Raw genomic sequence first — 224367 nt, forward strand, 5'->3', positions numbered from 1 at the left:
CAGTCAGTACGACAACCTGGGCCTGCCCAGCCAGATCACCGACGCCCTGGGCCAGGCGACAACTATCACCCGCGATGCCTTGGGCCGCCCGACCGGTCTCGTCTTCGCTGACGGCAAGACCACCACCCTGCGCTACGACCTCACGACCAACAGCAAGGGGTACCTGTCCGAGGTCATCGACCGCAGCGGCACCACCGAGTACACGAGGGATGTGCTGGGTCGCGTGACGCTGAAGAAGCAGACCCTGGCCAACGGCGGCGTGCAGCAGGTGAGCTACGCCTACAACCCCAACGGCACGCTCGCCAGCATCGGCTACCCCAACGGCTCCGCGCTCACCCACGCCTATGACGCCACCGGCCGCCTCACGGGCCTGAGCCTGAACGGCATTCCGCTGGTCACCGGCATTGCCTGGAACCCGCTGGGCCAGCCCACCGCCTGGACCTGGGCCTTCGCAAGCCCTGCGACTGCCGCGAGCCGCAGCTATGACACCGCGGGCCGCATGACGGCGACGGACTTCAGCAGCTACGTCTACGACGCCGCTGGCCGCATCACCAGCCTGACGCAGAACCTCTACCAGCCCGGCGACACCGACCCCACGCACGGCACCATCGGCAGTGGCAACGTCAGCTGGACCGTCGACTACAACCCGGTGGGCCGCATCACCGGCTTCAACGCCACCGGCAACACCGCCGGCTTCGGCTACGACGCCAACGGCAATCGGTCGAGCAGCACGCGCGTCCTCAGCGGCCTGAGCACCAGCCGTACCTACACGGTGGGCGCGACGAGCAACCAGCTCACGGGTTTTACCCAGAGCATCAACGGTGCGAGCAACACCAGCGTCACCTACGGCTATAACGCCAACGGCGACCTGCTCAGCGATGGCCTGCGCAGCTACACCTACGACGCCGAAGGAAGCCTGGCCGCCTCCACCACCGGCGCCACCGACACCAGCCCGACCACGCGCTACGCGCACAACGCGCTGGGCCAGCGCGTCTTCAAGACCGAGCCGCTGTACCCGCCCAGCCAGGGCGACGAGGCCGACCCAAGCTTCATGCAGAGCCTGGTCGCGTTCTTCACCAAGCTGTGGAGCCCGTCGACCACGCAGGCCGAGCAACTGGGCTATGCGTATGTCTACGACGAGCAGGGTACCCTGCTCGCGGAGGCGGGCAGCGGCGGCACCAACAGTGGAGGCCAAGCGCAGTACATCTACCTGCCCACGGCCAACGGGCCGATGCCGATTGCGGCGGTGATCAATGGTGCCACCTACGCGGTGCACAGCGATCACCTGAACACGCCGCGCAAGCTCACGAACGCAAGCGGGCAAGCGGTCTGGCAGTGGAGCTATAGCGCGTTCGGGGAAGACAAGCCGACGCTGGCGAAGAATCGGTTTGCGAATCTGGAGACGACGCCGAATCCGGGCACGACCGGCATCTCGGAGGTGAAGTTCAACCTGAGGTATCCGGGGCAGTATGCGGATGAGGAGTCGGGGTTGTTCTACAACTACTTCCGTTCGTACGATCCCAGAACTGGCCGCTATCCACAGGGCGACCGTATTGGCCTCGGCGGGGGCTGGAATCGGTTTCTCTATGCGGGGGCGAATCCGTTGAGGTATGTAGACCCGCTGGGCTTGTGGTCAACCGGAGCGCACAACAAAATCATCGATGCTTTTGGCGAAGCCACCGGCATGAGTCCCGCCGAGGTGGCCTCTATGAAGGCTGGTTCTTGGGAGGCGGACCATGGAAGTGGCTATCAAGATGCCGATCATGCGTTCATGCATGCAATGAGTTCCTCGAAGTTAAGCAAGGCTGAAGCATGCAGACTGATGAACGCATTTGTTGGTGGAAATCTTGAGAAGGCAGGTGTGATCGGGCAATTCAGCCAAATCGAAGGCGCTCGGCGGTTGGGGTTCGCGTTGCATGCGATCATGGACTCCACGTCGCCGGCTCACCGTGGTTTCCAGAAATGGCAACTCTCCGAGGCGCCACGACATGGCGATTTTCCTTTCACGTCTGAAGAAAACGAAGGCGTCGTGGATCCGTACATCCCAGAGACGGTTCAAAGAATGTTGGATGCAATGAAGGGGGGTACTCTTGACTGTTCTTGCTACTAATTGGATGAATATCGGTTTGGGTCGTGGGATTTTCCTAGCTGCGTCACTGATGGCGCTCAGCCAACTCACACACGCCAGCGATGAGAACTGCAATTTGAAGGCCCCACCTCGAGCCTCTGCCATCAGCGATGTGCATGGCTATTTCATCTTCATGCATCCCAGGGCGATTACTTCGCGCTACACCGGCTGCCAGACGATCTGGGGGGAGGCTGGTGAGGTATTCATGACGCTGAGATACGAGAGAGGCAACGTCTATGCTCTCACGCGATTCAACCCCGAGAACGGCAAGCTTGTGCTTGAGTGCCAGTACAAGAATGAAGCACTGGAGACCAAATCGAGTGAATGTCCGTCTTACCAGCGAATTGTTGAGGACTCTGCAAAGGGATGGTCTTTGGACGAAGAGAGTCAGTTGGTCCCTCTTCTAAAACCTGAGCGAGACCCACGTAGAGATTAACGAAGAGGCTTTGTCGAGTGGAGTCCTCTAGCCCAGACAGTTTCGTCGGAGCTGAATGCTGTTTGGATTGTCGAGGCGAGATACGTTTTCAGTGAGCGCACTTCGAAACGCTTTCTGGTCGCGGCCAACTTGGCGAGTGGTGCGGCAGCTCCTTGCATTGCTTCATTCTTCCTTGGTTGCCAGGCGTAGCTTTTGGCGTAGCTTTGAATAAAGCCGGCCATTTTCTCCCAGGGAATACGCCCCGCCATCATGAGGCATTCGGCGCCTCGGTATCGTCCGCAGTCTTTTCGATTCCCAGCCGCGCCAGCCATGCCCAAGAGCTGTACTTGTCTCCCCTCTGGCGAATGTGTGTGTATCGACGTAGCGACGTCCAACTGCGGTGTCCGGAAACGCTAGCCACGTTCGGGATGTTCCACCCCATCTCGAACAGGCGGCTAATGCCATCGTGTCGCAGGTCGTGGAAGTGCAGGTCCTCGATGCCCAGCAGGGTGCAGGCATCAGTGAAGAGCTTGCTGATGGTGCCGCTGTAATAGGAAAAGATGCGTCCGGTTTTCTCTGGTGACGTGCGGCGATTCACGATGATCGCAAGGGCCTCGGGCACGAGATGGCATCGAACGTCGTTGCCTTCTTTCTCGCCGGGGTGCTTCATGTCCCGGACCCATATTTCAGAGTGACCTTCGTCCAAATCCTCGAAGGTCTGCCGGGTGATTTCCTCCTGGCGCCTGGTGCTGAAGATTGCGTAGCAGATGATGAGCTGCATCGGGGTCGCATCCTTACGCTTGACCCGGCCAAAGTGATCCATGAGCTTGTTCAGCTCTTCGAGGGTGGGGCGCCTGTCGCGCTGCTTGGACCTCGATGTAAACCCGAGCGACTTGCAGACCTTGCGAGCATCGTTAATCACTTGCGGGTCGAGCTGGTAGCCCCAGGCCGGGCGGGCCAACTGATAGACCGCCGCGATGTGGGAAAGGTAGTTGCCCGCCGTTTGCGGTTGGACATTGAGGTCTTTGGCGAACTCTACCCAGTCGGCGCTGGTGATCGTGGAGCCGCGGCGCCTAGCGAGGCTTGTCGCCGCGACCGAGGTCAGCACCTGGGCCTTGGTTTTCCCAATCGCCTTACGCGACTCGTCCACATATTTCTGGATGGCTTCGGCAAAGGTGGGGTCTGGGGCCTTGAGCTTTTCGAGCGCACCCGGTTTACTCCGTTCGGTCTCGCGATTCTTGATCCAGAGCTTCGCCGCCGGCTCGCGGTCGAAGGTTTCCGTCTCGCTGTAGACGACGACTCCGCCATCCTTGATTCGGATGCGTGCCATGTGCGCTACGCTYCCGTCTGCGCGCTTGCGTTTCGTGACGGCGCCCACGRGGTGCTTTTTYGGTGGTTCATGCCGTTTTTGTGGCAGGCAATGCACCACCGGGGCCGAAAAAACAGCGCTAGACGAGATCGAATGACACCAAACGAGAACCCCAAAGACACTGAGCCYGAGGGCGATTTGCTTCGAAGCGCTCGTGCTGCCGAGGCGATGCGCGTCTCCGTGGCCCCGATGATGGACTGGACCGACCGCCATTGCCGGTACTTCCATCGCCTGATGTCGCGTCACGCGCTGCTCTACACCGAGATGGTGACCACCGGCGCGCTGGTGCACGGCGACGTTCCCCGGCACCTTCGTTTCCATGCCGAGGAACACCCCGTGGCGCTGCAGCTCGGCGGCAGCGAGCCCACCGACCTGGCGCATTGCGCGAAGCTCGGCGAGACCTGGGGCTACGACGAGATCAACCTCAACTGCGGCTGCCCGAGCGAACGCGTGCAGCGCGGCGCTTTCGGCGCCTGCCTGATGGCCGAGCCACAGCTCGTGGCCGACTGTGTGAAGGCGATGGTCGACGTGGTGAGCGTGCCCGTCACGGTCAAGCACCGCATCGGCATCGACAAGATCGAGAGCTACGAGTTCGTGCGCGACTTCGTCGGCAAGGTGAGCGAAGCGGGTTGCGGCACCTTCATCGTCCATGCGCGCAATGCCTGGCTGCAGGGCCTGAGCCCGAAGCAGAACCGCGAGATTCCGCCGCTGCGCTACGCGCTGGTGCACCGCCTGAAGCACGACTTTCCCACGCTGGCGTTCTCGATCAACGGCGGTGTCTCCGTCAACGAACAGGTGCACGAGCACCTGCGGCTGCTCGACGGCGTGATGATCGGCCGCGAGGCTTACCACAACCCCTGGTGGCTGGCCGAGTGGGACGCCGAGTTCTTCGGCGCGGCGCCGCAGCCACTGACGCGCGAAGAGGTGGAGTCGCTGATGTGCGACTACATGGTGCGCGAAGCAGCCGAGCACGGCACGCAGTGGTCGTCGATTGCGCGCCACATGCTCGGGCTGCGCAACGGCCTGCCCGGCGCACGCCGCTGGCGCCAGGTCTGGAGCGACCACCGCCTGAAGACGCGCCCGCCGCACGAGGTGATGGCGCTCGCGCACGAGCCGGTGGCGCAGGCCGCCTGACCCGGCGGCCGCGAAGGCCGATTCCCCCCAACGACACGCTCGCGGAGCGTGCGATTTCGTGCGCATTTGCGCGCATGAAGGCCCCATTTCGGCCCGCGTTCGGTGATTTTCATCACCATTTAATAAAACGCTGTTCCGAAACAATTCGACAACATTTTTGATCAGCCATGTGTTTTTGCTGAAGAATAAAGAGGTCAGGGAAAACAAAAAAGAGGTTCTTTTTTATGAGCGAAGCTGTTGGCGGCAAAGAAGAAGTAAGCGCGCTGGCACGCGGCCTGGTATTACTCAAGACCATCGGGATGGCGGCCGCCCCGATGGGCAACCGGGAACTGGCCGATGCGACGGGCATTCCCAAGGCCACCGTATCGCGGCTGACCGCGACGCTGGTGGGCGCCGGCTACCTGCGCCAGTCGCGGGACAGCGAGCGCTTCAGCCTCGGCCCGGCCCTGCTCGACATGAGCAGCTGCTACCTGCGGCATTTCGACCTGCGGACGATGGCGCGTCCCCATCTGACGGAGCTGTCCGAATTCGCGGGCGCCAGCATCCACATGGGCGTGCGCGATGAACTCGACATGCTCGTCATCGATTCGCTGCGTCCGCGCTCCGTCCTCATCAGCTCGCGCATCGAGGTGGGCGCCCGCCTGTCGATCGCCACCTCGGCCGCCGGCCGGGCCTACCTGGCGGCGCTGCCCCAGCCCGAGCAGTCCGCCTTGCTGGAACAGATCCGCCTGGAGACCGGCGAGAACTGGTCATCGATCGAGCCGCGCCTGATGGCGGGGATCGAGGAGTACGCCCGCGTCGGCTACTGCAGTTCCTTCGGCGAATGGCACCCCCACATCCACGCCCTCGGCTTCGCGCTCCAAGGCCCGCGCGACGAGCGCTACGGCCTGAGCTGCGGCGGCCCCGCCTACCTGCTGCCCAAGGAAACGATGCTGGGCCGCATAGCCCCCCGGCTCCTCGAAATAGCCCAGCGCATCTCCAAGGAAGCCGGCACCGTCAACCCGGACTGATCGGTAGTGCCCCTTTCGCGAAACACCGCGGAACCGGCTCCGCCGGGCCGCTGGTGTTGCCCCCGGTAGGGGGAAGGCGAAGCGACACGAAGTGCGCGCAGCCTGGGGGCGAGCTCACACAGCGGCTTCGAGGCCGTTCTTGAAGTGCTCGCGCATGCGCGCCATGGCGGCCGCGGCGTCGCGTGCCTCGATGGCCGCCATCACCGAGCGGTGCTCGGCCAGCGACTCGGCGATCCGTCCCGCCTTGAGCAGCGAGTTGTGCCGGTTGAGCTTCATCACCTTGCGCAGGTCGGCCACCATCTGGTCGCGCCACTTGTTGTTGGCGATGGCCAGCAGCTGCATGTGGAAGCGCTCGTTGAGCGCGAAGAAGTGCTCGCGGTCTTCCTTGCCGGGTGCGGCGGCGGCTTCCAGCTCGGCGTGCAGCTTCTTCAGCTCCGCACGCTCGGCCTCGGTGGCGCGCTCGGCCACCACGCCGGCCGCATCGCTCTCCAGCAGGGAGAGCAGGTGATAGACGTCCGCCAGGTCCTGCTCCGACACCTCGGTCACATAGGCGCCGCGGCGCACCTTCATCGTCACCAGCCCCTCGGCCGCCAGCACCTTCAGGGCTTCGCGCAGCGGCGTGCGGCTGATGCCGTATTCCTCGGCCAGCTTGAGTTCGTCGATCCAGCTGCCCGGCTCCAGCTCGCGGCGGAAGATCCGCTGGCGCAGCAGCTCGGCCACCTCTTCATAGAGGGCACGCGGGGTGAGGGTGACAGCGGACATGGGCAGGACTGTACTGCAAAAAACGGGTTTGAATTAATAATTATGGATCGGTTAGACTCGCGGCCGGCTCGTAAATCCCTGCGAGCGAAATTGCGATTACCCTGCAAGACAACTGCAAAGCGGCGCCTTCCATGAGCAGCAAACCCGAACCCACCTTCAAGCCCGCCGACCTCGATGCCTGGGCGAAGTCCGCTGCCAAGTCCGCACCCGGCGGCGACCTGAACGCGCTGAACTGGGTCACGCCCGACGGCATCGCCGTCAAGCCGCTCTACACCGCGGCCGACCTGCAGGGCCTGAAGTACACCGACACGCTGCCCGGTTTCGAGCCCTACCTGCGCGGCCCGCAGGCCACGATGTACGCGGTGCGCCCCTGGACCATCCGCCAATACGCCGGCTTCTCGACCGCCGAGGAGTCGAACGCCTTCTATCGCAAGGCACTCGCTGCTGGCGGGCAGGGCGTGAGCGTGGCCTTCGACCTCGCCACCCACCGCGGCTACGACAGCGACCATCCGCGCGTGACCGGCGACGTCGGCAAGGCCGGCGTGGCGATCGATTCGGTCGAGGACATGAAGATCCTGTTCGACCAGATCCCGCTCGACAAGGTGAGCGTGTCCATGACGATGAACGGCGCCGTGCTGCCGGTGCTGGCGGGCTACGTGGTCGCAGCCGAAGAGCAGGGCGTGGCGCAGGACCAGCTGAGCGGAACCATCCAGAACGACATCCTCAAGGAGTTCATGGTCCGCAACACCTACATCTTCCCGCCCGGTCCGAGCATGCGGATCATCGGCGACATCATCGAGTACACGGCGCAGAACATGCCCAAGTTCAACTCGATCTCGATCAGCGGCTATCACATGCAGGAAGCCGGCGCCAACCAGGCGCTGGAACTGGCCTTCACGCTGGCGGACGGCAAGGAATACGTGAAGACCGCACTGGCCAAGGGCCTCGACGTCGACGGCTTCGCCGGGCGCCTGAGCTTCTTCTGGGCCATCGGCATGAACTTCTACCTCGAAGTGGCCAAGATGCGCGCCGCGCGCCTCCTGTGGTGCCGCATCATGAAGGAGTTCGACCCGAAGAACCCCAAGAGCCTGATGCTGCGCACGCACTGCCAGACTTCGGGCTGGAGCCTCACCGAGCAGGACCCGTACAACAACATCGTGCGCACCACCATCGAGGCGATGGCCGCGGTGTTCGGCGGCACGCAGAGCCTGCACACCAACGCGCTCGACGAAGCCATTGCGCTGCCCACGGAGTTCAGCTCGCGCATCGCGCGCAACACGCAGCTCATCATCCAGGAAGAGACGCACATCACCAACGTGGTCGACCCCTGGGCCGGCAGCTACATGATGGAGAAGCTCACGCAGGACATGGCCGATGCGGCCTGGGCCATCATCGAAGAGGTCGAGGCGATGGGCGGCATGACCAAGGCCGTGGACAGCGGCTGGGCCAAGCTCAAGATCGAGGCCGCCGCCGCCGAGAAGCAGGCGCGCATCGATTCGGGCAAGGACGTGATCGTCGGCGTCAACAAGTACAAGCTCAAGAACGAGGATGCGATCGACAGCCTCTCCATCGACAACGTGATGGTGCGCGACCAGCAGGTGGCGCGGCTGCAGAAGATCCGCGCCTCGCGCGACACTGCGAAGGTGCAGGCGGCGCTCGATGCGCTCACCGAGGCTGCCGAGAACGGCACCGGCAATCTGCTCGCGCTCAGCATCGACGCGGTGCGCCTGCGCGCCACGGTGGGCGAGATTTCGGACGCGCTCGAAAAATCATTCGGCCGCCATCGGGCCGACACGCAAAAGGTGACCGGTGTGTACGCTGCTGCCTATGACTCGGCCGAAGGCTGGGAAGCCCTCAAGACCGAAATCAACGCCTTCGCCGAGGCGCAGGGCCGCCGCCCGCGCGTGATGATCTCCAAGCTCGGACAGGACGGGCACGACCGCGGCGCCAAGGTGGTGGCCACGGCCTTCGCCGACCTGGGCTTCGACGTGGACATGGGGCCGCTGTTCCAGACGCCCGAGGAGTGCGCCCGCCAGGCGATCGAGAACGACGTGCATGCCGTCGGCGTCAGCACCCTCGCGGCCGGCCACAAGACGCTGGTGCCGGCCATCATCAACGAGCTCAAGAAGCAGGGCGCCGACGACATCATCGTCTTCGTCGGCGGCGTGATTCCGCGGCAGGACTACGACTTTCTCTACGAGGCCGGCGTCAAGGGCATCTACGGGCCGGGCACGCCGATCCCGGCCAGCGCGAAGGACGTGCTGGAGCAGATCCGCGCGGCGGTCGCAGCCTGAGAAGCGACGTGGGCGATCTCTTGTCGCGGCTGTCGCTGCAGCCGGTGGATTCCAGCGATTTCGAGGACATGCTGGCCGTGCGCATCGACGCGATGCGCCCGAGCCTGGAGCGTGTCGGACGCTTCGACCTCGCGCGTTCGCGCGAACGGTTGAGCGCCGGTTTCGTCGTGCCGTTCATGCACCACATCGTGCTCGACGGCAACCAGCGCGTCGGCTTCGTTACGCTCAAGCCCGAAGGCGCAGATGCGCTGCGCCTCGATCATCTCTACCTGCGCACCGGTTTCCAGGGCAGCGGCATCGGCGAATGGGTGATGCGCTGGGCCAAGGCGCAGGCGCGTGAAAAGAATCTCGACATCAAGCTCACCGCGCTCGTCAAGAGCGACGCCAACCGTTTCTACCTGCGGCACGGTTTCGTGCTCGAAGGCGAAGAGGGCGTCGATCTGCATTACCGCTGGCGCGTGGCCACGGAGGATGCGTGCTGAAGTCGGTCGAGGCGCTGGAGCGCGCTGTCGCCGGGGCGGACGGCATGGCACAGCGCCGCGCCATCGCCAAGGCAATCACGCTGCTCGAATCCACCCGCATCGACCATCGGACGCAGGCCGACGAACTGCTCACGGCACTGCTGCCGCGCACCGGAAACTCCTTTCGCCTCGGCATCTCGGGCGTGCCCGGCGTCGGCAAATCGACCTTCATCGAAACGCTCGGCCTGTTGCTGATAGCCAAGGGCCACCGTGTCGCGGTGCTCACCATCGACCCTTCGTCCACCGTTTCCGGCGGCTCCATCCTCGGCGACAAGACGCGCATGGAACACCTCTCGGTGCACGAGCGCGCCTACATCCGCCCGAGCCCGTCGAGCGGCACGCTCGGCGGCGTGGCCGAGAAGACGCGCGAGGCGATGCTGGTGTGCGAGGCGGCCGGCTACGACATCGTGATCGTCGAGACCGTGGGCGTGGGCCAGAGCGAAACGGCCGTGGCCGGCATGACCGACATGTTCGTGCTGATGCAGCTGCCCAACGCGGGCGACGACCTGCAGGCGATCAAGAAGGGCGTGATGGAGCTAGCCGACCTCGTGGTCATCAACAAGGCCGACCTCGACAAGGATGCCGCCACGCGTGCGCAGGCCCAGATCACCTCGGCGCTGCGCCTCTTCGGCCACCAGGGCAATCCGGACCACGCGCATGCCGTGCACGACGCGCACAGCGGCAAGGAGATTCGCTTCTGGCTGCCCAAGGTGCTTCAGTTGAGCGCCTTGGCGGGCACCGGTGTCGACGCATTCTGGGAAGCGGTGATGCAGTTCAAGACCTTGCAGACCGCCAACGGCAAGCTCGCAAGGCGGCGGGAGAAGCAGGCCACCGCATGGATGTGGGAACGCATCGATGCCGGGCTCAAGCAGGCGTTCAGGCATCACCCGCAGGTGCGCGAGCTGTTGCCGCAGCTCACGCAACAGGTGGCGGAGGGCACGCTGCCCGCATCGACCGCGGCGCGCAGCCTGCTCGCGGCAGCGGCCATCACGGCCAGACCATGACACACGAAATTCAGGACCACAGCTTCGGAAGCACACCATGCAAGAACTGATTGAACAACTCGAACAGCGCCGCGCCCAGGCGCGCCTCGGCGGCGGAAAGAAGCGCATCGACGCGCAGCACGCCAAGGGCAAGCTCACGGCGCGCGAGCGCATCGAGCTCCTGCTCGACGACAACACCTTCGAAGAGTGGGACATGTTCGTCGAGCACCGCTCGGTCGATTTCGGCATGGCCGAGCAGAAGATTCCCGGCGACGGCGTGGTCACCGGCTACGGGATGATCAACGGCCGCCTGGTGTTCGTGTTCAGCCAGGACTTCACCGTCTTCGGCGGCGCGCTCAGCGAAGCGCATGCCGAGAAGATCTGCAAGGTGATGGACCAGGCCATGAAGGTCGGCGCGCCGGTCATCGGCCTCAACGATTCGGGCGGCGCGCGCATCCAGGAGGGTGTGGCCTCGCTCGGCGGCTATGCCGACGTGTTCCAGCGCAACGTGATGGCCTCGGGCGTGGTGCCGCAGATCAGCATGGTGATGGGTCCGTGCGCGGGCGGTGCGGTGTATTCGCCGGCCATGACCGACTTCATCTTCATGGTGAAGGACTCCAGCTACATGTTCGTCACCGGCCCCGACGTGGTGAAGACCGTGACGCACGAGAGTGTCACGGCCGAGGAGCTCGGCGGCGCCATCACCCACACCACCCGCAGCGGCGTGGCCGACATGGCGTTCGAGAACGACGTCGAGGCGCTGATGATGCTGCGCCGCCTGTACAACTACCTGCCGCTCAACAACCGCGAGAAGCCGCCGGTGCGCCTGGGCAACAACGGCCAGGGCGACCCGGCCGACCGGCCCGACTATTCGCTCGACACGCTGGTGCCCGACAACCCGAACAAGCCCTACGACATCAAGGAGCTGATCCTCAAGGTGGTGGACGACGGCGACTTCTTCGAGCTGCAGCCCGACTACGCGAAGAACATCGTGATCGGCTTCGCGCGCATGGAAGGCCAGACCATCGGCATCGTGGCCAACCAGCCGCTGGTGCTGGCGGGCTGCCTCGACATCAAGAGCAGCATCAAGGCCGCGCGCTTCGTGCGCTTCTGCGATGCCTTCAACATCCCCGTGGTCACCTTCGTCGACGTGCCCGGCTTCATGCCCGGCACGGGGCAGGAGTACGGCGGCATCATCAAGCACGGCGCCAAGCTGCTCTATGCGTACGCGGAGTGCACGGTGCCGAAGATCACCGTCATTACGCGCAAGGCCTACGGCGGTGCGTACGACGTGATGGCCTCGAAGCACCCGCGCGGCGACGTCAACCTCGCCTGGCCGCGCGCCGAGATCGCGGTGATGGGCGCGAAGGGCGCGGTGGAAATCATCTTCCGCGAGGACAAGAACGACCCCGAGAAGCTGGCCGCACGCGAGGCTGAATACAAGGCCCGCTTTGCGAATCCGTACGTGGCCAGCGCACGTGGCTATATCGACGACGTGATCCTGCCGCACGAGACGCGCAAGCGCATCTGCCGCTCGCTCGTGATGCTGCGGGAGAAGAAGCTCGAAAACCCGTGGCGCAAGCACGGCAACATTCCGCTCTGATTCGTATGCGCAGCCATTACCCCCAGTTCCGCGAGGGAGCGGAACCTGGACTGGTGCCCAAGCTCGGTGGCCTGCCCTGGGGGCTGCCTTCGCGCCTGTGGCCTGTTTGCCGTGAATGCAATCGCGCCATGAGCCATCTTGCGCAATTGCCGGCCGACGGTGACGCACTGCCGCTTGCAAGCGGCGAGGTGCTGTTCCTGTTCAAGTGCGAGTGGGACAGCATCTGCAGCTTCTGGGAACACGATGCAGGTGCGAACGCCGCGTTCGTCGTGCAGCGCGCCGAGCTGGGCGCCGGGCCGACCACGCCGCCATCGGACGCTGCCGATGGACCACCCGCATTGCTGCGCGAGATCGCCATCGCAGGGTGGCGCGCCGATGACGATGGCGCTCCTGCGGAGCTGGAGGCGGCTTTCTATGACTATCAGACCCATTTCGACCTGCCGGACGAGGTTGCGCATCCCCACGATTGGGCGAGCCCGTGGTGCACGAAGAGCGGCGGAGTTCCGTATTGGACGGCCAACGGCGCGCAGGGAATGCCGGCGGGACGCTTGTTCCTGCAGATCGACAACTGGGTCGATCTCGGCGACGGCAACGCCGTCGAAGTGGCGAACTTCTGTTCGGACGGCATCGCGTATGTGTTCGTCGATCGGTCGCAAACGCAGCCCGTGTACTCGATGTTCATCAACCGCTAAGGCGGTCAGCAAGAAAACGAATTCAGCATGTTCAAGAAAATCCTGATCGCCAACCGCGGCGAAATCGCCTGCCGCGTGATCCAGACCGCCAAGAAGATGGGCATCCTCACCGTGGCCGTCTATTCCGACGCCGACAAGGAAGCCCGCCACGTCGAGCTCGCCGACGAGGCCGTGCACATCGGCGCCGCGCCGAGCCGCGAGAGCTACCTGCAGGCCGACCGCATCATCGCGGCCTGCAAGAAGACCGGCGCCGAGGCCGTGCACCCGGGCTACGGCTTCCTGTCGGAGAACGAAGCCTTCGCGCGCAAGGTCGAGGAAGAGGGCATTGCCTTCATCGGCCCGAAGCACTATTCGATCGCGGCGATGGGCGACAAGATCGCCTCCAAGAAGCTTGCGAACGAAGCCAAGGTCAACACCATCCCCGGCTGGAACGACGCCATCGAGACCGCCGAGCGCGCGGTCGAGATCGCCGGGGATATCGGCTACCCGGTGATGATCAAGGCCTCGGCCGGCGGCGGCGGCAAGGGCCTGCGCGTGGCCTTCAACGACAAGGAAGCCTTCGAGGGCTTCACCTCGTGCCGCAACGAGGCGCGCAACAGCTTCGGCGACGACCGCGTGTTCATCGAGAAGTTCGTCGAGGAGCCGCGCCACATCGAGATCCAGGTGCTGGGCGATTCGCACGGCAACGTGATCTACCTAAACGAGCGCGAATGCTCGATCCAGCGCCGGCACCAGAAGGTGATCGAGGAGGCGCCGTCGCCGTTCATCAGCGACGCCACGCGCAAGGCGATGGGCGAGCAGGCGGTGCAGCTGGCCAAGGCCGTGAAGTACCAGAGCGCGGGCACGGTGGAGTTCGTGGTCGGCAAGGATCAGAGCTTCTATTTCCTCGAGATGAACACGCGCCTGCAGGTGGAGCACCCGGTGACGGAGTGCATCACGGGGCTCGACCTGGTCGAACTGATGATCCGCGTGGCGGCCGGCGAGGAGCTGCCGCTCACGCAGGCCGAAGTGAAGCGCGACGGATGGGCCATCGAGTGCCGCATCAACGCCGAAGACCCGTTCCGCAATTTCCTGCCTTCGACGGGCCGCCTGGTGAAGTTCCAGCCGCCGGCCGAGACGATGTTCGCGAGCGACACCGGGCACCTGCAGGGCGTGCGCGTGGACACCGGCGTGTACGACGGCGGCGAGATCCCCATGTACTACGACTCGATGATCGCCAAGCTCATCGTGCACGGCAAGGACCGCCAGCATGCGATCGCCCGCATGCGCGAGGCGCTCAACGGCTTCGTGATCCGCGGCATCAGCAGCAACATTCCGTTCCAGGCGGCGCTGCTTGCGCATCCGAAATTCGTGGCGGGCGATTTCAACACCGGCTTCATCGCCGAGCACTACGGCAAGGGCTTCCATGCCGAGGACGTGCCGCACACCGATCCGTCGTTCCTGGTTGCGCTCGCCGCGTACGTGCATCGCCGCTACCGCGCGCGCGCCTCGGGCATCAGCGGACAGCTCCAGGGCCACGGCGTGAAGGTGGGCGAGCAGTTCGTGGTGGTGGAACTGGGGCCGCAGGGCAAGCATGTGCACCACTCGGTCTCGGTCACCGACTTCCACGGCAAGACCGGCGCCAGCGCCATCGCGGTGGGCGACAAGAACTACAAGATCGACAGCGGCTTCGCGCTGGGCGCCATCCGCGTGCAGGGCACGGTCAACGACCGGCCTTTCACGGCGCAGGTCGAGCGTGGGGCGGGCAAGAACCCGCTGGCGCTGCGCGTATCGCATGACGGCACGCAGATCGAGACGATGGTGCTGTCGCCGCTCGGCGCGCGCCTGCTCGAACTGATGCCCTACAAGGCGCCGCCGGACCTCAGCAAGTTCCTGATGTCGCCGATGCCGGGCCTGCTGGTCGAGGTGTCGGTGCAGCAGGGCCAGCAGGTGCGGGCCGGCGAGAAGCTGGCCGTGATCGAGGCCATGAAGATGGAAAACGTGCTGTTCGCCACGCAAGACGGCGTGGTCGGCAAGATTTCGGCGGACAGGGGCGAATCGCTCGCCGTCGATCAAATCATTCTGGAGTTTGCATAAAGCTCACCCCCAGGCTTCGCGCACTTCGTGTCGCTTCTCCAACCCCCTTCCGGGGGCAACACCWGCGGCCCGGCGAAGCCGGTTCCGCGGTGTTTCCCGAACAGGCAACGCTTCGCGCAGTTATGAAAGACTTTCATTGATATGACGACCTCCGATCTTTTTTTTGAAACGCCCATCTCGGCGCCTGTCACGCTGCACCGGCCCGCAAAGCCGCTGAAGCTGCAAGGCCCATGGACGGTCGAGGCGATCCAGGCATTGCTCGACAAGCCGCTGATGGACCTGCTGTTCGAAGCACAGACCGTGCATCGCGAGCACTTCCCCGAAGGCGACATCGAGCTGGCGACGCTGCTCTCGGTCAAGACCGGCGGCTGCCCGGAGAACTGCGGTTACTGCCCGCAGTCGGCCGAGTTCGACACCGGCGTGAAGGCGCAGAAGCTGATGGAGGTCGACGAGGTGGTGCGCGCCGCGCAGGCCGCCAAGGACGCCGGCGCCACGCGCTTCTGCATGGGCGCCGCATGGCGCGCGCCGAAGGACCGCGACGTGGAGAAGGTGGCGGTGCTGATCGAGGCGGTGAAGGGGCTCGGCATGCAGACCTGCGCCACGCTCGGCATGCTGGAGCCGCACCATGCACACCAGCTCAAGGCCGCGGGCCTCGACTACTACAACCACAACCTCGACACCGCACCCGAGTACTACACCGACATCGTCGACACGCGCAGCTACCAGGACCGGCTCGACACGCTGGCCCATGTGCGCAGCGCCGGCATCAGCGTGTGCTGCGGCGGCATCGTCGGCATGGGCGAGCAGCCGGTGCACCGCGCGGGGCTGATCGCGCAACTGGCCAACCTGGATCCGTATCCGGAATCGGTGCCGATCAACAGCCTGGTGCGCGTGCCGGGCACGCCGCTGGCCGATTCGGAGCCGGTCGATCCCTTCGACTTCGTGCGCATGATCGCGGTGGCGCGCATCACGATGCCGACGGCGCGCGTGCGGCTGTCGGCCGGGCGCCAGCAAATGGGCGATGCGGTGCAGGCGCTGTGCTTCATGGCCGGCGCCAACTCGATCTTCTATGGCGACAAGCTGCTGGTCACCGGCAACCCCGACGTGGAGGCCGATGTGCAACTGCTGCGCAAGCTGGGCCTGCAGTCGCGCCGCACCACCACCGAAGAAGCGGAGAGCTGCGCATGACGGCCTCGGTGCGTCCCTTCAAGGTGCTGGGCATCCAGCAGATCGCCATTGGCGGGCCCGACAAGCTGCGCCTGCAGAAGCTCTGGGTCGACATGCTGGGGCTCGAAGTCACGGGCACCTTCAAGAGCGAGCGCGAGAACGTCGACGAGGACATCTGCGCGATGGGCAGCGGGCCGTTCAAGGTCGAGGTCGACCTGATGCAGCCGCTGGACCCCGAGAAGAAGCCGGCAGTCCACACCACGCCGCTCAACCATGTCGGCCTCTGGATCGACGACCTGCCCGGGGCCGTCGAATGGCTCACCGCGCAGGGCGTGCGCTTCGCGCCCGGCGGTATCCGCAAGGGCGCGGCGGGTTTCGACATCTGCTTCCTGCACCCGAAGGCAAACGATGAGTTCCCGATCGCGGGGGAGGGTGTGCTGATCGAGATGGTCCAGGCGCCGCCGGAGGTGGTGACGGCGTTCAACGCACTGGCCGCTACGCGTTGAGGACCTTCTTGATGGGCGGCTTCACGTCGGAGCGCTGAGGCGGCAGCATCGGTTGATGCTCGCGCGCCGGGTTCAGGATGATCGAGGTCGCGGTCTCGGTGAGGATGCAGAACTTGGTGACCACCGCATCGAGGTGGCTCACGTCGATCACCGCGATCTCGAGGATCCAGCTGTCGTCGCCGGTCACGTTGTAGGCATTGATGCACTCGGGCGTCTGCTGGACCAGCTCGACCACCCGCGCATAGTCCGCACGGCCGACGCGGATGATCGCGCGGATGCCATAACCCAGCTTGCCGAGGTTGACGGTGGCGCGGTAGCCGCTGATCACGCCCGCGGCTTCCAGTTTCTTCACGCGTTCGGTCACGGCCGGCTGGCTCAGGTGCACGCGGCGGCCCAGCTCGGCCATGGTGAGCCGTGCATCGTGCTGCAGTTCGGCGAGGATGCGGGTGTCGTGGGCATCCAGTGCGGGGTTCAAGGTGAAGTCCATGCAACTCCTTCAAATCGACGGTATGGGGTGGGCAGAACCATGAAATGCACATGGCCGCCGCATGCGTGCCTTCATACCATGGGTGCCATTCCAATACCAACACATGCAGGACATGACGACGCTCGCATCCCCCGCCAACGCCTCACCCGCCTCGACCCGCGGCGCACTGCCGCCCTTGCTGTGGCTCTGCCTGGCCGCCACCTGGGTGGTCTGGGGCTCGACCTACCTGGCTATCAAGTACGCGCTGATCAGCTTCGCGCCCTTCCTGCAGATGGGCTCGCGCTTTTTGTTCGCGGGTGTGCTGCTCGCCGCCTGGATGCGCTGGCGCGGCGCCGCATGGCCTTCGCTCGTCCAGTGGCGCAATGCGTTGGTGGTCGGCGCGCTGATGCTGGGCGGCGGCATGGGCGGTACGGCCCATGCCGAGGTGTCGATCGGCTCGGGCCTGGTGGTGGCCTTCATCGCGGTCGTGCCGTTGCTGATCGCACTGCTCAACCTGATCTGGGGCGTGAAGCCGACGCGCATGGAAGCGGCGGGTATCGCGCTCGGCCTGGTCGGCGTGCTGATGCTGACGCAGGGCAGCGGCTTCCAGTCTTCGCCTGCGGGGCTGGTGGCGATTTCCATCGCCTGCATCTGCTGGTCGATGGGCAGCGTGCTGAGCCAGCGCAGCCTGCCGCTCGCGCCCGGTGCCATGGGTTTTGCGAGCGAGATGATCTGCGGCGGCGTGGTGCTGCTGGTGCTCTCGGCGATCTCTGGCGAACAGCTCGTGTGGCCGCCGCAGCCGGAGGCTGTCGCGGCCTGGCTGTACCTCGTGGTGTTCGGTTCGCTGATCGCGTTCAACGCCTACATGGTGCTGCTCGCGAAGGCACCGGCCGCGCTGGCGGCGAGCTACACCTTCGTCAATCCGGTGATCGCGATGCTGCTGGGCGTGTGGATCGCCAACGAGACCGTCACGCGCTTCGAGTGGTACGCCGTGGCGGTCGTGCTGGCCGGTGTGCTGCTGTTGCTCTTCAAGCGCCCGAAGAAGGGCTGAGCGGCGCGCTTCAGGTGCCCGGGCGGCGCCAGAAGGCGAGGGTGGCCGCGAGCAGCCACATGCCGGCCGCGCAACTGCGGTTCAGCACCTTGAGGCCGCGGCGCGAGAGCCAGCGCACCGCCTGCGTTCCCGCCGCTGCATAGGCCAGCATCACGCAGGTATCGAGCGCCACGAAGATCGAGCCCAGCAGCAGGTACTGCGCGCCCTGCGGCTTCGAGATGTCGATGAACTGCGGCAGGAAGGCTGCAAAGAACAGCACCGTCTTGGGGTTCGACAGCGCCACGAGCAGGCTGCGCATCAGGGCGACGCGACCATGCGGCCTCACCTCGATGGCAGACTTGGCCAGTGCGGCGCCGAGGTCGGTCGCTTCGCTGCGCCAGAGCTTGATGCCGAGCCAGACGAGGTAGGCGACGCCTGCCACGCGGATCGCGTTGAAGAGCAGTTCCGAGGCGGCCAGCAGCGAGCCCAATCCGAGCGCGACGACCGCGATCAGCGTGACGCTGCCCAGCGACGCGCCGGCAATGCCCCAGCTCGCGCGCCGCATGCCGCCGTCGATGCCGTTGGACAGCGCCAGCAGCATCGTGGGGCCGGGAATCACCGCCAGCGCGAGCGAGGCGACGACGTAGATGAGCAGGGTGTCGAGTGTCATGGCTTGGTGGGGGGCGGACGTTGTTTGGAGGCGGCGCGGGCACGCGCCAGTGCGGCTTCGACGATGGAGCGCTTGCGCGTGTCGGCGGCCTGCGGCTCGGCGATGGCGGGCGCTTCTTCGGCCTCGCGCCTGGCGGCGTCGCGGTGCTTGCCGTGAAGCTTGTAGCGCTGCAGTGCGGCCTCTGCCTGCGCCTGCGACCAGGCTTGCCAGCCGCTGCGGCCCGGCGTCTCGACTTCGAGCGAGATGCAATCGACCGGGCAGACCGGAATGCAAAGCTCGCAGCCCGTGCAGTGTTCCTCGATCACTGTGTGCATGCGCTTGTTGATGCCGAGGATCGCATCGGTCGGGCAGGCATCGAGACAGAGCGTGCAGCCGATGCACCAGGCTTCGTCGATGACCGCCATGGCGCGCGGGCCTTCGGTGCCGAATTGCGGATCGAGCGGCAGCGCCGGCCGGCCGGTCAGTTGCGCAAGGCGCTCGATGCCTTCGGCGCCGCCTGGCGGGCATTGGTTGATGCCGGCTTCGCCATCGGCGACAGCCTGCGCGTAGCCGGCGCAATCGGGGTAGCCGCAGCGTGTGCACTGCGTTTGCGGCAGTGCCTCGTTGATGCGTGCGGCCAGCCCGTTCACTTCCTGCGTGCCGCGGGCTTCTTGACGGCTGCCACTGCGACCGCCTTCTGGGTGGCCACGGTCTTGCGGGCCGCGACGGCGACAACTTTCCGGTCGGGCTTGATCCGGTCTTCGGCCGGCAGGCTCTCGCGGGCGCCGGCGCGGCGCTGGGGCTGGTCGTTGGCCGCGATGAACTTCACCAGCTTCGGGTAGACCAGTTCGCGCCAGCGGCGGCCGCTGAAGATGCCGTAGTGGCCCGCGCCCTTGACTTCATAGTGCTCGCGCTTCGCATCCGCGACGCCGGTGCACAGGCTGTGCGCGGCTTCGGTCTGGCCCGAGCCCGAAATGTCGTCGAGTTCGCCTTCGACCGTCAGCAGCGCGGCCGTGCGGATGTCCTGCGGACGCACGCGTTCGATCTGGCCGTCGGGGTTCTTGACGTCCCAGGTGCCGTTCACGAGCTCGAACTGCTGGAACACGGTGCGGATCGTGTCGAGGTAGTAGTCGGCGTCCATGTCGAGCACGGCGTTGTACTCGTCATAGAACTTGCGGTGGGCCTCGGCGCTCGCGTCGTCGCCCTTGATGAGGTCCTTGAAATAGTCGTAGTGGCTGGTCGCGTGGCGATCGGGGTTCATGGCCACGAAGCCGGTGTGCTGCAGGAAACCGGGGTACACGCGGCGGCCTTCACCCGGGAAGCCTTGCGGCACGCGGTAGATCACGTTGTTCTCGAACCACTCGTAGCTCTTGTTCATCGCGAGGTTGTTCACCGCGGTGGGCGACTTGCGGGCGTCGATGGGGCCGCCCATCATCGTCAGCGTGAGCGGCAGCGGCTCCTTGCGGCTCGCCATGAGCGACACGGCCGCCAGCACCGGCACGGTTGGCTGGCACACGCTGACCACGTGGCAGTTGCCGTATTCGGCCTGCAGGCGGCGAATGAACTCCTGCACGTAGTTGATGTAGTCGTCGAGGTGGAACTCGCCCTCCGACATCGGCACGAGGCGGGCGTTCTTCCAGTCGGTGATGTAGACCTTGTGGTCCTGCAGCATGGTGCGCACGGTGTCGCGCAGCAGCGTGGCGTAGTGGCCCGAGAGCGGCGCCACGATCAGCACCACGGGCTGGCTCTTGAGCGTCTTGAGGATGTGCGGCTCGTCTGTGAAGCGCTTGAAGCGGCGCAGCTCGCAGAAAGGCTTGTCGAGCTCGACCGCTTCCTGGATCACGACGTCTTCGCCCTCGACTTTCACCGACTTGATGTTGAACTCTGGCTTCTCGTAGTCCTTGCCGAGGCGATAGAGCAGGTCGTAGCCTGCGGCCATGCGCTGGGCCATCGGCAGTTGGCCCCACACGGCGCCTTGGCCGTAAAGTTTGGAGGCCGCTTGCGCGAAGTCCGAGAACGGTTCCATCAAGGAACGCTGGGCTTCGTAGAGTTGATAGAGCATCGCTGGTGTTGGAGTGAAATGTTGCAGTGCAATATATCAGCGTGTTCGCTGCGGCGCAGGGGGCCTAACCCCTACATCGACCCCACTGCACGGGGCGTTTCTGGCTAAGGATGCGAAGGAACCGTCGCAAGACGGATTCCCTCACACTTTGCTGTCACCTAGATGACTTTGGCAATCGACGCGCAGACGTAGTCGATGTTCTTGCTGTTGAGCGCGGCCACGCACATGCGGCCGGTGTCGGTGCCATACACGCCGAATTCATTGCGCAGGCGCACCATCTGGTCCTTGGTCAGGCCCGAGTAGCTGAACATGCCGATCTGCGTGGTGATGAAGCTCATGTCTTCCTTCACGCCGGCGGCCTTCAGGCCATCGACCAGCTTCTGGCGCATGGCCTTGATGCGCACGCGCATTTCGCCGAGTTCCTTTTCCCAGAGGGCGCGCAGTTCGGGGTTGCCGAGCACCGCGGCCACCACGGCGCCACCGTGGATCGGCGGGTTGCTGTAGTTGGTGCGGATCGCGATCTTGAGCTGCGACAGCACGCGGCCGGCTTCTTCCTTGTTTTCGCACAGCACCGAGAGGGCGCCCACGCGTTCGCCGTAGAGGCTGAAGCTCTTCGAGAACGAGGTCGAGACGAAGAAGGTCAGGCCGGCATCGACGAACTTGCCGACGGCCGCGCCGTCTTCCTTGAGGCCGTAGCCGAAGCCCTGGTAGGCCATGTCGAGGAAGGGCACGAGATCCTTGGCCTTGACGGCAGCGACCACCTGGTCCCACTGGGCGGGGGTGATGTCGTAGCCGGTCGGGTTGTGGCAGCAGGCGTGCAGCACCACGATGGTGCCGGCCGGTGCCGCGTTCAGGGCGGCCAGCATGCCGTCGAAGTTCACGCCGCGCTTGGCGGCATCGTAGTAGGGGTAGCTCTCGACCTCGAAGCCGGCGTTTGTGAACAGGGCGCGGTGGTTCTCCCAGCTCGGGTCGCTGATCAGCACCTTGGCGTTGGGGTTGATCTTCTTCAGGAAGTCGGCGCCGACCTTGAGGCCGCCGGTGCCGCCGATGCCCTGGATGGTGGCGACGCGGCCCGATTGCACGGGTTCGCTGTCGGCGCCGAACACCAGGCCCTTGACGGCATTGTCGTAAGCCACGATGCCGTCGATCGGCAGGTAGCCGCGGGCCGAGGGGGCTTTCATCATGTTCTGTTCGGCGGCCTGGACGCATTGCAGCAGGGGCAGCTTGCCGTTGTCGTCGTAATAGACGCCCACGCCGAGATTGACCTTGTTGGGGTTGGTATCGGCTGCAAATTGCTCGTTGAGGCCGAGGATCGGGTCGCGCGGTGCCATTTCGACCGCGGTGAACATAGACATGGAAAGGTCCTTTGGGATGAAAGCTTCGCTGGCAACCGGGGGAGGCTTTATGCTTTCCGGTTGCCTTGAATTTTACCGGCGACACGCCACCTGTCGGGAACAGCCATGCCAGAGAACAACGAAGCCATAGCAGACTTGAAGAAACTGGACCCGATCGGTCCGGTGAAACCGGGTGAATTCATCCACTACCCCGATTCGCCGTTCGAGCTTTTCCAGCCCTATCCGCCGGCTGGCGACCAGCCGAAGGCGATCGACGGGCTGGTCGATGGGGTGATCGACGGCGAGGTGTTCCAGACGCTGCTGGGCGTCACGGGCTCGGGCAAGACTTTCACCATGGCCAACGTGATCGCGCGGCTGGGCCGTCCGGCCATCGTGTTTGCGCCCAACAAGACGCTGGCGGCGCAGCTCTACAGCGAGTTCCGCGAGTTCTTTCCCAAGAACGCGGTCGAGTACTTCGTGAGCTACTACGACTACTACCAGCCCGAGGCCTACGTGCCCCAGCGCGACCTGTTCATCGAGAAGGACTCGTCGATCAACGAGCACATCGAGCAGATGCGGCTGTCGGCCACCAAGAGCGTGCTGGAGCGGCGCGACACGGTCATCGTGGCCACGGTGAGCGCCATCTACGGCATCGGCACGCCCGAGGACTACACGCAGATGCGTTTCATCATGCGGGTGGGCGACAAGATCGGCCAGCGCGACGTGATCGGCCGGCTGATCCGTATGCAGTACACCCGCAACGAGCAGGATTTCTCGCGCGGCACCTTCCGCGTGCGCGGCGACACCATCGACGTGTTCCCGGCCGAGCACAGTGAGCTGGCGATCCGCATCGAGCTGTTCGACGACGAGATCGAGACGCTGCAGCTCTTCGACCCGCTCACGGGGCGCATCCGGCAGAAGATTCCGCGCTTCACGGTGTACCCGTCGAGCCACTACGTGACGCCGCGCGACAAGGTTCTGGGTGCGGTCGAGACCATCAAGATCGAGCTGGCCGAGCGGCTCAAGGCGTTCGTGGGGCAGGGCAAGCTGGTCGAGGCGCAGCGGCTGGAGCAGCGCACGCGCTTCGACCTTGAAATGCTCGCCGAAATCGGCCACTGCAAGGGCATCGAGAACTACTCGCGCCACCTCTCGGGCGCCGCGCCGGGCGACCCACCGGCCACGCTGACCGACTACCTGCCGAAGGACGCGCTGATGTTCCTCGACGAGAGCCACCAGATGATCGGCCAGCTCAACGCCATGTACAGCGGCGACCGGGCGCGCAAGACCACGCTGGTCGAGTACGGCTTTCGCTTGCCGAGCGCGATGGACAACCGGCCGCTCAAGTTCGAAGAGTTCGAGACGCGCATGCGGCAGGCGATCTTCGTCTCGGCCACGCCGGCGCAGTACGAAAAGGACCATTCCGGCAATGTCGTCGAGCAACTCGTGCGGCCGACCGGGCTGATCGACCCCGAGGTCGAGGTGCGCCCCGCGACGCACCAGGTCGACGACGTGCTGGGCGAGATCCGCATCCGCGTCGAGAAGAACGAGCGCGTGCTGATCACCACGCTGACCAAGCGCATGGCCGAGCAGCTGACCGACTACCTGGGCGACAACGGCGTGAAGGTGCGCTACCTGCACAGCGACGTCGACACGGTCGAGCGGGTGGAAATCCTGCGCGACCTGCGCCTGGGCACCTTCGACGTGCTGGTGGGCATCAACCTGCTGCGCGAGGGGCTGGACATTCCAGAGGTCTCGCTGGTGGCGATCCTCGATGCCGACAAGGAGGGCTTCCTGCGCGCCGAGCGCTCGCTGATCCAGACCATCGGCCGGGCAGCCCGGAACTTGAACGGCAAGGCGATCCTCTATGCCGACCGGATGACCGATTCGATGAAGAAGGCCATCGACGAAACCGAGCGCCGGCGCGCCCGGCAGATCGCCCACAACGAGGCCAACGGCATCACGCCGCGCAGCATCGTGAAGCAGGTGCGCGACCTGATCGACGGCGTCTACAGCGAAAAGACGGGCAAGGAAATGGCCAAGCTCGACCTGGAACGCGCCAAGGTCGAGGACATGAGCGAGAAGGACATCGCCCGGGAGATCAAGCGCCTGGAGAAGCTCATGCTCGAGCACGCCCGCAACCTCGAATTCGAGAAGGCGGCGCGGGTGCGGGATCAGCTGGCGCTGCTGCGGGAGCAGGCATTCGGTGCCGCCGGCGGCGATAACATCGTGGTTTAGCCCTGCTAGGTCAGGGGCCCGCGACTTTCAAGCGCCGGGCGCTGGGGTTTACCCGAGCAGAGTCCAGGGGCTTCTGCTATACTTGACCGAAATACTCAAGAACAACAAAAAAAGAACTTCGCGATGAAGGACCGACTCCTACCGGCTGGTTCACCAGCGTCAGGGGTCGGACAGGGCGGAGACGAAGTCACCGCGGTCCAGGGCCACGGTGTCATTTCAACGGTAAGCACTTGAAGGAGCTTGCGATGCGTCTCACTACCAAAGGCCGTTTTGCGGTCACAGCAATGATCGATCTGGCGTTGCGTCAGAACACCGGTCCGGTCACGCTGGCTGCGATCAGCCAGCGGCAGCAGATTTCATTGTCGTACCTCGAGCAGCTGTTCGGCAAGCTGCGCCGCCACGAGCTGGTCGAGTCGACCCGCGGCCCCGGCGGCGGCTACAGCCTCGGCCGCAAGGCTGCGGATATCACCGTGGCCGACATCATTGTTTCCGTCGATGAACCCATCGACGCCACGCAATGCGGCGGCAAGGAAAACTGCCTCGGTGAAGCCGGCCGTTGCATGACGCACGAACTCTGGGCCTCGCTGAACCAGCGCATGGTCGAGTTTCTCGATTCCGTCACCCTGCAGAAGCTGGTCGACGACCAGATCGCCAAGGGCGTGCAGATCGAGAACAAGCCTGTCGTCAAGCGCGCCATCTCGGCCCAGCCGGTGGTCAAGCCGATTCGCGTGAATGCGCCGAATTCGGTGTTCGCCCTCGGCAACGCCTTCGCCAAGTCCTGAAGTCCTGAGTAGTAGCGGACAGTGCCTTCGGGCGCTGCCGCGAGAAGCCCAGATCAAAGAACACCCCCCACGCCAGCCCGAGCCAGCCATGGACGTCACTCCTCATTTCCCGATCTATCTCGATTACGGCGCGACCACGCCGGTCGACCCGCGTGTGGTCGATGCCATGATTCCCTGGTTGCGCGAACATTTCGGCAACCCGGCATCGCGCAGCCACGCCTGGGGTTGGGAGGCTGAGGAGGCGGTCGAGAAAGCGCGTGGCCAGGTGGCCGAGCTGATCGGTGCCGACCCGCGCGAGATCGTCTGGACTTCCGGCGCCACCGAGTCGAACAACCTCGCGATCAAGGGCGCGGCCCAGTTCTACAAGGGCAAGGGCAAGCACCTCATCACGGTGAAGACCGAGCACAAGGCCGTGCTCGACACCATGCGCGAACTCGAGCGCCAGGGCTTCGAGGTCACGTACATGGACGTCGAGGAAAACGGCCTGCTCGACCTCGACAAGTTCAAGGCAACGATCCGCCCCGACACGATCCTTGCGAGCGTCATGTACGTGAACAACGAGATCGGCGTCATCCAGGACGTGGTCGCGCTCGGCAACGCCTGTCGCGAAAAGGGCGTGATCTTCCACGTCGATGCGGCGCAGGCCACCGGCAAGGTCGAGATCGACGTGACCAAGCTGCCCATCGACCTGATGAGCCTGGCCTCGCACAAGACCTACGGCCCCAAGGGCATCGGCGCGCTGTACGTGCGCCGCAAGCCGCGCGTGCGGCTCGAGGCACAGATGCACGGCGGTGGCCATGAGCGCGGCATGCGTTCGGGCACCCTGCCGACGCACCAGATCGTGGGCATGGGCGAAGCCTTCCGCATCGCCAGGCTCGAAATGAAGGAAGACATCGCGAAGGCGGCCAGTCTGCAGAAGCGTCTGCTCGACGGCCTGAAGGATGTCGAGCAGGTGTTCATCAACGGCGACCTCGAACAGCGTGTGCCGCACAACCTGAACATGAGCTTCAACTACGTCGAAGGCGAGTCGCTGATCATGGGCATCAAGGGCCTGGCGGTGTCGTCGGGCTCGGCCTGCACCTCGGCCAGCCTCGAGCCCAGCTACGTGCTGCGCGCCCTGGGCCGCAGCGACGAGTTGGCCCACAGCAGCCTTCGCATGACCATCGGCCGTTTCACGACCGAAGAAGAGATCGACTACGCCATTTCGACCATCAAGCACAACGTTGCCAAGCTGCGCGAGCTGAGCCCCCTGTGGGAGATGTTCCAGGACGGCGTCGACATCAGCACGATCCAGTGGTCGGCCCACTGACATTGGCCGGCCCAGCGCTCCACGATTGAACAAAGCTTGAGAGGTACACCATGGCATATTCATCCAAGGTCATCGACCACTACGAAAATCCCCGCAACGTCGGCTCCTTCGAAAAAGGCGACGACACGGTTGGCACCGGCATGGTCGGCGCACCGGCCTGCGGCGACGTCATGAAGCTGCAGATCAAGGTCAACCCCGAAACGGGCGTGATCGAAGACGCACGCTTCAAGACCTACGGCTGCGGCTCCGCCATTGCCTCGTCCTCGCTCGTGACCGAATGGGTCAAGGGCAAGACGCTCGACGAAGCGGCTGCGCTGAAGAACGCGCAGATCGCCGAAGAACTGGCGCTGCCGCCGGTCAAGATTCACTGCTCCATCCTGGCCGAAGACGCCATCAAGGCCGCCGTGAGCGACTACAAGGCCAAGCACGGCGTCAAAGCGGCCGAAGCCGAAGCTGCTGTTCACTGACATGGCCGTTACGCTGACCGAAGCCGCTGCACGACACGTCACCCGCTACCTCGGTAAACGAGGTAAGGGCGTGGGTGTGCGGTTGGGCGTGAAGACCACGGGCTGCTCGGGCCTGGCCTACAAGCTCGAGTACGTGGACGAGTTCACACCTGAAGACGTGGTGTTCGAAGACCACGGCGTGAAGGTGCTGGTCGATCCGAAGAGCCTGGCCTACATCGACGGCACGCAGCTCGACTTCGTGCGCGAAGGGCTCAACGAGGGCTTCAAGTTCATCAACCCGAACGAACGGGACCGTTGCGGCTGCGGAGAGAGCTTTCGCATCTGATGCGCTGTCGCTGACAGCGACCACAGCCGCCACCATGTCATGTGCTGGCGGTTTTTTCTTGCCATGAACCTGAACGACACCGACTTCCAACTGTTCGCCGTCCCGGCCACCTTTGCGCAGGACCGCGCCGCGATCGACGCGCGCTGGAAAGAGCTGCAGCGCGAAGCCCACCCGGACCGCTTTGCCGCGCAGGGCGCCGCGGCGCAGCGCGTGGCCATGCAGTGGTCGGTGCGCATCAACGAGGCGTACCAGCGGCTCAAGGACCCGATCCGCCGCGCGAGCTACATCTGCGAACTCCATGGGGCGCCGTTGAATGCCGAGAACAACACGGCGATGCCGCCCGACTTCCTGATGCAGCAGATGGAATGGCGCGAAGCGCTCGACGATGCCGGCGACATCGTCGCGGTCGAGAAGCTGCAGGCGGAGGTCGAGGCCGGCCGCGCACGCGCGCTCTCGTCGCTCGATTGGTTGATCGACGAGAAGGGTGATTACCCGGGCGCCGCGCAGCAGGTGAGAGCCCTCATGTTCATTGAGCGCTTCGGACAGGACGTCGAAGCCAAATTCGATCAGTTGGGACAATAAGCCCTTATGGCTCTTCTTCAGATTTCCGAACCCGGCCAGGCGCCCGACCCCCATCAGCGCCGCATTGCCGTGGGCATCGACCTCGGCACCACGCATTCGCTGGTGGCCGCGGTGCGCAACGGCGTGGCCGAATGCCTGCCTGACGACCAGGGCCGCGTGCTGCTGCCTTCGGCCGTTCGCTACCTGGACGGCGATCGTCGTCACATCGGTTTCGACGCCGTTGCCGCGCGTGCGCAGGACCCCGCCAACACCATCACTTCGGTCAAGCGGCTCATGGGGCGCGGCCTGGCCGATATCGCAAACCGCGAAGCCATGTCCTACCGCATTGCCGGCAGCGATGGGGGCATGGTGAAGGTTCAGACCGGCGCGGGCGAGAAGTCGCCGGTCGAGATCAGCGCCGAGATTCTGGCGACGCTGCGCTTCCGCGCTGAAGACACCTTCGACGACGAGCTCTATGGCGCCGTCATCACGGTGCCAGCCTATTTCGACGAAGGCCAGCGCCAGGCCACCAAGGACGCCGCGCAGCTCGCCGGCCTCAACGTGCTGCGCCTGATCAGCGAGCCCACGGCCGCGGCCATCGCCTATGGCCTGGACAACGCGAGTGAAGGCGTCTACGCGGTCTACGACCTGGGCGGCGGAACCTTCGACATCTCGATCCTGCGGCTCACCCAAGGGGTGTTCGAGGTCATCGCCACCGGCGGCGACTCGGCCCTGGGGGGCGACGACTACGACCACGCACTCGCCGACTTCGTGCTCGCGCAAACCGGCTTGCAAGTCGGCAACGACAGCGACAAGGCCGCAGTGCTCGTGGCGGCCCGCGCGGCGAAAGAGGCGCTGACCGATTCGGACACCGTGGCGTTCCGCGCCGATGTGGCCGGCGGTGCGGCCCGATTCGACCTCGCGCGTGCGCATTTCGATGCGGCAACGAAGCCCCTCACCGACCGCACCATCGCCGCCGTCCGCAAGGCGATGCGCGACGCGAAGCTCAAGGCGGATGACCTGCAAGGCATCGTTCTTGTCGGCGGCTCCACCCGCATGCCGCAGATCCGCCGCGCCGTGGCCGAATTCTTCGGCCGCGAGCCGCTGGTCAACCTGAACCCCGACGAAGTCGTGGCGCTCGGCGCCGCGATCCAGGCCAACCAGCTTGCCGGCAACAAAGGCGCGGGCGAACTGCTGCTGCTCGACGTGATCCCGCTGTCGCTGGGCATCGAAACCATGGGCGGCCTGGTCGAGCGCATCGTGCCGCGCAACCAGACCATCCCCACCGCGATGGCCCAGGACTTCACGACCTACCAGGACGGCCAGACCGCCCTCGCGCTGCACGTGGTGCAAGGCGAGCGCGACCTGGTGGCCGATTGCCGCAGCCTCGCGCGATTCACGCTGCGCGGCATCCCGCCCATGGCGGCCGGTGCTGCGCGCATTCGCGTGACTTTCACCGTCGATGCCGACGGCCTGCTGAGCGTCAGCGCCAAGGAGCAGGGCAGCGGCGTCGAAGCCAGCGTCGCGGTCAAGCCCTCCTACGGCCTCTCGGACGACCAGATTGCGACCATGCTGCAGGAGAGCTTCTCCACCGCCCAGCAGGACATGCAGGCCCGGGCGCTCGTGGAGGCGCGTGTCGATGCCGAGCGCATGCTGCTCGCCACCCAAAGCGCACTCGATGCCGACGGTGATCTGTTGAGCGATGAAGAGCGTGCGGTCATCGATGCGTCGATGGTGCAGCTGCGCGAAGCCGCCAAGGGGAGCGAAGCCGCCGCGATCGAGGCCGCCACCAAGACGCTCGCCAACGACACCGAGGCCTTCGCCGCCCAGCGCATGAATGTGGGCATTGCGCGTGCACTCGCCGGCCGCAAGGTCGAATCCCTCTAGAACGACAACATGCCCACGATCAAGATCTACCCGCATCCCGAGTACTGCCCGCAAGGCGCCGAAATCACTGCGCCCGCCGGCACCTCGATCTGCGAGGCGCTGCTCGACAACCACATCAACATCGAGCACGCCTGCGAGATGAGTTGCGCCTGCACCACCTGCCACGTGATCGTGCGCGAGGGCTTCAACTCGCTCAACGAAGCGGAAGAGGGCGAAGAAGACCTGCTCGACCGCGCCTGGGGTCTCGAGCCGCAATCGCGCCTCAGTTGCCAATCGATCCTGGCGCAGGACAATGTGACGATCGAGATTCCCAAATACTCGATCAACCACGCCAAAGAGAATCACTGAAAGAGCCACTGTATGTCACGCCAGATCGTCCTCGATACCGAAACCACGGGCCTGTCCGCCGAGAACGGCGACCGCGTGATCGAGCTCGGCTGCGTCGAGCTGTTCGCCCGCAAGCTCACCGGCAACGACCTGCACATCTACTTCAACCCCGAGCGCGAGAGCCATGAAGACGCGCTCAAGGTGCACGGGCTGACAACCGACTTTCTGCGCGACAAGCCGAAGTTCGCCACGCTGGGCAACGACATCGTCGAGTACCTGCGCGGCGCCGAGCTGATCATCCACAACGCGGCCTTCGACGTCGGCTTCCTCAACAAGGAGCTCGAGATGGCCGGGCTACCGCCGCTGCGCAGCTTCGTGAGCGAGGTGACCGACACGCTCGCCATGGCGAAGCAGGTCTACCCGGGCAAGCGCAACTCGCTCGACGCGCTGTGCGACCGCTTCGGCGTCGACCGTTCGAACCGCACCTTCCACGGCGCCAAGCTCGATGCGCAGCTGCTGGCCGACGTCTACATCAACCTCACGCGCGGCCAGGATGCGCTCCTGATCGACGTGGCGTCGAACGAGCCGGCGCAGGGCACCACCATGGTTGCCATCGACCTGAGCCAGTTCGACCTGCCGGTGATCGTGGCCGGCGAGCAGGAGCTTGCCGCGCACGAGGCGCTGTTGTCCCAACTCGACAAATCCAGCAGCGGACGTACCGTGTTTCGCCAAAACAGCTGAAATGCTGTGGCATAATCGAAGGCTTCGCACAACGCGATTAATTCCACGGCACTGCACTCGCGGTGCCAAAGAGTTGAAAGGGCGGTTAGCTCAGGGGTAGAGCACAGCATTCACACTGCTGGGGTCGGAGGTTCGAAACCTCCACCGCCCACCAATTTCCTCAAAAGTAATCAGCGACTTGGGTTTCCCAGGTCGCTTTCGCTTGGGCGCGTTATTTCGCTCCGAACAGGTCGTCGCAGGTATCGCATGCGAAATACAGGCGCTGCTCCCCGCACTGAACGGAGCCTGTGGCGCCGGCGCGAATCTGCCAGTCGCACGATTTGCCGCGCTGCTTCAGCGTGCCTTCGACAAAACAGGGCGCCAGTTCGTAGTGGTCATGCAGCGTCTTGTAGTCGACCTGTTTTGCCCGGGAGAAGAACTCGCGCGCCTTGCCGTGGTTCTGCGGCACATCGCTGGTGCGGCAGGCGGCAGGTTGGTCGGAACGGAAGTCGGCGACATAGACGTCCGTGAACTCTGCACTGCCTGTTGCACACGCTGCGACGAGCATCGCGCCGACAGCCATCGCAACGAACCGGCTCCTCATTTCCATATCGCCGAACTCGCTTCGCCAGGGTTCTTGTACGACACCTCAGGGTGCCGGTAGACATCGGCCGACTGCAGATTGAACTGCACATACAGCTCGTCGATGAGCCATTGCAGCGACGTGTTCTGTGCAGCCGTCACGCTCTCATAGCTCTTCTCGTCGATGTGAAGCCCGACCAGCTCGATGCCGACGGCCTCGCTGTTGACGGGATAGCGGTCCGGATACGGCTTGGCGCGTTCATGCGCATCCAGTGCATTGATCTGCTGGGTCCAGGACATCGCCAGCATCTTGGCCATGGCCGCCGTGTCGCACGTGTTCTTGTTGACGGTCAGGCACTTCGACTTGATCAGCTTGCCGACGTGGTAGCAGCGCGCGTGGAGGCTGGCGGTTTGATAGATCTGCCCATTCTTGTCGATCAGGAAGTGGGCGCCATTGCCGCCATCCTTGTAGCCGTTGAGACTGGACTCGGCAGTCGACGAGTCCGTCTGATGCACGACGATGGCGAGCACGCTCGGCAAGGCCCCATGTTCGATGCCCGATGAACGCCTTGGAATTACTTTGGGATCAACGAGCATCCCGCTCGCATCGATGGTGGACATGTCTCTCCCTGTGGAACAGCGAGTCAAAGTACACCACACCCGCCGCCGAACCGGAAGCGGCAGAGTGGTAACGTCATTTGACAGCGCGATGCACTCAGTCCCAGCGTGCGCCTGCCATCTGCCGGACCGTTGCGTTGAAGCGGTTCCAGATGTTGATCAGTCCGATCGAAACGATCAGTGCCGCCAGCGCTGTCTCGTCGTAGTGACGTGCCGCTTCGTTGTAGACGTCGTCGGGCACGGGATCGGCCTTGTCGCTCAGTCGCGTCACGGCTTCGGTGAGCGCGAGCGCTGCGCGCTCGGCATCGGTGAAGTAGGGCGTGTCGCGCCACGCCGCCACCGCGAAGATGCGCTCGTCTTTCTGGTCCGCCTTTTTGAGTTCGCGCGAGTGCATGTCGACGCACACACTGCATCCATTGATCTGGCTCGCACGCAGGTGTACGAGTTTGGTAGTCACATAAGGCAGGCCGTCTTTTTCTGTGGCCTTGTTCAATGCGAACAGTGCCTGCATCGCGTCGGGCAGGACCAGGGCCGGGTTCTTCATTCGTGCTTGCATACTCATTTCCTTTGAAAGTGATGGCGGGTGTCGTGAATGACGCAACCAATCCCGCGCCGACGTCTTGCTGTCACGTCGGCCGGGTTTCGTCCGTCAAGGCCATGACGGAACACGAAAAGGAAATGTGACCCATGGACGAACAAATTTTTCTGGCCGAGCGTTTTCAGGCCCATCGTTCGCATCTGCGCGGTATTGCCTACCGGATGCTCGGTTCGCTGAGCGAGGCGGAAGACGCGGTGCAGGAAACCTGGTTGCGTCTCGGCCGTTCCGGGGCGGACGACATTGCGAACCTCGGCGGCTGGCTGACCACGGTGGTCGGGCGCGTCTGTCTGGACATGCTGCGCTCGCGCAAGTCGCGGCGCGAGGACTCGCTGGATGACGACGATGCGCCAGAGCCTGCCGCAGATCCGGGCAGTGCAGGCAACCCCGAGTCCGAAGCATTGATGGCCGATTCGGTGGGCGTCGCATTGCTCGTGGTGCTGGAAATGCTGGCGCCTGCCGAACGCATCGCCTTCGTATTGCACGACATGTTCGACCTGTCTTTCGACGAGATCGCACCGATAGTGGGCCGGTCGCCAACCGCAGCCAGGCAGCTCGCGAGCCGCGCACGGCGTCGGGTGCAGGGGCGGCCCGCCGTTCCGGAGCCCACGCTTGCGGGCCAGCGCAGCGTGATCGAGGCTTTTCTCGCTGCTTCGCGCGGCGGCGACCTGAGCGGACTGCTCGCGGTGCTCGATCCGGACGTGGTGTTTCGCGCCGATGCAGCGGCCATGCGCGCCGGTGCGCAGAGCGAAGTCCGCGGTGCGGCGGCAGTGGCGAAGGCCTTCGTGGGACGGGCGCAGGGCGCGCGGGCCGCGCTGGTCGACGGCGCCGTGGGCGTCGTGGTGGCACCGCGTGGCCGTCTCTTCCTCGTGCTGGGCGTCACGGTGGCAGGGGGGCGCATTGTCGCGATCGACGCCATTGCCGATCCCGACCGCCTGCCGAAGATCGAGCTCGCGGCTTTCGCCGATTGAACTGTCGGCTCGCGCTGACGCCAAGAGCGGCTGCGTACTGGCTGAAGATCTGCAGCAGCGACCTACAACGAGGAAAAGGAGACGACCATGGCCACCCATCCTGATCTTCCGACCCCCGTCACGCCGGACCTGCCCGTCGAGCCCGACGAAGGGCCGAGCACGCCGCCCGACGAGCCCACCGATCCCGAGCCGCCGCCCACGGTATCGTGAATGCCATGGGCGAGCGCGCTAAGCTCGCGCCATGGACGAACTCGATTGCGCCGTCATCGGCGGTGGTGTGGTGGGGCTGGCAGTGGCGCGCGCCTTGGCGCTCGCGGGCCGGGAGGTGCTGGTGCTCGAAGCCGAAGGTGCCATCGGCACCGGGACCAGTTCGCGCAACAGCGAAGTCATTCACGCGGGCATCTACTACCCGCAGGGATCGCTCAAGGCGCGCCTTTGCGTCGAGGGGCGGCATGCGCTCTATGCGTATGCCGGGGAGCGCGGCGTGCCGCACCGGCGTTGCGGCAAGCTCATCGTGGCGACAACGCCCGAGCAAGTGGGCGAGCTCGAAATCATCCGGGCGAAGGCTGCGGCCAATGGCGTCGATGACCTCGAGCAGATCACCGCGCAGCAGGCGATGGCGATGGAGCCGCAGCTGCATTGCGCGGCCGCGCTGCATTCGCCGAGCACCGGCATCGTCGACAGTCACGCGCTCATGCTGAGCCTGCTCGGCGACCTGGAGAACGCGGGCGGAATGCTGGCGCTGAAATCGCCCATTGCCCGTGCCGAATGCAGAGGCGATGCTATCGTCTTGATAGCGGAGGACGGAACTTCGCTCCGCTGCCGCAGCGTGGTCAATGCGGCGGGCCTGGGTGCCCCGGCGTTGGCCCGGCGGTTCGAGGGACTGCCCGCTACAGCGGTTCCTACAGAGCACTTCGCCAAGGGCAACTACTTCACCCTGTCGGGCCGCGCGCCTTTCAGCCGGCTCATCTACCCGGTGCCCGAACCCGGTGGACTCGGGGTGCATCTGACGATCGATCTCGGCGGCCAGGCCAAGTTCGGACCCGACGTTCAATGGGTCGGATCGGCCGACGACCTGGTGGTGGACCCCGCGCGCGGCGACGGTTTCTATGCCGAGGTGCGCAAGTACTGGCCCGCCTTGCCCGACGGCGGGTTGATCCCGGGCTATGCCGGCATGCGGCCCAAGATTTCGGGCCCGGGCGAGCCGGCAGCCGACTTCGTGGTCGACGGCCCCGCGTCGCACGGCGTGCCGGGCCTGGTCAATCTTTTCGGCATCGAATCGCCAGGGCTCACCAGCAGCCTCGCGATCGGAGCGCATGTCGCGCGGTTGCTGGCCGACGCCTGAACGTGCACAAGTCTGCACATCTGCCGCGCATGAGGGGCTTTCGAGCCTGTAACATGACACCACGCCATTTGCTGGCGTGAAGCCGCCGGCGCGGTGCCGGTGTCATCACGGAGGAAAGATTCCAATGAGTGCATCCAACAATCTTGAAGCAGCAGCCGAAGACATCGCAAGCGACGTGCGTGGCGTGCTGGCCAGCAAGGACCTGGATTCGGTTCCCCACATCAAGGCACTGCGCCAGCGCATCGACACCAAGCTCGCCATCGCGCGCGAACTCGCCGCCGAGAAGAGCAAGCTCGCCGCCAAGAAGGCGCGCGACGCGGCCTCCGCCACCAACGCTTACGCCCACGACGAACCTTGGCAGATCGCAGGCGCCGCATTGGCCGTCGGCGTGCTGGTGGGTCTGTTGCTTGGCCGCCGCTGATCGCGCTGACCTGAGTGCGCGCTGCCGGACCGTTCGCTGCCGCTCCCTGAGCGGGGTTGGAGCTTGCCCATGAGGCTGCTCTCCCTGTTCGGGGTGGGCGCCGGGCTGCGCCGGCTGCGCATCGCCGCCGCCGAAGGCGCGCTGGCGGCCGAAGACCGGGTGCAGTTGCTGCACATGGCCTGGGAGGACGAGAAACAGCGCCTGAAGCTGTTGCTCATCCTCGTCGTGGCCGTGCTGGGGCTGACCACCGTGACGGTGGCCTTGCTGTCGGTGGCGGTGGTGGTGCATTTCTGGGAAACGCCGCACCGCATTACGGCCGCGTGGTCCGTGGCGGGCGTGTGGATCGTGCTCTGGCTCGGCGCTGCCGCCGGGCTGCTGCTGACCCTGCGCAACGCCTCCAACAGTTTCGTTCCGGCACGTCGGGAGTTCGAACGCGACTGGGCCTGGGTCCAGGACAGCTTCGGCCTGGGCAAAGATCCGGAACAGGACGACGAGGCACCGCGTCCCCCGCGGCCGGCCACGCGCGAGGAACTGCTGGCCCGCATGGAGCGTCAGCGCGAGCGCATTGCAACCCTGCAGGGCGGCCGCGAAACGCAGCCGGCAGGCGAGGGCCCTCCGCCCAATGAAACGGCCGCCGCCGCCGCGCTGCGCATTGCACGTGCGCATCCGGTGGCCGCCGGCGTCGTCGCCGCCGCCGCCGTGGTGGTGATCCGGCCCAGGCGCCTGTTGCGCTGGGCGGCGGTCATTGCGCCAATTCTCTGGCGCATGCGCTGAAGGAAGGAGAGAGGTCTCAGGCCTTGCTGCGATCGCGCAGCAGCGCCTGGGCCACCTCCCGGACCAGCGCCGGGCCGCGATAAATCAGGCCGGTGTAGATCTGCACCACGTCCGCGCCCGCGGCGATCTTGGCCTTGGCATCGGCCGCGCTCAGGATGCCGCCGACCCCGATGATCGGGAAGTTTTTTCCCAATGCCGTGCGCAGCTGCGCAATCACACGGTTGCTGGCCTCGCGCACCGGCGCCCCCGACAGCCCGCCTGCCTCCTGGGCATGCGGCAGACCCGCCACCGCATCGCGCGCCAGCGTGGTATTGGTGGCGATCACCCCGTCCATGCGATGACGCTGCAGCGTGGCGGCAATGACCGCGACCTGCGCCTCGTCGAGGTCGGGGGCGATCTTCACGAACAGCGGCGAGCGCTTGTGGTGGCGCGTTGCCAGCGCTTCGCGCCGTTCGGCCACCGCGCCGAGCAGCGCGTCGAGCGCCTCGTCGCTCTGGAGCGTCCGCAGGTTGGCCGTGTTCGGGCTCGAGATGTTGATCGTCACGTAATCGGCATGCGGGTACACGCCGTTGAGGCAGGCGAGGTAGTCGTCCATCGCACGCTCGATCGGCGTGGCGGCGTTCTTGCCGATGTTGAGGCCCAGCAGCATGGGCGTCTTGCCGCCGCCGCCGCTCTTGCGAAAGCGCGCCTTCTGCACATTGGCCAGAAAGGCGTCGAGCCCCTCGTTGTTGAAGCCGAGCCGGTTGATCAGCGCGTCGCGCTGCGGCAGGCGGAACATGCGTGGCTTGGGGTTGCCCGGCTGCGCCTTGGGCGTCACCGTGCCGACTTCGACGAAACCGAAACCCATGGCCGCGAAAGCGTCGATGCAGCGGGCGTTCTTGTCGAGCCCCGCCGCCAGTCCCACGCGATTCGGAAAAGTCAGCCCGGCCAGCGTGACCGGGTCGTCCACACGCGAGGCGGCGTAGGCGCAGGCCAGCGGCGTGTTCTGCGTGCGCGCGAGCCCGTCGAGGGTGAGTTCATGGGCGTGCTCGGGGTCGAAGCCGAACAGAAAAGGGCGGGCCAGGCCATAGAGCGAAGAGGGAAACAGCAGGGGCATCGGATAATTCTCGACTTCAATGAGCCAAGGATTCTCCGCGATGACCGCACCTGCCTCCCCATCTCCCGCTCCTGCCGTCCTTTCCCAGGACGAACTCAAGGCCCAGGTCGGCCGCGCTGCACTGGCCTACGTGGTCAAGGGCGAGATCGTCGGCGTCGGCACCGGCTCGACGGTCAACAAGTTCATCGACGCGCTGGCCACGATCAAGGGCGACATCAAGGGCGCCGTCTCGAGCTCGGTCGCATCGACCGAACGCCTTCGCGCGCTCGGCATCCCGGTTTTCGACAGCAACGAGGTGGAGGAACTGGCCGTCTACATCGACGGAGCCGACGAAATCGATCACCAGGGCTTCATGGTGAAGGGTGGCGGTGCGGCGCTCACGCGCGAGAAGATCGTCGCCGCGCAATCGAAGCGCTTCATCTGCATCGCCGATGCATCCAAGCTGGTCGAGACGCTGGGCGACTTTCCGCTGCCGGTGGAAGTCATTCCGATGGCGGCGCGCCGCGTCATGCGCCAGTTCGCCGGCCTGGGCGGAATCGCTCAGGTGCGCGAGAAGGACGGCCTGCCGCTGGTCACCGACAACGGCCAGCACATCATTGACGTGACGGGCTTGCGGATCACCGATCCGCTCACCTTCGAGTCCGAGGTGAGCCAGTGGCCCGGCGTGGTGACTGTGGGGGTCTTCGCCCATCAAAAGGCCGATGTGTGCCTGCTCGGCACCGCAGCGGGCGTGAAGACGATGCAATTCACCTCCTGAGAAGGCGAACCGCCCGCGCGGCTCAGAACTTGATGCCGGCCGGATTGCTGGGGCTCGGATCGTTCGGGGCGGGCGCCGGCGATGCGGGTTGCGCGGCAGGCGCCGCTGCGGCGCGGGGCGCCGGCGCCGCCTGCTGCGCGATCATGGGCCGGGCCGGCGCATTGCGGTAGCCGGCGGGCAGGCTGTTGCTCTTGGGATAGCCTGCCGCATCGAGGTATTGCGACCATTCGGCGTCCGCGTAGCCCTTGAGCTGCTGCGAACCGATGGTGAGCAGCGGCAGCGAGTTCTGGCTGCTCAGGCGTTTGAACGCCTCGATATCTTCATTGCTCTTGACGGTGCGCTCCTCGAACGGAATGCCGCGCGTGGTGAGCAGGGTGCGGGCTGCGTTGCAGGGCGTGCACTCTTCGCCGGTGTACAGCGTGACGGGGTAGCGTTGTGCCACTTGCCGCAGTTCGTAGGGGAGTCCCGCATTGGCCGGCGTCGCGGCGCCGGCTTGTGGCCCTGCTGCCGGTTCGGTGCTGGCGGTCGGGGCTCGGTCCGAGAAAGTGACCTTGCCGTTCTTGTCGACGTTGCGATAGATCGGCTGGGCCATGGCGCCTGCAGCAGCGAGCAGCAGGGCGAGGCCGGTCAGGCGATGCATGGAAGATTTGTTGTGGATCGAATGCATCGCCCGAGTATCGCAAGCTTCAGCGCCGCATCAAACGGGCTGCGCTTCCGCCATGCCCTGGTGTCGCAGCAGCGCATCAAGCTGCGGCTCGCGTCCGCGGAAAGCCTTGAACGAATCCATGGCGCTGCGGCTGCCACCGGCCTCCAGGATGGCCTGGCGGTACTTGCGGCCCGTCTCGACGTTCGGTTCGCCATCGGCGCCCACGGTTTCCTCGAAAGCCGCGTAGGCGTCGGCGCTCAGCACCTCGGCCCACTTGTAGCTGTAGTAGCCGGCCGCGTAGCCGCCCGAGAAAATGTGGCTGAAAGTATTCGGCGTGCGGCTGAAGGGCGGCGAGGGCATCACGGCCACTTCGGTGCGTACCTTGCCAAGCAGCGCCATCACGTCGCCTGGCTTCGCTGCGGCCGCGTGGTACTCGGTGTGCAGCAGCATGTCGAACAGCGAGAACTCGATCTGGCGCAGCGTCTGCAGGCCGCTCTGGAAGTTCTTGGCAGCGGTCATCTTGTCGAACAGCGCGCGCGGCAGCGGCTCGCCGGTGTCGACGTGGGCCGTCATGTGCTTGAGCACATCCCACTCCCAGCAGAAGTTTTCCATGAACTGGCTCGGCAATTCGACCGCGTCCCACTCGACGCCGCTGATGCCCGAGACGTCGCGCTCGTTGACCTGCGTGAGCATGTGGTGCAGGCCGTGGCCGAACTCGTGGAAGAGGGTGGTCACATCGTCGTGCGTGAGCAGCGGCGGCTTGCCGTCGACACCGCTGGCGAAGTTGCACACCAATTGCGCCACCGGCGTTTGCAGCACGCCGTTGTCGGGGCGCAGCCAGCGGGCGCGCACGTCGTCCATCCAGGCGCCGCCGCGCTTGGCGGCACGGGCGGAGGGGTCGAGGTAGAACTGGCCGACCTTCTGGACGCCTTGAGCGGTTGGGCGCTCGATGCGGTAGAACTCGACGCTCGGGTGCCATGTCGGCGCGCTGTCGCGGCGAATGGATACTTCGAACAGCGTCTCGACGATCTTGAACAGGCCCGCCATGACCTTGGGCGCGGGGAAGTACTGCTTCACCTCCTGCTCGCTGAAGGCGTAGCGCGCTTCCTTGAGCTTCTCGCCGATGTAGCTCCAGTCCCAGGGCTGCGGGTCTGTGATGCCCAGTTGCTCCGAAGCAAAGGCGCGCAAGTCGGCGAGATCGCGCTCGCCGTAGGGCCTGGCCTTGGTGGCGAGATCGCGCAGGAACTTGACGACCTGCTCGGGCGATTCGGCCATCTTCGGCACCACCGACAGCTCGCCGTAGTTCTTGTAGCCGAGCAGCTTGGCCTCTTCTTCGCGAAGCGCGAGGATCTCGGTGATCAGCGCGGTGTTGTCGAAGGCCGGATCGCCGAATTCGCTGGCACGGGTGACGTAGGCGCGATAGAGCGTTTCACGCAGTGCGCTGCTCTTCGCGAACTGCATCACCGGCAGGTAGCAGGGCATCTTGAGCGTGAGCTTGTAGCCTTCCTTGCCATCGGCTTCGGCGGCTGCGCGTGCCGCGCTGACCACGTCTTCGGGCACGCCGTCGAGCTCGCCCAGCCTGGCGTAGTGGGCAAATGCGTCGGTGGCGTCGAGCGCGTTCTCGCTGAACTTCTGGCTCAGCTCGGCCTGGCGTTCCTGGATGTCGGCAAAGCGCTTCTTGGCTTCGCCTTGCAGTTCGGCGCCGCCCAGCACGAAGTTGCGTATGGCGTTGCGATGCGCCTGTCGCTGTTCGGCATTGAGCGTGGCGACGTCGATGGCCTTGTACTTCGCGTAGAGCCGTTCGTCGGAACCCAGGCGGGTCCAGAAGGCGGTGACGCGCGGCATGGCCTCGTTGTAGGCGGCGCGCAGCTCGGGCGTGTCGGCCACGGCGTTGAGGTGGCCGACGGCGTTCCACGCGCGGCCGAAGCGCTCCGATGCGACCTCGAGCACCTTGGAGATCTCGTTCCAGTCGGCCGGGAATTCAGGCGCCGTCGCGGTCTGCAACGCCGCTTCGGCATCGGCGAGCAGCGAGTCGACTGCGGGGGCGACGTGCTCAGGCCTGATGCGGTCGAACAGCGGGAGGTCGGTGAAGTCGAGGAGGGGGTTGTTCGTGGTGGCCATGTGGATCACTTGGCGGCGCGTTCGGCCGCTTCAAGGGTGTTGACCAGGAGCATCGCGCGGGTCATGGGACCGACGCCGCCCGGAACAGGAGTGATCCAGCCGGCCACTTCCTTGACGCCGTCGAAATCGACGTCGCCGGCCAGCTTGCCGTCTTCCTTGCGGTTCATGCCCACGTCGATGACGATGGCGCCGGGCTTCACCATGTCGGCGGTCACCAGGTTGCGCTTGCCCACGGCCGCGACGATCACGTCGGCCTGGCGGGTGATGGCGCCGAGGTCTTGCGTGGCGCTGTGGCAGATGGTCACGGTGGCGCTCTTGGCCAGCAGCATCATGGCCATCGGCTTGCCGACGATGTTGCTGCGGCCGATGACGACCGCATGCTTGCCGCGCAGGTCGCAGCCGATCGATTCGAGCATCTTCATGCAGCCGAAGGGCGTGCAGGGCCAGAAGCCGGGCGCGCCGGTCATCAGCGCGCCGGCGCTGGCGACGTGAAAGCCGTCCACGTCCTTGGCGGGCGAAATCGTCTCGATGACCTTCTGGCTGTCCATGTGCTTGGGCAGCGGGAGCTGCACCAGGATGCCGTGCACCGCGGGATCGCCGTTGAGCGCGCGGATGCGGGCCAGCAGGTCTGCCTCGCTCATGTCGGCGGGGTAGCGCTCCAGGGTGGCCTGCAGGCCGGTTTCGGTGCTGTCGTTGACCTTGTGCTTCGTGTAGACCTGGCTGGCCGGGTCTTCGCCCACGAGGATGATGGAAAGGGCCGGGTTCACGCCACGGGCCTTCAGTGCGGCGGTACGGCCGGCAACCTCGGCGCGGATGGTTTTGGCGAGGGCGTTGCCGTCGATCAGTTGGGCGGTCATCGGTTTTCGATTTTCCAAGTAAAAACGCCCGCTTGCGCAGGCGTGGGGGACATCCATTGCTATCGGGCGGATAGCTTCTAGGCTTTGGCGGCCGGTGCTGCCTGTCCGAGGGCGATCTTGAGCAGATCGGCCACGGTGTTGGCGTTGAGCTTTTCCATGATGTTGGCGCGGTGCGCCTCCACCGTCTTGATGCTGATGCCGAGGTCGTCGGCGATCTGCTTGTTCAGGCGGCCGGCGACGATGCGCTCGAGCACCTGCGCCTCGCGGCCGGTGAGCTTAGACAGCAGCGCGTCGCGGCTGGCCGACTGCTGGTGCTGCGTGAAGGCGCCGCGCGCATGCTCGAGCATGCGCTCGACCAGCGTGACGAGCTCTTCGTCGTTGAAGGGCTTCTGGATGAAATCCATCGCACCCTTCTTCATGCTGTCGACCGCCATCGGCACGTCGCCGTGGCCGGTGATGACCACGATCGGCAGCGGGGAGCGCCGTTCGATCAGCCGATCCTGCAATTCGAGGCCGGTCATGCCGGCCATGCGGATGTCGACGATCAAACAGGCGACTTCGCGCGGGTCGTATCGGGAAAGAAAGGATTCGGCGGAATCGAAGCAGCGGACTCTGTAGTCCTTGCCTTCGAGCAGCCATTGCAGCGAATCGCGTACGGCTTCGTCGTCGTCGACGACATAGACCGTGCCCTTCTTCGGAATCAAACTCATGCAGGTACCTTTGCCTCGTCGCTAGCTACGGAACTGATAGCGTCCAACACCGGAATCCAGAAGGAAAAACGGCATCCGATCACATCCGGGCCATTGTAGATGTTCTCCGCCTGCATCCGGCCGCGGTGCGACTCGACGATGGTGCGGCACAAATTGAGCCCGATGCCCATGCCTTCGGGCTTGGTGGAGAAGAAGGCTTCGTAGAGCCGGTCCATGACTTCGGGCGACAGGCCCTTGCCCGTGTCTTGCACCGAGAACTCGATGGCGTTGTGTCCCTCGATCACCTTGGGCAGCACGCGCAGTTCGACGCTTCGGCGTGCCAGCGGACGGTCGGCGAGGTCGATGGATTCGGCGGCGTTCTTCAGCAGGTTGACCATCACCTGCTCGATCAGGATCGGGTCGACCCGCACCACCGGCAGCCGCGCGGCCACGTAGTGGTTCAGGCGCACGTTGCGCCGGCGCAGCTCGATGCCCGCGAGCTCGACGGCCTCGCTCACCATGGTGGCAACGTCGGCGGGCGTGCGGTTGGGCTCGCTGCGCTTCACGAAGGAGCGGATGCGCTGGATGATCTGGCCGGCGCGCTGGGCCTGCTTCGATGTCTTTTCGAGTGCGGCGAGCAAGGCATCGTTGTCGATCGTCTGCCCCTTGATGCGCGACATCATCCCGTTGCAGTAGTTGGTGATGGCCGTGAGCGGCTGGTTGAGTTCGTGCGCGACGCTCGACGCCATTTCGCCCATCGTGATGAGGCGGCTGGCGGCTTGTGCGCGGTCGGCTTGTGCCGCGGCTTGCTCTTCGGCATCGCGGCGCGGCGTGATGTCGGTGGCAATCACCAGTTGCGCGAGGCGGCCATCCACCCAGGTCAGGTAGCGCGAACGCACTTCGAGCCACTTGCCGAGGTGGGGCACGAAGATTTCGTTGTTGGCTGCCTGCGCTGCGGTGAGCGTGTCGATCGGCAGGCCGGCGTAGGGGTCGACGTCGTCGAGGCCTTCGTCGTGCGCGTTCGAAGCCGGCACGCCGGCTTGGGCCACCATGCCGAGGTGGCCCACGGTGTCGGAGCCGAACCAGAGGCGGTACAGCTTGTTAGCGAACAGCAGCTCTTCGCTGTCGATGGGGGCCACCGACACGGCTGCGTCGAGCGCTTCGAGCACGGTGGTGAAGCGTTCGTACGATGCCGAGAGCTGTTCGCGGATGCGCGTCGGCTCGGTGATGTCGGTCATCGACGTCATCCAGCCGGTCTGGTGGCCGCGTGCATCGATCAGCGGCGACACATAGAGCCGCGCGTTGAACACGCTGCCGTTCTTGCGCTTCACGCGCACCTGGAAGCCGCCGGGCAGGGCGCGCCCGTGCAGTTCTTCTTCCAGGCGCTCGTTCATCACTTCGCGGTCGGATTCGAGCCAGTAGGGGAAGGGCGGCGATTGCCCGACCAGCTCGGCTTCGCTCCAGCCGGTCATCGCGCAGAAAGCGGCGTTCACATACGTGATGCGGCCCTGCAGGTCGAGCACGCGCATGCCGGTCAGCATGGAGTTTTCCATCGCGCGCCGGAAGTTGGTTTCGGCGACCAGCCGTTGCTGCGCCTGCAGCCGCCGCCGCGTGTGGCGCCAGGTGCCGATCAGCATCCAGCTCGTCAGCACGCTGAGCGCGCAGACCAGCCAGAAGAGCCCGTTGCCCACCACCCCCTGAGAGGTGCGATAGGCCTGCGCGCGCAGCAGCAGCGCATTGCCCACAGGCGACACCGGCACCTCGTATTCGTTGGTCCGCTCCGACCAGGGGAGCAGCCGCGTGCCGCTTTCCTTCAGGTTGGTTGTATTGCCGGCGATGGCGTTGCCCTTGGCGTCGAGCAGCGAGACCGCGTAGCGCGCCTGCACTTCGGAGGGCATGCCGTAGCGCAGCAGCCCGTCGATCGAAAACTCGCCGAGCACGACGCCTGCGAACAGGCCCTGGTCGAACAAGGGGATGTGCAGCTGCAGCATCGCGGCGGGGTCGCCACCGGCCACGGGCTGCGAATACACCGGCTGGCGCAGCTCGCGCGCCAGCGCGTAGTTGCTCTCGATGTCGCCCGGGCGCAGCACGTCGCCGATCAGGTGCTGCTGCGCAGGGTGCACGCTGGGCGCGGCATAGCCGGCCTTGAAGCGGCGGCGGTCGTCGATCCAGGTGATGGTCTGCAGCTCGGGAAACTGGCTCACCAGCGATTCGGCGCGGCTGGTGAATTCGGTGGGGTCGATCTCGCGGTTGGAGGCATCGCGCGCAATGCGCATCAGCTGTTCCTGGCGCTCCAGCAGGCGCAGACGCATGCGCTGCTGGGCGTATTCGACGTCGCGGCGCACAGACTCCTGTTCGCGCTCGACTTCCTCGGTGCGCAGGTACCAGAACGCCGAAACGATGGCCGCGAGGAAGAGAAGAACAGCAGCCATCGGCGCCAGCATGGCGACCGCATCCTGCAGCACGGGCGTTTGCCGGCGCCACCAGCGGCGCCACCAGGAGAGCGGCGAGGCGTTCACGGCACTGCGGGCAACCGCCAGCGGAGAGGAAAAAGGCATCGCGGGATTTTAGGCTCGCCCCCAGTCTTGCCCACTGCGTGTGGCCGCCAACCCCCTACCGGGGGCAATACCAGCGGCCCGGCAAAGCCGGTTCCGCGGTATTCCCGCAAGGCATCTTTCCTCTTCAAAATGTCACATTAAGAAATCAACATGCGCCATTTGAAATATGGGAATTTCTATGCGAAACTCGCCCGCGTTTATTGCAGAGCGCACTAAATTACAGCCACAGCCCTAAAAGGAGAGACAAGCATGTCGGCAAATCCCGAGAACCTGTTCGGCTCGGCCGCAAACGATGCGGACGCCCAGGAGACCCGTGAATGGATGGATGCACTGTCTTCCGTCATCCAGAGCGAGGGTCCCGAGCGGGCCCACTTCCTTCTCGAGCAGCTGCTCGAGCATGCCCGGCAGCACAGCATCGACAAGCCGTTCTCTGCCAATACCGCCTACGTCAACACCATCGAGCCCGATCAGGAAGAGCGCTGCCCCGGCAACCTCGAGATCGAAGAGCGCCTGCGCGCCTACATGCGCTGGAACGCCATGGCGATGGTGGTCAAGGCCAACCGCCACCATCCCGCCGAAGGCGGCGACCTCGGCGGCCACATCGGCTCCTTCGCCTCGCTGGCGAACATGTTCGGCGCCGGCTTCAACCACTTCTGGCACGCCGAGAGCGAAAACCACGGTGGCGACTGCCTCTACATCCAGGGCCACGTCTCGCCCGGCATCTATGCCCGCGCCTACCTCGAAGGCCGCCTGAGCGAAGAGCAACTGCTCAACTTCCGCCAGGAAGTCGACGGCAAGGGGCTCTCCAGCTACCCGCATCCGAAGCTGATGCCCGAGTTCTGGCAGTTTCCCACCGTGTCGATGGGCCTCGGCCCGCTGATGGCCATCTACCAGGCCCGTTTCCTCAAGTACCTGCACGCCCGCGGCATCGCCAACACCGAGAACCGCAAGGTCTGGGTGTTCTGCGGCGACGGCGAAATGGACGAAGTCGAATCGATGGGCGCCATCGGCCTCGCCGCGCGCGAGAAGCTCGACAACCTCGTCTTCGTCATCAACTGCAACCTGCAGCGCCTGGACGGCCCGGTGCGCGGCAACGGCAAGATCATCCAGGAGCTCGAAGGCGAGTTTCGCGGCTCGGGCTGGAACGTCATCAAGCTGATCTGGGGCAGCGGCTGGGACCCGCTGATCGCACGCGACAAGGAAGGTGCGCTGCGCAAGATCATGATGGAGACCAACGACGGCGATTACCAGGCCTTCAAGGCCAACGACGGCGCCTATGTCCGCAAGCACTTCTTCGGCCGTGACCCGCGCACGCTCGAAATGGTGTCCAAGATGAGCGACGACGACATCTGGCAACTGCGCCGCGGCGGCCACGACTCGCAGAAGGTCTACGCGGCCTTCGACGCGGCCGTGAAGCACAAGGGCCAGCCGACCGTGCTCCTGATCAAGACGGTCAAGGGCTTCGGCATGGGCAAGATCGGCGAGGGCAAGAACACGGTCCACCAGACCAAGAAGCTCGGCGACGAGGACATCAAGGCCTTCCGCGACCGCTTCAACATCCCGATTCCCGACAGCCAGATTGCCGACCTGCCGTTCTACAGGCCGGCCGACGACACGCCGGAAATGAAGTACCTGCACGAGCGCCGCAAGGCCCTCGGCGGCTACCTGCCGCACCGCCGCACCAAGGCCGACGAAAGCTTCACGGTGCCGTCGCTCGACGTCTTCAAGTCGGTGATGGAGCCCACGGCCGAAGGCCGCGAAATCTCGACCACGCAAGCCTACGTGCGCTTCCTCACGCAGCTGCTGCGTGACAAGGCACTCGGCCCGCGTGTGGTGCCCATCCTGGTGGACGAAGCCCGCACCTTCGGCATGGAAGGGTTGTTCCGCCAGATCGGCATCTACAACCCCGCAGGCCAGCAGTACACCCCGGTCGACAAGGACCAGGTCATGTACTACAAGGAAGACAAGGCCGGCCAGATCCTGCAGGAAGGCATCAACGAGGCCGGCGGCATGTCGAGCTGGATCGCTGCCGCCACGTCGTACAGCACGAACAACCGCATCATGGTGCCGTTCTACGTGTACTACTCGATGTTCGGCTTCCAGCGCATCGGCGACCTGGCCTGGGCGGCCGGCGACATGCAGGCGCGCGGCTTCCTGCTCGGCGGCACCTCGGGGCGCACCACGCTGAACGGCGAAGGCCTGCAGCACGAAGACGGTCACAGCCACATCCTGGCCAACACCATCCCGAACTGCGTGAGCTACGACCCGACCTTCGCGCACGAAGTGGGCGTGATCCTGCACCACGGCCTGAAGCGCATGGTCGAGAGGCAGGACAACGTCTACTACTACCTGACGCTGCTCAACGAGAACTATGCGATGCCCGGTCTCCAGCCCGGCACCGAAGAGCAGATCATCAAGGGCATGTACCTGTCGAAGCAGGGGCCTGCGCTCAAGGCCAAGGCGCCGAGCGTGCAACTGCTGGGCAGCGGCACCATCCTGCGCGAGAGCTTTGCGGCGCAAGAACTGCTCGAGAAGGACTGGGGCGTGTCGGCTTCCGTGTGGAGCTGCCCGAGCTTCAACGAACTGACGCGCGACGGCCAGGACGCCGACCGCTGGAACCTGCTGCATCCAGACCAGACGCCGCGCGTGCCCTTCGTGGCCGAGCAGCTCGCACCCACGACCGGCCCCGTGGTGGCATCGACCGACTACATGAAGGCCTATGCGGAACAGATCCGCCCCTTCATCCCGAAGGGCCGTACCTACAAGGTGCTGGGCACCGACGGCTTCGGCCGCAGCGACTTCCGCAACAAACTGCGCGAGCACTTCGAAATCAACCGCCACTACATCGTGGTGGCCGCGCTCAAGGCGCTGAGCGAAGATGGCACCGTGCCTGTGGCCAAGGTGGTCGAGGCCATCAAGAAGTACGGCATCAATGTCGACAAGGTCAACCCGCTTTACGCTTGAACATCAACAACCAACGAACGAACGGCGCCTCACGGCGGGAGACAAACGATATGGCAGCAGTGGAAGTCAAGGTGCCGGACATCGGCGATTTCGATGAAGTCGCGGTGATCGAGGTGCTGGTGAAGGTGGGCGACACGGTCAAGGCCGAGCAGTCGCTCATCACCGTGGAATCGGACAAGGCGTCGATGGAGATTCCGTCGTCGACGGCCGGCGTGGTCAAGGAAATCAAGGTCGCGGTAGGCGGCAAGGTGAAAGAGGGTTCCGTGGTGCTCGTGCTCGAGGCCGAGGGTGCTGCAGCAGCACCGGCCCCGGCGCCTGCTGCAGCCCCCGCGGTTGCCGCGCCTGCACCGGCTGCTGCGGCGCCCGCGCCGGCGGCCGCACCCGCCGCCTCGGGTCCGATCGAAGTCAAGGTACCTGACATCGGTGATTTCAAGGATGTCGCGGTCATCGAGCTGCTCGTCAAGGTGGGCGACACGGTCGCGGCCGAGCAGTCGCTGATCACGGTGGAGTCGGACAAGGCCTCGATGGAAATTCCATCGTCGGCCGYCGGCGTGCTCAAGGAGCTCAAGGTCAAGGTCGGCGACACGGTCAACATCGGCGACCTGATCGCCGTGCTCGAAGGTGCTGCGGGTGCCACGGCCCCTGCGCCTGCGCAAGCGGTGGCCGCGCCGGCCGCCGCAACCGCCAGCGCACCAGCGCCCGCCGCTTCGCCGGCACCGGTCGCGAGCCCGGCTGCTGCCGCTCCGCACGATCCCACTGCGGCGCCCAGCGCCAAGCTGCCGCACGCCTCGCCCTCGGTGCGCAAGTTCGCCCGCGAACTCGGCGTGCCGCTCGAAGAGGTCAAGGGCTCCGGTCCCAAGGGTCGCATCACGCAGGAAGACATCCAGAGCTTCACCAAGGCCGTGATGAGCGGCCAGGCCAGCACCAAAGCCTCGGCAGCCAAGGCGCCGGCCGGCGGTGGCGCGGACGGCGCGGCACTGGGCCTCATTCCGTGGCCCAAGGTCGACTTCACGAAGTTCGGCACGGTCGAGCGCAAGGACCTGTCGCGCATCAAGAAGCTCAGCGGCGCGAACCTGCACCGCAACTGGGTGATGATTCCGCACGTCACCAACAACGACGAAGCCGACATCACCGAGCTCGAAGCCTTCCGCGTCTCCACCAACAAGGAGAACGAGAAATCGGGCGTGAAGGTCACGATGCTTGCCTTCGTGATCAAGGCGGTGGTTGCGGCGCTGAAGAAGTTTCCCGATTTCAACGCCAGCCTCGACGGCGACCAGCTGGTCTACAAGCAGTACTACAACATCGGCTTCGCGGCCGACACGCCCAACGGGCTCGTGGTGCCTGTGCTCAAGGATGCCGACAAGAAGGGCATCCTGCAGATCAGCGCGGAGATGGGCGAACTCGCCAAGAAGGCGCGCGACGGCAAGCTCGGCTCGGCCGACATGCAGGGCGGCTGCTTCTCGATCAGCTCGCTCGGCGGCATCGGTGGCACGCACTTCACGCCGATCATCAACGCCCCCGAAGTGGCCATCCTCGGCCTCTCCAAGGGCCAGATGAAGCCGGTGTGGGACGGCAAGCAGTTCGTGCCGCGCCTGACGCTGCCGCTGTCGCTGTCGTACGACCACCGCGTGATCGATGGTGCCCTGGCTGCGCGTTTCAACGCCTACCTGGGCCAGGTGCTCGCGGACTATCGCCGAATCCTGCTATGACCACGGTAGTGGCCGTCCGCAAAGGCGGCCAGGTCACGATGGCGGCGGATTCCCTGGTGACTTTCGGCGACACGCGGCTTTCGCATCGCGCCGAGGCGAACCAGAAGATCTTCATGGTCGACGACGCGGCGGGGCAAAGCCTCTTCGCGGTGGCGGGTGCTGCTGCGCACTTCCTGGTGCTGCAGCACGCGCTGGCCGCACAGCCGCGCGAGGCGCTGCTGTTCGGCAGCAAGCACGAGATCTTCCGCACCTTCACGGCGCTGCATCCGGTGCTCAAGGAATCGTTCTTCATGCAGACCAAGGAAGACGAGCACGAGCCCTACGAGTCGAGCCAGTTCACGATGCTGATGGCCAACGCCAGCGGCATCTACGGCATCTACAGCTACCGCGAAGTGTTCGAGTTCAAGCAGTTCTGGGCCATCGGCTCGGGACGCAGCTTTGCGCTCGGCGCCATGCACGCGGCCTATGACATCAAGTCGCGCACGTCGCGCGACGTGGCGGAGGCGGGGATCGCCGCCGCCTGCGAATTCGATCGCAATTCGGCCCCACCGGTCGACGTTCTCACACTCAAACTGAAAGTGTCCAAATGAGCGAACAACAAATCAAGGTGCCCGACATCGGCGACTTCGACGAAGTCGCGGTGATCGAGGTGCTGGTCAACGTCGGAGACACGGTCAAGGCCGAGCAGTCGCTGATCACGGTCGAATCGGACAAGGCCTCGATGGAGATTCCGTCGTCGGCGGCTGGCGTGGTGAAGGCGCTGGCGGTCAAGGTCGGCGACAAGGTCAAGGAGGGCTCGGTCGTGCTGACGCTGGAGGTCGACGGCGCCGCCGCGCCTGCGCCGGCAGCAACTGCACCTGCACCTGCACCCACGGCACCAGCCGCGGCGACGCCTGCGCCCAAGGCAGCCCCGGCACCGGCCGCAGCGCCCGTTGCGTCCACCTACGGCGGCAAGGTCGACGTCGAGTGCGACGTCATCGTGCTCGGCGCCGGCCCCGGCGGCTACTCGGCCGCCTTCCGCGCAGCCGACCTCGGCCTCAAGGTCGTGCTGATCGAACGCTACGCCACGCTCGGCGGCGTGTGCCTGAACGTCGGTTGCATCCCGTCCAAGGCGCTGCTGCATGTCGCGTCCGTCATGGACGAGGTCAAGCACTTCGCCGACCTCGGCGTGAGCTTCGCGGCGCCCACGGTCGACCGCGCCAAGCTGCTCGGCCACAAGAACAAGGTGGTGGGCAAGCTCACCGGTGGCCTCACGGCCATGGCCAAGATGCGCAAGGTGACGGTGCTGCGCGGCGTCGGCAACTTCATCGACCCGTACCACCTCGAAGTCGAGGAAACCTCGGGCACCAGCTGGGACACGACCGGCAAGAAGCAGACCGTCAAGTTCCGCAACGCCATCATCGCGGCCGGCTCGCAGGCCGTGAGCCTGCCGTTCATGCCCAAGGACCCGCGCGTGGTCGATTCCACCGGGGCGCTCGAAATGGGTACGGACCCCAAGCGCATGCTGATCCTGGGCGGCGGCATCATCGGCCTCGAAATGGGCACCGTGTATTCCACCCTCGGCGCACGCCTCGATGTGGTCGAAATGCTCGACGGCCTGATGCAGGGCGCCGACCGCGACCTGGTGAAGGTCTGGCAGAAGATGAACACGCCGCGCTTCGACAACATCATGCTCAAGACCAAGACGGTCGGTGCCGAGGCCACGAAGGAGGGCATCAAGGTCACCTTCGAGGGCGAGCAGGCGCCTTCGGCCCCGCAGGTCTACGACCTGGTGCTGCAGGCCGTGGGCCGCAGCCCGAACGGCAAGAAGATCGGCGCCGAGAAGGCCGGCGTGACGGTGAGCGACCGCGGCTTCATTCCGGTCGACATCCAGATGCGCACCAACGTGCCGCACATCTTCGCCATCGGCGACATCGTGGGCCAGCCCATGCTGGCGCACAAGGCGGTGCACGAGGCGCATGTGGCGGCCGAGGTCATCGCCGGCGAGCAGAAGGGCGACAAGGAGCTCTCCAGCGCCGCCTTCAACGCCCGCGTGATCCCCAGCGTGGCCTACACCGACCCCGAGGTGGCGTGGGTGGGTCTCACGGAAGACCAGGCCAAGGCCGAAGGCATCAAGATCAAGAAGGGCCACTTCCCGTGGACTGCCTCGGGCCGTGCCATCGCCAACGGCCGCGACGAGGGCTTCACCAAGCTGCTGTTCGACGCCGAGACGCACCGCATCCTGGGCGGCGGCATCGTCGGCACGCATGCCGGCGACATGATCGGCGAGATCGCGCTGGCCATCGAAATGGGCGCCGACGAGATCGACATCGGCAAGACCATCCACCCGCACCCGACGCTGGGCGAAAGCATCGGCATGGCGGCGGAAGTGGCGCACGGCACCTGTACCGACCTGCCGCCGACGAAGAAGAGCTGACCGACCGATCGAGCGCCCACAAAAAATCCCGCCGCAGCGGGATTTTTTTCGTCCTGACTCCGGGGTGGATCAGTTGCCGGTGTGGGCCGTGGCCGCAGCGGCCTTGATCTCTTCGGTCGGTGCACCGCCGAGCACGCGGCGTGCGCCATCGAAGCGGCGCTGCCAGTAGCTGCCGTTCATGTCTTCCACGCGAACCTGGGCGCCGGAGCGGGGCGAGTGGATGAACTTGCCTTCGCCGACATAGATGCCGACATGGCTGAAGGCGCGGCGCATGGTGTTGAAGAACACGAGGTCGCCCGGCTTGAGCTGGCTGCGGTCGATCTTCTCGGTGGCGGCGGCCTGCTCTTCGGCGCGGCGCGGGAGCATGTGGCCCACGGTCTGGTTGTACATGGCACGGACGAAGCCGCTGCAATCGAAGCCGGAATCTGCCGAATTGCCGCCGCGGCGGTAGGGAACACCGAGGAAGCCGATGGCGGTGACCACCAGGTCGGAGGTTCGCTCGGTGACTGTTTGACGGACCTGCCTGAGTTGCCCGATCAGACCCTTGTCTGCGAGCAAGCCGGCCAGTTCGTCATCGGTTCGGTCCTGTTGGGGGGCTGCCTGGACGGCGACGGCAAACAGGAGGGACGCGGGTAGGACGAAAAAACGCATGGCGCGTAGGATATTGATGACGCGCGGTTATGTCAATTTAAACTGAATTAGCGAATGTATCTGCAACCCATTGATTCAGTTGGTATTTTTCGATTCGGCCGAAGAAAAAATGTAACGGTCGATCTTTATGGCCCATAAGCGGTTGGCCGTGAATGGGCCTTTGCGACTCGGGTGAACTGGCGGGCAGTCTGAATTCTGTCGCTATTTCTCGCCAAGATTGCTGCAACTCCACGGAAAAGATATGAACTTGCAGATTCAAGCGATTTTTCGCTTCTCATTTCGAGTTGCCGTCGTTGCTGGCCTGGGATTTTGTGGTGCCGCCATGGCGCAGATACGTCCGGAAACCATTGCGTCAGGCCTCGAGAACCCCTGGGGCGTGAGCTTTTTGCCGGGCGGCCGCTTCGTGGTCACCGAGCGACCCGGACGCCTGCGGGTGGTCGGCGCGGACGGCAAGATCGGTGCGCCCGTCGCGGGCTTGCCCGCCATCGCAGCAGGAGGTCAGGGCGGTTTGCTCGACGTGCTGGCCGATTCCGGTTTCGAAAAGAACCGCACCCTGTACTTCTGTTTTTCCGAGCCCGAGGCTGGCGGTTCCGCCAACGGCACCGCACTGGCCAGCACGCAGCTGTCGGCCGACGGTGCACGGCTCGAGAACCTGAAGATCATCTTCAGCCAGAAACCCAAGGTGGCGAGCCGCGCGCATTTCGGCTGCCGCATCGTCGAAGCGCGCGACGGCACGCTGTTTCTCACGCTGGGCGACCGCTTCAGCCGCAAGGAAGATGCGCAGAAGCTCGACAACCACCTGGGCAAGGTGGTGCGCATCGCCAAGGACGGCTCGGTGCCCACGGACAACCCCTTCGTCGGCAAGGCAGGTGCGTTGCCCGAGATCTGGAGCTACGGCCATCGCAACGGGCAGGGGGCGGCGCTCGCGCCCGATGGCCGCTTCTGGATGACCGAACACGGCCCGCAGGGCGGTGACGAAATCAACATCCCGCAGGCCGGCCGCAACCACGGCTGGCCGGTGATCACCTACGGCGAGAACTACGGCGGCGGCAAGATCGGCGACGGCCTCACTGCAAAGGACGGCATGGAGCAGCCGCTGCATTACTGGGTGCCGTCGATTGCGCCGTCGGGCATGGCTTTTCTGACGAGCGACCGCTATGGGGCGGGCTGGAAGGGCAATCTGTTCGTGGGCTCGCTGAAGTTCGGCTACCTCGACCGCATCGAACTGAAGGACGGCAAGGTGGTCGCCGAGCACAGGCTGCTGGCCGACGGCCGGGCTCGCATCCGCGATGTGAAGCAGGGGCCGGACGGTCTGCTCTATGTGCTGACCGACGAATCCGATGGCAAGCTGCTGCGCCTGCGGCCGAACTGAGGCAGTGTCTCAGCCGGGGCAGCCCGGCAGCGGCAGGGTCGGCAGCATGCGGCGCCAGAGCCGTGTCCACTCGGGCCAGTCGTGGCCGCCTTCGGTCGTGAAGACGCGGCCTGCGGGCAGTGCGGCAGCCAGCAGCCGGTGGCTGAAGGCAAAGCGGTCGTCGACGCCGTAACCGAGATAAAGCGGCGGCCGCGGGCCGAATGTGGTGGTGGTGCCGACGTAGCCGCGCAGCCATTGCCAGAGTTGCGTTTCGTTCGGTGTGCGCGGGTCGCTGCCGGGCGGATCGCTCAGTGGGCCGGTCCAGCGGGCCAGGCCGCCGGCATTGGCGATGTCGGTGCCGAGCGCGCGTTCTCCGAGGTAGGGCGCGAGGGTGACGAGGCCTGCGAGTTCGCCGGGGTGGGTCTGCGCGTAGAGCAATCCGCCGAAACCGCCGACCGAGATGCCGACGATCCAGATCGTCTTGTAGCCCTTGCTGCGCGCCGGTGTCATCACGTCCTGGCTCAGGCGGTCGAGGATGGTCTTGTCGTTGTAGTAGCCGAGATGCGCATCGACCCGCATCACGTCCACCGCGAGCCGGTTTTCGCTGAGCGCATTGACGAAGCCTTCGCGCACGAACTCCTCGGGGTGCGAGTGCGCGCCGGGCAGCATCACGATCAACGTGTCGGCGTTCGGTGTGCAGGCGCTCTTTTCGAGCGTGCTGCTCAGCGGCGCCTTGGCTGCGCGCAAGCCGCCGCAGCCCGTGGCCAGCAGTGCTGCGCAAAAACCCAGAACAGCGAAATGGTGCCGTGTCGAAGAGATCCGCATCCGCCGGAGTCTAGGCGCGCAGCATGTTCAGGCGGGCGCCCCGATCTTTTCGGTGGTACGGTTCAGCCCAACTCAACCGATACCTGAAAGAAACTGTTCATGCTGCTCGATGCCTCGCAATCCCAACTCGTTCTGGTCGACTACCAGGTGCGACTGATGCCTGCGATCTTCGAGAGTGAAGCGGTCGCACAGAACGCCGTGCGGCTCGGCAAGATGGCGCGGCTGCTCCAGGTGCCGGTGTGGGGCACCGAGCACAACCCCTCCAAGCTGGGCGAAAACGTGCCCGACATCCGCGCGCTGTGCCAGCGCACCCTCTCCAAGATGCACTTCAGCGGCATGGAGGAAGGCCTGGGCGAATGGCTGCGCGCGCCGGCCAAGGCGCCGCAGGGCAATGCCCGCAGCCTGCCCAAGCACCTGCAGAAGCCGGCCGCCGCGGCCGAGGAGCGCAACGCTATCGTGGTCGCCGGCTGCGAAGCCCACGTCTGCCTGCTGCAGACCGCGCTCGACCTGCTGGAAGACGAGTTCGAAGTCTGGGTCGTCACCGACGCCTGCAGCTCGCGCACCGAGCGCAACCGCGACGCCGCCTTCGACCGGCTGGCCGGCGCTGGTGCCGAACTCGTCACGACCGAGATGGTCGGCTTCGAGTGGGTGCGCACGGCAGAGCACCCCGCATTCGCCGAATTGCTGGCGCTGGTCCGATAGCCGGATTGCGGCCGATGGCAGGGCTGGGCCGGATTGTTCCGGTCGTCAGCCTGCTGCAAGATCGGTCTCCATAATTATGAATTCAGTTTTGGCGCTGCCGCCAGGACCGGACGAATAACAGGAGACACACCCAGATGAGCCGCTACGAAGAGTTCTATCGCCAGTCCGTCGACGCGCCCGAGGCCTTCTGGGCCGAGCAGGCAAGGCTGATCGACTGGCAGACCCCCGCGCAACAGATCCTCGACGACAGCCAGCCGCCCTTTGCGCGCTGGTTCGTGGGCGGCACCACCAACTTGTGCCACAACGCCCTCGATCGGCATCTGGCCACGCGCGGCGACCAGCCGGCGCTGATYTTCGTCTCCACCGAAACCGGCGTCGAGAAAAGCTACAGCTTCGAGGCGCTGCACGCCGAGGTGCAGCGCACGGCCGCCAGCCTGATCGAACTCGGGGTAGGGAAGGGCGAYCGCGTGCTGATCTACATGCCSATGATYCCSGAGGCSGCSTTCGCGATGCTGGCCTGCGCGCGCATCGGCGCGATCCACTGCGTGGTGTTCGGCGGATTCGCCAGCGGTTCGCTGGCCACCCGGATCGAGGACGCGGAGCCCAAGGTCATCGTGAGTGCCGACGCCGGCTCGCGCGGCGGCAAGGTGATTGCGTACAAGCCGCTGCTCGACGAGGCGATCCGGCTGTCGAAGTACAAACCCGAGGCCGTGCTGCTCACCGACCGCGGCCTTGCGCCCATGGGCCTGACGGCCGGCCGCGATCACCTGGCCGGCGAACTCAGGCTGAAGCACCTCAAGGCCGAAGTGCCCTGCACGTGGCTGGCCTCTACCGACATCAGCTACACCATCTACACGAGCGGCACCACCGGCAAGCCCAAGGGCGTGCAGCGCGACGTCGGCGGCTATGCGGTGGCGCTGGCCGCGAGCATGAAGCACATCTTCGACGGCCGCCCCGGTGAAACCTACTTCTCGACCAGCGACATCGGCTGGGTGGTGGGCCACAGCTACATCGTCTACGGCCCGTTGATCGCCGGCATGGCGACGATCATGTACGAAGGCCTGCCCACCCAGGGCATCGACAAGCAGCCCGATGGCGGCATCTGGTGGCGCCTCGTCGAGAAGTACAAGGTGACGGTGATGTTCAGCGCGCCCACTGCGGTGCGCGTGCTCAAGAAGCAGGACCCGTCGCTGCTCAGGAAGTACGACCTCTCGAGCCTGCGCGCGCTGTTCCTGGCGGGCGAACCGCTCGACGAGCCCACTGCGCGCTGGATCAGCGAGGGATTGGGCGTGCCGATCATCGACAACTACTGGCAGACCGAATCGGGCTGGCCGATGATCACCATCGCCAATGGCGTCGAGGCCAGGCCCAGTAAGTTCGGCAGCCCGGGCATCCCGATGTACGGCTACCGCATCAAGATCCTGCACGAATCGACTGGCGAAGAACTGACGGCCCCGAATGAAAAGGGCGTCGTCGTGGTCGAGGGGCCGACCCCGCCCGGCTTCATGCAGACCGTGTGGAAGGACGACGCGCGCTTCGTCAACACCTACTGGAAGAGCGTGCCCGGCAAGATGGTCTATTCGACCTTCGACTGGGGCATCCGCGACGAGGATGGCTACTTCTACATCCTGGGCCGCACCGACGACGTGATCAACGTGGCGGGTCACCGCCTCGGCACGCGCGAGATCGAGGAGAGCATCTCGCGCCACGCCCACGTGGCCGAGGTCGCGGTGGTCGGCGTGGCCGACGCGCTCAAGGGGCAGGTGGCCATGGCTTTCGTCGTTTCCAAGGACGGCCGCGCCGTGACCGATGCCGACGCGGCGCTGAAGCTCGAGGGCGAGATCATGAAGTTGGTGGCCGACCAGCTCGGCGCCCTGGCGCGGCCCGCCCGGGTGCGCTTCGTGAGCGGCCTGCCCAAGACCCGCAGCGRCAAGCTGCTGCGGCGCGCCATCCAGGCCGTGTGCGAGCAGCGCGATCCGGGCGACCTGACCACCATCGACGACCCCGCCACGCTGCAGCAGATCAAGCAATTGCTTTCTTCGTCCTGAGTGAGCGTTGCAGGCCTTGCGAAGCCGCGTCGAACCGTCATATGGTTGACGTGGCACAATGCCAAGGTACTCAGGCCCTTCCCCAGCCACAGTCGCATCCGCCAATCGGTTCAGCCGTGTCGCGGAAGGTTTCTTAACCAGCTAGTGCTTCCTTCAGGGAAGCGAAGGTCAGCGGATCATGAGCGATTCCTCTACGCCTACGGCGTATACCGCCTATCAAGGCAACACCTACCTCTTCGGCGGCAATGCGCCCTATGTCGAAGAGATGTACGAAAACTACCTCTCCAACCCCGGCAGCGTGCCTGACAACTGGCGTTCGTATTTCGACGCCCTGCAGAACGTTCCCGCGGCTGACGGTACCAACACCCGCGATGTCCCGCACCTGCCGGTCATCAACGCCTTCGCCGAGCGCGCGAAGCAGGGCACGACCAAGGTCGTCCAGGCCAGCGGCGCCGATTCCGAACTCGGCCGCAAGCGCACTTCCGTCCAGCAGCTGATCGCCGCCTACCGCAATGTCGGCGCCCGCTGGGCCGACCTCGACCCGCTCAAGCGCGCCGAGCGTCCCGCCATTCCGGAACTCGAACCCTCGTTCTACGGCTTCACCGATGCCGACCTCGAGACGGTGTTCAACACCAGCAACACCTTCTTCGGCAAGGAGACCATGTCGCTGCGCGACCTGCTCAACGCCTTGCGCGAAACGTACTGCGGCACGATGGGCGCCGAGTACATGTACACCACCGACCAGAACCACAAGCGCTGGTGGCAGCAGCGGCTCGAAAGCGCCCGCACCAACCCGCAGCTGAATGCGGACCAGAAGAAGCATGTGCTGAACCGCCTGACCGCGGCCGAAGGCCTCGAGCGCTTCCTGCACACCAAGTACGTCGGCCAGAAGCGCTTCTCGCTCGAAGGCGGCGAAAGCTTCATCGTCGCGATGGATGAGCTGATCACCCAGGCCGGCACCAAGGGCGTGCAGGAAATCGTGATCGGCATGGCCCACCGCGGCCGCCTCAACGTGCTGGTCAATTCGCTCGGCAAGATGCCGGCCGACCTGTTCGCCGAGTTCGACCACACCGCTCCCGAAGAGCTGCCGAGCGGCGACGTCAAGTACCACCAGGGCTTCAGCTCGGACGTGACCACGCCCGGCGGCCCGGTGCACCTGAGCCTCGCGTTCAACCCCTCGCACCTTGAAATCGTGAACCCCGTGGTCGAAGGCTCGGTGCGCGCCCGCATGGACCGCCGCGGCGACCCGCTGGGCAAGCAGGTGCTGCCCGTGATCGTGCACGGCGACGCCGCCTTCGCCGGCCAGGGTGTCGTGATGGAAACGCTGGCACTCGCCGAAACCCGTGGCTATTCCACTGGCGGCACGGTGCACATCGTCATCAACAACCAGATCGGCTTCACCACCAGCGACCCGCGCGACAGCCGCTCGACGCTGTACTGCACCGACATCGTCAAGATGGTCGATGCGCCGGTGCTGCACGTGAACGGCGACGACCCCGAAGCCGTGGTGCTCGCCACCCAGCTCGCGCTGGACTTCCGCATGGAATTCCAGAAGGACGTGGTCGTCGACATCATCTGCTTCCGCAAGTTGGGCCACAACGAGCAGGACACGCCCTCGCTCACCCAGCCGCTCATGTACAAGAAGATCGCCCAGCACCCCGGCACGCGCAAGCTGTACGCCGACAAGCTGGCCACTCAAGGCCTGGGCGACACGCTCGGCGACGACATGGTCAAGGCGCAGCGCGCCGCCTTCGACGAAGGCAAGAACACGCTCGACCCGGTGCTCACCAACTTCAAGAGCAAGTACGCCGTCGACTGGAGTCCGTACCTCAACAAGAAGTGGACCGACGCCGGCGACACCGCCATTCCGTCCACCGAATGGAAGCGCCTGGCCGAGAAGATCACCACGGCGCCTGCCGGCTTCACGGTGCACCCGCTCGTGAAGAAGGTACTGGACGACCGTGCCGCCATGGGCCGCGGCGACGTGAACGTCGACTGGGGCATGGGCGAACACATGGCCTACGCCTCGCTGGTGGCCAGCGGCTACCCGGTTCGCCTATCGGGCGAGGACAGCGGCCGTGGCACGTTCACGCACCGCCACGCCGTGCTGCATGACCAGAACCGCGAGAAGTTCGACGAGGGCACCTACACCCCGCTGCAGAACGTCGCCGAGAACCAGGCACCGTTCGTCGTCATCGACTCGATCCTGTCGGAAGAAGCCGTGCTCGCGTTCGAATACGGCTATGCCTCGAACGACCCGAACACGCTCGTGATCTGGGAAGCCCAGTTCGGCGACTTCGTGAACGGTGCGCAAGTGGTGATCGACCAGTTCATCGCCTCGGGCGAAGTGAAGTGGGGCCGCGTCAACGGCCTGACCATGATGCTGCCGCACGGCTACGAAGGCCAGGGCCCCGAGCACAGCTCGGCGCGCCTCGAGCGCTTCATGCAGCTGAGCGCCGACACCAACATGCAGGTGGTGCAGCCGACCACGGCCAGCCAGATCTTCCATGTGCTGCGCCGCCAGATGGTGCGCAATCTGCGCAAGCCGCTGATCATCATGACGCCGAAGTCGCTGCTTCGGAACAAGGACGCGACCTCGCCGCTGTCCGAGTTCACCAAGGGCAGCTTCCAGACGGTCATCCCCGACAGCAAGGGCCTGAAGGCCGAGAAGGTCAAGCGCCTGATCGCCTGCTCGGGCAAGGTCTACTACGACCTGGCCAAGAAGCGCGAAGAGAAGGGCGACGAAGACGTGGCGATCATCCGCGTCGAGCAGCTCTATCCGTTCCCGCACAAGGCTTTTGCTGCCGAGATCAAGAGGTACCCGAACCTCGCCGACGTGGTCTGGTGCCAGGACGAACCGCAGAACCAGGGCGCCTGGTTCTTCGTGCAGCACTACATCCACGAAAACATGCAGGAAGGCCAGAAGCTCGGCTACTCCGGCCGTGCCGCTTCGGCATCGCCCGCAGTCGGCTACTCGCACCTGCACCAGGAACAGCAGAAGGCGCTCGTCGATGGCGCATTTGGCAAGCTCAAGGGCTTCGTGCTGACCAAGTAAAGCAATCTCTTTTCACACGAACACCCTGAAGAAAAAAGCGGAGCAAACTCCAAATGTCTATCGTAGAAGTCAAAGTCCCCCAGCTTTCCGAATCCGTGGCCGAGGCCACCATGCTCACCTGGAAGAAGAAGGCCGGCGAAGCCGTCGCCATCGATGAAATCCTGATCGAGATCGAGACCGACAAGGTCGTCCTGGAAGTGCCCGCGCCCTCGGCCGGCGTGCTGGCCGAGATCGTGCAGCCCGACGGCGCCACCGTGGTGGCCGATCAGCTGATCGCGAAGATCGACACCGAAGGCAAGGGCGCAGCCGCTGCGCCTGCTGCTGCAGCAGCACCCGCTGCCGCGCCGGCCGCAGCAGCGCCTGCCCCGGCGGCCGCTGCCGCCGCCACCGGCGGTTCGAAGTCCGACGTTGCCATGCCCGCCGCTGCCAAGCTGCTGGCCGACAACAACCTCAAGACCAGCGATGTCGCCGGCACCGGCAAGGACGGCCGCGTCACCAAGGGCGACGTGCTCGGCGCGGTGGCTGCTGGCGCCAAGCCCGCGGCCACCGTGGCCGCACCGGCCGCCAAGCCCGCGCTGCCGCAAGTCGCGGCACCCGGCGGCACGCCGGACCTGGGCGAACGCCCCGAACAGCGCGTGCCGATGAGCCGCCTGCGCGCCCGCATCGCCGAGCGCCTGCTGCAATCGCAATCGACCAACGCCATCCTGACGACCTTCAACGAAGTCAACATGGCGCCTGTCATGGAACTGCGCAAGCGCTTCCAGGACAGCTTCACCAAGGAACACGGCGTGAAGCTCGGCTTCATGAGCTTCTTCGTGAAGGCTGCGGTGCATGCGCTCAAGAAGTACCCGGTGATCAACGCCTCGGTCGACGGCAACGACATCCTGTACCACGGCTACTTCGACATCGGCATCGCCGTTGGTTCGCCGCGCGGCCTGGTCGTGCCGATCCTGCGCAACGCTGACCAGATGAGCTTTGCCGACATCGAGAAGAAGATCGCCGAGTACGGCAAGAAGGCGCAAGACGGCAAGCTCGGCATCGAAGAGATGACCGGCGGCACGTTCTCCATCTCCAACGGCGGCACCTTCGGCTCGATGCTCTCGACCCCGATCATCAACCCGCCCCAGTCCGCGATCCTCGGCGTGCACGCCACCAAGGACCGCGCCGTGGTCGAGAACGGCCAGATCGTCATCCGCCCGATGAACTACCTCGCCATGAGCTACGACCACCGCATCATCGACGGCCGCGAAGCCGTGCTGGGCCTGGTGGCCATGAAGGAAGCCCTCGAAGACCCGTCGCGCCTGCTGTTCGACATCTGAGGAGAAAGAATCAGATGGCAAACAAACAATTCGACGTCATCGTCATCGGCGGCGGCCCCGGCGGCTACATCGCCGCCATCCGCGCCGCGCAACTCGGCTTCAACGTCGCCTGCATCGACGAGTGGAAGAACGGCAAGGGCGGCCCCGCACCGGGCGGCACCTGCACCAACGTCGGCTGCATCCCCTCGAAGGCGCTGCTGCAGTCGTCGGAGCATTTCGACCAGGCCGGCCATCACTTCGCCGACCATGGCATCAAGGTCGAAGGCCTGGGCCTCGACCTCGACAAGATGCTGGCTCGCAAGGACCAGGTCGTGAAGCAGAACAACGACGGCATCCTTTACCTGTTCAAGAAGAACAAGATCACCTTCTTCCATGGCCGCGCATCGTTCGTGAAGACCGACGAGACCGGCTATGAGATCAAGGTGGCGGGCGCGGCCGAAGAATCGATCAGCGGCAAGCACGTCATCGTGGCCACGGGCTCCAATGCCCGCGCGCTGCCGGGTGCGCCGTTCGACGAGGAGAACATCCTCTCCAACGACGGCGCGCTGCGCATCGGCGCCGTGCCGAAGAAGCTGGGGCTGATCGGTTCGGGCGTCATCGGCCTCGAAATGGGCTCGGTGTGGCGTCGCCTCGGTGCCGAAGTCACGGTGCTCGAAGCGCTGCCGACCTTCCTCGGCGCGGTCGACGAGCAGATCGCCAAGGAAGCCAAGAAGGCTTTCGACAAGCAGAAGCTCAAGATCGAACTCGGCGTCAAGGTCGGTGAGATCAAGTCGTCGAAGAAGGGCGTGAGCGTTGCCTGGACCAATGCCAAGGGCGAAGCGCAGACGCTGGACGTCGACAAGCTGATCGTTTCGATCGGTCGCGTGCCCAACACCATCGGACTGAACGTGGAGGCCGTGGGCCTCAAGCTCGACGAGCGTGGTGCCATCGCGGTCGACGACGACTGCAAGACCAGCCTGCCCAACGTCTGGGCCATCGGCGACGTGGTGCGCGGCCCGATGCTCGCGCACAAGGCCGAGGAAGAGGGCGTTGCCGTGGCGGAACGCATTGCGGGCCAGCACGGTCACGTCAACTTCAATACCGTGCCGTGGGTGATCTACACCAACCCCGAGATCGCGTGGGTCGGCCAGACCGAGCAGCAGCTCAAGGCTTCGGGCCGTGCCTACAAGGCCGGCACCTTCCCGTTCCTTGCGAACGGCCGCGCACGCGCGCTGGGCGACACGACCGGCATGGTCAAGTTCCTGGCCGACGCGGCGACCGACGAGATCCTCGGCGTGCACATCGTGGGCCCGCAGGCCAGCGAGCTGATCTCCGAAGCCGTCGTGGCGATGGAGTTCAAGGCGAGCGCCGAAGACATCGCGCGCATCTGCCACGCGCACCCGTCGCTGTCGGAAGCCACGAAGGAAGCCGCGCTGGCCGTGGACAAGCGCACGTTGAACTTCTGATCCTTTGACCAGCGTCAAACAGGCCTACGAGGCGGAACTCGCCGTGCGCGGGTTCCGAAGCGATCCCGCGCAACTGCGCGCCGTGGAGGCACTGGATCGCTGTGCGAGCGAATGGGCCGACTACAAGGCCCAGCGTTCGAATGCGCTGAAGAAGTTCATCAACCGGCCCGAGCTGCCGCGTGGCGTCTACATGTACGGTGGCGTCGGGCGGGGCAAGAGCTTCCTGATGGACCTTTTTTTCAACGCCGTGCCGCTGCGGCGCAAGACGCGCCTGCACTTTCACGAGTTCATGCGCGAGGTGCACCGCGAGTTGCGCGAGCTGCAAGGCACGGTGAATCCGCTCGACGAACTGGGTCTGCGGATATCCAAGCGCTACAAGCTGATCTGCTTCGACGAGTTCCACGTGGCGGACATTACCGACGCGATGATTCTTCATCGGCTCCTGGTGTCGCTGTTCGAAAACGGCGTCGGCTTTGTCACCACCTCCAATTTCAAGCCCGACGACCTGTATCCCGGCGGGCTGCACCGCGACCGCATCCTGCCCGCGATCGCGCTGCTGAACGAGAAACTCGAAGTGCTCAGCGTGGACAACGGCACCGACTACCGGCGCCGCACGCTCGAGCAATTGCGCATGTACCTCACGCCGAACGATGCGGCGGCCGAGAAGGAGATGCGCAAGGCCTTCGACAAGCTGGCCGAGACGGCCGACGAAAACCCGATCCTGCACATCGAGGCGCGCGAGATCCGCGCGCGGCGCAAGGCAGGCGGCGTGGTCTGGTTCGACTTCAAGACGCTCTGCGGCGGACCGCGCTCGCAGAACGACTATCTCGAGATCGCGAGCCAGTTCCATACCGTGCTGCTGTCCGACGTGCCGCACATGCCGGTGCGCATGGCGTCCGAAGCACGCCGTTTCACCTGGCTGGTCGACGTCTTGTACGACCGGCGCGTGAAGCTCATCATGTCGGCCGAGGTTCCGCCCGAGGCGTTGTACACCGAGGGGCCGCTGGCGCACGAGTTTCCGCGCACGGTCTCCCGGCTCACCGAAATGCAGTCGAGCGAGTTCCTCTCCCTGGAACGCCGCATCGTCGATACCCGACTCACATGAAAAAAATCGCCCTTGTCCTGCTGATGACGTTGGCCAGCCTTCCGCTCTGGGCGCAGTCGAACGCCGCGGCCGGCAACGCCAACCTCGAAGCCGAGCGCAGCAGGCTTTCTGCCGAGCGCGAGGCCATCGAGACGCGCTTCGCCCAGGAGCGGGCGGTTTGCTACAAGAAGTTCGCGGTCGAGGACTGTCTGCGCGCGAGCCGGAGCCGGCGGCGCGTGGAGATCGACAACATCAAGCGCCAGGAAACCGCGATCAACGACATCCAGCGCCAGCGCAGCGGTGCCGCGGAGCTCCAGAAACTCGACCAGAAGGCGGCGACGCAGCGCCCGCAGGACACGCGCGAAAAGCAGGAGCAGTCGCAGCAGGGCCAGAAGGATCGCGAGCAGCGCGCGGCCGACCATGCGGCCAGCCGGGCTTCCACCGCGGCAGAGGCCGCCGAGCGTCAGCGCCAGTTCGACGACAAGCAGAAGGCGCACGTCGACGAGCAGGCCAAGGCTGCGCAGCGCCGTGCGGAGGCGCCGGCCGCCGCCGAGCGCTTCGCGGACAAGCAGAAAAAGGCCGAAGAGCACAGGGCGAGCCGCGAGCGGCAGAACGCCAACCGCAGCAAGCCGCGCGGAGCCCCTCTGCCGCCGGCCCCGCCCGCATCGTCACCCGCGCCCTGAGGCCGGGGCGATCAGGCTGCCGCTGCGGCTGTCGCTGGCAACGGGTCGAATTTCAGCACGGCAATCGAGATGTTGTCGCCTGTGCCGCGGGCCCGGCGACGGGCTTCTGCCACCAGGATTTCGACCGCGTCGCGCGGCGGCTGTGCGTACAGCACGCTCGCCAGCTCCTCGGGACTGAAGTAATGCCAGAGCCCGTCGCTGCACGCCATCAGCAGGTCGCCCGTTTGCATCTTGGGGATGTAGTGCGGGTCGATCGGCGGCGGCGTCGTTGCCATGCCCAGGCAGCCGAGCAGGATGTTGCCCTGCGGATGCACATTGGCCTCGGCCTCGCTGATCTGGCCTCGGTCGACCAGCGCCTGCACGTACGAATGGTCGCGCGTGCGCTTGATCAGTTGCCCGTCGTGAAAGTGATAGATGCGCGAGTCGCCGGCATGAATCCAGGCGCAGCCGCCCTTGGGGTTCATCAGGAAGGCCGCCAGCGTGCTGTGCGGCTCCTGCTCGCTCGACAATGCCGTGAGCTTGATCACCGTGTGCGCGTCGTCCAGGAGCTGCCGCAGGACGGCCTCGGGGTCGTCGCGGTCGGGGTGGTAGCGGGTGAAGAGCTGGCGTGCCGTCATCAGCACCTGGTCGGATGCCTTGCGGCCGCCGCTGCGCCCGCCCATGCCGTCGGCAATGACGCCCAGCACGCAGCCCGGCGCGCGCGGATGGCTCATCATCAACACCTGGTCCTGTTGATAGGGACGGTCTCCTTTGTGGAGTCCGGTGGCGGCGGCAAGTCGAAAGCCTTGGGTCATGAGCACATGTGCGCCAAAGGCGCGCTTCCTGTCTTCTCGTAAATTCGTATCAGGACGTATTATCGAATGAACATGCGTCACGCAAACCCTGCGTTCGCACCCCCACCGTTGGACTCTAATCTCCACTCCCTTTCCCGCCAGCTGATCGAACTGCGTATCGAGCATGCAGATCTGGACGCCACCATCGACCGGCTGGCCGAGGCCTCGCCGCAAGACGAGCTTCTGCTGCGACGCCTGAAGAAGCGCCGCCTCGCCTTGCGCGACCAGATCACGCGCCTCGAAAACATGCTCGACCCGAGAGAGCCCGCGTGACGGAGACGCTCGAGAACAAGGTGCGCGACGCTTTCGCGCAGGACGGCGTGCTCTCGCGTGCGGCCGATCAGTTCCGGGAGCGCTCGGGCCAGACCGACATGGCAATGGCGGTGGCCCGCACCATCGACCAGGGCGGCGTGCTGGTGGTCGAGGCCGGCACCGGCGTGGGCAAGACCTTTTCGTACCTCGTGCCGGCCTTGCTGAGCGGCGAGCGCGTGCTGCTGTCGACCGCCACCAAGACCCTGCAGGATCAACTGTTCGGCCGCGACCTGCCGCGGCTGGTCGAGGCCTTCGGGCTGCCGGTGCGCACGGCGCTGCTCAAGGGGCGGGGCAGCTACCTGTGCCTGCACCGGCTCGACATGGCGCGCCACGACGCTTCGCTGCCGGAGCGCGGCAGCCTGCGGACGCTCGCCAAGATCGAGCAATGGTCGAAGGCCACGCGCACCGGCGACCTGGCCGAGCTGCCGGGGCTCGACGAGCGTTCTCCGCTGATTCCGCTGATCACATCGACGCGCGAAAACTGCCTGGGTGCGCAGTGCCCGCAGTTCAAGCCCTGCCACGTCAACCTCGCCCGGCGCGAGGCGCTGGCCGCCGACATCGTGGTCATCAACCACCACCTGTTCTTTGCCGATCTCGCGGTGCGCGAAACCGGCATGGCGGAGCTGCTGCCGACCGTGAGCGTGGTGGTGTTCGACGAGGCGCATCAGCTCAACGAAACCGGCGTCCAGTTTCTGGGCGCGCAGCTCGGCAGCGGCCAGGCGCTCGACTTCGCGCGCGATCTGCTGGGGGCCGGCCTGCAACATGCGCGCGGGCTGGTCGATTGGCAGCAACTGGTGGCGGCGGTCGAGCGGGCCGCGCGCGAGTTGCGGCTCGTGGTCGGCAAGCAGTGGCCCGGCGCCAAACTGCGCTGGCTGGGGCAGTCGCCGGAGGGGGTCGACCCCGGTGCCTGGCAGGGTGCGCTCGAGGATCTGCAGCACTCGTTCGAGATGGCGGCCGAGGGGCTCGACACGGTCAGCGAGATTTCGCCCGACTTCGTGCGCCTGCACGAGCGGGCACAGCAGCTCGCCAAGCGGGCGGCACGCTTCGCGCTGCCCTGCGAAGTCGATTCGGTGCGCTGGGTGGATGTGGGCTCGCAGCTGCGGCTGATCGAGTCGCCGCTCGACATTGCCGACGCCATGCGCAAGCGCGTGCTCAAGATCAGCGAGCCTGCCGACGGCGATGAGGATGAGGAAGGCGAAGGGGCCGTGCCGCAGGAGAGCAGCCGCCGCGCCTGGGTTTTCACCTCCGCCACGCTGGGCGACGAACCGACCCTGCGCTGGTTCACCGAACCTTGTGGCCTTCGCGATGCCGAGGTGCTGCGCGTCCAGAGCCCGTTCGACTACGCGTCGCAGGCCGCGCTCTATGTGCCACGTGTCTTTCCGAAGCCCAACGACGCCTCGCACAGCCTGAAGGTGGCGCAGCTGGCCGCGCGCGGCGCCACCGAACTCGGCGGGCGCACGCTGGTGCTGACGACCACGCTGCGCGCGCTGCGCACCATCGGCGACGCGATGAAGCAGCAGTTCGAACTGCTCGAGGCGGAGGTGCGGCCCGAGGTACTGGTTCAGGGCGAACTGCCCAAGCGCGTGCTCATGGACCGCTTTCGCGAAGGTGCGAGTGCGGGACGCGCAGGCTGCGTGCTGGTGGCGTCGGCATCGTTCTGGGAGGGCTTCGATGCACCGGGCGATGCCTTGCAGCTGGTGGTGATCGACAAGCTGCCGTTTCCACCGCCCAACGACCCGCTGGTCGAGGCCCGATCACAGCGTCTGGAAGCGCAGGGACGCAGCTCGTTCAGCGACTATTCGTTGCCCGAGGCGGCCGTCGCACTCAAGCAGGGAGCAGGGCGCTTGATTCGCCGCGAAACCGACAGCGGCGTGCTGGCGATTTGCGACACCCGGCTGGTTGCGATGGGCTATGGCCGCCGGCTGCTGGCGGCACTGCCGCCGATGCGGCGGCTCGAAAGCGAATCGGATTTCGAGAGCGCCATCGACGCCCTCAAGAATCCGTACTAGCGCTTTACCAGACCTTCCACCAGGGGTCGTCCTTGCCCCGGAAGCCGTTCGCCAGATACGAGCTCTGCGGGTAGTTGGTGGTCAGCACGCGCTGGGCGTCGTCGCGCAGTTCCTTCATGCCGAGGGCATCGTACGACTTCACCATGATGTACAGGGCTTCTTCGAGTGCCGGCACTTCGCGGTAGTCGGACAGCGCGATCTGCGCCCGGTTGATGGCCGCCAGGTAGGCGCCGCGCGAGTAGTAGTAGCGCGCCACGTGAACCTCGTACTGGGCGAGCGAGTTCACGATGTAGTTCATGCGCTGGCGCGCGTCGGGCGCATAGCGCGACTCGGGGAAGCGCGTGACGAGGTCCCTGAAGGACTCGAACGACTCCTTGGCGGCCTTCTGGTCGCGCTCGGACAGGTCCTGGCGCGTCAGGAACGCAAACATGCCGAGATCGTCGTTGAAGTTGATCACGCCCTTGAGGTAGAGCGCATAGTCGAGCGCCGGGCTGGCCGGGTGCAACTTCATGAACCGGTCGATCGTGGCGATGGCATTGGCTTTTTCGCCGGCCTTGTACTGGGCGTAGGCCTTTTCGAGCTGGGCTTGCTGTGCCAGCGGTGTGCCGGCAGCGCGGCCTTCGAGCTTTTCGTACAGTGGCACGGCCTTGTCGTAGGCACCCGAGCCGACTTCGTCCTTGGCTTCCGAGTAGATGCGGTTGGGACTCCAGCCTGCGGTCTTGTCTTCCTTGGTGGAAGAGCAACCGGTTGCTAGCAGAGCCGCCGCGCTGAGCGCGATCCAGACGGGGACCGATAATTTGGCGCGAAACATCACATACGGCTTTCGTGAAACAGTTGCCCTCAATTATATCGACCGGCCCTTTGGGCGACCCTCAGGAAACCATGGAACCCGAAGAGGGGGCCGATCCGGTCGAATCCAGCGAGCTGCGAGCCTTTGCCGTGCGCCAGGAGCAGCACGGGCAACGGCTCGATCGCGCGCTCGCCGCCCTGGTGCCCGAATTTTCGCGCAGCTACCTGCAGCAACTGATCGAAGCCGGCGCGGTGGCGCTGCAGGGGCGCACGCTCACCAAGGCCTCGGCCACCGTGCGCGCCGGGCAGGCGGGGCACATCGAACTGCGGCCCACGCCCCAGAGCCAGGCCTTCCGGCCCGAGGCGATGGACATCGTCACCGTGCACGAGGACGAGCACCTGCGCATCATCGACAAGCCGGCCGGCCTGGTGGTGCATCCGGCGCCCGGCCACTGGAGCGGCACGCTCCTGAACGGGTTGCTGGCGCTGGACCCGAAGGCCGTGCTGCTGCCGCGCGCCGGCATCGTGCACCGGCTGGACCGCGATACCAGCGGGCTGATGGTCGTTGCGCGCACGCGGGCCGCGATGGACGCCATGGTGGCGCTGATCGCCGCGCGCGAGGTCAAGCGGCAGTACCTGGCGATCGGGCACAAGCCGTGGGTCGGCCCCGCTGCCCGCCAGGTCGATGCCCCGATCGGTCGCGATCCGCGCAACCGGCTGCGCATGGCCGTGGTCGACCTGGAGCGCCATCCGGGCAAGACGGCCCGTACGCTGATCGAGCGGCTCGACGGCAATGCCGATGGATGCGCCGTGCGCTGCACCCTCGAAACCGGCCGCACCCACCAGATCCGTGTGCACATGGCGTCGATCGGGCATCCGCTGGTCGGCGATGTGCTCTATGGGGGCGCCCCGGCCGCGGGCCTGGCGCGCCAGGCGCTCCATGCCTTCAGGCTGGCGTTCGTGCACCCCGTCACACAAGCGCCGTTGGAGTTCCGCTCGCTGCCGCCACCCGACCTGGCCCAGGCGTTGCAGACCTGGGGGCTGGATTACAATCGCGCCTGACGGCCCGAGGGCCGCGCCGGCCACCCGATGCCGGCCTTGCGTTGCAATCGCCGCGTGCCGGCAACGCCTACTTCTTTCATCCTTCTGAACAAGCGTCCACCAGGCGCCTTTTCCCGGATAACGCGAACCATGAATACGGCGGATGCCAAGCGCATTCTCGAAACCGCCTTGATCTGTTCGAGCCAGCCGCTGCCGGTGCGCGACATGCGCGTGCTGTTCGACGACGAGCTGGGTGTGGACACCATCAAGGTGCTGTTGCTTGAATTGCAGGAAGACTGGGCGCAACGCGGCCTGGAGCTCGTGAGCGTCGGCAGCGGCTGGCGCTTTCAGAGCCGGCCGGAGATGCGCGACCACCTCGATCGCCTGCATCCCGAGAAGCCGCCGCGCTACACGCGCGCCGCGCTCGAAACGCTGGCGATCATTGCCTACCGTCAGCCGGCCACGCGCGGCGACATGGAAGACATCCGGGGTGTCACGATCAACTCGATGATCCTGAAGCAGCTCGAGGACCGCGGGTGGGTCGAGGTGATCGGCCACCGCGAAACCGTCGGCCGGCCCGCGCTGTATGCGACCACCCGCCAGTTTCTCGACGATCTTGGCCTTGCCTCCCTCGACCAGCTGCCGCTGATCGAAACGCCCGCGCAGCAGGCCGCGCTGGTCGATGCGCTCGAGCAGGCGGCGGGCGATCAGCCGGACCTGCCCATCGATGCAGTGCCCGAAACCGACGCCGATGCGTCGGCCGACGGCGACGTGGAATCGGCGCCGGAAGAGGCGTTGCTGCCACTCGACGATGCTGTCGAGGCCGCTACGGAAGCGGTGGAAGCCGCCGCTGCGCAGGTCGCCGAAGACGCGGCCTCCGTGGATGTGGCCGAAGCCGCCGAAGCGGATGAAGCCCCGCTTCCCACAGACGGCGAAGCCGAACCTCCCGCCGAAGTCGCGCCCGCACCCGCTGCCGATTCCGACCCCGATACCGCGTCCCAGGACGAGGTCGACCCCCACGCTGTTCCTCCGGAAAAACCTCATGAGCCCATCTGACATCGACGACGCGGCCATGCTGCCGGTCGCGCCTGAATCCGAGAAGAAAGAGGCGCAAACGCCTGAACAGGCTGCGGATGCTGCTATTGATTCCGCAGCGCCTGCCGATGGCGAGGCTCCCAAGAAGCGCCGCCCGCGCAAGAAGAAGCTGGTCGAGCAGGTTGAAGCCGAAGCGGCTCCGGCGGTCGAGCAGGCCGAACCTGCAGAGCCCGCGGTCGCGGCTCCGGTCGTCGCTGCGCCTGAAGAAGAGCGGCAGGCTGCCCCCGTCGAGGCTCGCCAGGAGCGGGCCGCGGAGCAAGCCGATCGCGGCGACCAGGGCGACGACGAGGAAGAGGACGAAGAGCCCGACGAGGAAGAGGACGACCTCGACCGTGCGCGCCGTGCCGCCGATCGCGAACAGCGCAATGCACCGCCGCCCGAGCCGATTCGCTTCGCGGACGTCATTTCGGGCCAGTTCGATGCCGACGAGGAAAGTCCCGAGGTGCCGCCGCTCAAGCGCGTGCTGCTGCCAGAAGCCGATTCGCCCAAGCTGCACAAGGTGCTGGCGCAGGCCGGCCTCGGCTCGCGGCTCGAGATGGAGCAACTGATTCTCCAGGGCCGCATTTCGGTCAACAACGAACCTGCTCACATCGGCCAGCGCATCCAGTACGGCGACCAGGTCAAGATCAACGGCAAGCCCATCCGCTACCGCATCGCGCCGCCGCCGCCGCGTGTGATCGCGTACCACAAGCCCGTCGGCGAGGTGGTCACGCACGACGATCCGCAGAACCGGCCCACCGTGTTCCGCAAGCTGCCACGCCTGCAGCAGGGCAAGTGGYAGTCGGTCGGCCGGCTCGACCTGAACACCGAAGGCCTGCTGCTGTTCAGCAGCTCGGGCGACCTCGCCAATCAACTGATGCACCCGCGCTTCGGCCTGGAGCGCGAGTACGCGGTCCGCGTGCTGGGCGCGCTCAGCAGCGAAGAGAAGCAGAAGCTGCTCGACGGCGTTCGCCTCGAAGATGGCATGGCCCAGTTCGGCACCATCGAAGAGGGCGGCGGCGAAGGCTCGAACTGCTGGTATCGCGTCACCATCTCCGAAGGTCGCAACCGCGAGGTGCGCCGCCTGTTCGAGTCGGTGGGCCACGCGGTCAGCCGGCTGATCCGCATCCGCTATGGCGCCATGGTCCTGCCGCGCGGCCTGAAACGCGGTGCCTGGATGGAGCTCGACGAGCGCGACATCCGCGCGCTGTTCCAGGCCTCCGGTGGTGCGGTGGCGCGCCCCGCGGGTCCGCAGCAACGGGGCCCCGGTAGTCCCGAGGGTGGTGGACGCAACAAGAAGCGCCGTGGCAACCGCAATGGCGGTGTTCAGGGCCAGCAGCCGCGCGACATGCGCGATTCGCGGGATGAAGGGCGCGAGGCCCCCATTCCCAACCCGTTGGGCGACGGGCGTCCGCCGCGCGGCGAGCGCGGTGGCCGTGCCAACCGCGGTGGCGGCAACGGCGGCCCACCGCAGGGGCGCCGCGGCAATGCCGGCGGCAACAACCGGCAAGGGCAGGGCGGCGGCAATCGCCAGGGCGACGATCGCCAGCCGAGCGGTGCCAACCAACCCGATCCGATGAAGACCTCGCTGGGCTACATCGGCGCCGACAGCTTCTCGCGCCAGCGCAAGGAGCAGCGCGGAGGGCAGGGGCGCCGCAGCGGAGGCGGCGGGGCGCCCGGCGGCGGCGGTGGTGGTTTTGGCGGTTCGGGCGGCGGACGCCGTCGCGGACGCTGAAAACCAGCCGCGGCGGCGCGGCCTTTCGCGGGGTTTTCACCAATCCCGAGGGCTGCGCCGGTTAAAATCAGAGGCTTTGTCGACATGTAGTGCAACAAATTCGCTGCAGTTGTGACAAAACACTTCAAAATCAAAGCTCAGGAAGCATTTCAATGGCTATCGAACGTACTCTTTCCATCATCAAGCCCGACGCAGTCGCCAAGAACGTCATCGGCAAGATCGTTTCCCGCTTCGAAGCTGCCGGCCTCAAGATCGTCGCCGCCAAGCTGGTGCATCTGTCGCGCAACGAAGCCGAGCAGTTCTACGCAGTCCACAAGGAGCGTCCCTTCTTCAAGGACCTGGTCGAGTTCATGATCTCGGGCCCCGTGTTCGTGCAAGTGCTCGAAGGCGACAACGCCATCGCCAAGAACCGTGACCTGATGGGCGCCACTGACCCCAAGAAGGCAGCCGCCGGCACCATCCGCGCCGACTTCGCCGACAGCATCGACGCCAACGCCGTGCACGGTTCGGACGCTCCCGAAACCGCAGCGAACGAAGTCTCGTTCTTCTTCGCCGGCCTCAACGTCTACGCACGCTGAAGCCGTCTGCCGACCGATTCCATGACCACGGCCAATCTGCTCGACTTCGATCTCGAGGGGCTGGCTGCGTTCTGCGAAAAACTCGGCGAGAAGAAGTTCCGCGCCACGCAGTTGTTCCGCTGGATTCACCAGCGTGGCGCCAGCGATTTCACCCAGATGACCGATCTGGCCAAGTCGCTGCGCGAAAAGCTCGCGACCACCGCGCGCGTCGAGGCCTTGCCGGTTCTCACGCAGCACGAATCCAAGGACGGCACGATCAAATGGCTGTTCGACGTCGGCGGCGGTGATGCGGTCGAGGCCGTGTTCATTCCCGAAGACGACCGGGGCACGCTGTGCGTGTCCTCGCAGGCCGGCTGTGCGGTCGGTTGCCGTTTCTGCTCGACCGGGCATCAGGGCTTCAGCCGCAACCTCGCCACGGGTGAAATCATCGCCCAGCTGTGGTTTGCCGAGCACTTCCTGCGCAAGCACCTGAAGCGCAGTCCTGACAAGGATGGACGCGTCATCTCCAACGTGGTGATGATGGGCATGGGCGAGCCACTGCAGAACTACAGCGCGCTGGTGCCCGCATTGCGCACCATGCTCGACGACAACGCCTACGGGCTGTCGCGCCGCCGCGTCACCGTGTCGACCTCCGGCGTGGTGCCGATGATCGACCGCCTGGGCGCCGATTGCCCGGTGGCGATGGCCGTCTCGCTGCATGCGCCCAACGATGCGCTGCGCGACGACCTCGTGCCGCTCAATCGCAAGTACCCGATTGCCGAACTGCTCGAGGCCTGCAAGCGCTACCTGGCGCACGCGCCGCGCGACTTCATCACCTTCGAGTACTGCATGCTCGACGGCGTCAACGACCAGCCCGAGCATGCGCGTCAGCTGGTGGAGCTCGTGCGCAGCCACAACGTCTCGTGCAAGTTCAACCTGATTCCGTTCAATCCGTTTCCGGCCTCGGGCCTGCTGCGTTCGCCGCAGCCGCGCGTGCTGGCGTTTGCCAGGACGCTGAGCGAGGCAGGTCTCGTGACCACCGTGCGCAAGACGCGCGGCGACGACATCGATGCCGCCTGCGGACAGCTCGCCGGCGACGTCAAGGACCGCACCCGCGCGGCCGAGCGCATGGCCCAGCGCCGTGCGACGGAGCGCCCCGTTGTCTTGCATCCGATGCGCAAGACCCCTACCGTCTCCCAGGAGCATTGAAGCGATGAGCATGGCCTTTCCGATGACCACCGCGAGCGTGCAGCGCATGTCGGCTGCAAGTTTCGCCGGTGTCGCCGTGGCGTTTCTGCTCGCCGGCTGCGTCAACACGCGGACCACCACCACCAGCCTGGCCGACACCAGCTCGGGCAAGGGCACCGAGATCGTGACCGAGTCCGACGAGACCAACCGGCAGCGCCGCGCGCGCCTGCGCATGGAGCTGGCCTCCGGTTACTTCGAGCATGGCCAGACCACCGTTGCGCTCGACGAGATCAAGCAGGCACTGGTTGCCGACCCCAACTATGCGGATGCCTACAACCTGCGCGGCCTCGTCTACATGCGGCTCGAAGACGCCGGCATGGCCGAGGACAGCTTCCGCCGCGCGATTGCCATCAGCCCCCGTGACCCCAACATCCGTCACAACTACGGCTGGCTGCTGTGCCAGCAGAACCGCTATGGCGACGCGGCGCAGCAGTTCACCGAAGCGCTCGCCGTGCCCAGCTACACCGACCGCGCCAAGACGCTCATGACGCAGGGCGTCTGCGAGCTCAAGGCTGGCCTGCGTCCGCAAGCGGAGCGCAGCCTGATGCAGGCCTACGAAATCGATGCCGGCAATCCGGTGGTCGGTTTCAACCTGGCTTCGGTGCTGGCGCAGCGCGAAGAATGGTCGCGCGCGCAGTTCTACATTCGCCGCGTCAACAACAGCCCTTCGGCCAGCTCCGAGACGCTCTGGCTCGGCATCAAGATCGAACGAAAGCTCAACAACCGCGAGGCTGTCGCGCAGTTGGGAGGCCAACTTCAGCGCCGCTTCCCCCAATCGCGGGAGGCAATAGCGTACGAGCGCGGGAATTTCAATGACTGAACGGGTTTCGGAGTTCGGGACCTCCGCGGCACTGCCGCTCGAGGAAGGCGACATCACGCACAAGACCGCCGGCGACATGCTGCGCGAGGCGCGCGAGGCGCACGGACTGCATATCGAAATGGTGGCGGCAGCGCTCAAGGTGCCGCCGCAGAAGCTCATGGCGCTCGAAGCGGACGACATCGCTTCGCTGCCCGACCCGGTCTTCGCGCGGGCCCTGGCCAGCAGCGTCTGCCGGGCACTGCGCATCGACCCCGCGCCCGTGCTCGCCAAGCTGCCGAGCACGAGGCACACGCCGTTGGCTGCGGCCGACCGCACGCTCAAGTCCAACGTCGTGTCCAGTACCCCGCGCTGGAATGGCGGCCGCTCCAGCGGACTGCCGTCGCGCACGCTGCTCACGGTCGTCGTGCTTCTGCTGATCGGCGCAGGAGCGCTGTTCTGGCTGCCCCAGTCGGTCTTCGACCAGATCGGCGCATCCGTATCGCGCCTCACGTCGCGCAGCGAACCCGACGCAGGCTCGACGAGCGAGGCGCCCACGGCCGGGTCCGCCTCGGGCACGCCGGGCGTTGTCGCCGAGAACGTCCCTGTGCAGGCCGTCGCGCCGGGCGGACCCGCCGGTGGTGCGCCCGCTGCCGTGGCCAATGCAAACACGACCGCGACTGCACCTGCACCTGCACCTGCACCTGCAGCGCCGGTTGCGCCCGCCGCGGTGTCTCCCGTTGCCGCCGCCGCAAGCGGCAGCCAGCAGCTTGTTTTCGTGGCGCGCGAGGCGTGCTGGATCACCGTGACCGAAGCCGGCGGCAAGCAGTTGCTGCGCCGCAGCCTGCAAGCCGGCGAAACCGTCGGACTGTCGGGCGCGCTGCCGCTGTCCGTGGTGGTGGGCCGGGCCTCGGCGGTCGATGTGCAGGTGCGCGGAAAGCCCTACGATCTGAAGCCTGTCACCCGCGGCGGCGGCGTGGCGCGTTTCGAGGTGACATCGTGACCGACTGCACTCCGCAACCCATCGAATCGGCGGCGCCGAAGGCGCGTCGCTCGCGCCAGGCCAGCGTGGTCTGGGGACCGCGCGTCGTCACGGTCGGTGGCGATGCGCCTGTGCGTGTGCAGTCGATGACGAACACCGACACGGTCGACGCCATCGGCACCGCCATCCAGGTCAAGGAACTCGCCATCGCGGGTTCCGAAATGGTCCGTATCACGGTCAACACGCCCGAAGCCGCTGCCCAGGTGCCCTACATCCGCGAGCAGCTCGATCGCATGGGCATCGACGTGCCGCTGATCGGCGACTTTCACTACAACGGCCACCGCCTGCTCACCGACTATCCGGCGTGTGCCGAGGCGCTGAGCAAATACCGCATCAACCCCGGCAACGTGGGCAAGGGCGACAAGCGCGACCGCCAGTTCGGCCAGATGATCGATGCCGCGATGCGCTGGAACAAGCCGGTGYGCATCGGCGTGAACTGGGGCAGCCTCGATCAGGAACTGCTGGCCAGCCTGATGGACATCAACAGCCGGCGTGCGGAGCCCTGGGACGCCAAGCAGGTGATGTACGAGGCGCTGATCACCTCGGCCATCGAGTCCGCCAGGCTGGCCGAATCGATGGGCATGGCCGGCAACCAGGTCATCCTGTCGTGCAAGGTCAGCGGCGTGCAGGACCTGATCTCGGTGTACCGTGAACTCGCGAAGCGCTGCGACTATCCGCTGCACCTCGGCCTGACCGAAGCCGGCATGGGCACCAAGGGCACGGTGGCTTCGGCCACGGCGCTGTCGATCCTGCTGCAGGAGGGCATCGGCGACACCATCCGCGTGTCGCTCACGCCGCAGCCGGGCGAGTCGCGCACGCAGGAAGTGCTGATCGCCAACGAGATTCTTCAGGCCCTGGGCCTGCGCGTGTTCGTGCCGAGCGTCACGGCCTGCCCGGGCTGCGGCCGCACCACGAGCACCACCTTCCAGGAACTCGCCAAGCAGATCGACGACTACCTGCGGATGCAGATGCCGGTCTGGCGCACGAAATATCCGGGCGTCGAAACGATGAAGGTGGCCGTCATGGGCTGTATCGTCAACGGCCCCGGCGAGAGCAAGCACGCCGACATCGGCATCAGCCTGCCCGGCACCGGCGAGGCGCCTGCCGCGCCGGTCTTCATCGACGGCGAAAAGGCCCTCACGCTGCGCGGCGACAATATCGCCAACGAGTTTCACCAGCTCGTCGAAACCTACATCGAAAAGCGCTTCGGCGGCGAACACGCCGTCGCTGCCTGACACCTCCGCAGACTCATGGCTGAAAAATTGAATGCCGTCAAAGGCATGAACGACATATTGCCGCCCGAATCGGCGCGCTGGGAGTGGCTCGAGGCCACCGTGCGCGACCTGATGGGGCGCTTTGCGTACCGCAACGTCCGCACGCCGATCCTGGAGCACACGGCGTTGTTCGTGCGCGGCATCGGCGAGGTGACGGATATCGTCGAGAAGGAGATGTACTCCTTCCATGACCGCTCGGACAAGTACGGCGACAACGACCACCTGACGCTGCGCCCCGAGAACACTGCCGGCCTGGTGCGTGCGGTGATCGAGCACAACATGCTCTACGACGGAGGCAAGCGCCTCTGGTACATCGGCCCGATGTTCCGGCGCGAGAAGCCGCAGCGCGGACGCTTCCGCCAGTTCCACCAGATCGGCGCCGAGGCGCTCGGTTTTGCCGGACCCGATGTCGATGCAGAACTGATCCTGCTGGCCAATGCGCTCTGGAAGATCATTGGCTTGACCGATGTCCGTCTCGAGCTCAACAGCCTGGGGCAACCCGCCGAGCGCGCACAACATCGCGCCCAGCTGATTGCCCATTTCGAGAAGCACGCCGACAAGCTCGACGAGGACGGCAAGCGCCGGCTGCACAGCAACCCGCTGCGAATCCTCGACACCAAGAACCCGGCGATGAAGGACGTGGTCGAGTCGGCGCCGAAGCTGATCGACTTCCTCGGCGCCGAATCGCTGGCCCACTTCGAGGGGCTCAAGGCCATCCTCGACGCCAATGGCGTGGCCTACACCATCAACCCCCGGCTGGTGCGCGGTCTCGACTACTACAACCTCAGCGTGTTCGAGTTCGTGACCGACCGTCTCGGCTCGCAGGGCACGGTGTGCGCAGGCGGCCGCTACGACGACCTGATCGCGCAGATCGGTGGCAAGCCGGCGCCGGCGGTGGGTTGGGCCATCGGCGTGGAGCGTGTGCTCGACCTGATGAAGGAGCAGGGCACCCAGATCCCGGTGCCGGTGCCCGATGTCTATGCTGTCGTGCCCGATGTGTCCGCGATGCCGGTGGTGCTGCGCACGCTGCAGCAACTGCGCGATGCCGGTGTTCGCGTGCAGATGCACGCCGCCACGGTCGACGGCCTCGGCAGCTTCAAGTCGCAGTTCAAACGAGCCGACAACAGCGGCGCCACCTACGCCCTGATCTTCGGCGCCGATGAACTTGCACGCGGCGAAGTGACTCTCAAGTCGCTGCGTGACGGAAGCGGCGCGCAAACTGCCCGGCCGCTTGCCGAAGTGGCCACCTGGGCCGCCACCCTACAATCGCCGGCTCCCAACATCTGACAGCGCATGGCAACCCATCTCGATCTCGACGAACAGGAACAGCTCGACCAGCTCAAGCATTTCTGGAACACCTACGGCACCCTGATCACCTGGGTCGTGCTGCTTGTCGCCGGCGCCTTCGTGGCCTGGAACGGCTGGCAGTACTTCCAGCGCAGCAAGGCTGCGCAGGCCGCGGCCCTCTACGACGAGGTCGAGCGCAGCGCGCAGTCCGGCGACGTCGAGCGCATCCAGCGCGTGCTGGGCGACATGAAGGAGCGCTTCGCCGGTACCGCCTACGCGCAGCAGGCGGGCCTGCTGGTCGCCAAGACGCTGTACGAGAAGGGCAAGCCCGAGGAATCGCGCGCTGCGCTGGGCTGGGTGGCGCAGAACGCCGTCGATCCGGGCTACCAGGCCATCGCGAAGCTGCGGCTCGCGGCCGAACTGCTCGATGGCAAGTCGTACGACGAAGCCCTGAAGCAACTCGACGGCAAGGTGCCCAAGGAATTCGAACCGCTGGTGGCCGATCGCAAGGGCGACATCTACATGGCGCAGGGCAAGCGCGACGAGGCCCAGGCCGAGTACCGCAAGGCCTGGACCGGCTTCGGCGCGGCCTCCGACTACCGCCGCCTGGTCGAGATCAAGCTCAACGCGGTCGGTGTCGACCCGAAGAGCCTGGCGCCCACGATCACCGTTACACCTGCAGCCACCAAAACTTCCTGACCGCATCATGAATTTCAAGCGTTTCATGCCTGAATCGACCGCCCTGCGTGCGGGTTCTGCTCTTGTTTTGGTAGCGTTCCTGGCCGCCTGCTCGGGTACCGGCAAGCCGAAGCCGGCCGAACTGCCCGCCAACCCCGCCTTGCTCGGCGTGCGTCAGGCCTGGAGCGTGCGCATTTCGGAAGTCAGCTTCCCGCTCACCACCGATGTCAGCGGCGACACCGTGACCGTGGCAGGCAGCGACGGCACGGTGGTCGCCATCGACGCCCGCGCCGGTCGTGAAGCCTGGCGTGCGAACGCAGGCGCCACGCTGGCGGCAGGCGTCGGCAGCGACGGCGCCTTGGCTGCCGTCGTCACCACCAACAACGAACTGGTCGCCATCGAGAACGGCAAGGTCCTGTGGAAGCAGAAGCTGCCGGCCCAGGCCTTCACCGCACCGCTGGTCGCAGGCCGCCGCGTGTTCGTGCAGACCGCCGACCGCAGCATCAGCGCCTGGGATGGCCAGAGCGGCCGCCGCCTCTGGCTGCAGCAGCGCCCGGCTGAAAACCTCGTGCTCCGGAAGCCGGGCGTGCTGATCGCCGTGGGCGACACCCTGGTTGCGGGCATCGGCGGCCGGCTGGTCGGCATCAATCCGGCCAACGGCACGTCGCGCTGGGAATCGCCCATCGCGGCGCCGCGCGGCACCAACGACGTGGAGCGCCTGGTCGACCTGACCGGCAGCGTCAGCCGCTTCGGCGACAGCTTGTGCGCACGCGCCTATTACGCGAGCGTCGGCTGTATCGAGACCCAGMGCGGCACGCTGGTCTGGAGCAAGCCGGCCTCCGGTGCGGATGGCGTGAGCGGCGATGAGCGCTTTGTCTATGGCACCGAATCCGACGGCAGCGTCACGGCCTGGCGCCGCGGTGACGGCGAGCGCGCCTGGCAATCGACCCGCTTCAAGAACCGTGGCCTGACCTCGCCACTCGCGGTGGGCCGCTCGCTGATCATCGGCGAGGACACCGGGTCCCTGCATTTCGTTTCGCGCGAAGACGGCGCGCTCCTGAATCGTGTCACGCCCGATGGCTCCGCCATCACCGTTGCGCCGGTCCTGGCTGGCAACACGGTCGTGGTCGTGACTGCCAAGGGTGGCGTGTTTGGCTATCGCCCTGAATAATTTCTTCTTCTCTCACTCCCAAGGCCTGACCATGAAAACCGCGCCATCGAAAGGCCGGCCATGAAGCCGGTCGTGGCCCTGGTCGGGCGTCCCAACGTCGGCAAGTCGACGCTCTTCAACCGCCTGACCCAGACGCGCGACGCCATCGTCGCCGACTTCGCCGGCCTCACGCGCGACCGCCACTACGGCAACGGTCGCCTGGGCAAGCACGAGTTCATCGTGATCGACACCGGCGGCTTCGAGCCCGATGCCGGCAGCGGCATCTACAAGGAAATGGCCAAGCAGACGCGGCAGGCCGTGGCCGAAGCCGACGTGGTGATCTTCGTGGTCGATGCCCGCGAAGGCCTGTCTGCGCAAGACCACGACATCGCCAACGAACTGCGCCGGCTGGGCAAGCCGTGCGTGCTGGCGGCCAACAAGGCCGAAGGCATGCACGACGGCACCAAGCTGGTCGATTTCTACGAACTCGGCTTTGGCGACGTGCATGGCGTGTCCGCTGCGCACGGGCAGGGCATGCGCGACCTGGTCGAGCTGGCGCTCGAGCCGCTGAACCTGCCCGATCCGGACGATGAAGCGGACGAAGACGACGTCAACAAGCCCATCAAGCTGGCGGTGGCCGGCCGGCCCAATGTCGGCAAGTCCACGCTGATCAACACCTGGCTCGGCGAGGAGCGCCTGGTGGCCTTCGACATGCCCGGCACCACGCGCGACGCCATCTCGGTGCCGTTCGAGCGCAACGGCCAGCGCTTCGAACTGATCGATACGGCCGGTCTGCGCCGCAAGGGCAAGGTGTTCGAGGCGATCGAGAAGTTCTCGGTGGTCAAGACGCTGCAGGCCATCGAATCGGCCAATGTCGTGCTGCTGCTGCTCGACGCCACCCAGGGTGTGACCGACCAGGATGCGCACATTGCAGGCTACATCCTCGAAAGCGGACGTGCGGTGGTGATCGCCATCAACAAGTGGGACGCGGTCGACAGCTACCAGCGCGAGCAGATCCAGCGGCAGATCGAAACCCGGCTGCCGTTCCTGAAGTTCGCGTCGCTRCATTTCATTTCGGCCATCAAGCGCCAGGGCCTCGGTCCGGTGTGGCAGGCGATTGCGCAGGCTCACAAGTCGGCCACGCGCAAGATGTCGACCCCCGTGCTCACGCGGTTGCTGCTGGAAGCGGTGCAGTTCCAGGCACCCCAGCGCGGAGGCATGTTCCGGCCCAAGCTGCGCTATGCGCATCAAGGCGGCATGAACCCGCCGGTGATCATCATCCACGGCAATTCGCTGGAGCACGTGACCGACGCCTACAAGCGCTTTCTGGAAGGGCGCTTCCGCAAGGAATTCGACCTGGTGGGCACGCCCTTGCGGATCCAGTTCAAAAGCTCGCAAAATCCTTTTGCGGACAAGGACGGCTGAGACCGCTTGGCCGCCGATGCCGGCCGATGAGTTGCAGCTGAATCGGAAGTTCCGCCTTTTGAGAACCGTTATTTTCTCAAGGCTTTTGACCCCGATTGCTGCAGCGCAGAAACCCTGTGTTAAGGTCATCTCTCCAACAACTACTCTTGAACACGGAGAATATCGTGAGCAATAAAGGGCAACTTCTGCAAGACCCGTTTCTGAACACCTTGCGTCGCGAGCATGTGCCGGTTTCCATTTACCTGGTGAACGGTATCAAGCTGCAAGGCCAGATCGAGTCTTTTGACCAGTACGTCGTATTGCTTCGCAATACGGTGACGCAAATGGTCTACAAGCACGCCATTTCCACCATCGTGCCGGGTCGTGCCGTCAACTTCTCGGCTGCCGAGAACGACGACGCCGCAGCCTGATCGCGCGGAGCGCGGCGGAGTCCCCTCCGTCGCGCTTTTCCCAATTCGTGATTCCGCTTGTCTGAACTGATCTCCCGCCAGGAAGGCGCCGCCGTTCTCGTCGGCGTCGATTTCGGGCTGCCCCATTTCGACAGCGAACTCGAGGAACTCGGCCTGCTCGCGCAGACCGCGGGCCTGACGCCTGTCGCCCGTCTCACATGCAAACGCAAGGCGCCCGATGCGGCGCTGTTCGTGGGCAGCGGCAAGGCCGACGAGATCAAGGAGCTTGCCGCCCTTTACCAGGCGAGCGAGGTCATCTTCGATCAGGCCCTGAGTCCCGCGCAGCAGCGCAACCTCGAACGCCAGCTCGACATCGCGGTGTACGACCGCACCTTCCTCATCCTCGAGATCTTCGCCCAGCGTGCTCGCTCGCATGAGGGCAAGCTGCRGGTCGAGCTCGCTCGCCTACAGTACCTCAGCACGCGGCTGGTTCGCCGCTGGTCCCACCTGGAGCGCCAGACCGGTGGCGCGGGTGTGCGCGGTGGCCCTGGCGAGAAGCAGATCGAACTCGACCGCCGGATGATCAACGAGTCGATCAAGCGCACGCGCGAGCGCCTGGCCAAGGTGCAGAAGCAGCGCGGCACGCAGCGCCGGCAGCGCGAGCGGCGCGAGACCTTCAACATCTCGCTCGTGGGCTACACCAACGCGGGCAAGTCGTCGCTGTTCAACGCGCTCGTCAAGGCGCGCGCCTATGCCGCCGACCAGCTGTTCGCTACGCTCGACACCACCACGCGCAACCTCTACCTCGGCGATGCGCGTCGCCAGGTTTCGATCTCCGACACCGTCGGCTTCATCCGCGACCTGCCGCATGGCCTGGTCGACGCGTTCAAGGCGACGCTCCAGGAAGCCGTCGATGCCGACCTGCTGCTGCATGTGATCGACGCCGCCAACCCCCATTACCCCGAGCAGATGGCCGAGGTGCAGACCGTCCTGCGAGAGATCGGCGCCGACACCGTTCCGCAACTGTTGGTATTCAACAAGCTCGACGCCCTTGAAAGCGCGCAGCATCCGCTGCATCTGCAGGACGAGATGGAAATCGACGGCGTGCAGGTCCCCCGCATCTTCCTCAGCGCCAAGAGCGGCGAGGGGGTTCCGCTGCTGCGCGCCGAACTGGCCCGGCAGTCGGGCTCGGTAGCCGATACGATGACCCCAGCGGCCGACACTGAATTGCACGATGCTGCCCTGTGATTGGGCACAATCCCGCCACTGACAAGAGAACGAAGCGAATGAATGCAAAGCCAGCGCGGAGAGGGTTTCTGGGCATGTTCAACCTGAACGATGGCCGGTGGGGTCGCGGCGACGAGCCGTCGTCCTCCAACGGCGACCGCCCAGCCGGCAACCGGCCCCCCGATGCCGATCCCCCGGGCGCACCGACGCCGCCGCCTTCGGGCAACAACAATGGCAATCGCCCCCGCGGCCAGGGTCCCAACCAGGGCCCGCCCGACCTCGATGAACTTTGGCGCGACCTCAATCGCAAGCTCGGCGGCTTCTTCGGCGGCGGCAAGGGTGGTGGCAACCGTCCCAATGGCAGCAACGGCGGCGGTGGCGGCGGTGGCTACAGGCCCGACATGAAAAACGCAGGATTCGGCCTCGGCCTGGTGGTTGCGGTGGCGGTCCTGATCTGGCTCGGCACCGGCTTCTTCATCGTGAACGAAGGCCAGCAGGCCGTCGTCACCCAGTTCGGCCGCTACAAGTCGACCGTGAACGCCGGCTTCAACTGGCGCCTGCCGTACCCCATTCAACGCCACGAGGTGGTGGTGACCACGCAGATTCGCTCGACCGACGTGGGCCGCGACGCGATCGTGCGCTCCACCGGCCTGCGCGAATCGGCCATGCTGACCGAAGACGAGAACATCGTCGAGATCAAGTTTGCCGTGCAGTACCGTCTGAGCAATGCGCAAGCCTGGCTCTACGAGAGCAAGTCGCCGGCTGAAACCATCGTGCAGGTGGCCGAGAGCTCCGTGCGCGAAGTGGTCGGCAAGATGAAGATGGATGCGGCGCTGGCCGAGGAGCGCGACCAGATCGCCCCGCGCGTGCGGCAACTGATGCAGACCATCCTCGACCGCTACAAGATCGGCGTCGAAGTCGTCGGCATCAACCTGCAACAGGGTGGCGTGCGTCCGCCCGAGCAGGTGCAGGCCGCATTCGACGACGTGCTCAAGGCTGGCCAGGAGCGCGAGCGCACCAAGAACGATGCGCAGGCCTACGCCAACCAGGTGGTGCCGCTTGCCTCCGGTACATCCTCGCGCCTCAAGGAAGAGTCCGAGGCCTACAAGGCGCGCATCGTCGCGCAGGCCCAGGGCGATGCCGGCCGCTTCGGCGCTGTGCTGGCCGAGTACCAGAAGGCGCCGCAGGTCACCCGCGACCGCATGTACATCGACGCCATGCAGCAGATCTATGCCAGCACGACCAAGGTACTGGTCGACAGCAAGCAAGGCTCCAACCTGCTTTACCTGCCGCTCGACAAGCTCATGCAGCTGAGCGGCAACAACGCAGCGGCAACACCCGTCGATGCCGCCAGTCCCAGCGTGGCCGGCACCGCGCCGGCCCAGTCGTCGGTGATTCCGGTGGCCCCGCCCACGGGCGAAAGCCGTGCACGCGACGGTCGTTCGCGTGACCGTGACGTGCGCTGAAAAAGGCCAGGAAGAACATGAACAGAATCGGATTCATCGCCTCGTCGATCCTCGTCTTGCTCGTGCTGCTGAGCTCGACCCTCTTCGTGGTCGACCAGCGCCAGTTCGGCGTGGTCTATGCCCTCGGCCAGATCAAGCAGGTCATCACCGAGCCGGGCCTCAACTTCAAGCTGCCGCCGCCGTTCCAGAACGTGTCGTACATCGACAAGCGCCTCCTGACGCTGTCCAGCATCGACACCGAGCCGATGCTCACCGCCGAAAAGCAGCGCGTGGTGATCGACTGGTATGTGCGCTGGCGCATCAGCGATCCGCAGGCTTACATCCGCAACGTTGGCCTCGACGAGAACGCGGGCGCCATGCAGCTCAACCGCGTGGTACGCAACGCCTTCCAGGAAAACATCAACAAGCGCACCGTGCGCGACCTGATCTCGGTTCGCCGCGAAGCGCTGATGGCCGACGTGCAGCGCGAAGTGCTGAGCGTGGTGAAGGGCGCCAAGCCCTGGGGCGTGGATGTGGTCGACGTGCGGATCACCCGCGTGGACTACGTGGAAGCCATCACCGAATCGGTCTACCGCCGCATGGAAGCCGAGCGCAAGCGCGTCGCCAACGAACTGCGCTCGACCGGTACGGCCGAAGGCGAAAAGATCCGTGCCGATGCCGACCGCCAGCGCGAAGTGATCGTGGCGAATGCCTACCGCGACGCCCAGAAGATCAAGGGCGAGGGCGATGCCCAGGCCGCCGCGGCATACAGCGAGGCCTTCGGCCGCGACCCGCAGTTCGCCCAGTTCTATCGCAGCCTCGAGGCCTACAAGCAGAGCTTCAACAAGAAGAGCGACGTGTTGGTGCTCGACCCATCCTCGGACTTCTTCCGGGCCATGCAAAGCTCCGGCACACCGGGCAACGCTCCCCGCCGCTAGCCGGTTCCTGGAGCCGTGAGCGCCGAGACCTTCTGGAGCGCGCTGGCGCTCGTCCTGGTGATCGAGGGCATCCTGCCTTTCCTGTCGCCGGGAGGGTGGCGGCGCGGCTTCAGCCAACTGATGCAGCTGCGCGACGGCCAGCTCCGTTTCTTCGGACTTTGCAGTATCTTGCTGGGCTTGGTACTACTTTGGGTTTTGGGCTAGGGTCTGCCGCCAATTAAACGCCTGCGCGAGACCCTGCTGCGCGGTGCAGTGCAAGGCGCCCTGAGCGCCGCGTAGCACCGCTACGCAAGGGAAGGGCAACGCCGCAATGCGCCGCGCAGCAGGGTCTCCCTCCGGGCTGGTCCCGCCATACGGCGTCTGCTTTGTCGGCCGGCTTGCCCATGGGTGACCATGGGCTGCGTCGCCCTTCGCGCACCCACCGCATGGCGGGACCAGCGCGCAGGCGTTTAATTGGCGGCAGACCCTGGGCGCGGTCCCGGTAGAATCCCGGTTTAACCACGCCCCCGATCCCCATGTCCGCCTGGGTCCTCCCGGATCACATTGCCGATGTGCTGCCTTCCGAGGCGCGCCACATCGAAGAACTTCGACGCCAGCTGCTCGACACCGCCCGTGGCTATGGCTACGAGCTGGTGATGCCGCCGCTGCTCGAGCACCTCGAGTCGTTGCTGTCGGGCACCGGCGAGGCGCTCGACCTCCAAACCTTCAAGCTTGTCGACCAGCTCTCCGGCCGCAGCATGGGCCTGCGCGCCGACACCACCCCCCAGGTGGCGCGCATCGACGCCCACCTGCTGAACCGCGACGGCGTGGCTCGCCTGTGCTACTGCGGCCCGGTGCTCCATACCCGGCCCGACCGCCCGCATGCCACGCGCGAGCCGCTGCAGTTCGGCGCCGAGATCTACGGCCATGCCGGCCTCGAAGCCGACACCGAAACCCTGCTGCTGGCACTTGATTGCCTCGACGCCGCCGGCCTRCACGACGGCGTGATCGTCGATCTGGCCGATGCCCGCATCGTGCGGGCATTGTTTGCCGGCGTGCCGGTCGATGCCGCAGCGCTCGCCCGCGTGCATGCCGCGCTGGCTGCCAAGGACGCGAGCGAACTGCATGCGCTCACCAAGGATTTCCCGGCCGCGTCGCGCGACGGGCTGCGTGCGCTGGTCCAGCTGTACGGCGACGCGGCGGTGCTCGGCGAGGCGGCCAAGGCCCTGAAGGCCACGCCGGCCGTGGGCGCCGCGCTGGCCGACCTGAAGCAGCTTGCAGCGGGCTTGAACGGCACGGCAGGACGCCAGATCAGCTTCGACCTGGCCGACCTGCGCGGCTACGCCTACTACAGCGGCATGCGCTTCGGCATCTATGTGCCGGGCGCCGCCGATGCGCTGGTGCGCGGCGGCCGCTACGACGAGGTGGGCGCCGTGTTCGGCCGCAACCGTCCGGCCGTCGGCTTCAGCCTCGACGTGCGCGAGCTGGTCGGCGTGCTGCCGGCGCGCCCGCTGCGCGCCGCCATCCGCGCGCCCTGGAGCGATGCGGCCGGACTGCGCCAGGCCATCGCCCAACTGCGCAAGGCCGGCGAAACGGTTGTCTGCGTGTTGCCGGGCCACGGCAGCGAAATCGATGAATTCCATTGCGACCGCGAGCTTGTCGAGCAAGCGGGCCAGTGGAATGTCCGAACGATCTGAATTTTTAAGCAATGGAACGAGCATGAGCGTAACCACCGGAAGAAACGTGGTCGTCGTCGGGACCCAGTGGGGTGACGAAGGCAAAGGCAAGCTGGTCGACTGGCTGACCGAAAGCGCCCAGGGCGTGGTCCGCTTCCAGGGCGGCCACAACGCTGGCCACACGCTGGTCATCAACGGCGTGAAGACCGCGTTGCACCTGATTCCGAGCGGCATCATGCGGCCCGGCGTCAAGTGCTACATCGGCAACGGCGTGGTGCTGTCGGCCGCCAAGCTGTTCGAGGAAATCGAAGGCCTGGAGAAGGCCGGCGTCGAAGTACGCTCGCGCCTGCGCATCAGCGAGGCCTGCCCGCTGATCCTGCCGTTCCACGCCGCGCTCGACATCGCGCGCGAGGCCTACCGCGAAAAGGGCGGCGTCGAGAAGATCGGCACCACCGGTCGCGGCATCGGCCCGGCCTACGAAGACAAGATCGCCCGCCGCGCGCTGCGCGTGCAGGACCTGAAGCACCCCGACCGCTTCGCGACCAAGCTGCGCGTGCTGCTCGACCTGCACAACCACGTGCTGACGCAGGTGCTGGGCGCGCCGGCCATCGACTTCGACACCGTGTTCGACGAGGCCATGCGCCACGCTGTGCTGCTCAAGCCGATGATGGCCGACGTATCGCGCGAGCTGAACGACGCGCACAAGGCTGGCGCGAACCTGCTGTTCGAAGGTGCGCAGGGTACGCTGCTCGACGTCGATCACGGCACCTATCCGTACGTCACTTCCAGCAACTGCGTGGCCGGCAACGCCGCCGCCGGTTCCGGCGTGGGTCCGGGCATGCTGCACTACATCCTGGGCATCACGAAGGCCTACTGCACGCGTGTCGGCGGCGGTCCGTTCCCCACGGAACTCGACTGGGCCACGCCGGGTACCCCGGGCTACCACATGAGCACCGTGGGCGCCGAGAAGGGCGTTACCACGGGCCGCAGCCGCCGCTGCGGCTGGTTCGACGCCGCGCTGCTCAAGCGCTCGGCGCAGGTCAACGGCCTGTCGGGCCTGTGCATCACCAAGCTCGACGTGCTCGACGGACTCGAGAAGCTCGAACTCTGCACCGGCTACGAACTGGACGGTGAAACCACCGACATCCTGCCGATGGGCGCGGACGAGATCGAGCGCTGCACGCCGATCTACGAAACCCTCGAAGGCTGGAGCGAAAGCACCGTCGGCGTCACGCAGTACGACAAGCTGCCGGTCAATGCGCGGCTCTACCTGCAGCGCATCGAGCAGATCACGGGCGTGCCGATCCACATGGTGTCCACGAGCCCCGACCGCGACCACACGATCATGATGCGCCACCCTTACCTGGCCGACTGAAGAGGAAAAGAAGAACCATGTTGACCGAAGACGGCAAACATCTCTACGTCAGCTACGACGAGTACCACAACCTGATCGAGAAGCTCGCGATCAAGGTGCACCAGTCGGGCTGGGAGTTCGACACCATCCTGTGCCTGGCCCGTGGCGGCATGCGCCCGGGCGACGTGCTCTCGCGCATCTTCGACAAGCCGCTGGCGATCATGTCGACCAGCTCCTACCGCGCCGATGCCGGCACGATCCAGGGCCATCTCGACATCGCCCGCTTCATCACCACGCCCAAGGGCGAGATCGCGGGCAGGGTGCTGCTGGTGGATGACCTGGCCGACTCGGGCCACACGCTGCATGCGGTGATGGACATGCTGCGCAACAACTACAAGCCGATCAGCGAGCTGCGCAGCGCGGTGATCTGGACCAAGGCGCTGTCGACCTTCACGCCCGACTACTCGGTCGAGTACCTGGCGACCAACCCGTGGATCCACCAGCCCTTCGAGGGCTACGACTCGCTCGGCGCCGAGAAGCTGCTGGAGAAGTGGTCGGTCTGATCGGGCCCTAGCCGCCCCACGATCCGTCGCCGGAAGTGAGCATCGCGGTGTAGCGCCGCTGCATCTCTTCCGGCGTCAGTTTTTCGATGCTGTGGCCCACGTTCCAGCGATGGCCGAAGGGGTCGCGAAAAACCCCCGAGCGCTCGCCGTAGAACTGGTCCTGCGGCGCCATGTCGAGCGTCGCGCCGGCCGCCACGGCCCGCGCCACCACCGCATCGGCATCGTCCACATGCAGGTGCAGCGTGACGGCGCTGCCGCCGAGCGTCTTGGCGCTGCGGATGTCGTATTCGGCGAACTCGTCCGAGATCATCAGGATCGCGCCGTTGTGGAAGTCCAGTTCCGCGTGGCCGATGCGCCCGCTGGGCTCGGTGAGGCGGAAGATCTCCTTCACCTCGAAGACATCGCAATAGAAGTCGATGGCCGCGCCGGCATCGTCGACGCAGAGGTACGGAAACAGTTCGTGGATCGCCATGATGGTTGCCTTTCAGAGAGAGGGAACAGTGTCGTGGCGCCRATTCTGGGCCGCCGCGCCGCTACCGTCTTGAACGAAATTGACCTGTTGTGGCTGCCGGCACATGCCGCGGCGACGCGGCCCCCGCCTGCCGCCAGGCTTGCGGCGACATGCCCGCCAGCGCGGAGAACTCGCGGCTCAGGTGCGCCTGGTCGCTGTAGCCGGCGGTGAGCGCAATGTCGACCCAGTTCTGCGCCGGGTCGGCGGCCAGCGCCAGTGCGCGGTCGAAACGCATCACGCGTGCGTATTCCTTGGGGCTGAGGCCGACGGCGCCGCGGAAGAGCGCGATGAAGCGGCGATGGCTGTAGCCGCTGCGCGTCACCAGTCCGGCGATCGACGGGTTCTCGCGGGCGAGCGGATCGAGCGTCGCGGCGACGGCCGGGTGCAGGCCATGCAGGCCGGCGCTCAGCGAATCGATGACACGCTGGGCGAGCAGGGCTTCGAAGACCGCCAGCTGCCGTTCGAGGCTGCCCGCCGCATGGATCTGTTCGAGTGCGTCGTCGGCCTGCTGCGCGCCCCAGAGCGCATCGAGCGGCGTGTGCTGGCTGGCCAGTGCATCTTCGGGCACGCCGAGCAGGGCACGGGCGGCACCGGGCTGAAGCTGGGCACCGACGGATCGGGTGGCGACCGATACATCGCGCATGTAGAAGGCTGCGCGCGCGCCGCCGACGATCGCGTAGCCGCAGGTCTGGCCGTGCACGTCGTCGGGGCCGCCGAACAGCTTCAGCGGCGGACCCGAAAGCCGGAACACCAGGTGCATGCCGCCGGTGGGCAGCACATGCTCGCGCGCGCCCGGGCGTTCAGCGGGCTCGCCTTCGGGCGCCGATGCCCACAACAGCTTCACGAAGGGCTGCAAATGAGGGGGAGGGAGCCGCGTCAGCTGCATCGGCGCATTGTGCGGCGGAAGCCGCGACAAAAGCATCCGAGCCCGGATGCGCGGTCGCGCTAGCATTCACCCATGAGCAAGCCCTCCACGACCCTGATCCACCACCCCTACACCCCGCCCGCAACCTTCGCCGCGCCGCAGCCCGGCGTGTTCAAGGCGTCGACCGTGTTCTTCGCCGACGTGGCTGCCATGCGCGCACGCGACTGGAAGACCAAGGCCGGCTACACCTACGGCCTGCACGGCACGCCGACCACCTTCACCCTCGAGGAGCGCCTGGCCACGCTCGAAGGCGGCACCGAATGCCTGCTGGTGCCGAGCGGGCTGGCAGCCATCGCGCTGGTCTCGTTCGCCTTCCTGAAGACCGGCGACGAGGTGCTGATTCCCGACAACGCCTACGGCCCCAACAAGGCGCTGGCGACCGGCGAACTCGCGAACTTCGGCATTACCCACCGCATGTACGACGCGATGAACCCGGCCGATCTGGAGGCCAAGCTCTCGCACCGCACGCGGCTGGTATGGGTCGAAGCGGCCGGCTCGGTGACGATGGAGTTTCCGGACCTGCCCGCGCTGGTGGAAGTTTGCCGCGCGCGGGGCGTGATGACGGCGCTCGACAACACCTGGGGCGCAGGCCTGGCCTTCGCGCCCTTCGATTTCAACGGCACGGGGCAGGGTGTCGACATCTCGGTGCACGCGCTCACCAAGTACCCGAGCGGCGGCGGCGACGTGCTGATGGGCAGCGTGGTCACCAGCGACGAACGGCTGCACCGCGCGCTCAAGCTCACGCACATGCGCATGGGCTTCGGCATCGGCGTGGGGGATGTGGAAACGCTGCTGCGCTCGCTGCCGAGCATCGGGCTGCGCTATGCCGCGCACGACCGTTCGGCGCGCGAACTGGCCGGATGGCTCAACGGCTGTGAAGAGATCGCGCAGGTGCTGCACCCCGCGCTGGAAGATTCGCCCGGCCACGCCAACTGGCGCGCGCTGTGCGGCGCCACCGATCTGGCCGCGGGCCTGTTCTCGGTCGTGTTCGACGAGCGCTTCAGCACCGAGCAGGTCGACCGTTTCTGCGACAGCCTGAGGCTGTTCCGCCTCGGCTATTCATGGGGCGGGCCGATCAGCCTGGTGGTTCCCTACGACATCGGCCTGATGCGCGACGCGAGCGTGGCGCGTTGGCCGTACAAGGGCACGCTGGTGCGCTTTTCGATCGGTCTCGAGGACGTGGACGACCTGCGGGCCGACCTGCAGCAGGCACTGGTGCAGATGTAGAACCCGCCGCGCACAGTGGGAAGAAAGCACCGCAAGAGCCACCATGTCGCGCCGCCTGCCGCGCGTGCAGTGGCGGTGGCTCCACCGCCAGCGTCCGAGGCCGTCGCATCGCGCGTGCTGACTGTTCCGACGCACGTACTGGCGTCGCTGGCCGCGCCGCTGAGTGGCGTGCCGGACGTGACGACCACGCGGCTCCTGCTCGGTGGCATGGTGGCCCTGTTCGCGCTGATTGCGCTGGCGCTCGGCGCTGCGGTGGTGCTGCAGGATGACTGGTCCAACGCGCGTGGCAACGAAGCGATCCTCATGCTCGTGGGGCTGGTGCTGGTTGCGGCGCTGGGCGGTGGCCTCTGGTTTCTGCTGCGCCAGTTCTCACGCGTGGGCGAGGGACTGTTCCAGATCGATGCACAGGGCATGCGCTGGGGCGACCCGACCTCGCCGCGAGCCGTGGCCTGGCACGAGGTGTGCCGCACGCGCGCTGGCCTGTACGACGTGAAGACCGAGTTCGTGTCGAGCGAGGCGATCGTCAAGCGGCTGGTCTTCCAGCAAGCCGCACGAGGCTCCGGGCCCGCGGAAATCAGGCTGCCGCTGGCCCTGACCATCGACGCGGGACGCGTCCTTCGCTTCCGCAACCGGGCCGCGCTCCTGCGCGCGATACTGATCCGGCTTGCAACCCAGCCCCGACCGCGCCTGCGCTTCGATGCCGAGGTATTCATCGACGCCGGCATCGACCCCGAAACCTGGGAGCCCATGCCGGGCCCGAGGCGCTGGATGTGGCTTTCCTCCCTGGGGGCGCTGCTGCCGGTGCTGGCCGTGATATTCCTTTGGCCGCAGGGCCGGCACGTCGGCTGGATGGTGGTCGCGATCATCCTCGCCATGGTGGCCGGCGCCGGTGCCATGGGCTGGTTCATGCACCAGCGTTACCCCGGTTTGCAAGGTGTGTTCGAGTTCGAAACGCCGCCCGGTTCCGCACCTTGAGACCGCACCGTTATCGCTTACAGTAGGCCACGCACAGTCACCGTGACTGTCTCGCCTCAAGGAGAAGCAGTGGCAACACCAAATTACGGCTACGAGAAGCGCCAGAAAGAGCTGGCCAAGAAGAAGAAAAAGGAAGAAAAGCTTCGGGAAAAGGCGAATCGCAAACTCAGCCCGAGCAGCGACGGTCTGGCCCCCGGAGACCCGGAGACCGACGTGGCATCGCTCGAACGCGATCCCCCCACGGTGCCCGAGTTGCCCACCAAGAACGGTTGATCCGCTCCTGGCGTCCCCATCAAGAAGCCGCCGCAGGCCTGCGCCTGCGGCGGCTTTTTCTTGGGCCGCGCTGCGCCTTACCTGGGCAGCAGCTTGCGAAGTTCCGGCCAGACGTTGTCCAGCAGCTGCGGCTGCGCCACGGCCGTGGGATGGATGCGGTCGGCCTGGAACAGCGAGAGCGGGTCGGGCGCGTCGGCCACGCCCTTGAGCAGGAAGGGCACGAGCGCGGCCTTGGTCGCATTCGCCACCTTGGAGAACACCGCCTCGAAGCGCCGCGTGTAGTCGCCGCCATAGTTCGGTGGCACCTGGATGCCGACGATCAGCACCTTCGCGCCCGCGGCCTGCGCGGCCTTGGTGATCTGCAGCAGGTTGTCTTCGGTGTTCGCGAGCGGCAGGCCACGCAGGGCGTCGTTGGCACCGAGCTCCAGCACCACGTGGCTGGGCTTGTGCTGCGCCAGCAGGGCCGGAAAGCGGGCGCGTCCGCCCGAGCTGGTGTCGCCGCTGATGCTGGCGTTGACCACGGTGGCCGCGATCTTCTGCTGCGCAAGCCTTTTTTCCAGCAAGGGTACCCAGCCCTCGCCGCGCTTCAGACCGTACTCTGCGCTCAGCGAATCGCCCAGCACCAGGATCACCGGCTTGCCGGCACTGGTGGTCTGGGCTTGCGCCGCGGCCGCCCATGTCCCCGCGCTGCCTAGCACGGCGGTGGTCAAGATAAAGTCACGTCGATTCAAAACCAAAGCCTTTCCATGTCCCAACCCCCGTCTGATGCCATTGTCGCCGTCGAGCACGTGTTCAAGTCCGTCACCGATTCGGCCGGCACGCTGGACATTCTGCAGGACATCGATTTCACCCTGGGGGCGCGGGAAACCGCCGCCATCGTCGGCGCCTCGGGCTCCGGCAAGAGCACCCTGCTGTCGATCATCGCGGGGCTCGATACGCCCACGCGCGGCACGGTCAGGCTCTCGGGCGACGACATCTTCGCCATCGACGAGGACGAACGCGCCGCCCTGCGCGCCCAGCGCGTGGGCTTCGTGTTCCAGAGCTTCCAGCTGCTCGGCAACCTGAGCGCGCTCGAAAACGTGATGCTGCCGCTGGAGCTGGCCAACCGCAAGGACGCCCGCAAGGCTGCCACCGAGATGCTCGGCCGCGTCGGCCTCGGCCAGCGCCTCGGCCACTATCCCAAGGTGCTCTCGGGCGGCGAGCAGCAGCGCGTGGCGCTGGCCCGGGCCTTCGTGGTCCAGCCGGCCTTGCTGCTGGCCGACGAGCCCACCGGCAGCCTCGACTTCGCCACCGGCGAGCAGGTGATGAAGCTGATGTTCGACCTCAACCGCGAACTCGGCACGACGCTGGTGCTCGTCACCCACGACCGCGGCATCGCGTCCCGTTGCGAGCGCCGTATCACCATCGAGGCCGGGCGCGTGGTCCTTAATGAAAGAACGCCCGAATCGACCGTCGAGCAAGCCGCCTGAGCTATCGAATAGATAGCAAAACAACAACACGAGGAGAGGTTCATGGACAAGCTTCCACCCGAGGCCCTCGCAGCGCTGGAGCGCGGCAGGCTGATCGACGCCATCAAGATCGTGCGCGACCGCACGGGCCTCGATCTGAAGTCCGCCAAGGAGGCCGTCGAACGCTATGCCAACCGGCAGGAGGGGCCTGCGGACTGGCAGGAGGGCGACTGGGGCCGCGGTGAGCCCGAAGCAGCGGCGGGCGGTATGCAGGGCAACGGCCCCGCCGCGGTGCCGCCTGCCGCGCTCACGGCCCTGGCGCAGGGCAACAAGATCGAGGCCATCCGCCTCACGCGCGAAGCCACCGGCCTGGACCTGGCCGCCGCCAAGCAGCTGGTCGACAGCCACGAGAATCCGGCGGTGGGCAACTTCGGCCATTTGCCGTCGGGCATGCCGAGCCACCCGATGGCCGAGCCCGGCCGGGTACCGAACGGCGGCCGCCAGTGGCTGCCGATCGTCGTCGTCCTGCTGGTCGTGGCCCTGGCCTGGCTGTATTTCGGCGGAAAGGTCTGAGGCGATGATCGTTCCCCAGTTCTGGGCCGAGGGCCGCATCCAGGAGCGCGTGGCGGGCAAGCAGATCACCGTCAAGCGCTACGGCTGGTCCGACGACAGCCCGATCGCCGCACAGGCCCATGCCGACCAGCGCACCCGCGAGGCTTACGACCGCATCGCGAGCGGCGAGAAGCTCGAACGCCGCGAGCGCAAGCTGGCCTACAACGGCGCCGAGGGCGTGCCGATCCGCGAGGAAATCGTCGAGAAGCAGGGCGACAACGTCATCACCCGCAACGGCTACGGCGCGCGCTGCCTCAACACGCCCGACGTGCTGTTCGTCGACATCGATTTCGACGAACCCCTGCGCGGCAGCGTGTTCGGCTTTGCGCTGGCGCCGGCGCTGATTGCGGGCATCGTCGGCGGCTGGACCGCCAAGACCTGGGTGGGCGGGCTGATCGCGGCCCTCGTGGTCTTCGCCGTCGCCTACCGCATCGGTCTGGCCAGGAAGCGCGGGGAGGCCAGCAAGAACCCTGCGCCCGAGAAGCGCGCGGCCGAGCGCATCGGGCGCTTCATACACCAGCATCCCGACTGGCACCTGCGGGTCTACCGCACGCCCGCCGGATTCCGTTTGCTGGCGATGCACGATGTCTTCAGCCCGGCCGACATGGCGGTGGCCGACTGCTTCCAGGCGCTGGGCGTCGACAAGGTCTACGCGCGCATGTGCCGCAACCAGAACTGCTTTCGCGCCCGCCTGAGCGCCAAGCCCTGGCGCATCGGCATCGGCGAGCACATGCGGCCGCAGCCGGGCGTCTGGCCGGTGTCGCCCGAGAAGCTGCCCGCGCGCGACGCCTGGATCGCGCGCTACGAAAAGGCCGCCGAGGGCCATGCCGCCTGCCAGTACCTGGAGAGCGTCGGCAACAGCGAACGGGTGCATCCCAACGCGCTGGCGGTGCAGGCACTGCACGACGAGCGCACGCGTGCTCACAGCGGTCTGCCGATCGCCTGACGGACCAGGCCCCGGGGGTAGGGATAATCAGGGGATGTCTTCCCCCAAAGTGATCTTCGGCTTCCATGCCGTGGGCGTGCGCATCAAGACCGCGCCGAAATCGGTGCTCGAAGTGATGTTCGACGCCAGCCGGCGCGATGCGCGCATGAAACAGTTCATCGCGCGTGCGCAGGAAGCCGGCGTGCGGCTGGTCGAGGCCGATGGCCTGCGGCTGTCCAAGCTCAGCGGCAGCCACGGGCACCAGGGCGTGGCGGCGCGCGTCGAACCCGTCGCCCAGATCCGCTCGCTCGACGAGCTGCTCGAAGGCCTCGAAGAAGCCGGCACCGTGCCGCTGCTGCTGGTGCTCGACGGCGTGACCGACCCGCACAACCTCGGCGCCTGCCTGCGCGTGGCCGACGGTGCCGGCGCCCATGCGGTGATCGCCCCCAAGGACCATGCGGCCGGCATCAACGCCACCGTGGCCAAGGTGGCGAGCGGCGCGGCCGAGACGGTGCCGTACTTCATGGTGACCAACCTCGCGCGTACGCTCAACGAGCTCAAGGAACGCAGCATCTGGTGCGTGGGCACCAGCGACGACGCGCCCGGCACGGTCTACCAGAGCGACCTGAAGCGCCCGCTGGCGCTGGTCCTCGGCGCCGAAGGCGAGGGCATGCGCCAGCTCACCCGCAAGACCTGCGACGAGCTCGTGAGCATCCCGATGGCCGGCGCGGTCGAGAGCCTCAACGTCTCGGTGGCGAGCGGTGTGTGCCTTTACGAGGCGATGCGGCAGCGCAGCGCCTGATCTCCCGCTAGTCCTTCGACAGCGCTCCACCCTTGCGGTGGAAGTACACGAGCTCCGCCATGCGCCGCATCTGCGGCGTGCCGAGCAGATGGTTGAACATCCAGTCGCTCTGGAAGTTGTCGAAGGCCCAGCGCAGCGAGCGCTTCAGCAGAAAGCGCGGATAGCTGCGCACGAACCAGGTGGCCGGGTCGCCCACCTCGCCGCGCACGAAGCGCGCCACCGCCTCGCCCGCGCGCTCGCCATGCTGCAGAGCCGTGTGAATGCCGCCGGCCGTGACCGGCGACACCATGCCGGCCGCATCGCCCACCAGCAGCGCCCGCTCGCGCGCCACCACCGGCAGCACGCCGCCGCAGGGAATCATTCCCGCGCGCACTGCGACCGGCGGCGCATCGCCCGGCGACACCACCGACTCGATCTTGCGCAGCAGCGGGGCGAGCCGGAGCGCATTCGCGTCGTGGTGGCCCATGCGGCGCGCCAGCCCGATCTGGCTCACGCCCACGCCCTCGAGCGCCCAGCCGATGTAGCCGGGCGCCAGTTGGCGGTCGATGAAGCAATGCAGCAGGTCGGGCGCCATGCGCGCGCCCTGGTACTCGTGCTCGACGCCGTAGAGAAAGCGCGTGTTGCGCGAGAGGCCGAGCGCCTTGGCCACGCGCGAGTGCGGGCCGTCGGCACCGACGATGTAGGCGGCCGTGATGCAAGGGCCTTGCGCCACCGGGACTTCCCACCGGCCGTTCATCCACAGCGCCTGCTCGAACAGCGTGCCGAGCCGCACGTCGACGCCGCAGGCCCGCGTGGAATCCACCATCCAGTCGAGCAGCGCGGGCGCATCGGTGGCCCAGAACCAGTAGCCCGGCGCATGCAGGTCGACGTGCCGCATGTTGGGTGCGTAGAGCCGCACGCCTTCGATGCGCCGCACCAGCGCGGGTGGCACTTCCGCCAGCCAGGGCACGCTGTCGACCGCGTCCTTGACGATGATGCCGGTGGTATGGAGCTTGGCGCCGGCGCTGGCTTTCTTCTCGATCACCATCACGCTGAGTCCTGCGAGCGCGGCGGCGCGGGCGCAGGCCAGGCCGGCAAAGCTCGCGCCGACGACGAGCAGGTCCACCTTGACGTTGGCAAGGCCGCCGCCGGTCGCGAAGGCGGGCGCAGGGCAGGGCGCTGCGGATGAAGTGGGGAGTGGGGAAAAGAAGCTGGAAGAAGAGTGCATGGGCAGCTGACTGAGGCAATGCGCACCGCGGTCTGCGGTGCGCATGCGAAGTTAGCTACGCCATGTGCGTGCGGCGTGAAGCCTGTGTGAACTCGCGGTTCAGCGCGTCAGGACGGATCCTTGCTGCGCGTGCGGGCTACCGCGCTGAAGATGCCGATCCCCAGGACGATCAGCGCGCCGATACTGATGTAGAGCGTGGGAACGCCGGCCACCGAGGCACCCCAGGCGAGGCCGGCGAGGAAGATCAGAAAACCGATCATGTAGAGGACGAAAGACATCGGGTTCCTCCGGAAGCTGCGATGCCTTGCAGTATCCCGGCCGGCCCCCTGGCCCGGACCGGCCTGAATCGCCTCTGCGTGTGGGAGCTTGCCTACCGCGCGGCTATTCCGGGCAGGCCACGAGCAGGTAGCGGCAGGCGGTGCGCCCCAATGCCTTGAAGACCAGCGGCCGGTCCACGCCGAAATCGAGGCAGTCCCCGGGCGCCAGTTCGAAGCGCTCGTCGCCGTAGTCGACCCGCAGGGCACCCTCGAGCATCCACAGGCATTGGCGGTAAGGCTTGCCGCTCCATCGCGGATAGCCGACCTGCGCCGAGCGCGGCAGTTCGACCTCGACCAGTTCCACGCCGCTGCCCGTGCTGCGCTCTGCAACCTGGCGGCGCAGGTAGCCCGCTTCAGGGTCGCGCCAGACTTCCTGCGCGGCCCTTGTGCGAAGCCTTTGAGGGCCTTCCTTTTCCTCGGTCAGCAGTTGGGCCAGCGACACGCCGAGCCCGGCGGCCAGCCTTCCCAGCAGCACGGCCGTGGGGCTGCTCTGCGCGCGCTCCACCTTCGAGATCATCGCCTTGCTGACACCCGACAACTCGGCCAGCTCGGCCAGGCTGAGCCCCTTGGCCTGGCGCAGCGCCAGCAAACGGGTGGCAATGAGTGCGTCGATGTTGTCGTCGGATTCGCCCGAGGGAGATGAAGTGTTTCTCATATGAGATTATTATTCTCCTATATTGAACGAGAGAAACACCATGCGTCTCATCGCCTGCACCGAAGAAGCCCATTCCGGCGCCATCCTCGCCATCCTCAACGAAGCCATCGTCACCTCCACCGCGCTGTACGACTACAAGCCGCGCACGCCCGAGAACATGGTGGCCTGGTTCGCCACCAAGCGCGCCAACGGGTTCCCCGTGATCGGTGCGGAGGACGAGAACGGCAAGCTGCTGGGCTTTGCGAGCTACGGCACCTTTCGTGCCTTTCCCGCCTACAAGTACACGGTCGAGCACTCGGTGTATGTCGAGGCCGGCCACCGAGGCGCGGGCCTCGGGCGCACGCTCATGGAGGCGATCGTTGCCGAGGCGATCGCGCGGGACGTGCATGTGATGGTCGGTGCCATCGACGCCGCGAATGCCGGCAGCATCGGGCTGCACGAAAGGCTGGGCTTCGCGCATGCCGGCACGGTGCAGCAGGCCGGGTTCAAGTTCGGCCGCTGGCTCGACGTGGCGTTCTACCAGCGGATTCTGGCGACGCCGCTGAACCCGGTCGACGGTTAGACGCGGCTGCTCAGGCCGCCGTCTCGGCGCTGGCGCGGTCGAGCATGTCGATGGTGCCCGCGTCGAGCTTCAGCTGCGTCGCGACCACCAGCTCCTCGAGCTGCGCGATGGAGGTGGCGCTGGCGATGGGCGCCGTCACGCTCGGCCGTGCGATCTGCCAGGCGATCGCGACCTGGCCCGGCTTGGCGTTGTACTGCTGCGCCACCTTGTCGAGCGCATCGAGGATGCGCAGGCCGCGCGGGTTCAGGTACTTCTTGGTCGTGTTGGCGCCGCGCGCGCTCTTGGACGCATCGGCCTCGGTGCGGTACTTGCCGGTCAGGAAGCCGGCCGCGAGCGCATAGAAATTGATCACGCCGACTTCGCGCTTCAGGCACAGCGGTTCCAGGGCGTCTTCGAACACGGCGCGGTCATACAGGTTGTAGAGCGGTTGCAGGCTCTCGTAGCGCGCAATGCCAAGGCGCTCCGACACGTCCAGCGCTTCGGCCAGCCGCGGCGCGGTGTAGTTCGAGGCGCCGATGGCGCGCACCTTGCCCTCCTTGATCAGCGCATCGAAGGCGCCGAGCGATTCCTCGAGCGGCGTGCCGGCGTCGTCGTCGTGCGACTGGTAGAGGTCGATGTAGTCGGTCTGCAGCCGCTTGAGCGAGGCTTCGACCGCCTCGCGGATGTACTTGGGCGACAGGCCCACCTTGCCTTCGCCCATCGGCTTGCCGACCTTGGTGGCCAGCACCACGCGGTTGCGCTTGCCGCTCTGTTTGAGCCACTTGCCGATGATGGTCTCGGACTCGCCACCGGTATGCCCCGGCACCCAGGCCGAGTAGACGTCGGCGGTGTCGACGAAGTTGAAGCCCGCGTCGAGCCAGGCATCGAGCAGCTTGAAGGAGGCCGCCTCGTCGACGGTCCAGCCGAACACGTTGCCGCCGAAGGCGAGCGGTGAAACCAGGAGGCCGGAGCGGCCGAGCGGGCGAAGTTGCGACATGAGGAGTCTTCCTGAGGAGGATGAGAAGGAGGGGTTAAACGAAGCCCACCGCACCGAGCAGCGCACCGGCCCCAAGCAGCCAGAGCAGGTGGATGCGCGTGCGCCAGACGATAAGTGCGGCCACGCCGGTCAGCAGCCACAGGTGCCAGGCAGGCGCATTGCCAGCATGGTTACCCGCGGCCAGCACCCAGCCGGTGGCGATCAGCAGGCCCACCACCACCGGTGCCATGCCCTGCTTGAAGGCACGCACTTCGCGGCGGGTGCGGTTGCGGTGGCCCCAGCGGGTGGCGAAGTAGGTGAGGGTGGTGCTCGGCACCATGATCCCGACCATGGTGACCATGAGGCCGAAGAAGCCGAGCAGCCAGGCCGTCGGCCCGGCGCCGATGCCGCCGCCCGCGTTGAGCCCGACGTTCCAGCCCATCAGCGCGACGAACAGCACATTGGGCCCGGGCGCGGCCTGGGCGATGGCGACCGAGGAGCTGAATTGCGCATCGGTGAGCCAGCCGTGCTGGGCGACCAGGTAGCGGTGCATGTCGGGCACCGTGGTGATGGCGCCGCTGATCGAGAGCAGCGAGAGCAGCAGGTACTGGCCGAAGAGGGCGAGCCAGTCGTGCCATTGCATGGCGATGGTCATGGCGCGATCTTCCGCCAGGTCCAGACGCAGGCCACGCCGCCCACCACCAGCAGCACCCAGCCCAGCGGAATCTTCAGCCCGGCGATGGCGCCGAACACCAGTGCCACGAACGCCAGGCAGGTCGCAAAGCCCAGCGGATGCCTGCGCAACTGCGGCAGCAGCTTGATCCCGGTGGCGGCGATCAGCCCGCCCGACACGGCGCCCATGCCGCGCAAGGCCCCGGCCACCTGCGGGTTGGTGGCGTAGTGCGCATAGAGAACGGCCAGCGCAAGGATGACGACGAGGGGAATGGTCAGCATGCCCGCCACGGCGGCGAGCGCGCCGCGCAGGCCGAAGTAGCGGTCGCCGATCATCAGGCCGAGGTTGATCACGTTGGGCCCCGGCATCACCTGGGCCACGGCCCAGTCCTCGAGGAACTGCTCGGGCGTGAGCCACTTCTTCTTCTCGACCATCTCGCGCTGGACGATGGCGAGGACGCCGCCGAATCCCTGCAGCGCGAGCCAGGTGAATGAAACAAAAAGGTCGCGTGGCGACCGGGGTTGCGGAGGGTCTGGCGGCGCTGCCGCGCCTGAGGGGGACGGGTGCATGTGGGAGCGATTATCGTAGGCAGACCTGCAACATGCCGGGTATCGGGCCGACATGCCTGCGGGCGATACAACAGGAACATGCCATGCTCATGYAAATCCGCGCGCTTCTCGATCTCTGCAGACGGGCCTTCGCGTCGTGGTCGAACGACTACGCCCCGAGCATGGGGGCGGCGCTGGCCTACTACACGGTGTTCTCCATTGCACCGCTGCTGCTGATCGTGATCGCGGTGGCCGGCCTGGTCTTCGGCCAGGAGGCCGCGCGCGGCGAGATCTTCGCGCAGCTCTCGGGCCTGATGGGCGAGCAGGGCGCCGCGGCGGTGCAGGGCATGCTGCAGGCGGTCAACAAGCCGACCGAAGGCATCGTGGCCACCGTGATCGGCATCGGCCTGCTGGTGGTCGGCGCGACCACCGTCTTCGGCGAACTGCAGGATGCGCTCGACCGCATCTGGCGCGCACCGGCCCGCACGAAGAACAAGGGCCTCTTCAACCTTCTGCGCGTGCGGCTGCTGTCGTTCAGCATGATCATGGGCATCGGCTTCCTGCTGATGGTGTCGCTGGTGGCCAGCGCGGCACTGGCAGCGCTCGGCAAGTGGTGGTCGCCGGTGTTCGGCGCCTGGGAGACGACGGCCCAGGTCGTCAACTTCGTCTTCAGCTTCGCGATGGTGACGGTGGTCTTCGCGATGATCTACAAGATCATGCCGCGTGCCAGGGTGCAATGGCGCGACGTGTGGGTGGGCGCGGCGGTCACGGCGCTGCTCTTCACGGTCGGCAAGCACCTGATCGGCCTGTACATCGGCAAGAGCAGCGTGGCCTCGGGCTACGGCGCCGCGGGCTCGCTGGTGGTGGTGCTGGTGTGGGTGTATTACTCGGCGCAGATCTTCCTGCTCGGCGCCGAGTTCACCTGGGTCTATGCGCGCACCTTCGGGTCGATGAAGGACTCGAAGGATGCGATCGATGCGAATCCCTCGCCGACGCGCGACGTGCCGCTGGCGCACGACGAGCGCTGACGCTATCCGGCGAATCCGCCCTCTTCGAGAAACTTCCGCTCTTCGGCCGTGGAGGTGCGCCCGAGCATCCGGTTGCGGTGCGGGAAGCGGCCGAAGCGGGCAACGATGTCCCGGTGCAGCACGGCAAAGCGCTGCGTGTTGTCGTCGAGCGCCGCATTGAGCGCGACCGAGCGCTCCTGTTCGTCCAGCACTTCCGAGTGCATGAAGGGCAGATAGAAGAACCGGCGCAGTGCCTCATCGACCTGCAGGTCGAACCCTGCGTCGACCGCCTTGTGCGCCACGGCCAGCGCCAGGCCATCGGTGGCGAGCATGTGCGGATTGTTGCGCCAGGCGTTGCGTGGCAACTGGTCGAGCAGCACCAGAAGTGCCAGCGTGCCTTCTGCGTCGTGGGTCCAGTGGTCGAGCTGGCCGCGGGCGGCGGCATGGTGGGCGGCCGAGAAGCGAGAGAGGAATTCGGCGTCGAATGCGTCGTTCTTGGCAAACCAGCGGTCGGGGCCGGCTTCGCGCCAGAAATCGGCCACGTCGCGAGCGGTAGGGAGGGCTTGGGAAGTCATCGCCGCATTCTCTTTCAGCCGGTGGCTGGCAAGCAAAGACGGGGTGGTGGCCGACAAGCCAGGGCCCGGCGCCTGCCTATGCTGTAGACGCTTTCACAACCCAGGAGATAAAGCTCATGACCAAATATGGCACCTTTTTGCGCGCAGCCCTCGTCACCGGGGTGGCCAGTGCCGCGCTGGTCGGCTGCGGGATGATGTCGAAGTCGAACACGGCCAGCTTCAGCGGCGCGATGAACGCGGCCAGCGAGGTCCCGCCCAACATGACGCGCGGCAGCGGCCTGGCCGAAGCCTGGCTCAACCGGGACACCAACGTCCTCAAGTACAAGATCACCTACACCGGCCTGAGCGGTCCGGCCACGGCGGCGCATTTCCACGGCCCTGCCGCGGCGGGTGCGAATGCCGGCGTGGTGCTGCCGTTCGCCAACGCAGCCAGCCCCATCGAAGGCCAGGCCACGCTGACACCCGCGCAAGCTGCCGACCTGGTGGCTGGCAAGTGGTACGCCAACATCCACACGGCGGCCAATCCGGGCGGCGAGATTCGCGGGCAAATGCTTCCCAAGATGTGATCGTCCGCAGGATTTCCCGCGGCGCCTGATGGCGGCATGACAGTGGTCAGGTTGGTGTCGCGGGGCTGGTGTCAAATGACACCATGACAACGAAGAAGCCCCGTGCCGCCGCCCAGACCCTCAACACTTTCGCGGCACGCCGCGAAGACATGCGCGATGCACGCAAGGCCCTCGTCCTCCAGGGCGGGGGCGCGCTCGGTGCCTACCAGGCGGGCGTGTACGCCGCGCTCAGCGAGACCGCGCTGCAGCCGCACTGGATCGCAGGCGTTTCCATCGGCGCCATCAATGCGGCGCTGATCGCCGGCAATGCGCCCGAGCAGCGGGTCGACAGACTGCGCGAGTTCTGGCACCTGGTGTCTTCCGGGCCTGCGCAGCGCCTGCCGTCGTGGCTGGGCGATCGCGCCACGCAGAACCAGTGGAGCGCCACCATGGCCTCGCTGGTCGGCATTCCGGGGTTCTTCGAGCCACGGTATTCGCCGACCCTGCTGATGGGCGGTGCGGCACCGCTGCTGAGTTACTACGACACCTCGCCGCTCAAGGCCACGCTCGAGCGCCTGGTCGATTTCGACCGCATCAACGCCTGCGAGGCGCGCTTCAGCGTGGGGGCCGTCAATGTGCGCACCGGCAACTCGGTGTACTTCGACAACACGCGCCAGCGCATCGGGCCCGAGCACATCATGGCCAGCGGTGCGCTGCCGCCGGGCTTTGCGCCGGTCTCCATCGACGGCGACGACTACTGGGACGGCGGCATCGTCTCGAACACGCCGCTGCAGTACGTGCTCGACATGCACCCGCGCTCCGAGCCGCTGGTGGTGCTGCAGGTCGACCTGTTCAACGCGCGCGGCGACATGCCGCAGACGCTCTCGGGGGTGATGGAGCGGCAGAAGGACATCACCTATTCGAGCCGCACCCGCATGAACACCGATGCGATGGCCGCCAACATGAACCTGCAGCAGGCGATCGCCGACCTGATCTCGAAGCTGCCGCCTCACCTGCGCAAGGACCCGAGCGTGATCGCGGTGCAGGCCGAACTGACGCACCAGCCCATCGACATCTTTCACCTGATCTACCGCGACAAGCCCTACGAGCTCGAGTCGAAGGACTACGAGTTCTCGCGCGCCGCGGTCGAGGAGCATTGGGAGTCGGGCGCACGCGACATGCGCAAGACGCTGGCGCATCCCGAAACCCTGCGCAGCGATGCGACCGTGAACGGCGTGACCACCTTCGACCTCGGCGAGCATGGCTTGGGGCGCGTCAAGCGGCCGGGCCTGTCGCGCTGAAGGAGAGGATTCAGGTTCGACTAAGAAACCAGCGCCAGACTGGACCGGCCACTTCAACAGGAGGAAATGTTCGTGAACATCGAAGATGTACGGCGGCAGGCTTTCGCCATGCCGCTCACCAGCCCTGCCTTTCCGCCCGGACCGTACCGGTTCGTGCGCCGCGAGTTCCTCATCGTCACCTACCGCACGGACATGGACGCACTGCGCGCCGTGGTGCCCGAGCCGCTCGAAGTGGCCGAGCCGCTGGTCAAGTACGAATTCATCCGCATGCCCGACTCCACAGGCTTCGGCGACTACACGGAATCGGGCCAGGTCATTCCGGTGCAACTGCGCACCGCCAGGGGCGTGGAGCAGGGCGCCTACGTGCATGCGATGTACCTCGACGACCATCCGCCAATTGCCGGCGGCCGCGAGCTCTGGGGCTTTCCGAAGAAGCTCGCCTCGCCGGTGCTGTCCTACGAAACCGACGTGATCGTCGGCACGCTCGACTACGGCAAGGTGCGGGTGGCCAAGGCCACCATGGGCTTCAAGCACCGCGCGCTCGATCCCGCGCCGATCCTTGCGGGCATCGCACAGCCGAACTTCCTGCTCAAGATCATTCCGCACGTCGACGGCACGGCCCGCATCTGCGAGCTGGTGCGCTATCACATGGTCGATGTCACACTGCATGGCGCATGGACCGCGCCGGCTTCGCTCGAACTGCATCCGCATGCGCTGGCGCCGGTGGCCGACCTGCCGGTGCGCAAGGTCGAATCGGCCGTGCACTACATCGCCGACATGACGCTCGCGCTGGGCACAGTCGAGCACGACTACCTCGCCTGATTCTTGCTGTCTTCCCTTCATTCCAACCCTCAAGGAACATTCACCATGCAACTCAAGGACAAGGTCGCCTACATCACCGGCTCGGCCAGCGGCATCGGCAAGGAAATTGCCATCCTCTTTGCGCAGGAAGGCGCCAAGATCATCATCGCCGACCTCAACAAGGAGGCGGCCGATGCCACGGCCGCCGAGCTCAAGGCCACGGGCGCGCAGGCCATCGGCGTGGGCGTGGACGTGACCAACGAAGACCAGGTCAACGCCTCGGTCGAAGAAGGCGCCGCGGCCTTCGGCGGCATCGACATCCTGATCAGCAACGCGGGCATCCAGATCGTGCACCCCGTCGAGGAGTTCAGCTTTGCCGACTGGAAGAAGATGCTCGCGATCCATCTCGATGGCGCCTTCCTCACCACCAAGGCCTGCCTGAAGCACATGTACGCGCAGGGCCGTGGCGGCAGCGTGATCTACATGGGCTCGGTGCACTCGAAGGAAGCTTCGCTGCTGAAGGCGCCTTATGTCACCGCCAAGCACGGCCTCATCGGCCTCGCCAAGACGGTCGCGAAGGAAGGCGCCAAGCACGGCGTGCGCGCCAACGTGATCTGCCCGGGTTTCGTGCGCACACCGCTGGTCGAGAAGCAGATTCCCGAGCAGGCCAGGACGCTGGGCATCAGCGAGCAGGAAGTCATCAAGAACGTGATGCTCAAGGAAACGGTCGATGGCGAATTCACCACCACCGAAGACGTGGCGCGCGTGGCGCTGCTGTTTGCGGGCTTCCCGACCAACGCACTCACCGGTCAGTCGCTCGTCGTGAGCCACGGCTGGTTCATGCAGTAGCTGCTACAGCTTCAATTCCCAGGTCTCGCCCACGAGCTGCTGGCCATAGCTCACGTGCGGCTCCGACTTGGTGAGCTGGAAGCCGCGCTTGGCATAGATGCCGCGTGCGGCCAGCAGGCAGCTGTTGGTCCACAGCACCATCTTCCTGTAGCCCTTGCGGCGCGCGAAGGCGATGCATTCGTCGACCAGCCGGCCGCCCAGGCCCAGCCCGCGCGCGGCCGGTGCCAGGATCAGCAGGCGCAGCTGCGCCACGCTCGCCGATTTGCGCACCACGAAGATCGCGCCCACGCGCTCGCCGTTCAGCTCGGCGATCCAGCAGCGCTCCCATTCGGGCTGGAACTTGAGCAGGAACTCCCCCGCGATGCCTGCCACCAGCGCCTCGAAGCTGCTGTTCCAGCCGTATTCGCGCGCATAGATCTCGCCGTGCTGTTGCACCACCCAACCGATGTCGCCGGGCGCCGGATCGCGCAGGATCACGGCCTGGGGCCTGGCGGGGGCGGCTGCAGGGTCGAGCAGCGACTGCATCGTGCCCATCGCCTGAACCAGCTGCTGCCGCTGGGCCGGGGCGAGCGACGAGAGCAGTGCGGCCGCTTCGTCGCGTGACTTCTGTTGCAGGGGCGCGAATGCGGCATGGCCGGCTTCGGTCAGGCGCAGCACGCTCTGGCGGGCGTCGCGCGGGTGCGGCGCACGCGTGAGCCAGCCTTCGGTCTCGAAGCGGCGCAGGATGCGGCTCATGTAGCCCGCGTCGAGCCCGAGGTCGCGGCCGATCTCGCTCGCAACGGCTGTTTCGCGGTGCGCCAGTTCGTACAGCACGCGCACATCGGTCAGCGACATCTCGCTGCCAAGGTAGGGATCGAGGGCGCCGATCCGGCGCGTGTAGAAGCGGTTGAACTGCCGGATCGCCTTGACGGCGCTGGCATCGACGGTGGGCGAGGGCGTGGACATGATTGCCATTGTCATTCAATTGGTTGACTTTGGCAACCAAATGAGACCTTGGAGGCGCCCGGTCACTGGATGTTTGCCGCGACAGGGATGCTGGAAAACCCTAAAATCGAGGGTTGCCCACAACAGCGTCGCCACGGCGCTGTCCACACCCACCGATGAACGCTCCCGTCGACGTCTCCTTTTTTGCGCGTGCCGCCAAGCCGCTGACCAGCTACCGCAAGTACTGGGCGGCCCGCTTCGGCACGGCCAAGTTCCTGCCGACCACGCGCAAGGAAATGGAAGCGCTCGGCTGGGACAGCTGCGACATCATCGTGGTGACGGGCGATGCCTATGTCGATCACCCCAGCTTCGGCATGTCGGTGATCGGCCGCATGCTGGAGGCGCAGGGCTTCCGCGTGGGCATCATTGCCCAGCCCGACTGGCAGAGCGCCGAGCCTTTCAAGGCGCTCGGCAGGCCGAACCTGTTCTTCGGCGTGACCGCCGGCAACATGGATTCGATGATCAACCGCTACACGGCGGACCGGAAGATCCGCAGCGACGACGCCTACACGCCCGGCGACGTCGGCGGCTCGCGGCCCGACCGCGCGGCCATCGTCTATTCGCAGCGCTGCAAGGAAGCCTGGAACGACGTGCCGATCATCCTCGGCGGCATCGAGGGGTCGCTGCGCCGCATCGCCCACTACGACTACTGGTCGGACAAGGTACGCCGCTCCATCGTCGTCGATTCGAAGTGCGACCTGCTGCTCTACGGCAACGCCGAGCGCGCCATCGTCGAGATCGCGCACCGCCTGGCCGCGAAGGAGCCGGTGCAGCAGATCACCGACGTGCGCGGCACCGCCTATGTGCGGCGCGAAACGCCCGAGGGCTGGTTCGAAATCAACTCCACCAGCGTGGACGAACCGGGCCGCGTCGAGGCGCACGTCAATCCGTACCTGATGGTGTCGGACCAGGCCAAGGCCAACGGCGCCACCTGCGCGAAGGAAGACGAAGCACAGGCCGTGGCGCAGGCTGCGGAAGCGGCCGGCTCCGCGGCGGTCAATCCGGCGATCAAGCCGCTGACCTTCATGCCCAACCCGGCACTGGCGTCGCGCACGAGGATCAAGGTTCCGCCGCGCGACCGCTCGGTGATCCGCCTGCCTTCCTACGAGCAGGTGCGCAGCGACCCGGTGCTCTACGCGCACGCCAACCGCGTGCTGCACCTCGAGACCAACCCCGGCAACGCCCGCGCACTCGTGCAGGCGCACGGGGAGGGCACCACGGCGCGCGACGTGTGGATCAACCCGCCGCCCGTCCCGCTCACCACGGCCGAGATGGACCACGTGTTCGACCTGCCGTATGCGCGCAGCCCGCACCCGCGCTACGCCGACGAGAACGGCAGCCACGACGGCGCGACCAAGATCCCCGCGTGGGAAATGATCCGCTTCAGCGTGAACATCATGCGCGGCTGCTTCGGCGGCTGCACCTTCTGCTCGATCACCGAGCATGAAGGCCGCATCATCCAGAGCCGCTCGGAAGAATCGATCATCAAGGAGGTCGAGGCCATCCGCGATTCGGTGAGCGGTTTCACCGGCACCATCTCCGACCTCGGCGGCCCGACGGCCAACATGTACCGACTGGGATGCAAGAGCCCCGAGATCGAGTCGGCGTGCCGCAAGCCCAGCTGCGTGTACCCCGGCATCTGTCCGAACCTGGGCACCAACCACGATCCGCTCATCAAGATCTACCGTCGCGCACGTGCATTGAAGGGCATCAAGAAGATCCTGATCGGTTCCGGCCTGCGCTATGACCTGGCCGTGCAGTCGCCCGAGTACGTGAAGGAGCTGGTGCAGCACCACGTCGGCGGCTATCTCAAGATCGCGCCCGAGCACACCGAGCAGGGCCCGCTCACGAAGATGATGAAGCCCGGCATCGGCAGCTACGACAAGTTCAAGCAGATGTTCGAGAAGTTCTCGGCCGAGGCGGGCAAGAAGCAATACCTCATTCCGTACTTCATCGCCGCGCACCCGGGCACCAGCGACGAGGACATGATGAACCTCGCGATCTGGCTCAAGAAGAACGGCTTCCGCGCCGACCAGGTGCAAACGTTCTACCCGTCGCCCATGGCCACCGCGACGACGATGTACCACACCAACAAGAACCCGCTGCGCAAGATCACGCGCGAGAGCGAGACGGTGGACATCGTGCGCGGCGACAAGCGCCGCCGCCTGCACAAGGCCTTCCTGCGCTACCACGATGCCAACAACTGGCCGCTGCTGCGCGAAGCGCTCAAGAGCATGGGCCGCGCCGACCTGATCGGCAACGGCAAGCACCACCTGATCCCGACGTGGCAGCCGTTGACCGATGGCGGCTACACGAGCGCACGGCGCAAGAACTCGACCTCCGCGCCGGCTGCCGCCAAGGCTGCGGCACCGGTTCGCCTGGCACCGGTGAAGCCCTCGAAGGGTCGCATGCTCACGCAGCACACCGGCCTGCCTCCGCGCGACAACGGCAGCGGTGGCGGCAAGCCGGTCAACAAGCCTTCGCGCAAGGTTCGCTGATCGCTGGCGCGCAGCGGGCAACCGCTACGCGTACTGCATCTCGCCGTTTCCGAAAGACCAGTTCTCCTTCATCACCTCGATGAGGTTGATGAATACATCCTCGCGCCGGATGCCCAGCTTCTCGTGCAGGTCGTCGGCCACGCGCTTGTAGAACGCCTTCTTCATCTCGATCGTGCGCCCCTGGTTCAGCGTGACCTGGATCAGCACGAAGCCCGGCGAGTACGCAATGTCCAGATAGCTTTGCGGATGCACCAGGTCTTGCGCGGCATGCCGCGTGATCACCTGGAACTTGTCGTCCTTCGGCACGTTGATGGTCTCGGTCATGGCTTGGTAGATCAGGTCGCCGATGACGGGGCCGAGCGTTTCCGGTGACGCATCGGACAGTTCGATTCGAACGAGTGGCATGGTCGATTTCTCGCGAGCAACAAAGGGAAATTTCAGTCTGGCACAACACGCATCGGGTGTCAGAGCGCGGGCGAAATGCCCCGCAGCCAGAAGACCCAGGCCAGCACCGCCGCGCAATGAAGAACGACCGTGGTGCGATACACGAGCAGGAAGCTGCGCTTGCTCGACTTGTGGCGCAGCAGCCTTTGCGCGGCCCACGCGCCCGGCCAGCCGCCCGCCAGCGCGAACAGGTGCAGGGTGTTTTCCTTCGTGCGCCAGCGGCCGGTGCGGGCGGCGTGCTTGTCGAGCGCATAGGCCGCGAAGGCCAGCAGGCTCAACCCCGCGACGACTGCGAACACCAGTGGCGGCAGGCGACCGAGCCAGACGGCTGCGCCGAGCAATACCCCATAGGCCCCGATGAAAAGCAGGCCCCACGAGGCCGGTGATTCGGATGTGCCCGCGCCACCACCGCGCGGATTCGTGCGCGGCGCAGGGCGGCGATGACCGTTGGCCGGTGCGCGACTCGGCTGAGGTCGCGAGGCACCAGCCGAGGCAACTGCCTGCACGGCCACGGCGCGCGGTCCCTTGCCGCCGACATGGATCTCTTCGAAGCTCAGTTCCATGCCCACCTGCGGCTTCACCTGCCGGTCATTGAAGTCACGCAGATGCACGAACACGTCGGCCGACACGCCGGGACTGCGGATGAAGCCGAAGCCGCGCTCGGCCTCCCAGCGTACGAGTCGACCTTGGCGTTTCATGATGGCGAGCGAGCAGGAAGAGGGCGCATGGGCGGCGATTCTCTCTTGCCGCCGGCAGGCGCCGCTTCTATCATCGGCCGCTCATGCATCTGCACCACTCTCCCCCTCCGTCGACCCGCAGCTGACGCGCGCCTCGTGCCGCGCTCAGACCCGCAAGTGGTCGCCGCCTTCCGCCTTCTTCGCGAGGCTGGACGACGGCCGGATGGTCATGCCCGCCCTCGACAGAAAAGCGCGGCGGGCGTCATGGAGAACTTTCAACAATGAACGCAAGAATGACTGCCGCCCTGGCCTGGGGCGGCGTGCTGCTGGCCGGTACGCTGTGGGGTGGCGGCGCGCTGGTGGCGCAATTTCTCATCGATGGCGGCATGGCGCCGCAGAGCCTCTCGCTGGCGCGCTTCGCGCTCGGCGTGCCGCTGCTGTGGTGGCTGCACTGGCGTGTGCAGCGCAGGCGGCCATCGCCTGACGCGCGTTGGAGCGACCTGTCTCGAAGGGAGCAGTTCCAGGTGGTCGGCACCGGCGCCGCGATGGCGCTGAACGTGAGCTGCTGGTTCGCGGGCATCGCGCATCTGGGGGCCGCGTTGCCGACGGTGATTTCGATCTGCTGCGCGCCGGTGATCGTCGCACTCGTGTCGGTGATGTGCGGCTATGAACGCTTCGGCCTGCGCCTGCTTGCCGGACTCGGATTGGCGCTCGCGGGCGTGGCGCTGCTGGTGATGCCCGCCGGCGGCTGGGGGCCACTGCCTGCGGGGCATGTCGCGGGGCTGGCGTGGTCGTTCGGCTCGGCCTTCTGCTATGCGCTGGTGGTGCTCGGCAACGCGCGCATGCCTGTGCGCGTGCCGGCCGTCACTGCGTCCGCATGGGGCATGAGCGTCGCGGCGCTGTGCATGCTCGCGGTCGCGTGGCCAACGGGCATCACCTGGCCGAGCGGCACCGCTCAATGGTTGGGCGCGGGCTACACCGGCGTGGTGACCACCTCGGTGGCTTACCTGGCCTTTGCCTGGGGCGCGAGGCGCCTTTCGCCCACGGCGGCGGTGGTCGGCACGCTGATCGAGCCGTTGGTGGCGGCCTTGCTCGCAGCGCTGCTGCTGGCTCAGCCGATGGCACTGCGCCAGTGGGCGGGCGCGGTGCTGCTGGCCGGTGCCATGCTGCTGCTCATGCGGCGAGCGCCGTCATGAGCATGGCGCTTCAATGCGCCTCGGCGGCGATGGCCTCCCGGATGCCTTCCTCGCGCAGCGGGTAGTCGGCGCCCGGCAGGTGCAGCGCGGCCTGGTCCGGCACGGGCGTGGCGCAGTCCTTGTGGATCACGCCGTCCTTCATCACCAGGTTGATCCGGGCGGGGTCGGTCAGCAGCGCCAGGTTCTTCAGCGGGTCGCCATCCACCAGGATGATGTCGGCCAGGAAGCCGGCCTTCAGCTGCCCGAGTTCGTCGGGCCGCAGCATGATCTGCCCGCCCAGGCTGGTGGCCGCGCGCAGCGCCTCCGCGGGCGTCATGCCGATGTAGTCGACGAAATACTGCAGGTCGTTGGCGTTGGTGCCGTGCGGCATCCAGGCAAAGCCGTAGTCGCCGCCCGGCAGGATGCGGATGCCGCGCTTGTGCATCTTGCGCAGCGATTCGGTGGCCACCTCGAGCTCGCGCTTGTAGCCCATGGTCTCGGCCACCGATTCGGTGATGCCGTACTCGGCCGCGTTGTAGGTCGTGCGAATGAGCCAGCCGATGCCGGGCGCGACGAAGTGCTTGTCCTTCGCGGCTTCGAGCATGTCGAGCGCTTCCTCGTCGGCAAAGCTCGCGTGGTAGACCATCTCGATGCCGTGCCGCACGCATTGCTTCACCGATTCGCTCGACCGCGCATGCGCCGCCATGCGCTTGCCATAGCGCTTGGCCTCCTGCGCGAGCATGGCCACTTCCTCTTCGGCGAAGGGTGACATTTCGGCGGGCAGGCCGGCGATGTATTCGCCCGACAGATTGATCTTCAAATGGTCCACGCCGTACTTGATGAAGGTGCGCGCCGAGCGGCGGATTTCTTCCGGCCCGCTGCAGACACTGCCGAAGCTCAGCTCCTCGAACTTCATGTGCGGCAGCGTGTTGTCGCCCAGCGCGCCGATGGTCGTGATCTCCTGGCTGCCGGCCAGGTAGCGCGGGCCGGGGAACTCGCCGGCGTCGATCGCGTTGCGCAGCACCACATCCAGCCGCGGCTTGGCGGCCGCGGCGCCGATGGCCGAGGTCCAGCCCATGTCGAGGTAGCGCTTGGCCACGCGCACGCACCACAGCATGTGTTCCTCGGGCGGCATGAACTGGATGGCGGCCAGCGAGGGCTGGTCGTTCCACGAGAAATGCGTGTGGGCTTCCGTCATGCCGGGCATCAGGAAGCGGCCCTTGCCGTCGATCACGCGGGCGCCTTCGATTTTCACGCGCTGCGGCGCGCGGGCCACCTCGACGATGCGTTTGCCCTCGACCAGCACTTCGCCCTTGAAGGTGGCGTCGCCGGTGCCGTCGAAGATGGTGACGTTGGTGAATGCGATGCGGTTCATGTCTTGTCTCCTCCGGCACTGGGCGGCCGGCTGTGGGGTTGATGAATCGGGGTTCGGTCTGAATCAGCGGATGGATGCGTGGAAGCGCTCGAGTTCCTGCATGCAGCGTTGCGGCTGCTCGAAGGTCGTCCAGTGGCCGCAGCCATCGAACACGACCTGCCGGCAGCCAGCGATGCGCGCGGCCACGGCCGCGACGTTGGCTGGCGGCGCCACGCCGTCCTGGTCGCCCGTCACGAGCAACGTGGGCACGGCAATGCGTTCGATGAGCGCCGACTGGGCAGCGGCCAGCACCTCGCAGTTCTGTGCATAGCCCTCGGGCGGCTGGCGCATCACGCTTTCGCGCACCAGTGCCAGCACTGCCGGCTGCGATGCCTTGGTTTCCTTGCTGGTCGCGCCCTTGACGATGGCATCGGCAATCTCCTGCATGCTGGCCGCGCCACCGCGTGCAGCCGCAGCCCGCGCGACGATGTTCGGGCGCGCGGCCTCGGGTGGCGCGACGAGCGGGCCGAAGAGGGCGAGCGACCGCACCTTGGTCGGGTTGCGCACCGCAAGGTGCTGGGCCACGATGGTTCCGAGCGAATGGGCAATGACGTGCACCGATTCCACACCGAGGCCTGCCAGCAACGCTTCGAGCGATACCGCATGGCTTTCGATGGACAACGCTGTTCCCGCAGGCAACGCCGAGCGCGCGCTCCCGGCCAGGTCGGGACGAATCACCTTGAAGCCCGTGAGCGCAGGCAGCAGCGGCGTCCAGGTGTTCGACGAGCCGCCAAGTCCATGGATGCAGAGCAGGGCGTCGCCGTCACCGTCGATCTCGACGGCCAGGCTGTTCATGAAGTGCGTGGTCATGCGGCGCCTCAGACGAACCTGTTTTCGATGGCGCCCAGGCCGTCGATCTCGATGCGCACGACGTCTCCCGCCTTCAGGTAGCGCGGTGGTTTCATGCCCATGCCCACGCCGGCCGGCGTGCCGGTGGCAATCACATCGCCCGGGTACAGCGTGATGCCGCGCGAGATGGTCTCGATCAGCGTGGGGATGTCGAAGATCATGTTCTCGGTCGGCCCGTCCTGGCGCAGTTCGCCGTTGACCCAGCAGCGCACGCGCGTCCTGGTGCCGTCGAACTCGTCGGCCGTCGCGATCCACGGGCCCATCGGGCAGAAAGTGTCGAAGGACTTGCCCATGTCCCATTGCTGGTGGCGCATCTGCACGTCGCGGGCAGTGACGTCGTTGACGACCGTGTAGCCGAACACGTGATCGAGCGCGGCGGCACGGCCGATGTTCTTGCCGCCCTTGCCGATCACCACCGCCAGCTCGGCCTCGTAGTCGATCTGCGTCGAGATGTCGCTGGGCACCAGCACGTCGTCGTGCGGCCCCACCACGCACTCGGGCACCTTGGTGAAGACGATGGGCCAGGACTCGGGGTTTTCGTCGTTGTCCTTGAAGACCGAGGCCGACAGCTCCCTGGCATGCGCGTGGTAGTTGCGGCCCACGCACCAGAGATTGCGGCGCGGCTGCGGCAGCGGCGCGTCGAGGGTCACCTGTGAGAGTTGCAGCGCGGGCCCTGCGGATGCCGGCAGCTTGCCGCCAGCCGCGAGCGATTCGATGATGCCGAGCGCGCCGCGTGCGGACTGGGCCTTGTCGAGCGCGAGCGGGGTGACGGTTTTCCCGTCGGCGGAAACGAGTCCGACGTGCCGTTGGCCGTCGACGAGATAGGTGGCGATGCGCATGGAGGGTCTCCTTCAGTAGGTCAGCTGTGGTGCCAGTTCGCGGTGCCTGGAATGGCGTCCGCTGTCGATGGACCCACTTTAGAAAGAGGGGCCTGCGGGCGCTTATCGCCGCATCCGGCGACGTATCAGGGAGTCTGGTGATGTCCTAAGGACTTACCCGAGGCGGTGCTTGCGCGGCGGTTGGCAGCGCAAACAATCGCACTCATCCGGTCTTCGAGGAGTCATCCCATGGCAGAGGCGTATGCGCTTCATGAAGGAGCGTTCGGCACGGCGATCGTTCTGGAAGCGCGTGCCAACCTGGTAGCGCATGCGCATTCCGAAACCCAGCTGGCGTTGTGGCTGGGCGGTGCGCGCGCGGTGGCGCACGTCGGCGCGGACACCGTGCCCTACGGCGAGAACATTGCGCTGGGCGTCAATGCCTTCGAAGCGCACGACATGGTGCTGCAGGACGACAGCGGCTCGTGCCTCTTCCTGGTGTTCATGCTGTCGAAGGACTGGCTGGAAACGCTGAGCCATGCGAAGGGGCGCAGCTTCCGGTTTCCTTCGCCGCGGGTGCCCATCAGTGCCGCGCTGCGGCGTTCCTGCTGGCGCGTGCTGGACCTGATCATCTCTCCCGATGGATTGCGCGAAACCATCGACGACGAGGTCGAGCGTCTGCTCGAGGCTGCCATTGCGGCATCGGGTGTGGGCGGCGATGCACCGGCTTCGGTCGGCGTGGGCGTGATGCTCGACCACCGGCTGCGCGGCGCCATCGCGCACATGCGCGAACACGTTTCCGAAAAGACGACCATCGACGAGATTGCGGCAAAGGTTGGCCTGTCGCGTGCGCATTTCTTTGCCCTGTTTCGCGACCAGCTCAACACCACGCCGCAGGTCTTCTGGAGCGGTGTGCGTGTGGAGGAAGCCATGCGGCGCGTTGCCGAAGGCGGTGCCCTCACTGACGTGGCGTTGGACCTCGGCTTCTCGGCGCCGGGCAACTTCTCGCGCTTCTTCAAGGAGCACACGGGGGTCTCGCCTTCGATCTTCCGGCGCGCGGCACGGGACCCGTTGCCCGTCACCGTGACGGGCATCCCGAGGGACTGACGGCGCGAGGCAGGGGAGATGGGGCGAGGCAGCGCGGTCCGTTGTATCGTGTGGCCCATGCATCGCCTGCCACGTTTGCCTGAATTCTGGAAATGCGCTTTTGCGGGCGCCGCGTGGGCGGTGATCTCGCTCGGCGCTTGCGCTGCGGCGGAGACCAGTTCCGCGCCGGCCCAGGCGCTCAGGGCCACCCACCAGCGCCTGAGCGACAAGCTCGACCGCAGCAGCTTCGGACGCCCCGTGCAGCTCGACTCGAGAGAGACCCCCGGTGGGCTCGAGGGCGACATCTATGCCGTCATCGAGCATCCGCTGCCGAAAGTCAGCGCCGCATTCACAAGCTCGGACCACTGGTGCGAGCTGCTCACCCTGCACATCAACAACCGCCGCTGCCGCGTGAGCACCACGCCGCAGGGGCGCGAGACGCTGACGCTCTACGTCGTGCGGCGCTACGACCAGCCGATCGACCAGGCCTTCGAGCTGCCCTTCGTGTACCGCGTGGCGAGCGCGACGCCCGAGCACCTAGCGGTCGAACTCTCGGCCGCCAGCGGGCCGCTGGGCACGAGCAACTACCGCGTCACGCTCGAGGCCGTGGCGCTCGACGAGCGCAAGAGCTTCGTCCATTTCAGCTACAGCTACGACCACAACATGATGGTGCGGCTCGCCACCCAGGCCTACCTGGCGACATTCGGCAGTGACAAGGTGGGTTTCACGGTGGTGGGCAAGGCGGCCGATGGCAAGCCCGAGTACATCGCCGGCCTGCGAGGGCTGGTGGAGCGCAACGCGATGCGCTACTTCCTCACGCTCGACGCCTACCTGTCGACCGACGCCGCGGACGCGGCCGAGCGCCGGCAGCGCCACTGGTTCGCGGGGGCCGAGCGGTACCCGCGGCAGCTGCACGAGGTCGATCTGGAAACCTACCTCGCGCTCAAGCGCGAGGACCGGCAGCGCGACGGCACCGGCCGCTGAATTCACGGGCTTGTCACATGCCACGGCGCTAATCGCCGGGGCCTGTGCCTGTTGTGCAGGTGCACAACAAGGACAAGCAATGAAAAGAGGATCGAGGATGGGGTGGCTGGCGCTGGTGGGTGTCGGCGCTCTGGTCAGTGCCTGCGGTGGCGGCAGCGGCGGTGGAGGGGGATGGGCGTTTCCCATCGGCGGCGGTGGTGGCGGCGGCACGAATCCGCCGCCGGTGGCCCAGTCGAAGACCGGCACCTTCCTCGACGCGGCCGTCGAGGGGCTCGACTACACGGCAGGCAGCAGCGCCAAGGCCAGCACCAATGCGAACGGCGAATTCGCCTGCAAGGACGGCGAGACCGTGGCTTTCAGCGCCGGTGCGCTCGTGCTCGGCAGCGCTGCCTGCGGTGTCGCGATCACGCCGTTGAATCTGGCAGGCGGCACCGACGTGAAGGCCGACGCGGTCGTCAACCGTCTGCTCGCGCTGCAGAGCTTCGACGAGGACCGCGATCCGTCGAACGGCATTCGCCTGGCCCCGGCGCTGAAGGCTGCGCTCACGGCCGGCGCGCTCGATTTCAGCGCCGCGGCCGACAGCTTCAATACCGCGCTCAATGCGGTGCTCGCAGGGCTGCCCGCTCCCTACAATGCCCGCATGGTCGATTCAAGCCGCCGCATGCTGGCGCGCGAACACTTCGAAAACACGCTGGCTTCGCGCCTCGCCGCACCGGTGACCGAAGCCTCGACGCAGACCAACGCGCTCGGCGCCATCGGCATCGGCGTCACCCGCTACCAGCTGCAGGCCGATGCCAGCTTCAACGTGCCCTACGAGGGCGACAACGAGAAGACCCGGGCCGACTTCCCCACGGGCTTCCTGCCGGCCTATGGCTCGGGCCTGGCGTTCAAGGGCAAGGCCGACGACGGCACGCTCGAGTTCTACGCGATCACCGACCGCGGCCCGAACGGCGACGGCCCGACCGCGCCCGTGCCCAACGGCGGGGGCGCCACCAACATCAGCAAGGTGTTCCCGGCACCGTCGTTCGCGCCGAGCTTCGGTATCGTGCGCATCGGCAAGACCGGCGCGGTGCTCGCATCGAGCCTGCCGCTCAAACTCGATGCCAACAGGAAGATCACGGGCCTGCCGCCGCAGTCGGGCGTGGGCTCGACCGGCGAAACGCCGCTGACCGACCGCTACAGGTTCGATGCCGCCAAGGCGAACTACGACGCCAACGGCCTCGACCCCGAGACGCTGGTGCTCGACAAGGCGCGCAACGTGCTCTGGACCAGCGACGAGTACGGCCCCTTCATCGCACGCATCAACATCGCGACCGGCGTGATCGAGAAGAAGTACGCCCCCGGCAGCGGCGCCGCCGACCTGCCGCTGGTGCTCGCGCAGCGCCGCCCCAACCGCGGCATGGAGGGGCTGACGCTCGACGCTGCCAATGGCAAGCTGCACGGCTTCCTGCAGAGCCCGATCGATCCGAAKGACGGTGCGGGCAAGTCGATCCAGGCCACACCACCGGGCGGCAGCAAGACCGACGTGCGTCACATCGCGAAGTTCACGCGCTGGCTCGCGTTCGACCCGGCCACCGAGACCTCGAAGCTCTACGCCTACCCGATCGACGGCAGCCAGTACGACAAGAACCGCACCGGCAACGCCAAGCTCGGCGACGTGGTGAGCCTGGGCAACGGCCGTTTCATCGTGATCGAGCAGGGTGCGCGCAAGAGCGACGCCAAGGTGTTCAACAAGCTGATGCTGGTCGAGCTGCCGGCCGACGCGACGGACATCGCGGCCTTCGACCACAACCTCGAGATCAGCAGCATCACGCAGGCGCCGTCGGGTGCCGCCGATTACGCGACCGTGGTGACGATGCGCAAGACCGAGCTGCTCGATCTCAACGCACTGGGCTGGCTGGCCGAGAAGGCCGAGGGCCTGACCGTGGTGGACGACCAGACGCTGGCGCTGGTGAACGACAATGACTTCGGCGTCGGCACGATCCTGCTCGATGCCGACGGCAAGACCGTCGTCGGCAGCATCGAAGACTGCACGGTGGATGCGGCCGGCGCGATCATCGCCAAGTGCCCGCCCGGCGTGACGGGCGCGCGCATCACGCGCGGCAGCGACCTCGAGCGGCCGACGCGCATCTGGCTCATCAAACTCGATCGCAAGCTGAGCGAACTGCGCCTGTGATCAGCCGGCCAGCGTGAGCAGCGGCACGTCGCGCTCGCGGCCCATGGCCTCGAGCTCGGCGCGCGTGCGGGCCGCCAGCCAGGCGGCCAGGGCTTCGTGCGTGGCCGTCGCCATCATGTCGGGCGGCGCCACGCCCGCCGCTTCGCAGAGGCGGGCCGCGAAATGCGGCTCCAGTGCCGCGACCGCCACGCGGCCATCGGCACAGGGGTAGACGCGGTAGCCCGCGTGGGCGCCGCCGACCGCGCCCGCCGGCTGCGTCAGGCCCCAGGTGCGCGGCAGCGCCAGCCAGTCGGCCGAAGCGTTCAAGGCCACTTCGAGGTAGACGCCTTCGGCCTTCTCGCCGCCATGGGCGCGCAGCAACATGGCCTTCAGCACCGCCTCGCTCGCGAGCAGGGCGCCACCCATGTCGGCATAGAGCGTGGGTGGCAGCTCGGTGCCGGTCACGAGGCCGCTTTCCGCGAGGTAGGTCAGGTCGTGGCCCGGCTCCTCGGCGCGCTCGCCCGGCGCGCCGACGATGGCCACCTGCGACAGCGACGGATGGCGCGCCTGCAGCGCGGGCCAGTCGAGGCCCAGCTTGCGCAGCGCGGAAGGGCGGAATGAAGTGAGCAGCACATCCGTCTTCGCGAGTTCGGCGTGCAACTGCTGCTGTCCCGCTTCGGTCTTGAGGTCGGCGGTCTCGACGGCGATGCCTTCGTGCAACGCGGCGTAGGCCGCCTGGTTGTAGAGACCCATCGGGTCGCCGCCCGGCGGTTCGAGCTTCAGGCAGGCGGCGCCCATTCCGCGGCAGCGCAACAGGGCCGCAGGGCCGGGCAGGTTGAGTGCGAGGCTCAGGACGCGGACGCCCGCGAGCGGCTGGAAGGAGGAGGCAGCGGGACTTGGCATGGGGCTATATCCGGAGAACAGGTCGGCCGCCATTCTCACTTGGCGCGGGGAGCCAGATTTCGCAAGCCGCGACACCGGCAGCGCGCGTAGCATGCGTCATGGCAGCGCTCCCGCCTTGCCGCTGCCTCAACGACCAAGGAGACCCACCATGTTCGAAGCTTCCCTGATGAATGGCCAGCGCATCCTCGTGACCGGCGGCGGCACCGGCCTCGGCCGCGCGATGGCCGAGCGCTTCCTGAGCCTGGGCGCCGACGTCGCCATCTGCGGGCGGCGCCAATCGGTCTGCGAGGAAACCGCGGCCGAGTGGCGCCAGCAGTTCCCGGGCCGGCGTATCGACACCTTCGGCGTCGACATCCGCATCGCGCAGAGCGTCGACGAAATGGTCGAGAGCCTGTTCCAGAGCGGTGGCCTCACCGGGCTCATCAACAACGCCGCAGGCAACTTCGTGGCCCCGACCGAGAGCCTCTCGCCGCGCGCCTTCGACGCGATTGCCAACATCGTCTTCCACGGCAGCTTCTACGTGACGCAGGCCGTGGGCAAGCGCTGGGTGGCCCAGGCGAAGTCGGGCCAATGGAAGCCGGGCGATGCCTTCCGCAGCGTGATGAGCATCATCGTGACCTGGGTCGACAACGGCAGTCCTTACGTGGTGCCTTCGGCCATGAGCAAGGCCGGCATCGAGGTGATGACCAAGTCGCTGGCGGTGGAGTGGGCGCGCCACGGCATCCGCCTGAATGCCGTCGGCCCCGGCGAGATTCCCACCGAGGGCATGAGCAAGCGCCTGAACCCCGGCGAAGAGCCCGGCGCGCGCAGCAAGCAGACCAACCCGATGGCGCGCACCGGCCGCATGAGCGAGCTGCAGAACCTCGCGGCCTTCCTGATGGCGCCGGGCCAGTGCGACTGGCTCACGGGCCAGAGCATCATGATGGACGGCGGCAATGCGCTGGCCACAGGCGGCAACTTCTACGAACTGCGCCAGTGGAGCGACGCCGACTGGCTGGCCGCGCGCGAACGCATCGAGGCGCAGAACCAGAAGGACAAGGCACAGCGCTGAGTCGGTCTACTTCTTCGGCGGTTTCGCCGCGTGCACGGTGACGTGCTTCTGCACCGGGCTCGACAGCACCAGCGAGGTGGTCACGGCGCCATCCACCGCCAGCGCATCCACCACGCGCTGCAGATCGGCCGGCTCGGCGATGGCGCAGCGCACGAAGAAGCAGTCTTCGCCGGTCACGCGATCGGCGCTCAGCACTTCGGGCATCTCCTCGAAGAGCTTCAGGTACCTTGCAATGCCTGCGTGCGAGGTCTGGACGCGGATGATGGCCTGCAGCCCCAGGCCCAGCGCACGCAGGTTGACGCGGGCGCCATAGCCCTCGATCACCCCCGCATCCTCGAGCTTGCGCACGCGCTCGCTCATGGCGGGCTGCGAGAGGCCGATGCGCTTGCCGAGTGCGGCCAGGCTCTGGCGGGCATCGGTTTGCAGGGCTTCGAGGATCAGACGATCCTTCTTGTCGAGGTTCATGGTGTGTACGTGTTCCGCAAGATGCCGCGGCCGATGGGTGATCGGTTTTCGGCGTCGATTTTCGATGGATTGCCATTCAACGCGAACGAGGTGCCCGCTATCGTGGCGCACATCTTTCAGGAGAAAACAATGCAACTCGTCGGCATGCTCGATTCACCCTATGTGCGCCGCGCCGCCATTTCGCTGCGGCTGCTCGGTATTCCCTTCGAGCACCGCTCGCTGTCGGTCTTCAGCACCTTCGAACAGTTCCGCGCGATCAACCCGCTGGTGAAGGCGCCGACGCTCGTGTGCGACGACGGCACGGTGCTCATGGACTCCACGCTGATCATCGACCACGCGGAAACGCTGAGCGGCCGCCGCCTGATGCCCGCCGCCCCGGCCGAGCGGCTGCGCGCCCTGCGCATCACCGGGCTGGCATTGACCGCCTGCGAGAAGGCCGTGCAGATCGTCTACGAGCGCAAGCGCCCGGCCGAGGTCCAGTACCCGCCGTGGATCGACAGGGTGCGGGGGCAGCTGAATGCGGCGTACGCCGCGCTTGAACACGAGCTGGCCGCGGCGCCGTTGCCGGCCGAGGAATCGGCGATGACGCAGGCCGGCATTTCGACGGCCGTGTCCTGGGCGTTCACGCAGCTGGTCGCGCCCGACGCCGTCGAACCCGGGGCGTTCCCGCTGCTGGCGGCGTATTCCGCGCGCGCGGAAAGCCTGCCGGTGTTCCTGGCTGCGCCCCAGGTGTGATTCAGGCCGCGATGTCCGCGCCGCGCTCGGCCAGCAGGCCGCGCAGCAGCGAGCGGTGGCAGCGCGATTCGTCCTCGCAGTAGCAGCCGACCGACAGGGCCGTGCCGTGCGAGAGGGCAGCGAGCAGGTCGAGGCTGCGGCTCGCATCGGCCTCGGCCATCTCGGCCTTGTACTTGCGCATGAAGGCGTTCCATTGCGCGGGTGTTTCCGCCTCCTGGCCCAGCTTCATCGTCTCGGCCGAAGGCGCGAGGTTGGGGTACCACACGTCGTACCAGTTCTGCGAGGCGAACTCGGTCTTCGGAACCCCGCGCGGCGGACGGCGGACGGTGCCGACGCGCAGGCCCTCGCCGGGTGCGCGCGGTGTGCCGAGGCGAACGATGCGGATGCTCATGGCGGGTCCTTCCTTTTGTCTTGTCTCGATGTCGTGCTTCAGGTGCCGACGATACCGCCGTCGCGCCGCCGGATCGCCAGCGTCGCCGAGCGGGGCCGTGCGCTGCCGGGCGTCGTGCCGTCGGGCCATGCGCTGTTGGGCGTGGTGCTGCCATCGTCGCGCGCCTCGCCCGGATGCTGGATGTTGACGAACAGCGTGCGGCGGTCCGGCGTGACCACGCAGCCCGTGATCTCGCTGCCGTTGGGCCCGGTCAGGAAGCGCTGGATGCGTCCTGTGGATGGGTCGGCGCACAGCATCTGGTTGTTGCCCAGCGACGCGTAGGCCGGCTTGCCGATCACCTGGCCGCTCATGTCGGTCTGGATCCAGAGCAGGCCGCCGCTGTCGAAGTGCAGGCCGTCGGGGCAGCCGAACATGTCGGCGTCGCCGGAGGGATAGCGCGCGCCGCTGCCGGGCTGTGCGGGATCGCCGGCGAGCGCGAAGTGGTCCCAGGCGAAGCCGGTGCTCGCCGCATCGCTGCCGTCCTCGCGCCAGCGCAGGATGCCGCCGAAGAGGTTGTTGGCGCGCGGGTTGGCAGCGTCGGGGCCCGGCTTGCCGGCGTCGCCGCGCTGGCTGTTGTTGGTGAGGGTGACGTACACCTCGCCGCTTTGCGGATGCACCGCGATCCATTCGGGGCGGTCCATCTTCGTGCCGCCCACGGTGTCGCCCGCGAGGCGCGCATGGATCAGCACCCCGGCCTGGTCTGCAAAGCCGCTGCCTGCGCCGAGACCGTTGCGGCCGTGCGTGAGTTCGAGCCACTGGCCGCGGCCTCCTTCGTCGTAGCGGRCGACGTAGAGCGTGCCGTCGTCGAGCAGGTGGCGGTTCGCGGCGCGTGCTGCCGCGCCGGTGCCGGGACGCACTTTCTCGCGGCTGATGAACTTGTAGATGTATTCGAAGCGCGAGTCGTCGCCCATGTAGACCACCACGCGGCCATCCTTGGCGAGCGTGCAGGTGGCGCTCTCCTGCCGCTTGCGGCCGAGCGCGGTGCGTTTGACGGGCGTGGACGCGGGGTCGAAGGGATCGATCTCCACCACCCAGCCGAAGCGGTGCGGCTCGTTCGGATGGCGGCTCAGATCGAAGCGTTCGTCGAAGCGCCAGTACTCGGCCCATTGCGTGCCCGGCACCGTGCCGTAGCGCTGCTGCGCGGCCGTCGCACCTTGCGCGGCTTCTTTCGGTCCGCCGAAGTAGCCATGGAAGTTTTCTTCGCATGTCAGGTAGGTGCCCCAGGGTGTGACGCCCATGGCGCAGTTGGCGAAGGTGCCGAACACCTGGTCGCCGGCCGGGTTGGCGGCGGTGCGCATCAGCGGCGTGCCTGCGGCCGGGCCGGCGATGCGCATGGGCGTGTTGCCGTGCACGCGGCGCGCAAAGGGCGAGGGCTGCACCTGCTGCCAGCCGGCCGGTGTGCGGCGGATCTCGATCACCGACACGCCCATCGCGTGGAGCGATTTGCGCACCTTGTCCGCAGTCCACACCTTGATGCCGTCGGTGTGCAGCAGCTGCTCGTCGGTGTATTCGTGGTTCATCACGAGCAGGCCGCGGTCGCCGCTTGCATCGAGCGCGAAGAAGTGCATGCCGTCGTGGTGCATGCCTGCCTGCACCGCCTGGTCGGCCGCGCTGTTGCCGGCGTCCGGCGCGAAGGCCGGCATCTGTCCCGCAATGCCCGTGGGCGTGCCCCAGGGGTAGAGCAATTGCCACTCGTATTCGGGCGGCACGACGACAGCATCGCGCAGGGAGGCGGGCACGCCGGTGAAACCGGGCGCATGGCCGGTGCGCGCCGTCGAAGGCAGCGTGCAGCCCTGTCCGAACAGCGCCACCACGGCGGCGGCGGAGCCCGATTGAAGAAGAAAGTGACGGCGGTCCAGCGGCATGGCGGATGTGTTGGAGTGGCGACAGGCGCCATCATCGCCCAGCGGCCACGCCGGGCGATACTGGTGCCAGAACCGACAAGGAGACATGGAATGACCGATCGCATCGAATGGACCCGCCACCCCGACGGCGTGGTGGAACTGCAGCTGGCGCGCGCCGACAAGATGAACGCGCTCGACCCTGCGATGTTCGACGCCCTGATCGAAGCCGGCGAAGCCCTGCGCGACGATGCGGCGGCGCGCGCAGTGGTGATCTCGGGCCGCGGCAAGGCTTTCTGCGCGGGCCTCGACATGGCTTCCTTCGAGCGCATGCAACAGGGCGCAGGCGCAGGCGTGCTCGGGGAGGGCGCGGCGGGTGCCGACCTGCTCCAGCGCACCCACGGCATCTCGAACGCAGCGCAGCAGGTCGCCATGGTCTGGCGCGAAGTGCCGGTGCCGGTCATCGCTGCCGTGCATGGCGTGGCCTTCGGCGGCGGTCTTCAGGTGGCGCTGGGCGCGGACATCCGCATCGTCGCGCCCGACACCAGGCTTTCGGTGATGGAGATCAAGTGGGGCCTGGTGCCCGACATGGCCGGCATGGTGCTGATGCGCGAACTGGCGCGCAGCGACGTGGTGCGCGAACTCACGTTCACCGGCCGGGTTTTTTCGGGTGAAGAGGCGCTGCGGATCGGCTTTGCCACGCGGCTGTCGGCCGACCCGCTGGCCGAGGCCCTGCAGATGGCGCACGAGATCGCCGGCAAGAGCCCCGATGCCATCCGCGCCGGCAAGCGCTTGCTCAACGCCTCGCTGGCGCAAAGTGCCGCGGAGCTGCTGATGGCCGAATCGGTCGAGCAAAAGGCCCTGATCGGCAGCCCGAACCAGGCCGAAGCCGTGAAGGCCAACATGGAGCGGCGCGCGCCGCGCTTCAGCCCTCCTGCCTGACCGAGCGGCCTGCGCCGCGCCGCCTCACCCGCGCATCGGGGCCGATGCGCGAGCCCTGCTTTTTCCCGGATCTTCCAGCATCCCGGGTGCCTGAATATTCAGCATTCAACACACACTAAGTGTCTTCGTGTAAGAATTAAGTAGTTGTTTTATGGGAAAGATGGACGGAAATGGAGTCAATTTGTGTGCAGAAGGTCACGTCTTTCCGAGGCGCAACCCTTGGAAGGATGGCTCCGGAGACCACCGTCATCAACAATTGAACGCTTTGCTTAGCGGCGGCGATCCCGCATGTCGACGACCACGTTTTTTTGTAACCTCAGCGTGCCCATCCTGGTGGGCGAGGATCGCTACAAGTACATCCCCATCGTGGGGGTTTTTCGCAGCATTCCGTTCGATCAAGTCGACGAATGGGTGATGAATCCCGACGGCGGGCCGCGCAGCGACCGCGAACTCGCGGCCGAAGTTCTTGTCGAGATCCGCAAGCCACTCGGAACGAGTGGACGCACGGCGCCGCACGCTTTCGACGTGGCCGACATCCTGCAACTGGATCGTGCGGCCGCGATCGTCGTGTCGACCTACCTCGCAGCGCTGCCCCGCGTCTGACGCCTCTCCGCGCCCGAGCAGCACGCCGCTGCCCGCTTCAGGACGCAATCGCCCCCACCGCCCAGTAGAACGTCGGCCTTGCTCCGTTGAGCAGGTGATCCCCGACCACGCGCCCCTTGTAGATCGTCGGGTTGTGCGACGCCAGCGTGCGCGCATTGCGCCAGTGGCGGTCGAGCCGGCGGTCTTCCTGCAGCGCCGAGGCGCCGCCGATGTCGAAGAGCCGGGTGCCGGCCTGGAGCACCGCGTCGACGATGCCGGCCTGCGCCTTGGCGGTGTTGAGCTCCACCTCGAACAACAGGCTTTCGGGAACGGCTTCACCGCGCTGGCGGAAGCGGTCGACCTCGCCAAGACCGCGGGCCACGGCCTGCACGGTGGAGGTTGCGATGAAGGCGGTGCTTGCGAGTTGGCCGATGACCTGCTGCACCAGCGGATCTTCGCGCGGCGTGTCGCCGCTGCCGTGGCTGTAGACGCGCTTGCGCGGCTGCACGAAGGCGACCGCATCGCGCACGATGGCGCGCGCAATGCCCGCCAGCGTGGCGAGGTGCGTCAGCTGGAAGTGCGCGGTGAGCGGCGTGGGCTGGTCGCGCACGTAGAGCAGCACGTTCTCGGGCTTCACGCGCACATTCCGGAAGCGGGTGGTGCCCGACGCACTCAGGCGCTGGCCGAAGCCGCGCCAGTCGTCGACGCGCGCCACGCCGGCAGCCTCCGAGGGCACGAGCGCAATCACGCGGTCGCTGCTGCCGTCAGTATTCAGGCGCTGGGCCGAGACCGAGATCCAGTCGGCATAGAGCGTGCCGGTGCTGTAGTACTTGTCGCCATCGAGCCGCCAGGCATCGCCGTCGCGCGACAGCGTGGTCTGCATGGCGCCGAGCGCGCCTTCGCCGAGTTCGGTGGTGGCGTTGCCGAAGATTGCGCCATCGGCCGCGAGGCGCATCCACGGGCCGTGCAGCGCCGGGTCGATCTCCGCGAGCAGCCGCTCGATGAAGCCGAAATGCGCGCGCAGGATCTGGGGCAGGTTGGAGTCGGCTTCGCCGAGCTCGATGAGCAGGTCGTACAGCTGTTCGACCGAGGCGCCGAGGCCGCCGTATTCGGCGGCCACGCGCAACGCGCCGAAGCGCTCGGCGTTGAGCCAGGCCACGGGTTCGTAGGCGAGCTCGCGTTCGTTCTCGCGCCGGGCGGCGTGCTCGGCGATGCGGCTGAAGATCGGGCGAAAGCGGTCGGCGAGTTGCTGCGAGGAGGGGGCTGCCGCAAGGGCGGGTGCGGCGGTGCGAGGCGCCGGGCGCGTCGGCGTGTCTTGGATGGATTCCATGGAGACCGGGCGGCCCGGAGGGCGCCCTGGAAAAAGAGATACAGGCGCAGGACTGTGCCCCCGCAGCGCCTCTCCTGGGAAATACGCTTTTCGAGTTTCCTTATGCCGGGCGCCGCGGCCTACCGCTTGCCGCGCGCGTCGACCGGCCAGATCGCGACCAGCGTGTCGCCTTCGACCACGTGGTACGCGTCATGCAGGTTCACCGTCGGATCGCAGTGCGGCGTCACGAACTCGATGCGCGCACCGAGCGCGGGCCGCGGTCCCGCGAACATCAGCTTGCCGTGCTCGTCGCCGAAGAAAGCATAGCGGCTTGCGGCATCGACGCCCTGCGCGACGATCGGCACGCCGCTGTCGGTCGAGAAGCACTTGGTGCCGCCGTCGACCGTCACCCATTCCGCCGCGTTGGTGCTGACCACCGCGGTCTGCACGAACAGCGAGGTCTCGAAGGGCGAAGGCTGCGTGCCGGAGGCGAGCACCTGCGCATATTCCGCGTCCATGAAGACATAGGAGCCGGCCTGCAGTTCGGTGAAGGCGTTCTCCTGCGCGTCGAGGTCGTGCGTGCCGGTGCCGGCGCCCGTGACGATTTCAAAATGCAGGCCTTGGCGCCGGGCCGCGGCGACGATGCCCGCCACGGTTTCGCGCAGGCCGGCCGCGGCCGCGCTGCGCCGGTCGCGTTCGACGATGTGCTGCAGGTTGCCGGCATAGGCCTGCAACCCGCGCAAGCGCAGCCGGGGCTCGGCGGCGATGAGCGCCGCCAGTTCGAGCACCTGCGCCTCGGTGGCCGCGCCGGTGCGGTTGTAGCCGGCGCCGTAGTCGACCAGCACGTCGAGCGGATGGGTGAGGCCGGCCGCGGCCTGCGCCAGGTCGGCGGCGTTGCGCGGGTTGTCGACCACCACCATCACGCCGCCCGGCACCGCATGCTGCGCGAGCGTCACGAGGCGCGCGATCTTGCTCGGCGTGACGGCTGGCGAGGTGATCAGCACGCCGCGGATGCCCGCGTCGACCATGATCTCCGCCTCGCCCATCGTGACGCAGCTCACGCCGACGGCGCCCGCGGCCACCTGGCGCCGCGCGATCTCGACCGACTTGTGCGTTTTCACATGCGGCCGCAGCCCGATGCCGCGCGACTTGGCGAAGGCCGCCATGCGCTCGATGTTGCGCGTCATCGCGGGCAGGTCGATCAGCAGCGCGGGCGTGTCGAGGGACTGGCGGCCGCCGGGAACGCCGATCAGGGGCGTGTTGACTAGCTGCGCGAGGGGCATGGGGGAAGCCTTTGTCGTTGGATTGAGGGGTGCGGTGCAGGAAGCGCCCCGCTGCGAAATGATCGCATCGAAATGCCTGCCCGATCCGCTGCCTAGGCCGAGCGCGAAGGCGTGCGGTGGTGCGTTGGGCGCCTGAGCGCCAGCCACCACAGGAGCGCTGCGTTGACCGCCCAGCTGCCGGCCAGCAGCAGGAGTGCGGTGTAGGCCACGCCGGGCTCCAGGTCCAGGGTCGCCAGGCTCAGCGACCAGGGAAGGCCGCCGACGATGGCGAGAAGCATGGTTGCGTCGCTTTCGGGGGCGAACACGCTGCCCAGGACGCAGACGACGCCGGCGACCGTGTAGGCCAGCGCGGCGAGGCGCCATCGGGCGTGTGGGTGCGGCCGTGAAATCGCGGTAGGCATGCCGCAAGCATCGCCGATTGCGGGGCAGGCCGCGAAGGCTTGTTGCGCGAAGGCACGTAGTGTTTTGGCGATGGCTGCGCTAGCGATTTGCCAATTTCTGCACGGTGGGCGCAATGGGTGCGGGTGGCAGCGCCGTTTCGATGCCGAGCGCCAATGCCAGCAGCGCGATGTCCGAGCCTGCGGCGCCGGTCAGCTCCAGCCCCGCCGGAAGTCCTTCGCGGGTCAATCCCATCGGCAGGCTCAGGGCCGGCAACCCCGCCATGCCGGCCGGGCCGGTGTTGCGGATGTAGGTCGAGAAGGCGGAGGCGGGGCGGCCGCACAGCGTCACTTCCACGTCTTCGCCGATGCGCGCGGCAGTCAGCGGGCTGGTCGGGAACACGAGTGCGGCGATGCTGTGCCGGGCGAAGCAGTGGCGATAGGCCGCCTGCATGCGCGGGCGCAAGGTATGCAGCGCGTGGGTGTAGGCCTCGGCGGTGATCGCAGTCGGGCCGAACAGGCGCTCGAAGAGCGGGCGGACGTCGGGGCTCGCGACGGCATCGGTGAGCGCCCGCGCATCGAAAGGCCGGTCGTGGCGCGCGAAGTACGCGGCCAGTGCGGGCAGGATCTCGTAGAGCGAGATCGACATCGACCCCTCCTGGAAGAGCGCGCCGGCTTCGGCCAGATCGCACGGCACCAGCACGGCGCCTGCGGCGCGCAGCCGTTCGAGGCTCGCGCGGGACAGCTCGGCGACCGGCGGATCGATGTCTTCCCAGAAGCAGGCCTCCGGCACGCCGAGGCGCACGCCCGCGAGCGGCGCCGGGGTCAGCCGCGCCGGGCTGCCGGTGACTGCGTGATCGGTCAGCACGCAATCGTCCACGCTGCGCGCCATGACGCCGGCCGTGTCGAAAGTCGGCGAGATCGGCACCAGGCCCTCGTCCGGCCAGCGGTGCACCGTGGGCCTGAAGCCCACCAGCCCGCAATGCGCCGCCGGTACGCGCACCGAGCCGCCCGTGTCGGTGCCGATGGCGACCGGTGCGGCGCGCAGGCCCAGCAGCGCCGCGTTGCCGCCGCTGGAGCCGCCCGTGATGCGCGTGCTGTCGAAGGGATTGCGCGATGGCCCGAAGCCGTGGTTGTGGCCGGTGACGCCTTGCGACCACTCGTGCAGGTTCGTCTTGCCGAGCGCCAGTGCGCCCGCATCGAGCAGCCGCTGCGTCACGCGCGCGGACAGGTGCGGGCGGTGGTCCGCCATCCAGGGGCTGCCGGCCGTGGTGGGCATGCCGGCGACGTCGATGTTGTCCTTGAAGGCGAGAGGCACGCCGTAGAGGGGCCGCGTCCCCGGTGCCGGCCGTGGCGAGGCATCGAGCGCTGCTGCGGCGGCGCGAAGCTGTTCAGGGTCGAGGTGGAGCAGGGCGCCGAACGGGGCGATGGCCTCGGCGCGCTGCAGCAACGCCTCCGCATAGTCCGCAACGCGCAACTCGCCGCGTGCCATCTGCTCGGTGGCCTCGCGGGCAGAGAGAGCGGTCAGCGCATGGATTCGGGTCATGTCGGGTTCGAAGTTGGGGCAGAAGCTGCAGGCCGGTGCAGGTTTTGGGCCAATTCACGCCTTCAGGTCTCGAAAAACGCATTGAAAATGCATGGCATGGATACTGCTTAAAGAGTTTTTTGTATTCATGAGGCCTTCCAATGTCTTTCGAGTCCTTGCGTATCCTGGCTGCCGTCGCCGCATCGATGGCTCTTCTGGCGGGCATGCCCGCGTCTGCCGCGGAGAAGGTGTCGGTGCGCCTCAAGTGGCTGGCGCAGGCGCAGTTCGCGGGCTTCTACGTGGCCAAGGCCAAGGGCTTCTATGAACAGGGCGGCCTCGACCTGACGATCAACCCCGGCGGCCCCAACCTCAACGTCGAGACGCTGGTGGCCTCGGGCAACGACACCTTCGGCCTCGCCGGCGGCACCGAGACCGTGCTGCTGGCCCGCGAGAAGGGCTTGCCGCTGGTGTGCATCGGCGTGACCGTGCAGAACACGCCCTTCACCTATGTCACCTACAAGGATTCCGGCATCACCAAGGTGAAGGATTTCGCGGGCAAGAAGGTCGCGACCTGGTTCACGGGCACGCAGTACACGCTCTATTCGATGCTGGCCTCGGCCGGCGTGAAGCAGTCCGATCTGACCATCGTGCCGCAGTCGGGCTCGATGGCGCCCTTCGTCGAGAAGCAGTTCGACGTGGCCGCCGCCACCTACTACAACGAGCTCAACACGCTCAAGGCGCAGGGCCTGGGCGACAAGCTCACGCTCATCAAGCCCGACGACTATGGCGTGATCGTGCAGCAGGACACGGTGCTCGTGTCCGAGAAGTACCGCAACGAGAAGCCGCAGCAGGTGCAGGCCTTCATGAACGCCACCATCAAGGGCTGGAAGTACGCGCTGCAGAACAAGAAGGAGGCCATCGACATCATCATGGCCGCCGCCCCGAGCCTGAACCGCGCGCACCAGGAAGCCATGCTCGACGAGTTCGAGAAGCTCGTGAAGGCCGGCAAGGGCAGCACCGACGGCATCCTGGCCATCGACCTGCCGACCGTCGAGAAGATGCAGGCCCAGCTCGTCGGCTACAAGGCTCTGAAGGCCCCGGCCGATCTGTCGAAGGCCTACGACGCCAGCTTCTGGACCCAGGTGCCCGCCGCCGACAAGAAGTTCTGAGCCGCACCGCGACGACCATGAAATTCATGCCTCACGAAGTGATGCCGCCCGCGGTGCCCGATACGGTGCCGCCGATGCTGGAGCTGGTCAACGTCTGGAAGCGCTTCGGCGATGCGCAGGCGCAGACTGTGGCGGTGTCCGGCGTCAACCTGCGGATCGCGAAGAGCGAGTTCGTCACGCTCGTGGGCCCCTCGGGTTGCGGCAAGTCGACGCTCTTCAACATGATCGCCGGCCTGCTGCCGCCCGACGACGACGGCTCGCTGCTGTTCGGCGGCACGCCGCAGCGCGACGGCCAGCTGCTCGGCAAGGTGTCGTTCATGCCGCAGCGCGACCTGCTGTTTCCGTGGCGCACCGTGCTGGACAACGCCATCCTCGCGCTCGAGGTGGAAGGCGTGCCGCGCAAGGAGGCGCGCGACCGTGCGCGCGCCATGCTGCCGGAGTTCGGTCTCACCGGTTTCGCCGACCATTACCCGCACCAGCTCTCGGGCGGCATGCGCCAGCGCGTGGCGCTGATGCGCACCTTCCTGTTCGAGCGCGACCTGCTGCTGCTCGACGAACCCTTCGGCGCGCTCGATGCGCTCACGCGCAGCCGCATGCAGCACTGGCTGCTCGACATCTGGGCACGCCATCGCCGCACGGTGCTCTTCATCACGCACGACATCGACGAAGCCATCGTGCTCGGCGACAAGGTGCTGGTGATGACGGCGCGCCCCGGCACGGTGAAGAGCGAGACCGCGATCGACCTGCCGCGCCCGCGCGATCCGTCGATCGTGCTGTCGCCCGAGTTCATCGGCTTGAAGCAGCGCCTGCTGGCCGAGATCGAGGAGGAAAGCCGCAAGACCTTCGCACAGGAGGAGCGCGCCTCGTGACCGCCCTGATGCAACGCGTGCTGCGTTCGCCCGTGCTGGCCTTCGTCGGACTGGCGATCGCCTGGGAGATCGCGGTGCACGCCTTCGCACCGTCGCCGCGCTACCTGCCCGCGCTGAGCGCCATTGCGCAGGATGCGTGGTCGGTGTGGCCGCAGCTGGTGCGCGGCTTCGGCCGCACGCTGCTCGAAACGGTGCTGGGCTTCGCCATGGGCGCGGTGTTCGGCTGCCTCTGCGGCACCGTGTTCACCTATTCGCGCTGGATGGAGCGCTCGGTGTTCCCGCTGTTCGTGGTGTCGCAGACGGTGCCGGTGGTGGCCTTCGGCGCGCTCATCGTCATCTGGTTCGGCAACTCGCTGCTCGCCAAGGTGATGACGGCGTTCTTCCTCACCTTCTTTCCCGTGACGGTGAACACGCTGCGCGGGCTGAAGTCGTGCGACCCGCAGCGGATCGCGCTGATGAAGAGCTTCGGTGCCGGCCGGCTCATCATGTTCTTCAAGCTGGCGGTGCCTTCGGCGCTGCCGCAGATCATGGTCGGCCTGCGCGTGGCCATCGGCCTGAGCCTGATCGGCTCGGTGGTGGGCGAGTGGTTCGGCGAGACCGTGGGCCTGGGCGTGATGCTGATGGAGGCGATGAACGGCGACCTGGTGGTGCGCCTGTGGGTCGTGATGTTTGCCTGCGGGCTGATGGGTGCGCTGCTCTACGGGCTGCTCACCTTCGTGGAAAGGAGGCTCGTATGGTGGCGAAGCGAAAGCTGATGGCATCGCCCGTGGTGCCGGTGATCCTGAGCGTCATCGTGCTGCTCGTGGTGTGGGAGGGCGCGATCCTGCTGCTCAGGATTCCGCCTTTCGTGCTGCCGAGCCTGGGCGCGATCGTGCAGCATGCCTTCACCGACACCGGCCGTCTCATGGCCGCGTTGCTGGCCACGCTCGGCGAGGCGCTGGGCGGCTATGCGTTGGGCAGCGTGCTCGGTTTGCTGGTGGCCGTCGTGCTGCTGCTTGCACCGCCGCTCGAGCGCATCGTGATGCCGCTGGCGGTGGCGGTGAATGCGGTGCCGACGGTGGCCTACGCGCCGCTGTTCCTGATCTGGTTCGGACTCGGCGCCGCATCGAAGATCGCGCTGGTGGCGCTGGCCGTGGGCTTCACCATGCTGGTGAACGCGCTGCACGGACTCAAGCAAGCCGACCTGGCAGCCGTCAACCTGATGCGCAGCTTCGGGGCAGGGCCGCTCAAGATCGTGTGGCGTCTGCGCCTGCCGGTGGCCATGCCTTCGGTGGTGACCGCGCTGCGCATCGGCGTGCCGCRCAGCATGATCGTCGCGATCGTGGGCGAAATGCTCGGCGCCTATGCGGGGCTCGGGCGGATGATCTACGAGTCGACGCAGCAGGTCGACCTGCTGAGCGTGTGGTCGGCGGTGCTGCTCGCTTCGGTGGCGAGCATGGTCTTCTATGGCGTGCTGGTGTGGATCGACCAGAAGCTGGTGTGGTGGCGCTGATGACGAAGACGAACCCCGCCGCCTATCCGGCGACCGAAGCCGCGCTGCGCGTGCAGCTCGCTGCCTGCTACCGGCTGGTGGCGCACTTCGGCATGGACGACCTGATCTACAACCACATCTCGGCGCGCGTGCCGGGGCCGGACCATCACTTCCTCATCAACCCCTACGGGCTGCTGTTCTCGGAAGTGACGGCCTCGTCGCTCGTGAAGATCGACCTCGACGGCAACAAGGTGGACGACACTGAGAGCGAGGTCAACCAGGCCGGCTTCGTGATCCATAGCGCAATCCATGCGGGGCGGCCCGATGCACTCTGCGTGCTGCACACCCACTCGGATGCCGGCACCGCGATCGCGGCCATGCCGAACGGCCTCGCGCCGCTGAGCCAGTTCGCGATGCGCTACCAGGGCCACACCGCGTTCCACGACTACGAAGGCGTGGCGCTGGAAACCGGCGAGCGCGAGCGGCTGGTGCGCGACCTCGGTGCGCGCAACACGCTGGTGCTGCGCAACCACGGCATCCTGACCGTGGGCCGCACGATCCCCGAGGCCTTCATCCTCATGTACTACTTCGAGAAGGCCGCCAAGGTGCAACTGCTCGCGCAGGGCGGTCTCGCGCCCGGCGAATCGCTGGTGGTTCCGCAGCCCGAAGTGAGCGCGCTGGCCGCGCGCCAGTTCACCGAATTCGCCGGCGACATCCTGCCGCCCGGCACGCGCGAATGGCCTGCGTTCCTGCGCATGCTGGAGCGCACGCAGCCCGACTACAGGCTCTGACGCCTGCTTTCTTCTTCCTCATCCCCAGAGACGCTTTTTCAACCATGCAACTCGAGAACCTCACATCCTTCATCGGCACCGAAGTCAAAGGCATCGACCTGCGCGAACCGGTGAGCGACGATAACTTCGCGGTGCTGCGCGACACGCTCAACCGGCGCTCGGTGCTGCTGTTTCGCGGCCAGAGCATCAACGAGTCGCAGCATGTGGCCTTCTCGCGCCGCTTCGGCCTGCTGCTGGGCCATGTGCTCACGCAATTCCTGAAGAAAGAGCATCCCGAGGTCTATGTGCTGTCGAACGTGTCGGAAAACGGCAAGCCCATCGGCAACCACAAGGAAGGCTGGAACTGGCACTCCGACCTCTCGTACAAGGCCGAGCCCTCGATGGGCGCGCTGCTCTATGCGCTCGAAGTGCCGCCCGTGGAAGGCGACACCTTCTTCGCCTCGATGCATGCCGCCTACGAGGCGCTGGCCGACGACACGAAGGCGCGCATCCGCCACCTCACGGCCACGCACAGCTACGCCAACTACTACGGCAAGGCCTTTGCCGACCGCAACCCGCTGACGCCCGAGCAGCTCGCGGCCACGCCCGACGTGGTGCACCCGCTGGTGCGTACGCATCCCGAGACGGGGCGGCTCTCGCTCTACGTCGGCGAAGACGTGGTGAAGCAGATCGACGGCCTGCCCGCCGAGGAGAGCACCGCACTGCTGGCCGAGCTGAACGCACACGCGGTCTCGCCCGAGTTCAGCTACCGCCACAAGTGGCTCGCGGGCGACCTGCTGATCTGGGACAACCGCTGCACCATGCACCGGGCCACACCCTACGACGACACTGTGTACCGCCGCGTCATGCACCGCACCACCGTGGCCGGCGATCGGCCGTTCTGACACACCATTGACGGCATCCGCCACGTTTCCCACAACCACAAGAAAGAAGGCAAGCGCATGGAATCCAACAACGAACCCGACATGGCAGAGCCCTCGGCGCTTCTTCGCGGGCGCGAGCGCCAGCGCGGCAAGGGCGCGACGCTGTCCGACGAGCTGAAGGACACGCTCGAGGATTTGATCGTGAGCGGTGTCATGAAGCCCGGCGCACGGCTCGACGAGGCCGAGCTGGCCGAGCGCTTCAAGGTCTCGCGCACGCCGGTGCGCGAGGCGCTCAAGGCACTGGCCGCCACGGGCCTCGTCGACCTGCGCAGCCGCCAGGGCGGTGTGTGCGTGGCGCGCATTTCGCTGCCGATGCTGATCGAGATGTTCCAGATGATGGCGGTGATGGAGGGCCTGTGCGCCAAGTTCGCTGCGCGCCGCGCCACCGAGGCGCAGAAGCTGCGCATGAGCACGCTGCACGACGAGCTCACGCGCATCCTCGCCTCGGGCGATCACTCGCGCTTCTACGACGTGAACCAGGATTTCCACGACGCGCTGTACGAGGCGTCGAACACCCACTACCTGGCCGAGCAGACCCGTGCGCTGCGCAAGCGCGTGCGCGTGTACCGCCGCTACGTCACCTTTCAACCCGGCCGCATGACCGCGACCATCGGCGAGCACGGCGCGATCCTCGACGCGATCCGGCGCAACGACCCGGCCGCTGCGTTCTCTTCCGCCATCGACCACGTGAGCCTGCTCGAGGACGACATCGTCGACCTGATCGCGGCGCTGTCCGAGCAGGACGCCGGCGGGGCGTGAACCCCTTTCCTGACATCCATTTTTCGACCGCATCCCAGGACATCACTCCATGAAACTCGAACTCGAAGGCAAGACCGTTCTCATCACCGGCGCCTCCAAGGGCATCGGCCTTGCGGCCGCCCACGCATTCGCGGCCGAAGGCTGCCACCTTCACCTCGCGGCGCGCGACGGCGTGGCGCTCGCTGCGGCCAAGGCCGAGATCGAGGAAGTCCGTCCGGTGAAAGTCGCCATCCACCCGATGGACCTTGCCGCGCCCGGCGCGATGACCGCGCTGGCCGATGCGGCCGGCCCCGTCGACATCCTCGTGAACAACGCGGGCGACATCCCCGCGGGCCCGATCGAGTCGCTCGACTTCGCGGCGGTGCGCCGCGGCTTCCAGCTCAAGGTGCTGGGCTACATGGAACTGAGCCAGATCTACTACGCGCGCATGAAAGCCGCTGGCGGCGGCGTGATCGTGAACGACATCGGCAACTCCGGCGAGAACTGGGACGCCAACTACATCGCCGGCTCCACCGGCAACGCCGCCGTCATGGCCTTCACGCGCGCGCTCGGCGGCGTGAGCCTGGACGACGGCATTCGCGTCGTGGGCGTGAACCCCGGCCCGGTGGCGACCGACCGCATGGTCAAGCTCATGAAGCGCCGCGCGCTCGACACCCACGGCGACGAAGGCCGCTGGGAGGAGCTGTTCGACAACTACCCCGGCGGCCGCCCGGCCGATCCGGAAGAGGTGGCCGAGCTGATGGTGTTCCTGGCCTCGGCGCGCGCGGCCTACATCACCGGCACCGTGGTGACCATCGACGGCGGCATTGCCGCGCGCGGCTCGATCATCAAGACCAGCAAGAAGGTGGTCGAGGCCGAACAGGCCCGGAGGCTCGCGGCATGAACGCGGCGCTGAACCCCGCGGCTGCCGTGCCGGCCGTCACCAGCGATGCGGAAACCCGCAACCAGTATTTCGACAAGCTGTTCACGAACCCCGACCTGATGTGGCTGGGCCAGAACACCAACCACTTTCCGCTGCACCCGGCCGTGCGCAAGGCGCTGCACGACGCCATCGACGACGAGAGCTTTCATGCTTACGCGCCGCCGCTGGGCATGGAGGCACTGCGCTCGGCCATCGTGGACGACCTGGGCGTGCCGGACCAATCGGCCGTGGTGACCGATGGCGCGGTGTCCGCGCTGGCGCTGGCGTGTCGCGCCTTCTGCGTGGTGGGCAAAGGCTTCGTCACGACCGACCCGGGCTGGAAGTGGCCGCTGCAGTTTGCCGCCAAGGCCGGCTCGGCGATCACCGAGATTCCGATCTACGGGCCCGAGTACGGTTTCAAGCTTTCGGCCGAGGCGCTGGCTGCATCGACTGACGGGAACACCGCGGTCATCTACCTCGTGGACCCGAACAACCCGCTGGGCACCACCTACACCGAAGACGAGATCCGCGCTTTCGCGGACCGCGCGCGCGAAATCGGTGCCGTGTTGATCCACGACTGCACCTACCGCGACTTTGCCGACAGCCACACGCTGGCTTCGCGCTTCTATCCGGAAGGCACGGTGACCATCGTGAGTTTCTCGAAGTGGCTGGGGCTGGCTGGGCTGCGTCTTGGCGCGCTGGTGGCTTCGCCGGAACTGCTCGCGCGCATCCTGCCGCATTCGCAGGCCCCACTGGGCGCCAGCGTGCTGGCGCAGCGCGCGGCCATCGCAGGCCTCGGCGTGAAGGACGAATGGATGGCCGAGGTGATCGCGCAGCAACGTGAGAACCAGCAGATGATCGTCGACGCCTTCGCGAAGCTGCCCGGCTTCGAGGTGCCGGTGTTTCCGTCGCAAGCCAACTTCATCGTGGTCGAGTGCAGCAAGGCGGGCGTGACGCCCGAGGCGCTGGTTACCGCGCTCGGCGAGCACGACATCATGGTGCGGCAGGGCACGTACCACACGCCGCGCTTTGGCCATCGCTTCGTGAAGATCTCGACGACAGTGCCGAAGGCGTGGGCGCAGGCGTTGTGCGACGTGCTTCCGCAGGCGGTCGAGCGTGCACGGAGCCTGCCCGCCACGGTCGCGCTTTTTTGAAAGGCCGACCATGAGTTTCGCCACCACCGCGGACGGCGTCCGCCTGTACTGCGAGACCGCCGGCAGCGGCACGCCCATCGTGTTCGTGCACGAGTTTGGCGGCGACCACCGCAGCTGGGAGCCGCAGATGCGCTACTTCGCGCGGCGCCACCAGTGCGTGACCTTCGGCGCGCGCGGCTATCCGCCGTCGGAGGTGCCGCAGGACATGGAACGCTACTCGCAAGCCATCGCGGCCGACGACATCGCCGCGGTAATGGATGCGCAGAAGCTGGAGCGCGCGCACATCGTCGGCCTGTCGATGGGCGGCTTTGCGACGCTGCACTTCGGCTTGCGTCACGCCGAGCGCGCAGCTTCGCTGGTGATCGCCGGCGCGGGCTATGGCGCCGAGAAGGCGCATGAAGAATACTTCCGCGGCGTTTCGCTCGAAGTGGCGCGGCAGTTCGAAGTGCAGGGCGCCGAGCGTTTTGCGCGCACCTATTCGCTGGGCGCGAGCCGCGTGCAGTTCCAGAACAAGGACCCGCGCGGCTGGCAGGAGTTTGCGACCTGGCTCGGCCAGCACGATGCGGTCGGCGCGGCCAACACCATGCGCGGCGTGCAGGCGCGCCGTCCGTCGATCTACGACCTGGAGGCCGAGCTGCGCGTGATGAGCGCGCCTTCGCTCGTGGTGGTCGGCGACGAGGACGACCACTGCCTGCAGCCCGGCATCTTCCTCAAGAAGACGATTCCGGCCTGCGGCCTGGCCGTGATGCCGAAGACCGGCCACACGCTCAACCTGGAAGAGCCTGCCGCATTCAACGCCTTGCTGGCCGAGTTCTTCGCGCAGGTCGAGGCCGGCCAGTGGAAGCCGCGCGATCCGCGCGCGCTGCCCGGCCAGATCATGAAGACCGACTGATGACCGCGGCAGTCACCGCGCAGCGGCAGCGCATCTGGCGCATCGATGCCGACCGGCTCTGGGACCGGCTCATGACGCTTGCGCGCATCGGTGCCACGCCGGATGGCGGCGTCGATCGGCAGGCGCTCAGCGCGGAAGAGATCGCCTCCTGGCACACGATGATCGACTGGGCGCAGTCCGCAGGCCTGGAGCCTGCGACCGACGCCGCCGGCAATCTCTTCATCGCGCTGCCCGGTATCGACCGCGATGCACCGCCCGTGCTCGCGGGCAGCCACCTCGACAGCCAGCCCGGCGGCGGGCGCTTCGACGGCGTCTACGGCGTCGTGGCCGCGCTCGAAGTGCTGACCACGCTGGCCGCACGCGGCGTGCGCCCGCCGACGGACATCGTCTGCGTGGCATGGATGAACGAAGAGGGTTCGCGCTTCGCGCCCGGCATGATGGGCTCCGAGGCCTTTGCCGGCGTGCGCAGCCTTGCAGAGATTCGTGCGGTGCGCGATGCGCGGGGCACGTCGGTTGCCGAGGCGCTCGATGCGCTGCATGCCGCATTCCCCGCACTGCGGCGCCGGCCGCTCGGCTTTCCGTTGGCGGCCTATGTCGAGGCGCATATCGAGCAGGGGCCGATCCTCGAAGCGCAGGGCCGCGTGATCGGTGTTGTCACCGGCATTCAGGGCAAGAAGACCTTCGATATCGTGATCGAGGGCGAGCGAGGCCATGCCGGCACGCTTGCGATGGCCGAGCGGCGCGACGCACTCGCGGCGTTTGCGCGCATCGCGACGGCGCTCTACGCCGAGATCGGCGGGCACGACGATGTGGTGAAGTTCACCATCGGCCGCCTCCAGGTCGAGCCGAACGCGCCGTCGGTGGTGCCCGAGCGCGTGACGCTGCGCATCGACCTGCGCCATCCCGACAACGCGGTGCTCGCATACCTGGGCCACCGGCTCGTATCGCTGTGCGAGGTCCATGCCGCGCCCTGCGGCGCGGCCGTGACGCCGTTGGTCGATGCGCCTTCCAACGGCTTCGACACCGCGCTGCAGCAAGCCATCGCCGACGCCGCCGAGCACATCGGCGAGTCGCACATGCGCATTCTTTCCGCGGCCGGCCACGACGCGCGCCACATGGCGCCGCTGTGCCCGAGCGCGATGATCTTCATTCCCTGCCGCGACGGCGTGAGCCATGCTGAACACGAGTGGGCCGAGCCCGCCCACGTGGCGGCCGGCGCGAACGTGCTGCTGCGCGTGTTGCTGCCCTATGCACGCGTCGGGGAGGGCAACGCACCATGAGCGAAGCGGTCACCGACATGGCGGATCTGCCGATGCAGCATCCGCATGCACCGGCAAGCGCCGCGCAGGCGCGGGCCCGCTTCTTCAACTCGGGCAATGCCTTCGACGTGAAGCTGCCCGAAGTGTCCGCGCGGCTTTTCATGCCGCCGCAGGACGGGAACTTCGGTGTGTTCGACTGCGACCAGGCCGATGCCCTGGGCTGCGACTTTGCGGCGACCACGCCGCTGATGCTCGCGCGCTATGTGCGCATTCCCGCCGCCGACGCGCCGCTCACCCTGGACGTGCGTGCGACCGGTTCGGTCTGGTACGTGATCTCCGGCAGCGGCCGTCTCGACGGTGCGACCGATGGCTTTGCGTTCGGCACGGGCGATGTCTTCCTGTTGCCCGGTGCGCCGGGCTACCGGCTCGAAGCCGGTCCGGCGGGTGCGTTGCTGTGGACCGTCGGCAACGAGCCGCAGCTGGCCTTCGACCGCGCGCAGCCGGCTCCCGTGACCGATGCGCCGATCGATGCCGTGCACTATCCGGCCGAGGAGATCGAGCGCCAGTTCGCGCTGATTTTCTCGACCGGCACGCGCCACGAAACATCGGGCCGCGCGCTGATCTTTTCATCCGACCGGCAGGCCGCCGCGCGCAACCTCACGCCCACCCTGACACTGAGCTTCAACACGCTGATGCCCAACAGCCATCAGCGAACGCATCGCCACAACTCGGCCGCAGTGACGCTGGTGGTGCAGGGCGAGGCTTGCCATTCGATGGTCGGCGGTGCGCATTGCCCGTGGGAGCCCTGGGCGACGCTGGTGACGCCTCCGGGTGCGCCGCATTCGCACCACAACGCGGGCCAGGATGGCGCGCGCTTCCTGATCGTGCAGGACGGCGGGCTGCACTGTCACGCGCGGACGATGGGGTTCGAATTTCTGGAGGCCGTGGAATAGACGGGGAACGACTTCGGCAGTGAAGTCGAACGTTCACGCTCGTTTCTTGGGACTGTCACTTGAGAGCGCCACCATGCGCGCATGGCTGGCCAACTTATCTCCATCGCCCTGACCGTCGACCAACACGACGCCGGGGACTATTTCTGGGTGCTGCTGGAATCCTTCGACAACTCGATGGAGTTCGAGCCGCTGATGGAGGCCGCCACCGGCTTCGCCACGTATGGCGATGCCCTGCAGGCTGGCTACGTCGTGCTGAAGGGGCTGTCGGACGATCTGAACGCGGGGCCTCGGGAGGAGGGCGACGATTCAGACGTGATGGCGATGGACGACGTGGGGGATGCCGACTGACAAGCCGTTCGCGGCGCATGCACACGGCTATACAAGCGGCGCCGACCTGGTGCTCCATTCCTGGATGAACTGGTGAGCTCGGCACTTCACTCGCTCGAGCGCAGCTTCCCGCGTCGACTGCTGGGCGATCACCAGGACGCATCGCTGTACGTGGCCTTCCCGTAACTCTGCCTTGCCGACATAGGCGCCCTCCGGCGTCCGCTGGAGTTCGACCCGGCAACGCCAGCCCTCCGGAAGATCGAGATCTGTCAGGGAAGCGGTCATGGCCTCACAAGCATAGGCGGCGCACGATGAATTCCCATGGGGAGACTACCCTCCCTCATTGAGGGGCTTCAACCAGTCCATGTGCGGGCACGTTTTCCATACTCGAAGATTGCTGTATATTTGTACAGTGTTTTGTGGCTTTTTATCTTCGACGGACCATGAACCAATCCGAACTTTTCTTTCCCCGGCAGGCACCTGAGGCACTGACTGCCATCGCTTCGCACGAGACGTCGGAAGACGACACGCCCTTCCACTTCGAAGATGTCGAGCCCGAGCACCGGGTCGCCTACAGCGTGAGGCTCGCGGACTGTCCGTACCCGACGGCCGACGCCGTCAAGGTCTCGGAGCAGCGCTTCCGGCGCGAACTCGATCGGCAACTGGGCGACGAGGCCGTGCCGGCGCTGCGTGCATTCCAGAATGCGAGCGAGTCGGGCGAAAGCGACCTCACCAAGGCCGAGATCGCGCTGGCCAAGCGCTGGGCGAAGGCCTACGACGCGGCCAGGACCGCGGGCTTCCGCGACCTTGGCGACATCGACGAGGCATTCTTCGAGGTACGGCCGGTTTGACCGCACCGACCTGGCCGCTTCGCTCAAGCTTTGCGCTGCCGCCGTACATCGCGCATCCGCTCGAGTTCGGCCATGCCCTCGTCGGTGATGCAGATCACGATGGCGGTCTGGGTCGGGACGTACTTGCCATTCGAGCTGGGTGGCGGGGTGAACTCCGCCTCGATCAGTCCAGTGGCTTTCAGCACGGAAACGTGCATGATTTCTTCCGGGCGGGAAACCTTGAGCGGAAGTTCGGCGAACGCGAGTCTCATCAAGAAAAGCAGCGGCATTTTTAGCTCCCGAGTCCCGGCCTTGTCGATCCCAAGGCCTCGCCGGCAAGCCTCTTGTTGCTCATTGCGATATCTATGCCAGCAACTAACTTCTAGCCCGCGCCAAAGAGATCTCCGGTGGGACCGGAGCCTGAGAAAATCGTCAGGAGTGTCCTACTCGGTGCGCGATCTCAGCCCTGGATACCACCTGGACGATAGATGCGGCCGCCCGTTTTGCATCAGCTTCCGCTGCCGGGCGAGTTGCATGAGGTGATCTTCGAATCCGGCTTGTGAATTGATCCCGGGCTCGCTGCTCACTGCGCCACGCGGATGTTGGCGTCCTTGATGATCTTCGCGTAGATGGCGGCATCCGCGCGCACCACTTTCTGGAATTCTTCCGGCTTGCCGCCGGCCACCTGCAGGCCGAGCGCCTCGATCTTGGCGCTGACCTCGGGCAGGTGCACGATGCGGTTGATCTCCTCCGACAGCTTTTGCACCACGGGCGCCGGCGTCGCGGCGGGCAGGAACACGCCGAACCAGCCGTACGGATCGAACGAGTGGTAGCCCAGCTCGGCGAAGGTGGGCACGTCGGGCAGGCCGGGCATGCGCTGTGTGCCGGTCACGGCCAGCGGGCGCATCGACTTGAGATACGGCCGCGCGCTGGCACTGTCGATGAAGGCCGAGGCGAGCTGGCCGCCCACCAGGTTGGTGACCAGCGGCGCCGCGCCCTGGAACGGCACGTGCACCAGGTCGATGCCGGCCTGCATGTTCAGGAGCGCGCCCTGGATGTGCGACGAGGTGCCGGCGCCGTAGCTGCCGAAGTTGTACTTGCCGGGGCTTGCCTTCACCATCGCGATGAAGCTCTTCAAGTCTTTCGCGGGCGAGTCCAGCGGCACGGCCAGCATGCTCGGGCTGCGCGCGATCATGGTGACGGGCGCGAGATCCTTCAGCGGATCGTAGGGCAGCTTCTCCATGAGCATCGGCTGCTGGATCAGCGCGGTGATGGCAATGAGCACGGTGTGGCCGTCGGGTGGCGCCTTCGCGACGAAGCTGTTGCCGATGGTGCCGCCGGCGCCGGGCCGGTTTTCCACCATCGCCGGCTGCCCCCAGGCTTCCTGCAGCTTCTGTCCGATGGTGCGCGCCAGCGTATCGGTCGCGCCGCCGGCGGGGTAGGGCACGATCAGCTTCAATGGTTGTGCCGGATAGGCCGTTTGCGCCAGGGCCGGCGCCGCCAGCAGCGCGGCCAGGCCGGCCGCAATGCAGAGTCTTCGCATCTTCGATGTCTTCATGGTGTTGTCTCCTCGGGTGGATCGGAAAAAACTCAGCGCATCGCTTCGCGCACAAGGCTGCGCGCAATGACGATCTGCTGGATCTGCGTGGTGCCTTCGTACAGACGGACCAGGCGCACGTCGCGGTCGAAGCGGTTGGCGGCGTCGAGCAGGGCTTCCAGGGTTTGCGGCCCGCGGATCATGTCGGCTTCCTCAGAGAGCGTCGCCAGTGCCGAGAATCGCGGTGGCCTGGCTGGACAACATGCCGCCGTTGCCGTGTGCGATGGCGGTGTGTGCGTTCTTCACCTGGCGCTCGCCGCATTCGCCGCGCAGCTGCCGCACGGCCTCGATCAGCGCGAAGATGCCGTACATGCCGGGATGCACGCACGAGAGTCCGCCGCCGTTGGTATTGACCGGCAGCTTGCCGCCCGGCGCGATGGCGCCATCGGCGACGAAACGGCCCGCTTCGCCCTTGGGGCAGAAGCCCAGGTCTTCCAGGAAGAGCAGCGTGTTGATGGTGAAGGCGTCGTACAGCTGCACGACGTCGATGTCCCGCGGCGCGAGTCCCGCCATGGCGAAAGCCTCGCGGCCCGACTGGCTGGCCGCCGTGACGGTGAGGTCCGCCATCGACGATATCTGCCGGTTCCACACCGCCGTGGCATTGCCCAGCACGTAGACCGGCTTCTTCGGCAGGTCCCTCGCGCGCTCGGCGCTCACCAGCACGCAGGCGCCGCCGCCGTCGGTGACCAGGCAGCAGTCGCGCACGGTCAGCGGGTCCGACACCATGCGGGCGGCCAGCACCTCCGCGCGCGTGAGCGGCTCGCGCATGAAGGCCTCCGGGTTGAGCCGGGCCCACGCGCGTGCCGCCACCGCCACGTCGGCCAGCTGCTCGCGCGTGGTGCCGAATTCGTGCATGTGGCGCGAGGTGGCCAGCGCGTAGGCCGACACCGGCAGCATCGGTTCGTAGGGGTGCTCGTAGGGCTGCGGGTCGAGGAAGCGGCGCGCCGCCACGATCTCGCGCCGGCCGAAGGCTGCGCTGCGCTGCGCGCTGCCGTAGCAGACCAGCACCGCGCTGCACTGGCCAGCGCGGATCGCCTGCATCGCGGGCAGCAGGTGCGCGATGAAGCTGCTGCCGCCCAGCATCGTGCCGTCGATGTAGCGCGGGTTGAGGCCGAGATACTCGACCACCGGCAGCGCCCACATCGCGGCCGAAGCGCTCGCGGTGCACAGACCGTCGATGTCGCCCATCGCGAGGCCCGCATCGGCCACGGCCGCACGCGCCGAGCGCGCCAGCAGTTCCATGTCGGTGAAGCCGGGCGTCTCGCCGCAGCCGAAGGTGGCGACGCCGGCAATCGCCGCGTTGCCGCGCAGGGCCTTCAGTCCGGCGCTCATTGGTGCCCTTCGATGGCGTCGAACAGCACCAGGCCACGGCCGTCCTTCACCTGCACCCGTGCCTTGACACGCTGGCCGATGCGCACCACCTCGGGCGCAAGGTTGTCCACGCGGCTCATGAGCCGCACGCCTTCGTCGAGATCGACCAGGCTGACGTTGAGGTCGCCGCCATCCGCCGGCCTGCGCCGCACGGTCGTCACGGCATGCACGGTGCCGAGCCCGCTGGGCGCCTTCCATTCCAGCGCCGTGCTGCCGCAGTGCGGGCAGCTCTCGCGCGGGTAGTACACGTGGCGGCTGCAATCGCCGCAGCGCTGCACGAGAAAGCGGCCGCCATCCAGTTCGCCCTGGTGGAAGGCCTGCACGCCTTGCGGTTCGGTCATGGTGTTCCCTTGTGCCGGGGTTTTCATTTCAGACCGGATCCCAGCTGAACACGTCGGCCGAACGCGCCAGGTCGTAGAAGCTCGCCTTCAGCGCGGGCAGCGCATGGCTGGCCACGGTCTGCGGGCTCCAGCCTTCGCTGCGGTGCACCGAGCGCACGGGCCGCGGCTGGCTCATGAGGAAGATCTCGTTGTTGCGAACGGCGAAGATCTGGCCGTTGACGTCCTTCGCAGCATCGCTGGCCAGGCAGACGGCCAGCGGCGCGATCTTGGCGGGCGTCATCTGCTTCAGCCGATCGACGCGCGCCTGCTCCTCGGGCGTCTCGGTCGGGATGGAGCCGATCATCCGGCTCCATGCAAAGGGCGAGATGCAGTTGGAGCGCACGTTGAACTTCTGCATGTCGAGCGCGATGGACTTCGACAGCGCCGCGATGCCGAGCTTGGCCGCGCTGTAGTTGGCCTGGCCCAGGTTGCCGACCAGCCCGGAGGTGGAGGTCATGTGCACGAAGCAGCCGCTTTCCTGCTCCTTGAAGTGCGTGGCGGCGGCGCGGCTCACGTGGAAGCTGCCGTACAGGTGCACCTTGATCACCGCGTCCCACTCTTCGGCGCTCATCTTGTGGAAGAAGCGGTCGCGCAGGATGCCAGCGTTGTTGACGACGACGTCGATGCGGCCGAAGGCCTCCACCGCCGTGCCGACGATGCGCGCCGCGGCGGCCTGCTCCGACACGCTGTCGGCATTGGCCACCGCCTGGCCGCCGAAGGCCTTGATCTCGTCGACCACGGCCTGCGCGGGGCCTTCGCTCTTGCCTTCGCCGGCCACCGAGGCACCGATGTCGTTGACCACGACCCGGGCCCCTTCGCGCGCCATTGCCAGCGCGATGTCGCGGCCGATGCCGCCGCCGGYGCCGGTGACGACGACGACCTTGTTCTCCATCATCCTGTTCATGCGTTTCACTCCTTGTCGGTGCGCGCCGGCCACTGGAAGGCCGACGGCTGCTTGTCGAAGAACCGCTGCACCGCCTCGCGGTGCGGCGTGGTCTGGAAGCACAGCGCCTGGCCGTTGGCCTCGGCCTCGAAGGCGGCTTCCATGGCGCCCGCGTCGAGCGCGATGCGCTTGACCAGGCTCACGGCCAGCGGCGAGGCGCCGGCAAAGCTGTCTGCCAGCGCCAGCGCCCGCGGCAGCAGCGCGGCCTGCTCGTGCTGCTCCATCGCGATGCCGAGCGCCAGCGCCTCTCGCGCGTCCACTTCCCTGGACGAAAGGAACAGCTCGCGGGCACGCTGCGCGCCGACGATGCGCGGCAGGGTGTAGGTGGCGCCGCAGTCCGGGACGAGCCCGATCCGCATGAAGACCATGCAGAAGCGGGCGCGCGGCGTCACCAGCACGAAGTCCGCCGCCAGCGCCAGGCTGAAGCCGGCACCGTAGGCCGCACCGTCCACGGCGGCGATGACGGGGCGATCCAATGACAGCAGCTCGCGGAAGATCGCGTGCGTGCCGTGCATGCGTGCGCGCATGCCGTCGCTTTCAAGCTTGCCGGCTGCGGCGATGCCGCGCAGGTCGCCGCCCGCGCAGAAGGCGCCATTGGCGCCGGTGATCACCACGGCGCGCATGCCGCTGTCCGCCTTGACCTGCGCGATGGCGGCGGCCAGGCCCTCCTTCAGCTCGGGGGTGAGCGAGTTGCGGGTGGCGGGGTGATCGAGGGTGACCACGGCCGTGGTGCCGCGGCGCTCGAAGCGAACGCTCATGAGGACTCCTTTGCTGCCGAGGCGCGATGCTGCTCCTGCAGCTCGCGCCAGAGGATCTTGCCGGTGCCCGACTTGGGCAGGGCGTCCACGAATTCCACGAGACGGGGCGCCTTGTAGACCGCCATGCGGCTGCGTGCCCAATCGACGATGTCCTGCGCCTGTACCTCGCCGCGGAAGGCGGGCTTGAGCGAGACGATCGCCTTCACCGCCTCGCCCTGCCTGGCGTCGGGCACGCCGATGATGCAGGCCTCGTGGATCGCCGGATGCTCGTACATCATGTTCTCCACCTCGGCCGGCCAGACCTTGTAGCCCGAGCTGTTGATCATTCGCTTGAGGCGGTCGCGCATGAAGAAGTAGCCTTCTGCGTCCACGTAGGCCAGGTCGCCGGTACGGAAGAAGCGCTTGCCCTCCAGCTCGAAGAAAGCTTCGCGGTCGGCCTGCGGGTTGCGCCAGTAGCCGACGGTGTTCTGCGGCGCGTGGGTGACCAGTTCGCCCAGCTCGCCCTGCGGAAGTTCGCTCAGCGTCAGCGGATCCACGATGCGGGTGTCCACGCCCTGCGCCGGGATGCCCAGGCACTGGCGCTTGCCGCGCGCGAGCGGGTTGGCCTGCAGGAAGGAGGCGGTTTCCGTCAGGCCGTAGCCTTCGTTGTAGGTGATGCCGTATCGCTGCTGCATCATCGTCGCCACCGCTTCCGGCATGGCCGCGGCGCCGCCGGAGAGCAGGGTCAGGCTGGAGATGTCGCGATGCGCCACCTCGGGGTTCGCGAAGAAGTCCAGGATCATTGCCGGCGGGGCTGTCCACGCGGTGACGCGATGGCGCTCGATCAGCCGGGCGGCCAGGGCCGGATTCCAGCGTGGGAGCATCACCGAGGTGCCGCCCAGGAAGATCGGCATGTTCATGCCGTTCTGCAGGCCGAGCATGTGGAACAGCGGTGCGACAGCCAGCACCACCGTCTCGCAATGCAGGCCCTTCCAGACGTGCGAGGCGGCCAGGGACGCGATCACCGTCTGGTGGGTGTGCATGCAGCCCTTGGGGTGGCCGGTGGTGCCCGAGGTGTAGGGCAGGATGGCGAGATCCATGGGGCGCACGCCCGGATCGGCGCCATCGCCGGTGGCCGGCATGCTGGCCCAGCCCGCGCAATCGGGCCGCGAGATCGGACGCAGCGGCTCGAGCACCCAGTCCGGAATCTCGTCGGAGGCATCCGCCACGGCCTCGCTGTACGCGTGCACGACGATCCGCTCGAACAGGCCCGGCTCGAAGTGCTCCAGCAGCTCCTGCGCCACGAACGCAATGCGCGCGCCACTGTTCTCGGCGTAGTACCGAACCTCCTGGACCTTGCTCATCGGATTCACGGGCACCACCACGCCGCCCGCGCGCAGGATCGCGTAGCACGCGACCACGAACTGTGGGCAGTTCTGGCTGGCCACCAGCACGCGGTCGCCGCGCTGCAGCTTGAGCGTGTCGCGCAGCCAGGCCGACATCGCAGCCACGCGCTGCTGGAGTTCGGCATAGCGGACGACGCTGCCACAGTAGACGATCGCGGCCTTTTCGGGATACCGCCGCGCCGCGACCTCGAGGTACTCCGGCAGCGTCGCCTGCGGCACGACCAGCTCGCGTGCGACGCCCTTGGGCCAGAAACGGAAGTGCGGATGTTCACCCTGGGCCATCATTGCCTCTCCATGGCCCGCGCGATGATCTCTTTCATCACCTCGTTGGCACCACCATAGATGCGGCCGACGCGCACGTCGGCATACAGCCGCGCGATCGGGTATTCGTTCATGAAGCCGTAGCCGCCGTGCAGCTGCAGGCATTCGTCGACGATGCGGCAGCAGGCGTCGGTGGTCCACCACTTGGCCATGGCGGCCGTCGGCACGTCGAGTTCGCCGCGCATCAGGCGGGCGATGCAGTCGTCCACGAAGGCGCGCGCCACCTGCGCCTGCGTCTCGCACTCGGCGAGCTTGAAGCGGGTGTTCTGCATCTTCAAAAGCGGCTGGCCGAACACCTGGCGGTCGCGCACGTAGTCGAGCGTGTCGCCGATCGCGCGCTGCATGGTCGCCACCGCGCCGACGGCGATCAGCATGCGCTCGCGCGGCAGCTGCGCCATGAGCTGCGCGAAGCCGCAGCCCTCCTGGCCGCCCAGCAGGTTGTCGGCCGGCACGCGCACGTCGTCGAAGAACAGCTCTGTGGTGTCCAGCGTCTTCTGGCCCATCTTGTCGAGCAGCGGCCCGCGGCGAAAGCCCGCCGTGCCTTCGGTCTCCACCATCAGCAGCGAGATGCCCTTGCCGCCGGCGGCCGCATCGGTCTTGGCCGCGACGCAGACCAGGCCGGCGTGCATGCCGTTGGTGATGAAGGTCTTGCTGCCGCTGATGCGCCAGTGGTCGCCGTCGCGCCGCGCCTGCGTCTTGATGCGCTGCAGGTCGGTGCCGGCGCCGGGCTCGGTCATCGCGATGGCCGCCACCAGCTCGCCGCTGGCCATGCGCGGCAGCCAACGCAGCTTCTGCGCCTCGGTGCCGTAGGCCAGCAGGTAGTGGGCGACGATGCCGCTGTGCACGTTGTTGCTGAAGCTCTGCGCCATGGCGCGCATCTGCTCCTCGCAGATCACCGCCTCGTGCAGGAAGCTGCCGCCGCCGCCGCCGTATTCCTCGGGGATGCTGGCGCACAGCAGCCCGGCCGCACCGGCCTGGGTCCAGATGTCGCGGTCGGCATGGTGCTGCGCGCGCCAGCGCGGCTCGTTGGGCACGCACTCGCGCTCGAAGAAGCGGCGTGCGCTGTCGCGCAGCATCTCGAGTTCTTCGTTCATCCACGGCCGCGTGGCAACGGCCCCGCCGGTCATGGCCGGCCGCCTCCGCAGACCAGCACCTGCCCGCTCACATAGTTCGACTCCGGAATGCAGAACAGGTAGACCGCGCCCGCCGCTTCCTGCGGCGTGCCGCCGCGGCCGAGCGGGATCAGGGCTTCGGCGTTCTTGAGGATCTGCGGGTTGACCCCGACCTTGATCTGCCGGCCCTCGATGTCGATGCTGGCGCCCGCGCTGGCATCGGCTTCGGTCAGCCGGGTCTTGATCAGGCCGAAGGCAACGCTGTTGACCGTGACCTTGTAGCGCCCCCACTCCTTGGCCATCGCCTTGGTCAGGCCGTTGATGCCGGCCTTGGCGGCCGCGTAGTTGGCCTGGCCCGCGTTGCCGTACACGCCGGAGGTGGACGAGATGTTGACCACCTTGCGGAACACTTCCTGGCCTTCGTCGGCCTCGCGCCTGGTGGCATCGCGGATGAAGCTGGAGGCGGCGCGCAGGATGCGGAAGGGCGCGGTCAGGTGCACGGCCAGCATGGCTTCCCACTGCTCGTCGCTCATCTTCTGCACCACGTTGTCCCAGGTGTAGCCGGCGTTGTTGACGATGATGTCCAGGCCGCCATAGCTGTCGACGGCGGTGCGCACGAAGCGGTCGGCAAAGCCGCTGTCCGTCACGCTGCCGGCGCAGGCGATGGCGCTGCCGCCCGCGGCCACGATGTCGTTGACGGTCTGCGCGGCCGGCTCGGCGTCGAGGTCGTTGATGACGACGCGGGCGCCGTCGCTCGCCAGCTTGAGCGCGATCTCGCGCCCGATGCCGCGGCCGGAGCCGGAGACGATGGCAACCTTGCCTTCGAGCTTTCTGCTGCTGTTCATGTGTTGTCTCCTCGGGGGTGTGTCAGTGCCAGGCGACGACGGCTTCGCCGCTCAGCTTGATGGCGCCGTTCGCGTCGGTGCTTGCGACCTTCAGCCGCACGCTGCGCCGGCCCTCGTGCTCGAATTTCTCGGCGACGGTGCCGGTGCAGCCGATGCGCTCGCCCACATGGGTGAGGGCGGCAAAGCGCACCTCGAGCGAGCGGATCGCCGACTGCGGCGCCCAGTTCGTCAACAGCCGCGCGAGCCAGGCCGCCGACAGCATGCCGTGCGCGAAGACGTCGGGCATGCCCGCGGACTTCGCGAAATCGATGTCGACGTGGATCGGGTTGTGGTCGCCCGAGGCGCCGCAGTACAGCGCCAGGTCGAGCCGGCTGATCGGCGGCAGTTCCAGCGGGGGCAGGGCATCGCCGGGCTGCAGCGCGTTCCAGTCGGGAAGGGCGGTGGTCGTCATGGTGAGGCTTCCGGTCATGGGTTGCGCACCACGGTCACGCAGCGCAGCTCGGCCACGAGTTCGCCGTGCTGGTTGCTGACGTGGGTCTTGCGCACGACGAACTCGAGCGCGCCGTTCTTCTTGTCGTAGATGTCCTCGATGTGCTGGCGGAAGGTCAACGTGTCGCCGGCGTAGGCCATCGCGTGGTAGCTGAAGCCCTGCTCGCCGTGCAGCAGGCTGCGGTAGTCCATGCCCAGCAGCTCGCGAATGGCGGCCGGGTTCGGCGCCTCCATCTCCAGGCAGAAGAAGAAGGTGGGCGGCACCGGCAGGCCCGGGTGCCCCGCATCGCGCGCGGCGGCCTCGTCAATGTAGATCGGGTCCGTCTGGCCCGTGGCCTTGGCGAAGAAGCGCAGGCGGCCTTTTTCCACTTCCACCTGGAACGGCGGGAGCTGGTGGCCGATGTGGCGGCGATCGATCATCTCAAACGGCTTGGTACAGCGTCACCACGCAGGCGCCGCCCAGGCCCAGGTTGTGCTGCAGCGCGAGGCGCGCGCCTTCCACCTGGCGCTGCTCGGCCCGGCCGCGCAGTTGCCACACCAGCTCCGCGCATTGCGCCAGACCGGTGGCGCCGAGCGGATGGCCCTTGGACAACAGACCGCCCGAGGGATTGGTCACCACGCGCCCGCCATAGGTGTTGTCGCCCTCGACGATGAAGCGCTCGGCCGTGCCCTCGGGCGTGAGGCCCAGCGCCTCGTAGGTGATGAGTTCGTTGGCGGTGAAGCAGTCGTGCAGTTCCACCACGTCCAGTTMCTCGGGACCGATGCCGGCGTCTTCGTACACCTGCCGGGCCGCGGCGGCGGTCATGTCGTAGCCGACCAGCTTGCGCATGTCCTTGCTCTCGAAGGTGGAGGGCGTGTCGGTGGTCATCGCCTGCGCCGCGATCACCACGCGCATGTCCAGGCCATGCTTCTGCGCGAACTCGGCCGAGCAGACGATGGCCGCGGCCGCGCCGCAGGTGGGCGGGCAGCACTGGAAGCGCGTGAGCGGATCGAACACCAGCGGCGAGGCCATCACCTCGTCCAGGGTCAGCGTCTGGCGGAACACCGCGAGCGGGTTGCGCGCGGCATGCTGGCGGGCCTTCACCGAGATGCGGCCGAAGGTGTCGCGGCGGATGCCGTGCTGCGCCATGTAGTCGCGGCCGGCGCCGCCGAAGAACTGCGCGGCGCGCGGCGCTTCCGGAACGAAGCCTTGCTTCTGCGTCATCACCTCGGCGAAGCGCGCCATCGGCGAGGGCCGATCGTCGTAGGCGCCCTTGAGTGCGCCGGGCTGCATCTGCTCGAAGCCGAGCGCGATGGCGCACTCGACCATGCCGCTTTCGACCGCCTGGCGCGCGAGGAACAGCGCGCTGGAGCCGGTGGAACAGTTGTTGTTGAGGTTGAAGACCGGAATGCCGCTGAGGCCGACGCCGTAGATGGCGGCCTGCCCGGCGGTGGAGTCGCCGTAGACATAGCCCACATAGGCCTGTTGCACCAGCGAATAGTCGACGCCGGCGTCGTCGAGCGCGAGCTTCGCGGCGCGCGCTCCCATCACGGTGTACGGGTCGCTGGCGCCGGGCTTGGTGAAGGGAATCATGCCCACGCCGACCACATGGACGGGGCGCTGCATACGTGTCATTGAAACTCCTGGGTGAGACGCGGTGACGATGGAATGAAGTCTCGGCCGACGTGCGGGCATCGACAATCGCGGATCGGCCCAAAACGATTGGCCGAAACGCTCATGCGGGCTCGCGATAGCGGAAGGTGCCCATCGCGCGCGCCGCCACTTCGCCGCAGGCGTCGGTGACGGTGGCTTCGCAGAAACACACCGAGCGGCCGCCGCCGGTGGCGCGCCCTTGCGCCTGCAGCAGCCCGCTCGCGGGCCGCATGAAGGCGATGTGCATGTCGACCGTGACGACCTCTCGCGCGTAGTCGACGCGCGATAGCGCGGCATGGGCCATCGCGCTGTCGAGCAGGGTCATCAGCACGCCGCCGTGGCCGTTGGCGTGGTTGTTCAGCAGTTCGGGGCGCAGCGCCACCGACACCACGGATTCACCGCCTTCGGCCCGCTCGACCCGCAGGCCCAGGTGCTCGGAGAAGGGCACGTAACGCTGCGGCCCGCTGCGCGGCCGGTCGTCGCCTTCTTGCGGCGCGCTCGCGAGGTGCAGGCTCATGGCGTGGCTCCCCGCTTCGACGCGGCGGCTGCCGCCGTGAAGTCGCGCGGCCCCGTCAGCGCAAGGCCGCCGTCGACAGGAATGACGGCGCCCGTGATGTACGAGCCCCAGTCGCTCGCGAGCATCATCGCCATGCGGCTGATGTCCTCGATGCGGCCCAGGCGCTTCAGTGGCACGCGCTCGGCCATGGCCTTCATCGTGTCGTCGGTGGGCGCGAGCCGCTTCAGGCCTTCGGTGTCGGCGATCGGCCCGGGCACGATGGAGTTGATGCGGATGCCCTGCGGACCCCACTCCAGCGCCAGCACCTGCGTCAGCATGTCGACCCCCGCCTTGGCCGCGCACACATGGGCCTGGAAGGGCGTCGGCGTGAAGGCCTGCCCGGCGGAGATCTGGATCACGCAGGCGCCGGGTTGGCGCAGATGCGCATGCGCCAGCCGGGCGACGTTGAAGCTGCCCAGCAGGTCGATGTCGATCACGGTCTTGAAGGCGTTGGGCGACATGTCGAGCGCACTGGCGAGGAAGTTGCCCGCCGCGCCCGAGACCAGCACGTCGATGGGGCCGAAACGCTGCGCGCCCTGCGCGAAGGCGCGTTCCAGCGCCTCGGGCTGGCGCACGTCGGCCGGAATGCCGAGCGCCTGCGTGCCGAGCGCTTCGAGCTGCTGCGCGGCCGCTGCCACCTTGTCGGCCGAGCGGCTGAGCACCGTGAGGCGCGCACCGGCGCGCGCGAAGGCCTGCGCGATGCCGAAGTTGATGCCGCTGGAGCCACCGGCCACGGCCACGTGGCGGCCCTTGAAATCGAATGCGGAAAAGTCCATGGGGTTCATTGCTCCTGTCACTCTGGCTTGAAGCCGATCTCGGCCAGCATCTTCCGCTCGCGCTCGAACTGGGCACGGGCGTAGTCGGCATAGCTCTCGCCGGTCATCAGCTTGGGCTGCATGTCGAACAGCTCCAGCTGCTGGAGGTAGGTGGGGTCCGCCGCAGCCTTGCTGAAGGCCGCGTGCAGCCTGGTGGCGATCTTCGGATCGAGGTTCTTCGGTGCCACCAGGCCCACCGGCGATTCGATCACCATGTCATGACCCAGCTCCTTCACGGTCGGCACGTCGTAGCGTTTCAGGCGCTCCGCGGTGAAGGTGGCGAGCAGGCGCACCTTGCCGCCCTGAACCTGGGGCCCGAAGCCGGGGTCGCCGTAGACGTCGAGATGGCGCCCGATCACCGCCTGGAAAGCCTCGCTGCCGCCCTTGTAGGGCACCAGGTTGAAGGAGGTGCCCGCCTGCCTGGCGAGCCGCTCGGCGTAGATGCGGTTGATGCTGATCGCACCGACGTTGCCCCAGCTGACGACGCCGGGACGCTTCTTCGCGTCTGCCAGCAGCTCGGGCAGCGACTTCCAGGGCGCATCGGAGGCCACCACGATGCCGGTGGTGAGCCCGGCCAGCCCGATCAGGTAGGTGAAATCCTTGAGAGGGTCCCAGGTCACCTTCTGCACCAGCGGTGCGCGGATCACCGAGTTGTGCATGACCGCGATCGTGTAGCCGTCGGCTTCGTTCATGGTCGCGAGCGATGCGGTGCCGGTGACGCCGCCCGCGCCCGGCCTGTGCATCAGYACGATGGGCTGTCCCAGGTCCCTGGAGGCGGCCTCGGCCAGCGTGCGGAAGATCGGGTCGAAGGAGCCGCCGGGCGGAAATGGCAGCACGAGTTGGATTGGCTTGTGCGGGTAAGGGTCGGCGGCCTGCGCCAGCGGCGCGGCCAGCGCGCAGGCGGCCAGTGCGGCCAGGGCCGCGCGGCGATGCATCTTCGTCATGGTGTTGTCTCCTGTCGTTTGAAATTGCGGGTCAGGCGGCCTGCGGCAGCGGCAGGTAGCGGAAGGAGCCCTGCGCACGCGCGACGACCCGGCCGCCGTCATCGGTGACCGAGGCACGGCACCAGGCGATGCTGGCGTCGTGCTGCACCACTTCGCCGTCGGCCGTGAGCCGGCCGCGGCCCGGCGCGTGGAAGCTGGTGCTGAGGTTGAGCGTGACGGCGGTGCGCGCGAAGTCGAACAGCGACACGGCGGCGCTCGCCATGACCACGTCGAGCAGCGTGACCAGCACGCCGCCATGCACGGCACCGATGACGTTGCCGAGTTCAGGCCGCTCGTCGATGACGAGGCGCGCGCGGCCGCCTTCGGAGAACTCGCGGCGCGCGCCCAGCAGGCGCGTGAACGGCACCTGGCCGAACAGGTTACGGCCGTCTGTGCCCCTGACGGGCTTCATGTCTGCACCCGCTCGCGCAGCACGTTCTTCAGCACCTTGCCCGCGGCCGACAGCGGCAGTTCGCGCAAAAAGGTGATGCCGCGCGGGCATTTGTAGCCGGCCAGGCGCTCACGGCACCAGGCGCGCAGCGCGTCGGCCGTGGCCGCGGTGCCGTCGGCGCCCTCGGCCATCACGACCGCCGCGTGCACCGCCTCGCCCCAGCGCGCGTCCGGCACGCCGATGACCGCCGCCTGCCTGACCTGGGGATGGCTGCGCAGCGCGGCCTCCACCTCGGCGCAGTACACGTTCTCGCCGCCGCTGATGATCATGTCCTTCAGGCGGTCGACGATGAACAGGTAGCCGTCGTCCAGCATGCGGCCGGCATCGCCGGTGCGCAGCCAGCCGCCCTGCAGCGCGGCGGCCGTGGCCTCGGGGTTGCGCCAGTAGCCCTGCATCACCATCGGCCCGCGCGCCAGGATCTCGCCCACCTCGCCGCGCGGCAACTCGCGGCCGCTCTCGTCGGCGACGATGATCTCGGCGCCGAGTCCGGCGCGGCCGACGGCGTTCAGGCGGCCGAGCGCGCGTGCTTCGGGCCGGTGGTTGGCCGGCAGGTTGATGCACACGGCACCTGCGGTTTCGGTGAGGCCGTAGGCCTGGAAGAACTCGGCATGCGGCCACGCGGCCAGCGCGCGGTCGAGCAAGTCCGGTGGCATCGGTGCGGCGCCGAACGCGATGCGCGTGAGGCTGCGCACGCGCTCGGGCGTGAACGAAGGATCGTCCAGCAGCGACTGCAGCATGCTCGGCACCACGATGATGTCGCCGATGCGGTGCGCCGCGATCGCCTCGATCACCGACGCGGGCCGGAACTGCGCCATCGTCACGCAACTGCCGCCGACGATCAGCTGGCCCACCAGCCGGCCGAGGCCCGCGACGTGGAACAGCGGTGCCACCAGCAGCGACACCGAGTCCGGCGCATTGTTGAGCTCGGCGCCCCGGGTCATCGACGCGGTCCAGAAGTTCGCGTGGCTCAGCATCACGCCCTTGGAGCGGCCGGTGGTGCCGCCGGTATAGAGAATGGCGGCGAGCGCGTCGCCGCCGGTGCGCGTGTCGGTCAGCGGCTCCAGCCCGGCGCTTTCCTCTTCCAGCGCGGCCAGGCGCAGCAGCGCGGTCTCGCCGCTGGGCGCCAGCGCCTGCAGCGTGTCGTCGACGAGCAGCAGCGAGGCTTCGCTGTCCTGCAGCGCATGCGCGAGCTCGGGCGTGCTCCAGCGGATGTTCAAGGGGCAGGCGACGGCACCCAGCCACCAGCATGCGAGGATGCCCCGCACCAGCTGGTCGCTGTTGGGTGCGAGCAGCGCCACGCGGTCGCCGCGCACGATGCCGCGCCGTGCCAACGCGGCCGCCTGCCGGGCCACGCCGTTCGACAGCTGCGCATGCGTCTGGCGGCGCACGCCGCTGTCGCCGACATGGGTGAGCGCCGTCATGTCGGCGTTGCGCTGGAGCGCGCGATGCAGGCCTTGGGTCAGGTACACGATGAAGCCGCCGACTGGTAACGAAGATGCGGCAAAGCTTAGGCCGGGCCGCGCCCCGCACCCATGGCGGGAAGCGCCAAAGGGCTTGGCGAAACCGCTCAGCGTTCCGGGGCGTGCGTCAGGCGGTATTCGCCGGGCGCCACGCCGGTCCACTGCTTGAAGGCGCGGTGGAAGGTGCTGGCTTCCGAGAAGCCCACGCGGTTGGCGATGTCGAGCAGCGGCAGTGGCGTGTGCAGCAGGTATTCGATGGCGGCATCGCGCCGCAGTTCGTCCTTGATCTGCTGGAAGCCGCGGCCTTCGTCGCGCAGGCGCCGGCGCAGCGTCTGCGGCGTCACGGCGAGCGCATCGCCCACTTCCTCCAGCGACGGCAGCTCGCTGCCCAGCCCCTTGCGCAGCAGCCGGCGGATGCGCTCGGTGAGGCTGCTGGTGTCGCGGTACTTCACGATCAGGTTGGCCGGCGATCCGGCGAGGAATTCGCGCAGGCTCTGCGGCGACTGCACCACCGGCAGGTCGAGCCAGCGCGCCTCGAACGACATGCCGACGTGCGCCTGGCCGTAGCGGATCGGCACCTGGTAGACACGCGAGGTTTCGGTGTTCGTCTGCTCGGCCGTGTAGTCGACCTCGAGCAGCGGAATGCGGCGCGCCACCAGCCAGGACGAGGCGTTGAAGGCGAACAGCATGAAGGCCTTCAACGCGTAGTCCAGCCGTGCATCGGAGGCACGCCGCAGCACGAACTGCACGTGCGCACTGCCGCCCTGCACCGTGAGGCGCGGCACGAAGTCGTGCAGCAGCAGGTGATAGGCGGCGAAGCCGTCGCGCAGGGCCTCGCCCAGCGTGGCACAGCGCACCAGCTGGCGCATGCACTGGCCGAAGCTGCCGGGCGGCAGCGGGCCGCTCAGCAGGCCCCAGATCTCGTCGCGCAGTTGGCGCCGCAGCGCGCGGATCAGCAGCGCGTACTGGCGCTGCGAGATGCGCGCCAGCGGCGACTCCAGCAGCGAGGGCGCGATGCCCGCCCTGGCCAGCACGCCAGCCGCATCGATGCCGCGATGGCGCGCGCCCATCAGGATGCTGTGCACCTGCTGGATGGCAACGGTGTGGTGGGTGAGCGTCATCGATGGCGGCCGTGGCAACTCGGCCGGTGGGATTGTAGGCAGCGCCCCTGCGGGAGGCACTGGAGGCGCCTCAGCCGATGGCGCCGGCCGCCCGCAGTTCGGCCACGGCCGGTGCGTCGAGCCCGGCCTGCCGCAGGATCTCGTCGGTGTGCTCCCCGGCGTGCGGGGCGGGCCGCGGAACGGATGGCTCGAAGCCGGTCATCTTGATGGGACAGCCGAGTTGCGGCGGCGCCGCATCATCGGCCGCAACGCGCATGCCGCGCGCGCGGAAATGCGGATGCGTGAGCGTCTCGTCGATGCGCAGCACCGGCGTCACGCAGCCCACCCCGTCGTGGAACAGGCCGCGCCAGTGTGCGAGCGGCCGCGCACCGAAGATGGCGGCCAGCTCCGCGCGCAGGCCTTCCTCGGTGGCGGCATCGCCGCTGCGGTGCAGGGGCGCGAGGTCGGGGCGCTCCAGCAGGCGGCACAGGTCGTTCCAGAACTTCGGCTCCAGCGCGCCGACGGCCACCTGCCGGTCGTCGGCCGTGCGGTAGAAGCCGTAGCAGGCGAGGGAACCCGTCAGCGCGCTGTGGCCGATGCGCGCCACCTGGCCGTGCTGGTGCAGGCCGGCCAGCGGCAGCACCGCATGGGCCAGCACGCCGTCGGCCATGGCGATGTCGACATGCCGTCCGCGGCCGCTGCGCGCGGCATCGAACAGCGCGGCCAGAATGCCCGCCACCGCGGTCATGGTGCCGCCCAGCAGATCGGCCACGGGCAGGTTCGACAGGGCAGGGCCCGCGGCATTGCCGATCTGGTCGGCCACGCCCGCGAGCGCCGCGTAGTTCAGGTCGTGCCCCGGCGTGTCGCACAGCGGGCCGGTCTGGCCGAAGCCGCTGATGCTGCAGTAGACGATGCGCGGGTTCGCGGCCGCCACCGCCTCGTAGCCCACGCCGAGCCGCTGCATCACGCCGGGCCGGAAGCCCTCGACCAGCACGTCGGCATTGCGGCACAGGCGAAGCAGCGTGGCCACGCCCTGCGGATGCTTGAGGTCGATGCGGATCGCGCGCTTGTTGCGGTTGACGAGCGCGCGCACGGCGGGGCTCGCGTAGTCGCCGGCGCCGGTGTCTTCGATCTTGACGACGTCGGCGCCGAGGTCGGCCAGGTGCATGGTGCCGAGCGGCCCCGGCAGCAGCCGGGTCAGGTCGAGAACGCGCACGCCGGCGAGCGGTGCGCCCGTGGATGCGCTCGCCGGGGATTCAAGGGAAGAGGAGGTCATGTGGCCTGCAATCTAGGCGGTGCAGGGCACCGCGGCAATGGCAGCACTGCTCCCGCCGATTGGCGAAAAGAATCAGCCGCCGATCACGCCGGAAAATGCTGGCTATCGGTCATTGCTCGCTGGCGCCGTGCTCCGATAGGTCGCGAAGGCGTCCGCTGCCACGGGTGCAATCCACCCGCCGTGCTCAGGAGTGGCAGACCAGCCCGTCCTTGAGCAGCGTGAACTCGAACTGGAGGTTGCCCGCACGCGCGCTGCGTGCCTGCACCAGCGTGCCGTCCGCACGCCACTGGCGCAGCGCGGCAGCGATGTAGTCGCGCGAGGCCGCATCGCCCGCGGGCAGCCGGATGACTGCGTCCGACGGCGGGCGCAGCCCGCTCGCCAGAGGCTTGTAGAAGCGCCACTCCTCGTTCTGCATGAGCCGTTCCAGCACCTCGCCGTCCTCGGCCAGCGCCGCGCATTCGCCGGCCATGAAGGCCGACGCCGCATGCACCGACGATGGGTAGCTGCGCGGCCGCGCGCCGTAGTGCTGCGACACCGCATCGGCATAGCCCGAGCCTTCGCCCACGCAGACCGAGGCGCCGCGCAGCGCGGACTCTTCCTGCACCTTGCCGCGGCGCAGCGCGACCACGAGGCCGCGGCCGATGTCGTAGCTGCCGGGGGCCGCGACGATGTCCTGCGCGGATTTCGCAGGCACGCCGGCGACCAGCAGGTCCACGCGGCCTTCGCGCAGCGCGGCCTCCTGTGTGGCGGAATCCAGCCCGACCAGCTCCAGCGGCACACCGATCGAAGCTGCCAGCTGCTGCGCGAGCGCGGCGTCGAAGCCATCGGGCTCAGGCGGCGTCGGCGCCTCGGGCGGGGCTGGGCGCGGATAGCGACGCACACCAACGATCAGCTTGCCGCGCTCGATCGCATGTGCGAGCACCGGCCCCTTCGGCAAGGTCGACAGCGCAGGCGTTGCGAAAGCCCAGGCGCCGCCGATACCTGCCAGCGCCACAGCCACAACCACGGCGAGGACAGTGCCCGCCGCGATCGGCCCGCGCTTCGGCAGCCTGCACTCAATCATCGAAGCTCAGCCCCTTGCGCCAGCGCAACAGGCGCCGCTCCAACAAGGCAAGCAGGTAGTTGAGCAGCAGCCCGAGCACCGCGAGCATCAGGATGCCGGCGTACATCGTCGGAATCTGGAAGGTCTCCTGCGAATTCAGCGTGAGAAAGCCCAGGCCGGAATGCGCCCCGATCATCTCGGCCGCCACCAGCGCCGTGATGCTGTACGCACCCGCCAGCCGGACACCGGTGAAGATCGACGGCAGCGAGGCCGGCAGCACCACCTTGAAGAAGACGAAGCGCTGTGAGGCGCCCATCGACAACGCCGAGTCGACGAGCAGCCGGTCGACCTGCTTCACGCCGCTCACGGTGCTCAGCAGCACCGGCCAGAAAGAGGCCCAGAAAATGATCGCAACCTTCGACAGTTCCCCAATGCCCAGGAACAGGATAAACACCGGAAACAGCGCGAAGGCCGAAGTCTGGCGAAACAGCTGCAGCACCGGATCGACGATGGCGGCCAGCCGCCTGAAACCGCCGACCAGCAGGCCCAGCACCACGCCGGCCGTGCTGGCGAGAACCAGCCCCCACAGCGAACGCTGCAGGCTCGCCGCCACGTGCTTCCAGAGTTGGCCGTTGTCGATCAGCTGACCGATGCTGGCCAGCACTGCCGAAGGCGGGCTCAGGTAGGCGTCGCTCACGATGCCCAGGCGCGGCAGCGCTTCCCACAGTGCCAGGAAGAGCACGATGCCGATGCCGCGCTCCGCAAGACGGCCGGCGCTGCGCGCGAACCCGAAGAAGACGCGGCCGTGCGGCCGTACGGCGGGCGCGTCGAACACGGCGCTCACGGCACCGCGCCCTCGAGCGGCTTCGGCCGGATGCCGATCTGCACCTCGTCCTTCAGCACTTCCCAGGCCCGGTGGCGCAGGGCGGCGAATTCGGCCGAATGGCGAAGCTCGGCCGAGCGCGGGCGCGCGAGTGGAATCTCGATGACGTCCTTGATGCGGCCGGGCCGCTGCGTCATCACCGCCACGCGGTCGGAGAGGTACACCGCCTCGTCCAGGCTGTGCGTGATGAAGACGATGGTCTTGCGGTACTGCTCCCAGATGCGCAGCAGCTCGCCCTGCAGGATCTCGCGCGTCTGCGCGTCGAGCGCCGCGAAGGGTTCGTCCATCAGCAGCACGTCGGGCTTGTAGGCCAGCGAGCGCGCGATGGCCACGCGCTGCTTCATGCCGCCCGAAATCTCGTGCGGATAGCGCTCGCCGAAGCCGTGCAGCCCGACCAGCTCCAGGTAGTCCTGCGCGGTGCGGCGGCGTTCGGCCTTGCCCACGCCGCGGATCTCGAGCCCGACGGCGATGTTGTCCAGCACCGAGAGCCACGGAAAGAGCGCATAGCCCTGGAACACCACGCCCTGGTTGCGGTTGATGCCCGCGAGCGGCTGGCCGTTGATGGCAATGCGCCCGCCGGTGCGCTCGGTCAGCCCGGCCAGGATGCCCAGGAAGGTCGACTTGCCGCAGCCCGAGGGGCCGAGCACCGAGAGGAATTCGCCTTCGCGCACGTCCAGGTCGAAGCCTTCGAGCACCCGCACGCGCTCGCTCGCGCCGCGGGCCGCATAGTCCATCCGCACGTCGCGGGCCGAGATCTTGATGCTCATGGCGTGCGGGCTCAGGACTTCGCGGGCTGCTGTTGCTGCTGCGCGAAGGGATTGAACTCGTTGGTGTAGACGTCCTTCACCGCCACCTTGCCTGCCGCGAGCTTGCCTTCGGACTGCAGGATGTCGATGTAGTACTGGATCGGCGGCTCGGTCACCACGAGGTCGTCGACGTAGGCGTAGCGGTCCACGTTCTTCAGGTCCATGTTGATGCGCTTGGCCACCAGCTTGCGGGCTTCCTCGGTGTTGGCGTTGACCCAGTTGCCGGCCTTGGCCAGCGCGACGACCACATCGCGCACCGCCTCGGGATGCCGGCGGATGAACTGGCCGTGCGCGCTGTAGGGGGCCATGCCGCCCAGGCCACCGTCGAGGTCGAAGTCGCTCCACAGGCGCACCAGCTGGTCGGCGTTGTCGGCGCGGCCCGAGAAGGGCGCGTGGATGATCGCGAGGTCGGTGTTGCGGGTCACCAGGGTCTGCTCGGCCTGTTCGTCGGGAATGACGACGAAGTTGATCTTCGTCACGTCCACGCCGTTCTGGCGCAGGTATTTCTTGGTCACGAACTCTGCGCAGGCGCCGAAGCTGTTGAAGCCGATGGTCTTGCCTTCGAGGTCCTTCGGTTGGCGGATGCCCGAGTCCTTGCGAACGAAGTACTTCATGTGCGGCGCTTCCTGCAGCGTCTTGCCGCCCGCAGCCACCACCTTGAGGTCTGCGCCCGACGCGATCGCCGAGATCACCAGCGGCACCATGCGGCTGCCGAAGTCGATCTCGCCCGTGCCCACCAGCGGAATGATCTGCGGCGCGGCGATCTTGCCGACGTATTCGGGGCGGGTGTTGGTGCCCTCGAAGTAGCCGAGCTCGTCGGCCAGGTAAATCAGGTCGAACGAGGGGTTGTTCGGATACTTGAAGGCGACCTTGTCGCCGGTTTTCTTCACCACGGCCGGGCCGTCGGCCGATGCGGCGTTGCTGTCTTCGCGCGAGCAGCCGGCGAGGGCGAGACCGCCGATGGCGCTCAACGAGGCGAGGGTCTTGAGTGCCACGCGCCTCGAAGGAGCGGTGCGGGCGGAATGCGATGGGGTCGTCTCGGTGGGCATGGCGGCGTGCTCCGGCAGCGGAGCGGCTTGTCGGGTTGCGAAGCGTGGATCGTAGGAAGGCCGCCACGCCGCATCAACGAAGAAAACCGCGCATGCATATGCGCGGATGCGTGCCACTTCCACCTGCGCGCTCTGCGCAGCGCAGCCTGGGTCAGAGCGGCGCCATCGGCCGGCGCGCGGAGCGCCGCAGATCCTGCATCAGGGCTCGGGCCTCGACACCCGGCTGCCAGTCGCTGCGGTGCACGAAATAACTCGTGGCCGGCGACAGGTCGCGCGGGCGATAGGCTTGCAACCGATAGGCCTGTGCCGGGTTTTCCAGCAGCCTGCGCGGCACGACCGCAATGCCCATGCCCGCGGCGGCACAGCCCAGCACCGCGCCGTAGGTGCTGAACGACAGCACGCGCGCGCAGGCGATGCGCCGCGATTCGAGCCAGCGCTGCGCCATGGTGCGGTAGGGGCAACCTTCGCGAAAGGCGAGGAGCGTCGGTGCATACAGCGGCGCCTGGGCCAGCAGTTCCGCCGGGTCGTCCTGGGCGACCACCACGAGCGGTTCGTCGAAGCCCGCTTCGTAGATCAGGCCCGCGCGTTCGTTCACGCGCGCGGTCACGGCAAGGTCCAGCCGGTGCTGCAGCAGCATCTGCGACAGGGCCGGCTCGGCCTCCACCTCCAGCTGGAGTTCCAGCGCCGGGAAAGCCTGGCGCAGGCTGGCCAGTGCGTGCGGCAGGTGCATGGCCGCCGTGCTTTCCATGGTGCCCAGGCGCATGCGCTGGAGCGCGGGGGTCTCGGCGCGCGCATTGGCGGCTGCCTCGTCGATCAGGTCGAGGATGCGCGCCGCATAGGGCAGGTAACGCTGCCCGGCCTCGCTGAGCTGCAGGCGCTTGCCGAGGCGGTTGAACAACGGCACGCCCAGGCGCTGCTCCAGCTGCTTGAGCCGCGTCGTCACGTTGGACTGGGCGCAGCCGAGCACGTTGGCCGCTTTCAGGGCACCGCCTTCGTCCACCACCGCCTTGAAGGTTTCGAGCAATACACGGTCCATGGGCGGCCCTTTCGATGCAGTCGGTAGAAAGTTATAAATCTGATTATCAGATATGAAATATTAAATAGATTCGTTTTTGAGATAAAAAATGGGCCATAGCCTCGCGTCCAGCGTCAGCACATCCAACCGCTGCCCACCATGACGCGCGTTGCCGCGCGCCTGCCGACACACTCAAGGAGTTTTCATGTCAGACCCAGGTTCGAGAGCCGAAGTGAGCATCACCGCCAGCGAGGCCGAACAGATCCGTCAGGTGCTCGGAGACCTCGACTACGACCCGGCGGGGAGTTCGGCCTACATCGGCGAGCTTCGCCGGCGCGTCTATTCCGGGTTTCCGGAGCGTCTGGTGCGCCTGCTGGAGGTCATCAAGTCGTCCAACAGCGCCGCCTACGCCTACCTGGCGATCGACAACCTGCCGATCGACACCGGCGTCAGGGGCAGCCCGCAGTTCGGCGAGACCGGACGCCGGTTCAAGGACGGCGTGCTCAGCGAGAACCTGCTGGCGGCGCTCGGCGCGGCCATCGGCGAGCCGTATTCGATCTCGCACGAAGGGCTCGAGCTGGTCAACAACCTCACGCCCCACAAGCACACCCGGCACGAGTACACCGGCCTGGGGTCCGAGGTGGAGCTCGATTTCCACATCGAGAACGCCGCGCAGGCCTTCATGCCCGAAGGCGACACCTCGCCGCTGGCGCTGCTGCTGCTCGGGTTGCGCGGCGCACCCGAGGGCGAGGGGAAGGGGCCGCTGACCCGCGTGGCCGATGCGCGGCTTGCGCTGGCGCGCCTGAGCGACGAGGACCTGGAGGCGCTCTATGGCCGCCACTTCATCATCCGCGTGCCGTACCGCTGGCGCGGCGCCACGCCCACGCCGCGCGACAACACCGACCTGAGCCCCGTCCTGTCGGGCCCGCTGGAACTGCCGCGGGTCACCGTGGCTTTCTATCCCGACATGGTGCTGCCGGTGAACCAGCGCGCCAAGGCGGCGCTGGAGAATTTCCACCGCGAGGTGAGGGCGGTCTCCGAGGCCATCGACATCAAGCCGGGCCGGCTGGTCTTCATCAACAACCGCTTCGCGCTGCATTCGCGCGACAGCTTCGTGCCGAGCTTCGATGCCAACGAGCGTGCCTACCGCTGGGTGCAGCGCATCATGGTCACGACCAACCTGTGGAACTTCCGGTCGTTCGGCAAAAGGCACGAGCGGGTGTTCGATCCGTTCCTGCTGCCGCGGGCCAGCGAGCCGGTGCGGGCACGCAGCGCAGACGCCGCGCAGCCCGCATGAGATTCGACGAACGCCGCAAGGCCGCACGCGAACCGAGGGCCTCGGAATGAGCGCTGCCGGCAGTACTTCTCTGGCCAAACTCGCACCCGCACCGTGGCGCAGCACCGGCATTGGCTGGACCCTCGCCGCAACGAGCTTCGGCTTCGTCGTGGTTCAGCTCGACGTGACCATCGTCAACGTCGCGATGCCGCAGATCGGCAAGGACCTCGGCGCCGGCGTGACCGGCCTGCAATGGATCGTGGACGCCTACACGCTCGCATTTGCCGCGCTGCTGCTCACGGCCGGTTCCTTCGCCGACCGCTTCGGGAGCCGGCGCGTCTTCAGCGCCGGGATCGTGCTGTTCGGGCTGGCCTCGCTGGCCTGCGCGGTCGCGCCGTCGATCGGCGTGCTGATCGCGGCGCGCGCGGCGCAGGGCATTGGCGCGGCCTTGATCCTGCCCACTTCGCTGTCGCTGCTCTCGCACGCCTGTGCCGGCGACGCGACGGCTCGCACCCATGCCATCGGTTGGTGGAGCGCCATCGGCGGCGTGGTGAGTGCCGCGGGCCCGGTGGTCGGCGGTGTGCTCACGAGCGGCCTCGGGTGGCGCTCGATCTTCTTCGTGAACCTGCCGATCTGCGCCGTCGGCCTCTGGGCCACCCGCCGCTATGTCGCCGAGACCGTGCGCGTGGCCGCGAAGCGGGTGGACGTCGCCGGGCAGGTGCTGGCCATCTGCGCGCTCTTCTTTCTCACGCACTCGGTGATCGAGGCCGGCGTGCAGGGCTGGGCCGCGGGGCCGGTGCTGTCGGGCTTTGCCATTGCGGCGGTTGTCATCGCCGCCTTCGTGTTCACCGAATCGCGCGTGGCGGAGCCGATGATTCCGCTCGGGCTGTTCCGCAACAAGGCCTTCTCGGCGTCGGTCGTGCTGGGCGTGGTCATGAACGTCACCTTCTACGGAATGATCTTCGTGCTGAGCCTGTACTTCCAGAACGCCAAGGGCTACACGCCGACCCAGACCGGCTTCGCCTTGCTGCCCTTCGTCGTGATCATGCTGGCGAACCTCGCGAGCGGGCGTCTGGCCAAGCGCTACTCGCCCCGGGTGCCGGTCATCGCGGGCTTCCTGCTGCTGGCCCTGAGCTCGGCGCTGCTGCACGGCGTCGACGAGACCACGCCGTACTTGCGCATTTTTCCGAGCCTTTTGCTGATGGCCATCGGCGCGGGCATCGCCACGCCGGCGCTGATCTCGCGCACGCTCGCGAGCGTGGAGCCCGCGCGCTCGGCGACCGCCTCGGCCATCCTCGGCGCGGCCCGCCAGGTTGGCAGCGCCATCGGCATCGCGCTGTTCGGCGCGCTGGTGGCGGGGTTGCCGGCGCAACTGGCCGCGGGGGCTTCGTTCTCGTTCGACCTGTCGACGCTGTTCCGGCTCGCGGGCGTGCTGCTCGCGGTGCTGTGCCTGTGAGCTTTTCTTCCATCGAGGGATTTCCTGAATGACACGACTCATCGTGATCGGCGCGCGCTCGACCGGTACCAGCCTGGCGCTGGTGCGCGCCGCACTGGACCGGCAACTGGACGTGACCGTGATCAGCGGCCCGAACGATTCGCTGCAGGGCGTGTTTCCGGCGCAGGTCGAGCTCGTCGACCTGGAGACGGATGCCGAAGTCGTCGTGGCATGGCTGCGCCGTCAGCACCCCGGGCGCCAACTCCGGGTCACGACCGCCAACGACGTCTATGCGCGCCTTGCCGCGCAAGTGGCAGAGGCGCTGGGACTGCCCGGACCGGACGCATCGAGCGTGGCACGCTCCGTCTCGAAGGCGCACCAGAAGTCGCTCCTGGCCAGTCATGACCTGCCGACTTCGCGTTTCGTCGTCGGTGCGTTGTCCGATCTGCCGGCGCTCTGGGGCAAGCTGCCCCAGGTCCGCTTCCCGGTGGTGGTCAAGCCGTCCGAAGGCTCCGCGAGCCACGGCGTGAAGCTCTGCCGCGATCTCGATCAGGCGAGGCAGCACCTCGAGGCGCTGGCCGACGAACTGCGCGCGAACCTGCGCACCGGGCTCACCGACTGCGTGATCGTCGAGGAGTACCTCGAAGGCGCCGAATACTGCGTCGAGTATTTCGACGGCCGCTACGTTGGCGCCATGCGCAAGTTCAAGCGCCACGGCGAGGGCTTCCTGGAGCGCGGCTACACCTCCGAGCTCGACCTGGACGACCGTGCGCTGCGGCGCCTGATCGACAGCGGCACGCAAGCGGTCGAGCGCGCCGGGCTGACCTGGGGCCCGGTGCACCTGGACTGCATCGTGCGCGACGGCCTTCCCTATGTGATCGAGCTCAACCCCCGCATCGCCGGCAGCTTCATCTGCGACATCGTGCGCGACGGCTACGGCTTCAGCATGGTCGAGCGCCTGCTCGACAAGCTGCAGGGCCGCCGCGTCGTCGTGCCCGAGCTGTTCGCACCCAGCGCCTACGCGCGTGTCGAATTCCTGCTCGACAGCGACCCGAAGCCCTGGGATTTCTCGCAGCCGGGCGAGCTGAAGAACGGCGACCTCCACATCAGCTACGGCCCCCAGCGCGCGGCCGACCGCGAGCGGCGTGCGTACCTCTACGTGCGCCGCACCCTCCAACCCACCGCAGAGATCCTCCATGAAGAAGCAATTGCTTGACACCGTTGCCATCGTCGACGGCATATCGACCAGCGCGCACCTCGCGCCCGCGTTTCGCGCCTACGGCGTGAAGTGCGTCCACGTGCTCAGCAGCGAATCGTTCCCGGAGCGCCTGCGTCCCCAGATCAACCCCGCGGACTACGTGCGCAGCGTCGTGCACCGCGGCGACCTGCAGGAGACCGCCGACGCCCTGCGCGACCTGGGCATCAGCGTGGTGCTGCCGGGCGTGGACAGCGGCGTCGAGCTCGCGTCCTTGCTGGCCGATGCGCTGCAGGCGCCGTTTCGCAACCCGGTGGAACTCACGGCTGCGCGCCGCGACAAGTTCGAGCAGATCGAGACGCTGCAACGCGCCGGCGTGCGCACGCCGCAGCAATTCCAGTCGCGCTCGCCGGACGAGATCGTCGACTGGGCGCGGGCGCATGCGCGCCTGCCCGTGGTCATCAAGCCCACGCGCAGCGCGGGCGTCAAGGGCGTGAAGATCTGCCGCACGCTGGCGCAGGTGGAGGAGGCCGCCCGCAACGTGCAGGCGATCACGTCCTGGTACGGTGAGGTGCAGGACGAGATCCTGGTGCAGTCGTACAGCGAAGGGCAGGAGTACATCGTCGATGCCGTGTCCTTCGAGGGCCAGCACAAGGTGGTGAGCCTCTGGGCGGTCGAGCGCGACCGCAGCCATTCGCCGCGGCTGGAGAAGATGCTCGTGGTCGACCACACCGAGCCGCGCTTTGCCGAGGTGATCGCCTATGCCGCGCAGGTGCTCGACGCCGTGGGCCTGCATTACGGGCCTTCGCATCTGGAGCTGATCCTGACGGCCGAAGGCCCCACCATCGTCGAGCTGAACTCGCGCCTGCACGGCAGCCTGGACCCGCGGCTCACGACGGCCGTGACGGGCGAGAACCAGGTCTCGGTCACGGTCGAGGCTTTCGTCAACCCGACGCTTTTCAAGGAGACGCTCGGCGAGCTGCCGCGCTTCAGCGGCTTCTGCGGGCACATCTTGCTCGTGTCGCCCAAGGCCGGGGTGCTGAGCCGCGACTTCGCCTGGGACTCGATCGAACAACTGCCGTCTTGCGTCAGCGTGAAGCGCTGGGTTAAAACGGGCGACCGCCTGAACGTGACCACGGACCTGCTCACCGCGCTCGGCATGGTCGGCCTGTTCGATGCGAAGTTCGACCGGCTGCTTGCCGATTGCGCGTCGATCCGCCAGATCGAACACAGCTTCTTCTCGGACCCCGAAACACTCGCCGCATGACCCTCCTGCCCGACACCGTCATTCCCCGAACCCTCACGCAATTGGTCGCGCGATTCACAGCGAATCCGGTGACACGGATCGAGGCCTGGCTGTTCGAGGACGTGGCGGCCCGTCGGGCGGCGGAGAAGACACTGGCCAAGGCGGGCGTCGCGGCGGTGCTGCGCAGTGCGTACAAGCCGCTGGTGCATTTCTTTCTCGAGGAGTTCGACGGCACCGGGCGAGGAGAGATTGCGGTTCAGACACCCGCTGGCAAAGGGCAGCGCTTCCGCCTGGAGGCTTACCCGCTGGCTGGCCTGGTAGGCGATGCGGCCACGCTCCGGTTTGTGGAAGGCGACGAGCTCCAGACGGACTACCTCGTCAAGGCCGGCAACAAGCGCTGGCAAGTGTTCGCCCCGAACGACGAAACCGCTTCGCCATGCGGGTGGCTGCGTGTCTGGCAGGGCGACACACTGGTCGAGGACGCGGCGCTGGGAACAGAGTTCGAGAACGCCTGCAGCGCCGCGCTCGACGCCGTGCGAGGCCACCGATGGCCGGACTCGCTGCCGCTCTTCGATACGCTGGAAATCGACATTGCAACGACAGGCATCGAGCGGCGCCTCCCATTCGGCGAGGAGACGATCAGCACCTTCGAAGCACTGCACGAAGACTGCTACTACGGCGCCCTGGAGTTCTTCAAGGCGCGGGCAGGCGTTGCCGATGCCGATCGCACGCTGCAGCCGGGGCAGATCGTCCCGCTGATCTCGCAGACCGATGGCGATACGTGCGTGAGCGTGCGGCTCACGCAGCATCGCCGCGTCGATCCACCCGTGGACAGCGCACTGGTGCTCGACACCGCCGACCGCTCGCTCGCGCCGGTAGACGTCGAGCTTGCCGTGGTCGGGCTGCCGGGAGAGCCGTTCTCGGTGACGTCTTTCCAGGGCCGGAAGGTCGCCGGCGTGCACGTGCGCGGCGCGCTGCCGGGCCTGGTGATCACCGCCGGCCAGCACGCGAACGAAAGCTCGGGCGTTGTCGGTGCGCTGCGCGCGGCGCGCCACCTGAACAGCCACCGGGACGCCCACTACGCGCTCGTGCCGCTCGAAAACCCCGACGGCGCGGCGCTTCACCATCACCTGCAAGAGACGCATCCGACGCACATGGCGCATGCGGCCCGCTACACCGCGCTGGGCGACGACCTGGAGGCCCGGATGAAGCCGCCCTTCGGCGAGAAGGCCGCGCGGCTCGAAGCCATCGCCCGCACCGATGCGCGCCTGCACCTGAGCCTGCACGGCTATCCGGCCCACGAATGGACGCGCCCCCGCGCCGGCTACGTGCCGCGTGGCAGCGAGCTGTGGACGGTGCCCAAGGGCTTCTTCCTGATCTTCCGCCGCCACCCGGGGCACGACGGCATGCGCTTCCTGAGCGCGCTCACCGAAGAGCTGCTGTCGGGTTCCCCGGCGCTGGCCGAATTCAATGCGGGGCAGCAGCGGATGTGGCAGGCCCATGTGGGCGATCTGCCTTTCGAGCGCATCAATGGCATTCCCTGCCTCGTCACCACGGACGAGCGCTCCACGGTGCCGTTCACGCTCGTGACGGAGTTTCCCGACGAGACGATTCGCGGCGCCGCATTCCATCTGGCCCACACGACGCAGATGCGCACCGTGCTGGCCGCTGCACGCCTTTACTGGAAAGGGCTGTTGGCGTAACGCCTGCAGGGCGCATGCGATGGTCACCTCTCGGGGAGGGCTCGGGCTTCACCGGATATAGACGTCGGCGAAGTTCGCTTCCACGCCATCGCCCGTCAGCGAATGGTCGTGCACCCGCCGGTTGTAGATCGTGAAGTAGGTGGGCGAGAGCAGGTTCAGGTCCGGCACCTCGACCCCGACGATGCGCTGGAATTCCTTGAAGAGCGCCACCCGCTTGGCCGGATCGATCTCCACGGCGGCGTCTTCCAGCAGCTTGTCGACCACCGGGTTGTCGTAGAAGGTGCCGTTCGAGAAGGGCACGCCTTGCCGGATGTTCTTCGACCAATAGAGGCGCTGCGAACCCACCGTGGGGTCGAACAGGTTGCTRGTGCCGTTGATGGCGAGGTCGTAGCTCTGATCGGTGTAGATGCGCTTCACGTACTGCGAGAAATCGGTGGAGCGAATGTCGACCTTGATGCCGATGCGGCCCAGCGCCTGCTTCACGTAGTCCGCCAGGCGCTTGTGCACGTCGCTCGGGTTGAAATCCAGCGCGAGCGTGAAGCGCGTGCCGTCGGCGCCGCGCGGAAGGCCCGCTTCGTCCAGCAGGCGCTCCGAGGTCTTCGGCGCAAAGGGGTAGGGCGAGGGGCGGGTATCGTGAAACTCCTTCAGGCCAGGCGCGATCGGTGAATAGGAGATCACCCCGTAGCCGTAGAACACGTTGTCGCGCACCACCTCGCGGCTGATGGCATGTGCAATCGCCTGGCGCACCTTCAGTTCCTTGAGCTGCGGCTGGCGCAGGTTGAACTCCAGGCGCGTCACGTTGTACGAGTAGCTGTTGCCCTGGGTCTCGAAGCCCAGCTTCGGGTTCGCCTTCAGCCGCTCGATGTCGCCGGGCGAGACGGGCGTGCGGTGGCCGATGTCCACGTCGCCGGTCTCGAAGGCGATGGAACGCGAGGCCGCATCGGGAATGATCTTGACGATCAGCCTGTCGATGTAGGGCTTGGGCTTGTCCCAGTAGTCGGGGTTGCGCTCGTAGACGATGTGGCTGCCGCGAACCCACTCCTTGAACTTGAAGGGCCCCGTCCCGATGGGCGCCGCGCCGTTGGGGTTGCGCAGCACGTCACCGTTCTCGTAGAGGTGCTTGGGCACGATGGGCGCTTCCGACGCGACGAAGGCCTTCAGCAGGTAGGGCGCGGGCCGCGACAGCTCCAGCACCGCCGTGTACGGGTCGGGCGTCTTCACGCGCTCCACCGGCGCGAAGGTGCTGCGGCCGCGCGGATGGTGCTCCTTGAGCAGCAGGATCGAATGCGCCACGTCGGCCGAGGTGAAGTCGCGTCCGTCGTGCCACTTCACGCCGCGGCGCAGGGTGAAGGTGTAGGTCTTGCCGTCGGGGCTGACCTTCCAGGCCGTGGCCAGCTGGGGCTGCGGGTTCAGTTCCTGGTCGTACTTCAGCAGGCCTTCCGTGACCTTCGCGCTCACGGCCAGCGTGGAGGAATGCGAATGCGCGATCGACACCAGCGTGGGCGGCTCATTCATCAACACCAGCGTGACCGTGCCGCCGGCCTGGGGCGCCGCGTGGAGCATCTGCGGGCTCAGCAGGTTCAGGAGCAGCGCAAAGGCGGCCAGCGCCTTGCCGGCAATGGAGAGAGAAGAGGGCATCTGTGGGGTTCCGTAGGGCGAGTCGCAATCTAGGGGCGCCCGCTGCCCGGTCCAACGAAGCAAACCGGATATCCGTAGAAGAAAAGCTTCCTTCGCCCCGCGCGACCGCCCGCATACGCTGCGAGCCCATCGACTGCCTTCACCACCTCTTCCCATGAACCTGCGCAGCGCAAGCCGCACCCTGGCACGCACGGCGTGGCAAGCCGTGCCCACCGTCATCGGCGTGATCCTTCTCAACTTCGTGCTGATGCAGTGGATTCCGGGCGATGCCGCCGACGTGGTGGCGGCCGAGTCCGGCTCGGCCACCGCCGAAAGCATGGCGCAGCTGCGCACCCACTTCGGGCTCGACCTGCCCGTGCTGCACCAGCTGGCCGCCTACCTCAACAACCTGGCGCACCTGAGCCTCGGCACTTCGCCGCGCTACAACATGCCGGTGGTGTCGCTGATCGGCGCGCGGCTGGGCAACACGCTGCTGCTGATGGTCACGGCGCTGGCCTTCGCGCTCGCCATCGGCATCGCGCTGGGCACCGTCATGGCCACCCGCGTGGGCCGCTGGCAGGATCGCACGCTCTCGGTGCTGGCGCTGCTGCTGTATTCCACGCCGGGCTTCTGGCTCGGGCTGATGGCGATCGTGCTGTTCTCGGTGCACCTGGGCTGGCTGCCCACCGGCGGCAGCGAGAGCATCGGCGCGGGCTACACAGGCTGGACGCACCTGGTCGACGTGGCGCGGCACTTGGTGCTGCCGGCGCTGGCCATGTCGGGCTTCTACATCGCGATCTTCTCGCGCCTCACGCGCGCCGCGATGCTCGAGGTGACGCGGCAGGATTTCGTTCGCACCGCCGAGGCCAAGGGCCTGCACCCCTGGAGCGTGAACCTGCGCCATGTGCTGCGCAATGCGTTGATCCCGGTCACCACCGTTGCGGGCATGCATTTCGGCACGCTGCTGGGCGGCGCGGTGGTGGTCGAGACCGTGTTCAGCTGGCCCGGCCTCGGGCGCCTGGCCTTCGACTCGGTGGCGGGCCGCGACTACACCGTGCTGCTGGGTGTGCTGCTGATGTCGTCGCTGCTGGTCATCGTGGCCAACATGCTGGTCGACCTGCTGCATGCCTGGCTCGATCCGCGCATCCAGGTGCGTTGAGCTTTCTCCCGATTTCCTGATTGCCATCTCCGATGTCCACACCATTCCCCTTCGATACCGTCATTGCGCCGCCCGCACCGGCTCCGGTCGTTGCCCGCCGCGCGAAAGCGCCGGCCGCCAAGGCCGCCGTGGACGTCAAACCGCTCTCCAGCCGCCATGCCGCGCTGCGCGCGTTCCTCCGCAACCCGGCCGCGATGGCGGGCGTGGTGCTGCTGGTCTTCATGCTCGTGCTGGCGCTGTTCGCGCCGCTGCTCTATCCGGGCGACCCGCTCGACATGGTGGCGTCGCCGCTGCTGTGGCCGGGGCAGGACGCCGCCTATCCGCTGGGGAGCGATTCGCTCGGCCGCGACGTGATCGCCGGCATTGCGCACGGTGCGCGTGTCTCGCTCGCGGTCGGCGTGGTGGCGGCCACGCTGAGCCTGCTGATCGGCGTGCTCGTGGGCGCCACGGCCGGCTACTTCGGCGGCCGCATCGACGACCTGCTCGTTCGCATCACCGAGCTGTTCCAGACCATGCCTTCGTTCCTGTTCGTGATCGTGGTAGTCGCGATCGGCCAGCCCTCGGTGCCGGTGATCGTGTTCGCCATCGGCCTGGCATCGTGGCCGGTGATTGCCCGGCTGGTGCGCGCCGAGTTCCGCGCGCTGCGCGAAACCGAGTTCGTGCTGGCCGCGCGCAGCCAGGGCTTCGGCCACGCGCGGATCATCTTCCAGGAGATTCTTCCCAACGCGCTGCCGCCCGTGATCGTGACGACCTCGGTGTTGGTGGCGAGCGCCATCCTCATCGAATCGGCGCTGTCTTTCCTCGGCATGGGCGACCCCAACGCGGTGTCGTGGGGCAGCATGATCGGGCAGGGCCGCGAGTTGCTGCGCACCGCGTGGTTCCTCACCGCGCTGCCGGGCGCGGCCATCGTGCTGACGGTGCTGGCGCTCAACCTCGTGGGCGATGGCCTGAACGACGCCTTCAACCCGCGCCTGAGGGGCCGTTGAGATGACGCTCGAACAAGTGACGACCACGCCGCCGCTGCTCGATGTGCGCGGCCTCGACGTTTTCTTCCACGGATCGAACGGCCCCATCCAGGCGGTTCGCAACCTCGACCTGACGCTGCAGCGCGGCGAAACGCTGGCACTGGTCGGCGAATCGGGCTGCGGCAAGTCGACCACCGCGCTCGCACTGCTGCGCCTTTTGGCGCCCGGCACCGCGCTGCGCGGCAGCATCCACTTCGACGGGCGCGACATCCTCGCGCTGTCGCCGGCGGCCTTGCGCGAGGTGCGCGGCCGCGAGATCGCGATGATCTTCCAGGAGCCGATGACCTCGCTGAACCCGGTGCACACCATCGGCTCGCAGATCGGGGAAACGCTGCGCCGGCACGAGAAGCTTTCGGCCATCGCAGCCCGCAAGCGCGCGATCGAACTGCTCGACCTCGTGCGCATTCCCGAGCCGCACCGGCGCATCGACGACCATCCGCACAACCTCTCGGGCGGACAGCGCCAGCGCGTGATGATCGCGATGGCCGTGGCCTGCAAGCCGCGCCTGCTGGTGGCCGACGAACCGACCACCGCGCTGGACGTGACCATCCAGGCGCAGATCCTCGAACTGCTCGACGGCCTGCGCCGCGAGCTCGACATGGCGCTGCTGCTGATCACGCACGACCTGGGCCTGGTCGCGCAGTGGGCCGACCGCGTGGCCGTGATGTATGGCGGCGAAAAGGTCGAGGAAGCCTCTACCTCGAAGCTCTTCGCCGCGCCTTCGCACGCCTACACCAAGGGCCTGCTGGGGGCTTCGCTGCATGCCGGCAGCGCGCTGCATTACGCCGACGCGCGCCTGCCCGAGATCCAGACACGGCTCGATCCCGCCACCGGCGTGCGCGACTTCGCACTGCACGTGCCCCAGCCCTCATCGACGGTGCGCGCCTTGCCCGTGCGCACTGCGGCCGGCGAACCGCTGCTGTCGGTGCAGGACCTGCGCACCGACTACCCGACGCGCGGCGGTGGCGTGCTGCACGCGGTGGATGGCGTGTCCTTCGACATTCGCGCCGGCGAAACCGTCGGCCTGGTCGGTGAATCGGGCTGCGGCAAATCGACGCTCTCGCGCACGCTGCTGCGCCTGGTGAACCCGGCGGCCGGCCGCATCGTGTTCGACGGCACCGACATCGCGCCGCTGTCCGAGAAAGCGCTCAAGCCCTGGCGGCGGCGCGTGCAGATGGTGTTCCAGGACCCGTATGCGTCGCTCAACCCGCGACGCAGCGTGTTCGACATTCTCGAATCGGTGCTCAAGGTGCATGGCGTGGCCGAGCGCGAGGAGCGGCGCAACCGCATCGCGGCCATCCTGGAACGCGTGGGCCTGCCGGCCGATGCGGCGCGGCGCTTTCCCAACGAGTTCTCCGGCGGGCAGCGCCAGCGCATCGGCATCGCGCGGGCGCTGGTGGTTCGGCCTTCGCTGGTGGTGCTCGACGAGCCCGTGTCGGCGCTCGACGTGTCGGTGCAGGCGCAGATCCTGAACCTGCTGGTAGAGCTGAAGGAAGACTTCGGGCTGTCGTACCTGTTCATCTCGCACGACCTCTCGGTGGTGCGCTACATCGCCGACCGCGTGATGGTGATGAACAAGGGGCAAATCGTCGAGACCGGCAGCCACCGCGACATCTGGGACCGGCCGCAGCACCCGTACACGCGCAGCCTGATCGCGGCGGTGCCGGGGGTGGAGCAGCGCAAGGCCGCCTGAGCGGCGTTGGCGCGGACTTGCCTCATGCCGCGCCGGTTGCCCCGTAGCCGGGCGGCGCAATGAAGCCGCCGTACACCTGCTCCAGCAGATCGGCAAAGGCAATGGTCGTCCGGTCCTCGAGGTATGGCCCGACCGCCTGCGCGCTCACCGGCAGCCCGTCGTCGTCGAGCCCGACCGGGAAGCTGGTGGCCGGCAGGCCCGGCAGCACTGGGAGACCGGCCCAGTGGAACAGGTCGAGGAAGCGCACCTCGCGCGTGCCGTCCTCGAACCCGACGGGATAGGTGCGCGCATCCTTCGGTTCGCTGTGGTTGTGGCGAAAGGCCGGCAGCGGCGCGACCGGTGTCACCACCACGTCGAAGGCCTCGAAGAGGCGCTCCCACTGGTGGCGCAGCGCCACGCGGATCTCGTTGTCCTTGAGCCAGTCGCTGTGGCGCAGCGTGGGTGCGCGCAGCCATGCGGCATCGGCGCTGTGGTCGTCGGCCGCCAGCGTTTCGAGTCGCTTCTGTGCCGCCTTGCTCAATGCGGGCGGCGTGGCCAGCGACGAGCCCAGGAGGCTGCGATAGACGCGGTGCGACTGCGTGAGATCGGGCAACAGGCCGGCCGGCAGCTCCGAAGGCCGTGTCACCTTCACGCCCTGCGTGCGCAGGCGCTCCACCACGCGCTCGACCACCAGCGCCTCGTGCAGGCTGCGCGCGCTGCCGGGCCACTGGTCGATCACCAGCACGCGGAAGTCCTGGAGGTTCGCGTGCCGTGCTGGGGGCAATGTGGCCTTCCACGCCTTGGCAGCCAGTGGTTCCAGGTTGAGCAGCAGGTCGAGCGCCAATTCGAGGTCCGACGCGGTGCGCGCGAGCGGCCCCGCCACGCTCAGGTCGCGGTCGGCCAGCCGGCCTGATGGCACGCCGGTGCCGCGCATCGCGACCAGGCCGGCCGTGGGCTTGTGGCCGTACACGCCGTTGAAGTGCGCGGGGATGCGGATCGAGCCGCCGATGTCGGTGCCCAGCTCCAGCGCCACATAGCCCGCCGCCAGAGCCGCGGCCGAACCGCCCGAGGAGCCGCCCGGCGTGCGCGTGGCATCCCACGGGTTGTTGCTCACGCCGTAGATGACGTTGTAGCTCTGCAGGTCGGCCAGGGCCAGCGGCACGTTGCTCTTGCCGACGATCACCGCGCCCGCGCCGCGCAGCGCGGCAACGGCCAGCGAATCCTGCGTTGCCACGTTGTTCGCGAAGTCGGGGTTGCCGCTGCTCGTGACGAAGCCGGCCACGTCGAACGATTCCTTCACCGTGATCGGCACGCCCAGCAGCGGCCTGCGTTCGCCGCGCGCGAGCGCAGCGTCGGCTTCGCGGGCCGCGGCGCGGGCGCCTTCGTCGTTGCGCACGACCACTGCGTTGATGTCGTTGTCGAAGCGATTGATGCGCTCCAGCACGTGCTCGAGCAGGTCAACGGCCGACACGCGGCCCGCGGCCAACGCCTCGGCCTGCGCACGTGCGCTCGCAAAGGTCAGCGAATCCAGAAGGGTGCGATGAAGGTCCTGTGTGGTCATGGGGGCTTTCCGGCGGTCACTTCTTCGGTTCGATCCATGCATCCGCCAGGTCGCCGGACATCAGGTCGATGCTGTTGTGAAAGTTGTGCAGGCGCGTGCTGTGCACCACGATCGATGGCACGGCGACGATGGGCAACACCGGCAGTTCGCGGCCCACGATCTGCTGGATCTGCCTGAACTGCGCGGCGCGCTTGCCCGCGTCGACCTCGACGGCGGCTTGGCGGAACAGCTCGTCCACCTGCGGGTTGTCGTAGTGTGCGGCGTTGACCCAGATCAGCGGGTTGCGCACGCCGTCGCCCCAGTAGATGCGCTGCACGCCCACCGTGGGGTCGAAGAGGCGGCCGAGGCCATTGATGTTGATGTCGAAGTCGCGCGTGGTGTAGACCCGCTTGAGGAAGGTGGGCAGGTCGCCATCGACGATCTCGACCTTGATGCTCACCCGCGCGAGCGCCGAGCGCAGGTAGTCGGCCGTGCGCTTGAACTCCGCGCCGGGGATGTAGCTCAGCCGCAGCGCAAAGCGCTGGCCGTTGGCCTGCTTCGGCTGGCCCGCTTCGTCGAGCAGCTTGTTGGCCGCGGCCACGTCGAAGGTGTCGCGGAAGGTGCTGTCGTCGTAGTAGTCCGCGAGCACGCGCGGGATCGGCGAATTCACCAGCTCCACGCGCTTGTAGTAGATGGTGTTGCGGATGAAGTTGCGGTCGATGGCCTGCGCAATGGCGTGGCGCACCTTGGGGTTCGCGAGCACCGGGTTCTCGACGTTGAATTCAAGGAACGAGGCGTTGTTGAGGAAGCCGTCGTAGCCGTCGTCCACCTTGAGCTTCGGGTTCGCGGACAGCCGTTCGAGGTCGGCCAGGCTCACGCCTTGCGCGACGTCCACCTCACCGGTCTCGATGGCGGTGGAGATCGCGGCCGGGTCGCGCACGAACTTCACGATCACGCGGTCGATGTGCGGAATGCCCTGGCGCCAGTAGCCGGGGTTCTTGCGCAGCACCAGGTGGCTGCCACGCACCCATTGCTCGAAGACGAAGGGGCCGGTGCCCACCGGGGCCGAGATGTTCGGATTGCTCAGCGGATCGCCGTCGCCGTAGCGGTGGGCCGGCACGATCGGCAGCTCGGCCGACGACAGCGCCTTGATGAGGAAGGGCGCGGGCTTGGCCAGAACGATCACGGCGGTGAGCGGGTCGGGTGTGTCCACGCGTTCCACGTTGGCCAGCGTGATGCGGCCGCGCGGGCCTTGCTTCTTCTGGACCAGCACCGAGTAGCGCACGTCCTCGGCGCTGAAGTCGCGGCCGTCGTGGAATTTCACGCCGGGGCGCAGCTTGAAGGTGTACTTCAGCCCGTCGGCGCTGACCTGCCACGAGGTGGCGAGCAGGGGCTGCGGTTTGAACTTCGCGTCGTAGCGCAGCAGGCCTTCGGTGACCTTGGCGCTGATGTTGCGGTTGTCGGTCTTGGTGTCCAGGAACGACACCAGCGAGGTGGGCTCCTGCGACACCGCATAGGTCAGCGTGCCGCCATCGACCGGCGTGGGCGCTTTGCCTTGCGCGACGGCCGTGAACGGCAGGGCGGCCAGCGCCAGATGGAGCAGCCGTTGGCTGAACTTGAATTTCTCGAGCAGGGAAGAAAGCATGGAGTGGGTCACCGTGTCCGCAAGTGGCGCAAAAGGGCAGACGATGGTCTTGGAAATCCGGTCCGGCGCTTAGCATTTTTTCGATCTTGGAAATGCGACCCATGCCATCCGCCGGCGATGCGCGAAAACCGCATGAGCAAGCGCGAAAACCAGATTTCCCTTGGGCCGCGTCGCGGGCAAGACTCGAAGGCTTCTCGACAACTTTGTCTGCTCCGGATGCCCGGCATTTCCCATTCCCCGCGCTTCTCGCGCCCCCTTCGCCTCGGCTTTTTCAGCCGCCTGCTCGACGACACCTCCGCTGCAGAGCGCTTGCGCCTCGTCGCCGCGCAGATCGCCCATGCCGAGGCCTTCGGCTTCGATTCGGCCTGGGTGGCGCAGCACCACTTTCACGAACACGAGGGCGGGCTGCCGTCGCCATTCGTCTTCCTGGCCTACGTGGCCTCGCGCACCAGGCGCATCCGCCTGGGCACGGGCATCGTCACGCTGCCGCTGGAAAACGCGGTGCGCGTGGCCGAGGACGCGGCCGTGCTGGACCTGCTCTCGGGTGGCCGGCTCGAGGTGGGCGTGGGAACGGGCGGCACGCCCGAATCGTTTGCGGCCTTCGGGCTGGACGGCAACGACCGCTCGGCCATTTTCGCGCGGCAGCTCGCCGCGGTGCGCGCAGCCTGGGCCGGCAAGCCGCTGGCGGGTGGCGACAGGCTGTACCCCGCGGGCCCGCAGCTGCTGGACCGCATCTGGCAGGCCACGTTCTCGGTGAGTGGCGGCACGCGCGCGGGGGAGGCCGGTGACGGGCTGATGCTCTCGCGCACGCAACCGCGCCCGGAGCACGCGCCCGACGCGTCGCTCGCCGATATCCAGAACCCGATCGTCGATGCCTACCTGGCCGCGCTGCCGCCCGGCCGCGCGCCGCGCATCGTGGGCTCGCGCAGCGTCTTCGTGGCGGAGACGCGCAAGGAGGCGCTACGCCTCGCCGACATCGGGCTGCGCCGCTCGGCGGCCCGCTTCGCCGCCTCCGGGCAGGCGGGGCTTGCCGACCGCGCGGGCCCGGATGCATCGCTCGAACAGCTGATCGCCGCGTACGACGTGCACGTCGGCTCGCCCAATGACGTGATTGCTTCGCTGCGCGCCGACAGCACGCTGGCGCACGTGACCGACCTGGTGTGCCAGGTGCACTCCGTCGACCCGCCGCACGAGGCGATCCTGCGCTCCATCGAACTGACCGCTACCGTGGTCGCGCCGGCACTGGGCTGGGCGCGCGGCGAGGGCGTGTCGGACCTTCAATCCCTTGCACTTCTCTAGGCTGGATTCCACACATGAGCGCCACTGTTTCTTCTTCCGCATCGGCTGTGCCCGACGTCATCGACCGGCTCGTCGGCATCGCGCCAGGCAGCCACCTCGACCGGATCCGCGCGCAGCGCGAGCAGGCGCGCACGAACGCGCAGCAGAGTTACCTCTCGCTGTTCGCACCGACCCCGCCCGTGTACGGAAATTTCGAGACTGCGGACCGGATCGCCGTCGCGGCTTTCGTCGCCGGACTGCATGGGCAGGCCGACGTGGCGCGTTTCTATGCCGATGCGCTGGCCGGGCAGGGCGCCCGCACCGGGGTGGCGGAGGCCATCGCCATCGAAACGCAGCGGGGCGCCGCGCAAGGGCCTTACGGGCGTTATCCCGCAGGGCCGCTCAGCGCTGAAGATGCCCCAGGCCTTTCGTATGCGGTGGGCGCCGCACAGCGCCCAGTGCTCGGCGAGCGGCTTTCGGCCGGCCTCGCGCATGCGCACCTGCTGGTCTTTCACCCGCGCGATGCGAGCCCGGGTTCGCTGCAGGCGCTGCTCGATGCCGGATGGTCAAGCACAGAGATCGTGACCCTGTCGCAACTCGTGGCTTTCCTCGCCTTCCAGATCCGTGTCGTCACCGGCCTGCAGGCGCTGGCGCAACGTCCCGTCACTCTTGTCGATTGATCGATCCGAGGCACACCATGACCACTGAATCCACGCTGACCCATCCCCACAACACGCACCCGACCGTCTTCACGCAGGCGCAGCTCGAATGGCTGCCCTGGCTGGAGCCGCTGCCCGAGGCCGAGCTGACCGAGCGGCATTTCGCCGGGCTGGTGGACGCGTCCCGCGCCAAGTCGCCGTACTTCCGCCTGCTGGCGCGCGACCCGGACATCCTGGGCGCGCGCACCCGCACCGACAAGGACATCTTCTACAACCCTGAAGCCGGCCTGCCGCGCGCCGAGCGCGAGCTCTCGGCCGCGGCGGCATCGCGCTACAACGGCTGCATCTACTGCGCCTCGGTGCATGCGCGCTTCGCCTCGCATTTCTCGCAGCGCACGGACGATGTGCAACGCCTGCTGGACGGGGGTGTGAAGGCCGACCTGGGCGAGCGCTGGAATGCGATCGTGGCGGCTTCGGTCGCGCTGTCGGCCACGCCTTCGGCGTTCGGGCCGGCGCACATCGAACAACTGCGCGCGCAGGGACTGGACGACCTGTCGATTGCCGACGTCATTCACGGCGCGGCCTTCTTCAACTGGGCCAACCGGTTGATGCTGTCGCTGGGCGAGCCGCAGGCGCAAGCCGCCGCATAGGCACGAAAACCGAATATGGAAGCGCCCATTCGTTGTTTGGGTTCGGAGGCGGCGTGGCTAACCTGAGATGCCACGCTTTCTCGTCCTGAAGAAAGCGGGGCAACGAAATCCATCCAGAGGGAACCCCAAAATCATGTTGCTTTCATTCCGACGCGCGTTTTCCGTGATGGCGCTGGCCATCGCCGGCCTTGGCACCGCTGCGCACGCGCAAGAGGTGCTGCGCGTGGCCGCTTCGCCGGTGCCGCACGCCGAGATCCTCGAGTTCATCCGACCACAGTTGAAGGCGCAGGGCGTCGACCTGCAGGTCAAGGTGTTCAACGACTACGTTCAGCCGAATCTCGCGGTGAGCGACAAGCAATTGGACGCGAACTTCTTCCAGAACCGCCCGTACCTCGAGTCCTTCAACAAGGACCGCAAGACCGACATCGTGGAAGTGCCAGGCAGCGACGTGCACATCGAGCCCTTCGGCGCCTACTCGCAGAAGATCCGCAAGGCCTCGGAGCTGCGCGAAGGCGCTGTCGTCGCGATTCCGAGCGACCCATCGAACTCGGGCCGCGCGCTGGCGCTGCTGGCGCGCGAAGGGCTGATCAAGCTCAAGGACCCGAGCAACATCAAGTCGACCGCGCGCGACATCGTCGCCAACCCGAAGAAGCTGGTGATCCGCGAGCTCGAATCGGCACAGCTGCCGCGCGCATTGCCGGACGTGGACCTGGCGCTGATCAACACCAACTACGCGCTCGAGGCCAAGCTCGACCCGAGCAAGGACGCGCTCTTCATCGAGAGCGGCCAGAAGTCGCCCTATGCCAACTTCATCGCATCGCGCAAGGACAACGCGGGTTCGCCGGCTGTCGCCAAACTGGTGGCGGCACTCCATACGGCAGAGGTGCGCAAGTTCATTCAGGACAAGTACAAGGGGGCGGTGATTCCGGCTTTCTGAGCGAAATGGCACGACGCCTTTGACTTACGCGCGCTCATTCCCGTACCGCATGGCATCGGCCGTGGTCGCCGTTTTCGCCTTTGCAGTGCTGACTGCCACGGCCCAGCCGCGCAAGGGCGGCGTGCTGACCTGATTGATCAACCCTGTTCTTTCCTTGATTGTTCCGCTGACGATGTCTCTAAACGGATATGGTGGTTAGGTGGGTTCAGCTTCCTTCAGCTCGTCTGAGCGCAGAAGCGGCGCTTCAATCAGGCGAAGTGAGCCGAGGCGAACGAAGGTGGATCGATAGTAGCCTTCGCTGTAGAGGTCGACGAACTGATTGTTAATGTTCTCCCCATCTGCCTCGAGGGTGATTTGCAACTGAACCAAATCGTCGTCTTGCCGGAGCGGCTTTCGCAGCGTCGACACATCCGTGCGATGCCACGGTGGTCAGCATGATGGTGTAACCGCTCGACCTTCTCAGTCAAGCTGCAGCTGGGTGCGCTGCGCGACCGCGCCCCACTTGGCGAAGTCCTCCTGGCTGCGCTGTTGGGCTTCCTGCGGGCTGTTGCCCTCCACGCGCAGGTCCAGCTCCGCCAGCCGGGCTTTGTTGGCCGGCGTCTGGAGCGCGGTTCGCACGTCGCGCTGGATCTTCTCGACGGTGGTAGCCGGCAGGCTCGATGGCGCCATCAGCGTTTCGAAGAAGGTTGCATCGAAGCCGGGATGTCCGCTTTCGGCGACGGTGGGAATGTCAGGCAGCAGCCCTGAGCGTGCCGTGCCGGAGACGGAGATCGCTCGCAAGCGTCCGGCCTGGATATGGGGCTGGACGACGGAAGAGACGATGAAACCGCAATCGACGTGACCACCCATCACGTCCAGTGCGGCGGGTCCCGGCCCTTTGTAGGGAACATGGGTGAGCTTGGTCCCTGTTGTGGCCAGCAGCATCTCCATCGTCATATGGCTCGGTGTCCCCGCGCCGCCGGAGGCATACAGCCGCGTCGACGGCAACTGGATGAATTTGTAGAGCGACGTGATCCCGGTTGCCGGGTTGCACACCAGCGTCTGGTTGAAGCTCGCGAAGTAGGTGACGGGTTTGAGCGACGTCCGCAGATTGAAGCTCAGCCTCTTGTACAGATGCGGGTTGATGGTGAGGATCGTGTCGGGCCCGACGAGCAAGGTGTGCTCATCCCTGGCCTGAGCCACTTCGCCGGCGGCGATGTTGCCCCCGGTGCCAGGCTTGTTCTCGACGATGACGGGTTGCCCCCACGCTGTCTGCAGCGCCGGCTGGATCAACCTGGCGATCACGTCGCCCGGCGTGCCCGGCGGAAACGCCGCCACCATGCGGACCGGCTTGGTGGGCCAGGCTTGCGCGAAGGCCGAGGGCGCGATCGCCAGGGCCGTGGCGAGCGCAGGGATTCGAAGAAGCGGGACAAGATTGAGTTTCATGCAGGGTCCTCGGATGGAGCGCTTGAAGTTGTCAAAGCGGGATGGGCGGCTGATGGCGGTTGTCTGGCCGTGACGCGGGACAGCACACTCACCGCATCGTCCGCAGCCGCGCCGCGCCACGCGACGATCTGATCAGGTCTGATCAGCACCAGCGGCGCCTCGTAGAGCGCACGCAGCGATGGCTGCGGCAGTCGCACGACGCGCAGGTCGACGTCCATGACGCGGGCCGCGGCCTCGAAGGCCTCGGTGTCAGGCACATCAGGTCCCAGCGCCAGCAGGGTCCATTCGGTGTGGAAGAGGTCGAACAGCGACTGCCCGTTGTCCAACCATGCGTGCGGCGGACGACCGCCAGGGCTGGCCGTGGGCGTGTAGGCGTTCGGTTCATCGGGCGGCAGCACAGCGCCATCGCCGACGATGATCGGCGAGCCGTCGTACCGGCCCCCAAAGGTCACCCCGGGGATGTTGAACTCCAGCCGGACATGCGCGTTCAGCTGTTGGCCCGCGAGCTCGCGCTCGGCGTCTCCTCGTGCCGAGGCTTCGTCCAGTTCGGGCTTTGCCGCGAAGAGCCCCACCGAGTCGGCGAACTTGCGCGCATAACCTGTGTTGCGTTCGGCGAGCGGCCTGCGCTCGGCCTCGTAGCTGTCAAGCAGCGCCGGCGGCGCCTGCCCGCGAATCACGCTGGCCAGCTTCCAGCCCAGGTTGACGGCATCCTCGACCGCCGTGTTGTAGCCGAGGCCACCTGTCGGTGTGAACAGGTGGGCGGCATCGCCCGCGATGAAGACGCGGCCCTGCTGGAAGCGCCGCGCGACCAGCGCATGCCCGGCAAGCCAGGTGCCCATCGACAGGATCTCCATCGGCACCTCCTGGCCCACCGCCTCTGCAAAGACACGACGCGCATCGTCTTCGGTCCAGCCGTCGGCGTCTTCGCCGGGGCGCAGCGCCGCGTGGAAGGCGTACTCGGCCTTGCCGTCCACCGAGGCCATGAAGGCGCGCCTTTCATGGTTGACGGCCACATACATCCATGCCTTGGGATGACGCAGCGCAGAGAGGAATCCGGGCGCGCGCAAGTAGATGGCGAACATCTTGCCGCCCATGAACTCGCGCTGGATGCCGGTGACGCCCCCCCACTCGATGCCAAGTTGTTGCCTGACGAAGCTTCGCGCACCATCGGCGCCGATCAGGAACCTGGCGGTCACGTCCTGCGCCGCGCCTCCTTCGCTCGGCCGCACGGCGGCACTCACCGAAGCGCCGTTGTCGCTGAATCGCTCCAGGCGCCAGCCGTAGCGCACCTCGGTCGATGGCCAGGCCTGCGCGTGGCGGCGCAGGGTTTCCTCGACAAACTTCTGCGACACGCGATGCGGCAATTCGGCTGCACTCCACGAACCCGTCATCGACTTGATCTTGACGGCGGCCTCGGCGGCCGTGGGCAGGCTCAGGCGTGCGAGTTCGTGTCCGGCGAATCGGGTGAAGTAGGCGATGTCCGTCGGATGGTCGGCGGGCAATCCCAGCGCGCGGATCTCGTGCGCAAAGCCCAACCGGCGGAAATGCTCCATCGTGCGGGCCTGCGTTGCGTTGGCCTGCGGATTGAAGGCCGTGCCGGGCTTGCCGTCGACCAGCAGGCACTTGATGCCGCGGCGGCCGAGCTCGTTGGCGAGCATCAGACCGCAGGGCCCACCGCCAGCGATCAGCACATCCGTTTCGATGAGGGGAGGGTGGCCGGCAGCAGGCCGGGAAGTTGCGATCATCGGCTGTCTTTCTTCTTCTTCAACCATCAGTCGGCGCGAATGCCGCGCTCCCGGATCACCGCGCCCAGACGCTTGAAGTCGGCCGAGCCCTTGTCGCCGAAGGCTGCAGGCGTCAGGGGCTCGGGCACGTTGCCTAGAGTTTCGATATGTGCCCTGACCGCCTGTTTGGCCAGCGCGCGGTTGACTTCCGCGTTGATCCGCTGGATCACGGCCGGCTTCGTGCCGGCAGGCGCGTAGAGGCCGAACACCGCATCGGCGTCGAAGCCCTTCAGCCCGAGTTCGTCGAGCGTCGGCACCTCCGGCATTTGGGGCGCCCGCTTGAGGCTTGCCACCGCCAGCATGCGCAGCTTGCCGGTCTGGACGTGCTGGATGCTGATGCCCGGATCAAAGAGGAAGTCGATCTGTCCGCCCAACAGGTCCGTCAGTGCGGGCGCCGCGCCCCGGTAGGGCACGTGGACCGCTTTTGTCCCAGTCTGGCCGGTCATCATCTCCGCCGCGAGATGCGGCGAGCTTCCGTTGCCGGGCGAACCAAAGGATCGCTTGCCGGGGTTGGCCTTCAGATCGGCGACCAGGCCCTTGAAGTCCTTGACCGGGCTGTCGGCGCGAACCACCAGGTAGAACGGAACGCGTGCAACGGATGCGACCGGGACGAGGTCCTTCGCAGGATCGAACGGCATCTTTGCGTAGATGTGCGGATTGATCGAAACCATGCCGCCGGAACTCATCAGAAACGTATAGCCATCGGGCGGCGACTTGGCGACGAAATCGCCGCCGAGGTTGCCTCCGGCGCCACCCTTGTTCTCGACGAGCACCGGTTGGCCGAGCGCCTCCTGCAGCGGGGCGCTGATCACGCGGGCCAACTGGTCGGCCGCGCCTCCGGGAGCGAAGTTGGCGACGATCTTGATGGGCTGCTTCGGCCAGTCCTGGGCCTGGGCAATGCCGTACGGTCCCAGGCTGAGCGCAAGCGCCGCGGTTGCAAGCAGGAACTTCATGGGGTGTCTCCTGCTTTTCATCAGAACGGATAGTGGCGATCGGTGGTCTGCACCGTCAGCCACCGCAGTTCGGTGAAGGCATCGATCCCGGCCTTCCCGCCGAACCGCCCGTAGCCAGAGTCTTTCACGCCGCCGAAGGGCATCTGCGCCTCGTCGTGCACGGTCGGGCCATTCACATGGCAGATGCCGGAGTCGATGCGGTTGGCCACATCCCACGCCCGGGCAATGTCGCGCCCGAACACGGCGGAGGACAGCCCGTAGGGGTTGTCGTTGGCCACGCGCACCGCTTCGTCCACGCCGTCGACGCGCACGATCGGCTTCACGGGACCGAAACTCTCTTCGTGATAGATGCGCATCTGTGGCGTTACGTGGTCCAGCAGCGTTGCCGGCATCAGCGTGCTCTCGGCCTTGCCGCCGCACACGAGTTTGGCGCCCTTGGCGAGCGCGTCGTCGATCAGCGCGTTGCAGCGCTCGACGGTGCTGGCATCGACGACCGAACCGAGCACCACGGGGCCTTTGCGCGGGTCGCCCAGCGGCAGTTGCGTGGCCTTGGCGGCGAGCCTGTCGACGAAGGCGTCCGCGATCCGGCGATCCACGACGATGCGCTCGGTGCTCATGCAGATCTGGCCGCTGTTGGCGAAGGCGCCGAAGGCTGCGCCGTTGACCGCGGCATCGAGGTCGGCGTCGTCCAGCACGACCAGCGGGGCCTTGCCGCCTAGCTCCAGTACCGCCGGCTTGAGGTACTTCGCGCAGGTCAGCGCGATCAGCTTGCCGACGCGGGTGGAGCCGGTGAAGTTCACCCGGCGCAGGGCAGGATGGGCAATGATCGCTTCGACCACGCCGGCCGCGTCCGCTGGCGCATTGGTCACGAAGTTGACGACGCCCGGGGGGAAGCCTGCGTCCTTGAACGCCTCCACGATCAGTCCGTGGGTGGCGGGGCTGAGTTCCGAGCCCTTGAACACCACCGTGTTGCCGCAGGCCAGCGGCGTGGCAATCGCACGCACGCCAAGGATCACCGGCGCGTTCCACGGCGCAATGCCGAGCACCACGCCCGCGGGGCGGCGTATGCCCAGGGCCAGGCTGCCCGGCACGTCGGAAGGGATGACTTCCCCGCCGATCTGGGTCGTCATGCCGGCCGCTTCCTGCAGCATGCCGGCTGCCAGGTGCACGTTGAAGCCGGCCCACGGCGCGGCCGCGCCGGTCTCCGCCGCCATCGACTCGGTCAGGGCCTGTGCCTTGGCCTCGATGGCCTGCGCCGCCTTCAGCAGCAGTGTCCTGCGTTCGCCAGGGCCGGTCCGGGACCAAGCTGGGAACGCCGCAGCCGCAGCCTCTACCGCAGCTACGGCGTCGGCGCGAGTGGCGGCGGGCGCTGTGGTGGCCACCGTGCCGTCGAGCGGGTTGCGGCGCTCGAAGGTGGCGCCGTCCGCGGCCTGCCGGCTCTCCCCATTGATCAACATCGATATCGTGCCCATCGTCTTGTCTCCTTGTAGATCTGAAAAAACGAAAAACTGTCAGGCCACTTCGACCTCGACCAGCATCGGTGCAGCCGATTGAAGGGCCTGGTGCAAGGCCGGGCGCAACTGCTCGGCCGTCTCGACGCGCAGCGCCTTCATGCCTTGCGCGCCGGCCAGCGCAACAAAATCGAGATCGGGCAGGTCGGTGCCCGGAACATGCTCGTCGGGCCGGTAGCCGAAGATGCGGGCGAACTCGTAGAGCGCCGCGTAGCGGCGGTTCTTCAGGATCACGACCGTGACCGGCAGCGCCAGCTGCGCCGCACTCCACAGCGCCTGGATGGCGTACATGGCCGAGCCATCGCCGATCAGTGCAATGACCCGTGCGCCTGGCTTGCCCAGTGCCACCCCCACTGCGGCCGGAAGGCCGTAGCCCAGGCCGCCGCTGCACATGGTGTAGAAAGTTTCTGACTCGAAGATCGGCAAGTGGGCATGCATCACGGGCCGTGCGCTGGGTGCTTCCTCGACCAAGATGCTGTTGCGCGCGCGTACATCGGCCAGCGTCTGCAAAACCCAAGCAACCGGCAAGCGTTCGCCGGCCGGAGGCTCTGCGACGCGCGCTGGCCGGGCATGAGGCCGCGGCGCCGAGCGATCCCGAGGCGTGCTGCACTCGAGCAGATCGAGCAATCCCAGGCGGATGCTGCCGACCACGGAAGTTCCTGTCGGCGCCCAGGCTGCGACCTGCGGATCGTCTGTCAGCTGTACCAGCTCGGTTGATTCGGGCAGGTGCGGACCTTGGCCCGGTACGTGATAAGTGAACGCCGGCGCGCCCAGCGCAAACACCAGGTCGTGGCTCGCGAGCCGCTCGACGATGCGCTCGCGCATCGGCGGCAGGAAGCCTCCCCACAGCGGATGGTCTTCAGGGAAGCTGCACCGGCCCGACATCGGGGCCACGTACACGCGGGCGTTGTGCCGCTCGGCCAATTGAACGGCCTCTTTCCAGGCTTCATCGCGATCGACTGCGGCGCCGACCACGAATGCCGGGGAGCGGGCGCCATCGAGGGCCGTGGCAATGCGCGCGAGAAGGTCGGGGTCTGCGCGCACGTGGCGGCTGACCTCTCGTGCATCCACCGGCAAGGTCTGAACGTCCCAATCGTCGGACGGGATCGAGACCAGCACGGGGCCGCGCGGCGGCGTCATCGCGATGTAGTAGGCCCGCGCAATCGCCAGCGGAACGTCCTCTGCCCGTGCCGGCTCGACGCTCCACTTCACGTAGGGCCTGGGCAACTCGGGTGCCTGCGTGGAGCCGAGGAAGGGCTCGAAGGGCAGGATCGATCGCGCCTGCTGCCCAGCCGTGATCACCAGCGGCGTGCGGTTGCGAAAGGCCGTGAAGATGTTGCCCATTGCATGGCCGACGCCGGCGGCGGAGTGCAGGTTGACGAACGCCGCGTTGTGCGTGGCCTGCGCGTAACCATCCGCCATGCCCACGACCACCGACTCCTGCAGTCCGAGCACGTAGCGGAAGTCTTGCGGGAAGTCGATGAACATCGGCAGCTCCGTCGATCCCGGGTTGCCGAACACGCTCGTCATGCCGAATGCGCGCAGCAGCTTGAAAACCGCGTCTCGCACGGTCAGGGGGCTGCTGCCTGAGAGGGGGGCTTGTGAGGGATGTTCGACGCGTCGATCCATGAATGCTCCTATATGAGGTCTGCAGTTTTGCGGTTCTCATGGTATTCATCAATGCAATGAAATATCTAAAGCAAAATAAGGCATATGCATACTGAAAAGCTGGACATGAACCTGCTCCGCCTGTTCGAGGCGGTCTACCGTCTGGGCAGCGTCAGCCGCGCCGCAGATGCGCTGGGGCTGTCGCAGCCGGCTGCGAGCCAAGGCCTGACGAGGTTGCGGCTCGCCTTGGGCGACGCGCTGTTCGTGCGCGCCAACGGGCGCATGCGCCCGACGTTGCGCGCGGAGCGGCTGGCAAGCGTCGTTCAGCCGGCGGTAGCTGCCATCGAGGGGGTGCTGCGGGACGAAGACACCTTCGATCCCTCACGCTCGCAAATGACCGTTCGGCTGCATATGAACGACATCGGGGAGGCCCGGCTGCTGCCGGAACTGATGGAAGCCTTGCATCGCCAGGCACCCGGCATACGGGTGCATACGATTCCGCTGCCGCACGGGGAGATCACGGATGCCCTTGAAACGGGGGCGATTCATTTCGCACTCGGGTTTCTGCCCTCGGTCAGCGGAACGGAACGCGTCGAACTGCTGCGCGATCGCTACGCGGTGGTGGTGCGAGCGGGACATCCGATGGCCAGGGGCCCGAAGGCAGCGAATGTCCGAATGACGATCCAGGATCTGCGGCGCCTGGAGTATGTAGCAGTGCGCTCGCACTCGGAGACCTTCCGCATCCTGCAGCAGCTCGGACTCGATGGACGGCTGGTGCTCAACTCGGCGCATTTCCTGGCGCTGCCGGCGATCATTGCGCGCACTGATTTCGCCGTCGTGATGCCACAGGCGATCGCGCGCAGGTTCATCGAGCCGAAGCGCTACGCGGTGCTTCCCGCCGCGCTGCCGCGCAGCAACTTCACGGTGTCGCTGCATTGGAGCCGTCGGTTCGAATCGGATCCGGCGCACTACTGGATGCGGAATCTCTTCATCGGCCTTTTCGAGGAAAAGGGCCGTGCAGATTGCCCATAGCTGCGAACCCATTTCGAGCGGACCACCGCTCAACTTGCCTGTGTCCAGTAGATCGGCCCAAGTCTTCGGCGGATCGACGCCGAACTTTGTAGCGTCGTAGGCCATGAGCACGGCGCAGAGGATCGCCGGCTGTTGATCTCCAGCAAGGAACTGGAGCTTCCGGTGGTCGCGCTGACAAGGTACACCAGCCTTTGGCGGGCTATGAGACCGCCATCGAAAGATGGCGGCGATGGGGCAGGTGCGACTGTTCTATGTCGGCGCCACGCGTACTACACCTCGACTCATGATCGCGAATGCAGTCCCCTGCGGTGGTGCATGCGCAATGAGCAGCGCGGGCTGATCTTTCATTGTCCCAAGACTAGCTTTCGTAGTCGCCGCCTTATCGTGAGTTGAGAGCAGGGGCTGGATGGGCTCAAAGCTATTTCGTGTTGATTGCGCGGGTAGCTCCTGGCCTCGATGTCGCTTCGGTCCAATCATCATGGCTCGATCATCCTAGAAACAGAACTTATGGTCGCGTCTACTTCAGGAGATCCAACGGGCGCGTTTCAGGTATGCCGGCTCGCTCGGAAAGCCATCATCCATTACCGTTCTATTTCCTGGAAATCATCGAATGTCGATAACGTTAAAAGCATCATCCCCCGAAGTTGATCCGAAAACGCTGCGTAAGGTGATCTTCGCGGCATCGTTCGGCAATTTCGTCGAATGGTTCGACTTTGCCGCGTATGGTTTTCTCGCAACCATTCTCACGCGGGAGTTTTTCCCGAGCAGCGATCCGGCAGTCGGGCTGCTCAAGACCTTCGCCGTTTTCGCGGTGGCATTTGCATTCCGGCCGCTGGGCGGCATTTTTTTTGGCGTAGTTGGTGACCGCATTGGCCGCAAGCGCACTCTCGCGCTAACCATCCTGATGATGGCCGGGGCGACCACGCTGATCGGTTTGTTGCCGACATATGCCGCGATCGGCGTGTTCGCGCCGATCCTGCTCACGGTACTCCGCTGCGTGCAGGGTTTCTCCGCCGGCGGCGAATATGCCGGCGCATGCGCCTACGTGATGGAGCATGCGCCGCAGCATAAGCGGGCGCGTTACGGTAGCTTTCTACCGATATCGACATTCTCGTCCTTCGCGCTGGCTGCGGTAGTGGCCTATGCGCTCGACGCTTCGCTTTCCGCCGAGGCCATGAGCGCCTGGGGTTGGCGTGTACCGTTTCTGGCCGCCGCGCCCACCGGCCTGATCGGTCTTTACCTGCGGATGAATCTCAGCGAAACCCCGGCGTTTCGCGCGCTTGAAGGCGAGCACAAGGTGGCGCACGCGCCGTTGCGCGACACGCTGCGCACGCAGGCAGCGGGCATTCTGAAACTGGGAGCGTTTATCTCGGTGACTGCAGTGTCGTTCTACATGTTCACCACCTACTTTGCGACTCACCTGCAAGTGGCAGGCGGGTTGAATCGAGCGACGTCGCTGCTGATCACGGTGATCGCGTTGTTATTCGCAGCGGCGCTGTGTCCGCTGGCTGGTCTGTATTCAGACTGGGCGGGCCGCCGGAAGACTATGTTGACGGCGTGCGGCATCCTGATCATTACAGTCTATCCATCGTTCTCGCTGGTGGGTTCGGGGCATTTTTCGCCGTCGGTAATTGGCGTGTGCTTGCTGGCGATTGGCGCGGTGTTGGCGAACGTGGTGACGCCGCCGTTGTTATCCGAAGTGTTCCCAACGCGCACGCGCTATACCGCTTCGGCGACTACCTTCAACCTGGCCTTTACGGTGTTTGGCGGCACGGCGCCGCTCGTCGCCACGTGGCTGATCACGACGACGGGCAACAACATGTCGCCTGCGTTGTATTTGGTCGCGATCGCGGTGATGGGACTGATGGGTGGATTGATGTTGCCGGAAACGGCGAAGATATCGTTGCATGACGCGGGTACCGCTTTTCCCGATGCAACCACCGCCGCCGAGCTGAAAAGCGTACCAAGGCCCGCGGCTTAATCGCTGCGTTGTTGATTTCCATCCGGAAGACGGGCCGGTCGTCGGTATTGACCATTGCCTCGACACCTGCATGCATCATCTTGTTGACCAGCTCAGCTTCTGGATGCATCCCAACGGACCAGGTGTTGGCTAGGCCATCTGCAACCCACAGTTCCTCACCTACGCAGGGGACGCGGAGAAGAGGTTGCCGTTGACTGCTTACGAAGCATCCAGGCCATACGATTCTCCGTTCGACGATCCAGACGCCGCATCCGATCGACTCCGTCGCTGTTCATAAGAGCGCCGAAATTCAGCGGACACAAGGTACTGATCGCGTTTCGCCAGCGAGCGGGTGCGGAATGCCGCCATCGCCATAGGAGCGGACAACCTGTGCGATGACCACCTGATAGCCCTTGAGCCAAAGCGCCTGGCGCTGCTTTGCAGCGATATGTGCAGAGTGCCCGGTGAGCTCCTGGAGCGCCTCCATCGTCTTCCAGTAGTACACGTTGGAGACGAGCCCTGTTGCAGGGTTCTCCCAACTCTCTTCGCCAAAGTAGCCTGGGACGGATTTGGCAAGCTGGGCAATGGCGTTGTCCAAGGCATGGAACTCGTCGTCGAACTCGCCCTTTGCGAAAGTGAAGGTGGACGTGTACATGGGGCGTGCAGGCCTCGTCAGCTTGCTCCCGTGGCGTTGCGCATCAGTCCCGACATTTCTTCGTGTCCGCGTGCCTTCAAAATTTCTGCGGCATTGAGGCGGTCGCGCGCTTCTTTGTTCTGGCTGAGCTTGGACTTGCCCACAAGCGAGGTGACGGCGATCTCGATGCCCACGATGCTGCGCACCATGCTGTCGATGTACTCGGGTGCGGAGTCACCCATCTTCCATGGCTTCGGTTCGGCCGCCTCGTAGCGCCGCGTCAGGCGCGCGATGATGCCGCGCGCAAAGCGCTCGTCGTCGTGCACGGTGAGCACGCCGTGCGCGTGCACCACCTCGTAGTTCCAGGTGGGCACCTGGCGGTGCGCCTCGTGCTTGGATGGGTACCAGTTAGGCGAGATGTAGGCTTGGGCGCCGCTGAAGATGACCATCACCGGAGTTCCGGTGGGGCAGCGCTGCCACAGCGGATTGGCGCGAGCGACGTGCGCCGACAGCAAGCCATGCGTTCCCACGTCGGGGTCGAACTCGAAAGGGAGGTGATCGGCATCCAATCCCGAGGTCCCATGCGTGACCAGCGCACCCAGCGGATGCTCGCGGATGATGCGGTTCAGTTCCTCGGGTCTTGTTTCGGCAAAGTGCGTCGGGATGTACATCAGGGAGGGTGTGAATGGTGTGGGCTGCTGGTACTGTCGCGCGGAACCGGCACAATGGGAAGGTCCAGTTTTATTCCTTTTGCATGGGCCAGTTTTCAACGCCGCCGAGCACAAGTTCCGGTACCGACAGGGCCGGACGCCGCATCTACGACCTGCTGCGCTCCCAGATCGCCGACGGGACGCTCGCCGCGGGTGCGCAGGTGCCGTCAACGCGTGCTCTGGCGGCTGACCTGGGGGTGTCGCGTACCACCGTCACCGCCGCCTACGAGCAGCTCGCGGCCGAGGGCTTCCTTGTCACGTCGGCCGGGCGAGTTGCCCGTGTCGCAAGTCCGCTGGTAGCGCCCGAACGTCCCGATACGAGACCGAAGCAGCGCGGCAGGACTGCACCGACTCTCTCGGCCTTCGGATGTCGCGTGGCCGCGGTCGATATGCCCGGACTTGCTCCTGTGGAACCTTGCCGCATCGACTTCCTGTATGGAGCGGTGGCTTCTCGCGACTTTCCGGCGCTGGCCTGGCGACGCGCCTACCAGGCCGAACTGCTGCGCCATCAACGCCGGCTCTACTACGTTGCGCCCGAAGGCGACGCGTCGCTGCGCCGCTCCCTGCAGGGGTATCTCCGACGCGCGCGGGGCCTGGCCTGCGATGCCGAGCAGATCCTCATGGTGCACGGCTCACAGCAGGCCATCGACCTGTGCGCGCGGCTGCTGTTGAATCCCGGCGACGCCTTCGTCTTCGAGGAGCCCGGCTACCTGATGGCGCGCCGGTGCTTCGAGGCCACGGGCGCCGAGCCCTTGGCAATACCGGTGGACGCCCAAGGGCTGGACACCGCCATGCTGCCAAACGACGATCGCACCCGCCTGGCCTATGTGACGCCTTCGCACCAGTTTCCACTGGGAGGCGTGCTGCCCATCGGCCGCCGCCTGGAGCTGCTCCGTTGGGCGCGAACGCACCGCGCCTGGGTCGTCGAGGACGACTACGACGGCGAGTTTCGCTACGGCCAGCGCCCGATCGACGCACTGCAGTCGGTAGACACTGATGGCCGCGTGATCTACGTGGGCACCTTTTCCAAGGCGCTGTCGCCGCAGCTTCGGCTCGGCTACCTGGTGCTGCCTCCCGAACTGGTGCCGGTGTTCCGGCAGGCCAAGCGGCTGGCCGACCGCCACGCGCCCGTGCTGGAGCAGCGTGTGCTGGCGTCGCTGATCGATAGCGGCGCCTACGAGCGCCACGTGCGGCGCACGCGCCGCGAGCATGAGCGTCGCCGGGCGGCATTGCTCGAGGCCATTGCGCGCCACCTGCCTGCCAGCGCCACGGTCATCGGTGCGGCGGCCGGGCTGCATGTGGTGCTTTGGCTGCCCTTCATGCGGCCGCAGGACGAGCCCGCGCTGGCGGCTGCTGCGCGCAGCAAGGGGGTGGGTGTCTACCCGGTGTCGCCGCTGTTCGCCAAGCCGGAGTCGCGCATGCAACCCCGGCCGGCTGGACTGATCCTGGGATATGCCAGCTTGTCGGTGGAGGAGATCGACCAGGGGATGCGTGTGTTGGCTGCGGTGATCGCCGTGCGGGGTGCGAAGCCGATCGCGAGTGTCGCTAAGACAAAGCGGGCGAGCGTCGAAGCTCCCGGTACAGCGTCGCGCGGCTGATTCCCAGCCGGCGCGCGGCCTCGTCCTTGTCGCCTGCAGTCTCTGCGAGCGTCTTTCGTATGCAGGTATCGCGCTCGCGGTCGAGGTGCGCCTGCAGCGTAGTCGTTGGGGTCGTTCCGTGCCGGCCGGCAATGGCCTGCGGGCGCTTTGCGACAGGCTGATCCGGCAGCCCTGCTTCACCAGAGAGCAGGAAGCGCAGCAGCGCGGCTTCCAACTGCCGCACGTTACCTGGCCAGTCGAAGGCCAGCCATCGCGCGCGAACAGATGAGGGCACCCGGCGCCCCGGCAGTCCTTCGCGCAGCGCCATGCGCTCGAGCAACTGCTCGGCCAACCACTCCAGGTCGTTGCGCTCGCGCAGCGCGGGCATGCGCACGCCGAGCACATTGAGCCGGTAGTACAGGTCGGCCCTGAACTGGCCCGCGTCCACACGCTCCTGAAGGTCGCGGTGGGTGGCGCAGACGACGCGGGTATCGATCGGGATCGGCGAGACGCCGCCCACCCGCACGATCTCCTGGTTCTGCACGGCACGCAAGAGGCTGGCCTGCAGACTGAGGGGCATGTCGCCGATCTCGTCGAGGAACAGCGTGCCGCCGCTCGCGAGCTCGAACTTGCCCGGCTTGCCGCGCGTCCGGGCGCCGGTGAAGGCGCCACCTTCGTAGCCGAAGAGCTCCGCATCGATCAGCGATTCGGGAATGGACGCGCAGTTGACCCACACGAACGGCCGCCGGGCGCGCGGCGACAGTGCGTGGATCGCGTTGGCTGCCAGTTCCTTTCCGCTGCCGGTCTCGCCCTGGACGAGCACGGGCAGCGAGAGCGGCGCGGCCTGTTCGATGGCTGCGCGCACTGCGTCCATCCGGGCGCCTTGGCCCAGGATGTCGTCGATGCCGTAGCGCACGGTCCACGGCGTGGGCGGGCTGTGGATGGCGCGCCCCTGGTCGCCGACGACAGCCACCGCCTTCTTCAGCGCCGCCATGTTGGAGAACAGCGCCAGACCGACCGCGCCGATGATTCGCTCGTCCTGGTAGACGGGCACCTGCCGCGCGAGCAACTGGTGGCCCCGCACTTCGAGCGGCATCATGGTTACGGAGAGGTCGCCGCGCGCCACGTGGTGCAGGCGCGTCTTCGGCGACACGACATCGGTGATGTGCCGGCCGATGAAGTCTTCCTGGGGGCCGCCCAGCAGGCGGCAGTAGGGCGCATTGATGAGCACGACGCGGCCATTGGTGTCGACCGCCACCAGGCAGTCGGACACGTGGTCGAGCACGCGGCGCAGGAACTCGGCCTCGTTCTGGCCGGAGCCGAACCATTCGGGAAAGGGCATTTTTCGTCTCGTATTTGCGACGTTAGGACTCAATATTGAGACTAATGCATGTGCTCCAAGCCGTCAATCGAAGCCGTGGCGAGCATTTATCCAAGCAAATCAAGCACTTGTCGAAATCGCGAAAACGTCCGCCGAGCGGGCCTCGGATTTGCTCTGTGCCCTCCGCCTCGCATTCGACGCGGCGTGGCGGCTTCCACCCTTTCATTTGGAAATGCACATGAACGACACTATTTCAATCGGAGACATGCACGTGCGCGTGGCGGGCCACGGCCCGGCGCTCGTCTTTTGCCACGGCTTCACCACGACCGGCGAATTCTGGCGCCAGCAGATGGGCGTGTTCTCGCGCGACCACCGATTGGTGGTGCCCGATCTGCCCGGCCACGGCCGCTCGGCATCACCGCGCTCGCGCCGCTACACGATCGACGCGTTCGTGACCGACCTCGTGCTGCTGTTCGACAAGCTGCATCTCGACGACGCCATCCTCGTGGGGCTGTCGATGGGCGGCACGATCGCCCAGCGTTTCGCGCTCGCGCACCCGAGCCGCTTGCGCGCGCTGGTGCTGGTGGGCGCCACGCCCCACGGGCTCGGCCCTGACGTGAACGTGAAGAATGTGCTGCACGCCATCGACACTCTGGGCGTCACTGCGGCGAGCCAGGCGGTGATCGACCGCTCGTTCGCCTCCGCCGCCTCAGCCGAACTGGTGGCCTTTGCGCGCGAACAGGTGGCGCAGACTCCGGAATTCGTTGCTCGCGAAGCCATCGTCTCGCTGAACGAGGCGGACAGCCGGGCGCAACTCGCCCGTCTGGCATTGCCGACGCTCGTTGTCTGCGGCGAGGAGGACGCCATCACCCCGCCGGCCGAGTCGCATGCGCTCGCCGCCGGCATTCCCGGCGCGATACTGCAACTGGTGCCCAGCGCCGCGCACTTCCCGATGCTCGAGCAGCCCGAGCGCTTCAATTCGATCCTGCGCGACTTCATTGCTCGCATCGACAACCGGAGCGGCGCTTGACGCGCGCCCGCCATACATCAAGGAGTATGGACATGACAACAACAGTCGAGACATCCCCCGCGACGCCCGAGCGTTCGCGTGAAACGCGCCGGGTGGTCTTCGCCGCAGCGCTTGGCACGGTGCTGGAGTGGTATGACTTCTTCATCTACGGCAGCCTCGCCGTGTTCTTTGGCGGGTTGTTCTTTCCCAAGGGCAACGAGTCGGCGGCCATCCTCGCGTCGCTCGCGACCTTCGGCGCAGGCTTCGTGCTGAGGCCCTTCGGTGCGATCGTCTTCGGGCGTCTCGGCGATCTGGTCGGGCGCAAGAAGACTTTTCTGGTGACGATGATGATCATGGGCACCGCCACCGCCGCCATCGGCTTCCTGCCCACGTTCGAGACCATAGGCTGGGCCGCGCCCGCGCTTCTGGTGTTGCTGCGTCTTCTGCAGGGGCTAGCGATCGGCGGCGAGTTCGGGGGCGCGGTCACCTACATCGCCGAGCATTCCGATCCGCGCCGCCGTGGCTTCATGACCAGCTGGCTGCAGATCACCGGCACCATCGGGCTGCTCGTCTCCCTGGGCGTGATCATGGTGCTGCGCTCGTCGATGTCGGCCGAGTCCTTTGCCTTGTGGGGATGGCGCGTGCCGTTCATGCTGTCGATCGGACTGCTCGCGTACTCGCTCTACGTTCGCATGCGTCTGGAAGAGTCGCCGGTGTTCCTCGAAATGAAGGCGCACGGCAAGGGCTCGCGAAACCCGGTCAAGGACACCTTTGGCGATCCGCGCACCCTGCGCATCGTGCTGGTGACGATCTTCGGCGCTGTGGCCGGGCAGGCGGTGATCTGGTACACCGCGCATTTCTACAGCCTGCAGTTCCTCACCGCGACGCTCAAGCTGCCGCCGCAGTCCGCCTACGCATACCTCACGATCGCCCTGGTGCTGGCCACCCCGTTCTTCGTGCTCTTCGGCTGGCTGTCCGACCTGATCGGGCGCAAGTGGATCATGCTGACGGGCTGCCTGCTTTCCGCAATCCTGTTCATGCCACTTTTCCAGGGCATGGCCAAGTACGGCAACCCGGCGCAGGAAGAGTTCCGCGCCCGCACCCAGGTCGTCATCCAAGGCGGCGACTGCAGCGAGGACCAGTCCTTCATCGGCCAGCTGTTCCAGCCGAAGGCGACCAAGCCGTGCACGCGCGCCCGCTCGTTCCTGGCCGCGCAAAGCGTGCCGTACACGTTGCGGCCGCAGGCGGGCGAGCTGCAGTTCGTGGTCGCCGAGACGACGTTGACCGGTTTCGATGAAGCGGCACTGCGCCGCGTGCTCGTCGAACGCGGCATGCCGCTCACGGCCGACCCGGCACGCGTGAACGCGCCCATGGTCGTGCTGATGCTGTTCGTGCTGGTCCTGCTCGCGACCATGGTGTACGGGCCAATGGGCGCGTTCCTGGTCGAGCAGTTTCCAACGCAGGTGCGTTACAGCGGCGTCTCCGTAGCTCTGCAATTTGGCAATGGCTGGATTGGCGGCTTTGCGCCGTTCATCGCCACTGCAATGGTCGTGAGCAGCGGCGACATCTTCCGGGGCCTCGTCTACACGATTGTCGTAGCTTTGCTCACACTGGTGGTGGGGGCCTTCTGCATTCGTGATCGCCGGGGGCTCGACATGCGCGAGCCAGTGGCGGCAACGGAAGCGCCGCGTGCCACCTCGACGCTCGCTGCGTCCGAACAGTAGATCGGACCGGCATGGCTTTCGCCAAGATCCCCGTCACGATCGTCACCGGCTTCCTCGGGGCTGGCAAGACCACGCTCGTGAACCACCTGCTGGCGCAGTGCAGCGGCACCTACATCGGCATCATCGTCAACGAGTTCGGCGAGGTCGGCATCGACGGGCAGCTGATCGTCGCCGATGACCAGCCGCTGATCGAGATCACCAACGGCTGCGTCTGCTGCACGGTGCGAAAGGACCTGACGGCGGCGGTATGCGAGCTCCTGCAACGCGCCGAACGTCCGATCGAGCGGCTGATCATCGAGACCTCCGGTCTGGCCGATCCCGCTCCGGTGCTGCAGAGCTTTCTCGCCGATCCCGCCCTGTTGCAACTCGTGGAACTCGAGTCGGTGGTCACCGTCGCGGATGCGCGCCACATCCTGCTCCACATCGGCGACGACATCGTCCGCGAGCAGGTCGCCTTCGCCGACGTGATCGTGCTCAACAAGGTCGAGATCCCTAGCGCACCGGAGCTGGAGCAACTCGAGGGAGAGCTGCGCCGGCTGAATCCGGCTGCGCACCTGGTCCGGACCGAGCGAGCACAGGTTTCGGCCGCCGAGCTGCTGGGCACGAAGCGTTTCTCATTGCCGCACGTGCTGTCGATCGAGCCCGACCTGCTGAGTGGCGAGGCGCACGACCACGAGCACGACACCTCGATCGGCTCGTGCTGCATGGAAACCGACGGCGCCATCGACCCGGACCGGTTCAGCCGTTGGATGAACCAGCTTGTCCAACGCGAAGGCGCAGGGCTGATGCGCACGAAGGGAGTGCTTCACTTCGACGGCGAGGCGCGCCAATTCCACTGTCACAGCGTGCACATGCTGCTCGACGCGCGGCCTGGGCGGCGGTGGGCCCCCGACGAGCCGCGCCGCAGCAAGCTGGTCTTCATCGGACGGGAACTGGCGGCCGACGCCTTGCGCGAGGGCTTCCTCGGATGCTTGGCGGTTCAACCTGAACGGGCGCAGGCTCCTTTCTTCGAATCTGAAACGGAGCACCCATGAAACTCCAGCATGCGCTGGGCGGTCTCGAGAACCTCGGGCCTGTGAGCCTCGAAACCCGGGTCTTCGTGCAGGAGTGGGAGAAGCGCATCTTCGGCATCCACACGGTGATGATGGCCGAGAGCGCCCACCTCGCAGAGGCATTGCCCAGATATCCGATGGCCAGCTTGCCCACCACGTTCAAGCACACCTGGACCTGGGCCTCGCTGCGCACCGGTGCCGAGGGCATGCAGCCCTTCGAGTACTTCAAGTTCCGCTACTACGAGAAATGGCTGATGGGCATCAGCCAGTTTTTTGTCGACGAGGGCTACATCACAACCCAAGAGTTGGCTTGGTGGACCGCGCACTATCGCGTCCAGCCCGACGCGCCGCTGCCCGAGCGGTTCAGCGAGACGATCAAACGCCAGATCGTCGACTACCTGCTGCAAGGCGACTCCAGCCTGCGGCCGCTGCCGCATGCACCGCGGTTCACGGTCGGCCAGGCGGTGCAGGTGGCCGACCCTGCGGCGGCTGACCACACGCGGCTACCCGGCTACCTGCGCAACAAGAAGGGCGTTGTCCGCGAGGTGTACCCGGGTGCTTTCGAGTATTTCTGTTCGACCGGTCCGGACGGGCTGGAGGGGCCGATGCCGGTGTACCGCATCGCATTTGACGCGAGCGACATCTGGGGCCCCGACCTCTGCGAACCGAATACGACGATCTACGCCGACCTCTTCGAGGTCTACCTGCAATCCCGAACGCCCGAGAAAGAAGAGAGAACGCCATGAGCAGCGACCTGTTCAAGTACGACGACGAGCGCGAAGCGGCGAGTGCCGCGAAGGTGCGCGCACTGGAGGCCCTGCTGATCGAGAAAGGCGTCATTGGCAGCGACTCGGTCGATGCGGTGCTCGACCATTTCGAGAGGGTTGCCGGGCCGTTCAACGGCGCGCGCATCGTTGCGCGGGCATGGGTCGATCCCGCCTACAAGCAGCGCCTGCTCGACGACACGCCCCAGGCCATTGCCGAACTTCAGCTGCCGCTGGGCATGGAAGGCGCCGAGGGTGAGCACATGGCCGCGGTGGCCAACGGTCCGGGTGTGCACAACCTGATCATCTGTACGCTCTGTTCCTGCTATCCGTGGCCGGTGCTCGGTCTGCCGCCGTACTGGTACAAGGATCCGGTGTTCCGCGCCCGAGGCGTGCGCGAGCCGCGTGCAGTCTTGCGCGAGTTCGGCGTGCCGGTGAGCAAGCACACCGAAGTGAAGGTGTGGGACAGCAGCGCGCAGGTTCGCTGGTTCGTCGTGCCCGAGCGGCCGGCCAACACCGACGGCCTCAGCGAAGAGCAACTGGCCGCGTTGGTCACGCCGGAGGCGATGATGGGCGTCGCGCTGGTACCGCCGCCTACAGCGGCCTGAAGCGAGGTGCCATGTTCACTCGCTTCGAGGAATATGCGGCTTCCCAGATGCTGGGCCATGCCGACTCGCCGCCCCGCAGCCAGGGCAAGCTGTTCTTTGCAGAGGCGTGGCAACGGCAGCTCTTCGGATTGACGCTGGCGGTGGCCAAGCAGGGGCACTTCGACTGGGAGGACTTCCGGCAGCACCTGATTGAATCGATCGGCGACTGGGAACGGCTTGATTGCGCAGCACAGCCGCCGTGGGACTATTACGAGCGGTTCTTCGGGGCGCTGCTGCAGGTTCTGGAACGGCAGCAAGTGGTCACCGAAGGCGAGCTGGCCCGGGTCCTGGCCGATCGGCCGTTGCGGAGCCATGAATGAGCGCCGAGTGGCTGTCCTTTTCCGGCTTGTTCCTGATGTTCGCGCTGGGGCTGCGGCACGGGTTGGACCCCGACCATATTGCATGCATCGACAGCCTGACCTGGCGGGCACTCAATCATTCGCATACCAATGCAGGTTGGATCGGAACCTTGTTCGCGCTCGGTCACGGCCTGCTGGTCACGCTGATCGCGGTGGTCGTCAGCAAGCTTGCGCTGCACTTCGATCCTCCGGGCCTCGTGGTGACCGTTTTCGGATGGATTCCAACCTTGCTGCTGATCGTGGTCGGCTGCCTCAATCTGCGCCTGCTGCTGCGCAGGGACGAGGCCTACACGCCGACCGGCTGGAAAATGAGCCTGATCCCTGCGCGGTTGCGGCAGCAGACGAGTGCCTGGTCGGTGGTGGTCATCGGCGTGCTGTTCGCCACCGTCTTCGACACTGCCACACAGGCGGCAGCCTGGGGCTACGTCGCCAGCAACAAGAACGGCGGTGCATGGGCTGCCTTGCTCGCGGGGATGACCTTTACGGCAGGGATGATGGTCACCGATACGCTGGACGGCCGCATCATCTGCCGAATCGGCCGAGGCATCGAAAACCCGGAGGCAGGGCGCCGCGTGCGCCGGACACTGGGCTGGCTCATCGTTGCCATCTCATTCGGCGTGGCTGTCTACAACGTGGCCAAGGCGTTGTTGCCGGAAGTCGAACTCGACGACATGGCGTTTTCATTCGCCGGCGCTGCGCTGGTTGTTGTCATGTTGGGCATCTGGGCATGGAGTGCCAGGCGCGCACGCAGCGCGAAAGCGGCCGCCATGCCCGGCCTTCGGGAAGACGCGCCCCCAACACCCCTCCCTTCGCGGACCTCCTGATGTCGCCCCGCGGCGTACGTCGGTGAAAGCGTCTTTGCTTCCAGCGATCAGGCAGCAGCCGGGCGCGTTCGTGGTGGCAGACGGCACCAGCTGCAGGCATCAGATCGCCGATGGCGCGGGTCGGGATGCGCTGCATGTCGCTTGCCTGCTGGACGAACTTCTGATCCGTCGTGACCAACCAACAAGGGGCGACTGAATGCGCGACTTTCTTGCGGTCGCGTCGCGGAAGAACATGGGGAGCTTAGACATCTCACGATCCCAGCCGCGTCGAAGGAAGACATCGTCACTCTGTTCAAGACCTCGATAGAACCCGCTGAATCTGGACCGAGTGAGCCGAGCTTCGCGTCCCGCTCAATGGCTGGGTCGATCCATCGGCGTCCCGAGCTATCGCGACGATGCTCACCGGGCCGGGCGTTCGCGGCAGCGGAAGCACCGTCGCGAACTGCTGCCATTCGAATTCTCGACGGGGCCGGACCTCGGCCTCCTTCCACGTTGCCCCGCCGTCGGTGCTGAGAGCCACGCCACCGATGCCGTTGTTGCTCCAGGCCCAGCCCTTGACTTCCACGTCATCAGTGGAGATGGTGTCGCCGGGTGCCGGATGGGTGATCATCGAATTGGGCTCAACGGCCCACACCGGCTCTCGATCGACTTCGCCTTCGTGCTCGCTGTCGCGGTTGTACCAGACGGTCGTGAAGGGGGAATTCGCGCGCCGGCCCCGGACCGACAGCCGGCAGAGCCACTTCGTCATGTTGGTGCCGAACCAGCCTGGCACGATCAGGCGAACAGGGCCGCCCCGCTCGCGCGTCAGGGGTGCGCCATTCATCTCGTAAGCCACGAGCACCTCGTGAGACAGCGCCTTCGAGATCGGCAGATCCTTGCGGTACCGGTTCATCTTGCGACCGCCGAATTCGCCGCTATCGAGCCCGTCCGACCAGACATGGGTGGCACCCGTCTCGAGCTGCGCATGCTCGAGCAGCACAGCCAGCGGCACTCCCGTCCACCGGACGTTGCCTACCCGCCAGAGATTGCCGTCAACTGGCACCAGGGGGCTGCCAAAGCACTCGTGGAAGGCCGTGACGGAGACAGAAGGCAACTGCCTGAGACCGTCCAGCCCGATCGAGAAAGGCCTGCGTACGAGCCCGTCCACTTGCAGTCGCCATCGCCTGGCGTCGACTTCGACGGAGCCCATGTGGATGGTCTCGAAGAGCTGCGCATCGCAGGTGATGAAGTCGCGCAGCGCCGCAGGGGCGGGTGGCGGCTTCAGGTGGAATCCGGGAGACCGGCCAATGACGACCGAGCGCTCCGCTCCTTCAGGCAATGGTGGCAGGCAATCGGAGCTACTCATCCAGCACCCCGGCAGTCATCTCATCGTCGAGCAGCCGAGGAAACTGCGGATCGGATGGCCCTGACCACGCGACCGGCTCGTGGCGGCGTCGTTCGACACCCAGAGAGAAGACGTCGAATCGGTTGTAGTAGCCCACCACGTCATGAAACTGCTTTGGCTCGATGCACTTGTTCAGGTCGAACTCGGCATAGGCGATCCCTTCCTCGTGCTGGAGCGTGTCGCCGATCTGCGTGCCGGTCGGGTCCACGAACATCGATGCGGCGCGCGGCGTGCCGTCGACCACCTCTGCCACGGCCGGATCGCGATCCACAAGAAAGTCACGCATCGCCTTGTCCATGAAGCTCGCGCAGATGATTCCGAACGCCTTGGCTTCGAACGAATGGGCGGACGCCCGAATACGGTTTGCTGCAACGTTGTCGAAGTTTCCGCCGCCCGACGGCTTGCGCGTGGGCCACATCGGAGGCCAGCTGGAGACATGGATCTGCTCTGCCTGCGCCATGAGCGAGAAGCGTGCGAGCGGGTTGGTGTTCTCGCCGCAGATCAGCCCACCGATGCGCCCGAAGCGGGTCTCGGCGACCCGAAGCCCTTGTCCATCTCCCGCCGCCCAGACCAGCTTCTCGTAGAAGGTCGGTACCAGCTTGCGATGATGGTTGAGCAACTCGCCTGTCTCGCCGATCAGGATGTTCGAGTTCCAGATGCAGCCTGCGCTCACGGTGCTGCGTTCACTGATGCCCATCGACACGCACACCCCAAAGCGCTTGGCGGCCGCGGCAATCAAGGCCACCTCGGGCCCCGGCACGTAGACGCTGTTCTCGACCATCGCCTCGAACAGATCGTGGTTGTAGATGGGCGCCCACAGGGCCGCCCAGACCGGGAACGCCGGTATATAGGTCTCTGGAAACGCGATCACCTGCGCGCCATTGAGGGCGGCCTCCTTGATGATCGAAACCGCCTTCTCGGTCGTGGCGGTTTTATCGAGCAGCACCGGCGCTACGTGGGCGGCAGCAACCTTCACCCGGGGCAATGAACTCATTTCAGGTACTCGCTATGCGTTGCTGAGGGCCACAGGATAGTTGCCGGTACGGCCGCATAGATGCTCGAAAAACGCAACGAGAGGTGCGTTTTTACAGGCTCTGCGGGTCCATGCAGGATCTGCGCACAGCAGGTTGTGAATTTCCAGGCGGCTATTTGCACGGAACATGCCCACCATTGCTGTGTCGCGGACCTGATCCGTTCAACCCACCTGGAGGGCCCATGGACCCATCGCACGAGTATGTTCGCCTTTCCCGCACCGGCCTCTGCGCATGTGGCAGTACCCACGGTGACGATGAGGAGTGCCTCGCGGAGAAGCCTGCGAATGCCGACGACGCGCTGGCCGGCGCCATGGCCCAGGGCATGCTGCACGGCCTTTTTCCCGAGCGCGGCCTGCGGCGTGCCTTCGTCAAGACGCTGGGGAGGGCAGGGGCGCTGGCCGCACTCACGGCACTCACGCCCCTGACCCAGCTAGCCGCCGTCGCGCAGGAGCGCAGCAAGGGCGTGCCGGAGAAAAAGCGGCTCGCTGTCGGCTTCCTGCCCATCACCTGCGCGACGCCGCTGATCTATGCGGAGCAGCTCGGACTCTTCCCGCGCGAGGGCCTGGAGCTGAGCCTGCAGAAGATCGCCGGAATCGCGCTGATTCGCGACAAGGTGGTCAACGGCGAACTGGACATCTCCCAACAGGTGATGCCAGTTGCGCTGGCCATGTCCGCTGGCGTCGGTGGCGCTCCTATTCCGACTCGTGTGATGACGGTGCTCAACCAGAACGGCAATTCGCTGGTCCTTGCGATGAAGCACAAGGACAACCGCGACCCGAAGAACTGGAAGGGCTTCAGGTTCGCCGTGCCGTTCGAGCAATCCCATCAGATGCTCCAGCTGCGCCACTACCTCGCATCGGCAGGGCTGGACGCGGACCGGGACGTGTCCTACCGCGTCGTTCCTCCGTCCGAGTACGTTTCCAACCTCCGGGTGGGCAACATCGACGGCTTCTTCGGCGGCGAGCCGGGCGGGCAACGGGCCGTGTACGAAGGTGCGGGTTTCATTCACCTGGTCTCGAGCGAGATCTGGCCGGAGCATCCTTGCTGCTCGGTCACAGCGACCGAGGCCTGGATCAAGGCCCACCCGAACAGCTTCATGGCCGCCTACCGCGCGATCATCGCGGCGAGCCTGCATGTGTCCGAGCCTGCCAATCGCACGGGGATAGCCAAGATCCTTGCCCAGCCCCAATATCTCAATCAGCCCGAAACGGTCGTGGACCAGGTCCTCACCGGCAGGTATGCCGATGGCCTTGGCAACGTGAAGACCCTGCCGCGCCGCATCGACTTCCAGCCCTTTCCTCACTACTCCAGCGCGGTGTGGCTTCTGACCCAGATGCGCCGATGGAACATGATCAAGGAGGACCTGGACTACAAGGGCCTCGCCCGCCAGGTGATGCTGGCCACCGATGCAAAACGCCTCATCGAGGAGCGCGGCGGCAGGGCGCCCGAGGTCGGATTCCGCAAGGAAACCATCCTGGGCAAGAGCTTCGACTCCGACCGACCCGCCGACTATCTGAAGTCGCTGGGCAAGGCTTGATCATGCAGAGCTCGATCTCAACCTCGCGCTCCTGGCTGGCCACCTTGGCGATCGGCCTGCTCTTGCTGGCAGTCTGGCAGGCACTCGCCTCCAGCGGAGGCGCCAGCGCGCCGGCGGAGATCTCGGACTACGACAGGTTGATGGGCAAGAGCCCCGGTGCATCTGTGGAGCGCTCGGCCATCCCGACGCCGATCGACGTGTTCAAGCGCGCCGGCGAACTGTTTGCAGATCCATTCCGCCGCAACGGCGAGAACGACCTGGGGATTGCCTGGCATCTGCTCGATTCGCTCAGGCGCGTGTTCAGCGGCTACGCCCTGGCCGTCCTGGTCGGGGTCCCCTTGGGCTTCTTGCTGGGACTGGTTCCCTGGTTGGGTCAGGCGCTGAATCCCTTTATTCAGCTGCTGCGCCCTGTCTCGCCCATGGCCTGGATGCCGCTCGCGCTCTACACGCTGAAGGACAGCGGCGCCTCGGCGATCTTCATCATCTTCATCTGTTCGATCTGGCCCATCCTGCTCAACACCCTGTACAGCACCGCGAGCGTGCGCCAGGACTGGACCAATGTCGGCCGCGTCATCGGACTCACGCCGCTGGAGCGCGCGCGCAAGATCGTCTTTCCGGCAGCAGTTCCCATGATCCTCACGGGCATGCGCATCTCGATCGGCATCGCATGGCTGGTGATCGTGGCGGCGGAGATGGTGGTGGGCCAGAGCGGGATCGGCTTCTTCGTGTGGAACGAATGGAACAACCTGCAGATCTCCAGCATCATCGTCGCCATCGTGATGATCGGCATTGTCGGCCTGGTGCTCGACCAGTTGCTGGGCGCATTGATGAAGCAGCTGAGCTTCCGTGAATGAAAGATCAGACGATGTTGCGGCCAACTTTCTCAACTGTTTCGACTGCCTCGACCGCAACGCCCGGGTTCCTGCGCGTTTGCGGTGTGCGGCAGACCTTCAGCACGCCCAAAGGCGAATTTCCTGCGCTCAGCGAGATCAATCTGGAGATTCGCAGGGGCGAGTTCGTCGCCCTGATCGGCCACTCCGGTTGCGGCAAATCCACGCTGCTCAACCTTCTCGCCGGCCTGGCATCCCCGACCGCGGGAACCGTCTCGTGCGACGGGGAGGTCATCCGCGGGCCGGGACCTCGGCGGGCGATGGTATTTCAGAACCATTCTCTCCTGCCTTGGCTCAGCTGCTTCGACAACGTGCGCATGGCTGTGCGCAGCGTGTTTCGTGCGGAGTCTGCTTCCGCGGTCGATCGCCGCGCCGAGGCGGCGCTCGAGATGGTCGGCCTGGCGCATGCCGCGCACAAGAAGCCCAGCGAAATCTCAGGCGGCATGAAGCAGCGCGTCGGCATCGCCAGGGCGCTGTCGATGGAACCGCAGGTCCTGCTGATGGACGAGCCCTTCGGCGCACTCGACGCGCTCACGCGCGCCAAGTTACAGGACGAGCTGCTCGGCATCGTCGAGAAAACCGAAAGCACCGTCGTCATGGTCACGCATGACGTGGACGAGGCGGTGCTCCTTGCGGACCGCATCGTCATGATGACCAACGGTCCCGCGGCACGGATCGGGGAGATCCTGGACGTCCCCATCGGGCGCCCGCGCGATCGCGTCAGCCTGGCGACCGACCCGACCTATGCGGAGTGCAGGCGCGCACTGATGGACTTCCTGTACCGCCGCCAGGCGCATGTCGAGCAGCCGACGGGCTGAATTCACCTCGGCAATCTTCCATCGCCGAGGCACTGTGCCCGGACTGAGAGGCGGCCATGCTCGGCTGCGCTTTCCCTTGTATTGCGCATCTCGATGTGAAATGCTATCCAGAAGCCACCGGCCGGTCACGCCGATGGAGGATTGCATACGACAACGCACGAGAAGGCCGCATGACGACCAAGAAGGTACCCCTCGCCAACCTCGATTGGGACGATGTGCGCCTGTTCCTGCATATCAGCCGTACCGGGAGCCTCTCCCAGGCGGCCAGGCAGCTTCACATCGATCATTCCACGGTCAGCCGCCGGCTCTCGCAGCTGGAGCTGTGCCTGGGCGGCCCACTTTTCGAGCGTCACCGCGCCGGACTCAAACCCACCGAGCTGGCGCATGTCCTCGCCCTCCAGGCCGAGAACATGGAGCGAGCGGTCTTGTCGCTGCAGGAGGAACTCGGCGGAACCGACAGAGAGCCTTCAGGCAGTGTGCGCGTGGCCATGATGGAGGGGATCGGCACCACCTTTGTAGCTCGGCATCTCGAATCGCTGCTGTGCAAGTACCCCAAGCTGCGGGTGGAACTGGTGACTTCTTCTTCCATCGTCAATGTGAGCCGCAGAGAAGCCGATGTCTTCGTCAGCTTTTTTAAACCGATCGGCCAAGGGTTGGCATGCGAGACAGCGGGCTCGTTCGCGCTGTATCTGTATGCCTCCCGGAGTTATCTGGAGAAGCACGGAACACCTGCGAGTCTGGCTGACCTTTCCAAGCATCAGTTCGTGGGATATCTGGACGACCTGATCCAACTCGACGCCGTACGCTGGCTCGATGAACTGATCACCCGGCCTCAAATGAGCTTTCAGTCCAACAGCATGCTGGCGCAGATGACGGCCTCTGCGTCCGGGCTGGGCCTGGTGCTGCTTCCCAAGTTCTCCGTGGTGAAGGAGGACACGCTGGTGCCCGTGCTTGCCGACACGGCAAGGGTGATGCGAACGCTCTGGGTGAGCGTGCACCATGACCTCCAATACTCGGCCCGCATCCGGGCCGTCACCGAGTATCTTCGGCGGCTTTTCGAGTCGAAGCAGGAATGGCTTAACGGCCCTGCGGACGCGGAGCCGCACGGCTAGCGTGGTGAGATAGACGCCTGTTGACAAGCGTTCCTCGCTTGCAACGGTGTCTTCAGCAAACGCTGCGGTGGCGCCAATGCAGACCCCCGCCGACGGGTTCGCTTGCAGCGTCTGGCTCATCCTCGTGCCCGGCAAGTTGCGTCAGCGTGAACCAAGCGCTTTCCTTCGAGAACACGACCATCGATGACAACGACCAGGTTGAGCGCARCCACGGTTGTCATGGTTTTGGCGTTCTACTGAACAGAATGCTTGTATCTATTTTAGAATTGTCCTAGACTTTCGGACATCGACACACGAGAGACATGCGCATGAAGCGATACCAGCTGTTCATCAACAACGAATGGATCGACCCGGCCTCCGGTGTCTGGTTCGAATCGACCGAGCCCTACTCTGGCAAACCATGGGCCGAGGTTCCGAGGGGCGGGGCGGCGGATGTCGAACTCGCGGTGCGCGCCGCGCATGACGCGCTTGAAGCACCTGCTTGGCGCGATCTGACAGCAACGCAGCGCGGCGCCTTGCTGCGCAAGCTTGCTGACCTGGTGAGCCAAAACATCAACGTTCTGGCAGAGACCGAGCAGCGTGACAACGGCAAGCTCATCGCCGAGGTCAGTGGGCAAGTCCAGAACGTTGCGCAATGGTTTCACTATTACGCAGGCTTGGCGGACAAGGTCCAGGGCGCAGTGGTGCCGATCAACAAGACCGGCGTCTTCAACTACGTCAAGCACGAACCCCTTGGTGTGGTCGCGGCGATCACACCGTGGAACTCTCCGCTCGCCCTGACGGTATGGAAGATCGCCCCGGCGCTTGCAGCGGGCAACACCATGGTGATCAAGCCTTCGGAGTACACGTCGAGCTCGTTGTTGGAACTGGCTGCCTTGGTGAAGTTGGCGGGCTTCCCGCCTGGCGTCTTCAACGTCATCACCGGTTTCGGCGCTGAAGTCGGGGAGCCACTCGTGAGCCACCCCCTGGTGGCCAAGGTGGCCTTCACCGGCGGCGACGCCGCCGGCCAGAAGATCAACGAGATTGCCGCCAGGGACTTCAAGAAAGTCACCCTCGAACTCGGAGGCAAGTCCGCCAACATCGTGTTTGACGACGCGGACCTGGACCAGGCCGTGATGGGCGCGGTGGCCGGCATCTTCGGTGCGGCCGGGCAGACCTGCATGGCCGGCTCGCGGCTTCTGGTACAGCGCGGCATTCACGACCGCTTCGTTGCGATGCTCATCGATGTGGCAAGCAAAGCCATCGTGGGCGATCCGGCAAAGATGGAAACCCAGGTCGGACCCATCGCTACAAAAGCCCAGTTCCAGAAAATCCTGGACTACATCGAGATCGCCAAGGACGGCGGCGCCGAGTGCGTGCTCGGCGGCCATGCGCTCACCGGCGAAGGCTACGGACAAGGCCAGTTCGTGGCGCCCACCATCTTCACCGGCGTCACCAATGACATGCGCATTGCGCAGGAAGAAGTCTTCGGGCCCGTGCTCTCGGTGATTCCTTTCGACGACGAGGCCGATGCGCTGCGCATCGCCAACGACACCCAGTTTGGTCTCGCGGCCGGCGTATGGACGCAGAGCCTGCATCGTGCGTTCCACATGTCGGACCGGTTGAAGGCCGGTACGGTGTGGGTCAACAACTATCGCGCCACCAGTTTCACCACGCCCTTCGGAGGCTACAAGCGTAGCGGCATCGGGCGCGAGGGCGGCGTCGACGCGATCAAGGAATACCTGCAAAGCAAGAGCGTCTGGATCACCACACAACCGTCACGCACCAACGCATTCGTGCTCGGCTGACCCCCAACCCGGCGCCTGAGCGCCGTCCTCGGAGACAACATGAATTCAAAGATCGAAACCGACCTGCTGATCGTCGGCTGCGGTGTCGCGGGCCTCTCGGCCGCGGTCACTGCGTTGGAAGCGGGCCTCAAGGTCGTCAACCTCGAGCGTTCGGAGGAAGAGCATTTCGGCGGCAACTCGCGCTGGACCGAAGCCTACATGCGCATGAAGAACGACTCGGAAGTCTCCGACGACTTCGAAGAGCATTTCGCCCACAACGCTGGCTGGAACATCGATCCCAACGTGCTCAACGCACTGACGGACGACGCAGCGCTTCAGCCGGCATTCGCAAAGGCGCATTCTCTGCCCGATCCGGAAGTGATCTCGGCCTTCGCACAGTCGGTGCCATCGACGCTGGCGTGGCTGAAGGAACTGGGAATGAAGTTCGGTCCCCAGCCGATCTATCTGTTGACCCAGAACACCACGCGCATCGCGGCAATGGGCGGAGGATTGGCGCTGATAGAAACCCTGCGCGCGAAGGCACTCGCGCTGGGTGGCGAGATTCGATATCGGACCACTGCGGTCGACCTGGTGCGCGGGGAGGAGGGCGCAGTGAATGGCGTCGTCGCGATCCGTCCCGACGGCGTGCGCGAGGTGCTGCGCGCCAAGAGGGTGCTGCTTGCCAGCGGCGGCTTCCAGGGCAACCCCGAGATGATGACCCGCTACGTAGGACTTCGCAGCAAGCACATCCGCCCTGTGGCAATCGGCGGCTACTACAACAAGGGCGAWGGCATTCGCATGGCGCTGGATGCCGGCGCGGCGCCCGCCGGCGAGTACGGTTCGTACCACGCGGAGCCGGTGGACCCACGCTCGAAGATGGCCGAAGCAGTGGTCTTCATCTATCCCTACGGCATCTTGGTCGACAAGGATGGGCACCGCTTCACCGACGAGGCCCCTGGCACCGTGGACGCGCACTACGACAACATCTCACGCTGCATTGCCGATCAACCCGACGGCATCAGCTACGTGATTTTCGACGCGAAGGTCGAGGACATCCCGCGCTGGCGAACCAGCATCCGCTCCGACCAGCCCTCCATCACCGCGCCCACGTTGGAGGCACTGGCCGCCCAGATCGGTGTGCCCGCGGACAGCCTCGCACGCACCGTCAACGAGTTCAATTCGGCCTGCCCGAAAGACCAGGGCGACTTCGATCCGCTGCACGTCGACCACCGCGCCACCACCGGTCTGGCGGTGCGCAAGAGCCACTGGGCGCGGCCCATCGACAAGGGCCCGTTCCAGGCCTACCCGATCATTTCCACCAACTGCTTCACCTTCGGTGGCCTCAAGGTCAACAGCGACGCGCAGGTGCTCGACCAGGACGGCCGGGTCATCGCGGGGCTGTATGCCGCAGGGGAAACCATGGGCATCTACCACCAGGTCTACACGGGCTCGACATCGGTGCTACGGGGCCTGGTCTTCGGCCGTCGCGCGGGCCAGCATGCCGCGGCCACGCAGCCGGCCTGAGCCGCGAAAGCGGCACGCACATCCCTTACAAAAAAACCAACGGAGACAAACCATGGACCGTCGTTCCTTCCTCACCGTCGCGGGCAGCGCCGCGACCGGCTCGTTGATGCTGCCGCGCTTTGCCATCGCACAGGCCAGGCCTTTCAGCTACTACAGCGTCAACGCCTTTTCGGGCAACTTTGCCACCAGCGGCAAGTACAGCGATCTTGGCGTGCGCGCGGCTGTCACGGCCTTCGGCAACGGGCTGGGCCGGCCCATCGACTACCGCAAGATCGACAGCGAAGGCAATCCCGCTATTGCAGTGCGCAAGGTGCAGCAGGCCATCGACCAGGACAAGGCGCGCCACTTCGGCAGCGCCGCGCTGTCGAACGAGGCCCTGGCGATCATGAAGGAGATCGACAAGAGCAAAGGCGTCTACATCACCTATGTCGGTGCCGACGAAGTCACCGGCAAGGACTGCAATCGCTCCACGTTCCGCTGGGGCCTGCCGACCTACGGCGCAGTCAACACGGTGATGCGGCCCCTGATCCAACAGAACCCAAAATGGAAGAAGGTCTACACCATCACCGGCCAATACGTGTTCGGCGAGGCGCTGCTGCGCAACGCGAAGACAGTGATGCAGGAAACGAAGCTGGAACACGTGGGCAACAGCTACCACTCGCTGGCCGAGAAGGAGTTCTCGGGCTACCTCGGCAACGCCATGGGGTCCGGCGCCGACGTGCTGGTGGTACTGAACTTCGGCGCCAACACGCTCGATCTGCTACGCCAGGCCGCGACCTTCGGCCTCAAGCAGCGCATGGCGGTGGTGGTCGTGTGGTTCTCGGGACTCGACACCTTCCAGGCGCTCGGCGCCGACGTGACCGACGGCATGTACTTCGGGTTGCAGTACTGGCATACGCTGGACACCCCCGCGAACAAGGATTTCGTGCGCGTTTACAAGGGCGAGTTCAAGGAGAACCCGCGCTTCTACTCGGCCGCCGACTACCAGGTCGCCACGCTGATGTTCGACGCCGCCAAGCGCGCCGGCAGCGACGAGCCCGCCGCGATCGTGAAGGCGCTGGAAGGCCACAGCTACCAGGGCCTCACGGGCGAGGAGCAGATCCGCACCTTCGATCACCAGGTGTCCAAGAACTACCTGCTGGTGCGCGGCAAGAAGAAAGCGGCGATGAAAGACGCGGACGACTACGCCGACATCCTGTCTTCGTCGCGCGCGCTGGTTCCCCAGACCGAGTCCGATTGCAAGCTGGTGTGAGCGGGCCATGAACATCTACCTGTTCCAGGCGCTCAATGGGCTCGGAGTCGGCATGGTTTACTTCCTGCTGTCCGTGGGCCTGAGCATCATCTTCGGGCTGCTCGGCTTCGTGAACTTCGCGCATGGTGCACTGTTCCTGATCGGGGCGTACATCGCGATGTTCGTCACTGCGCAGATCGGCAGCTTCCTGCTCGGCCTTGCCGCGTCGTTCGCGGCTGTGGCCGTCATCGGGGTGGTGGCGGAGCGCTGGCTGCTGCGGCGCACCTATCGCATGCCGCACGAGTCRCAGATCCTCATCACAGTCGGCCTGACATTCATCCTGACCGAAGGCGTGGTGATGATCTTCGGGCCCGAGTCGCAGCAGGTGCCCATGCCCGACATGCTCGCCGGGGTGTTCATGCTCGGTGCCTATCCGGTCCCGGTCTACCGCATCTTCATCTTCGGGGTCTGCGCAGTGGTTGGGCTGGGGCTGTGGTTTCTCTTCGAGCGCACGCTGTTCGGCGCTCGGGTTCGCGCGGGCAACGAATCGTCCGAGATGCTCAACCTGCTCGGAATCAGGGTCAACAGGGTCTATGCCTTGACCTTCGCATTGGGAACAGGGCTGGCCGGACTGGCGGGCGGCCTCGCCGCGCCGCTGCGCGGCGCCGATCCCTCGATGGGTGCGGAGGCGATCGTGATCGCTTTCGTCGTCGTTGTCCTCGGCGGCATCGGCAGCTTCAGTGGGCCCTTGGTGGGCGGACTGATCATCGGCGTCACGCAAAGCATGATGAGCGCGATCTGGCCTGAGGGTGCGCGTCTCGCCATCTTCATCGTCATGGCGGGCATCCTCCTCGTCATGCCCAAGGGGTTGTTCGGCCGTGCTTGAAAAGATCAAACATTCTTCCGGGCTTTTCTGCCTGGCGCTGGCTGCCTTTGCACTGGCCATGCCGCTGGTGATGGGCTCGACGGCTACGGCCGGCGTGGTACTGGTCTTCGCGATTGCGGCGGCCGCCTGCAACCTGTTGCTGGGCTACGCCGGGCTGCTGAGCTTCGCGCAGGGCAGCTTCTTCGGCGTGGGCTCCTATGCCGTCGGCATGGTGCTGAAGGCGGCACCGGGCGCGGGCATGGCGGCACTGCTGGTGTGCATGGGGGCCGGCATGATCGTGGCCCTGGCGATCGGCGTRCTGAGCATTCGCCAGCGTGGCATCTATTTCGTGATGATCACGCTCGCAATGGCGCAGCTCGCTTACTTCGCCGCGCTGTCGTTCCCCCAGCTCACCGGCGGCGAGAACGGATTGCTCGACATTCCGCGCCCCGCTACGGGCCTCGAGGGCATCGTCGGCGAAGGCGCTGGCCAGTATGGCTTGATCGCCGTGGTTTTCGTGCTTGCGATCGCGTTCTTGCGCCTCGTGGTGCGCTCGCCCTTCGGCCGCGCACTCGATGCGGTGCGCGAGAACGAGGTGCGCGCGCAGACCGCCGGCTACGACGTTCAGAAGCTCAAGCTGCTGGCTTTCTGCCTCTCCGGGGGCATCACCGCGCTGGCAGGCGCGCTCTATGCGCTGCAGCTGCGCTCGGCCCCGCTGTCCAACATCGACCTCATGACGTCCGAGACCATCCTCATCATGGCGATCCTCGGCGGACGCCGGTCGCTTCTCGGCGCGGCCTTCGGCGCGCTCGCCATGACCTTGATGGCCGAGCAGCTGTCTCAGTGGTGGCCGCGCTGGCAGATGATCGTCGGTTTCGTGCTGATTGCCGTGGTGTTGTTCGCGCCCCGAGGGCTCGGCGGTGTCTGGGTGCATTGGCGGGCTCGACGAAGCGCGCGCGCGGGAGATCACGCATGACCGCGGGCAACCCCTTCCTCAGCGCACGCGGGCTTGGGCTCGACTACGGCCGCTTCACGGCGGTCGGAAAGATCGACCTTGAACTGGGCACGACCGGCCTGCATTCGCTGATCGGTCCGAACGGCGCGGGTAAGACCTCTTTCTTCAACATCGTGAGCGGCCGCCTGCCGGCCAGCCGCGGCAGCCTGGTCTTCGAGGGGCAGGACATCACGCGCTCCGGAGCGCATCGGCGAGCCCGGCTCGGCATGGCGCGCAGCTTCCAGGTGACGAGCCTGTTCGGTGAAAGCAGCGTGCTGCACAACCTGCAGATGGCGGCGATGGGCGTCGCCCCGTCGCGGTCCTACAGGTTCTGGAGCAACTGGACGCGCGAGACGCAAAGGCTCGACGTTGCCATGGACGTCTTGCGCGAGCTGGAACTTACGCGCCATGCCGCGACACCGGTCGCTTCACTCGCGCATGGCGTGCAGCGCGTGGTGGAGATCGGCATGTGCCTTGCTGCCCGACCCCGCCTGCTGCTGCTAGATGAACCGCTGGCCGGACTCGGCCTTGCGGACGTGCCCCGCATCACCGAACTGCTGCAGCGACTCAAGGCCCGCTACGCAGTGCTGCTGGTCGAGCACAACATGCGCGTGGTCATGGGGATCAGCGATCGCATCACCGTCATGTTCCAGGGCAACGTGATTGCCGAAGGTGTGCCGGCGGCAATCCGCGAGAACGCCCAGGTGCGGCGGGTCTATCTGGGGAGCCAGTCATGAGCGAGGCCATCCTGGTGCTGGAGAACGTGAATGCGTCCTACGGCAAGAGCCATGTACTGCATGGCGTTTCGATGCACGTGAATGCGGGCGAGATCGTGAGCGTGCTCGGGCGCAACGGCATGGGCAAGACGACGACGATGCGCACGATCGTCGGGCTGCTGCGCGCGCATGGCGGCTCGGTGCGCTTCGAAGGCGTCGACCTCGTCGGCATGGCGGTCGACGACATCGCGCGCCGCGGCATCTCGCTGGTGCCCGCACACCGTGGCATCTTCACCTTGCTGTCGGTGCAGGAGAACCTGCAGATCGCACAGAGAAAGCTCGCGCCCTGGACGTTGGAGCGCGTCTACGACGAGTTTCCGCGTCTGCGCGAGCGTCGCCGCAACCTGGGCGGTGCACTCTCCGGCGGCGAACAGCAGATGCTCGCCATCGCGCGGGCGTTGGTGCAGGGCCCCAGGTTGCTGCTGCTCGACGAACCGACGGAAGGCCTGGCGCCCGTGATCGTGGACGAGCTCACTGAACTGATTCGCGGCGTCGGTGCATCGGGGATTCCGATCGTGCTGGTGGAGCAGAGCTTTGCAGTCTGCCGCGCACTCGCCCGGCGCCACTACATTCTCGAGGAAGGTGTTGTTGTCTACGAAGGTCGCACCGAAGATCTCGATGCCGATGCCTCGGTGCTCGAACGGTTCCTGGGCCTGGACGTCGACGCGCCTTGAGAATGGTCAACATGCGTGTGGTGTCCGGAAGGGGGGCGCTAAACTCGATCGATCTTCTTCTGGGTGGCATTCGATGGCTGATGATTCCGGGGTGAGCGCGGTGGAACGAGCGTTGAGCCTGCTCGACGCATTCAACGAGCTGGACTATGCATTGACGCTCGCCGATCTTGCGCGCCGCACAGGGCTCTACAAGAGCACGATCCTGCGGTTGGCCGAGTCGTTGCAGCGCATGGGCTATCTCAAGCGCCTGGCCGACGGCTCTTTTCAGCTGGGTGCCGCGCCACTGCGGCTCGGCGCGATTTACCAGCGGCAGTGCCGCACTTCGGAACACGTCCCCGAGGTGCTGCGCGAAGTGGTCGAGGCCACCTACGAGTGCGCATCGTTCTATATCCGGGACGGTGAGCATGCGGTGTGTCTTCATCGGGTCGACTCGGCCCGCATGATCCGCGATGCCATCCGCGAAGGCGATCGCTTGCCAATCGACAAAGGCGCCGCTCCGCAGGTGCTTTTGGCTTTTGGTGAGAAAAAGACCGGCAAGAAATATGACCGCGTCCGCGCCGAAATGTCCTGTGCCTCGTTCGGCGAGTACGACGCGGAGATCGCGGCTTTGTCGGTGCCGGTGCTGAGCGTGAATCGACAGTTGGTGGGCGCGCTGACAATTTCCGGACCGCGCTATCGCTTCGAGAACGTCGATCAAGGGCCGATGCTTCAGGCGCTTTTCGCCGGGGCGCGGAAGCTGACCGACCTTTTCGGTGGCGACGCCAAGTGGTTTGATGCCGTCTCGTAGCGGCGCAGCGCCGCGCGTCTATCCGTGGGGTCTCAGGCAGCACAAGGAAAATGGCCCCGTCGAATTTCAGATGGGTTGCCCAACGTGAAGGGCCTGCTCAGCCCGCACGCTCGCCGTCGAACCATCGCAGCAGACCGGTCTTCGGACCGCAATGGATGTACTCGAAGAGCTGATCGCCGGCAGGGAGTACATAGACTTCATGCCAGGTGCGCAACTGGTTGTCCTTGCCGTAGCGCTGGTAGCGAGAGATCGCGGCATTGAAGATGGCCGCATGCGTCGCGTGGTTCTCCGCCCACGCCTCCATGTGCCGCAGCGATAGAAAATGCCCGAGTGCATGGTCCTCGGGCAACTGTCGCCCCTGCGCATCGAACTTGCGCTGCATGCGCAGCGAAGCACAGCCTGCGGGCAACGGTGATTCGCGCAGATACGCCATGCCGTCTTGCAGCGGCTGCTGGAGATTCCTCTCGTAGTCGGCCAGTTGCTCTTCGTCCATGCGCCCCCACGTATTGGCGGATCGGATCACGGCGAGGTTGTGGGGCGGCGTGATTCGCCAACGTTCGCCGTAGCCGGCACGCCCGGACTGCGCGTCCAGAACTGAGCCTTCCGGCGCATCCAGGGGATCGCGCGCAGCCAGTGCAATCCGGTCGCGCATTGCACCGTAGTAGCCGCAGTAGGGAGTAGGGTAGATCGCAACCTCATCGCTCGACGTCAAGCCTGCCGGGTAGTCCGCCCAGTAGATGCTCTCTTGGCGCTCTCGCGGTACCCGCAGTATTTCGCGCCACACACCCGTCGTGTCGTGCAAGCGCTCTTTGGAGGCCCACCACGATTGCAGTACGTCGTCGGATCGCCAGTGCTCAAACCGGCCCTCGTCAACCCAGTAGGCGGCGATGACATGGTTGCGCAATCCCTGTATGTCGGTGAAGCGGGCGTGATCGAAGGTCGTCGGACCGGCGGCATGCGACATTGCATCCTGCGCCCAGCGGAAGAACGCACTTCGCTCAAGCGCTGCGTCGTCCACTCCTTGCACCGCCAAGAAGCCCACGCGCATCTGCATGCAGTCGGGCGGCAGCTGGAATGACCAGCGCTGCACTTGGGGAACGAAGCCTTCGCGCTTGCGCAGGGGAAACCTGCGCTCTGACGGGCCGTAGGCTTCTGCCGGCGCGGTCTGGATGAGCTTTGCTGTCATGTCTTTTTTGTCGATGCTGCCAAAGAGAGGCCCACCCTTTGYACAGCGAAATTCCGACGGGATTTGCAGTATGGAGACCAGGCCGGGACATGCGCAATGTGAATCTGCGCAATGGCGCGTGCAGAGTTGCGCAAGGCTGGCATGCGACATCGGCGCAACCCGGCGTGCGATTTTTCCCAGGGCGGCCGCAGCGGCAACAGCCTCGTGTTCCGATACATTGAAGCTTCTGACCTGCAGAAGAGTTCTCGCCATGCCTCAAGACATCAGCACCCAACTGATCCACCACCACTACGTCCCGCCCGCCGGCTACCAGGCGGTTCCCCCTGGGGTGTTCAAGGGGTCCACTGTCTTGTTCCCGAACGCTGCAACGGTGCGCGAACGTGCCAAGGCATTTGGCCACCGCGACGGGTACAGCTACGGTCTCTACGGCACGCCTACGACGTACACCCTTGAACAGCGTCTGTGCACGCTCGAAGGCGGGCGGCACTGCCTGCTCTGTCCGAGCGGGCAGGCCGCCATTGCCGCGGTCAACCTCGGTTTGCTGTCGAGCGGTGACGAGGTGCTTCTGCCCACCAACGTGTATGGACCCTCGCTGCGCCATGCACGCGCGACGCTCTCGCAGTTGGGCATCACGCATCAGTGCTACGACCCCATGGACGTCGCTGACCTGCAGGCCAAGCTCAGCGGGCGTACCAAACTCGTCTGGGTCGAGGCGCCAGGCTCGATCACCATGGAATTTCCGGACCTTCGCACATTGGTGGCGACGGCCAAGAACGCCGGTGCGATCGTCGCGCTCGACAACACCTGGGGTGCAGGCATCGCTTTCGCTTCCTTCGAAACGGGAGTGGACATCAGCGTCCACGCTCTGACAAAGTACCCTTCAGGCGGTGCCGATGTCTTGATGGGCTCGATCATCACGAACGACGACAGGCTGCATGACAAGCTCCGCACCGCATACCTGGACCTGGGCATGGGCGTGGGCGCCAACGATGCAGAACTGGTGCTGCGGGGCTTGGCATCCATCAAGGCTCGCTATGACCTGCACGACGCTACGGCTCGAGCACTCGCCTCATGGTTGGCTAAGCAAGAGGGAGTTCACCGGGTCCTGCACCCAGCCCTGGAATCATGCCCGGGGCACGAATACTGGGCGACACAC

General features: G+C 66.5%; 216 protein-coding genes and 1 tRNA gene (1 of these 217 only partly in view). 133 read left to right on the forward strand and 84 right to left on the reverse strand.

Annotated elements, in window-relative coordinates:
- Positions 1-2110: RHS repeat-associated core domain-containing protein (locus tag AC1DXX_RS00005; protein ID WP_478132109.1), on the forward strand; the 2110-nt coding region annotated here is incomplete at its 5' end.
- A gap of 701 nt (positions 2111-2811) precedes the next feature.
- On the opposite strand, the gene AC1DXX_RS00010 is transcribed toward AC1DXX_RS00005, so the two are convergent.
- Positions 2812-3873 carry a tyrosine-type recombinase/integrase gene (locus AC1DXX_RS00010; RefSeq protein WP_478132110.1) on the reverse strand — a complete coding sequence of 354 codons (1062 nt, stop codon included), beginning with the start codon at positions 3871-3873 and terminating at the stop codon, positions 2812-2814.
- A gap of 132 nt (positions 3874-4005) precedes the next feature.
- Here AC1DXX_RS00010 and dusA point away from each other — a divergent pair, with 132 nt between their 5' ends.
- Both dusA and AC1DXX_RS00020 read left to right on the forward strand, forming a co-directional pair.
- Entirely contained in the window at positions 4006-5046 is a 1041-nt protein-coding gene (dusA, locus tag AC1DXX_RS00015) for a tRNA dihydrouridine(20/20a) synthase DusA (RefSeq protein ID WP_478132111.1), read from the forward strand.
- Positions 5047-5270: 224 nt separating this feature from the next.
- On the forward strand, positions 5271-6056 hold the full coding sequence (locus AC1DXX_RS00020) for an IclR family transcriptional regulator (protein ID WP_478132112.1): 786 nt from the start codon (positions 5271-5273) through the stop codon (positions 6054-6056).
- Between the two features lie 114 nt (positions 6057-6170).
- Here AC1DXX_RS00020 and AC1DXX_RS00025 read toward each other — a convergent pair whose 3' ends face one another.
- Positions 6171-6818, reverse strand: a complete 648-nt coding sequence (locus AC1DXX_RS00025) for a GntR family transcriptional regulator (protein ID WP_478132113.1) — start codon at positions 6816-6818, stop codon at positions 6171-6173.
- Positions 6819-6949: 131 nt separating this feature from the next.
- On the opposite strand from AC1DXX_RS00025, the gene scpA reads away from it, so the two are divergent.
- The 8 genes from scpA to AC1DXX_RS00065 all read left to right on the forward strand — a co-directional run bounded on the left by scpA (position 6950) and on the right by AC1DXX_RS00065 (position 16660).
- Positions 6950-9112 carry a methylmalonyl-CoA mutase gene (scpA, locus tag AC1DXX_RS00030; protein WP_478132114.1) on the forward strand — a complete coding sequence of 721 codons (2163 nt, stop codon included), beginning with the start codon at positions 6950-6952 and terminating at the stop codon, positions 9110-9112.
- Positions 9113-9120: 8 nt separating this feature from the next.
- On the forward strand, positions 9121-9594 hold the full coding sequence (locus AC1DXX_RS00035; protein ID WP_478132115.1) for a GNAT family N-acetyltransferase: 474 nt from the start codon (positions 9121-9123) through the stop codon (positions 9592-9594).
- A gap of 44 nt (positions 9595-9638) precedes the next feature.
- On the forward strand, positions 9639-10637 hold the full coding sequence (meaB, locus tag AC1DXX_RS00040; RefSeq protein ID WP_478132320.1) for a methylmalonyl Co-A mutase-associated GTPase MeaB: 999 nt from the start codon (positions 9639-9641) through the stop codon (positions 10635-10637).
- A 37-nt stretch (positions 10638-10674) separates the two neighbouring features.
- Positions 10675-12219, forward strand: a complete 1545-nt coding sequence (locus tag AC1DXX_RS00045) for an acyl-CoA carboxylase subunit beta (protein WP_478132116.1) — start codon at positions 10675-10677, stop codon at positions 12217-12219.
- 128 nt (positions 12220-12347) lie between these two features.
- Positions 12348-12911 (forward strand): hypothetical protein, encoded by a 564-nt coding sequence (locus tag AC1DXX_RS00050; RefSeq protein WP_478132117.1) that lies wholly within the window; start codon positions 12348-12350, stop codon positions 12909-12911.
- Between the two features lie 27 nt (positions 12912-12938).
- Positions 12939-14987 carry an acetyl-CoA carboxylase biotin carboxylase subunit gene (locus AC1DXX_RS00055; RefSeq protein WP_478132118.1) on the forward strand — a complete coding sequence of 683 codons (2049 nt, stop codon included), beginning with the start codon at positions 12939-12941 and terminating at the stop codon, positions 14985-14987.
- 141 nt (positions 14988-15128) lie between these two features.
- On the forward strand, positions 15129-16175 hold the full coding sequence (bioB, locus tag AC1DXX_RS00060; protein WP_478132119.1) for a biotin synthase BioB: 1047 nt from the start codon (positions 15129-15131) through the stop codon (positions 16173-16175).
- On the forward strand, positions 16172-16660 hold the full coding sequence (locus AC1DXX_RS00065) for a VOC family protein (RefSeq protein ID WP_478132120.1): 489 nt from the start codon (positions 16172-16174) through the stop codon (positions 16658-16660). Before bioB ends, AC1DXX_RS00065 begins: the two co-directional genes overlap by 4 nt.
- On the opposite strand, the gene AC1DXX_RS00070 is transcribed toward AC1DXX_RS00065, so the two are convergent.
- The gene (locus AC1DXX_RS00070; protein ID WP_478132121.1) at positions 16650-17147 is read right to left on the reverse strand and encodes an Lrp/AsnC family transcriptional regulator; all 498 of its coding nucleotides are present in this window, start codon (positions 17145-17147) and stop codon (positions 16650-16652) included. The two genes, AC1DXX_RS00065 and AC1DXX_RS00070, sit on opposite strands and share 11 nt — an antisense overlap.
- 112 nt (positions 17148-17259) lie before the next feature.
- Between AC1DXX_RS00070 and yedA the strand changes: the two genes are divergently transcribed.
- The gene (gene yedA, locus AC1DXX_RS00075; protein ID WP_478132122.1) at positions 17260-18177 is read left to right on the forward strand and encodes a drug/metabolite exporter YedA; all 918 of its coding nucleotides are present in this window, start codon (positions 17260-17262) and stop codon (positions 18175-18177) included.
- Positions 18178-18187: 10 nt separating this feature from the next.
- On the opposite strand, the gene AC1DXX_RS00080 is transcribed toward yedA, so the two are convergent.
- The 4 genes from AC1DXX_RS00080 to AC1DXX_RS00095 all read right to left on the reverse strand — a co-directional run bounded on the left by AC1DXX_RS00080 (position 18188) and on the right by AC1DXX_RS00095 (position 22222).
- Positions 18188-18826: a LysE family translocator gene (locus tag AC1DXX_RS00080; protein ID WP_478132123.1), complete on the reverse strand. Its 639-nt coding sequence runs from the start codon at positions 18824-18826 to the stop codon at positions 18188-18190.
- Positions 18823-19455, reverse strand: a complete 633-nt coding sequence (locus AC1DXX_RS00085; protein ID WP_478132124.1) for an RnfABCDGE type electron transport complex subunit B — start codon at positions 19453-19455, stop codon at positions 18823-18825. Before AC1DXX_RS00085 ends, AC1DXX_RS00080 begins: the two co-directional genes overlap by 4 nt.
- Complete coding sequence (locus tag AC1DXX_RS00090) at positions 19452-20867, reverse strand: polyhydroxyalkanoate depolymerase (RefSeq protein WP_478132125.1); 1416 nt, start codon at positions 20865-20867, stop codon at positions 19452-19454. The genes AC1DXX_RS00085 and AC1DXX_RS00090 overlap by 4 nt, the downstream gene beginning before the upstream one ends.
- Positions 20868-21025: 158 nt before the next feature.
- Positions 21026-22222, reverse strand: coding sequence for an amino acid aminotransferase (locus AC1DXX_RS00095; RefSeq protein ID WP_478132126.1), 1197 nt, complete (start codon positions 22220-22222; stop codon positions 21026-21028).
- A 105-nt stretch (positions 22223-22327) separates the two neighbouring features.
- Between AC1DXX_RS00095 and uvrB the strand changes: the two genes are divergently transcribed.
- From uvrB to AC1DXX_RS00145, 10 genes are all read left to right on the forward strand, one after another.
- Entirely contained in the window at positions 22328-24436 is a 2109-nt protein-coding gene (gene uvrB / locus AC1DXX_RS00100; protein ID WP_478132127.1) for an excinuclease ABC subunit UvrB, read from the forward strand.
- Between the two features lie 245 nt (positions 24437-24681).
- Positions 24682-25218, forward strand: a complete 537-nt coding sequence (iscR, locus tag AC1DXX_RS00105) for a Fe-S cluster assembly transcriptional regulator IscR (protein WP_007828186.1) — start codon at positions 24682-24684, stop codon at positions 25216-25218.
- Positions 25219-25306: 88 nt separating this feature from the next.
- A complete protein-coding gene (locus AC1DXX_RS00110) occupies positions 25307-26527 on the forward strand; it encodes an IscS subfamily cysteine desulfurase (protein ID WP_478132128.1) in 1221 nt (406 codons plus the stop codon).
- Positions 26528-26577: 50 nt separating this feature from the next.
- Entirely contained in the window at positions 26578-26994 is a 417-nt protein-coding gene (iscU, locus tag AC1DXX_RS00115; RefSeq protein WP_478132129.1) for a Fe-S cluster assembly scaffold IscU, read from the forward strand.
- Between the two features lies 1 nt (position 26995).
- Entirely contained in the window at positions 26996-27319 is a 324-nt protein-coding gene (gene iscA, locus AC1DXX_RS00120; RefSeq protein WP_007828190.1) for an iron-sulfur cluster assembly protein IscA, read from the forward strand.
- Between the two features lie 63 nt (positions 27320-27382).
- A complete protein-coding gene (hscB, locus tag AC1DXX_RS00125) occupies positions 27383-27901 on the forward strand; it encodes a Fe-S protein assembly co-chaperone HscB (RefSeq protein WP_478132130.1) in 519 nt (172 codons plus the stop codon).
- A gap of 6 nt (positions 27902-27907) precedes the next feature.
- Positions 27908-29767, forward strand: a complete 1860-nt coding sequence (gene hscA / locus AC1DXX_RS00130) for a Fe-S protein assembly chaperone HscA (RefSeq protein ID WP_478132131.1) — start codon at positions 27908-27910, stop codon at positions 29765-29767.
- A gap of 9 nt (positions 29768-29776) precedes the next feature.
- The gene (fdx, locus tag AC1DXX_RS00135) at positions 29777-30115 is read left to right on the forward strand and encodes an ISC system 2Fe-2S type ferredoxin (RefSeq protein WP_478132132.1); all 339 of its coding nucleotides are present in this window, start codon (positions 29777-29779) and stop codon (positions 30113-30115) included.
- 12 nt (positions 30116-30127) lie between these two features.
- A complete protein-coding gene (dnaQ, locus tag AC1DXX_RS00140) occupies positions 30128-30835 on the forward strand; it encodes a DNA polymerase III subunit epsilon (RefSeq protein WP_478132133.1) in 708 nt (235 codons plus the stop codon).
- Between the two features lie 79 nt (positions 30836-30914).
- A tRNA-Val gene (locus AC1DXX_RS00145) sits at positions 30915-30989 on the forward strand.
- A 57-nt stretch (positions 30990-31046) separates the two neighbouring features.
- Here AC1DXX_RS00145 and AC1DXX_RS00150 read toward each other — a convergent pair.
- The 3 genes from AC1DXX_RS00150 to AC1DXX_RS00160 all read right to left on the reverse strand — a co-directional run bounded on the left by AC1DXX_RS00150 (position 31047) and on the right by AC1DXX_RS00160 (position 32570).
- Positions 31047-31397, reverse strand: coding sequence for a hypothetical protein (locus AC1DXX_RS00150; RefSeq protein ID WP_478132134.1), 351 nt, complete (start codon positions 31395-31397; stop codon positions 31047-31049).
- Between the two features lie 17 nt (positions 31398-31414).
- Positions 31415-32017: a peptidoglycan recognition protein family protein gene (locus AC1DXX_RS00155; RefSeq protein ID WP_478132135.1), complete on the reverse strand. Its 603-nt coding sequence runs from the start codon at positions 32015-32017 to the stop codon at positions 31415-31417.
- Positions 32018-32111: 94 nt separating this feature from the next.
- The gene (locus AC1DXX_RS00160; protein WP_478132136.1) at positions 32112-32570 is read right to left on the reverse strand and encodes a carboxymuconolactone decarboxylase family protein; all 459 of its coding nucleotides are present in this window, start codon (positions 32568-32570) and stop codon (positions 32112-32114) included.
- 131 nt (positions 32571-32701) lie between these two features.
- Here AC1DXX_RS00160 and AC1DXX_RS00165 point away from each other — a divergent pair, with 131 nt between their 5' ends.
- The 5 genes from AC1DXX_RS00165 to AC1DXX_RS00185 all read left to right on the forward strand — a co-directional run bounded on the left by AC1DXX_RS00165 (position 32702) and on the right by AC1DXX_RS00185 (position 36120).
- Positions 32702-33580: a sigma-70 family RNA polymerase sigma factor gene (locus AC1DXX_RS00165; RefSeq protein ID WP_478132137.1), complete on the forward strand. Its 879-nt coding sequence runs from the start codon at positions 32702-32704 to the stop codon at positions 33578-33580.
- A gap of 87 nt (positions 33581-33667) precedes the next feature.
- Positions 33668-33790, forward strand: coding sequence for a stereocilin (locus tag AC1DXX_RS00170; RefSeq protein ID WP_478132138.1), 123 nt, complete (start codon positions 33668-33670; stop codon positions 33788-33790).
- Between the two features lie 31 nt (positions 33791-33821).
- The gene (locus AC1DXX_RS00175; RefSeq protein WP_478132139.1) at positions 33822-34925 is read left to right on the forward strand and encodes an NAD(P)/FAD-dependent oxidoreductase; all 1104 of its coding nucleotides are present in this window, start codon (positions 33822-33824) and stop codon (positions 34923-34925) included.
- 124 nt (positions 34926-35049) lie between these two features.
- Positions 35050-35346, forward strand: coding sequence for a glycine zipper domain-containing protein (locus tag AC1DXX_RS00180; RefSeq protein WP_478132140.1), 297 nt, complete (start codon positions 35050-35052; stop codon positions 35344-35346).
- A gap of 69 nt (positions 35347-35415) precedes the next feature.
- Positions 35416-36120, forward strand: a complete 705-nt coding sequence (locus AC1DXX_RS00185) for a phage holin family protein (protein ID WP_478132141.1) — start codon at positions 35416-35418, stop codon at positions 36118-36120.
- A 16-nt stretch (positions 36121-36136) separates the two neighbouring features.
- Here AC1DXX_RS00185 and AC1DXX_RS00190 read toward each other — a convergent pair whose 3' ends face one another.
- Positions 36137-37216 (reverse strand): quinone-dependent dihydroorotate dehydrogenase, encoded by a 1080-nt coding sequence (locus AC1DXX_RS00190; RefSeq protein WP_478132142.1) that lies wholly within the window; start codon positions 37214-37216, stop codon positions 36137-36139.
- 40 nt (positions 37217-37256) lie between these two features.
- Between AC1DXX_RS00190 and rpiA the strand changes: the two genes are divergently transcribed.
- A complete protein-coding gene (rpiA, locus tag AC1DXX_RS00195; protein WP_478132143.1) occupies positions 37257-37973 on the forward strand; it encodes a ribose-5-phosphate isomerase RpiA in 717 nt (238 codons plus the stop codon).
- Positions 37974-37995: 22 nt separating this feature from the next.
- Here rpiA and AC1DXX_RS00200 read toward each other — a convergent pair whose 3' ends face one another.
- The 5 genes from AC1DXX_RS00200 to AC1DXX_RS00220 all read right to left on the reverse strand — a co-directional run bounded on the left by AC1DXX_RS00200 (position 37996) and on the right by AC1DXX_RS00220 (position 44844).
- The gene (locus AC1DXX_RS00200) at positions 37996-38640 is read right to left on the reverse strand and encodes a glutaredoxin family protein (protein WP_478132144.1); all 645 of its coding nucleotides are present in this window, start codon (positions 38638-38640) and stop codon (positions 37996-37998) included.
- Between the two features lie 30 nt (positions 38641-38670).
- A complete protein-coding gene (locus AC1DXX_RS00205) occupies positions 38671-40740 on the reverse strand; it encodes a M3 family metallopeptidase (protein ID WP_478132145.1) in 2070 nt (689 codons plus the stop codon).
- A gap of 5 nt (positions 40741-40745) precedes the next feature.
- Positions 40746-41597 carry a bifunctional methylenetetrahydrofolate dehydrogenase/methenyltetrahydrofolate cyclohydrolase FolD gene (gene folD / locus AC1DXX_RS00210; RefSeq protein ID WP_478132146.1) on the reverse strand — a complete coding sequence of 284 codons (852 nt, stop codon included), beginning with the start codon at positions 41595-41597 and terminating at the stop codon, positions 40746-40748.
- Between the two features lie 77 nt (positions 41598-41674).
- Positions 41675-42307, reverse strand: a complete 633-nt coding sequence (locus AC1DXX_RS00215) for a response regulator transcription factor (RefSeq protein WP_012747279.1) — start codon at positions 42305-42307, stop codon at positions 41675-41677.
- Complete coding sequence (locus AC1DXX_RS00220) at positions 42304-44844, reverse strand: PAS domain-containing sensor histidine kinase (RefSeq protein WP_478132147.1); 2541 nt, start codon at positions 44842-44844, stop codon at positions 42304-42306. Before AC1DXX_RS00220 ends, AC1DXX_RS00215 begins: the two co-directional genes overlap by 4 nt.
- A 249-nt stretch (positions 44845-45093) precedes the next feature.
- Here AC1DXX_RS00220 and aceE point away from each other — a divergent pair, with 249 nt between their 5' ends.
- From aceE to lpdA (AC1DXX_RS00240), 4 genes are read left to right on the forward strand one after another with little or no spacing between them, the layout of a single operon-like run.
- Positions 45094-47808: a pyruvate dehydrogenase (acetyl-transferring), homodimeric type gene (gene aceE / locus AC1DXX_RS00225; RefSeq protein ID WP_478132148.1), complete on the forward strand. Its 2715-nt coding sequence runs from the start codon at positions 45094-45096 to the stop codon at positions 47806-47808.
- Positions 47809-47858: 50 nt separating this feature from the next.
- Complete coding sequence (gene aceF / locus AC1DXX_RS00230; RefSeq protein ID WP_478132149.1) at positions 47859-49517, forward strand: dihydrolipoyllysine-residue acetyltransferase; 1659 nt, start codon at positions 47859-47861, stop codon at positions 49515-49517.
- On the forward strand, positions 49514-50107 hold the full coding sequence (locus AC1DXX_RS00235; RefSeq protein ID WP_478132150.1) for an MFS transporter: 594 nt from the start codon (positions 49514-49516) through the stop codon (positions 50105-50107). The genes aceF and AC1DXX_RS00235 overlap by 4 nt, the downstream gene beginning before the upstream one ends.
- Positions 50104-51933: a dihydrolipoyl dehydrogenase gene (lpdA, locus tag AC1DXX_RS00240; RefSeq protein ID WP_478132151.1), complete on the forward strand. Its 1830-nt coding sequence runs from the start codon at positions 50104-50106 to the stop codon at positions 51931-51933. The genes AC1DXX_RS00235 and lpdA (AC1DXX_RS00240) overlap by 4 nt, the downstream gene beginning before the upstream one ends.
- A 69-nt stretch (positions 51934-52002) precedes the next feature.
- On the opposite strand, the gene AC1DXX_RS00245 is transcribed toward lpdA (AC1DXX_RS00240), so the two are convergent.
- Positions 52003-52584: a C40 family peptidase gene (locus AC1DXX_RS00245; protein ID WP_478132152.1), complete on the reverse strand. Its 582-nt coding sequence runs from the start codon at positions 52582-52584 to the stop codon at positions 52003-52005.
- Between the two features lie 241 nt (positions 52585-52825).
- Here AC1DXX_RS00245 and AC1DXX_RS00250 point away from each other — a divergent pair, with 241 nt between their 5' ends.
- Positions 52826-53956, forward strand: a complete 1131-nt coding sequence (locus tag AC1DXX_RS00250; RefSeq protein WP_478132153.1) for a PQQ-dependent sugar dehydrogenase — start codon at positions 52826-52828, stop codon at positions 53954-53956.
- A 9-nt stretch (positions 53957-53965) separates the two neighbouring features.
- On the opposite strand, the gene AC1DXX_RS00255 is transcribed toward AC1DXX_RS00250, so the two are convergent.
- Positions 53966-54760, reverse strand: coding sequence for an alpha/beta hydrolase (locus AC1DXX_RS00255; RefSeq protein WP_478132154.1), 795 nt, complete (start codon positions 54758-54760; stop codon positions 53966-53968).
- Between the two features lie 99 nt (positions 54761-54859).
- Here AC1DXX_RS00255 and AC1DXX_RS00260 point away from each other — a divergent pair, with 99 nt between their 5' ends.
- The 7 genes from AC1DXX_RS00260 to AC1DXX_RS00290 all read left to right on the forward strand — a co-directional run bounded on the left by AC1DXX_RS00260 (position 54860) and on the right by AC1DXX_RS00290 (position 65096).
- The gene (locus AC1DXX_RS00260; RefSeq protein ID WP_478132155.1) at positions 54860-55462 is read left to right on the forward strand and encodes an isochorismatase family protein; all 603 of its coding nucleotides are present in this window, start codon (positions 54860-54862) and stop codon (positions 55460-55462) included.
- 80 nt (positions 55463-55542) lie between these two features.
- Positions 55543-57510 carry a propionate--CoA ligase gene (locus tag AC1DXX_RS00265; protein WP_478132321.1) on the forward strand — a complete coding sequence of 656 codons (1968 nt, stop codon included), beginning with the start codon at positions 55543-55545 and terminating at the stop codon, positions 57508-57510.
- 178 nt (positions 57511-57688) lie between these two features.
- Positions 57689-60565: a 2-oxoglutarate dehydrogenase E1 component gene (locus tag AC1DXX_RS00270; protein ID WP_478132156.1), complete on the forward strand. Its 2877-nt coding sequence runs from the start codon at positions 57689-57691 to the stop codon at positions 60563-60565.
- 53 nt (positions 60566-60618) lie between these two features.
- A complete protein-coding gene (gene odhB, locus AC1DXX_RS00275) occupies positions 60619-61884 on the forward strand; it encodes a 2-oxoglutarate dehydrogenase complex dihydrolipoyllysine-residue succinyltransferase (RefSeq protein ID WP_478132157.1) in 1266 nt (421 codons plus the stop codon).
- Between the two features lie 14 nt (positions 61885-61898).
- The gene (gene lpdA, locus AC1DXX_RS00280; protein ID WP_478132158.1) at positions 61899-63329 is read left to right on the forward strand and encodes a dihydrolipoyl dehydrogenase; all 1431 of its coding nucleotides are present in this window, start codon (positions 61899-61901) and stop codon (positions 63327-63329) included.
- Positions 63330-63333: 4 nt separating this feature from the next.
- On the forward strand, positions 63334-64434 hold the full coding sequence (gene zapE, locus AC1DXX_RS00285; RefSeq protein WP_478132159.1) for a cell division protein ZapE: 1101 nt from the start codon (positions 63334-63336) through the stop codon (positions 64432-64434).
- A complete protein-coding gene (locus AC1DXX_RS00290) occupies positions 64431-65096 on the forward strand; it encodes a hypothetical protein (protein WP_478132160.1) in 666 nt (221 codons plus the stop codon). Before zapE ends, AC1DXX_RS00290 begins: the two co-directional genes overlap by 4 nt.
- A gap of 11 nt (positions 65097-65107) precedes the next feature.
- On the opposite strand, the gene AC1DXX_RS00295 is transcribed toward AC1DXX_RS00290, so the two are convergent.
- Positions 65108-65890 carry a PP2C family protein-serine/threonine phosphatase gene (locus AC1DXX_RS00295; RefSeq protein ID WP_478132161.1) on the reverse strand — a complete coding sequence of 261 codons (783 nt, stop codon included), beginning with the start codon at positions 65888-65890 and terminating at the stop codon, positions 65108-65110.
- Between the two features lie 108 nt (positions 65891-65998).
- On the opposite strand from AC1DXX_RS00295, the gene AC1DXX_RS00300 reads away from it, so the two are divergent.
- On the forward strand, positions 65999-66202 hold the full coding sequence (locus tag AC1DXX_RS00300; RefSeq protein WP_478132162.1) for a YdcH family protein: 204 nt from the start codon (positions 65999-66001) through the stop codon (positions 66200-66202).
- On the forward strand, positions 66199-68250 hold the full coding sequence (locus tag AC1DXX_RS00305) for an ATP-dependent DNA helicase (protein WP_478132163.1): 2052 nt from the start codon (positions 66199-66201) through the stop codon (positions 68248-68250). Before AC1DXX_RS00300 ends, AC1DXX_RS00305 begins: the two co-directional genes overlap by 4 nt.
- A 4-nt stretch (positions 68251-68254) precedes the next feature.
- Here the strand turns inward: AC1DXX_RS00305 and AC1DXX_RS00310 are convergent, their stop codons facing one another.
- The gene (locus AC1DXX_RS00310; RefSeq protein WP_478132322.1) at positions 68255-69061 is read right to left on the reverse strand and encodes an outer membrane protein assembly factor BamD; all 807 of its coding nucleotides are present in this window, start codon (positions 69059-69061) and stop codon (positions 68255-68257) included.
- Between the two features lie 71 nt (positions 69062-69132).
- Here AC1DXX_RS00310 and AC1DXX_RS00315 point away from each other — a divergent pair, with 71 nt between their 5' ends.
- The 20 genes from AC1DXX_RS00315 (at position 69133) to AC1DXX_RS00410 (ending at position 89917) form a co-directional block, all read left to right on the forward strand.
- Positions 69133-70101: an RluA family pseudouridine synthase gene (locus tag AC1DXX_RS00315; RefSeq protein ID WP_478132164.1), complete on the forward strand. Its 969-nt coding sequence runs from the start codon at positions 69133-69135 to the stop codon at positions 70099-70101.
- A 129-nt stretch (positions 70102-70230) separates the two neighbouring features.
- On the forward strand, positions 70231-71136 hold the full coding sequence (gene scpB / locus AC1DXX_RS00320) for an SMC-Scp complex subunit ScpB (RefSeq protein WP_478132165.1): 906 nt from the start codon (positions 70231-70233) through the stop codon (positions 71134-71136).
- Complete coding sequence (locus AC1DXX_RS00325) at positions 71123-72889, forward strand: pseudouridine synthase (RefSeq protein WP_478132166.1); 1767 nt, start codon at positions 71123-71125, stop codon at positions 72887-72889. The genes scpB and AC1DXX_RS00325 overlap by 14 nt, the downstream gene beginning before the upstream one ends.
- Before the next feature lie 152 nt (positions 72890-73041).
- The gene (gene ndk / locus AC1DXX_RS00330) at positions 73042-73467 is read left to right on the forward strand and encodes a nucleoside-diphosphate kinase (RefSeq protein WP_478132167.1); all 426 of its coding nucleotides are present in this window, start codon (positions 73042-73044) and stop codon (positions 73465-73467) included.
- Between the two features lie 21 nt (positions 73468-73488).
- Positions 73489-74655, forward strand: a complete 1167-nt coding sequence (gene rlmN / locus AC1DXX_RS00335) for a dual-specificity RNA methyltransferase RlmN (RefSeq protein WP_478132168.1) — start codon at positions 73489-73491, stop codon at positions 74653-74655.
- A 4-nt stretch (positions 74656-74659) separates the two neighbouring features.
- On the forward strand, positions 74660-75514 hold the full coding sequence (pilW, locus tag AC1DXX_RS00340) for a type IV pilus biogenesis/stability protein PilW (RefSeq protein WP_478132169.1): 855 nt from the start codon (positions 74660-74662) through the stop codon (positions 75512-75514).
- Entirely contained in the window at positions 75507-76493 is a 987-nt protein-coding gene (locus tag AC1DXX_RS00345) for a helix-turn-helix domain-containing protein (protein ID WP_478132170.1), read from the forward strand. Before pilW ends, AC1DXX_RS00345 begins: the two co-directional genes overlap by 8 nt.
- Positions 76490-77767 (forward strand): flavodoxin-dependent (E)-4-hydroxy-3-methylbut-2-enyl-diphosphate synthase, encoded by a 1278-nt coding sequence (gene ispG, locus AC1DXX_RS00350; RefSeq protein ID WP_478132171.1) that lies wholly within the window; start codon positions 76490-76492, stop codon positions 77765-77767. The genes AC1DXX_RS00345 and ispG overlap by 4 nt, the downstream gene beginning before the upstream one ends.
- Before the next feature lie 15 nt (positions 77768-77782).
- The gene (gene hisS / locus AC1DXX_RS00355) at positions 77783-79093 is read left to right on the forward strand and encodes a histidine--tRNA ligase (protein ID WP_478132172.1); all 1311 of its coding nucleotides are present in this window, start codon (positions 77783-77785) and stop codon (positions 79091-79093) included.
- Between the two features lie 6 nt (positions 79094-79099).
- Positions 79100-79792, forward strand: coding sequence for a YfgM family protein (locus tag AC1DXX_RS00360; protein ID WP_478132173.1), 693 nt, complete (start codon positions 79100-79102; stop codon positions 79790-79792).
- A gap of 7 nt (positions 79793-79799) precedes the next feature.
- Positions 79800-80942, forward strand: coding sequence for an outer membrane protein assembly factor BamB (gene bamB, locus AC1DXX_RS00365; protein WP_478132174.1), 1143 nt, complete (start codon positions 79800-79802; stop codon positions 80940-80942).
- A gap of 60 nt (positions 80943-81002) precedes the next feature.
- On the forward strand, positions 81003-82346 hold the full coding sequence (gene der, locus AC1DXX_RS00370) for a ribosome biogenesis GTPase Der (protein WP_478132175.1): 1344 nt from the start codon (positions 81003-81005) through the stop codon (positions 82344-82346).
- 164 nt (positions 82347-82510) lie between these two features.
- Entirely contained in the window at positions 82511-82756 is a 246-nt protein-coding gene (gene hfq / locus AC1DXX_RS00375) for an RNA chaperone Hfq (protein WP_012747311.1), read from the forward strand.
- A 57-nt stretch (positions 82757-82813) separates the two neighbouring features.
- Complete coding sequence (gene hflX, locus AC1DXX_RS00380) at positions 82814-83983, forward strand: GTPase HflX (protein WP_478132176.1); 1170 nt, start codon at positions 82814-82816, stop codon at positions 83981-83983.
- 74 nt (positions 83984-84057) lie between these two features.
- Positions 84058-85428, forward strand: a complete 1371-nt coding sequence (gene hflK, locus AC1DXX_RS00385; RefSeq protein ID WP_478132177.1) for an FtsH protease activity modulator HflK — start codon at positions 84058-84060, stop codon at positions 85426-85428.
- 17 nt (positions 85429-85445) lie between these two features.
- Positions 85446-86345, forward strand: coding sequence for a protease modulator HflC (gene hflC / locus AC1DXX_RS00390; protein WP_478132178.1), 900 nt, complete (start codon positions 85446-85448; stop codon positions 86343-86345).
- 15 nt (positions 86346-86360) lie between these two features.
- A complete protein-coding gene (locus AC1DXX_RS00395; protein WP_478132179.1) occupies positions 86361-86549 on the forward strand; it encodes a DUF2065 domain-containing protein in 189 nt (62 codons plus the stop codon).
- Between the two features lie 311 nt (positions 86550-86860).
- Positions 86861-88021: an ATP phosphoribosyltransferase regulatory subunit gene (locus tag AC1DXX_RS00400; RefSeq protein WP_478132180.1), complete on the forward strand. Its 1161-nt coding sequence runs from the start codon at positions 86861-86863 to the stop codon at positions 88019-88021.
- 22 nt (positions 88022-88043) lie between these two features.
- Positions 88044-89375, forward strand: coding sequence for an adenylosuccinate synthase (locus AC1DXX_RS00405; protein WP_478132181.1), 1332 nt, complete (start codon positions 88044-88046; stop codon positions 89373-89375).
- Between the two features lie 17 nt (positions 89376-89392).
- Positions 89393-89917, forward strand: coding sequence for a phosphoribosyltransferase (locus tag AC1DXX_RS00410; RefSeq protein WP_478132182.1), 525 nt, complete (start codon positions 89393-89395; stop codon positions 89915-89917).
- Between the two features lie 7 nt (positions 89918-89924).
- Here AC1DXX_RS00410 and AC1DXX_RS00415 read toward each other — a convergent pair whose 3' ends face one another.
- Positions 89925-90389 carry a VOC family protein gene (locus AC1DXX_RS00415; protein ID WP_478132183.1) on the reverse strand — a complete coding sequence of 155 codons (465 nt, stop codon included), beginning with the start codon at positions 90387-90389 and terminating at the stop codon, positions 89925-89927.
- A 61-nt stretch (positions 90390-90450) separates the two neighbouring features.
- Positions 90451-91350: a helix-turn-helix domain-containing protein gene (locus AC1DXX_RS00420; protein ID WP_478132184.1), complete on the reverse strand. Its 900-nt coding sequence runs from the start codon at positions 91348-91350 to the stop codon at positions 90451-90453.
- Positions 91351-91386: 36 nt separating this feature from the next.
- Here AC1DXX_RS00420 and AC1DXX_RS00425 point away from each other — a divergent pair, with 36 nt between their 5' ends.
- The 3 genes from AC1DXX_RS00425 to AC1DXX_RS00435 all read left to right on the forward strand — a co-directional run bounded on the left by AC1DXX_RS00425 (position 91387) and on the right by AC1DXX_RS00435 (position 93828).
- Positions 91387-92580: a PLP-dependent transferase gene (locus AC1DXX_RS00425; RefSeq protein WP_478132185.1), complete on the forward strand. Its 1194-nt coding sequence runs from the start codon at positions 91387-91389 to the stop codon at positions 92578-92580.
- 15 nt (positions 92581-92595) lie between these two features.
- Positions 92596-93555, forward strand: a complete 960-nt coding sequence (locus tag AC1DXX_RS00430; RefSeq protein WP_478132186.1) for a hypothetical protein — start codon at positions 92596-92598, stop codon at positions 93553-93555.
- A 69-nt stretch (positions 93556-93624) separates the two neighbouring features.
- Positions 93625-93828 (forward strand): hypothetical protein, encoded by a 204-nt coding sequence (locus tag AC1DXX_RS00435; protein ID WP_055796387.1) that lies wholly within the window; start codon positions 93625-93627, stop codon positions 93826-93828.
- A 77-nt stretch (positions 93829-93905) separates the two neighbouring features.
- Here AC1DXX_RS00435 and AC1DXX_RS00440 read toward each other — a convergent pair whose 3' ends face one another.
- Positions 93906-94538 (reverse strand): arylesterase, encoded by a 633-nt coding sequence (locus AC1DXX_RS00440; RefSeq protein WP_478132187.1) that lies wholly within the window; start codon positions 94536-94538, stop codon positions 93906-93908.
- Positions 94539-94574: 36 nt separating this feature from the next.
- Between AC1DXX_RS00440 and AC1DXX_RS00445 the strand changes: the two genes are divergently transcribed.
- Genes AC1DXX_RS00445 through rlmB form a run of 4 tightly spaced genes read left to right on the forward strand, consistent with a single transcriptional unit; the run spans position 94575 to position 97615 of the window.
- Positions 94575-95297, forward strand: a complete 723-nt coding sequence (locus AC1DXX_RS00445) for an ABC transporter ATP-binding protein (protein WP_478132188.1) — start codon at positions 94575-94577, stop codon at positions 95295-95297.
- A gap of 42 nt (positions 95298-95339) precedes the next feature.
- A complete protein-coding gene (locus AC1DXX_RS00450; RefSeq protein ID WP_478132189.1) occupies positions 95340-95849 on the forward strand; it encodes a hypothetical protein in 510 nt (169 codons plus the stop codon).
- A 4-nt stretch (positions 95850-95853) separates the two neighbouring features.
- On the forward strand, positions 95854-96834 hold the full coding sequence (locus AC1DXX_RS00455; RefSeq protein ID WP_478132190.1) for a hypothetical protein: 981 nt from the start codon (positions 95854-95856) through the stop codon (positions 96832-96834).
- Positions 96835-96868: 34 nt separating this feature from the next.
- Positions 96869-97615 carry a 23S rRNA (guanosine(2251)-2'-O)-methyltransferase RlmB gene (rlmB, locus tag AC1DXX_RS00460; RefSeq protein WP_478132191.1) on the forward strand — a complete coding sequence of 249 codons (747 nt, stop codon included), beginning with the start codon at positions 96869-96871 and terminating at the stop codon, positions 97613-97615.
- A gap of 7 nt (positions 97616-97622) precedes the next feature.
- Here rlmB and AC1DXX_RS00465 read toward each other — a convergent pair whose 3' ends face one another.
- From AC1DXX_RS00465 to AC1DXX_RS00475, 3 genes are all read right to left on the reverse strand, one after another.
- Positions 97623-98822, reverse strand: a complete 1200-nt coding sequence (locus tag AC1DXX_RS00465) for an NAD(P)/FAD-dependent oxidoreductase (RefSeq protein WP_478132192.1) — start codon at positions 98820-98822, stop codon at positions 97623-97625.
- Between the two features lie 107 nt (positions 98823-98929).
- Positions 98930-99100: a hypothetical protein gene (locus AC1DXX_RS00470; protein ID WP_478132193.1), complete on the reverse strand. Its 171-nt coding sequence runs from the start codon at positions 99098-99100 to the stop codon at positions 98930-98932.
- Between the two features lie 103 nt (positions 99101-99203).
- Entirely contained in the window at positions 99204-99794 is a 591-nt protein-coding gene (locus AC1DXX_RS00475; RefSeq protein ID WP_478132194.1) for a helix-turn-helix domain-containing protein, read from the reverse strand.
- Between the two features lie 40 nt (positions 99795-99834).
- On the opposite strand from AC1DXX_RS00475, the gene AC1DXX_RS00480 reads away from it, so the two are divergent.
- Complete coding sequence (locus AC1DXX_RS00480) at positions 99835-100356, forward strand: N-acetyltransferase family protein (RefSeq protein ID WP_478132195.1); 522 nt, start codon at positions 99835-99837, stop codon at positions 100354-100356.
- Positions 100357-100366: 10 nt separating this feature from the next.
- Here the strand turns inward: AC1DXX_RS00480 and AC1DXX_RS00485 are convergent, their stop codons facing one another.
- Genes AC1DXX_RS00485 through AC1DXX_RS00495 form a run of 3 tightly spaced genes read right to left on the reverse strand, consistent with a single transcriptional unit; the run spans position 100367 to position 102553 of the window.
- On the reverse strand, positions 100367-101332 hold the full coding sequence (locus tag AC1DXX_RS00485) for an aldo/keto reductase (protein ID WP_478132196.1): 966 nt from the start codon (positions 101330-101332) through the stop codon (positions 100367-100369).
- Positions 101333-101366: 34 nt separating this feature from the next.
- Positions 101367-101966: a chromate transporter gene (locus tag AC1DXX_RS00490; protein ID WP_478132197.1), complete on the reverse strand. Its 600-nt coding sequence runs from the start codon at positions 101964-101966 to the stop codon at positions 101367-101369.
- A complete protein-coding gene (locus AC1DXX_RS00495) occupies positions 101963-102553 on the reverse strand; it encodes a chromate transporter (protein ID WP_478132198.1) in 591 nt (196 codons plus the stop codon). The genes AC1DXX_RS00490 and AC1DXX_RS00495 overlap by 4 nt, the downstream gene beginning before the upstream one ends.
- Positions 102554-102636: 83 nt before the next feature.
- On the opposite strand from AC1DXX_RS00495, the gene AC1DXX_RS00500 reads away from it, so the two are divergent.
- Positions 102637-103560, forward strand: coding sequence for a YihY/virulence factor BrkB family protein (locus AC1DXX_RS00500; RefSeq protein ID WP_478132199.1), 924 nt, complete (start codon positions 102637-102639; stop codon positions 103558-103560).
- A 2-nt stretch (positions 103561-103562) separates the two neighbouring features.
- Here AC1DXX_RS00500 and AC1DXX_RS00505 read toward each other — a convergent pair whose 3' ends face one another.
- Entirely contained in the window at positions 103563-104114 is a 552-nt protein-coding gene (locus AC1DXX_RS00505; RefSeq protein WP_478132200.1) for a DUF924 family protein, read from the reverse strand.
- Positions 104115-104230: 116 nt separating this feature from the next.
- Between AC1DXX_RS00505 and AC1DXX_RS00510 the strand changes: the two genes are divergently transcribed.
- The 4 genes from AC1DXX_RS00510 (at position 104231) to AC1DXX_RS00525 (ending at position 107610) form a co-directional block, all read left to right on the forward strand.
- Complete coding sequence (locus tag AC1DXX_RS00510; protein ID WP_478132201.1) at positions 104231-104680, forward strand: CHRD domain-containing protein; 450 nt, start codon at positions 104231-104233, stop codon at positions 104678-104680.
- 83 nt (positions 104681-104763) lie between these two features.
- The gene (locus AC1DXX_RS00515) at positions 104764-105960 is read left to right on the forward strand and encodes a patatin-like phospholipase family protein (RefSeq protein WP_478132202.1); all 1197 of its coding nucleotides are present in this window, start codon (positions 104764-104766) and stop codon (positions 105958-105960) included.
- Positions 105961-106032: 72 nt separating this feature from the next.
- Positions 106033-106782 (forward strand): acetoacetate decarboxylase, encoded by a 750-nt coding sequence (locus AC1DXX_RS00520; protein WP_478132203.1) that lies wholly within the window; start codon positions 106033-106035, stop codon positions 106780-106782.
- A gap of 45 nt (positions 106783-106827) precedes the next feature.
- Positions 106828-107610: a 3-hydroxybutyrate dehydrogenase gene (locus tag AC1DXX_RS00525; RefSeq protein ID WP_413313050.1), complete on the forward strand. Its 783-nt coding sequence runs from the start codon at positions 106828-106830 to the stop codon at positions 107608-107610.
- A 3-nt stretch (positions 107611-107613) separates the two neighbouring features.
- Here the strand turns inward: AC1DXX_RS00525 and AC1DXX_RS00530 are convergent, their stop codons facing one another.
- Positions 107614-108564 carry a bifunctional helix-turn-helix transcriptional regulator/GNAT family N-acetyltransferase gene (locus AC1DXX_RS00530; protein ID WP_478132204.1) on the reverse strand — a complete coding sequence of 317 codons (951 nt, stop codon included), beginning with the start codon at positions 108562-108564 and terminating at the stop codon, positions 107614-107616.
- A gap of 146 nt (positions 108565-108710) precedes the next feature.
- Between AC1DXX_RS00530 and AC1DXX_RS00535 the strand changes: the two genes are divergently transcribed.
- The gene (locus tag AC1DXX_RS00535; protein WP_478132205.1) at positions 108711-111092 is read left to right on the forward strand and encodes a YgiQ family radical SAM protein; all 2382 of its coding nucleotides are present in this window, start codon (positions 108711-108713) and stop codon (positions 111090-111092) included.
- Positions 111093-111116: 24 nt separating this feature from the next.
- On the opposite strand, the gene AC1DXX_RS00540 is transcribed toward AC1DXX_RS00535, so the two are convergent.
- On the reverse strand, positions 111117-111497 hold the full coding sequence (locus AC1DXX_RS00540; RefSeq protein WP_478132206.1) for a tautomerase family protein: 381 nt from the start codon (positions 111495-111497) through the stop codon (positions 111117-111119).
- A gap of 59 nt (positions 111498-111556) precedes the next feature.
- Positions 111557-112234: a DUF1294 domain-containing protein gene (locus tag AC1DXX_RS00545; RefSeq protein WP_478132207.1), complete on the reverse strand. Its 678-nt coding sequence runs from the start codon at positions 112232-112234 to the stop codon at positions 111557-111559.
- 272 nt (positions 112235-112506) lie between these two features.
- Between AC1DXX_RS00545 and AC1DXX_RS00550 the strand changes: the two genes are divergently transcribed.
- Positions 112507-113409: a DMT family transporter gene (locus AC1DXX_RS00550; RefSeq protein ID WP_478132208.1), complete on the forward strand. Its 903-nt coding sequence runs from the start codon at positions 112507-112509 to the stop codon at positions 113407-113409.
- A 10-nt stretch (positions 113410-113419) separates the two neighbouring features.
- On the opposite strand, the gene AC1DXX_RS00555 is transcribed toward AC1DXX_RS00550, so the two are convergent.
- The 3 genes from AC1DXX_RS00555 to AC1DXX_RS00565 all read right to left on the reverse strand — a co-directional run bounded on the left by AC1DXX_RS00555 (position 113420) and on the right by AC1DXX_RS00565 (position 116490).
- A complete protein-coding gene (locus tag AC1DXX_RS00555; RefSeq protein ID WP_478132209.1) occupies positions 113420-114763 on the reverse strand; it encodes a metal-dependent hydrolase family protein in 1344 nt (447 codons plus the stop codon).
- A gap of 63 nt (positions 114764-114826) precedes the next feature.
- Positions 114827-115612, reverse strand: a complete 786-nt coding sequence (locus AC1DXX_RS00560; RefSeq protein WP_478132210.1) for an alpha/beta fold hydrolase — start codon at positions 115610-115612, stop codon at positions 114827-114829.
- Positions 115613-115620: 8 nt separating this feature from the next.
- Positions 115621-116490: a fumarylacetoacetate hydrolase family protein gene (locus AC1DXX_RS00565; RefSeq protein ID WP_478132211.1), complete on the reverse strand. Its 870-nt coding sequence runs from the start codon at positions 116488-116490 to the stop codon at positions 115621-115623.
- 228 nt (positions 116491-116718) lie between these two features.
- On the opposite strand from AC1DXX_RS00565, the gene AC1DXX_RS00570 reads away from it, so the two are divergent.
- The 3 genes from AC1DXX_RS00570 (at position 116719) to AC1DXX_RS00580 (ending at position 120712) form a co-directional block, all read left to right on the forward strand.
- A complete protein-coding gene (locus AC1DXX_RS00570; RefSeq protein WP_478132212.1) occupies positions 116719-117573 on the forward strand; it encodes a helix-turn-helix domain-containing protein in 855 nt (284 codons plus the stop codon).
- Positions 117574-117630: 57 nt separating this feature from the next.
- Positions 117631-118536, forward strand: coding sequence for a hypothetical protein (locus AC1DXX_RS00575; RefSeq protein ID WP_478132213.1), 906 nt, complete (start codon positions 117631-117633; stop codon positions 118534-118536).
- Between the two features lie 79 nt (positions 118537-118615).
- Positions 118616-120712 carry an esterase-like activity of phytase family protein gene (locus AC1DXX_RS00580; protein WP_478132214.1) on the forward strand — a complete coding sequence of 699 codons (2097 nt, stop codon included), beginning with the start codon at positions 118616-118618 and terminating at the stop codon, positions 120710-120712.
- On the opposite strand, the gene AC1DXX_RS00585 is transcribed toward AC1DXX_RS00580, so the two are convergent.
- Positions 120713-121594 carry a CoA transferase gene (locus tag AC1DXX_RS00585; RefSeq protein WP_478132215.1) on the reverse strand — a complete coding sequence of 294 codons (882 nt, stop codon included), beginning with the start codon at positions 121592-121594 and terminating at the stop codon, positions 120713-120715.
- 148 nt (positions 121595-121742) lie between these two features.
- On the opposite strand from AC1DXX_RS00585, the gene AC1DXX_RS00590 reads away from it, so the two are divergent.
- Positions 121743-122645: an SDR family oxidoreductase gene (locus tag AC1DXX_RS00590; protein WP_478132216.1), complete on the forward strand. Its 903-nt coding sequence runs from the start codon at positions 121743-121745 to the stop codon at positions 122643-122645.
- Positions 122646-122651: 6 nt separating this feature from the next.
- On the opposite strand, the gene AC1DXX_RS00595 is transcribed toward AC1DXX_RS00590, so the two are convergent.
- Positions 122652-123110 carry an Lrp/AsnC family transcriptional regulator gene (locus AC1DXX_RS00595; RefSeq protein WP_478132217.1) on the reverse strand — a complete coding sequence of 153 codons (459 nt, stop codon included), beginning with the start codon at positions 123108-123110 and terminating at the stop codon, positions 122652-122654.
- Positions 123111-123239: 129 nt separating this feature from the next.
- Between AC1DXX_RS00595 and AC1DXX_RS00600 the strand changes: the two genes are divergently transcribed.
- Positions 123240-123845, forward strand: a complete 606-nt coding sequence (locus AC1DXX_RS00600; protein ID WP_478132218.1) for a glutathione S-transferase family protein — start codon at positions 123240-123242, stop codon at positions 123843-123845.
- Position 123846: 1 nt separating this feature from the next.
- Here the strand turns inward: AC1DXX_RS00600 and AC1DXX_RS00605 are convergent, their stop codons facing one another.
- Together AC1DXX_RS00605 and AC1DXX_RS00610 are read right to left on the reverse strand one after the other, a co-directional pair.
- Positions 123847-124236, reverse strand: a complete 390-nt coding sequence (locus tag AC1DXX_RS00605; RefSeq protein WP_478132219.1) for a DUF488 domain-containing protein — start codon at positions 124234-124236, stop codon at positions 123847-123849.
- 38 nt (positions 124237-124274) lie between these two features.
- Positions 124275-126140, reverse strand: coding sequence for a PhoX family protein (locus tag AC1DXX_RS00610; protein WP_478132220.1), 1866 nt, complete (start codon positions 126138-126140; stop codon positions 124275-124277).
- A gap of 90 nt (positions 126141-126230) precedes the next feature.
- On the opposite strand from AC1DXX_RS00610, the gene AC1DXX_RS00615 reads away from it, so the two are divergent.
- Together AC1DXX_RS00615 and AC1DXX_RS00620 are read left to right on the forward strand one after the other, a co-directional pair.
- The gene (locus AC1DXX_RS00615) at positions 126231-127058 is read left to right on the forward strand and encodes a crotonase/enoyl-CoA hydratase family protein (protein ID WP_478132221.1); all 828 of its coding nucleotides are present in this window, start codon (positions 126231-126233) and stop codon (positions 127056-127058) included.
- Between the two features lie 288 nt (positions 127059-127346).
- On the forward strand, positions 127347-127661 hold the full coding sequence (locus AC1DXX_RS00620) for a hypothetical protein (RefSeq protein ID WP_478132222.1): 315 nt from the start codon (positions 127347-127349) through the stop codon (positions 127659-127661).
- A gap of 37 nt (positions 127662-127698) precedes the next feature.
- Here AC1DXX_RS00620 and AC1DXX_RS00625 read toward each other — a convergent pair whose 3' ends face one another.
- The 4 genes from AC1DXX_RS00625 to iaaH form a co-directional block, all read right to left on the reverse strand.
- A complete protein-coding gene (locus tag AC1DXX_RS00625; RefSeq protein WP_478132223.1) occupies positions 127699-128970 on the reverse strand; it encodes an acyl-CoA dehydrogenase family protein in 1272 nt (423 codons plus the stop codon).
- Positions 128971-129089: 119 nt separating this feature from the next.
- On the reverse strand, positions 129090-130232 hold the full coding sequence (locus AC1DXX_RS00630) for a DSD1 family PLP-dependent enzyme (RefSeq protein ID WP_478132224.1): 1143 nt from the start codon (positions 130230-130232) through the stop codon (positions 129090-129092).
- Between the two features lie 92 nt (positions 130233-130324).
- Positions 130325-130633: a hypothetical protein gene (locus AC1DXX_RS00635; protein WP_478132225.1), complete on the reverse strand. Its 309-nt coding sequence runs from the start codon at positions 130631-130633 to the stop codon at positions 130325-130327.
- A gap of 79 nt (positions 130634-130712) precedes the next feature.
- Positions 130713-132155 carry an indoleacetamide hydrolase gene (gene iaaH, locus AC1DXX_RS00640; RefSeq protein ID WP_478132226.1) on the reverse strand — a complete coding sequence of 481 codons (1443 nt, stop codon included), beginning with the start codon at positions 132153-132155 and terminating at the stop codon, positions 130713-130715.
- Positions 132156-132295: 140 nt separating this feature from the next.
- Here iaaH and AC1DXX_RS00645 point away from each other — a divergent pair, with 140 nt between their 5' ends.
- The 14 genes from AC1DXX_RS00645 to AC1DXX_RS00710 all read left to right on the forward strand — a co-directional run bounded on the left by AC1DXX_RS00645 (position 132296) and on the right by AC1DXX_RS00710 (position 144453).
- A complete protein-coding gene (locus AC1DXX_RS00645; RefSeq protein WP_478132227.1) occupies positions 132296-133303 on the forward strand; it encodes an ABC transporter substrate-binding protein in 1008 nt (335 codons plus the stop codon).
- A gap of 17 nt (positions 133304-133320) precedes the next feature.
- Positions 133321-134172 (forward strand): ABC transporter ATP-binding protein, encoded by an 852-nt coding sequence (locus AC1DXX_RS00650; RefSeq protein ID WP_478132228.1) that lies wholly within the window; start codon positions 133321-133323, stop codon positions 134170-134172.
- Positions 134169-134927, forward strand: coding sequence for an ABC transporter permease (locus tag AC1DXX_RS00655; protein ID WP_478132229.1), 759 nt, complete (start codon positions 134169-134171; stop codon positions 134925-134927). Before AC1DXX_RS00650 ends, AC1DXX_RS00655 begins: the two co-directional genes overlap by 4 nt.
- The gene (locus AC1DXX_RS00660) at positions 134906-135664 is read left to right on the forward strand and encodes an ABC transporter permease (RefSeq protein ID WP_478132230.1); all 759 of its coding nucleotides are present in this window, start codon (positions 134906-134908) and stop codon (positions 135662-135664) included. The genes AC1DXX_RS00655 and AC1DXX_RS00660 overlap by 22 nt, the downstream gene beginning before the upstream one ends.
- Complete coding sequence (locus AC1DXX_RS00665) at positions 135664-136434, forward strand: class II aldolase/adducin family protein (RefSeq protein ID WP_478132231.1); 771 nt, start codon at positions 135664-135666, stop codon at positions 136432-136434. The genes AC1DXX_RS00660 and AC1DXX_RS00665 overlap by 1 nt, the downstream gene beginning before the upstream one ends.
- A 44-nt stretch (positions 136435-136478) precedes the next feature.
- The gene (locus AC1DXX_RS00670) at positions 136479-137318 is read left to right on the forward strand and encodes a TauD/TfdA dioxygenase family protein (protein ID WP_478132232.1); all 840 of its coding nucleotides are present in this window, start codon (positions 136479-136481) and stop codon (positions 137316-137318) included.
- Positions 137319-137375: 57 nt separating this feature from the next.
- Positions 137376-138116, forward strand: coding sequence for a GntR family transcriptional regulator (locus tag AC1DXX_RS00675; RefSeq protein ID WP_478132233.1), 741 nt, complete (start codon positions 137376-137378; stop codon positions 138114-138116).
- Between the two features lie 49 nt (positions 138117-138165).
- On the forward strand, positions 138166-138999 hold the full coding sequence (locus tag AC1DXX_RS00680; protein ID WP_478132234.1) for an SDR family oxidoreductase: 834 nt from the start codon (positions 138166-138168) through the stop codon (positions 138997-138999).
- Positions 138996-140171: a pyridoxal phosphate-dependent aminotransferase gene (locus AC1DXX_RS00685; RefSeq protein ID WP_478132235.1), complete on the forward strand. Its 1176-nt coding sequence runs from the start codon at positions 138996-138998 to the stop codon at positions 140169-140171. The genes AC1DXX_RS00680 and AC1DXX_RS00685 overlap by 4 nt, the downstream gene beginning before the upstream one ends.
- A 10-nt stretch (positions 140172-140181) precedes the next feature.
- Positions 140182-141063 carry an alpha/beta fold hydrolase gene (locus tag AC1DXX_RS00690; protein ID WP_478132236.1) on the forward strand — a complete coding sequence of 294 codons (882 nt, stop codon included), beginning with the start codon at positions 140182-140184 and terminating at the stop codon, positions 141061-141063.
- Positions 141063-142343 (forward strand): Zn-dependent hydrolase, encoded by a 1281-nt coding sequence (locus tag AC1DXX_RS00695; protein WP_478132237.1) that lies wholly within the window; start codon positions 141063-141065, stop codon positions 142341-142343. The genes AC1DXX_RS00690 and AC1DXX_RS00695 overlap by 1 nt, the downstream gene beginning before the upstream one ends.
- Entirely contained in the window at positions 142340-143275 is a 936-nt protein-coding gene (locus tag AC1DXX_RS00700) for a cupin domain-containing protein (protein ID WP_478132238.1), read from the forward strand. The genes AC1DXX_RS00695 and AC1DXX_RS00700 overlap by 4 nt, the downstream gene beginning before the upstream one ends.
- Before the next feature lie 81 nt (positions 143276-143356).
- Positions 143357-143623: a hypothetical protein gene (locus AC1DXX_RS00705; protein WP_478132239.1), complete on the forward strand. Its 267-nt coding sequence runs from the start codon at positions 143357-143359 to the stop codon at positions 143621-143623.
- Positions 143624-144045: 422 nt separating this feature from the next.
- Positions 144046-144453 (forward strand): hypothetical protein, encoded by a 408-nt coding sequence (locus tag AC1DXX_RS00710; protein WP_478132240.1) that lies wholly within the window; start codon positions 144046-144048, stop codon positions 144451-144453.
- A gap of 23 nt (positions 144454-144476) precedes the next feature.
- Here the strand turns inward: AC1DXX_RS00710 and AC1DXX_RS00715 are convergent, their stop codons facing one another.
- The 25 genes from AC1DXX_RS00715 to AC1DXX_RS00835 form a co-directional block, all read right to left on the reverse strand.
- Positions 144477-144722 (reverse strand): hypothetical protein, encoded by a 246-nt coding sequence (locus AC1DXX_RS00715; RefSeq protein WP_478132241.1) that lies wholly within the window; start codon positions 144720-144722, stop codon positions 144477-144479.
- Positions 144723-145015: 293 nt separating this feature from the next.
- Positions 145016-145990, reverse strand: a complete 975-nt coding sequence (locus tag AC1DXX_RS00720) for a Bug family tripartite tricarboxylate transporter substrate binding protein (RefSeq protein ID WP_478132242.1) — start codon at positions 145988-145990, stop codon at positions 145016-145018.
- A 32-nt stretch (positions 145991-146022) separates the two neighbouring features.
- A complete protein-coding gene (locus AC1DXX_RS00725) occupies positions 146023-146172 on the reverse strand; it encodes a hypothetical protein (RefSeq protein WP_478132326.1) in 150 nt (49 codons plus the stop codon).
- Positions 146173-146182: 10 nt separating this feature from the next.
- Complete coding sequence (locus tag AC1DXX_RS00730; RefSeq protein WP_478132243.1) at positions 146183-147361, reverse strand: thiolase; 1179 nt, start codon at positions 147359-147361, stop codon at positions 146183-146185.
- Entirely contained in the window at positions 147358-147741 is a 384-nt protein-coding gene (locus AC1DXX_RS00735; protein ID WP_478132244.1) for a Zn-ribbon domain-containing OB-fold protein, read from the reverse strand. Before AC1DXX_RS00735 ends, AC1DXX_RS00730 begins: the two co-directional genes overlap by 4 nt.
- A 28-nt stretch (positions 147742-147769) precedes the next feature.
- Complete coding sequence (locus AC1DXX_RS00740; RefSeq protein ID WP_478132323.1) at positions 147770-148675, reverse strand: SDR family NAD(P)-dependent oxidoreductase; 906 nt, start codon at positions 148673-148675, stop codon at positions 147770-147772.
- A 14-nt stretch (positions 148676-148689) separates the two neighbouring features.
- On the reverse strand, positions 148690-149481 hold the full coding sequence (locus tag AC1DXX_RS00745) for an enoyl-CoA hydratase/isomerase family protein (RefSeq protein ID WP_478132245.1): 792 nt from the start codon (positions 149479-149481) through the stop codon (positions 148690-148692).
- A complete protein-coding gene (locus tag AC1DXX_RS00750; protein ID WP_478132246.1) occupies positions 149478-151151 on the reverse strand; it encodes a long-chain-fatty-acid--CoA ligase in 1674 nt (557 codons plus the stop codon). The genes AC1DXX_RS00745 and AC1DXX_RS00750 overlap by 4 nt, the downstream gene beginning before the upstream one ends.
- The gene (locus AC1DXX_RS00755; RefSeq protein ID WP_478132247.1) at positions 151148-152314 is read right to left on the reverse strand and encodes an acyl-CoA dehydrogenase family protein; all 1167 of its coding nucleotides are present in this window, start codon (positions 152312-152314) and stop codon (positions 151148-151150) included. Before AC1DXX_RS00755 ends, AC1DXX_RS00750 begins: the two co-directional genes overlap by 4 nt.
- Positions 152311-153144 carry an SDR family NAD(P)-dependent oxidoreductase gene (locus tag AC1DXX_RS00760; RefSeq protein WP_478132248.1) on the reverse strand — a complete coding sequence of 278 codons (834 nt, stop codon included), beginning with the start codon at positions 153142-153144 and terminating at the stop codon, positions 152311-152313. Before AC1DXX_RS00760 ends, AC1DXX_RS00755 begins: the two co-directional genes overlap by 4 nt.
- Before the next feature lie 22 nt (positions 153145-153166).
- Positions 153167-153595 (reverse strand): MaoC family dehydratase, encoded by a 429-nt coding sequence (locus tag AC1DXX_RS00765; protein WP_478132249.1) that lies wholly within the window; start codon positions 153593-153595, stop codon positions 153167-153169.
- A 14-nt stretch (positions 153596-153609) separates the two neighbouring features.
- Positions 153610-154053 (reverse strand): MaoC family dehydratase N-terminal domain-containing protein, encoded by a 444-nt coding sequence (locus AC1DXX_RS00770; protein ID WP_478132250.1) that lies wholly within the window; start codon positions 154051-154053, stop codon positions 153610-153612.
- A 1-nt stretch (position 154054) separates the two neighbouring features.
- Positions 154055-155239 carry a lipid-transfer protein gene (locus tag AC1DXX_RS00775; RefSeq protein ID WP_478132324.1) on the reverse strand — a complete coding sequence of 395 codons (1185 nt, stop codon included), beginning with the start codon at positions 155237-155239 and terminating at the stop codon, positions 154055-154057.
- A gap of 109 nt (positions 155240-155348) precedes the next feature.
- Positions 155349-155783 (reverse strand): PaaI family thioesterase, encoded by a 435-nt coding sequence (locus AC1DXX_RS00780; protein WP_478132251.1) that lies wholly within the window; start codon positions 155781-155783, stop codon positions 155349-155351.
- A complete protein-coding gene (locus AC1DXX_RS00785; protein WP_478132252.1) occupies positions 155780-156598 on the reverse strand; it encodes an SDR family oxidoreductase in 819 nt (272 codons plus the stop codon). Before AC1DXX_RS00785 ends, AC1DXX_RS00780 begins: the two co-directional genes overlap by 4 nt.
- A gap of 17 nt (positions 156599-156615) precedes the next feature.
- Entirely contained in the window at positions 156616-157581 is a 966-nt protein-coding gene (locus tag AC1DXX_RS00790) for a tripartite tricarboxylate transporter substrate binding protein (RefSeq protein WP_478132253.1), read from the reverse strand.
- 31 nt (positions 157582-157612) lie between these two features.
- The gene (locus AC1DXX_RS00795; RefSeq protein ID WP_478132254.1) at positions 157613-158032 is read right to left on the reverse strand and encodes a PaaI family thioesterase; all 420 of its coding nucleotides are present in this window, start codon (positions 158030-158032) and stop codon (positions 157613-157615) included.
- Positions 158029-159540 carry a class I adenylate-forming enzyme family protein gene (locus tag AC1DXX_RS00800; RefSeq protein ID WP_478132255.1) on the reverse strand — a complete coding sequence of 504 codons (1512 nt, stop codon included), beginning with the start codon at positions 159538-159540 and terminating at the stop codon, positions 158029-158031. Before AC1DXX_RS00800 ends, AC1DXX_RS00795 begins: the two co-directional genes overlap by 4 nt.
- A 98-nt stretch (positions 159541-159638) precedes the next feature.
- Positions 159639-160652 carry an AraC family transcriptional regulator gene (locus AC1DXX_RS00805; protein WP_478132256.1) on the reverse strand — a complete coding sequence of 338 codons (1014 nt, stop codon included), beginning with the start codon at positions 160650-160652 and terminating at the stop codon, positions 159639-159641.
- A 70-nt stretch (positions 160653-160722) separates the two neighbouring features.
- Positions 160723-161907, reverse strand: coding sequence for a CaiB/BaiF CoA transferase family protein (locus AC1DXX_RS00810; protein ID WP_478132257.1), 1185 nt, complete (start codon positions 161905-161907; stop codon positions 160723-160725).
- Between the two features lie 184 nt (positions 161908-162091).
- Positions 162092-162970 carry a transporter substrate-binding domain-containing protein gene (locus tag AC1DXX_RS00815; RefSeq protein ID WP_478132258.1) on the reverse strand — a complete coding sequence of 293 codons (879 nt, stop codon included), beginning with the start codon at positions 162968-162970 and terminating at the stop codon, positions 162092-162094.
- On the reverse strand, positions 162963-163793 hold the full coding sequence (locus tag AC1DXX_RS00820; protein WP_478132259.1) for an ABC transporter permease: 831 nt from the start codon (positions 163791-163793) through the stop codon (positions 162963-162965). The genes AC1DXX_RS00815 and AC1DXX_RS00820 overlap by 8 nt, the downstream gene beginning before the upstream one ends.
- A complete protein-coding gene (locus AC1DXX_RS00825) occupies positions 163790-164599 on the reverse strand; it encodes an ABC transporter ATP-binding protein (RefSeq protein WP_478132260.1) in 810 nt (269 codons plus the stop codon). The genes AC1DXX_RS00820 and AC1DXX_RS00825 overlap by 4 nt, the downstream gene beginning before the upstream one ends.
- An 11-nt stretch (positions 164600-164610) precedes the next feature.
- Positions 164611-165687, reverse strand: a complete 1077-nt coding sequence (locus AC1DXX_RS00830; RefSeq protein WP_478132261.1) for an ABC transporter substrate-binding protein — start codon at positions 165685-165687, stop codon at positions 164611-164613.
- Positions 165688-165838: 151 nt separating this feature from the next.
- On the reverse strand, positions 165839-166723 hold the full coding sequence (locus AC1DXX_RS00835; RefSeq protein WP_478132262.1) for a LysR family transcriptional regulator: 885 nt from the start codon (positions 166721-166723) through the stop codon (positions 165839-165841).
- Positions 166724-166907: 184 nt separating this feature from the next.
- On the opposite strand from AC1DXX_RS00835, the gene AC1DXX_RS00840 reads away from it, so the two are divergent.
- From AC1DXX_RS00840 to AC1DXX_RS00860, 5 genes are read left to right on the forward strand one after another with little or no spacing between them, the layout of a single operon-like run.
- Positions 166908-167999: a TauD/TfdA family dioxygenase gene (locus AC1DXX_RS00840; protein ID WP_478132263.1), complete on the forward strand. Its 1092-nt coding sequence runs from the start codon at positions 166908-166910 to the stop codon at positions 167997-167999.
- A 46-nt stretch (positions 168000-168045) separates the two neighbouring features.
- The gene (locus AC1DXX_RS00845) at positions 168046-169434 is read left to right on the forward strand and encodes an MFS transporter (protein ID WP_478132264.1); all 1389 of its coding nucleotides are present in this window, start codon (positions 168046-168048) and stop codon (positions 169432-169434) included.
- Positions 169435-169462: 28 nt separating this feature from the next.
- Positions 169463-170629: an ATP-grasp domain-containing protein gene (locus AC1DXX_RS00850; RefSeq protein ID WP_478132265.1), complete on the forward strand. Its 1167-nt coding sequence runs from the start codon at positions 169463-169465 to the stop codon at positions 170627-170629.
- A complete protein-coding gene (locus AC1DXX_RS00855; RefSeq protein ID WP_478132266.1) occupies positions 170610-171875 on the forward strand; it encodes an ATP-grasp domain-containing protein in 1266 nt (421 codons plus the stop codon). The genes AC1DXX_RS00850 and AC1DXX_RS00855 overlap by 20 nt, the downstream gene beginning before the upstream one ends.
- Positions 171872-173557, forward strand: coding sequence for a M14 family metallopeptidase (locus tag AC1DXX_RS00860; RefSeq protein WP_478132267.1), 1686 nt, complete (start codon positions 171872-171874; stop codon positions 173555-173557). Before AC1DXX_RS00855 ends, AC1DXX_RS00860 begins: the two co-directional genes overlap by 4 nt.
- Before the next feature lie 48 nt (positions 173558-173605).
- Here AC1DXX_RS00860 and AC1DXX_RS00865 read toward each other — a convergent pair whose 3' ends face one another.
- Complete coding sequence (locus AC1DXX_RS00865) at positions 173606-175195, reverse strand: ABC transporter substrate-binding protein (RefSeq protein WP_478132268.1); 1590 nt, start codon at positions 175193-175195, stop codon at positions 173606-173608.
- 154 nt (positions 175196-175349) lie between these two features.
- Here AC1DXX_RS00865 and AC1DXX_RS00870 point away from each other — a divergent pair, with 154 nt between their 5' ends.
- The 3 genes from AC1DXX_RS00870 to AC1DXX_RS00880 are packed head-to-tail and all read left to right on the forward strand — an operon-like array spanning position 175350 to position 179051.
- Positions 175350-176333 carry an ABC transporter permease gene (locus AC1DXX_RS00870; protein WP_478132269.1) on the forward strand — a complete coding sequence of 328 codons (984 nt, stop codon included), beginning with the start codon at positions 175350-175352 and terminating at the stop codon, positions 176331-176333.
- 32 nt (positions 176334-176365) lie between these two features.
- On the forward strand, positions 176366-177319 hold the full coding sequence (locus AC1DXX_RS00875; protein WP_478132270.1) for an ABC transporter permease: 954 nt from the start codon (positions 176366-176368) through the stop codon (positions 177317-177319).
- 1 nt (position 177320) lies between these two features.
- Positions 177321-179051: an ABC transporter ATP-binding protein gene (locus AC1DXX_RS00880; protein ID WP_478132271.1), complete on the forward strand. Its 1731-nt coding sequence runs from the start codon at positions 177321-177323 to the stop codon at positions 179049-179051.
- 22 nt (positions 179052-179073) lie between these two features.
- Here the strand turns inward: AC1DXX_RS00880 and AC1DXX_RS00885 are convergent, their stop codons facing one another.
- Together AC1DXX_RS00885 and AC1DXX_RS00890 are read right to left on the reverse strand one after the other, a co-directional pair.
- Positions 179074-180591, reverse strand: coding sequence for an amidase (locus AC1DXX_RS00885; protein WP_478132272.1), 1518 nt, complete (start codon positions 180589-180591; stop codon positions 179074-179076).
- Between the two features lie 16 nt (positions 180592-180607).
- Positions 180608-182215: an ABC transporter substrate-binding protein gene (locus tag AC1DXX_RS00890; protein WP_478132273.1), complete on the reverse strand. Its 1608-nt coding sequence runs from the start codon at positions 182213-182215 to the stop codon at positions 180608-180610.
- Positions 182216-182431: 216 nt separating this feature from the next.
- Between AC1DXX_RS00890 and AC1DXX_RS00895 the strand changes: the two genes are divergently transcribed.
- From AC1DXX_RS00895 to AC1DXX_RS00910, 4 genes are all read left to right on the forward strand, one after another.
- Positions 182432-183514 carry a putative FMN-dependent luciferase-like monooxygenase gene (locus AC1DXX_RS00895; RefSeq protein WP_478132274.1) on the forward strand — a complete coding sequence of 361 codons (1083 nt, stop codon included), beginning with the start codon at positions 182432-182434 and terminating at the stop codon, positions 183512-183514.
- Between the two features lie 14 nt (positions 183515-183528).
- Complete coding sequence (locus tag AC1DXX_RS00900) at positions 183529-184173, forward strand: CMD domain protein (protein ID WP_478132275.1); 645 nt, start codon at positions 183529-183531, stop codon at positions 184171-184173.
- A 17-nt stretch (positions 184174-184190) separates the two neighbouring features.
- Positions 184191-184802 carry an alkylhydroperoxidase domain protein gene (locus AC1DXX_RS00905; RefSeq protein WP_478132276.1) on the forward strand — a complete coding sequence of 204 codons (612 nt, stop codon included), beginning with the start codon at positions 184191-184193 and terminating at the stop codon, positions 184800-184802.
- A gap of 133 nt (positions 184803-184935) precedes the next feature.
- A complete protein-coding gene (locus AC1DXX_RS00910; protein ID WP_478132277.1) occupies positions 184936-185739 on the forward strand; it encodes a MetQ/NlpA family ABC transporter substrate-binding protein in 804 nt (267 codons plus the stop codon).
- Positions 185740-185934: 195 nt separating this feature from the next.
- Here the strand turns inward: AC1DXX_RS00910 and AC1DXX_RS00915 are convergent, their stop codons facing one another.
- The 6 genes from AC1DXX_RS00915 to mdlC are packed head-to-tail and all read right to left on the reverse strand — an operon-like array spanning position 185935 to position 193041.
- Positions 185935-186147 carry a hypothetical protein gene (locus AC1DXX_RS00915; RefSeq protein WP_478132278.1) on the reverse strand — a complete coding sequence of 71 codons (213 nt, stop codon included), beginning with the start codon at positions 186145-186147 and terminating at the stop codon, positions 185935-185937.
- A 51-nt stretch (positions 186148-186198) separates the two neighbouring features.
- Positions 186199-187164 (reverse strand): Bug family tripartite tricarboxylate transporter substrate binding protein, encoded by a 966-nt coding sequence (locus AC1DXX_RS00920; protein WP_478132279.1) that lies wholly within the window; start codon positions 187162-187164, stop codon positions 186199-186201.
- Positions 187161-188909: an FAD-dependent oxidoreductase gene (locus tag AC1DXX_RS00925; protein ID WP_478132280.1), complete on the reverse strand. Its 1749-nt coding sequence runs from the start codon at positions 188907-188909 to the stop codon at positions 187161-187163. The genes AC1DXX_RS00920 and AC1DXX_RS00925 overlap by 4 nt, the downstream gene beginning before the upstream one ends.
- Positions 188910-188935: 26 nt before the next feature.
- Positions 188936-189901: a Bug family tripartite tricarboxylate transporter substrate binding protein gene (locus AC1DXX_RS00930; protein WP_478132281.1), complete on the reverse strand. Its 966-nt coding sequence runs from the start codon at positions 189899-189901 to the stop codon at positions 188936-188938.
- A gap of 20 nt (positions 189902-189921) precedes the next feature.
- Positions 189922-191373 (reverse strand): aldehyde dehydrogenase, encoded by a 1452-nt coding sequence (locus AC1DXX_RS00935; RefSeq protein WP_478132282.1) that lies wholly within the window; start codon positions 191371-191373, stop codon positions 189922-189924.
- A 39-nt stretch (positions 191374-191412) separates the two neighbouring features.
- Positions 191413-193041, reverse strand: coding sequence for a benzoylformate decarboxylase (mdlC, locus tag AC1DXX_RS00940; RefSeq protein WP_478132283.1), 1629 nt, complete (start codon positions 193039-193041; stop codon positions 191413-191415).
- An 84-nt stretch (positions 193042-193125) separates the two neighbouring features.
- Between mdlC and AC1DXX_RS00945 the strand changes: the two genes are divergently transcribed.
- Together AC1DXX_RS00945 and AC1DXX_RS00950 are read left to right on the forward strand one after the other, a co-directional pair.
- Positions 193126-194052: a LysR family transcriptional regulator gene (locus AC1DXX_RS00945; protein ID WP_478132284.1), complete on the forward strand. Its 927-nt coding sequence runs from the start codon at positions 193126-193128 to the stop codon at positions 194050-194052.
- A gap of 610 nt (positions 194053-194662) precedes the next feature.
- Positions 194663-196033: an MFS transporter gene (locus tag AC1DXX_RS00950; protein WP_478132285.1), complete on the forward strand. Its 1371-nt coding sequence runs from the start codon at positions 194663-194665 to the stop codon at positions 196031-196033.
- Between the two features lie 289 nt (positions 196034-196322).
- On the opposite strand, the gene AC1DXX_RS00955 is transcribed toward AC1DXX_RS00950, so the two are convergent.
- Both AC1DXX_RS00955 and AC1DXX_RS00960 read right to left on the reverse strand, forming a co-directional pair.
- Positions 196323-196667 carry an antibiotic biosynthesis monooxygenase family protein gene (locus AC1DXX_RS00955; RefSeq protein ID WP_478132286.1) on the reverse strand — a complete coding sequence of 115 codons (345 nt, stop codon included), beginning with the start codon at positions 196665-196667 and terminating at the stop codon, positions 196323-196325.
- Between the two features lie 17 nt (positions 196668-196684).
- On the reverse strand, positions 196685-197317 hold the full coding sequence (locus AC1DXX_RS00960; protein ID WP_478132287.1) for an FMN-binding negative transcriptional regulator: 633 nt from the start codon (positions 197315-197317) through the stop codon (positions 196685-196687).
- 83 nt (positions 197318-197400) lie between these two features.
- On the opposite strand from AC1DXX_RS00960, the gene pdxR reads away from it, so the two are divergent.
- A complete protein-coding gene (pdxR, locus tag AC1DXX_RS00965; protein WP_478132288.1) occupies positions 197401-198954 on the forward strand; it encodes a MocR-like pyridoxine biosynthesis transcription factor PdxR in 1554 nt (517 codons plus the stop codon).
- On the opposite strand, the gene AC1DXX_RS00970 is transcribed toward pdxR, so the two are convergent.
- Complete coding sequence (locus tag AC1DXX_RS00970) at positions 198902-200275, reverse strand: sigma-54 interaction domain-containing protein (protein ID WP_478132289.1); 1374 nt, start codon at positions 200273-200275, stop codon at positions 198902-198904. The two genes, pdxR and AC1DXX_RS00970, sit on opposite strands and share 53 nt — an antisense overlap.
- A 211-nt stretch (positions 200276-200486) precedes the next feature.
- Between AC1DXX_RS00970 and AC1DXX_RS00975 the strand changes: the two genes are divergently transcribed.
- Genes AC1DXX_RS00975 through AC1DXX_RS01005 form a run of 7 tightly spaced genes read left to right on the forward strand, consistent with a single transcriptional unit; the run spans position 200487 to position 206633 of the window.
- Positions 200487-201284 (forward strand): alpha/beta fold hydrolase, encoded by a 798-nt coding sequence (locus tag AC1DXX_RS00975; protein ID WP_478132290.1) that lies wholly within the window; start codon positions 200487-200489, stop codon positions 201282-201284.
- Between the two features lie 26 nt (positions 201285-201310).
- Entirely contained in the window at positions 201311-202987 is a 1677-nt protein-coding gene (locus AC1DXX_RS00980) for an MFS transporter (protein ID WP_478132291.1), read from the forward strand.
- Positions 202988-202998: 11 nt separating this feature from the next.
- Positions 202999-204021 (forward strand): CobW family GTP-binding protein, encoded by a 1023-nt coding sequence (locus AC1DXX_RS00985; protein WP_478132292.1) that lies wholly within the window; start codon positions 202999-203001, stop codon positions 204019-204021.
- Positions 204018-204785 (forward strand): nitrile hydratase subunit beta, encoded by a 768-nt coding sequence (nthB, locus tag AC1DXX_RS00990; protein WP_478132293.1) that lies wholly within the window; start codon positions 204018-204020, stop codon positions 204783-204785. Before AC1DXX_RS00985 ends, nthB begins: the two co-directional genes overlap by 4 nt.
- Positions 204782-205411, forward strand: a complete 630-nt coding sequence (gene nthA, locus AC1DXX_RS00995; RefSeq protein WP_478132294.1) for a nitrile hydratase subunit alpha — start codon at positions 204782-204784, stop codon at positions 205409-205411. Before nthB ends, nthA begins: the two co-directional genes overlap by 4 nt.
- 11 nt (positions 205412-205422) lie before the next feature.
- A complete protein-coding gene (locus tag AC1DXX_RS01000; RefSeq protein WP_478132295.1) occupies positions 205423-205770 on the forward strand; it encodes a nitrile hydratase accessory protein in 348 nt (115 codons plus the stop codon).
- Entirely contained in the window at positions 205767-206633 is an 867-nt protein-coding gene (locus AC1DXX_RS01005) for a HoxN/HupN/NixA family nickel/cobalt transporter (RefSeq protein WP_478132296.1), read from the forward strand. The genes AC1DXX_RS01000 and AC1DXX_RS01005 overlap by 4 nt, the downstream gene beginning before the upstream one ends.
- A gap of 292 nt (positions 206634-206925) precedes the next feature.
- On the opposite strand, the gene AC1DXX_RS01010 is transcribed toward AC1DXX_RS01005, so the two are convergent.
- The gene (locus tag AC1DXX_RS01010) at positions 206926-207978 is read right to left on the reverse strand and encodes a molybdopterin-dependent oxidoreductase (protein WP_478132297.1); all 1053 of its coding nucleotides are present in this window, start codon (positions 207976-207978) and stop codon (positions 206926-206928) included.
- Complete coding sequence (locus tag AC1DXX_RS01015; RefSeq protein WP_478132298.1) at positions 207971-209011, reverse strand: carbon-nitrogen hydrolase family protein; 1041 nt, start codon at positions 209009-209011, stop codon at positions 207971-207973. The genes AC1DXX_RS01010 and AC1DXX_RS01015 overlap by 8 nt, the downstream gene beginning before the upstream one ends.
- A gap of 221 nt (positions 209012-209232) precedes the next feature.
- On the opposite strand from AC1DXX_RS01015, the gene AC1DXX_RS01020 reads away from it, so the two are divergent.
- The 12 genes from AC1DXX_RS01020 (at position 209233) to AC1DXX_RS01075 (ending at position 222025) form a co-directional block, all read left to right on the forward strand.
- Positions 209233-210588, forward strand: coding sequence for a CmpA/NrtA family ABC transporter substrate-binding protein (locus tag AC1DXX_RS01020; protein WP_478132299.1), 1356 nt, complete (start codon positions 209233-209235; stop codon positions 210586-210588).
- Positions 210589-210590: 2 nt separating this feature from the next.
- Positions 210591-211442: a nitrate ABC transporter permease gene (gene ntrB / locus AC1DXX_RS01025; protein WP_478132300.1), complete on the forward strand. Its 852-nt coding sequence runs from the start codon at positions 210591-210593 to the stop codon at positions 211440-211442.
- Positions 211443-211453: 11 nt separating this feature from the next.
- Positions 211454-212296 carry an ABC transporter ATP-binding protein gene (locus AC1DXX_RS01030; RefSeq protein WP_478132325.1) on the forward strand — a complete coding sequence of 281 codons (843 nt, stop codon included), beginning with the start codon at positions 211454-211456 and terminating at the stop codon, positions 212294-212296.
- Between the two features lie 170 nt (positions 212297-212466).
- Positions 212467-213408, forward strand: coding sequence for a LysR family transcriptional regulator (locus AC1DXX_RS01035; RefSeq protein WP_478132301.1), 942 nt, complete (start codon positions 212467-212469; stop codon positions 213406-213408).
- A gap of 308 nt (positions 213409-213716) precedes the next feature.
- Positions 213717-215195 (forward strand): aldehyde dehydrogenase, encoded by a 1479-nt coding sequence (locus AC1DXX_RS01040; protein WP_478132302.1) that lies wholly within the window; start codon positions 213717-213719, stop codon positions 215193-215195.
- Between the two features lie 39 nt (positions 215196-215234).
- Entirely contained in the window at positions 215235-216698 is a 1464-nt protein-coding gene (locus AC1DXX_RS01045; RefSeq protein WP_478132303.1) for an FAD-dependent oxidoreductase, read from the forward strand.
- A gap of 52 nt (positions 216699-216750) precedes the next feature.
- On the forward strand, positions 216751-217950 hold the full coding sequence (locus AC1DXX_RS01050) for an ABC transporter substrate-binding protein (RefSeq protein WP_478132304.1): 1200 nt from the start codon (positions 216751-216753) through the stop codon (positions 217948-217950).
- A gap of 7 nt (positions 217951-217957) precedes the next feature.
- Entirely contained in the window at positions 217958-218815 is an 858-nt protein-coding gene (locus AC1DXX_RS01055) for a branched-chain amino acid ABC transporter permease (protein ID WP_478132305.1), read from the forward strand.
- Complete coding sequence (locus AC1DXX_RS01060) at positions 218808-219770, forward strand: branched-chain amino acid ABC transporter permease (RefSeq protein WP_478132306.1); 963 nt, start codon at positions 218808-218810, stop codon at positions 219768-219770. Before AC1DXX_RS01055 ends, AC1DXX_RS01060 begins: the two co-directional genes overlap by 8 nt.
- Entirely contained in the window at positions 219767-220525 is a 759-nt protein-coding gene (locus tag AC1DXX_RS01065) for an ABC transporter ATP-binding protein (protein ID WP_478132307.1), read from the forward strand. The genes AC1DXX_RS01060 and AC1DXX_RS01065 overlap by 4 nt, the downstream gene beginning before the upstream one ends.
- A complete protein-coding gene (locus AC1DXX_RS01070; protein ID WP_478132308.1) occupies positions 220522-221238 on the forward strand; it encodes an ABC transporter ATP-binding protein in 717 nt (238 codons plus the stop codon). The genes AC1DXX_RS01065 and AC1DXX_RS01070 overlap by 4 nt, the downstream gene beginning before the upstream one ends.
- 73 nt (positions 221239-221311) lie before the next feature.
- Positions 221312-222025 (forward strand): IclR family transcriptional regulator, encoded by a 714-nt coding sequence (locus AC1DXX_RS01075; protein WP_478132309.1) that lies wholly within the window; start codon positions 221312-221314, stop codon positions 222023-222025.
- A 97-nt stretch (positions 222026-222122) separates the two neighbouring features.
- Here AC1DXX_RS01075 and AC1DXX_RS01080 read toward each other — a convergent pair whose 3' ends face one another.
- Complete coding sequence (locus AC1DXX_RS01080) at positions 222123-223211, reverse strand: phenylacetaldoxime dehydratase family protein (protein WP_478132310.1); 1089 nt, start codon at positions 223209-223211, stop codon at positions 222123-222125.
- A gap of 250 nt (positions 223212-223461) precedes the next feature.
- Between AC1DXX_RS01080 and AC1DXX_RS01085 the strand changes: the two genes are divergently transcribed.
- A protein-coding gene (locus AC1DXX_RS01085; protein WP_478132311.1) for a PLP-dependent transferase crosses the window boundary here: on the forward strand, positions 223462-224367 show its 5' portion. Its footprint extends 273 nt past the window's final position; the window shows 906 of its 1179 coding nt (coding positions 1-906); the start codon lies at positions 223462-223464; the stop codon falls past the right edge of the window.

The organism is Variovorax sp. P4_B10 (genome assembly GCF_056402375.1).

Coding starts and splice junctions, on each gene's coding strand:
- AC1DXX_RS00010 (WP_478132110.1), bottom strand. CDS start 3,873: ATGGCACGCATCCGAATCAAGGATGGCGGAGTCGTCGTCTACAGCGAG.
- AC1DXX_RS00020 (WP_478132112.1), top strand. CDS start 5,271: ATGAGCGAAGCTGTTGGCGGCAAAGAAGAAGTAAGCGCGCTGGCACGC.
- AC1DXX_RS00025 (WP_478132113.1), bottom strand. CDS start 6,818: ATGTCCGCTGTCACCCTCACCCCGCGTGCCCTCTATGAAGAGGTGGCC.
- scpA (WP_478132114.1), top strand. CDS start 6,950: ATGAGCAGCAAACCCGAACCCACCTTCAAGCCCGCCGACCTCGATGCC.
- meaB (WP_478132320.1), top strand. CDS start 9,639: ATGGCACAGCGCCGCGCCATCGCCAAGGCAATCACGCTGCTCGAATCC.
- AC1DXX_RS00045 (WP_478132116.1), top strand. CDS start 10,675: ATGCAAGAACTGATTGAACAACTCGAACAGCGCCGCGCCCAGGCGCGC.
- AC1DXX_RS00050 (WP_478132117.1), top strand. CDS start 12,348: ATGAGCCATCTTGCGCAATTGCCGGCCGACGGTGACGCACTGCCGCTT.
- AC1DXX_RS00055 (WP_478132118.1), top strand. CDS start 12,939: ATGTTCAAGAAAATCCTGATCGCCAACCGCGGCGAAATCGCCTGCCGC.
- bioB (WP_478132119.1), top strand. CDS start 15,129: ATGACGACCTCCGATCTTTTTTTTGAAACGCCCATCTCGGCGCCTGTC.
- AC1DXX_RS00065 (WP_478132120.1), top strand. CDS start 16,172: ATGACGGCCTCGGTGCGTCCCTTCAAGGTGCTGGGCATCCAGCAGATC.
- AC1DXX_RS00070 (WP_478132121.1), bottom strand. CDS start 17,147: ATGGACTTCACCTTGAACCCCGCACTGGATGCCCACGACACCCGCATC.
- yedA (WP_478132122.1), top strand. CDS start 17,260: ATGACGACGCTCGCATCCCCCGCCAACGCCTCACCCGCCTCGACCCGC.
- AC1DXX_RS00080 (WP_478132123.1), bottom strand. CDS start 18,826: ATGACACTCGACACCCTGCTCATCTACGTCGTCGCCTCGCTCGCGCTG.
- AC1DXX_RS00090 (WP_478132125.1), bottom strand. CDS start 20,867: ATGCTCTATCAACTCTACGAAGCCCAGCGTTCCTTGATGGAACCGTTC.
- AC1DXX_RS00095 (WP_478132126.1), bottom strand. CDS start 22,222: ATGTCTATGTTCACCGCGGTCGAAATGGCACCGCGCGACCCGATCCTC.
- uvrB (WP_478132127.1), top strand. CDS start 22,328: ATGCCAGAGAACAACGAAGCCATAGCAGACTTGAAGAAACTGGACCCG.
- iscR (WP_007828186.1), top strand. CDS start 24,682: ATGCGTCTCACTACCAAAGGCCGTTTTGCGGTCACAGCAATGATCGAT.
- AC1DXX_RS00110 (WP_478132128.1), top strand. CDS start 25,307: ATGGACGTCACTCCTCATTTCCCGATCTATCTCGATTACGGCGCGACC.
- iscU (WP_478132129.1), top strand. CDS start 26,578: ATGGCATATTCATCCAAGGTCATCGACCACTACGAAAATCCCCGCAAC.
- iscA (WP_007828190.1), top strand. CDS start 26,996: ATGGCCGTTACGCTGACCGAAGCCGCTGCACGACACGTCACCCGCTAC.
- hscB (WP_478132130.1), top strand. CDS start 27,383: ATGAACCTGAACGACACCGACTTCCAACTGTTCGCCGTCCCGGCCACC.
- hscA (WP_478132131.1), top strand. CDS start 27,908: ATGGCTCTTCTTCAGATTTCCGAACCCGGCCAGGCGCCCGACCCCCAT.
- fdx (WP_478132132.1), top strand. CDS start 29,777: ATGCCCACGATCAAGATCTACCCGCATCCCGAGTACTGCCCGCAAGGC.
- dnaQ (WP_478132133.1), top strand. CDS start 30,128: ATGTCACGCCAGATCGTCCTCGATACCGAAACCACGGGCCTGTCCGCC.
- AC1DXX_RS00150 (WP_478132134.1), bottom strand. CDS start 31,397: ATGGCTGTCGGCGCGATGCTCGTCGCAGCGTGTGCAACAGGCAGTGCA.
- AC1DXX_RS00155 (WP_478132135.1), bottom strand. CDS start 32,017: ATGTCCACCATCGATGCGAGCGGGATGCTCGTTGATCCCAAAGTAATT.
- AC1DXX_RS00160 (WP_478132136.1), bottom strand. CDS start 32,570: ATGCAAGCACGAATGAAGAACCCGGCCCTGGTCCTGCCCGACGCGATG.
- AC1DXX_RS00165 (WP_478132137.1), top strand. CDS start 32,702: ATGGACGAACAAATTTTTCTGGCCGAGCGTTTTCAGGCCCATCGTTCG.
- AC1DXX_RS00170 (WP_478132138.1), top strand. CDS start 33,668: ATGGCCACCCATCCTGATCTTCCGACCCCCGTCACGCCGGACCTGCCC.
- AC1DXX_RS00175 (WP_478132139.1), top strand. CDS start 33,822: ATGGACGAACTCGATTGCGCCGTCATCGGCGGTGGTGTGGTGGGGCTG.
- AC1DXX_RS00180 (WP_478132140.1), top strand. CDS start 35,050: ATGAGTGCATCCAACAATCTTGAAGCAGCAGCCGAAGACATCGCAAGC.
- AC1DXX_RS00185 (WP_478132141.1), top strand. CDS start 35,416: ATGAGGCTGCTCTCCCTGTTCGGGGTGGGCGCCGGGCTGCGCCGGCTG.
- AC1DXX_RS00190 (WP_478132142.1), bottom strand. CDS start 37,216: ATGCCCCTGCTGTTTCCCTCTTCGCTCTATGGCCTGGCCCGCCCTTTT.
- rpiA (WP_478132143.1), top strand. CDS start 37,257: ATGACCGCACCTGCCTCCCCATCTCCCGCTCCTGCCGTCCTTTCCCAG.
- AC1DXX_RS00200 (WP_478132144.1), bottom strand. CDS start 38,640: ATGCATTCGATCCACAACAAATCTTCCATGCATCGCCTGACCGGCCTC.
- AC1DXX_RS00205 (WP_478132145.1), bottom strand. CDS start 40,740: ATGGCCACCACGAACAACCCCCTCCTCGACTTCACCGACCTCCCGCTG.
- folD (WP_478132146.1), bottom strand. CDS start 41,597: ATGACCGCCCAACTGATCGACGGCAACGCCCTCGCCAAAACCATCCGC.
- AC1DXX_RS00215 (WP_012747279.1), bottom strand. CDS start 42,307: ATGAGTTTGATTCCGAAGAAGGGCACGGTCTATGTCGTCGACGACGAC.
- AC1DXX_RS00220 (WP_478132147.1), bottom strand. CDS start 44,844: ATGCCTTTTTCCTCTCCGCTGGCGGTTGCCCGCAGTGCCGTGAACGCC.
- aceE (WP_478132148.1), top strand. CDS start 45,094: ATGTCGGCAAATCCCGAGAACCTGTTCGGCTCGGCCGCAAACGATGCG.
- AC1DXX_RS00235 (WP_478132150.1), top strand. CDS start 49,514: ATGACCACGGTAGTGGCCGTCCGCAAAGGCGGCCAGGTCACGATGGCG.
- lpdA (WP_478132151.1), top strand. CDS start 50,104: ATGAGCGAACAACAAATCAAGGTGCCCGACATCGGCGACTTCGACGAA.
- AC1DXX_RS00245 (WP_478132152.1), bottom strand. CDS start 52,584: ATGCGTTTTTTCGTCCTACCCGCGTCCCTCCTGTTTGCCGTCGCCGTC.
- AC1DXX_RS00250 (WP_478132153.1), top strand. CDS start 52,826: ATGAACTTGCAGATTCAAGCGATTTTTCGCTTCTCATTTCGAGTTGCC.
- AC1DXX_RS00255 (WP_478132154.1), bottom strand. CDS start 54,760: ATGCGGATCTCTTCGACACGGCACCATTTCGCTGTTCTGGGTTTTTGC.
- AC1DXX_RS00260 (WP_478132155.1), top strand. CDS start 54,860: ATGCTGCTCGATGCCTCGCAATCCCAACTCGTTCTGGTCGACTACCAG.
- AC1DXX_RS00270 (WP_478132156.1), top strand. CDS start 57,689: ATGAGCGATTCCTCTACGCCTACGGCGTATACCGCCTATCAAGGCAAC.
- odhB (WP_478132157.1), top strand. CDS start 60,619: ATGTCTATCGTAGAAGTCAAAGTCCCCCAGCTTTCCGAATCCGTGGCC.
- lpdA (WP_478132158.1), top strand. CDS start 61,899: ATGGCAAACAAACAATTCGACGTCATCGTCATCGGCGGCGGCCCCGGC.
- AC1DXX_RS00290 (WP_478132160.1), top strand. CDS start 64,431: ATGAAAAAAATCGCCCTTGTCCTGCTGATGACGTTGGCCAGCCTTCCG.
- AC1DXX_RS00295 (WP_478132161.1), bottom strand. CDS start 65,890: ATGACCCAAGGCTTTCGACTTGCCGCCGCCACCGGACTCCACAAAGGA.
- AC1DXX_RS00310 (WP_478132322.1), bottom strand. CDS start 69,061: ATGTTTCGCGCCAAATTATCGGTCCCCGTCTGGATCGCGCTCAGCGCG.
- AC1DXX_RS00315 (WP_478132164.1), top strand. CDS start 69,133: ATGGAACCCGAAGAGGGGGCCGATCCGGTCGAATCCAGCGAGCTGCGA.
- scpB (WP_478132165.1), top strand. CDS start 70,231: ATGAATACGGCGGATGCCAAGCGCATTCTCGAAACCGCCTTGATCTGT.
- ndk (WP_478132167.1), top strand. CDS start 73,042: ATGGCTATCGAACGTACTCTTTCCATCATCAAGCCCGACGCAGTCGCC.
- rlmN (WP_478132168.1), top strand. CDS start 73,489: ATGACCACGGCCAATCTGCTCGACTTCGATCTCGAGGGGCTGGCTGCG.
- pilW (WP_478132169.1), top strand. CDS start 74,660: ATGAGCATGGCCTTTCCGATGACCACCGCGAGCGTGCAGCGCATGTCG.
- AC1DXX_RS00345 (WP_478132170.1), top strand. CDS start 75,507: ATGACTGAACGGGTTTCGGAGTTCGGGACCTCCGCGGCACTGCCGCTC.
- hisS (WP_478132172.1), top strand. CDS start 77,783: ATGGCTGAAAAATTGAATGCCGTCAAAGGCATGAACGACATATTGCCG.
- AC1DXX_RS00360 (WP_478132173.1), top strand. CDS start 79,100: ATGGCAACCCATCTCGATCTCGACGAACAGGAACAGCTCGACCAGCTC.
- hflK (WP_478132177.1), top strand. CDS start 84,058: ATGTTCAACCTGAACGATGGCCGGTGGGGTCGCGGCGACGAGCCGTCG.
- hflC (WP_478132178.1), top strand. CDS start 85,446: ATGAACAGAATCGGATTCATCGCCTCGTCGATCCTCGTCTTGCTCGTG.
- AC1DXX_RS00405 (WP_478132181.1), top strand. CDS start 88,044: ATGAGCGTAACCACCGGAAGAAACGTGGTCGTCGTCGGGACCCAGTGG.
- AC1DXX_RS00410 (WP_478132182.1), top strand. CDS start 89,393: ATGTTGACCGAAGACGGCAAACATCTCTACGTCAGCTACGACGAGTAC.
- AC1DXX_RS00415 (WP_478132183.1), bottom strand. CDS start 90,389: ATGGCGATCCACGAACTGTTTCCGTACCTCTGCGTCGACGATGCCGGC.
- AC1DXX_RS00420 (WP_478132184.1), bottom strand. CDS start 91,350: ATGCTTTTGTCGCGGCTTCCGCCGCACAATGCGCCGATGCAGCTGACG.
- AC1DXX_RS00425 (WP_478132185.1), top strand. CDS start 91,387: ATGAGCAAGCCCTCCACGACCCTGATCCACCACCCCTACACCCCGCCC.
- AC1DXX_RS00445 (WP_478132188.1), top strand. CDS start 94,575: ATGTCCCAACCCCCGTCTGATGCCATTGTCGCCGTCGAGCACGTGTTC.
- AC1DXX_RS00450 (WP_478132189.1), top strand. CDS start 95,340: ATGGACAAGCTTCCACCCGAGGCCCTCGCAGCGCTGGAGCGCGGCAGG.
- AC1DXX_RS00455 (WP_478132190.1), top strand. CDS start 95,854: ATGATCGTTCCCCAGTTCTGGGCCGAGGGCCGCATCCAGGAGCGCGTG.
- rlmB (WP_478132191.1), top strand. CDS start 96,869: ATGTCTTCCCCCAAAGTGATCTTCGGCTTCCATGCCGTGGGCGTGCGC.
- AC1DXX_RS00465 (WP_478132192.1), bottom strand. CDS start 98,822: ATGCACTCTTCTTCCAGCTTCTTTTCCCCACTCCCCACTTCATCCGCA.
- AC1DXX_RS00470 (WP_478132193.1), bottom strand. CDS start 99,100: ATGTCTTTCGTCCTCTACATGATCGGTTTTCTGATCTTCCTCGCCGGC.
- AC1DXX_RS00475 (WP_478132194.1), bottom strand. CDS start 99,794: ATGAGAAACACTTCATCTCCCTCGGGCGAATCCGACGACAACATCGAC.
- AC1DXX_RS00480 (WP_478132195.1), top strand. CDS start 99,835: ATGCGTCTCATCGCCTGCACCGAAGAAGCCCATTCCGGCGCCATCCTC.
- AC1DXX_RS00485 (WP_478132196.1), bottom strand. CDS start 101,332: ATGTCGCAACTTCGCCCGCTCGGCCGCTCCGGCCTCCTGGTTTCACCG.
- AC1DXX_RS00490 (WP_478132197.1), bottom strand. CDS start 101,966: ATGACCATCGCCATGCAATGGCACGACTGGCTCGCCCTCTTCGGCCAG.
- AC1DXX_RS00495 (WP_478132198.1), bottom strand. CDS start 102,553: ATGCACCCGTCCCCCTCAGGCGCGGCAGCGCCGCCAGACCCTCCGCAA.
- AC1DXX_RS00505 (WP_478132200.1), bottom strand. CDS start 104,114: ATGACTTCCCAAGCCCTCCCTACCGCTCGCGACGTGGCCGATTTCTGG.
- AC1DXX_RS00510 (WP_478132201.1), top strand. CDS start 104,231: ATGACCAAATATGGCACCTTTTTGCGCGCAGCCCTCGTCACCGGGGTG.
- AC1DXX_RS00515 (WP_478132202.1), top strand. CDS start 104,764: ATGACAACGAAGAAGCCCCGTGCCGCCGCCCAGACCCTCAACACTTTC.
- AC1DXX_RS00525 (WP_413313050.1), top strand. CDS start 106,828: ATGCAACTCAAGGACAAGGTCGCCTACATCACCGGCTCGGCCAGCGGC.
- AC1DXX_RS00530 (WP_478132204.1), bottom strand. CDS start 108,564: ATGGCAATCATGTCCACGCCCTCGCCCACCGTCGATGCCAGCGCCGTC.
- AC1DXX_RS00535 (WP_478132205.1), top strand. CDS start 108,711: ATGAACGCTCCCGTCGACGTCTCCTTTTTTGCGCGTGCCGCCAAGCCG.
- AC1DXX_RS00540 (WP_478132206.1), bottom strand. CDS start 111,497: ATGCCACTCGTTCGAATCGAACTGTCCGATGCGTCACCGGAAACGCTC.
- AC1DXX_RS00545 (WP_478132207.1), bottom strand. CDS start 112,234: ATGAAACGCCAAGGTCGACTCGTACGCTGGGAGGCCGAGCGCGGCTTC.
- AC1DXX_RS00550 (WP_478132208.1), top strand. CDS start 112,507: ATGACTGCCGCCCTGGCCTGGGGCGGCGTGCTGCTGGCCGGTACGCTG.
- AC1DXX_RS00555 (WP_478132209.1), bottom strand. CDS start 114,763: ATGAACCGCATCGCATTCACCAACGTCACCATCTTCGACGGCACCGGC.
- AC1DXX_RS00560 (WP_478132210.1), bottom strand. CDS start 115,612: ATGACCACGCACTTCATGAACAGCCTGGCCGTCGAGATCGACGGTGAC.
- AC1DXX_RS00565 (WP_478132211.1), bottom strand. CDS start 116,490: ATGCGCATCGCCACCTATCTCGTCGACGGCCAACGGCACGTCGGACTC.
- AC1DXX_RS00570 (WP_478132212.1), top strand. CDS start 116,719: ATGGCAGAGGCGTATGCGCTTCATGAAGGAGCGTTCGGCACGGCGATC.
- AC1DXX_RS00575 (WP_478132213.1), top strand. CDS start 117,631: ATGCATCGCCTGCCACGTTTGCCTGAATTCTGGAAATGCGCTTTTGCG.
- AC1DXX_RS00585 (WP_478132215.1), bottom strand. CDS start 121,594: ATGCCAAGTCCCGCTGCCTCCTCCTTCCAGCCGCTCGCGGGCGTCCGC.
- AC1DXX_RS00590 (WP_478132216.1), top strand. CDS start 121,743: ATGTTCGAAGCTTCCCTGATGAATGGCCAGCGCATCCTCGTGACCGGC.
- AC1DXX_RS00595 (WP_478132217.1), bottom strand. CDS start 123,110: ATGAACCTCGACAAGAAGGATCGTCTGATCCTCGAAGCCCTGCAAACC.
- AC1DXX_RS00600 (WP_478132218.1), top strand. CDS start 123,240: ATGCAACTCGTCGGCATGCTCGATTCACCCTATGTGCGCCGCGCCGCC.
- AC1DXX_RS00605 (WP_478132219.1), bottom strand. CDS start 124,236: ATGAGCATCCGCATCGTTCGCCTCGGCACACCGCGCGCACCCGGCGAG.
- AC1DXX_RS00615 (WP_478132221.1), top strand. CDS start 126,231: ATGACCGATCGCATCGAATGGACCCGCCACCCCGACGGCGTGGTGGAA.
- AC1DXX_RS00620 (WP_478132222.1), top strand. CDS start 127,347: ATGTCGACGACCACGTTTTTTTGTAACCTCAGCGTGCCCATCCTGGTG.
- AC1DXX_RS00625 (WP_478132223.1), bottom strand. CDS start 128,970: ATGGAATCCATCCAAGACACGCCGACGCGCCCGGCGCCTCGCACCGCC.
- AC1DXX_RS00630 (WP_478132224.1), bottom strand. CDS start 130,232: ATGCCCCTCGCGCAGCTAGTCAACACGCCCCTGATCGGCGTTCCCGGC.
- AC1DXX_RS00635 (WP_478132225.1), bottom strand. CDS start 130,633: ATGCCTACCGCGATTTCACGGCCGCACCCACACGCCCGATGGCGCCTC.
- iaaH (WP_478132226.1), bottom strand. CDS start 132,155: ATGACCCGAATCCATGCGCTGACCGCTCTCTCTGCCCGCGAGGCCACC.
- AC1DXX_RS00645 (WP_478132227.1), top strand. CDS start 132,296: ATGTCTTTCGAGTCCTTGCGTATCCTGGCTGCCGTCGCCGCATCGATG.
- AC1DXX_RS00650 (WP_478132228.1), top strand. CDS start 133,321: ATGAAATTCATGCCTCACGAAGTGATGCCGCCCGCGGTGCCCGATACG.
- AC1DXX_RS00665 (WP_478132231.1), top strand. CDS start 135,664: ATGACGAAGACGAACCCCGCCGCCTATCCGGCGACCGAAGCCGCGCTG.
- AC1DXX_RS00670 (WP_478132232.1), top strand. CDS start 136,479: ATGCAACTCGAGAACCTCACATCCTTCATCGGCACCGAAGTCAAAGGC.
- AC1DXX_RS00675 (WP_478132233.1), top strand. CDS start 137,376: ATGGAATCCAACAACGAACCCGACATGGCAGAGCCCTCGGCGCTTCTT.
- AC1DXX_RS00680 (WP_478132234.1), top strand. CDS start 138,166: ATGAAACTCGAACTCGAAGGCAAGACCGTTCTCATCACCGGCGCCTCC.
- AC1DXX_RS00685 (WP_478132235.1), top strand. CDS start 138,996: ATGAACGCGGCGCTGAACCCCGCGGCTGCCGTGCCGGCCGTCACCAGC.
- AC1DXX_RS00690 (WP_478132236.1), top strand. CDS start 140,182: ATGAGTTTCGCCACCACCGCGGACGGCGTCCGCCTGTACTGCGAGACC.
- AC1DXX_RS00695 (WP_478132237.1), top strand. CDS start 141,063: ATGACCGCGGCAGTCACCGCGCAGCGGCAGCGCATCTGGCGCATCGAT.
- AC1DXX_RS00700 (WP_478132238.1), top strand. CDS start 142,340: ATGAGCGAAGCGGTCACCGACATGGCGGATCTGCCGATGCAGCATCCG.
- AC1DXX_RS00705 (WP_478132239.1), top strand. CDS start 143,357: ATGGCTGGCCAACTTATCTCCATCGCCCTGACCGTCGACCAACACGAC.
- AC1DXX_RS00710 (WP_478132240.1), top strand. CDS start 144,046: ATGAACCAATCCGAACTTTTCTTTCCCCGGCAGGCACCTGAGGCACTG.
- AC1DXX_RS00715 (WP_478132241.1), bottom strand. CDS start 144,722: ATGCCGCTGCTTTTCTTGATGAGACTCGCGTTCGCCGAACTTCCGCTC.
- AC1DXX_RS00720 (WP_478132242.1), bottom strand. CDS start 145,990: ATGAAGACATCGAAGATGCGAAGACTCTGCATTGCGGCCGGCCTGGCC.
- AC1DXX_RS00725 (WP_478132326.1), bottom strand. CDS start 146,172: ATGATCCGCGGGCCGCAAACCCTGGAAGCCCTGCTCGACGCCGCCAAC.
- AC1DXX_RS00730 (WP_478132243.1), bottom strand. CDS start 147,361: ATGAGCGCCGGACTGAAGGCCCTGCGCGGCAACGCGGCGATTGCCGGC.
- AC1DXX_RS00735 (WP_478132244.1), bottom strand. CDS start 147,741: ATGACCGAACCGCAAGGCGTGCAGGCCTTCCACCAGGGCGAACTGGAT.
- AC1DXX_RS00745 (WP_478132245.1), bottom strand. CDS start 149,481: ATGAGCGTTCGCTTCGAGCGCCGCGGCACCACGGCCGTGGTCACCCTC.
- AC1DXX_RS00750 (WP_478132246.1), bottom strand. CDS start 151,151: ATGATGGCCCAGGGTGAACATCCGCACTTCCGTTTCTGGCCCAAGGGC.
- AC1DXX_RS00755 (WP_478132247.1), bottom strand. CDS start 152,314: ATGACCGGCGGGGCCGTTGCCACGCGGCCGTGGATGAACGAAGAACTC.
- AC1DXX_RS00760 (WP_478132248.1), bottom strand. CDS start 153,144: ATGAACAGCAGCAGAAAGCTCGAAGGCAAGGTTGCCATCGTCTCCGGC.
- AC1DXX_RS00765 (WP_478132249.1), bottom strand. CDS start 153,595: ATGACGACCACCGCCCTTCCCGACTGGAACGCGCTGCAGCCCGGCGAT.
- AC1DXX_RS00770 (WP_478132250.1), bottom strand. CDS start 154,053: ATGATCGATCGCCGCCACATCGGCCACCAGCTCCCGCCGTTCCAGGTG.
- AC1DXX_RS00780 (WP_478132251.1), bottom strand. CDS start 155,783: ATGAGCCTGCACCTCGCGAGCGCGCCGCAAGAAGGCGACGACCGGCCG.
- AC1DXX_RS00785 (WP_478132252.1), bottom strand. CDS start 156,598: ATGGACTTTTCCGCATTCGATTTCAAGGGCCGCCACGTGGCCGTGGCC.
- AC1DXX_RS00795 (WP_478132254.1), bottom strand. CDS start 158,032: ATGAAGCCCGTCAGGGGCACAGACGGCCGTAACCTGTTCGGCCAGGTG.
- AC1DXX_RS00805 (WP_478132256.1), bottom strand. CDS start 160,652: ATGACGCTCACCCACCACACCGTTGCCATCCAGCAGGTGCACAGCATC.
- AC1DXX_RS00810 (WP_478132257.1), bottom strand. CDS start 161,907: ATGACCTCCTCTTCCCTTGAATCCCCGGCGAGCGCATCCACGGGCGCA.
- AC1DXX_RS00815 (WP_478132258.1), bottom strand. CDS start 162,970: ATGATTGAGTGCAGGCTGCCGAAGCGCGGGCCGATCGCGGCGGGCACT.
- AC1DXX_RS00825 (WP_478132260.1), bottom strand. CDS start 164,599: ATGAGCATCAAGATCTCGGCCCGCGACGTGCGGATGGACTATGCGGCC.
- AC1DXX_RS00830 (WP_478132261.1), bottom strand. CDS start 165,687: ATGCCCACCGAGACGACCCCATCGCATTCCGCCCGCACCGCTCCTTCG.
- AC1DXX_RS00835 (WP_478132262.1), bottom strand. CDS start 166,723: ATGGACCGTGTATTGCTCGAAACCTTCAAGGCGGTGGTGGACGAAGGC.
- AC1DXX_RS00840 (WP_478132263.1), top strand. CDS start 166,908: ATGTCAGACCCAGGTTCGAGAGCCGAAGTGAGCATCACCGCCAGCGAG.
- AC1DXX_RS00845 (WP_478132264.1), top strand. CDS start 168,046: ATGAGCGCTGCCGGCAGTACTTCTCTGGCCAAACTCGCACCCGCACCG.
- AC1DXX_RS00850 (WP_478132265.1), top strand. CDS start 169,463: ATGACACGACTCATCGTGATCGGCGCGCGCTCGACCGGTACCAGCCTG.
- AC1DXX_RS00855 (WP_478132266.1), top strand. CDS start 170,610: ATGAAGAAGCAATTGCTTGACACCGTTGCCATCGTCGACGGCATATCG.
- AC1DXX_RS00860 (WP_478132267.1), top strand. CDS start 171,872: ATGACCCTCCTGCCCGACACCGTCATTCCCCGAACCCTCACGCAATTG.
- AC1DXX_RS00870 (WP_478132269.1), top strand. CDS start 175,350: ATGAACCTGCGCAGCGCAAGCCGCACCCTGGCACGCACGGCGTGGCAA.
- AC1DXX_RS00875 (WP_478132270.1), top strand. CDS start 176,366: ATGTCCACACCATTCCCCTTCGATACCGTCATTGCGCCGCCCGCACCG.
- AC1DXX_RS00880 (WP_478132271.1), top strand. CDS start 177,321: ATGACGCTCGAACAAGTGACGACCACGCCGCCGCTGCTCGATGTGCGC.
- AC1DXX_RS00885 (WP_478132272.1), bottom strand. CDS start 180,591: ATGACCACACAGGACCTTCATCGCACCCTTCTGGATTCGCTGACCTTT.
- AC1DXX_RS00890 (WP_478132273.1), bottom strand. CDS start 182,215: ATGCTTTCTTCCCTGCTCGAGAAATTCAAGTTCAGCCAACGGCTGCTC.
- AC1DXX_RS00895 (WP_478132274.1), top strand. CDS start 182,432: ATGCCCGGCATTTCCCATTCCCCGCGCTTCTCGCGCCCCCTTCGCCTC.
- AC1DXX_RS00900 (WP_478132275.1), top strand. CDS start 183,529: ATGAGCGCCACTGTTTCTTCTTCCGCATCGGCTGTGCCCGACGTCATC.
- AC1DXX_RS00905 (WP_478132276.1), top strand. CDS start 184,191: ATGACCACTGAATCCACGCTGACCCATCCCCACAACACGCACCCGACC.
- AC1DXX_RS00910 (WP_478132277.1), top strand. CDS start 184,936: ATGTTGCTTTCATTCCGACGCGCGTTTTCCGTGATGGCGCTGGCCATC.
- AC1DXX_RS00920 (WP_478132279.1), bottom strand. CDS start 187,164: ATGAAACTCAATCTTGTCCCGCTTCTTCGAATCCCTGCGCTCGCCACG.
- AC1DXX_RS00925 (WP_478132280.1), bottom strand. CDS start 188,909: ATGATCGCAACTTCCCGGCCTGCTGCCGGCCACCCTCCCCTCATCGAA.
- AC1DXX_RS00930 (WP_478132281.1), bottom strand. CDS start 189,901: ATGAAGTTCCTGCTTGCAACCGCGGCGCTTGCGCTCAGCCTGGGACCG.
- AC1DXX_RS00935 (WP_478132282.1), bottom strand. CDS start 191,373: ATGGGCACGATATCGATGTTGATCAATGGGGAGAGCCGGCAGGCCGCG.
- mdlC (WP_478132283.1), bottom strand. CDS start 193,041: ATGGATCGACGCGTCGAACATCCCTCACAAGCCCCCCTCTCAGGCAGC.
- AC1DXX_RS00945 (WP_478132284.1), top strand. CDS start 193,126: ATGCATACTGAAAAGCTGGACATGAACCTGCTCCGCCTGTTCGAGGCG.
- AC1DXX_RS00950 (WP_478132285.1), top strand. CDS start 194,663: ATGTCGATAACGTTAAAAGCATCATCCCCCGAAGTTGATCCGAAAACG.
- AC1DXX_RS00955 (WP_478132286.1), bottom strand. CDS start 196,667: ATGTACACGTCCACCTTCACTTTCGCAAAGGGCGAGTTCGACGACGAG.
- AC1DXX_RS00960 (WP_478132287.1), bottom strand. CDS start 197,317: ATGTACATCCCGACGCACTTTGCCGAAACAAGACCCGAGGAACTGAAC.
- pdxR (WP_478132288.1), top strand. CDS start 197,401: ATGGGCCAGTTTTCAACGCCGCCGAGCACAAGTTCCGGTACCGACAGG.
- AC1DXX_RS00970 (WP_478132289.1), bottom strand. CDS start 200,275: ATGCCCTTTCCCGAATGGTTCGGCTCCGGCCAGAACGAGGCCGAGTTC.
- AC1DXX_RS00975 (WP_478132290.1), top strand. CDS start 200,487: ATGCACATGAACGACACTATTTCAATCGGAGACATGCACGTGCGCGTG.
- AC1DXX_RS00980 (WP_478132291.1), top strand. CDS start 201,311: ATGGACATGACAACAACAGTCGAGACATCCCCCGCGACGCCCGAGCGT.
- AC1DXX_RS00985 (WP_478132292.1), top strand. CDS start 202,999: ATGGCTTTCGCCAAGATCCCCGTCACGATCGTCACCGGCTTCCTCGGG.
- nthB (WP_478132293.1), top strand. CDS start 204,018: ATGAAACTCCAGCATGCGCTGGGCGGTCTCGAGAACCTCGGGCCTGTG.
- nthA (WP_478132294.1), top strand. CDS start 204,782: ATGAGCAGCGACCTGTTCAAGTACGACGACGAGCGCGAAGCGGCGAGT.
- AC1DXX_RS01000 (WP_478132295.1), top strand. CDS start 205,423: ATGTTCACTCGCTTCGAGGAATATGCGGCTTCCCAGATGCTGGGCCAT.
- AC1DXX_RS01005 (WP_478132296.1), top strand. CDS start 205,767: ATGAGCGCCGAGTGGCTGTCCTTTTCCGGCTTGTTCCTGATGTTCGCG.
- AC1DXX_RS01010 (WP_478132297.1), bottom strand. CDS start 207,978: ATGAGTAGCTCCGATTGCCTGCCACCATTGCCTGAAGGAGCGGAGCGC.
- AC1DXX_RS01015 (WP_478132298.1), bottom strand. CDS start 209,011: ATGAGTTCATTGCCCCGGGTGAAGGTTGCTGCCGCCCACGTAGCGCCG.
- AC1DXX_RS01020 (WP_478132299.1), top strand. CDS start 209,233: ATGGACCCATCGCACGAGTATGTTCGCCTTTCCCGCACCGGCCTCTGC.
- ntrB (WP_478132300.1), top strand. CDS start 210,591: ATGCAGAGCTCGATCTCAACCTCGCGCTCCTGGCTGGCCACCTTGGCG.
- AC1DXX_RS01030 (WP_478132325.1), top strand. CDS start 211,454: ATGTTGCGGCCAACTTTCTCAACTGTTTCGACTGCCTCGACCGCAACG.
- AC1DXX_RS01035 (WP_478132301.1), top strand. CDS start 212,467: ATGACGACCAAGAAGGTACCCCTCGCCAACCTCGATTGGGACGATGTG.
- AC1DXX_RS01040 (WP_478132302.1), top strand. CDS start 213,717: ATGAAGCGATACCAGCTGTTCATCAACAACGAATGGATCGACCCGGCC.
- AC1DXX_RS01050 (WP_478132304.1), top strand. CDS start 216,751: ATGGACCGTCGTTCCTTCCTCACCGTCGCGGGCAGCGCCGCGACCGGC.
- AC1DXX_RS01065 (WP_478132307.1), top strand. CDS start 219,767: ATGACCGCGGGCAACCCCTTCCTCAGCGCACGCGGGCTTGGGCTCGAC.
- AC1DXX_RS01070 (WP_478132308.1), top strand. CDS start 220,522: ATGAGCGAGGCCATCCTGGTGCTGGAGAACGTGAATGCGTCCTACGGC.
- AC1DXX_RS01075 (WP_478132309.1), top strand. CDS start 221,312: ATGGCTGATGATTCCGGGGTGAGCGCGGTGGAACGAGCGTTGAGCCTG.
- AC1DXX_RS01080 (WP_478132310.1), bottom strand. CDS start 223,211: ATGACAGCAAAGCTCATCCAGACCGCGCCGGCAGAAGCCTACGGCCCG.